The sequence below is a fragment of the Bradyrhizobium sp. WBAH42 genome (assembly GCF_024585265.1).
Taxonomy (GTDB): Bacteria; Pseudomonadota; Alphaproteobacteria; order Rhizobiales; family Xanthobacteraceae; genus Bradyrhizobium.
Genome location: NZ_CP036533.1, coordinates 4,194,972 through 4,425,657, shown reverse-complemented (window position 1 = coordinate 4,425,657; position 230,686 = coordinate 4,194,972). Strand labels below are relative to the sequence as shown.

200 protein-coding genes and 2 pseudogenes (2 of these 202 only partly in view) are annotated in these 230,686 nt (G+C 62.0%); 71 read left to right on the top strand and 131 right to left on the bottom strand.

What is annotated here, in order from left to right; genetic code table 11:
- Window positions 1-261, top strand: the final stretch of a protein-coding gene (locus DCG74_RS20440; protein WP_172788078.1) for an alpha/beta fold hydrolase. Its footprint begins 636 nt before the window's first position; 261 of the gene's 897 nt are visible here — the last part of the coding sequence; its start codon lies beyond the left edge, outside the window; it ends in the stop codon at window positions 259-261.
- A gap of 179 nt (window positions 262-440) precedes the next feature.
- Here the strand turns inward: DCG74_RS20440 and DCG74_RS20435 are convergent, their stop codons facing one another.
- The 5 genes from DCG74_RS20435 to DCG74_RS20415 all read right to left on the bottom strand — a co-directional run bounded on the left by DCG74_RS20435 (window position 441) and on the right by DCG74_RS20415 (window position 2,981).
- Window positions 441-704: a hypothetical protein gene (locus DCG74_RS20435; RefSeq protein WP_172788077.1), complete on the bottom strand. Its 264-nt coding sequence runs from the start codon at window positions 702-704 to the stop codon at window positions 441-443.
- A 201-nt stretch (window positions 705-905) separates the two neighbouring features.
- The gene (locus DCG74_RS20430; protein WP_172788076.1) at window positions 906-1,481 is read right to left on the bottom strand and encodes a TIGR00645 family protein; all 576 of its coding nucleotides are present in this window, start codon (window positions 1,479-1,481) and stop codon (window positions 906-908) included.
- Window positions 1,482-1,513: 32 nt separating this feature from the next.
- Complete coding sequence (locus tag DCG74_RS20425) at window positions 1,514-2,152, bottom strand: TerC family protein (RefSeq protein WP_172788075.1); 639 nt, start codon at window positions 2,150-2,152, stop codon at window positions 1,514-1,516.
- Entirely contained in the window at window positions 2,149-2,511 is a 363-nt protein-coding gene (locus DCG74_RS20420; RefSeq protein ID WP_172788074.1) for a hypothetical protein, read from the bottom strand. The genes DCG74_RS20425 and DCG74_RS20420 overlap by 4 nt, the downstream gene beginning before the upstream one ends.
- A gap of 2 nt (window positions 2,512-2,513) precedes the next feature.
- Window positions 2,514-2,981: a tellurite resistance TerB family protein gene (locus tag DCG74_RS20415; protein WP_172788073.1), complete on the bottom strand. Its 468-nt coding sequence runs from the start codon at window positions 2,979-2,981 to the stop codon at window positions 2,514-2,516.
- A 356-nt stretch (window positions 2,982-3,337) separates the two neighbouring features.
- Here DCG74_RS20415 and DCG74_RS20410 point away from each other — a divergent pair, with 356 nt between their 5' ends.
- From DCG74_RS20410 to DCG74_RS20395, 4 genes are all read left to right on the top strand, one after another.
- Complete coding sequence (locus tag DCG74_RS20410) at window positions 3,338-4,165, top strand: class II glutamine amidotransferase (RefSeq protein ID WP_172788072.1); 828 nt, start codon at window positions 3,338-3,340, stop codon at window positions 4,163-4,165.
- Between the two features lie 19 nt (window positions 4,166-4,184).
- Window positions 4,185-5,414, top strand: a complete 1,230-nt coding sequence (locus DCG74_RS20405; protein WP_172788071.1) for a carboxylate-amine ligase — start codon at window positions 4,185-4,187, stop codon at window positions 5,412-5,414.
- Window positions 5,415-5,476: 62 nt separating this feature from the next.
- Window positions 5,477-5,662 carry a hypothetical protein gene (locus DCG74_RS20400; protein ID WP_172788070.1) on the top strand — a complete coding sequence of 62 codons (186 nt, stop codon included), beginning with the start codon at window positions 5,477-5,479 and terminating at the stop codon, window positions 5,660-5,662.
- Between the two features lie 336 nt (window positions 5,663-5,998).
- Window positions 5,999-7,138, top strand: coding sequence for a hypothetical protein (locus tag DCG74_RS20395; RefSeq protein ID WP_172788069.1), 1,140 nt, complete (start codon window positions 5,999-6,001; stop codon window positions 7,136-7,138).
- Between the two features lie 2 nt (window positions 7,139-7,140).
- Here the strand turns inward: DCG74_RS20395 and gor are convergent, their stop codons facing one another.
- From gor to rpiA, 3 genes are read right to left on the bottom strand one after another with little or no spacing between them, the layout of a single operon-like run.
- The gene (gene gor, locus DCG74_RS20390; protein ID WP_172788068.1) at window positions 7,141-8,529 is read right to left on the bottom strand and encodes a glutathione-disulfide reductase; all 1,389 of its coding nucleotides are present in this window, start codon (window positions 8,527-8,529) and stop codon (window positions 7,141-7,143) included.
- A 46-nt stretch (window positions 8,530-8,575) separates the two neighbouring features.
- Entirely contained in the window at window positions 8,576-9,118 is a 543-nt protein-coding gene (locus DCG74_RS20385; protein ID WP_172788067.1) for a DUF2059 domain-containing protein, read from the bottom strand.
- Window positions 9,115-9,834: a ribose-5-phosphate isomerase RpiA gene (gene rpiA, locus DCG74_RS20380; RefSeq protein WP_172788066.1), complete on the bottom strand. Its 720-nt coding sequence runs from the start codon at window positions 9,832-9,834 to the stop codon at window positions 9,115-9,117. The genes DCG74_RS20385 and rpiA overlap by 4 nt, the downstream gene beginning before the upstream one ends.
- Window positions 9,835-10,005: 171 nt before the next feature.
- Here rpiA and DCG74_RS20375 point away from each other — a divergent pair, with 171 nt between their 5' ends.
- Window positions 10,006-10,695, top strand: a complete 690-nt coding sequence (locus tag DCG74_RS20375; protein ID WP_172788065.1) for an HAD family hydrolase — start codon at window positions 10,006-10,008, stop codon at window positions 10,693-10,695.
- A gap of 32 nt (window positions 10,696-10,727) precedes the next feature.
- Here DCG74_RS20375 and DCG74_RS39015 read toward each other — a convergent pair whose 3' ends face one another.
- Window positions 10,728-10,895, bottom strand: a complete 168-nt coding sequence (locus DCG74_RS39015) for a hypothetical protein (RefSeq protein WP_172788064.1) — start codon at window positions 10,893-10,895, stop codon at window positions 10,728-10,730.
- A gap of 162 nt (window positions 10,896-11,057) precedes the next feature.
- On the opposite strand from DCG74_RS39015, the gene moaA reads away from it, so the two are divergent.
- The 4 genes from moaA (at window position 11,058) to DCG74_RS20350 (ending at window position 15,934) form a co-directional block, all read left to right on the top strand.
- The gene (gene moaA / locus DCG74_RS20365; protein ID WP_172788063.1) at window positions 11,058-12,092 is read left to right on the top strand and encodes a GTP 3',8-cyclase MoaA; all 1,035 of its coding nucleotides are present in this window, start codon (window positions 11,058-11,060) and stop codon (window positions 12,090-12,092) included.
- A gap of 296 nt (window positions 12,093-12,388) precedes the next feature.
- A complete protein-coding gene (locus DCG74_RS20360) occupies window positions 12,389-12,928 on the top strand; it encodes a TRAP transporter small permease subunit (protein WP_172788062.1) in 540 nt (179 codons plus the stop codon).
- Window positions 12,925-14,526 carry a TRAP transporter large permease subunit gene (locus DCG74_RS20355; RefSeq protein ID WP_172788061.1) on the top strand — a complete coding sequence of 534 codons (1,602 nt, stop codon included), beginning with the start codon at window positions 12,925-12,927 and terminating at the stop codon, window positions 14,524-14,526. Before DCG74_RS20360 ends, DCG74_RS20355 begins: the two co-directional genes overlap by 4 nt.
- 118 nt (window positions 14,527-14,644) lie before the next feature.
- The gene (locus DCG74_RS20350) at window positions 14,645-15,934 is read left to right on the top strand and encodes a M20/M25/M40 family metallo-hydrolase (protein ID WP_172788060.1); all 1,290 of its coding nucleotides are present in this window, start codon (window positions 14,645-14,647) and stop codon (window positions 15,932-15,934) included.
- Window positions 15,935-16,068: 134 nt separating this feature from the next.
- Here the strand turns inward: DCG74_RS20350 and DCG74_RS20345 are convergent, their stop codons facing one another.
- From DCG74_RS20345 to DCG74_RS20335, 3 genes are all read right to left on the bottom strand, one after another.
- On the bottom strand, window positions 16,069-17,490 hold the full coding sequence (locus DCG74_RS20345) for an ATP-binding protein (protein ID WP_172788059.1): 1,422 nt from the start codon (window positions 17,488-17,490) through the stop codon (window positions 16,069-16,071).
- Window position 17,491: 1 nt separating this feature from the next.
- Entirely contained in the window at window positions 17,492-18,166 is a 675-nt protein-coding gene (locus tag DCG74_RS20340; protein WP_172788058.1) for a response regulator transcription factor, read from the bottom strand.
- Window positions 18,167-18,344: 178 nt separating this feature from the next.
- The gene (locus tag DCG74_RS20335; RefSeq protein WP_172788057.1) at window positions 18,345-18,908 is read right to left on the bottom strand and encodes a MarR family winged helix-turn-helix transcriptional regulator; all 564 of its coding nucleotides are present in this window, start codon (window positions 18,906-18,908) and stop codon (window positions 18,345-18,347) included.
- Window positions 18,909-19,346: 438 nt separating this feature from the next.
- Here DCG74_RS20335 and DCG74_RS20330 point away from each other — a divergent pair, with 438 nt between their 5' ends.
- Window positions 19,347-19,583: a hypothetical protein gene (locus DCG74_RS20330; protein WP_172788056.1), complete on the top strand. Its 237-nt coding sequence runs from the start codon at window positions 19,347-19,349 to the stop codon at window positions 19,581-19,583.
- 422 nt (window positions 19,584-20,005) lie between these two features.
- On the opposite strand, the gene DCG74_RS20325 is transcribed toward DCG74_RS20330, so the two are convergent.
- From DCG74_RS20325 to DCG74_RS20310, 4 genes are all read right to left on the bottom strand, one after another.
- Window positions 20,006-21,094, bottom strand: coding sequence for a TRAP transporter substrate-binding protein (locus DCG74_RS20325; protein WP_172788055.1), 1,089 nt, complete (start codon window positions 21,092-21,094; stop codon window positions 20,006-20,008).
- Window positions 21,095-21,259: 165 nt separating this feature from the next.
- Window positions 21,260-22,348: a TRAP transporter substrate-binding protein gene (locus tag DCG74_RS20320; RefSeq protein ID WP_172788054.1), complete on the bottom strand. Its 1,089-nt coding sequence runs from the start codon at window positions 22,346-22,348 to the stop codon at window positions 21,260-21,262.
- 190 nt (window positions 22,349-22,538) lie between these two features.
- Window positions 22,539-23,675, bottom strand: coding sequence for an Mrp/NBP35 family ATP-binding protein (locus DCG74_RS20315; RefSeq protein ID WP_172788053.1), 1,137 nt, complete (start codon window positions 23,673-23,675; stop codon window positions 22,539-22,541).
- A 53-nt stretch (window positions 23,676-23,728) separates the two neighbouring features.
- Window positions 23,729-24,166: a VOC family protein gene (locus DCG74_RS20310; RefSeq protein ID WP_172788052.1), complete on the bottom strand. Its 438-nt coding sequence runs from the start codon at window positions 24,164-24,166 to the stop codon at window positions 23,729-23,731.
- 182 nt (window positions 24,167-24,348) lie between these two features.
- Here DCG74_RS20310 and DCG74_RS20305 point away from each other — a divergent pair, with 182 nt between their 5' ends.
- The 5 genes from DCG74_RS20305 (at window position 24,349) to DCG74_RS20285 (ending at window position 29,086) form a co-directional block, all read left to right on the top strand.
- A complete protein-coding gene (locus DCG74_RS20305) occupies window positions 24,349-25,221 on the top strand; it encodes an NAD(P)-dependent oxidoreductase (protein ID WP_172788051.1) in 873 nt (290 codons plus the stop codon).
- Between the two features lie 22 nt (window positions 25,222-25,243).
- The gene (nhaD, locus tag DCG74_RS20300) at window positions 25,244-26,521 is read left to right on the top strand and encodes a sodium:proton antiporter NhaD (RefSeq protein ID WP_172788050.1); all 1,278 of its coding nucleotides are present in this window, start codon (window positions 25,244-25,246) and stop codon (window positions 26,519-26,521) included.
- Window positions 26,522-26,659: 138 nt separating this feature from the next.
- Window positions 26,660-28,255 (top strand): HAMP domain-containing sensor histidine kinase, encoded by a 1,596-nt coding sequence (locus DCG74_RS20295; RefSeq protein WP_172788049.1) that lies wholly within the window; start codon window positions 26,660-26,662, stop codon window positions 28,253-28,255.
- 44 nt (window positions 28,256-28,299) lie between these two features.
- Complete coding sequence (locus tag DCG74_RS20290) at window positions 28,300-28,503, top strand: DUF1289 domain-containing protein (protein WP_172788048.1); 204 nt, start codon at window positions 28,300-28,302, stop codon at window positions 28,501-28,503.
- 28 nt (window positions 28,504-28,531) lie between these two features.
- A complete protein-coding gene (locus tag DCG74_RS20285) occupies window positions 28,532-29,086 on the top strand; it encodes a TIGR02281 family clan AA aspartic protease (RefSeq protein WP_172788047.1) in 555 nt (184 codons plus the stop codon).
- 5 nt (window positions 29,087-29,091) lie between these two features.
- Here the strand turns inward: DCG74_RS20285 and dusA are convergent, their stop codons facing one another.
- From dusA to DCG74_RS20260, 5 genes are all read right to left on the bottom strand, one after another.
- Entirely contained in the window at window positions 29,092-30,084 is a 993-nt protein-coding gene (dusA, locus tag DCG74_RS20280; protein ID WP_172788046.1) for a tRNA dihydrouridine(20/20a) synthase DusA, read from the bottom strand.
- 885 nt (window positions 30,085-30,969) lie between these two features.
- A complete protein-coding gene (locus DCG74_RS20275) occupies window positions 30,970-31,302 on the bottom strand; it encodes a putative quinol monooxygenase (protein WP_246708949.1) in 333 nt (110 codons plus the stop codon).
- A 186-nt stretch (window positions 31,303-31,488) separates the two neighbouring features.
- Entirely contained in the window at window positions 31,489-31,884 is a 396-nt protein-coding gene (locus tag DCG74_RS20270) for a cupin domain-containing protein (RefSeq protein WP_257187590.1), read from the bottom strand.
- A 115-nt stretch (window positions 31,885-31,999) separates the two neighbouring features.
- A complete protein-coding gene (locus tag DCG74_RS20265) occupies window positions 32,000-32,779 on the bottom strand; it encodes a carboxymuconolactone decarboxylase family protein (RefSeq protein ID WP_172788045.1) in 780 nt (259 codons plus the stop codon).
- Window positions 32,776-33,984, bottom strand: coding sequence for an arabinose transporter (locus DCG74_RS20260; RefSeq protein ID WP_172788044.1), 1,209 nt, complete (start codon window positions 33,982-33,984; stop codon window positions 32,776-32,778). Before DCG74_RS20260 ends, DCG74_RS20265 begins: the two co-directional genes overlap by 4 nt.
- Window positions 33,985-34,205: 221 nt before the next feature.
- On the opposite strand from DCG74_RS20260, the gene DCG74_RS20255 reads away from it, so the two are divergent.
- Window positions 34,206-35,105 (top strand): LysR family transcriptional regulator, encoded by a 900-nt coding sequence (locus tag DCG74_RS20255; protein WP_172788043.1) that lies wholly within the window; start codon window positions 34,206-34,208, stop codon window positions 35,103-35,105.
- A gap of 315 nt (window positions 35,106-35,420) precedes the next feature.
- Here DCG74_RS20255 and DCG74_RS20250 read toward each other — a convergent pair.
- The 13 genes and pseudogenes from DCG74_RS20250 to DCG74_RS20190 form a co-directional block, all read right to left on the bottom strand.
- Window positions 35,421-36,355: pseudogene (locus DCG74_RS20250) on the bottom strand (2-hydroxyacid dehydrogenase).
- 66 nt (window positions 36,356-36,421) lie between these two features.
- Window positions 36,422-37,189, bottom strand: coding sequence for an SDR family oxidoreductase (locus tag DCG74_RS20245; RefSeq protein WP_172788042.1), 768 nt, complete (start codon window positions 37,187-37,189; stop codon window positions 36,422-36,424).
- A gap of 32 nt (window positions 37,190-37,221) precedes the next feature.
- On the bottom strand, window positions 37,222-37,923 hold the full coding sequence (locus DCG74_RS20240; RefSeq protein WP_172788041.1) for an HpcH/HpaI aldolase/citrate lyase family protein: 702 nt from the start codon (window positions 37,921-37,923) through the stop codon (window positions 37,222-37,224).
- A gap of 13 nt (window positions 37,924-37,936) precedes the next feature.
- Entirely contained in the window at window positions 37,937-38,734 is a 798-nt protein-coding gene (locus tag DCG74_RS20235) for an SDR family oxidoreductase (RefSeq protein WP_172788040.1), read from the bottom strand.
- A gap of 7 nt (window positions 38,735-38,741) precedes the next feature.
- Window positions 38,742-40,424, bottom strand: a complete 1,683-nt coding sequence (locus tag DCG74_RS20230; RefSeq protein ID WP_172788039.1) for a hydantoinase B/oxoprolinase family protein — start codon at window positions 40,422-40,424, stop codon at window positions 38,742-38,744.
- A gap of 13 nt (window positions 40,425-40,437) precedes the next feature.
- Window positions 40,438-42,504, bottom strand: coding sequence for a hydantoinase/oxoprolinase family protein (locus DCG74_RS20225; RefSeq protein WP_172788038.1), 2,067 nt, complete (start codon window positions 42,502-42,504; stop codon window positions 40,438-40,440).
- A 163-nt stretch (window positions 42,505-42,667) separates the two neighbouring features.
- Window positions 42,668-43,609, bottom strand: a complete 942-nt coding sequence (nac, locus tag DCG74_RS20220) for a nitrogen assimilation transcriptional regulator NAC (protein ID WP_172788037.1) — start codon at window positions 43,607-43,609, stop codon at window positions 42,668-42,670.
- Window positions 43,610-43,698: 89 nt separating this feature from the next.
- Window positions 43,699-44,907 (bottom strand): aspartate transaminase, encoded by a 1,209-nt coding sequence (locus DCG74_RS20215; RefSeq protein ID WP_172788036.1) that lies wholly within the window; start codon window positions 44,905-44,907, stop codon window positions 43,699-43,701.
- Between the two features lie 23 nt (window positions 44,908-44,930).
- Window positions 44,931-45,671, bottom strand: a complete 741-nt coding sequence (locus tag DCG74_RS20210; RefSeq protein WP_172788035.1) for an ABC transporter ATP-binding protein — start codon at window positions 45,669-45,671, stop codon at window positions 44,931-44,933.
- Window positions 45,664-46,434 (bottom strand): ABC transporter ATP-binding protein, encoded by a 771-nt coding sequence (locus tag DCG74_RS20205; protein ID WP_172788034.1) that lies wholly within the window; start codon window positions 46,432-46,434, stop codon window positions 45,664-45,666. The genes DCG74_RS20210 and DCG74_RS20205 overlap by 8 nt, the downstream gene beginning before the upstream one ends.
- Window positions 46,431-47,441, bottom strand: coding sequence for a branched-chain amino acid ABC transporter permease (locus DCG74_RS20200; RefSeq protein WP_172788033.1), 1,011 nt, complete (start codon window positions 47,439-47,441; stop codon window positions 46,431-46,433). Before DCG74_RS20200 ends, DCG74_RS20205 begins: the two co-directional genes overlap by 4 nt.
- 18 nt (window positions 47,442-47,459) lie before the next feature.
- Window positions 47,460-48,332: a branched-chain amino acid ABC transporter permease gene (locus tag DCG74_RS20195; protein ID WP_172788032.1), complete on the bottom strand. Its 873-nt coding sequence runs from the start codon at window positions 48,330-48,332 to the stop codon at window positions 47,460-47,462.
- A gap of 11 nt (window positions 48,333-48,343) precedes the next feature.
- A complete protein-coding gene (locus tag DCG74_RS20190) occupies window positions 48,344-49,531 on the bottom strand; it encodes an ABC transporter substrate-binding protein (RefSeq protein ID WP_172788031.1) in 1,188 nt (395 codons plus the stop codon).
- Window positions 49,532-50,115: 584 nt separating this feature from the next.
- Between DCG74_RS20190 and DCG74_RS39010 the strand changes: the two genes are divergently transcribed.
- The gene (locus tag DCG74_RS39010) at window positions 50,116-50,295 is read left to right on the top strand and encodes a hypothetical protein (protein WP_337993356.1); all 180 of its coding nucleotides are present in this window, start codon (window positions 50,116-50,118) and stop codon (window positions 50,293-50,295) included.
- On the top strand, window positions 50,295-50,429 hold the full coding sequence (locus DCG74_RS20185; protein WP_246571084.1) for an ANTAR domain-containing protein: 135 nt from the start codon (window positions 50,295-50,297) through the stop codon (window positions 50,427-50,429). Before DCG74_RS39010 ends, DCG74_RS20185 begins: the two co-directional genes overlap by 1 nt.
- Window positions 50,430-50,972: 543 nt before the next feature.
- Here DCG74_RS20185 and DCG74_RS20180 read toward each other — a convergent pair.
- Genes DCG74_RS20180 through DCG74_RS20160 form a run of 5 tightly spaced genes read right to left on the bottom strand, consistent with a single transcriptional unit; the run spans window position 50,973 to window position 57,474 of the window.
- The gene (locus DCG74_RS20180) at window positions 50,973-52,202 is read right to left on the bottom strand and encodes a Gfo/Idh/MocA family protein (RefSeq protein ID WP_172788030.1); all 1,230 of its coding nucleotides are present in this window, start codon (window positions 52,200-52,202) and stop codon (window positions 50,973-50,975) included.
- Window positions 52,203-52,239: 37 nt separating this feature from the next.
- Window positions 52,240-53,850: an ABC transporter ATP-binding protein gene (locus tag DCG74_RS20175; RefSeq protein ID WP_172788120.1), complete on the bottom strand. Its 1,611-nt coding sequence runs from the start codon at window positions 53,848-53,850 to the stop codon at window positions 52,240-52,242.
- A 44-nt stretch (window positions 53,851-53,894) separates the two neighbouring features.
- A complete protein-coding gene (gene ggt, locus DCG74_RS20170; protein WP_172788119.1) occupies window positions 53,895-55,466 on the bottom strand; it encodes a gamma-glutamyltransferase in 1,572 nt (523 codons plus the stop codon).
- Window positions 55,467-55,486: 20 nt separating this feature from the next.
- Window positions 55,487-56,269 carry a glucosamine-6-phosphate deaminase gene (gene nagB / locus DCG74_RS20165; RefSeq protein ID WP_172788029.1) on the bottom strand — a complete coding sequence of 261 codons (783 nt, stop codon included), beginning with the start codon at window positions 56,267-56,269 and terminating at the stop codon, window positions 55,487-55,489.
- On the bottom strand, window positions 56,266-57,474 hold the full coding sequence (locus DCG74_RS20160) for an ROK family transcriptional regulator (protein WP_210268451.1): 1,209 nt from the start codon (window positions 57,472-57,474) through the stop codon (window positions 56,266-56,268). The genes nagB and DCG74_RS20160 overlap by 4 nt, the downstream gene beginning before the upstream one ends.
- 209 nt (window positions 57,475-57,683) lie before the next feature.
- Here DCG74_RS20160 and DCG74_RS20155 point away from each other — a divergent pair, with 209 nt between their 5' ends.
- The 10 genes from DCG74_RS20155 to DCG74_RS20105 all read left to right on the top strand — a co-directional run bounded on the left by DCG74_RS20155 (window position 57,684) and on the right by DCG74_RS20105 (window position 74,151).
- Window positions 57,684-59,195 carry an ABC transporter substrate-binding protein gene (locus tag DCG74_RS20155; protein ID WP_172788028.1) on the top strand — a complete coding sequence of 504 codons (1,512 nt, stop codon included), beginning with the start codon at window positions 57,684-57,686 and terminating at the stop codon, window positions 59,193-59,195.
- A gap of 48 nt (window positions 59,196-59,243) precedes the next feature.
- A complete protein-coding gene (locus DCG74_RS20150; protein ID WP_172788027.1) occupies window positions 59,244-60,185 on the top strand; it encodes an ABC transporter permease in 942 nt (313 codons plus the stop codon).
- The gene (locus DCG74_RS20145; RefSeq protein ID WP_172788026.1) at window positions 60,182-61,051 is read left to right on the top strand and encodes an ABC transporter permease; all 870 of its coding nucleotides are present in this window, start codon (window positions 60,182-60,184) and stop codon (window positions 61,049-61,051) included. The genes DCG74_RS20150 and DCG74_RS20145 overlap by 4 nt, the downstream gene beginning before the upstream one ends.
- Before the next feature lie 1,182 nt (window positions 61,052-62,233).
- Entirely contained in the window at window positions 62,234-62,941 is a 708-nt protein-coding gene (locus DCG74_RS20135) for a BTAD domain-containing putative transcriptional regulator (RefSeq protein ID WP_210268450.1), read from the top strand.
- Between the two features lie 230 nt (window positions 62,942-63,171).
- Complete coding sequence (locus DCG74_RS20130; protein WP_172788025.1) at window positions 63,172-65,562, top strand: hypothetical protein; 2,391 nt, start codon at window positions 63,172-63,174, stop codon at window positions 65,560-65,562.
- Window positions 65,559-66,818 (top strand): hypothetical protein, encoded by a 1,260-nt coding sequence (locus DCG74_RS20125; protein WP_172788024.1) that lies wholly within the window; start codon window positions 65,559-65,561, stop codon window positions 66,816-66,818. The genes DCG74_RS20130 and DCG74_RS20125 overlap by 4 nt, the downstream gene beginning before the upstream one ends.
- A gap of 19 nt (window positions 66,819-66,837) precedes the next feature.
- A complete protein-coding gene (locus tag DCG74_RS20120) occupies window positions 66,838-67,278 on the top strand; it encodes a hypothetical protein (protein WP_172788023.1) in 441 nt (146 codons plus the stop codon).
- A gap of 2 nt (window positions 67,279-67,280) precedes the next feature.
- Window positions 67,281-68,447: a hypothetical protein gene (locus tag DCG74_RS20115; RefSeq protein ID WP_172788022.1), complete on the top strand. Its 1,167-nt coding sequence runs from the start codon at window positions 67,281-67,283 to the stop codon at window positions 68,445-68,447.
- 21 nt (window positions 68,448-68,468) lie between these two features.
- Window positions 68,469-73,253 carry a peptidoglycan-binding protein gene (locus tag DCG74_RS20110; RefSeq protein ID WP_210268449.1) on the top strand — a complete coding sequence of 1,595 codons (4,785 nt, stop codon included), beginning with the start codon at window positions 68,469-68,471 and terminating at the stop codon, window positions 73,251-73,253.
- Window positions 73,254-73,404: 151 nt separating this feature from the next.
- Entirely contained in the window at window positions 73,405-74,151 is a 747-nt protein-coding gene (locus DCG74_RS20105; protein WP_172788021.1) for a poly-gamma-glutamate hydrolase family protein, read from the top strand.
- Between the two features lie 108 nt (window positions 74,152-74,259).
- Here DCG74_RS20105 and DCG74_RS20100 read toward each other — a convergent pair whose 3' ends face one another.
- The 20 genes from DCG74_RS20100 to DCG74_RS20005 form a co-directional block, all read right to left on the bottom strand.
- Window positions 74,260-74,571, bottom strand: coding sequence for a hypothetical protein (locus DCG74_RS20100; protein ID WP_246571007.1), 312 nt, complete (start codon window positions 74,569-74,571; stop codon window positions 74,260-74,262).
- Window positions 74,572-74,639: 68 nt separating this feature from the next.
- Window positions 74,640-75,029, bottom strand: coding sequence for an NUDIX hydrolase (locus DCG74_RS20095; protein ID WP_172788020.1), 390 nt, complete (start codon window positions 75,027-75,029; stop codon window positions 74,640-74,642).
- A gap of 65 nt (window positions 75,030-75,094) precedes the next feature.
- On the bottom strand, window positions 75,095-76,114 hold the full coding sequence (locus DCG74_RS20090) for a zinc-binding dehydrogenase (protein ID WP_172788019.1): 1,020 nt from the start codon (window positions 76,112-76,114) through the stop codon (window positions 75,095-75,097).
- A 152-nt stretch (window positions 76,115-76,266) separates the two neighbouring features.
- Window positions 76,267-77,214, bottom strand: coding sequence for a sugar-binding transcriptional regulator (locus DCG74_RS20085; RefSeq protein WP_210268448.1), 948 nt, complete (start codon window positions 77,212-77,214; stop codon window positions 76,267-76,269).
- 97 nt (window positions 77,215-77,311) lie between these two features.
- Window positions 77,312-78,841: an alkaline phosphatase gene (locus DCG74_RS20080; protein WP_172788018.1), complete on the bottom strand. Its 1,530-nt coding sequence runs from the start codon at window positions 78,839-78,841 to the stop codon at window positions 77,312-77,314.
- Window positions 78,838-79,599, bottom strand: coding sequence for a glycerophosphodiester phosphodiesterase family protein (locus tag DCG74_RS20075; protein WP_172788017.1), 762 nt, complete (start codon window positions 79,597-79,599; stop codon window positions 78,838-78,840). Before DCG74_RS20075 ends, DCG74_RS20080 begins: the two co-directional genes overlap by 4 nt.
- Before the next feature lie 9 nt (window positions 79,600-79,608).
- A complete protein-coding gene (locus DCG74_RS20070; protein WP_172788016.1) occupies window positions 79,609-80,529 on the bottom strand; it encodes an ABC transporter permease subunit in 921 nt (306 codons plus the stop codon).
- 4 nt (window positions 80,530-80,533) lie between these two features.
- Window positions 80,534-81,457 carry an ABC transporter permease subunit gene (locus DCG74_RS20065; protein ID WP_257187345.1) on the bottom strand — a complete coding sequence of 308 codons (924 nt, stop codon included), beginning with the start codon at window positions 81,455-81,457 and terminating at the stop codon, window positions 80,534-80,536.
- Between the two features lie 110 nt (window positions 81,458-81,567).
- Window positions 81,568-82,899, bottom strand: a complete 1,332-nt coding sequence (locus tag DCG74_RS20060) for an extracellular solute-binding protein (protein WP_172788014.1) — start codon at window positions 82,897-82,899, stop codon at window positions 81,568-81,570.
- A 206-nt stretch (window positions 82,900-83,105) separates the two neighbouring features.
- On the bottom strand, window positions 83,106-84,731 hold the full coding sequence (locus DCG74_RS20055; protein WP_172789468.1) for an FGGY-family carbohydrate kinase: 1,626 nt from the start codon (window positions 84,729-84,731) through the stop codon (window positions 83,106-83,108).
- Window positions 84,732-84,752: 21 nt separating this feature from the next.
- Window positions 84,753-85,481, bottom strand: coding sequence for an SDR family oxidoreductase (locus DCG74_RS20050; RefSeq protein WP_172789467.1), 729 nt, complete (start codon window positions 85,479-85,481; stop codon window positions 84,753-84,755).
- A gap of 25 nt (window positions 85,482-85,506) precedes the next feature.
- Window positions 85,507-86,763, bottom strand: coding sequence for a sugar ABC transporter permease (locus tag DCG74_RS20045; RefSeq protein WP_172789466.1), 1,257 nt, complete (start codon window positions 86,761-86,763; stop codon window positions 85,507-85,509).
- Complete coding sequence (locus DCG74_RS20040) at window positions 86,760-87,584, bottom strand: ATP-binding cassette domain-containing protein (protein ID WP_172789465.1); 825 nt, start codon at window positions 87,582-87,584, stop codon at window positions 86,760-86,762. The genes DCG74_RS20045 and DCG74_RS20040 overlap by 4 nt, the downstream gene beginning before the upstream one ends.
- A gap of 60 nt (window positions 87,585-87,644) precedes the next feature.
- Complete coding sequence (locus tag DCG74_RS20035; protein WP_172789464.1) at window positions 87,645-88,715, bottom strand: sugar ABC transporter substrate-binding protein; 1,071 nt, start codon at window positions 88,713-88,715, stop codon at window positions 87,645-87,647.
- Window positions 88,716-88,929: 214 nt separating this feature from the next.
- Window positions 88,930-89,814 (bottom strand): AraC family transcriptional regulator, encoded by an 885-nt coding sequence (locus DCG74_RS20030; protein ID WP_172789463.1) that lies wholly within the window; start codon window positions 89,812-89,814, stop codon window positions 88,930-88,932.
- A gap of 782 nt (window positions 89,815-90,596) precedes the next feature.
- Window positions 90,597-91,268 carry an ABC transporter ATP-binding protein gene (locus DCG74_RS20025; protein ID WP_210268574.1) on the bottom strand — a complete coding sequence of 224 codons (672 nt, stop codon included), beginning with the start codon at window positions 91,266-91,268 and terminating at the stop codon, window positions 90,597-90,599.
- On the bottom strand, window positions 91,265-92,008 hold the full coding sequence (locus DCG74_RS20020; RefSeq protein WP_172789462.1) for an ABC transporter ATP-binding protein: 744 nt from the start codon (window positions 92,006-92,008) through the stop codon (window positions 91,265-91,267). The genes DCG74_RS20025 and DCG74_RS20020 overlap by 4 nt, the downstream gene beginning before the upstream one ends.
- Complete coding sequence (locus DCG74_RS20015; RefSeq protein ID WP_246709099.1) at window positions 92,008-92,964, bottom strand: branched-chain amino acid ABC transporter permease; 957 nt, start codon at window positions 92,962-92,964, stop codon at window positions 92,008-92,010. The genes DCG74_RS20020 and DCG74_RS20015 overlap by 1 nt, the downstream gene beginning before the upstream one ends.
- Entirely contained in the window at window positions 92,964-93,863 is a 900-nt protein-coding gene (locus DCG74_RS20010; RefSeq protein ID WP_172789460.1) for a branched-chain amino acid ABC transporter permease, read from the bottom strand. The genes DCG74_RS20015 and DCG74_RS20010 overlap by 1 nt, the downstream gene beginning before the upstream one ends.
- A gap of 70 nt (window positions 93,864-93,933) precedes the next feature.
- Entirely contained in the window at window positions 93,934-95,238 is a 1,305-nt protein-coding gene (locus DCG74_RS20005) for an ABC transporter substrate-binding protein (protein WP_172789459.1), read from the bottom strand.
- 755 nt (window positions 95,239-95,993) lie between these two features.
- Here DCG74_RS20005 and DCG74_RS20000 point away from each other — a divergent pair.
- The 11 genes from DCG74_RS20000 to DCG74_RS19950 all read left to right on the top strand — a co-directional run bounded on the left by DCG74_RS20000 (window position 95,994) and on the right by DCG74_RS19950 (window position 104,981).
- Complete coding sequence (locus tag DCG74_RS20000; RefSeq protein ID WP_172789458.1) at window positions 95,994-96,872, top strand: N-acyl homoserine lactonase family protein; 879 nt, start codon at window positions 95,994-95,996, stop codon at window positions 96,870-96,872.
- On the top strand, window positions 96,869-97,909 hold the full coding sequence (locus tag DCG74_RS19995) for an ABC transporter ATP-binding protein (protein WP_172789457.1): 1,041 nt from the start codon (window positions 96,869-96,871) through the stop codon (window positions 97,907-97,909). Before DCG74_RS20000 ends, DCG74_RS19995 begins: the two co-directional genes overlap by 4 nt.
- Before the next feature lie 29 nt (window positions 97,910-97,938).
- Window positions 97,939-98,607, top strand: coding sequence for an ABC transporter permease (locus tag DCG74_RS19990; protein WP_172789456.1), 669 nt, complete (start codon window positions 97,939-97,941; stop codon window positions 98,605-98,607).
- Window positions 98,608-98,611: 4 nt separating this feature from the next.
- Window positions 98,612-100,147: a Gldg family protein gene (locus DCG74_RS19985; RefSeq protein WP_172789455.1), complete on the top strand. Its 1,536-nt coding sequence runs from the start codon at window positions 98,612-98,614 to the stop codon at window positions 100,145-100,147.
- Window positions 100,144-100,686, top strand: a complete 543-nt coding sequence (locus DCG74_RS19980; protein ID WP_172789454.1) for a hypothetical protein — start codon at window positions 100,144-100,146, stop codon at window positions 100,684-100,686. Before DCG74_RS19985 ends, DCG74_RS19980 begins: the two co-directional genes overlap by 4 nt.
- Window positions 100,683-101,789 carry a HupE/UreJ family protein gene (locus tag DCG74_RS19975; protein WP_172789453.1) on the top strand — a complete coding sequence of 369 codons (1,107 nt, stop codon included), beginning with the start codon at window positions 100,683-100,685 and terminating at the stop codon, window positions 101,787-101,789. Before DCG74_RS19980 ends, DCG74_RS19975 begins: the two co-directional genes overlap by 4 nt.
- Window positions 101,790-101,987: 198 nt before the next feature.
- Window positions 101,988-102,788 carry a histidinol-phosphatase gene (gene hisN, locus DCG74_RS19970; protein WP_172789452.1) on the top strand — a complete coding sequence of 267 codons (801 nt, stop codon included), beginning with the start codon at window positions 101,988-101,990 and terminating at the stop codon, window positions 102,786-102,788.
- A gap of 45 nt (window positions 102,789-102,833) precedes the next feature.
- Complete coding sequence (locus DCG74_RS19965) at window positions 102,834-103,076, top strand: hypothetical protein (RefSeq protein WP_246709098.1); 243 nt, start codon at window positions 102,834-102,836, stop codon at window positions 103,074-103,076.
- On the top strand, window positions 103,073-103,282 hold the full coding sequence (locus tag DCG74_RS19960) for an N-acetyltransferase (protein ID WP_306557861.1): 210 nt from the start codon (window positions 103,073-103,075) through the stop codon (window positions 103,280-103,282). The genes DCG74_RS19965 and DCG74_RS19960 overlap by 4 nt, the downstream gene beginning before the upstream one ends.
- 527 nt (window positions 103,283-103,809) lie before the next feature.
- A complete protein-coding gene (locus DCG74_RS19955) occupies window positions 103,810-104,208 on the top strand; it encodes a hypothetical protein (RefSeq protein ID WP_172789451.1) in 399 nt (132 codons plus the stop codon).
- Between the two features lie 80 nt (window positions 104,209-104,288).
- Window positions 104,289-104,981, top strand: a complete 693-nt coding sequence (locus DCG74_RS19950; protein ID WP_172789450.1) for an MgtC/SapB family protein — start codon at window positions 104,289-104,291, stop codon at window positions 104,979-104,981.
- 1,476 nt (window positions 104,982-106,457) lie between these two features.
- On the opposite strand, the gene DCG74_RS19945 is transcribed toward DCG74_RS19950, so the two are convergent.
- Together DCG74_RS19945 and DCG74_RS19940 are read right to left on the bottom strand one after the other, a co-directional pair.
- Complete coding sequence (locus tag DCG74_RS19945) at window positions 106,458-107,321, bottom strand: alpha/beta fold hydrolase (protein ID WP_172789449.1); 864 nt, start codon at window positions 107,319-107,321, stop codon at window positions 106,458-106,460.
- A 9-nt stretch (window positions 107,322-107,330) separates the two neighbouring features.
- Window positions 107,331-109,838, bottom strand: coding sequence for an alpha/beta hydrolase (locus DCG74_RS19940; protein ID WP_172789448.1), 2,508 nt, complete (start codon window positions 109,836-109,838; stop codon window positions 107,331-107,333).
- A 132-nt stretch (window positions 109,839-109,970) separates the two neighbouring features.
- Between DCG74_RS19940 and DCG74_RS19935 the strand changes: the two genes are divergently transcribed.
- Together DCG74_RS19935 and DCG74_RS19930 are read left to right on the top strand one after the other, a co-directional pair.
- Window positions 109,971-110,897 (top strand): alpha/beta fold hydrolase, encoded by a 927-nt coding sequence (locus DCG74_RS19935; RefSeq protein WP_172789447.1) that lies wholly within the window; start codon window positions 109,971-109,973, stop codon window positions 110,895-110,897.
- The gene (locus DCG74_RS19930; RefSeq protein WP_172789446.1) at window positions 110,894-111,496 is read left to right on the top strand and encodes a hypothetical protein; all 603 of its coding nucleotides are present in this window, start codon (window positions 110,894-110,896) and stop codon (window positions 111,494-111,496) included. The genes DCG74_RS19935 and DCG74_RS19930 overlap by 4 nt, the downstream gene beginning before the upstream one ends.
- Window positions 111,497-111,800: 304 nt before the next feature.
- On the opposite strand, the gene DCG74_RS19925 is transcribed toward DCG74_RS19930, so the two are convergent.
- Window positions 111,801-116,393 (bottom strand): LuxR C-terminal-related transcriptional regulator, encoded by a 4,593-nt coding sequence (locus tag DCG74_RS19925; RefSeq protein ID WP_257187343.1) that lies wholly within the window; start codon window positions 116,391-116,393, stop codon window positions 111,801-111,803.
- Window positions 116,394-117,027: 634 nt separating this feature from the next.
- Between DCG74_RS19925 and DCG74_RS19920 the strand changes: the two genes are divergently transcribed.
- Window positions 117,028-117,819, top strand: coding sequence for a Crp/Fnr family transcriptional regulator (locus DCG74_RS19920; protein WP_172789655.1), 792 nt, complete (start codon window positions 117,028-117,030; stop codon window positions 117,817-117,819).
- Between the two features lie 1,721 nt (window positions 117,820-119,540).
- On the opposite strand, the gene DCG74_RS19905 is transcribed toward DCG74_RS19920, so the two are convergent.
- Window positions 119,541-120,230, bottom strand: coding sequence for a response regulator transcription factor (locus tag DCG74_RS19905; protein WP_172789652.1), 690 nt, complete (start codon window positions 120,228-120,230; stop codon window positions 119,541-119,543).
- 923 nt (window positions 120,231-121,153) lie between these two features.
- Here DCG74_RS19905 and DCG74_RS19900 point away from each other — a divergent pair.
- The gene (locus DCG74_RS19900; protein ID WP_172789651.1) at window positions 121,154-121,498 is read left to right on the top strand and encodes an H-NS family nucleoid-associated regulatory protein; all 345 of its coding nucleotides are present in this window, start codon (window positions 121,154-121,156) and stop codon (window positions 121,496-121,498) included.
- A 55-nt stretch (window positions 121,499-121,553) separates the two neighbouring features.
- On the opposite strand, the gene DCG74_RS19895 is transcribed toward DCG74_RS19900, so the two are convergent.
- Complete coding sequence (locus tag DCG74_RS19895; protein WP_172789650.1) at window positions 121,554-121,775, bottom strand: hypothetical protein; 222 nt, start codon at window positions 121,773-121,775, stop codon at window positions 121,554-121,556.
- A 362-nt stretch (window positions 121,776-122,137) separates the two neighbouring features.
- On the opposite strand from DCG74_RS19895, the gene DCG74_RS19890 reads away from it, so the two are divergent.
- A complete protein-coding gene (locus DCG74_RS19890; RefSeq protein WP_246709121.1) occupies window positions 122,138-123,220 on the top strand; it encodes a hypothetical protein in 1,083 nt (360 codons plus the stop codon).
- Here the strand turns inward: DCG74_RS19890 and DCG74_RS19885 are convergent.
- A complete protein-coding gene (locus DCG74_RS19885) occupies window positions 123,217-123,615 on the bottom strand; it encodes a VOC family protein (RefSeq protein WP_172789649.1) in 399 nt (132 codons plus the stop codon). The two genes, DCG74_RS19890 and DCG74_RS19885, sit on opposite strands and share 4 nt — an antisense overlap.
- A gap of 75 nt (window positions 123,616-123,690) precedes the next feature.
- Complete coding sequence (locus DCG74_RS19880; RefSeq protein WP_172789648.1) at window positions 123,691-124,314, bottom strand: GNAT family N-acetyltransferase; 624 nt, start codon at window positions 124,312-124,314, stop codon at window positions 123,691-123,693.
- Window positions 124,315-124,447: 133 nt separating this feature from the next.
- Here DCG74_RS19880 and DCG74_RS19875 point away from each other — a divergent pair, with 133 nt between their 5' ends.
- The 3 genes from DCG74_RS19875 to DCG74_RS19865 all read left to right on the top strand — a co-directional run bounded on the left by DCG74_RS19875 (window position 124,448) and on the right by DCG74_RS19865 (window position 130,477).
- Entirely contained in the window at window positions 124,448-126,322 is a 1,875-nt protein-coding gene (locus tag DCG74_RS19875) for an HAD family hydrolase (RefSeq protein WP_172789647.1), read from the top strand.
- Entirely contained in the window at window positions 126,309-126,551 is a 243-nt protein-coding gene (locus DCG74_RS19870; protein WP_172789646.1) for an acyl carrier protein, read from the top strand. The genes DCG74_RS19875 and DCG74_RS19870 overlap by 14 nt, the downstream gene beginning before the upstream one ends.
- Before the next feature lie 338 nt (window positions 126,552-126,889).
- Entirely contained in the window at window positions 126,890-130,477 is a 3,588-nt protein-coding gene (locus DCG74_RS19865; RefSeq protein ID WP_257187341.1) for a DUF4082 domain-containing protein, read from the top strand.
- Window positions 130,478-130,630: 153 nt separating this feature from the next.
- Here DCG74_RS19865 and DCG74_RS19860 read toward each other — a convergent pair whose 3' ends face one another.
- The 4 genes from DCG74_RS19860 to DCG74_RS19845 form a co-directional block, all read right to left on the bottom strand.
- Window positions 130,631-131,245: a transglutaminase-like cysteine peptidase gene (locus DCG74_RS19860; RefSeq protein ID WP_172784610.1), complete on the bottom strand. Its 615-nt coding sequence runs from the start codon at window positions 131,243-131,245 to the stop codon at window positions 130,631-130,633.
- An 824-nt stretch (window positions 131,246-132,069) separates the two neighbouring features.
- Window positions 132,070-133,383: an HlyD family type I secretion periplasmic adaptor subunit gene (locus tag DCG74_RS19855; RefSeq protein WP_172784609.1), complete on the bottom strand. Its 1,314-nt coding sequence runs from the start codon at window positions 133,381-133,383 to the stop codon at window positions 132,070-132,072.
- Window positions 133,380-135,314, bottom strand: coding sequence for a type I secretion system permease/ATPase (locus DCG74_RS19850; RefSeq protein WP_246708756.1), 1,935 nt, complete (start codon window positions 135,312-135,314; stop codon window positions 133,380-133,382). Before DCG74_RS19850 ends, DCG74_RS19855 begins: the two co-directional genes overlap by 4 nt.
- A gap of 92 nt (window positions 135,315-135,406) precedes the next feature.
- Window positions 135,407-138,034: an Ig-like domain-containing protein gene (locus DCG74_RS19845; protein ID WP_246708755.1), complete on the bottom strand. Its 2,628-nt coding sequence runs from the start codon at window positions 138,032-138,034 to the stop codon at window positions 135,407-135,409.
- 734 nt (window positions 138,035-138,768) lie between these two features.
- Between DCG74_RS19845 and DCG74_RS19840 the strand changes: the two genes are divergently transcribed.
- A complete protein-coding gene (locus DCG74_RS19840; protein ID WP_172784608.1) occupies window positions 138,769-139,734 on the top strand; it encodes a class I SAM-dependent methyltransferase in 966 nt (321 codons plus the stop codon).
- A 22-nt stretch (window positions 139,735-139,756) separates the two neighbouring features.
- Here the strand turns inward: DCG74_RS19840 and DCG74_RS19835 are convergent, their stop codons facing one another.
- The gene (locus DCG74_RS19835) at window positions 139,757-140,593 is read right to left on the bottom strand and encodes a right-handed parallel beta-helix repeat-containing protein (RefSeq protein ID WP_172784607.1); all 837 of its coding nucleotides are present in this window, start codon (window positions 140,591-140,593) and stop codon (window positions 139,757-139,759) included.
- Window positions 140,594-140,614: 21 nt separating this feature from the next.
- Window positions 140,615-141,700, bottom strand: a complete 1,086-nt coding sequence (locus DCG74_RS19830; RefSeq protein WP_172784606.1) for a glycosyltransferase family 2 protein — start codon at window positions 141,698-141,700, stop codon at window positions 140,615-140,617.
- 132 nt (window positions 141,701-141,832) lie between these two features.
- Here DCG74_RS19830 and DCG74_RS19825 point away from each other — a divergent pair, with 132 nt between their 5' ends.
- Both DCG74_RS19825 and DCG74_RS19820 read left to right on the top strand, forming a co-directional pair.
- Window positions 141,833-142,624, top strand: a complete 792-nt coding sequence (locus DCG74_RS19825) for an FkbM family methyltransferase (protein ID WP_172784605.1) — start codon at window positions 141,833-141,835, stop codon at window positions 142,622-142,624.
- Complete coding sequence (locus DCG74_RS19820; RefSeq protein WP_172784604.1) at window positions 142,621-143,892, top strand: hypothetical protein; 1,272 nt, start codon at window positions 142,621-142,623, stop codon at window positions 143,890-143,892. The genes DCG74_RS19825 and DCG74_RS19820 overlap by 4 nt, the downstream gene beginning before the upstream one ends.
- Before the next feature lie 101 nt (window positions 143,893-143,993).
- Here DCG74_RS19820 and DCG74_RS19815 read toward each other — a convergent pair whose 3' ends face one another.
- Window positions 143,994-144,971: a glycosyltransferase gene (locus DCG74_RS19815; RefSeq protein WP_172784603.1), complete on the bottom strand. Its 978-nt coding sequence runs from the start codon at window positions 144,969-144,971 to the stop codon at window positions 143,994-143,996.
- A 326-nt stretch (window positions 144,972-145,297) separates the two neighbouring features.
- Here DCG74_RS19815 and DCG74_RS19810 point away from each other — a divergent pair, with 326 nt between their 5' ends.
- Window positions 145,298-146,677: a glycosyltransferase family 4 protein gene (locus tag DCG74_RS19810; protein ID WP_257187339.1), complete on the top strand. Its 1,380-nt coding sequence runs from the start codon at window positions 145,298-145,300 to the stop codon at window positions 146,675-146,677.
- Between the two features lie 67 nt (window positions 146,678-146,744).
- Here DCG74_RS19810 and DCG74_RS19805 read toward each other — a convergent pair whose 3' ends face one another.
- The 11 genes from DCG74_RS19805 to DCG74_RS19755 all read right to left on the bottom strand — a co-directional run bounded on the left by DCG74_RS19805 (window position 146,745) and on the right by DCG74_RS19755 (window position 158,754).
- Window positions 146,745-147,500: a bifunctional 2-polyprenyl-6-hydroxyphenol methylase/3-demethylubiquinol 3-O-methyltransferase UbiG gene (locus DCG74_RS19805; protein ID WP_246708754.1), complete on the bottom strand. Its 756-nt coding sequence runs from the start codon at window positions 147,498-147,500 to the stop codon at window positions 146,745-146,747.
- Window positions 147,497-148,987, bottom strand: coding sequence for a bifunctional 2-polyprenyl-6-hydroxyphenol methylase/3-demethylubiquinol 3-O-methyltransferase UbiG (locus DCG74_RS19800; RefSeq protein WP_172784601.1), 1,491 nt, complete (start codon window positions 148,985-148,987; stop codon window positions 147,497-147,499). Before DCG74_RS19800 ends, DCG74_RS19805 begins: the two co-directional genes overlap by 4 nt.
- Complete coding sequence (locus tag DCG74_RS19795) at window positions 148,984-150,180, bottom strand: DegT/DnrJ/EryC1/StrS aminotransferase family protein (RefSeq protein WP_210268173.1); 1,197 nt, start codon at window positions 150,178-150,180, stop codon at window positions 148,984-148,986. The genes DCG74_RS19800 and DCG74_RS19795 overlap by 4 nt, the downstream gene beginning before the upstream one ends.
- The gene (locus DCG74_RS19790; protein ID WP_172784599.1) at window positions 150,120-151,145 is read right to left on the bottom strand and encodes an NAD-dependent epimerase/dehydratase family protein; all 1,026 of its coding nucleotides are present in this window, start codon (window positions 151,143-151,145) and stop codon (window positions 150,120-150,122) included. Before DCG74_RS19790 ends, DCG74_RS19795 begins: the two co-directional genes overlap by 61 nt.
- A complete protein-coding gene (locus DCG74_RS19785) occupies window positions 151,118-152,296 on the bottom strand; it encodes a DegT/DnrJ/EryC1/StrS aminotransferase family protein (RefSeq protein WP_172784598.1) in 1,179 nt (392 codons plus the stop codon). Before DCG74_RS19785 ends, DCG74_RS19790 begins: the two co-directional genes overlap by 28 nt.
- Before the next feature lie 91 nt (window positions 152,297-152,387).
- Window positions 152,388-152,909 (bottom strand): acyltransferase, encoded by a 522-nt coding sequence (locus DCG74_RS19780; protein ID WP_172784597.1) that lies wholly within the window; start codon window positions 152,907-152,909, stop codon window positions 152,388-152,390.
- 35 nt (window positions 152,910-152,944) lie between these two features.
- Complete coding sequence (locus tag DCG74_RS19775; protein WP_172784596.1) at window positions 152,945-154,420, bottom strand: oligosaccharide flippase family protein; 1,476 nt, start codon at window positions 154,418-154,420, stop codon at window positions 152,945-152,947.
- Between the two features lie 52 nt (window positions 154,421-154,472).
- A complete protein-coding gene (locus tag DCG74_RS19770; protein WP_172784595.1) occupies window positions 154,473-155,537 on the bottom strand; it encodes a Gfo/Idh/MocA family protein in 1,065 nt (354 codons plus the stop codon).
- Between the two features lie 39 nt (window positions 155,538-155,576).
- Window positions 155,577-156,839: a UDP-N-acetyl-D-mannosamine dehydrogenase gene (wecC, locus tag DCG74_RS19765; RefSeq protein WP_172784594.1), complete on the bottom strand. Its 1,263-nt coding sequence runs from the start codon at window positions 156,837-156,839 to the stop codon at window positions 155,577-155,579.
- Window positions 156,832-157,956 (bottom strand): non-hydrolyzing UDP-N-acetylglucosamine 2-epimerase, encoded by a 1,125-nt coding sequence (gene wecB / locus DCG74_RS19760; protein WP_172784593.1) that lies wholly within the window; start codon window positions 157,954-157,956, stop codon window positions 156,832-156,834. The genes wecC and wecB overlap by 8 nt, the downstream gene beginning before the upstream one ends.
- 3 nt (window positions 157,957-157,959) lie before the next feature.
- Entirely contained in the window at window positions 157,960-158,754 is a 795-nt protein-coding gene (locus DCG74_RS19755) for a WecB/TagA/CpsF family glycosyltransferase (protein ID WP_172784592.1), read from the bottom strand.
- Window positions 158,755-158,945: 191 nt separating this feature from the next.
- Between DCG74_RS19755 and DCG74_RS19750 the strand changes: the two genes are divergently transcribed.
- A complete protein-coding gene (locus DCG74_RS19750) occupies window positions 158,946-159,833 on the top strand; it encodes a glycosyltransferase family 2 protein (protein WP_172784591.1) in 888 nt (295 codons plus the stop codon).
- Window positions 159,834-159,849: 16 nt separating this feature from the next.
- Here DCG74_RS19750 and DCG74_RS19745 read toward each other — a convergent pair whose 3' ends face one another.
- The 9 genes from DCG74_RS19745 to rfbC all read right to left on the bottom strand — a co-directional run bounded on the left by DCG74_RS19745 (window position 159,850) and on the right by rfbC (window position 175,427).
- Window positions 159,850-161,022, bottom strand: a complete 1,173-nt coding sequence (locus DCG74_RS19745; RefSeq protein ID WP_246708753.1) for a hypothetical protein — start codon at window positions 161,020-161,022, stop codon at window positions 159,850-159,852.
- A 24-nt stretch (window positions 161,023-161,046) separates the two neighbouring features.
- Window positions 161,047-162,474, bottom strand: a complete 1,428-nt coding sequence (locus DCG74_RS19740) for an HlyD family type I secretion periplasmic adaptor subunit (RefSeq protein ID WP_246571029.1) — start codon at window positions 162,472-162,474, stop codon at window positions 161,047-161,049.
- Window positions 162,471-164,690, bottom strand: a complete 2,220-nt coding sequence (locus DCG74_RS19735; protein ID WP_246708752.1) for a peptidase domain-containing ABC transporter — start codon at window positions 164,688-164,690, stop codon at window positions 162,471-162,473. The genes DCG74_RS19740 and DCG74_RS19735 overlap by 4 nt, the downstream gene beginning before the upstream one ends.
- A complete protein-coding gene (locus DCG74_RS19730) occupies window positions 164,668-164,988 on the bottom strand; it encodes a hypothetical protein (protein ID WP_172784590.1) in 321 nt (106 codons plus the stop codon). The genes DCG74_RS19735 and DCG74_RS19730 overlap by 23 nt, the downstream gene beginning before the upstream one ends.
- A gap of 11 nt (window positions 164,989-164,999) precedes the next feature.
- Window positions 165,000-171,542 carry a DUF4082 domain-containing protein gene (locus DCG74_RS19725; protein WP_257187337.1) on the bottom strand — a complete coding sequence of 2,181 codons (6,543 nt, stop codon included), beginning with the start codon at window positions 171,540-171,542 and terminating at the stop codon, window positions 165,000-165,002.
- Between the two features lie 462 nt (window positions 171,543-172,004).
- Window positions 172,005-172,892 carry a glucose-1-phosphate thymidylyltransferase RfbA gene (rfbA, locus tag DCG74_RS19720; RefSeq protein ID WP_172784589.1) on the bottom strand — a complete coding sequence of 296 codons (888 nt, stop codon included), beginning with the start codon at window positions 172,890-172,892 and terminating at the stop codon, window positions 172,005-172,007.
- Window positions 172,801-173,790, bottom strand: a complete 990-nt coding sequence (gene rfbD, locus DCG74_RS19715) for a dTDP-4-dehydrorhamnose reductase (protein WP_172784588.1) — start codon at window positions 173,788-173,790, stop codon at window positions 172,801-172,803. The genes rfbA and rfbD overlap by 92 nt, the downstream gene beginning before the upstream one ends.
- A gap of 7 nt (window positions 173,791-173,797) precedes the next feature.
- Entirely contained in the window at window positions 173,798-174,856 is a 1,059-nt protein-coding gene (gene rfbB, locus DCG74_RS19710) for a dTDP-glucose 4,6-dehydratase (protein ID WP_172784587.1), read from the bottom strand.
- A 13-nt stretch (window positions 174,857-174,869) separates the two neighbouring features.
- Window positions 174,870-175,427: a dTDP-4-dehydrorhamnose 3,5-epimerase gene (rfbC, locus tag DCG74_RS19705; protein WP_172784586.1), complete on the bottom strand. Its 558-nt coding sequence runs from the start codon at window positions 175,425-175,427 to the stop codon at window positions 174,870-174,872.
- Between the two features lie 352 nt (window positions 175,428-175,779).
- Here rfbC and DCG74_RS19700 point away from each other — a divergent pair, with 352 nt between their 5' ends.
- The 3 genes from DCG74_RS19700 (at window position 175,780) to DCG74_RS19690 (ending at window position 181,821) form a co-directional block, all read left to right on the top strand.
- Window positions 175,780-178,116: an AAA family ATPase gene (locus tag DCG74_RS19700; RefSeq protein WP_172784646.1), complete on the top strand. Its 2,337-nt coding sequence runs from the start codon at window positions 175,780-175,782 to the stop codon at window positions 178,114-178,116.
- A 76-nt stretch (window positions 178,117-178,192) separates the two neighbouring features.
- Window positions 178,193-180,205, top strand: a complete 2,013-nt coding sequence (locus DCG74_RS19695) for a hypothetical protein (RefSeq protein WP_172784585.1) — start codon at window positions 178,193-178,195, stop codon at window positions 180,203-180,205.
- Between the two features lie 146 nt (window positions 180,206-180,351).
- Window positions 180,352-181,821, top strand: a complete 1,470-nt coding sequence (locus DCG74_RS19690; RefSeq protein ID WP_172784584.1) for an exopolysaccharide biosynthesis polyprenyl glycosylphosphotransferase — start codon at window positions 180,352-180,354, stop codon at window positions 181,819-181,821.
- Between the two features lie 54 nt (window positions 181,822-181,875).
- On the opposite strand, the gene DCG74_RS19685 is transcribed toward DCG74_RS19690, so the two are convergent.
- Entirely contained in the window at window positions 181,876-182,244 is a 369-nt protein-coding gene (locus DCG74_RS19685) for an H-NS family nucleoid-associated regulatory protein (RefSeq protein ID WP_172784583.1), read from the bottom strand.
- 607 nt (window positions 182,245-182,851) lie between these two features.
- Here DCG74_RS19685 and DCG74_RS19680 point away from each other — a divergent pair.
- Window positions 182,852-183,235 (top strand): H-NS family nucleoid-associated regulatory protein, encoded by a 384-nt coding sequence (locus tag DCG74_RS19680; RefSeq protein ID WP_172784582.1) that lies wholly within the window; start codon window positions 182,852-182,854, stop codon window positions 183,233-183,235.
- A 33-nt stretch (window positions 183,236-183,268) separates the two neighbouring features.
- Here DCG74_RS19680 and DCG74_RS19675 read toward each other — a convergent pair whose 3' ends face one another.
- The 3 genes from DCG74_RS19675 to DCG74_RS19665 form a co-directional block, all read right to left on the bottom strand.
- Window positions 183,269-184,294, bottom strand: coding sequence for a nucleotidyltransferase family protein (locus DCG74_RS19675; protein WP_172784581.1), 1,026 nt, complete (start codon window positions 184,292-184,294; stop codon window positions 183,269-183,271).
- 37 nt (window positions 184,295-184,331) lie between these two features.
- On the bottom strand, window positions 184,332-185,372 hold the full coding sequence (locus tag DCG74_RS19670) for a serine/threonine protein kinase (protein ID WP_246708751.1): 1,041 nt from the start codon (window positions 185,370-185,372) through the stop codon (window positions 184,332-184,334).
- A 290-nt stretch (window positions 185,373-185,662) separates the two neighbouring features.
- Entirely contained in the window at window positions 185,663-185,908 is a 246-nt protein-coding gene (locus DCG74_RS19665; RefSeq protein WP_172784580.1) for a hypothetical protein, read from the bottom strand.
- 691 nt (window positions 185,909-186,599) lie between these two features.
- On the opposite strand from DCG74_RS19665, the gene DCG74_RS19660 reads away from it, so the two are divergent.
- From DCG74_RS19660 to DCG74_RS19645, 4 genes are all read left to right on the top strand, one after another.
- The gene (locus DCG74_RS19660) at window positions 186,600-186,815 is read left to right on the top strand and encodes a hypothetical protein (protein WP_172784579.1); all 216 of its coding nucleotides are present in this window, start codon (window positions 186,600-186,602) and stop codon (window positions 186,813-186,815) included.
- 817 nt (window positions 186,816-187,632) lie between these two features.
- Complete coding sequence (locus tag DCG74_RS19655) at window positions 187,633-188,280, top strand: CoA transferase subunit A (protein WP_035999395.1); 648 nt, start codon at window positions 187,633-187,635, stop codon at window positions 188,278-188,280.
- Window positions 188,281-188,284: 4 nt separating this feature from the next.
- Window positions 188,285-188,935, top strand: coding sequence for a 3-oxoacid CoA-transferase subunit B (locus DCG74_RS19650; protein ID WP_172784578.1), 651 nt, complete (start codon window positions 188,285-188,287; stop codon window positions 188,933-188,935).
- A 12-nt stretch (window positions 188,936-188,947) separates the two neighbouring features.
- A complete protein-coding gene (locus DCG74_RS19645; protein ID WP_172784577.1) occupies window positions 188,948-189,406 on the top strand; it encodes a MaoC family dehydratase in 459 nt (152 codons plus the stop codon).
- Between the two features lie 168 nt (window positions 189,407-189,574).
- On the opposite strand, the gene fabI is transcribed toward DCG74_RS19645, so the two are convergent.
- The 4 genes from fabI to DCG74_RS19625 are packed head-to-tail and all read right to left on the bottom strand — an operon-like array spanning window position 189,575 to window position 194,800.
- Window positions 189,575-190,363, bottom strand: coding sequence for an enoyl-ACP reductase FabI (fabI, locus tag DCG74_RS19640; RefSeq protein ID WP_025035483.1), 789 nt, complete (start codon window positions 190,361-190,363; stop codon window positions 189,575-189,577).
- Entirely contained in the window at window positions 190,360-191,574 is a 1,215-nt protein-coding gene (locus tag DCG74_RS19635) for an acetate/propionate family kinase (RefSeq protein WP_172784576.1), read from the bottom strand. Before DCG74_RS19635 ends, fabI begins: the two co-directional genes overlap by 4 nt.
- 5 nt (window positions 191,575-191,579) lie before the next feature.
- Window positions 191,580-192,542, bottom strand: a complete 963-nt coding sequence (locus DCG74_RS19630) for a phosphate acetyltransferase (protein WP_172784575.1) — start codon at window positions 192,540-192,542, stop codon at window positions 191,580-191,582.
- Window positions 192,543-192,571: 29 nt separating this feature from the next.
- The gene (locus DCG74_RS19625) at window positions 192,572-194,800 is read right to left on the bottom strand and encodes a DUF3141 domain-containing protein (RefSeq protein ID WP_172784574.1); all 2,229 of its coding nucleotides are present in this window, start codon (window positions 194,798-194,800) and stop codon (window positions 192,572-192,574) included.
- Window positions 194,801-194,952: 152 nt separating this feature from the next.
- Between DCG74_RS19625 and DCG74_RS19620 the strand changes: the two genes are divergently transcribed.
- Window positions 194,953-195,489 carry a GNAT family N-acetyltransferase gene (locus DCG74_RS19620; protein ID WP_172784573.1) on the top strand — a complete coding sequence of 179 codons (537 nt, stop codon included), beginning with the start codon at window positions 194,953-194,955 and terminating at the stop codon, window positions 195,487-195,489.
- A 4-nt stretch (window positions 195,490-195,493) separates the two neighbouring features.
- On the opposite strand, the gene DCG74_RS19615 is transcribed toward DCG74_RS19620, so the two are convergent.
- From DCG74_RS19615 to DCG74_RS19590, 6 genes are all read right to left on the bottom strand, one after another.
- Window positions 195,494-195,958: a hypothetical protein gene (locus DCG74_RS19615; protein WP_172784572.1), complete on the bottom strand. Its 465-nt coding sequence runs from the start codon at window positions 195,956-195,958 to the stop codon at window positions 195,494-195,496.
- Window positions 195,942-196,859, bottom strand: a complete 918-nt coding sequence (locus DCG74_RS19610; RefSeq protein WP_172784571.1) for a DUF2950 domain-containing protein — start codon at window positions 196,857-196,859, stop codon at window positions 195,942-195,944. Before DCG74_RS19610 ends, DCG74_RS19615 begins: the two co-directional genes overlap by 17 nt.
- On the bottom strand, window positions 196,856-198,523 hold the full coding sequence (locus tag DCG74_RS19605) for a DUF3300 domain-containing protein (protein WP_172784570.1): 1,668 nt from the start codon (window positions 198,521-198,523) through the stop codon (window positions 196,856-196,858). Before DCG74_RS19605 ends, DCG74_RS19610 begins: the two co-directional genes overlap by 4 nt.
- Window positions 198,524-198,694: 171 nt before the next feature.
- On the bottom strand, window positions 198,695-200,569 hold the full coding sequence (locus DCG74_RS19600; protein WP_172784569.1) for a HAMP domain-containing sensor histidine kinase: 1,875 nt from the start codon (window positions 200,567-200,569) through the stop codon (window positions 198,695-198,697).
- A gap of 147 nt (window positions 200,570-200,716) precedes the next feature.
- Window positions 200,717-201,952, bottom strand: coding sequence for an HlyD family secretion protein (locus DCG74_RS19595; RefSeq protein ID WP_172784568.1), 1,236 nt, complete (start codon window positions 201,950-201,952; stop codon window positions 200,717-200,719).
- Window positions 201,945-202,370, bottom strand: coding sequence for a hypothetical protein (locus DCG74_RS19590; protein ID WP_172784644.1), 426 nt, complete (start codon window positions 202,368-202,370; stop codon window positions 201,945-201,947). The genes DCG74_RS19595 and DCG74_RS19590 overlap by 8 nt, the downstream gene beginning before the upstream one ends.
- A gap of 164 nt (window positions 202,371-202,534) precedes the next feature.
- Here DCG74_RS19590 and DCG74_RS19585 point away from each other — a divergent pair, with 164 nt between their 5' ends.
- Together DCG74_RS19585 and ppk2 are read left to right on the top strand one after the other, a co-directional pair.
- Window positions 202,535-202,987 carry a hypothetical protein gene (locus DCG74_RS19585; RefSeq protein WP_172784567.1) on the top strand — a complete coding sequence of 151 codons (453 nt, stop codon included), beginning with the start codon at window positions 202,535-202,537 and terminating at the stop codon, window positions 202,985-202,987.
- Between the two features lie 11 nt (window positions 202,988-202,998).
- Window positions 202,999-203,799: a polyphosphate kinase 2 gene (gene ppk2 / locus DCG74_RS19580; protein ID WP_172784566.1), complete on the top strand. Its 801-nt coding sequence runs from the start codon at window positions 202,999-203,001 to the stop codon at window positions 203,797-203,799.
- Between the two features lie 43 nt (window positions 203,800-203,842).
- Here ppk2 and DCG74_RS19575 read toward each other — a convergent pair whose 3' ends face one another.
- The 6 genes and pseudogenes from DCG74_RS19575 to DCG74_RS19550 form a co-directional block, all read right to left on the bottom strand.
- Complete coding sequence (locus DCG74_RS19575; RefSeq protein ID WP_172784565.1) at window positions 203,843-204,295, bottom strand: hypothetical protein; 453 nt, start codon at window positions 204,293-204,295, stop codon at window positions 203,843-203,845.
- A gap of 188 nt (window positions 204,296-204,483) precedes the next feature.
- Window positions 204,484-204,924, bottom strand: a complete 441-nt coding sequence (locus DCG74_RS19570) for a hypothetical protein (protein WP_172784564.1) — start codon at window positions 204,922-204,924, stop codon at window positions 204,484-204,486.
- 14 nt (window positions 204,925-204,938) lie between these two features.
- Entirely contained in the window at window positions 204,939-206,639 is a 1,701-nt protein-coding gene (locus DCG74_RS19565; RefSeq protein ID WP_172784563.1) for an aspartate:alanine exchanger family transporter, read from the bottom strand.
- A gap of 17 nt (window positions 206,640-206,656) precedes the next feature.
- Window positions 206,657-209,410 (bottom strand): decarboxylase, encoded by a 2,754-nt coding sequence (locus DCG74_RS19560; protein WP_172784562.1) that lies wholly within the window; start codon window positions 209,408-209,410, stop codon window positions 206,657-206,659.
- A gap of 206 nt (window positions 209,411-209,616) precedes the next feature.
- Window positions 209,617-209,731: pseudogene (locus DCG74_RS19555) on the bottom strand (SulP family inorganic anion transporter); the annotation flags it as partial.
- A 4-nt stretch (window positions 209,732-209,735) separates the two neighbouring features.
- Complete coding sequence (locus tag DCG74_RS19550; protein WP_172784561.1) at window positions 209,736-210,416, bottom strand: YoaK family protein; 681 nt, start codon at window positions 210,414-210,416, stop codon at window positions 209,736-209,738.
- 132 nt (window positions 210,417-210,548) lie between these two features.
- Between DCG74_RS19550 and DCG74_RS19545 the strand changes: the two genes are divergently transcribed.
- The 3 genes from DCG74_RS19545 to DCG74_RS19535 all read left to right on the top strand — a co-directional run bounded on the left by DCG74_RS19545 (window position 210,549) and on the right by DCG74_RS19535 (window position 213,741).
- Window positions 210,549-212,237 (top strand): aspartate:alanine exchanger family transporter, encoded by a 1,689-nt coding sequence (locus DCG74_RS19545; protein ID WP_172784560.1) that lies wholly within the window; start codon window positions 210,549-210,551, stop codon window positions 212,235-212,237.
- Window positions 212,238-212,305: 68 nt separating this feature from the next.
- On the top strand, window positions 212,306-213,133 hold the full coding sequence (locus DCG74_RS19540) for a S9 family peptidase (RefSeq protein ID WP_246708772.1): 828 nt from the start codon (window positions 212,306-212,308) through the stop codon (window positions 213,131-213,133).
- Window positions 213,134-213,327: 194 nt separating this feature from the next.
- On the top strand, window positions 213,328-213,741 hold the full coding sequence (locus DCG74_RS19535; RefSeq protein ID WP_306557859.1) for an invasion associated locus B family protein: 414 nt from the start codon (window positions 213,328-213,330) through the stop codon (window positions 213,739-213,741).
- 14 nt (window positions 213,742-213,755) lie between these two features.
- Here the strand turns inward: DCG74_RS19535 and DCG74_RS19530 are convergent, their stop codons facing one another.
- From DCG74_RS19530 to DCG74_RS19520, 3 genes are all read right to left on the bottom strand, one after another.
- Complete coding sequence (locus DCG74_RS19530) at window positions 213,756-214,124, bottom strand: response regulator transcription factor (protein WP_172784557.1); 369 nt, start codon at window positions 214,122-214,124, stop codon at window positions 213,756-213,758.
- 172 nt (window positions 214,125-214,296) lie between these two features.
- The gene (locus DCG74_RS19525; RefSeq protein WP_172784556.1) at window positions 214,297-214,920 is read right to left on the bottom strand and encodes a response regulator transcription factor; all 624 of its coding nucleotides are present in this window, start codon (window positions 214,918-214,920) and stop codon (window positions 214,297-214,299) included.
- A 44-nt stretch (window positions 214,921-214,964) separates the two neighbouring features.
- Window positions 214,965-215,249, bottom strand: coding sequence for a hypothetical protein (locus tag DCG74_RS19520; RefSeq protein ID WP_172784555.1), 285 nt, complete (start codon window positions 215,247-215,249; stop codon window positions 214,965-214,967).
- Between DCG74_RS19520 and DCG74_RS19515 the strand changes: the two genes are divergently transcribed.
- Window positions 215,233-215,916 (top strand): helix-turn-helix domain-containing protein, encoded by a 684-nt coding sequence (locus DCG74_RS19515; RefSeq protein WP_172784554.1) that lies wholly within the window; start codon window positions 215,233-215,235, stop codon window positions 215,914-215,916. The genes DCG74_RS19520 and DCG74_RS19515 overlap by 17 nt on opposite strands.
- A gap of 55 nt (window positions 215,917-215,971) precedes the next feature.
- Here DCG74_RS19515 and DCG74_RS19510 read toward each other — a convergent pair whose 3' ends face one another.
- The 3 genes from DCG74_RS19510 to DCG74_RS19500 form a co-directional block, all read right to left on the bottom strand.
- Entirely contained in the window at window positions 215,972-216,427 is a 456-nt protein-coding gene (locus tag DCG74_RS19510) for a potassium channel family protein (RefSeq protein WP_172784553.1), read from the bottom strand.
- A gap of 23 nt (window positions 216,428-216,450) precedes the next feature.
- Entirely contained in the window at window positions 216,451-217,575 is a 1,125-nt protein-coding gene (locus DCG74_RS19505) for an AI-2E family transporter (RefSeq protein WP_172784552.1), read from the bottom strand.
- Between the two features lie 121 nt (window positions 217,576-217,696).
- Window positions 217,697-218,605: a LysR family transcriptional regulator gene (locus tag DCG74_RS19500; protein ID WP_172784551.1), complete on the bottom strand. Its 909-nt coding sequence runs from the start codon at window positions 218,603-218,605 to the stop codon at window positions 217,697-217,699.
- Between the two features lie 85 nt (window positions 218,606-218,690).
- On the opposite strand from DCG74_RS19500, the gene DCG74_RS19495 reads away from it, so the two are divergent.
- Window positions 218,691-219,188, top strand: a complete 498-nt coding sequence (locus DCG74_RS19495; RefSeq protein ID WP_172784550.1) for a DinB family protein — start codon at window positions 218,691-218,693, stop codon at window positions 219,186-219,188.
- Between the two features lie 154 nt (window positions 219,189-219,342).
- On the opposite strand, the gene DCG74_RS19490 is transcribed toward DCG74_RS19495, so the two are convergent.
- Window positions 219,343-220,593, bottom strand: a complete 1,251-nt coding sequence (locus tag DCG74_RS19490) for a glycosyltransferase (RefSeq protein ID WP_172784549.1) — start codon at window positions 220,591-220,593, stop codon at window positions 219,343-219,345.
- Window positions 220,594-220,645: 52 nt separating this feature from the next.
- A complete protein-coding gene (locus tag DCG74_RS19485) occupies window positions 220,646-221,383 on the bottom strand; it encodes a molybdopterin-dependent oxidoreductase (protein WP_172784548.1) in 738 nt (245 codons plus the stop codon).
- Window positions 221,384-221,602: 219 nt separating this feature from the next.
- Here DCG74_RS19485 and DCG74_RS19480 point away from each other — a divergent pair, with 219 nt between their 5' ends.
- Together DCG74_RS19480 and DCG74_RS19475 are read left to right on the top strand one after the other, a co-directional pair.
- Window positions 221,603-222,241: a TetR/AcrR family transcriptional regulator gene (locus tag DCG74_RS19480; RefSeq protein ID WP_172784547.1), complete on the top strand. Its 639-nt coding sequence runs from the start codon at window positions 221,603-221,605 to the stop codon at window positions 222,239-222,241.
- Between the two features lie 210 nt (window positions 222,242-222,451).
- Window positions 222,452-222,862, top strand: coding sequence for a hypothetical protein (locus DCG74_RS19475; RefSeq protein ID WP_172784546.1), 411 nt, complete (start codon window positions 222,452-222,454; stop codon window positions 222,860-222,862).
- 285 nt (window positions 222,863-223,147) lie between these two features.
- Here DCG74_RS19475 and dhaK read toward each other — a convergent pair whose 3' ends face one another.
- From dhaK to DCG74_RS19425, 10 genes are all read right to left on the bottom strand, one after another.
- Complete coding sequence (gene dhaK, locus DCG74_RS19470; RefSeq protein WP_172784545.1) at window positions 223,148-224,131, bottom strand: dihydroxyacetone kinase subunit DhaK; 984 nt, start codon at window positions 224,129-224,131, stop codon at window positions 223,148-223,150.
- Window positions 224,132-224,167: 36 nt separating this feature from the next.
- On the bottom strand, window positions 224,168-224,581 hold the full coding sequence (locus DCG74_RS19465) for a hypothetical protein (RefSeq protein WP_172784643.1): 414 nt from the start codon (window positions 224,579-224,581) through the stop codon (window positions 224,168-224,170).
- 1 nt (window position 224,582) lies between these two features.
- On the bottom strand, window positions 224,583-226,202 hold the full coding sequence (ptsP, locus tag DCG74_RS19460) for a phosphoenolpyruvate--protein phosphotransferase (protein ID WP_172784544.1): 1,620 nt from the start codon (window positions 226,200-226,202) through the stop codon (window positions 224,583-224,585).
- Between the two features lies 1 nt (window position 226,203).
- Entirely contained in the window at window positions 226,204-226,506 is a 303-nt protein-coding gene (locus DCG74_RS19455) for an HPr family phosphocarrier protein (protein WP_172784543.1), read from the bottom strand.
- Window positions 226,507-226,537: 31 nt separating this feature from the next.
- On the bottom strand, window positions 226,538-226,930 hold the full coding sequence (gene dhaM, locus DCG74_RS19450; RefSeq protein ID WP_036041954.1) for a dihydroxyacetone kinase phosphoryl donor subunit DhaM: 393 nt from the start codon (window positions 226,928-226,930) through the stop codon (window positions 226,538-226,540).
- A complete protein-coding gene (dhaL, locus tag DCG74_RS19445) occupies window positions 226,927-227,550 on the bottom strand; it encodes a dihydroxyacetone kinase subunit DhaL (RefSeq protein WP_172784542.1) in 624 nt (207 codons plus the stop codon). Before dhaL ends, dhaM begins: the two co-directional genes overlap by 4 nt.
- Before the next feature lie 13 nt (window positions 227,551-227,563).
- A complete protein-coding gene (locus tag DCG74_RS19440) occupies window positions 227,564-228,586 on the bottom strand; it encodes an ABC transporter ATP-binding protein (protein ID WP_172784541.1) in 1,023 nt (340 codons plus the stop codon).
- Window positions 228,579-229,676, bottom strand: a complete 1,098-nt coding sequence (locus tag DCG74_RS19435) for an ABC transporter ATP-binding protein (protein WP_172784540.1) — start codon at window positions 229,674-229,676, stop codon at window positions 228,579-228,581. The genes DCG74_RS19440 and DCG74_RS19435 overlap by 8 nt, the downstream gene beginning before the upstream one ends.
- 10 nt (window positions 229,677-229,686) lie before the next feature.
- Window positions 229,687-229,815 (bottom strand): hypothetical protein, encoded by a 129-nt coding sequence (locus DCG74_RS19430; protein ID WP_257187333.1) that lies wholly within the window; start codon window positions 229,813-229,815, stop codon window positions 229,687-229,689.
- 71 nt (window positions 229,816-229,886) lie between these two features.
- On the bottom strand, window positions 229,887-230,686 hold the 3' portion of the coding sequence (locus DCG74_RS19425) for a carbohydrate ABC transporter permease (protein ID WP_172784538.1). The gene runs 163 nt beyond the window's last position; the window shows 800 of its 963 coding nt (coding positions 164-963); the start codon falls outside the window, past its right edge; the stop codon is at window positions 229,887-229,889.

Here is a 230,686-nt window from a genome sequence, read left to right as displayed (position 1 = left end):
TTCGATTCAAAGCTGCCGGCGCTGGCGAATTTCGCGAATTTCAAGGGCGAGCTGCGGGCGCTGTGCTTCTCCGACGATCCCTGGGCGACGCGCCCCGCGGTCGAGCTGCTCACGGGCGGGTTCACTGCGATCAAGCCGGAGGTGCTGACGGTCAGACCGTCCGACGTCGGCGCCAAGGGAATAGGCCATTTCGGTTTCTTCCGCCCCGAGCACCGCGACACGCTCTGGCGCGGCGTCGCGGAATGGATTCAGGGGGAATGAGATTTGTTCACCTCTCCCGAAGGGAGAGGTCGGATCGCATCAAAGATGCGATCCGGGTGAGGGGTTACGGTCTCACCGAATTACCGCGGCCCCTCACCCGGATTGCTGCGCAATCCGACCTCTCCCCGCTGGGGAGAGGTGTAGCGGAGCAAGCCGACCCAGCCCGATATTATCAACCACTAGCGGATGATCGTCGTCAGCGACGAGTAGCGCCGGTTCGGCTTGGCCTCGCTAGGTGCGAACTGTGCGAAGGCGTCGCTGACGCGGACCGCCGGTGGCGTGTCGCTCGCGAACCGAAACTCCTTCGGCCGCGGTGCGTAGAAGCTGGCGCGGTAATAAGCGTCGTCGAAGCGCGCCTCGCCGACGCCGAACAATGCGTCACAGACCAGCAGGAGCGCGTAGACTCCCGCGACCGCTGCGACGATCTCCCTGAGAATTGTCATCCGATAGCCCTGCCCTTTTGCGGGCAGGATGCAGATCGGTTCCAAAGGCCTGGTTTAAGGCGCCACGCTTCTTGTCCGCAGCGTTTGCCGGCGCTGAACCGATTGCAGACAATTTTATCGATCTCGAAAGAAGAACCCGCCCGAGCGGATGATCAGGCGGGCTCCAGGATTGGCCGCTCGGGAGGTCTTTGTGCGGCCAGATCAGCCGTGCTCGGCCTCCTTGCGATGGCCGCTCTCGCTGAGGCGATCGACCCAGGCGATGCCGATCGCCGAGATGATGAAGGTCATGTGGATCAGCACCTGCCACATCACCCCGGTCTCGGTGAAATTGCTTCGCGTCGTGCCGAGGTTGCCGGCCTCGATGAAGGTCCTGAGCAGCGAGATCGAGGAGATGCCGATGATCGCCATCGCGAGCTTGATCTTGAGCACGCTGGCATTGACGTGACCGAGCCATTCCGGCTCGTCGGGATGGCCGCTCAGGTTCAGCCGGGAAACGAAAGTCTCGTATCCGCCCACGATCACCATGATCAGGAGGTTCGAGATCATGACCACGTCGATCAACCCGAGCACGACCAGCATGATCTGCTGCTCGCTCGCGTCGAACGAGTGCAGGACGAGGTGCCAGAGCTCCTTGAGGAACAACAGGACATAGACGGCCTGAGCCACGATGAGGCCGACATAGAGCGGCAATTGCAGCCAGCGCGAGCCGAAGATCAGCTTCGGAAGCAGGCCGACCGGCGGCAGCGGCGCCGAAGGTGCTTTGGGTTCAGACGTCATTGATCACTCCGGATGGCAGACAGGCATGCGTCTCAGAGACTCGCGATAACGGGCGCGAGCTCGAGGGAGCCCCGATAGATCATCTCGAAGGCGACGTAAATGATGATGGCAAGGCCGACATAGCCGACCCAGCGATGCTTCTGGAGCACGCGGCCGAGCAGATCGGCGGCGACGCCCATCATCGCGACCGACAGCAACAGGCCGAACACCAGAATGTAGGGATGCTCGCGCGCGGCGCCCGCGACTGCGAGCACGTTGTCGAGCGACATCGAGACGTCGGCAGCGACGATCTGCACCGCCGCCTGGCCGAAGGTCTTTCGCTGCACGGGCGCAGCATCCGGGCCGCCGCCATGGCTGAACGCGAGTTGCCGCGAATGCGCGGATTGCTCGCGCAGCTCGCGCCACATCTTCCAGCACACCCAGAGCAGCAGCACGCCGCCGGCGAGCAGCAGGCCGATGACCTGCAGGAGCTGGGTCGCGACGCCGGCGAAGACGATGCGCAGCGCAGTGGCGGCGGCAATACCGACGATGATGGCCCGGCGGCGCTGCCCGGCCGGCAGGCCCGCCGCGGAGAGACCGATGACGACAGCGTTGTCGCCGGCGAGCACGAGGTCGATCAGGATGACTTGGAACAGCGCCGTCAGCGCTTCGGGGGTGATTAATTCTGTCATGTTTGATCATTCTTCGATGCCGACGGATCGAGCCAATGCGGCTTGCGGCGCTCGATCCAGTCGAAGACCCTTGAACGGGAGGAGCGCAGCGCAGGCACATCCTCGGCGAGCAGCGCGAGGCCGAGCGGCAGCATCCAGACGCCGAGTACCGGCAGGAAGGCGAGCACACCGCCGACGACCAGCAGCGCGCCCGAGGGAATCCTGACCCAGCGGCTCGACGGCTTGAGCAGATATGTCACCGTGTCGGCCATGCGCGGCGGCAGGCGGTCGACGAGCTTGGCCAGGCGCGGGTCTCCACCGGCGATCTGGCCGGTGGTGCCCTCGGTTTGCCTGGCGCGCTCATTCGAAACCGTGCTCATGCTTACTCCTTGGCGGCGGCCTGCAGCTTGGGGCCCGCAGCACTTTCCAAGACAGGCTTGGCGCGCGGCAGCACCAGCGTCAGCAAGCGCAACAATTTGATCGCCTGGACTTCGTGCGGATGCACGTCCTCGTCTGCGGCGGCAACGCGCTCCGACAGCTCCACCAGATGGGCCGAGAGCGGCAGGTTCGAAACCGGCCGCAGCGTGTCGATCACGACGTTGGCAAAATCCGGCTCATCGAGCCGCTCGGCCAGCTCGTCGAACATCGCAAAGAGCCGTTCGTCGGCGATGTGCGGCGCCAGCTTGCGATCCCTGATGAAACGGATCACCTCGTCTCGTTCGACCGGCGAGACGCGCCGGTCGGCAACCGCAACCAGCGCGCCCACGATCACCAACGCGGCCGCGGCCTGCTCGTTCAGGCTGGACGGCTCCGTGATCTCGATCGGATTTGAGGTTTTGGTGTCAGACATCGTAGCTCCCTTAGCTTGCGAAATGGCCGCACGGAGCTGCGATGGAGACGAATGGTCGGAGAGAAGGAACAGGGACCCGACAATCGGCCGATCCATCGCATTCGCGCGGGACAGGTCATCCGACATCACGAGGTTTGCCGACGTCTGTCGGCGTCCTCGCCAGAGGGGCCCGGATTCTTGTTCGCCTCAGAGATAAAGGTGGACCTGTCGGAATCAAGGCGATCCCGCTGCGACCAGCGGCCGCATCGGATTGGCGTTGCTGGTTTTGGTTAAACAGTCCCTTGCATCGGGAACCATGCAGCAGCACCGAGTGTTGGTGCACCTCGCGACACGTCAATCGACTGGCAGGAACCCGCATGTGCCGCTGGATCGCATACCGGGGCGAAACCACCTCGTTCGAGCCTTATGTCACCGAACCCGAGCATTCGCTGATTGCGCAGAGCATCCGCTCGCTTCAGTCCACGGCGGGCTCGAATGGCGACGGCTTTGGTCTCGGCTGGTATGGCGAGCACCCTGAGCCGGGCCTTTATCGCGAGACGCGCCCGGCGTGGTCGGATGAAAACCTGCGCTATCTCTGCCGGCATCTGCGCTCTCATCTGTTCTTCGCCCATGTGCGTGCCGCCACCGGCACAGCCGTGACGCGGCAGAATTGTCATCCCTTTGCCTGCGGACACTGGATGTTCATGCACAACGGATTCGTCGGCAGCTGGAATCGGCTGCGACGCAAGGTCGAGGCGCTGATTCCCGATGCCCATTACCCGTCCCGGCTGGGCACGACCGACTCCGAAGCCGTGTTCCTGGCGATGATGGGGGCCGGTCTCGAGCATGATCCACTCGGCGCGACGCAATCCGCGCTGCAATCCCTCGTCGGCTTGGTCAACGAAGGTGGGCTTCGCGAACGGCTGCGCTTTACCAGCGCGATCGCCAACGGCCGCGACCTCTACGCCTTTCGCGTCTCGGTCAACGATGCCGCCAACACGCTCTACTTCCGCGAGGACGGCGGGCAGGTCATCGTCGTCTCCGAGCCGTTCGACAAGGAATCGAGCTGGGCGGAAGTCCCGCCGAATCACGCCCTGATCGCGCGAGCGTCCGAAGCCGTCAAAATTGTTCCGTTCGATCCTGCAATTTCCAGTACATCGGGTGCGGAACCGGCCACAGTCAGACGGATTATCGCCCGCAGGTAAGTGACCGCGCCGGTGGCCAATGACATTTGCTTCAGACGTTTCAAAGCTGCTGCGCCTCACCCCCTCCGAGGACAGGCAGCACGTCGTCATCCGTTCTGCCGGCGGCCGCGGCAATCCGGCGGAATATTCCTTCGGCATCGAGGAGGAATACTTCCTCGCCGATCGCCGCAGCTTCGAAGTCGCGATCCACACGCCCAACGAGCTGTTCGAATCGGCAAACTGGTCGACCGGCGGCCAGGCCATGCGCGAGATGCTGCAATCGCAGCTCGAGGTCGCAACCAATGTCCATGTCGATGTGAACGACGCCCGCGAGGAGCTGCGCTTCCTGCGGCGCGAGGTCGCGAACGTCGCTGCGCAATACGGCTTCGTGATCATGGCCTCCGGCACGCACCCGAGCGCGGTCTGGCGCATGTCCCAGCCCAGTCCGAAACCGCGCTACGAGGAGATGATCGAGGATCTGCGCAGCATCGGTCACCGCAACATGATGTGCGGCATGCATGTGCACGTGCAGTTGCCGGATCCCGAGAAGCGCATGGCGGTGATGCGGGCGATGCTGCCGCACCTGCCGTTGTTCATCGCGTTGTCGGCGTCCTCACCGTTCTGGAATTCGCACAAGACCGGATTGAAGGGCTACCGCCTCGCGGCCTATTCCGAGCTGCCGCGCACCGGCCTGCCCGAATTGTTCGAGGGCAAGCAGGATTTCGACGCCTATGTCGGCGCGTTGCAGCGCTCCGGCGTGATCCCGGACGAAAGCCACATCTGGTGGGCGATGCGTCCTTCCATGAAGCATCCGACCCTGGAGCTTCGCGCGCCCGACACCTGCACCTTCGTCGACGACGCGATTGCGATTGCCTCGCTCTACCGCTGCCTGACGCGGCATCTCTATCTGCGCCCTCAGCTGTCCCGGGAGGTCACCGCGGTCGAACGCGCGATTGCGGTCGAGAACAAATGGCGCGCCCAGCGCTATGGCACCGACTGCATCTTCGCCTCCAAGGACGGACCGGTGACGATCTCGGAGCTGCTCACTCGCCTGATCGACGATATTGCGGAGGATGCAGCCGCACTGAACTGCTCCGCCGAGATCGAGCATTGCCGAACCATCGTGGAGCGCGGCAGCTCGGCGGAATTCCAGCTTCGCGCCTATCGCGAAAGCGGCGACGACATCGCAGCCGTGTCACAATGGATTGCTACCTCGACGCTGTCCGGAACGAGCGCGCCTGTTCAACGCAGCGCTCCTGCGTCGTCATAGCGCCCGCGCAAGCTTCGGCGACGAAGTTGCCATTCCTGAATTCGCCGATCGTGGAGAAGCACATGAATCGCATCATATCCTGCACCGGCTGCGGCCATGCGCTTGTCCCGATGCTGACGGCCAAAGGCCGCGCCGAGCCGAGCTGCCTCTGGTGCGAAGGCTTCCACGCGCGCGCGTTGGACATGGCGAAATGGGCTGACAGCCCATCCGGCAAGCCCGCGCCGACGCTCCGTCGATCATTCGAGTGAACCGCACCAGACGCTGAGCCGCCGGCGTTTGCCCGTCGCGGCTGCATGCACTTTTGCGGGACATGCCGACAAATTAGACAAGGCAAGCCGCCCCACCCGACTTGCGGCACGCGCGGACGAGTAAGCCTCGTTAGCGGCACCTATCGTCTAACCCCCGGTGCAATCTCGATTATTTGCGCGCCGCATGCAGCCGGCGGGCCGACGCGCCGCATTGCGTTCTGACTGGCCTGAAATTCGCAAGACATCATCAAGCCAAGTCCCTGCCCCGCCACGATGAGGAGCGGCAAGTTACGTGCGCTCGGCTCCGGGATGAATGGCCTCAGATCGGAGAATGCCATGAACGTGCATGCTGCCGGAGATATCAAATTCACCGGTCTCACCCATCCGAACGGCGCCCGGCTGCGCCTCAACGATCAGGACTTCGTGGCGATCGATCGCGACAAGAATGCAAAATTCGAGGCGACCTACCGGCCGCAGGCCCTCTATAACCGCGCCAACGAAGGCTTCCACGCCAACAACGAAACCTTCCTCCTGCACGAAGTCGCGACCAATCTGCCGATCTATCGGCCCGACACCGGCCCCACCGATTTCCATCTGCATCTGCCGCCGGGCGGCTTTCAGCTCGTGCTGGTCACCTCGGGCGCGTTCACCTTCGACTATGACGGCCGCTGGTACAATGTCGGCCCGGGCGCGGTGATGCTGCAAAGCGCGATCGTGCATCGCCAGCTGTTCTACACCTGGTCGGGCCTGTCGACCGAAGAGAATTTGAAGACGCCGCAGACCGTGGTGCCCGATCCGATCTCCATGGGCTATTCCGGCAAATTCCTCGAAGCCTTCATCACCGATCCCACCACCTTTCCGAATCCGACCATTGTCGGTCCGGATCAGATCAACGAGGACGAAACGCCGCGCGTGGCCTGGAGCCATCCGCTGCATGATCGCCCGGCCGATGCCGGCTTCTGGCTTCAGGATCCCCTGGCACTCGACGCGCTGTTCAAGCCGCTCACCGATGGTTCTGTCGGATCGGCGATGCCGGTCTACGTGCGCGATATCGGCATCGAGAGTCCGAGCGGGCATCTCGTCACGGGCCACATCATCGCGACCGACCCGCGTGGCCACGCACTGTTGCCGAAGAGCACGTCGGCCGCGGCGGACGCGACCTGTTTTGCGAAGGGCGAGGTCGTGATCTATCGCGTCATTCGCGGCACGGCCCATTTCAAGAAAAAGTCCGGCGAGAGCTTTGAACTCTCCGCCGGCGACGTGGTGACGGCGGGCAAGGATTCCATCGGCCTCATCGGCGTCGGCGAAAACACCCAGGTCCTCCGCCTCGGCCTGCTCAAGGGCATGAACGAGCTGCGCAGCTGGACGGCGACGCAGCGCGACGAGATCGACGGCCTTGCCGGCCAGATCATCACGCAAAAGGACATGCGTCCCCTGCGCACCGAAGGCAAGCCGGTCGGGTATTTGTATAGCTGAGGCTACTCCGCCGCCTGCCGCACATGCCGTGCGGTCGGGGTGCGCATGGTGACGAGCTCTTCGGCGGCGGTCGGATGCAGCGCGATGGTCGCATCGAAATCGGCCTTGGTCGCCTTCATCTTCACCGCGATCGCGACGGCTTGCGTGATCTCGGCGGCGGCATCGCCGACGATGTGACAGCCGAGCACGCGGTCGGTCGCGCCGTCGACCACGAGCTTCATCAGCACGCGGGTGTCGCGGCCCGACATCGTCGCCTTGATGGGCCGGAACGTCGTCTTGTAGATGTCGACGTGGCTGAATTGCGCGCGCGCCTCGGTTTCCGTCAGGCCGACCGTGCCGACCTCCGGCTGCGAGAACACGGCCGTCGGAATGTTGGCGTGATCGACCTGCACCTCGCGCTTGCCGAACACGGTGTCGGCGAAGGCATGGCCCTCGCGGATCGCGACCGGCGTCAGGTTGAAGCGGTGGGTGACGTCGCCGATGGCATAGATGCTGTCGACCGAGCTCTTGGAGAAATGGTCGACCGCGATGCCGCCGTTCGCCGGATTGATGGCGACGCCGGCATTCTCCAGGCCGAGATTGGCGAGGTTCGGATGGCGGCCGATCGCGAACATCACCTGATCGGAGGCGAGGCTCGAGCCGTTCGACAGGTGCGTGGTGAAGTCCTCGCCGTGACGGTCGACCTTGGTCACGGTGCAGCCGGTGAGGATGGTGATGCCCTGCTTCTCCATCTCGGCGCGGACATGGGTCCGGACATCCTCGTCGAAGCCGCGCAGAATGTTGTCGCCGCGATAGATCACCGTGACGTCGGAGCCGAAGCCGGCGAAGATGCCGGCGAATTCCAGCGCGATATAGCCGCCGCCCTGGATCACGATCCGCTTCGGCAGCTTCTTCAGATGAAACGCCTCGTTGGAGGAGATCACGTGCTCGATGCCGGGGATCGCCGCGCCATGGTTGGGCGCGCCGCCGGTCGCGATCAGGATGTACTTCGCCGTGACCTTCTTGTCGTTTTCGAGCAGGCGGACGGTGTGCTTGTCCTCGATCACCGCGCGGCTCTTGACGATCTGCGCGCCTGATTTCTCGACATTGGCGGTGTAGGCCGCCTCCAGTCGCGCGATCTCCTTGTCCTTGTTGGCGATCAGCGTCGGCCAGTCGAAGCTCGCGGGCGGAACGGTCCAGCCGAAGCCGGCGGCGTCCTCGAGCTCCTGACGGACATGCGAGCCGATCACGAACAGCTTCTTCGGCACGCAGCCGCGGATCACGCAGGTGCCGCCCATGCGGTACTCTTCCGCGATCGTGACGCGGGCGCCGTAGCCGGCCGCGATGCGGGCGGCACGGACGCCGCCCGAGCCGCCACCTATGACGAAGAGGTCGACGTCGAATTCAGCCATTGTCCACTCCGACCCCTTTCAAGAAACGCCTTTCAGATAGGTGCGCTCAGATCTCCTTGCCACGCTTGCGCATCTCGGCACGGAAGGCACCCATCACGGTTTCCGAGAAGCTCTGGGCCCAGCTGTTCATGAACGCCATGCTCTGCCCGATCGCGCGCGGCTCGGCATCGATCAGCTTCTTGCCCAACGGCGACTTGTAGAAAGTGACGAGGTCCTTCAGCTCCTGCTCGGTGAACTCGCTGGCATAGATCTGCGCCATGCCTTCGCCGATCTCGTTCTGGCGGCCGTTGAGCTGCTGGGCCACGATCGGGGCCACCTCGTTGAGGTCTTTCTGGTAATTCAGGTTCTGCTGGATCAGCGCACCCTTGGTCTTCTCGACCATGCCCGGCACGGCGCCCGCATACATTCCGGCGGCGTTCTTGATCTGCAAGATCTCCTTGGCCGCCGCAATCGCCGCGGGCGAGGCCTTTGGCTGGGCCGGCGCCGCGGGAGCCTTCTGGCCCGCCTGCTGGGCCACGGCCGGGGCGGCCGAAACGGCCAATCCCGCAGCGAGAGCCGCAGCCGGCAAGAATTTCAACACGCTCTTCATTCCTGGTCTCCTTTCGGCTTGCGCCGTTCAATCACGCGAATTCCGTCGCCGCCCGCCAGGACGGCCGAGCTGGCCAAGCCGATGAACAGCCCGTGCTCGACCACGCCGGGAATGGCGCTCAACGCCTTGGCGAGACCGGGGGGATCCGCAATACGTCCGAGCTGGGCATCGACGATCCAGTGGCCGCCATCGGTGACGAAAACGTGGCCGTCCTTGGCCTTGCGGACCGCCATTTGCCCGGAAACGCCGCATTCGGCAAATGCCTTTTCGATCGCGCGGCGCGTCGCACCGAGCCCGAACGGGATGACCTCGACCGGCAGCGGAAACTTGCCGAGCGTCGGCACCCATTTGCTGTCGTCGGCAATCACGATCATGCGATCCGAGGCGGCCGCCACGATCTTCTCGCGCAAGAGCGCACCGCCGCCGCCCTTGATCAGATTGAGCTCGGCATCGATCTCGTCGGCGCCGTCGATCGTGAGGTCGAGATGGTCGATCTCATCCAGCGTCGTCAGCTTCACGCCGCAGCGTTCCGCATCGGCGCGCGTCGCCTCGGAGGTCGGCACGCCGATCACCTTGAGCCCGGCGGCGACGCGCTCGCCGAGCAGCTCGACGAAATGCTTGGCGGTCGAGCCGGTGCCGAGCCCGAGCTGCATGCCGTCGCGCACCTCCTCCAGCGCACGCGCCGCAGCCTGCCGCTTCAACTGGTCCATGTTCACGTGTGCGCCTGCCTTGTGAAGTCTCGAAGGTGCGGCCGATTCCGGCCGCTTTCGGCGGCCTATGTAGCCTCGTTTTTTCCCGGAGAACAGGGTCTGGGAACAGGACTATAAGGTGATCTTATGGGCCCGCCCCTTGCGCGGATATGACCGGGCCGGTAGCGCTTGGGAATCATGACCTCCTTCAAGACGACTTCCCCGCACACCATCGTCTTCGATCTCGACGGCACGCTGGTGGATACGGCGCCCGACCTGATCACCGCCCTGAACTACGTGCTCGACCGCGAAGGCCTGCCGCCGGTGCCGATGGCCTCGGCCCGCAACATGATCGGCGCCGGCGCCCGCAAGCTGATCGAGCGAGGGCTGGAAGCGGAGGGCCGCACCGTCACGCCCGCGGACATGGACCGGATGACCGCCGATTTCATCGCCTATTACGCCGACCATATCGCGGTGGAATCCCGCCCCTTCGAGGGGCTCGAGGCCGCGCTCGACCAGTTTTCGGCAGAAGGCCATCGCCTGGCGGTCTGCACCAACAAGCTGGAATGGCTGTCGAAGCGCCTGCTCGACCAGCTCGACCTCAGCCGCCGCTTCGCGGCGATCTGCGGCGCAGATACGTTTGGCGTCCAGAAGCCCGATCCGACCATTTTTCGCGAGACCGTGGCCCGGGCCGGCGGCGAGGTGAAGGCCAGCATCATGGTCGGCGATGCCGGAACCGATGTCGGCGTCGCCCGGCGCGCCGGCGTGCCCGTGATCGGGGTCAGCTTCGGCTACACCGACGTGCCGATCGCCGAGCTGAAGCCCGACCGGCTGATCCATCACATGCGCGACCTGCCGGCGGCCGCAATCAGCCTGATGAGCGCTTAACCCACCGCAAGCCGCTGATTTATTTGATATATTCACAGGATCACCGTCGCTTTCGCGCTTCCCAAGTACCAGCCGACCAGCGTGCCGGTGAACGTGATCAAGAATCCCGGCGGTTTCACCACGCCCGCCTCGATCACCACCGATCCGAACCCGGTGTTTGCGGAACTCCAGCCGGCCGCGCCCGCCGCGGCGCCGGCCAATGCTGCACCCGCACCGAGCTCCCCTTCCCCGATCTGAATGGAGGCAAGTGCTGAGTTACGTATACCAACCGATTGTCCTAGCCGCGTCCGATGCTTAGATTGCTTCGACCGCACCTTTGAAGCAAAGGTGTGCCCGTCGCCGTAAGGGACAAGGCATTTGCTATGAACGGACTTCCTGCGAGCCCCCGCGCCGCGCTGTCGAGCGCGATGACCGATCCGTTCGGGCGGACCATCACTTACTTGCGCGTCTCCGTCACCGACCGCTGCGACCTGCGCTGCTTTTACTGCATGTCGGAAGACATGACGTTCCTGCCCAAGGCCGATCTCCTGACGCTCGAGGAACTCGATCGGCTTTGCACGGCCTTCATCGCAAAGGGCGTGAAGAAGCTGCGCCTCACCGGCGGCGAGCCCTTGGTCCGCCGCAACGTCATGACGCTGGTCCGCTCGCTGTCGCGGCACCTGTCGAGCGGCGCGTTGAACGAGCTGACGCTGACCACCAACGGCACCCAGCTTGCGAAGCACGCGCAGGAACTCGCCGATTGCGGCGTCCGCCGCATCAACGTCTCGCTCGACACGCTCGATCCGCAGAAGTTTCGCGAGATCACCCGCTGGGGCGAGATCGACAAGGTGCTGGAAGGCATCGAGGCCGCGCGCGCCGCGGGGCTTGCCGTCAAGATCAACGCCGTCGCGCTGAAGAACCTCAACGAGGACGAACTGCCCGAACTGATGCGCTGGGCCCACGGCAAGGGCATGGGCCTGACGCTGATCGAGGTGATGCCCATGGGCGAGATCGGCTCGGGCCGGATCGACCAATACCTGCCGCTGTCGCTGGTACGCGCCCGCCTCGCCCAGCAATTCACGCTGACGGATCTGGCCGAGAGCACCGGCGGACCGGCGCGCTATGTCAGCGTCGCCGAGACCGGCGGCAAGCTCGGCTTCATCACGCCGATGACCCACAATTTTTGCGAATCCTGCAACCGGGTGCGCATCACCTGCACGGGAACGCTGCACACCTGCCTCGGCCACGAGGATGCCTCGGACTTGCGCAAACCTCTGCGTGCATCCGGCGACGACCTGTTGCTTGCGGATGCGATCGACCGCGCCATCGGGCTGAAGCCCAAGGGTCATGATTTCATCATCGACCGCCGCCACGACCGCCCCAGCGTCTCCAGGCACATGAGCGTGACGGGCGGCTGAAAGCGTGCCCCGCGCCTCGCCAACCTAAGCTTTTGACGGCGCGTCAATTTGTCCATTTTCCGATTGACGGCACGCCAAGCCGCTGGTTTGGTGCGACCGCCTTTGCTTGCCCGGCAACATAAGCCGGCCCGCCCGTCGGCGGTCGCGGTCAAGACGGCAAGGCGCGAGGGGAGGACTGACGCTGCAATCGCTTCGGAATATGATCCGTGCGGTCGTGTGCTTTTTCTGCATGCGAGCCGAGCGATGCATGTTGAAGCCTGCCGTGAAGTATTAGGCCGCGACGGAGAGAGAGTAAGATGCGTCCATTGCTGGCGCTGAGTAACGCCATCGACACCCTCAACGAGAAAATTGGGTACGTCTGTAACCTGCTTGTGCTCCTGGCATGCCTGGTCAGCGCGGCCAACGCCATGATCCGCTACGCCTTCAACGACTCCTCGAACGGCTGGCTGGAGCTGCAATGGTACATGTTCGCCATTCTCGTGATGTTCGGCTCGGCCTACACCTTCAAGCGCAATGAGCATGTGCGGGTCGAGATCTTCTATCTGACCCTGTCCGAGCGCGGCCAGCTCTGGCTCGACATGATCGGCACCCTGTTCTTTCTCATTCCCTCCTGTCTGCTGCTTGCCTATCTGTCCTGGCCGTTCTTCATGCAGGCCTATAGCGTCGGCGAGATGTCGGCCAATGCCGGCGGCCTCATCCGCTGGCCGATCAAGTTCGTGATCCCCGCCGGCTTCGTGATGCTGGCGATCCAGGGTGTTTCCGAGGTCATCAAGCGTATCGCGGCTCTCCAGGGCTATGTGACGATCGACGCCAAGTACGAGAGGCCGACCCAATGATTACGCTGGAGATGATGCCGCCGCTGATGTTCGGCGGCCTGGTTCTGGCGATGCTGATCGGCTTCCCCGTGGCATTCACGCTCGCCGCGGTCGGTCTCTCCTTCGGCTTCCTCGCCATCCACCTCGGCTTCTTCGACCTCAACTTCCTCCAGGCCATTCCCGGCCGCGTGTTCGGCAGCGTGCTCTCCAACGAGCTCCTGCTCGCGATCCCGTTCTTCACGTTCATGGGCGCCATATTGGAGAGATGCGGCCTCGCCGAGGATATGCTGGATTCGATGGGCCAGTTGTTCGGCCCGGTCCGCGGCGGCCTCGGCTATTCCGTGATCATCGTCGGCTTCATCCTCGGCGCCATCACCGGCACGGTGGCGGCGCAGGTGATCGCCATGGCGCTGATCTCGATGCCGGTGATGATCCGCTACGGCTATAACATGCGCTACATCACCGGCGTGTTGGCGGCGTCCGGCACCATCACGCAGCTGGTGCCGCCCTCGCTGGTGCTGATCGTGCTGGCCGACCAGCTCGGCAAGTCGGTCGGCGACATGTATCTCGGCGCCTGGGGCCCCTCGGTGTTTCAGATCGTTCTGTTCGCCGGCTACACCTTCGTACTCGGCCTGATCAAGCCGAGCCATGTGCCGGCGGTGCCGCTGGAGGCGCGCACGCTGACCGGCTGGGCGCTGTGGAAGAAGTGCCTGATGGGCATCATCCCCTCGGCCGTGCTGATCTTCGTCGTGCTCGGCACCATGATGATGGGTCTGGCGACGCCGACGGAAGCCGGCGCGATGGGCGCCGTCGGCGCCATCGTGCTCGCCGCGATCCACCACAAGGACTTCTCCTCGACCGACAACAAGATCTTGATCATCGGCGTGATCGCGGCCGGCATCGGCACCATCGTCGCGATCCTGTTCAGCGAGAATCTGATCTTCAAGATCGCCTTCGCGCTGACCTATCTGGCAATCGTGTGGATCTGCATTCGGGCCGCGCGCATCCCCGACCTGCGCGACCTGATCACGCAGGGCTACCAGTCCACCATGCGCCTCACCTGCATGGTCACCTTCATCCTGATCGGGTCGACCTGCTTCTCGGTGGTATTTCTCGGCGTCTCCGGCGGCGTCTGGCTCGAGCATCTCCTGACCTCGCTGCCCGGCGGCGTCTGGGGCTTCCTGATCTTCATCAATCTCTTCATCTTCTTCCTGGCGTTCTTCCTCGACTTCTTCGAGATCGCCTTCATCATCCTGCCGATGATCGCGCCGATCGCGCAGAAGATCCTCGCGCCGGTGGTGGGACCGGACGCCGCCCTGATCTGGTTCGGCGTGATGATCTGCGTCAACATGCAGACCTCGTTCCTGCATCCGCCGTTCGGCTTCGCGCTTTTCTACCTGCGCGGGGTCGCGCCGAAGGAAGTGAAGAGCTCCGACATCTACTGGGGCGCCGTGCCCTGGATCGGCTTGCAAATGATCATGGTGCTGCTGGTGATCATCTTCCCGTCCGTGGTGACGGGACTGCTCGACAAGCCGCTCAACGTCGATCTCGACAAGGTCAAGATCGAGGTGCCGCAGATCGAGCTGCCTCCGCTGGATCTCGGCCCGCCGCAGAAGTAGCGGGAACGAGGCTCGCCGTCATGCTCCGCTGAAGCGGCGCATGACACGCCTCGGCGCGTGACAAGCACCGGAATCGGAGGCATACCGGGCCATCCCCACCCTCCATGGATGGCCGCGCATGCCCCGATCGCACCCTGTTCCCTCGCTCGTCGCTCCGTTGCTCGCTTCACTCTGGCTGGCAGGTGCCGCAACGATGGTGCACGCCGAGCCGGTCGCCGACGTCCAGATGCTGGCGCAAAAGGAGCAGCAGCCGCTGCTCGACACGCTGCGCGATCTCGTCAATATCGAATCCGGCAGCAAGGACCTCGAAGGCCTGAACCAGATCGCCGAGCGCGTTGCCGGTCAGCTCAAGCAGCTCGGCGGCACGGTGGAGATCCTGCAACCCACCGACATCTATCGCCTCGACGACACCCCTGAGAAGATCGGACCGGCCGTCCACGCCGTGTTCAAGGGCACGGGGACCAGGAAGATCATGCTGATTGCCCACATGGACACGGTGTACCTGAAGGGCATGCTGAAGGACCAGCCGTTCCGCCTCGACGGCGACAAGGCTTACGGCCTCGGCATCGCCGACGACAAGCAGGGCGTCGCGCTCATTCTCCATACCGTGGCGTTGCTGCAGAAGCTGAACTTCAGGGATTACGGCACGCTCACGGTGCTCACGAACGGCGACGAGGAGATCTCCTCGCCCGGCTGGCGCAGCACCATCACCAAGCTCGCATCGGACCAGGACGTGGTGTTCTCGTTCGAAGGCGGCGGCACCGACGGCACGCTGCGCCTCGCCACCAGCGGCATCGGCTCGGCCTATCTCAGTGTGCAGGGCAAGTCGTCACATGCCGGCGCACGGCCGGAGGGCGGCGTGAATGCGCTGTACGAGCTCTCGCACCAGGTGCTGCAGATGAAGGACCTGTCCAAGCCCGAGCAGGGCCTGAAGCTGAACTGGACGGTGTCCAAGTCCGGCACCAACCGCAACGTGATCCCTGCCGAGGCCACCGCCCAGGCCGACGCACGCGCGCTCAAGGTGTCCGACTTCGACGAGCTGCAAAAGGCGCTGCAGGACAAGATCAAGAATCGCCTGCTGCCCGATTCCAGGGTCGACCTGAAATTCGAGGTGCGCCGCCCGCCGCTCGAAGCCAGCGAGGCCTCTCGCCGCGTGGCGGCCCATGGCAAGACGATCTATGGGGAGATCGGACTATCCCTCAAGGTCGACGAGAAGGCGACCGGCGGCGGCACCGACGCGGCTTTTGCCGCGCTGCAGTCCAAAGGCGCCGTGGTGGAAGGCATGGGCCTGTCGGGCTTCGGCGCGCACTCGAACGATGCCGAATATGTGCAGGTCAACAGCATCGTGCCGCGGCTCTATCTGGCGACGCGCATGATCATGGACCTGTCCACGGGCAAGCTGAAATAGCGGCTGCGCTTCTTTCCTTCTCCCCCTTGTGGGAGAAGGTGGCGCGAACGCAGTTCGCGCCGGATGAGGGGTCTCTCTCCGCGCATTCAATCGAGAGTGAGACTCGCGGAGAGAACCCCTCACCCGTTTCGCCGCTAACGCGGCGCGCCACCCTCTCCCACAAGGGGAGAGGGTGCAGCGTCACTGCCGCGCCAGTTCTTCTCAACAGGCTTTGGCGCATCCGCCAGCCGAAACCGCAGCGTGAACTCTGCACCGCCGCCGGGGAGGTTCTCCACCGCGACCGTGGCGGCGTGATCATCGGCCACGGCGCGCACGATCGAGAGGCCCAGTCCCGCGCCGTCGCTGCGCCGGCGATCGGCGCGCCAGAAGCGCTGGAAGATCAGATCGCGCTCAGCCTCCGCGACGCCGGGACCGCAATCGCGCACGTGCACCGAGCCGTCCTCGCCCACCTCGACGTCGACCGCGGTGTCCGTTGCGGTGAACTTGATGGCGTTTTCGGCGAGGTTGAAAACCGCGCGCTGCAGCATCTCCGAATTGCCGTGGATCAGCACCGGCGCATGAGTGCCCTTCAGCGCGATGTCCTTGCGTTGCGCGATCGCGAACGGGGCGATCGAGCCGACCACCTCGGCACAGACGGCGCGCAAATCCGCGGTCTCCCCGGGATCGAGCACCAGGGTGTCGAGCTCGGCGATCTCCAGCAGCTGGGCGACGATCCGGCTCATGGCCTCGATGTCGGCATGCAGCGCCTGCCGTTCGGCACCGTCGCCGAGCGTCTCGATCCGCGTGCGCAGGATCGCGAGCGGCGTGCGCAATTGATGCGCGGCATCCGCCGTGAATTGCCGCTGCACGCGAAAGCCGCCCTCGAGGCGGTCGAGCGCCTGGTTCACGGCGGTGACGAGCGGCACGATCTCGCGCGGAATCCGCGCCGTCGGCAGCCGGATGTCGGTGCGCGCCGGGCCGATATTGCTGGCCTCCTGCGACGCCTTCCACAGCGGCGCGATGGCGCGGCGGAAGATGATGATGTCGGTGGCAAGCAGGACCAGGAGGATGGGAATGGTGATCCACCCGACCCGCCGGAAGAAGTTCGAGACGATGTCGTCGATGATGACGTCGCGGTGCGCGAGGTCCTCGGCAACCTGGATGCGCACCGTCTTGCCGGCAATATCCCGGCTGACGCCCGCGCCCGAGATGGTCTCGGAAAAACGTGGCGCCGCCGCCGCGGCGGTGCGCCGGTGCGAGGAGAACAGCAACCGGCCGTCGGAATCGCGAATGTCGAACTGATAGCGGCCGTAAGCGTCCGAATAGAGCCCCTTGAGGCTATCGGGCAGGTTGAAGGTCAACGTGCCATCCGGCTGCGCGACGATGCGCTCCGCCAGCACCTCGGCTTGCGCGCGCATGGCATCGCGATGCAGCTGGTCGATCTCGGAGTTGAGCAGCCAGAACAACACCAGCGGCAGGAAGATCGCGACCACCGCGACCGCGACGATGTGCAGGAACACGATGCGCGAGATCAGCGATTTGAACGTCAGCGATCCGGCACGGCCCGCGGCGGGCACGCTATTTCTCCTCGGTCATGAGATAGCCGACGCCACGGATGGTGTGGATCACGACCTTGGCGCCGTGCTCGGCCAGCTGCTTGCGCAGCCGCGACACATAGACCTCGATCGCGTTGGAGGCGACTTCGCCTTCGAGACCGAAGATGTGGTCCTCGACGTTCTTCTTCGGTACCACCCGCCCCTGCCGGCGCAGCAGGATCTCGAGCACCGAGGTCTCGCGCGCGGAGATGATCCGCGGCTGGTCGTCGACGAAGATCTGACGGCTCTCGGTGTCGTAGACGAGGTTGGCGAGACTGAGCGAACGGCCGAGCAACTGGCCGGGACGGCGCAGGATGGCCTCCAGTCGCGCCACCAGCTCCTCCATCGCGAACGGCTTTACGAGATAGTCGTCGGCACCGCTACGCAGGCCGCTGACACGGTCCTGCACCCCGCCGCGCGCGGTCAGCACCAGCACCGGCAGCGGCTCCATCTTGAGGCGCAGCTCGCGCAGCACCGACAGGCCGTCACCGTCGGGCAGGCCGAGGTCGAGGATCATCGCAGCATAGCTCACGCTGCTCACCGCCTCGCGCGCCTCGGCTGCGCTGCCCACGATGTCGCTCTCATAGCCGGCCGTCGCCAGCCCGCCGGCAACGAGCCGCGACAGCTCGGCATTGTCCTCGACGATCAGAAGGCGCATCCTAGTCCCGACGAATACCCAAGGTCACCGCACAGCATCTTCGCTCTCTTCCACCATTCCGGCCACCTCGGCCAGCGAAAAGTGCCCGACCAGGCTGGCCGCCTGTCAGGTTCGTGTAAGACAATCAACGCCGGGGCAATCCATCCTGCCTGACAGGCACCGTGAGCACCTGAGCTTTCTAGCTCCGCCCCTCGAAATAGGTGCACAGCAAGGTCGTCTCCTTCTCCCTGATGGGTTTTCGAAAGAGCCGGCACTTGAAGCTACGCTCCTTCCCCGCTTCGCTCTCGATCAGGAACACGCATTGGCCGCAAACGTCGGCACGGTGACGGCGCTTGCCAGCATCGAGCCCATCCAGAACGTGGCGAAGCGTATCGCGCAACCGCGATCGATCGGGGAGTTCGAGGGACACGAGTTGATCCCGCAGGGCGTTGATGGGGTCACGCTCCAGGAACCTCTCCCCTTCACCTGTGATGCACAGCGCAATCGAGCGTTTGTCCTCTGCTGATGGTTTGCGGACCATCAATCCCTTGCTCTGCAGCACGGCGGCGATCTGCGATGCGACGCTGCGGGTCGTGCCAAGGAAGCTCGCAAGAGCAGTCGGCGTCCGCGAAAACCTGTTTGCGCGGGCGAGAAACCGCAACGCCATCCATTCCCGATCGCTCAGACCCGATAAAGTCTCTTCAAAGAGCCAGGTGTCGGCCGATTGTATCAGCAGTTGTACGATTTCAATTGCCAGTCTCATTGAGAGATCCCACGGGAAACGGCCGCCCTGGCACCTCGATCAACGATCGAACGCCGCCGTGTTCGGTGAAAGGTGCATTCCCGTCGGGACTGGTTGAATCCGGTATACCGTACCGTGAAGCCGGAGGTTCGAAACACACCGCAAGCGACTTCAGCCCGATTGCCAGATTCCGATAGCCTGATCGTTCCGTAAAAGGAACACCGAAAAACTACCTACCACGCTTACCTAGAGATGCTGGGCGCAAAGTCTCCAGCGTTCGAGAACATGAGTAGCCGTGTCGGGGCTGAAGACCCGAGGCTGAAGAGGCTTTCCGCGACGATTTCATGGGCAATTGTGACGCGCCCGCCTCTTGTCAGCTTCGTGTAAGTCGATCAGATGTGTTCTGGTGATTTGGGCGAAACCAGCAGAATTCAGCCTCAGGGCGAAAGGATGAGCTTCATGAGCAAACCGTTGAAAACGGAGAGCGAGCTGATTGCAATGGCCAAAGCCGAGTTGAAAGTTCACGCCGACTGTCCGGACGCAATGACGATTTCCATCATTCGCGATGGCAGCTCCTGGGAGTTTCGAGCCAGCGCAGATCAGGCCACGGCGGATCGGCCGGGTTATCCGGAATGTGTGGCCATGCTGGTTCAGATCGGCGATCATCTCAGCAAGCAGTACGACGTCAAGGGTTAGATCCCCGTCACGCTTCGCGCATGCGCGTGTCGGCTTCACAACGTGCGTTCAAGCACCATCGTCGGACCGGCTGCGAACGCACCCGATGGAGAGGATGACGAGGATTGCGCCGAACATGAAAGGACTCCTGGAGCGGCCTAAGATGTGATGGGTCGGCAGCTCATCGGGATCGAATCTCATTTGATCCCGTGGACCCGCACCGTCGCAATTCGGATTTTGCGATTATAAGTTCCTACCATTGTTTTGCCCGACGCATCAAGCCCAAAATCTCGCGCTGAGCCGCCAAGCCATTGATAAACCTGTCCCCGTCTACTGTGCATGGGGTTGTTTTGCAGGTTTTTGTTTGGACGCCCTTCGGAGGCCTGCAACGGCAGCGCCCCGGAGCCATCGCTCCGGGGCGCTGCATGCGACGGACAGCGTGATCAGCTCTGCGACCGCCGCGCCATGAAGATGTCGTAGCCGACCTCGGCCACCTGGAACCAGGCGTAGCCGTCGCTCGTGAACTTGGCGAGCGAGTCGTGCACCTTCTTGAAGTTGGCGTTGGTCGCGCCGACTTCGGCGTGCAGCTCCTTGGCAGCCTTGTAGCAGGCATCCATGATCGCCGGCGAGAAGGCGTGCAGCTTGGTGCCGCCCGCCAGCAGCTTTCTCAGCGCCAGCGGATTGGCGTTGTCGTAGCGCGCCATCATGTAGTTGTTGGCGTAGTGGCCGGCCTGCTCCAGCACGCTCTGATAATATTTCGGCAGCGCGTTCCATTTTTCGAGGTTGACGAAGGCCATCAGCATCGGTCCGCCTTCCCACCAGCCGGGATAATAATAGTGCGGCGCGATCTTGTAGAAGCCGAGCTTCTCGTCGTCATAGGGGCCGACCCATTCGGCGGCGTCGATCGTGCCCTTCTCCAGCGCCGGATAGATATCGCCGCCGGCGAGCTGCTGCGGCACCACGCCGAGCTTCTGGAGCACGCGGCCGGTGAAGCCGCCGATGCGGAATTTCATGCCCTTGAGATCCTCGGGCGTGTTGACCTCCTTCCTGAACCACCCGCCCATCTGGCAGCCGGTATTGCCCGCGAGCAGCGAGATGACGTTGTAGCTCTTGTAGAACTCGTTGAGCACATCGCGGCCGCCGCCCTGCATGTACCAGGCCTGGTTGATGCGCATGTTGGGACCGAACGGCACGGCCGAGCCGAAGGTGAAGGTCGGGTCCTTGCCGAAGTAATAGTACGACGCGGTGTGGCCTATCTCGCATGTGCCGTTCTGCACGGCATCGAGCACCTGGAGGCCCGGCACGATTTCGCCGGCCGCGAAGATCTGGATCTGGAATTTGTTGTCGGTCGCCTCCGCGACCATCTTGCACATCATGTCGGCGCCGCCAAACAAGGTATCGAGCGATTTCGGCCAGCTCGTCGGCATGCGCCATTTGATTTCCGGCATCGACTGCGCGATCGCGGGAGCCGCGAGCGTGGCGGCGCCGGCCGCACCAAGTCCTGTGACCTTGATGAAGTCTCTTCTCTTCATGATTTCCTGCCCTGATGGATCTGATTGTGGAGCCTTCTTTCCGAGGCTTGCCGACAGAATGGAACATCACGGGACCGAATGCCATCTCGATCGCACTGCGGCAAAGAAAAAGCCCGGCCTCGCGAGCGAGGCCGGGCCATCCGGTCTTGGGACCTAAGCCGTAGATCAGCCGCGGGTGCGCGAGCGGATCATGAAGCTGTCGTAGGTGTATTCGGCAACCTGCCACCACAGATATTCGTCGGAGCGGTAGGCCTGCATGGCGTCGATCGACTTCTTGAAGTCGGCGTTCTTGCCGGAGACCTCGGCCCACAATTCGTTGGTGGCCTTGAGGCAGGCTTCCAGCACCTCGTTGGTGAACGGACGGAGTTGGGTGCCGCCCGCGACCAGGCGCTTCAGCGCCGCCGGGTTCTGCATGTCGTAGCGCGCGGCCATCCAGCTGTTGGCGTTGGCCGTCGCGTTGGTGAGGATCGCCTGGTAGTTCTTCGGCAGCGCATTGAACTTTTCCAGGTTGGCGAAGGCGTGGACGGTCGGACCGCCTTCCCAGAAGCCCGGATAGTAATAGTACTTGGCGACCTTGGCGAAGCCGAGCTTCTCGTCATCGTAGGGGCCGACCCACTCGGCCGCGTCGATGGTGCCCTTTTCCAGCGCGGGATAAATGTCGCCGCCCGCGAGCTGCTGCGGCACGACGCCGACCTTCTGCAGCACCTGGCCGGCGATGCCGCCGATGCGCATCTTGAGGCCGGAGAGGTCGGCAACGGTCTTGATCTCCTTGCGGAACCAACCGCCCATCTGGGTGCCGGTGTTGCCGCAGGGGAAGCCGATCACGTTCGACTTCTTGAAGAACTCGTTGGCGAGCTCGTTGCCGCCGCCCTGGTAGAGCCACGAATTCTGCTGGCGCGCATTGAGGCCGAACGGCACCGAGGCGAAGATCGCGAAGGTCGGGTCCTTGCCGACGTAATAGTACGAGACGGTGTGGCACATCTCGACCGTGCCGTTCGAGGTCGCATCGAGGGCCTGGAGGCCCGGGACGATTTCGCCGGCCGCGAACACCTGGATCTGGAATTTGTTGTCGGTCATCTCGGCGACGTACTTCGCCACCTGCTCGGCGCCGCCATAGATGGTGTCGAGCGACTTCGGGAAGCTCGACGTCAGGCGCCACTTCACCTCGGGTGAGGACTGTGCGATCGCCGGCGAGGCCACCGCGGTCGCCGCCGCGCCTGCTGCCGATACTTTGAGAAAATCACGACGCTTCATCTTCAGGTCTCTCCTTGCTGGGGCGTTTCCCCTTGGCTTCTCTTATGCCGCCGCGCATTCTGGCGACGCGTTGAGGTCGCGTCGAACCGAAGGGGCTTGACTGCCGTGGGCCTTTAACACGGCCAGCCCGGTTTCGGAACGCGACAATGGCATGACGGGGCTCTACAAAAGTCGCATGCCCCCGGACCGGTCAGGCCGCGGCAATGACGCCCTTGAGCTGGTCCCGGACTTGGCCCGCGATGGCGCGGTAGATCGCCGCATGAGGGCCGTCCGGCTCGCTGTCGACGACGGGATTGCCGGCGTCCGAAGTGGCGCGAATCGCCATGTGCAGGGGGATCTCGCCCAGGAATGGCACGGCGAGCTTCTCGGCCTCATGTCGGGCGCCGCCATGACCGAAAATGTCTGATCGCGTGCCGCAATGCGGACATTGGAAGTAGCTCATGTTCTCCACAATCCCGAGCACGGGCACGTTGACCTTCTTGAACATGGCCAGTCCCCGCCGCGCGTCGATCAGGGACAGATCCTGCGGGGTCGAGACGATCACGGCGCCCTTGAGCGGCACGTTCTGCGCCAGCGTGAGCTGGGCATCGCCGGTGCCCGGCGGCATGTCGACGACCAGCACGTCGAGCTTGCCCCATTCGACGTCGCGCAGCATCTGCGTCACCGCCGACATCACCATCGGGCCGCGCCAGATCATCGCGGTTTCCTCCTCGACCAGGAAGCCGATCGACATGATGGCAAGGCCGAAACGCCGAAGCGGAATCATCTTGCGCGCCTCGTTCAGCTCCGGCTTGTCGCGCAGGCCCGTCAGGCGCGGCACCGAGGGGCCGTAGATGTCGGCATCGAGCAGCCCGACCTTGAGGCCGAGGTCGCGCAGGCCGAGCGCCAGATTGAGCGCGGTGGTCGACTTGCCCACCCCGCCCTTGCCGGAGGCGACCGCGATCACGGCGGCAACGCCGGGAATTTCCGATTGCCGCGCCATCGGCGACCCACCGCCCTGCGGCGGCTTGTGGGCATGGGCCGGCTGCACGCCGGGCGTGCCGCGGCTCGGCTGCGGGGGTGGCGGCGGCGCGGAGCCCGGCTTGCGCTCCGCGGTCAGTGCCACCATGACGGTGGTGACGCCGGGAATGCTGCGCACGGCAGCTTCCGCTTCGGCCCGGACGGATTCCCAGGCTCTTGCCTCGGCGGCGTCGACATTGATCGAGAAGAACACCTTGCCGTCGGAGGCGCTGATCGCGCTCAGCACATTGGCATGGGGAAGCGCGACCCCGCGGGGCGACTGGACCCTGGCGAGGCTGTCGAGAACCTGTTGCTGCGTCACGCTCAAAGCGCATCTCCTGGAGTTGAGGATGCCCCATTAGAGCGGAAACGCCCAAAAGGCTACTGCCTGCCGATATCGTCAGCCCTTTCGGCAGGCGCCGCCCCCTGCTCCCGGGCGGCCTCGTAGTTCAGCTCGATCATGACCCCGTTGGGGTCGTGGACGAAGATCTGCCAGAGATCGCCGCCGGGCACCTGGCGGGACTCGAACTTCATCCCCTTTGACGCCAGCCGCTGTTTCATGCCGTCAAAGCCGCGGCTGGCGAAGGCGACATGGTGGACAACGCCGGAATCCGGCTTTTGTGGCTCGGCGGTCGGAGAAATGTCGACGAGGTGCACCACCGGCCTGCCCTCGCTGTACATCCAGGCGCCCGGGAAGGCGAAATTCGGCCGTGCGCCTTTTTCGAGGCCCAGCACGTCTTCGTAGAAGCGGACGGTCTCGGCCAGATTCCGGGTCCGGATGTTGAAATGATCGAGGATGCCCACGCTCACGCCGCCCATGCTCTCGCTCCCTTGTTTTGAAGTCCTTGGGGCCGCCAGCCTAGCACAGCAGGCCGCCAAACGAAGCCGTTGCCCTCTGGCCTCAAGGGTTTATGGTGCGCCTCCGATCCGCCCCGCCGCGGAACCCAGGCATCCCTCGCCTGGCAAGAACCGTAAACCCAAACTACGGACAAGGTACCACAATGGCTAAAGTCGCTTTCCTCGGTCTTGGCGTGATGGGCTTCCCCATGGCCGGACACCTCGTGAAAAAAGGGGGCCATGAGGTCACCGTCTACAACCGGACCGCGGCCAAGGCGAAGGAATGGGCGGACAAGTTCGGCGGCAAGACCGCACCGACGCCGAAGGCCGCCGCCGAGGGGCAGGATTTCGTGATGTGCTGCGTCGGCAACGACAACGATCTGCGCGCGGTCACAATCGGCCCCGACGGCGCGTTCGCCGGCATGAGGAAGGGTGCGACCTTCGTCGACCACACCACGGCCTCTGCCGAGGTCGCACGTGAGCTGGATGCGGCTGCCACCAAGGCCGGCTTCAAATTCGTCGACGCCCCCGTCTCCGGCGGCCAGGCCGGCGCCGAGAACGGTGTTCTGACGGTGATGTGCGGCGGCGCGGAGGATGCCTATTCCGGCGCCGAGCCGATCATCACGGGCGCCTATGCCCGGATGTGCAAGCTGCTCGGCCCCGCCGGAAGCGGTCAGCTGACCAAGATGGTCAACCAGATCTGCATCGCCGGTCTGGTGCAGGGTCTCTCCGAGGGCATCCATTTCGCCAAGAAGAGCGGCCTCGACGTCGCCGCCGTGATCGAGACCATCTCGAAAGGGGCTGCCCAGTCCTGGCAGATGGAAAATCGCTACAAGACGATGAACGAGGACAAGTACGATTTCGGCTTCGCCGTCGAATGGATGCGCAAGGACCTCTCGATCTCGCTGGCAGAAGCCCGCCGCAACGGCGCCAGCCTGCCCGTCACGGCGCTGGTCGATCAGTTCTATGCCGAGGTCGAGAAGATGGGCGGCAAGCGCTGGGATACGTCGAGCCTGCTCGCACGCCTTAATCGCTGATAGCTGACCACCTGAAACGACCTTGCTGATCGCGATCGCCGCCATCTTCGTCCTCGCCTATGCGGCGATCGCGCTCGAGCACCCGCTTCGCGTCAACAAGAGCGCTACGGCGCTGCTCGGCGCGGGGCTGCTGTGGACCATCTACGCGGTCGCAACCGGCGACCACGCGCTGGTCGGCCGCCAGCTCGACGAGTCCGTCGGCTCCACCGCGCAGATCGTCTTCTTCTTGATCTGCGCCATGACTATCGTCGAGGTGATCGACGCTCATGACGGCTTCGAGGTCATCACCTCTCTGATCCGCACCACGAGCCAGGTCACGCTGATCTGGCTGATCGGCTTCGTGACGTTCTTCCTCAGCGCGATTCTGGATAATCTGACGACCACGATCGTCATGATCTCGCTGATCCAGAAGCTGATCGCCCGCCGCGACGACCGTCTGCTGTTCGCCTCCCTCATCGTCATTGCCGCCAATGCCGGCGGCGCCTGGACCGTGATCGGCGACGTCACCACGACCATGTTGTGGATCGGCGGGCAGATCTCGCCGGTCAAGATCATGAGCGCGGTGTTCCTGCCCTCGCTGCTCAATCTGCTGGTGCCGCTCGTCTTCATCAGCTTCTCGCTCAGGGGCAAGAGCATCGCATCGCCGCCGAAAGATAACGGACTGCTCGCCGTCGGCCGGTTCGAGCGCAACCTGATGTTCTATCTCGGCCTCGGCACACTGATCGCGGTGCCGGCGTTCAAGGCGGTCACGCATCTGGCGCCCTTCATGGGCATCCTGTTTGGACTCGGCGTGCTCTGGCTGGTCGGCGAAATCGTGCATCGCCACAAGGAGGAACACGTGCGCAAGCCTCTTACGCTGGTGCACGCGCTGACTCGGATCGATATGAGCTCGGTCGTGTTCTTCGTCGGCATCCTGCTCGCGGTCGCCTGCCTCGAGCATGCCGGCCTGCTGTCGATGCTTGCGCGCTGGCTGGACACCGCGATCGGCCGCGAGGACGTGATCGTCGTCTTGCTCGGCCTGCTCAGCGCCGTCATCGACAACGTGCCGCTGGTCGCCGCGACCATGGGCATGTACGACCTCGCGCATTATCCCCCCGACAGCTTCATCTGGGAGTTCATCGCCTATTGCGCCGGCACCGGCGGCTCGATCCTGATCATCGGCTCCGCCGCAGGCGTTGCCGCAATGGGACTCGAGAAGATCGAGTTCTTCTGGTACGCCCGCCGCATCGCAGGCCCCGCACTCGTGGGCTATCTGACGGGAGCGATGGTCTACATCGCGCAGTACGCGGCGCTGCATTGAGCGGCACCGGCGGGATCCAAATTAACGCCGGGTTAACGTAATTCTTTAGCTCCTTAAGTCAGCTCTTAAGGATTTCTTGCCAGAGATAGACAATGCAGAAAGCCCGCGTCCGGCGCGGGCAGGAATCCGTGTTGCTTGATGAGTAACCCCGCTGAAAAGCCTGAGGTCGTGCAGCTTCCGGCCGAGCCGGTGAGCGTGCCATCGGCGAGCAGCCGAAGGGCTGCGGCGCAGCGGGTGCGCGAGGCGCGCGACAAGTTAACGTCGACCAGTGGAACCCGGCCGGCGTTCGACGCCGAGATGCTGCGGCAATACGCCCAGACCCGGCTGTCTGCCTCCTATGTCGTGATGCTGCTGGTGGTGGCGACCGGCGTACTGTTCGGGCTGTGGATGCAACCGATCCCGGCCGCGGCCTGGACCGCCGGCATGCTCTGCATCCATAGCGCCATGATCCGCAGTTGCCGGCGCTTCCTGACCGAGCCGGCCTCGCCGGCCGCGACGCGCGCATGGCGGACGCGCTTCGTCGTGCTCGACCTGCTCTATGGTCTGTGCTGGATGGCGATCCTGATCCATCCCGTGCTCGACATGGTCACGGAAACGCTGATGATGTTCCTGATGCTGCTGGTGATCGCAGTATCGAGCATGCTCGCGGCCAATCTGCCGATCGCAGCCCTTGCTGCCACGGCGCCGGTCGCGGTGGCGATGGCGCTGAGCTTCGTCACGACCGGCTCGCTGGACAATTACATCCTGGCAGCGCTGGCCCTCGCCGCCGAAGGCTATTTCGTCCTGCTGGCGCATCGCCTGCACTCCTCCACCTTCGCCACGCTGGAAGCGCGCGCGGAGAAGGACGCGCTGATCGGCGAGCTGGAGCAGGCCAAGGCAATCTCGGACGAAGCGCGCCACCGCGCCGAAGCCGCCAACGTCGCCAAGTCGCGCTTCCTCGCGCAGATGAGCCACGAGCTGCGGACACCGCTGAACGCCATCCTCGGCTTCTCCGAGGTGATGAAGAGCGAGATTTTCGGCGCGCATGCCGTGCCGGTCTACAAGGAATATTCCGCCGACATCCATAATTCCGGCGTGCACCTGCTCAACCTCATCAACGAGATCCTCGATCTGTCGCGGATCGAGGCCGGCCGCTACGAGCTCAACGAAGAAGCGGTGTCCCTGATCGGCATCGTCGCCGACTGCCATCATCTGATGAAGCTGCGTGCCTCGAGCCGCGGCATCACCATCCACGAAGTGTTCGAGCAGGCCATGCCGCGGCTCTGGGCCGACGAGCGCGCGATCCGCCAGGTCGTGCTCAACCTGCTCTCCAACTCGATCAAGTTCACCCCGCAAGGCGGCGAGATCTGGCTCAAGGCCGGCTGGACCGCCTCCGGCGGACAATATCTCTCGGTGAGGGATTCCGGTTCCGGCATCCCTGAGGACGAGATCCCGGTCGTGCTCGCCTCGTTCGGCCAGGGTTCCAATTCGATCAAGTCGGCCGAACAGGGCGCCGGCCTCGGCCTGCCGATCGCCAAGAACCTGATTGACCTGCACGGCGGCACGTTCACGCTGAAATCGAAGCTGCGCATCGGCACCGAGGTGATCGTCACGTTCCCGCCGGAGCGCGTGATGAGTGCGCTTGCGCCGCTCTCGGACGATTCTCCGCCGCTCCAGCCGGAGAGCTCCGTTGTGCCGGACGAGAAGCGCCGGCCGCGCCACAAGCCGATCATGAGTGCTGGCACAGGCTCTTAACGAGATGCTTGCAGACATGCCCGACCATCCCTCACTATGTCCGTATGAGCAAAGAAACGCCGTGCGTCGCCGTCTGCATGATGGATCCCAAGACCAAGCTGTGCTTCGGCTGCGGCCGCACCTTGCCCGAGATCGCGCGCTGGCACGCCATGGAAAGCGCAGACCGGCTCGCGATCATGGCCCTCTTGCCGGAGCGCATGACGGAAGCTGGACTGGTGCCGGTCGCGGGATCTCCAAAACACATCTGATCCGCCTGCGTGCCCTTGGAGGCGCGCGATGATCCGCTTCCTGCTCGTCCTGATCATGCTCGCCGGCACGGCGGGTGCCGTCGTCGCCTATGGTGATCCCGACCAGATCGCGCGCGCCGGCCACAAGGTATCGCACATTTTTCGCGCACAAGCCGCCTCCCCGGCCCCAGCCGTGCAGATCCCGCGCGGCCAGGGCGGCGAATTCACGCTGCGTGCGAAGATCAACGGCGTCACTGCACCGATGGTGATCGATACCGGAGCGACGTCGGTGGTGCTGACATGGGAAACCGCAAAGGCGATCGGGCTGCCGCTCGAGATGCTTGAATATGACGTCGACCTCGAGACCGCGGGCGGCCACACCAAGGCGGCCCGGCTCACGCTCGACCGTCTCTCCGTCGGCAAGCTGGTCGAGAAGTCGGTGCCGGCCCTCGTCGTGCAGCGCGGCCAGATGAAGACCAATCTGCTCGGCATGAGCTTCCTCGACCGCCTGGAAAGCTGGGGCGTACGCGCCGACACGTTGATGCTGACCGGCTATCCGGAGCTGCAGGGCAACCACCGTCGCGCGCGTGCGGCGGTCGACTAGCTGACTTACGCCGCCTCGGCCGGCGCGCGGACACCAACACGCATGATCGCTTCGCGCAGCACGTCGAGACCTGCCCCCGGCTTCACACCCTGCTCGGCCAGATGTCGGCGGAAGGCGCGCGCCCCGGGCACCGCGTGGAAGGCGCCGACGAAATGTCGCGTGATGGCGTGCAGCCGGGTGCCGTGCGCGAGTTGCTCCTCGATGTAGGGCATCATCGCCTCGAGCGCGTCCTGCATGGTCGCGTGCGGCGCCGGCCTGCCGAAGATCTCGGCATCGACCGCGAGCAGCCGCCACGGCTCCTGATAGGCGGCGCGGCCGAGCATCACGCCGTCGACATGGGCAAGATGCGCCTTTGCCTCGTCGATGCTGCGAACGCCGCCGTTGATGATGACGGGCACATCGGGCATCGCGCGCTTGAGCCGGTAGACGCGATCATAGTCGAGCGGCGGGATATCGCGGTTCTCCTTCGGCGACAGGCCGTTGAGCCAGGCCTTGCGGGCGTGCACGATCAACGCATCGCAGCCTGCGGCGACCACCGCACGCGCCAGCGCATCGAGCGCGACCTCCGGATCCTGATCGTCGATGCCGATGCGACACTTCACCGTGACGGGAACGGCGACCACGCGCTTCATGGCGTCAACGCACCTCGCCACCAGCTCCGGCTCAGCCATGAGGCAGGCGCCGAAACGGCCATCCTTCACACGATCCGACGGGCAGCCGACATTGAGATTGATCTCGTCATAACCGAAGTCCTCGCCGATACGTGCCGCCAGCGCGAGCTCGCGCGGATCCGACCCGCCAAGCTGAAGCGCCACGGGGTGCTCGACCGCGTCGAACCCAAGCAGCCGTTCCCGGTCGCCATGAATGATCGCGCCGGTCGTCAGCATCTCCGTGTAGAGCAATCCCCGCCGCGTCAGGTGACGGTGGAACACCCGGCAGTGCCGGTCAGTCCAATCCATCATCGGAGCCACAGAAAAGCGATAGTCTTGCGATTTCAATGATTTACCTTATGTTCTCAATGGGATGAACCCGGAACATGTGCACTCCAAACTAGTCGAAATTGCACACGTTTGTACCTGTTTTGACCTCTCAGTGCACACGTAGCGCACACGAATTGGGGAGTGCACACGGCCGTGGCCAGCTTCACTCAATTGCCTTCCGGGAACTGGCGCGTCCAGGTCCGCCGCAAGAACCGTTACGTGTCAGAGACCTTCCGCCGGCGCAAGGACGGCGAAGACTGGGCGCTCGACATGGAGCGCAATATCGACCGCAGTGGATCGCCGAAGCCCCGCGCCGCGGTCCAAGCCAAAACCTTCGGCGACATCATCGATCTGCACATCGAGGACATGCAGGAGGTCGGCCGCCCTCCCCGCCGCTCCAAGGCCGCAGTGTTAGAGGCACTAAAGGAAGCCTTGGGGACAGTAAAATTGCCCAAGCTCAATCGCGAGCGGCTTATCGAATTTGGCCGCCAGCGCGCGAAGGAAGGTGCCGGTCCAGCTACGTTGGCAATCGACTTCTCCTTTATCAGAACCGTCGCTACGCACGCTTCAGCCGTTCACGGCATTGAAATCTCGGCCGAAGAGGTTCGATTAGCGCGATACGCGATGAAGCATTTAGGCCTTGTGGGCAACTCGGAAGAGCGGGACCGACGCCCAACCGAAGATGAGCTCGGCGAGCTTATCGAGTACTTTGAGACCAATCCTCGACAGGTCATTCCGATGGGTCGGATCGTTCGGTATGCGGTCGCGACAACGATGCGACAGGAGGAAATATGCCGTCCAGATTGGCCGGACGTAGATCTGAAAACGCGGGTACTCATCATCCGCGACCGCAAGGATCCGCGAGCTAAAGACGGCAACGATCAGAAAGTGCCGCTACTCAACCTAACGGGCTTCGATGCGTGGGAGATTTTGCTCCAACAGCGCATCATCACGAGAGGTTGGGGTCGCGTATTTCCGTACATAGGCCTCTCCATCCCGATAGATCTCGAACACCTTCACCTTACTGGGATCGTCCTTGTCAGAAACCGCATAAAGCGTCAGGACGCCGGGCTCGACCCGGACGGCCATCTCGATGTGTTCCTTGACCGCGGTCCTGTAGGCGTCGATTTGCGAAGGATCGATTTCGATTTCCGCGACCTGGATATACTGCTCTTGCTTTTCCTGGCCAAGCGCGGGTCCTGCTGCTGCAGAAGCCAGCAGTGAAACACCAATCATCAAGAGCTGCTTCGTGTCCAACCTGTTCTCCCTAGCGGACTTGGTGTTCTGCTCTTTGCTTCCCACGACGGCTGGCCAAACCCTCAGTCCGTAACGATCAGGCGTGAAACAACCAACGATGCGGTCCCCGCGCTCAGTGGGCGGTGAATCCGCCGTCCGCGACGGTCGGTGTCAGGCGGAATCCGATCACTTGCGATATTGCTCGTCGCTGACCTTCTCCATCCAGTCGACGTTCCTGCCTCCGGCGGACTCCTGTATCGCGATGTGGGTCATCGCCGTCGTCGGCGACGCACCGTGCCAATGCTTCAGTCCCGGCGGAAACCAGACCACGTCCCCTGGACGAACTTCTTCGACCGGCCCGCCCTCGCGTTGTAACCAGCCCAACCCAGCGGTTACGATCAGCGTCTGACCGAGCGGATGCGTGTGCCAGGCGGTGCGGGCGCCGGGTTCGAAGGTGACCTGGCCAGCGCCGACGCGGGCGGGATCCGGCGCCTGAAACAGAGCGTCGACGCGTACATTCCCCGTAAACCAGTCTTCCGATCCTTTTTGGGAAGGACGGGACCCGTTTCTCTTGATTTCGATGTCCATTGGAATCTCCTTGTGCAGCTCGGGCGCAAGTGCCGATGCCGCTGTGGTTTTCATTGATACGGCGACGCCCGCGATCAGCACGACTCGGCGGGAGATCATGCGTCCTCCCTCAGTACCGGCGTTTCTCGATCACATCCTTGACGACAGGTGCCGCAGAGAACGCATTGGGCCAGCCGGCGTAGAAAGCGAGATGGCCGAGCACCTCGCCGGCGTCGTCCTTTGTCAGTCCGTTGTCCATCGCGCGATTCAGGTGATAGGTGATCTGCGCGACCTGACCGGTCGCGATCAGCGCACTGACCGTGACGAGGCTGCGGTCGCGCGGCGCGAGCGCCGGCCTCAGCCAGAGATCGCGAAACAGCGCGTCTGTCGTGTATTGGACGAGGCTCGGGGTGAACTGGCCGAACTGCTCTCCGACCCGCGTGGCCCGCTGCTTCTCTGCCGCTTCGTCCAGGGGGAGCTGCGGCCCCGAGGAGGACGGGAGCTGATCGGCTCCGATGTTGCGGCTCTTGAACACCTCCCGCGCCGCGGGGATCGCATTTATCGCGTTTGCCCAGCCGGTGTAGAAGGCGAGGTGCGTGATGATCTCCGAGATCTCCGACGGCTTCACGCCGTTGTCGAGCGCGAGAGTCAGGTAGCGGGGCAGTTCGATCGTTTGGTCGCGCGCGATCAGCGCGGCAATTGTGACGATGCTGCGGTCTCGCGGAGAAAGGCCCGGCCGCTTCCAGAGATCGCCGATAACGAATTTCTGCGCGTATGCTTCGAGCGCCGGCGCGACGGCGCGGATGTCCTCCGGATTGAACATGGCATTTGCTCCTTTGATAGGCGTCTGAGCGACGGCTGCGTCGGCGAACAGACATAGGTAAAAAAAAGTCGCTGCGAACGTTCTCATTGCGGAGATCCTTCCATGACTGGGGGCTTTGCGATCAGCCGCCACGCGACGAGCGAAGCGCACAACACCGTCGCCGAACTGACCAGAAAAAGGGTGTTGAGTTTCGATCCGGCTGCGATCAATCCGAGGGCGGGGCTTGCGAGCCCCTGGGCGAGATCGAGAAAAGCGGTGTAGGCGCCCATGGCAAGACCGCGGCTCTGTGCGGGAACGCAGCGGACGGCTTCGACTCCGAAGCCGGGATAGACCAGCGAGAAGCCGAAGCCGGTGAGCGCGGCGCCCGCGAGCGCCATCTCGGGGCTCACCGCCAGCCAGATCAGCGCCTGGCCGCTGGCTTCGATGCCCACGCAAACGACAGCAACCCTCGCGCCGCCGATCCTGTCGGGGAGATGGCTGAAGAACACTCGCGCCAGAATGAAGGCAAGCGCATAGGCGGTGTAGGCCATCCACCCGTTTGCCCACCCTTTGGTCGCAAACAGCAGGGCGACGAACGTCGTCACCGCGCCGAAACCAACGCTACCGAGTGCTGAGCCGAGACCCGGTACCCAGACGGCCCCGATCACTTCGACGAACGAAGCGCGCGCGTGCTTCACCGGCGCGATCGCCGGAAGCAGAGCGACGAGCGGCAGCACAGCGAGCGGCGCCAAGGCAGTACCCAGGGAGATCGCCGTGAAACCGTAGGCCGAATAGAGCGCGGAGCCAGCGGGAGCGCCGAGCGCAAAGGCCGCGAACATGGCCGACCCGATCCAGGCGATCACCTTGCCGGTGTTGCTGGAACGAACGAGGGCCAGTCCCCAGCTCACGGCGGCCGTGATGATGAAGCTCTCCGCCCCGCCAAGCAGCGCGCGTCCCGCAAGCAGGATCACGACCGAAATTAGCGGAGATCCTCTGAGGACGAACGAGAGCAGATAAAGCAATCCGGCCACGGTCGCCGCCGACAGGCCGATGACGACCCCGCGCTTTGCACCATGAGCGTCGGAGACGTGTCCGGCCCATGGGCGCGAGATCAAGGATGCGGCGAACTGGCTGCCGGCGACCAAGCCCACCACGAACGTGCCGAGACCCAGTCCGTCGTGCACATGGAGAGGAAGCACGGGCATGGCCATGCCGATGACCAGGAAGCCCACGAACACCACCCCCATGATGGGAAGCAAGGTGACGGTGATGCTCGCAGCCGGAACGGGCTCTTGGACGGTTGTGACCGACATGCCTCAGATCTTCTGCCAAGTCGGCAGCCCCACAGTGGGCTTGCGCCACACGCTGCTTGTTCCCGTGACCGCGACGGGCTTGTGCCTGATTCCGTCTCTCATGAGGTCCTTGGCCTTTTTTCGCTGGCGGTTTGACTGGCCGATTGCTGACCGAACCTAACGTTTTCCCTTCGGCCGATTAGGTGATAGATTTCGAATGCAGTCAGTAGACACGCTTATCAATGACCCGTGACGACGCCAGCGATCTCCTTGCCTTCCTCGCTGTGGCGAGGGAGCGCAGCTTTACCCGTGCCGCAGCCAAGCTCGGCATAACCCAATCGGGGCTCAGCCAGATCATACGGAATCTCGAGGAACGCCTCGGTGTCCGGCTGTTGAACCGGACGACGCGCAGCGTGACCCCAACTCATGCCGGAGAACGGCTGTTCCAAAACATCGGCCCCAAGTTCGTCGAGATGGACGCCGATCTCGCCGCCTTAAGCGAACTGCGCGAGAAGCCCGCCGGCACCGTCCGCCTGACGGCCACCGAATATGCCGCGAGCGCGATCTTGCTCCCGGCGCTTCGCAACATCCTGCCGCAATACCCTGATATTCACGTCGAGATCATTGTCGACTACGGCCTCACCAACATCGTGGCCCAGCAGGTCGATGCCGGGATCCGTCCCGGCGAGCTTGTCGCGAAGGACATGATCGCTGTCCCGGTCAGTCCGGATCTTCGGATGGCTGTCGTTGGCTCGCCATCGTACTTCGCGGAGCGCAAGCGACCCAAAAATCCTCAGGATCTTACCCATCACAACTGTCTCAACCTCCGCCTGCCCACCCATGGAGGCAGTCTCTATGCCTGGGAGTTCGAGAAGGACGGACGCGAACTCAATGTGCGGGTTGAGGGGCAACTTGTGTTCAACAGCGCCGGGCTTCTTCTGGACGCGGCCCTGAGGGGGATGGGCCTGGCGTACCTCACCGAGGGACACGTTCGGCCATACGTCGCGGAGGGCCGGCTCGTTCGCGTGCTGGCGGACTGGTGCCCGCCGTTCTCGGGCTACCACCTTTACTACCCGAGCCGTCGGCAACCCTCGCCCGCGTTCACCCTGCTGGTCGAGGCGCTCAGATATCGCGGCAAGTAGGATTTAACTGCGTCTGGCCGGTGGGTGACCTTCGGTCAGACTGCTGCGATGCACGTTTACGAGGGATAAGCGGACCAAAATCACGAGGGTCAGCTAGGCAGCCGTTCGCCCTTAGCGGAACTGGTGAGTCTTCAAGATATGCGCTTAGCACCAAGAGCTGCCGCTTGCGCGGTTTCGTATCCGACCCGTCGCCGACCAGATAGTCAGCGCGTCAGTTCCTATTGGAGGCCACAACAACAATACGGATATTTCGCTCGGCATTGAACTACCGAAGCAGTAGTTCGAGAAGCAGCGCGCTACGCACTACGGCAGCTTTCACGTAACGGGTGTTATGAGGGCCGCACCTGCGAAGTGGGCGGCAAGATTGTCGCGGACGAGCTTGCCCATGGCGCGTCGTGTCTCAGTCGTGCCCGAGGCGTGGTGCGGTTGAAGGACGACGCTATCGAGGGCCTTGAGTCGTTCATCGATATTCGGCTCGTTCCAGAACACGTCGAGGCCTGCGCCCTTGATCAGCTTGGTCTCGAGCGCGCGAAGCAGAGCCGTTTCGTCCACCGTCGATCCCCGGGAGACATTGATTAGGATGCCGTCAGGTCCGAGTGCATCGAGCACGCGCGCATCGACGATACCTTTCGTGCTCTCGCCGCCCGCGAGCGTGACGATCAGGATTTCAGCGCGCCGGGCCAATTCCACGAGGTCCGGCACGAATGTATAGGGTAGATCCGCTCGCTCAGAGACGTCAAAATAAGCGATCTCGCAATCGAATGCGGCGAGCCGCTTTGCGACCGCCGCGCCGACGCGGCCCATCCCGACCACGCCGGCGGTCTTGCCGGTGACCCTGGTCACCAGCGGCATGTTACCCTCGGCCCAGCGCCCCTCGCGCACGAACCGGTCGGCATTCGGTATCTTCCTCGCGACAGCCAGCAACAGGCCGACGGCCATATCGGCGGTCAACACGTCCGGCGTATTGGTCACCCGGATTCCATTCGCTCTAGCATGAGCCAGGTCGATGGCGTCGGTACCGACGCCATAGCAGGAGACGATCTCGAGCGCTGGCAAACGCTTATGAGGTCGGCGGATGCACCGAGCTCGCCCCGAGTTGCGATCGCCCGGATCGTGCGGCAATGAGCCTCAATCAGGCGGTCGCGATCCGCCGCCTCCCAGAGTTTGTGCACGACATAGCGTGCGTCGAGATCCTCCATATCCCAGGCGGGATAGGGTCCAATCATCAAGACTTCGGGTTTCGTCGACATGGTGCGCGAATCCTTTCGAACCCGGTGCAAGACCGTCGTGTTGTGGGAGGCGATGGAGCGCCGGAATCACAGGCAGGTCGTGATGCCGCCGTCGACATAGAGGGTATGGCCATTGACGAAGGAAGACGCGTCGCCCGACAGAAACACGGCGGCGCCGATCAACTCGTCGACGTTGCCCCAGCGCGAGGCAGGCGTGCGTTTTTCGAGCCAGGCCGAGAACTCGGGATTGTCCACCAGCGCCTGATTCAGCGGAGTCTTGAAATAGCCAGGCGCGATCGCGTTGACCTGGAGACCGTGCCTGGCCCAATCGGCGCACATGCCGCGCGTTAAGTTCTTGATGGCGCCTTTGGTCGCAGTGTACGGCGCAATCCCGGGCCGCGCCAACTCACTCTGGACCGACGCAATGTTGATGATCTTGCCCTTCCCACGCGGGATCATATGGCGGGCAACCGCCTGGCCGACGTAGAAGGCGCTAGAGACGTTGGTCTTGAGCAACTCCTCCCACTTCTCCGCCGGAAAATCCTCCAACGGCGTCCGGAACTGCATGCCGGCGTTGTTGACGAGGATGTCGATCGGGCCGATCGCCTCTTCAATGCGCAAGATTCCCCCGCGAACGGCGTCGGGGCGGGTGACATCGAAGCTCGTCACGGCGACCTCGTGTCCGCCGGCCCTGACGCTCGCTGCGGCCGCGTCCAGTTTGTTGCGATCGCGTCCATTTAGCACCACGGAGGCGCCGTGCTCGGCAAGTCCGCGCGCGATCGCAAGACCGATGCCTTGCGATGATCCCGTCACCAGCGCGCGGCGGCCGGCGAGATTGAACAATTCGAATGCCATGTGGACTCTCGCAGATGGCGTGACCTCCGCGCTCAGCGGGCGAGCAGCCTCTTGACGCCGGCCAGGCCGACACGCAAGAACGGATCTGAGTGAATGTAGAAGTACCGCACACCCTGTTCGAGCATGGAGGGCAGTTCGTCCGACGTCACGAGCGTTCCGGCAACCTTGCCGGCCGCGCGGATCTTCTTCACAGCGTAAGCAACCCGCTCCATCACCGCTCCCGGCCGCGGCTGCCCGAACTGCGGCGCGGGCGGATAGCCCATGTTCTGCGAGAGATCGCCGGGCCCGATGAAGAAGACATCGACGCCTTCCACCGCGAGCAGGGCCTCGATGTCGTCGATCGCCTTGGGCGTCTCGATCATAGCGATGATCAACCGCTTCTCGTGATCGGCCGGGCATGCGTAGCGCACGGCGTCGACGATCGCGCGCGCCTGCTCCGCGGTATCGACCATCGGCACCATCAGGCCGTCGGCGCCGGCGTTGAGATAGCGGATCAGGAGCGGCCGTTCATGCGAATGCGGCCGGACGATCGCCGCACCCCCGGCGCCGCGGATCGCCTGCGCGGTGACGCGCACGTCTTCGAAGCTCCAGGTGCCATGCTCGCAATCGACGAAGATCGCGTCCGCGCCGAGCTCGACCAGGCGGACAGCCAGCCCCGACGACGCATGATGCGGCGTGAACATGGTGACCGCCTCGCCCTTGGCGAGACGCTCGCGCAATTTGGCTCCGTTCATGGACAATCCTCTCTCAAGACTTCGGCTTCAGGCCTTCTGGCGCACCAACCCAGCGGGCCACCTCGATGTCGGCCGATGTGTCGCGCATGAAGGTCGGACAGATGTGCAGCTCGGGAATCATGGCGCCCTGCTGCAGGCTGGCGCACAGCAGCACTGCGCGCGCGACGTCGTGCGGATTGAGCATCACGGCCCGCTCACCCTCGAGCGGCGGACGCGCACGGTTGTCCATGATCGGCGTGTCGGTCTCGCCGGGCAGGATGGTCGTCGCGCGGATGCCCTGGTTCCGGTAGGTGTTGTGCAGGAAGGTCATGAAATTCTTCACGCCGGCTTTGGCCGCGCCATAGGCGGCGCCGCCGAGCAGGTTCGGATTGACCACCGCGAGCGACGACACCGTGATGATGGTGCCTGCCTTCTTCGCGATCATGTCCTCCAGCACCGCCTGGGTCAGGTTGAAGACCCCGGTGAGATTGACGTTCACCGTGGCGTTCCACTCGTCCTCGCTGAGGAAGCGTGCATTCAGCACCTTGCTCGCGCTGCCGGCGTTGTTGACCAGGATATCGATCACCCCGACGTTGCGCTTGGCCAAGGCCACCGTCTCAAGGATTGCCTCGCGCGACGCCACATCCAGCACATGAGCGACGGCCCTGCCGCCGGCCTTCTCGATGACCGTGACGACGTCGCGCAGCGGATCGATCCGGCGCCCGGTCAGGACGACCGTTGCGCCTTCCTGTGCCAGCAGGATCGCGGTCTCGCGCCCGATGCCCGTTCCGGCACCGGTGACGAGTGCGATCTTTCCATCGAGCAGACCCATGATGTTCCTATTCGGCGGCGGTCGCCGCCACGCTTGAGCGCTGATAGCCGTAAATCTGCCTCGCTGCCGCAGGTGTGATCAAGCCTTCGGCGAGGTCGAGCTCGATCGCCGCCGCCGCGCGCTCGGCTGTGCGTCCCCATCCGCCGCCGCCCGGCGTCTCGACTTCCAGGCGATCGCCCGTCTTCAGGACGACCTTGCCCTTGGGAAACTGCGGCTCGCCATTCCGGTACACCTTGCCGGCGCTGCCCGACTTGCCGCCGACGACGCCGAAGCAGGGGTGGCGCACGCGCTCCGACGCCAGATAGATGTTCATCGGATTGCGGCCGAGATTGCGCAGCACGACGCGCTGGCCGAGGCCGCCGCGGCTCTTGCCGGCGCCGCCGGAGTCCGGAATCAGCTCCTTGCATTCGGTGAGCGCGGGCACCGCGATCTCGAACATCTCGATCGCCGTCACCTTGCAATTGGACGGGAAACTCAACGTATCCAAGCCATCGAATTCGGCGCGGGCGCCCTGCCCGCCGTGAAAATTCTGCACCGAGCCATATTGCGAACCGTCGTCGCGCCGCCCGACACAATTGGCGGCCCAGATCGGCGCGCCGCCGCTGTCGCCCATCACCTTGCTCGGCACCACGCCTTCTAACGCCTTGAAGATCAGCGACGGGATCACATGTCCGATCAGGTTGCGTGAATTACCCGCCGTCCATTCCTCCGGATTGAGGATCGAGCCGAGCGGTGCCTCGTCCGTGATCGGCGTGATGCAGCCCTCATTGTTCGGCGTATCGGGGTCGAGCAGGCATTTCAGCGCATAGACCGAATGGGCGTAACGATAGTTGGTGCGGCAATTGATTGAATGAAGGATCTGCTCGGATGTCCCGCTGTAGTCCACGTGAATCGAATCGTCACCTACGATCACGGCGGCCTTGAGCGTCACATCGGTATCGTAGCCGTCAAGCAGGACCTCGGCGCTGTAGGTGCCGTTCGGCCATTGCCGGATTGCGCGGCGGGTTTGCGCTTCGGATCGGGTATGGATCGCGTCGGCCAGTTCGTCGATGCCGTCGAGATTGTATTCGTCGAGGAATTTCACCAGCTCGCGGCCCATGACGTTGTTGGCCGCGACCATGGATTCGAGATCGCCCATCACCTCCGTCGGCAGGCGAACGGAGGCGGCGATGATGTCGAGCACGTCCTGATTGGGAACACCGGCTTTGTGCAGCTTCACGATCGGGAAACGAATGCCCTCCTCGAAGATGTCGCTGGCCTCGGAGTGCAAGGGCGCGCCGCCGATGTCGGGCAGATGCGCGATCGACCCGGCAAAGGCCACGACCTTGCCGTTCTTGAAGATCGGCGTGATCATCGTGACGTCAGGCAGATGGCCGGTGCCAATCTCAGGATCGTTGGTGGCAAGAACATCGCCCTCTTGCAACGTCTCGGCCGGAAACTTCGGCAGGAAGTATTTCTGCGCGGCGACCGGCAGCGAGGTGATGAACACCGGGATCGACCAGGTGCATTGCGCCAGCGCGCGGCCGCGGCTGTCGAGCAGCACAGTCACATAGTCATGGTTCTCGCGCACGATTGGCGAGAATGCGGTGCGGCCGAGCACGATGTCGGCCTGATCGGCGATGAAAATCAATCGATTCCACATCACCTGCAAGTTGATCGGATCGTTGAAATCGGCAGCGTTCACGGACATGGAGGCGTCTTCCTTAGGCGATGTTGATCACGAGATTGCCGTTGATGTCGACGTGAGCGGTGCCGCTCGGTCCGACGACAGCGGTCGACTCCCGCTGCTCGACGATGGCGGGTCCTTGGATGACCTCGCCGACCGGCAGCTTGTAGTGATCGTAAACCGGCGTTTCGACGAAGCCGCCGCGCTCGCTGAAATAGACCGAACGCGTCCCCTTCTTGGCATCAGCCGCATGGCGCGTATGCGGGCGGGTCACCTGATCCTTCTCGCCGCTGGAGCGCAGGCGCCAGGTGATCACCTCGACGGAAGAGCCCGCAACGGTTCGGCCGAAGAGCTCTCGGTAAAGCTTGTAGAAGTTGGCCAGCAGCTCCTCGTGGAACTGCTTCGGCGGAAGCTTGCGATCCGGCAAGGCGACCGTGATCTCGTGGCCCTGGCCGACGTGACGCATGTCGACGGTATAGGTGTTGGTGATCGTCTCCGGTGCGACGCCGGCGGCGCGGACGACCTCCGCACCTTGCGCGGACAGATCGCCGAGGAGACGGTCCATCACCTCAAAGCTCCAATTGTCGACCTGCATGGGGAAGCTCGCGGAGAGATCGACCGCGACCGGCGCGATCAAGAGCCCGATCGCCGAGGTGACGCCGGCACCGGTCGGACAAATGATGCGCTTGATGCCGAGCTTGCGCGCGATGCCGTAGGCATGCACCGGACCAGCGCCGCCGAAGGCGACCATCGGCAGGCTGCGCGGATCGACGCCGAGATCGGTTGCATGCACCGCCGCCGCCTTGCTCATGGATTCGTTGACGAGATCGTGGATGCCGAAGGCACAGCGGGGAACGCTGACATCGAGCGAGGCGGCAAGCTTCGTCATCGCCGTGAGGGCCGCATCCTTCGACACCTTGAAGGATCCGCCGACAAAGGATTCCGTGCCCATGTAACCCAGCAGGATATCGGCGTCCGTCACGGTCGGCTCGGTGCCGCCGCGCTGATAGGCGGCCGGTCCCGGCATCGCGCCCGCCGATCGCGGTCCGACGTCGAGCAGGCCGAGCGGGTTCTTGGCCGCGATCGAGCCGCCACCGGCACCGATCTCGATCATCCGGATCGACTGGATCTTGAGGGGAAAGCCCGAGCCCTTGCGGAAGCGATGATAATGCGCGACTTCAAGGTCGGCGCCGATCGTCGGCTCGCCGTTCGGGATCAGACACAATTTCGCGGTGGTGCCGCCCATGTCGAAGGACAGCACGCTGCCTTCGCCGGCGATGCGGCCGAATTCCGCAGCGGCGACGGCGCCGGCGGCCGGGCCCGATTCAATCAGGCGCACCGGCAGCTCCGCTGCGCGGCTGCTCGGCACGAGACCGCCCGACGAGGTCATCCACAGCACCTGGCGGTCGATGCCCTTGGCGGCGAATTCGCGCTCGAGATGGGCGACGTGGCCGGACATCTGCGGCCGCGTATAGGCGTTGACGACGGTGGTCGACGCGCGGTCGAACTCGCGCACCTCGGGGCAGACTTCGGAGGACAGCGACACGAAGATATCGGGATCCTCTTCGCGCAGCAGCGCCGCGATGCGCTGCTCATGGTCAGGATATTTGTAGGCGTGCAGCAGACAGACGGCGACGGACTTGATGCCTTCATGGCGCAACCGGCCGGCGATCTCGCGGACGGTGTCCTCCTCCAGCGCCGTGATCACCTCGCCATCTGCGGACATCCGCTCGACCGCACCAAAGCTGTTGGCGCGCGTCACCAGCGGATCGGGATATTTCAAGTTCAGGTCATAGAGATCGTAACGTCCTTCGTTTCGGATCCGCAGCATGTCCTGGAAACCGGCCGTCGAGATGAAGCCGGTCTTGACGCCCTTGCGTTCGAGCACCGCATTGGTGACAACAGTAGTCGCACCGAGGACCTGCAGCCCGTCGAGATCGACGGCGTCGCCAAATTGCGTGAGCAGTTCGGACACGCCGCGGACCACGGCCTCTGCCGGGTTGGCCGGCGTGCTCAGTACCTTGTGCAGATGCAGATCGCCTTTGTCGTCGAGCAGCGCGAAATCGGTGAAAGTTCCCCCGGTATCGAATGCGAGCTTGGCCATCTGTTTCCTCGGAGCGATTGTCTTCGAGGGTAGGGAATGCGCCCGCACGCGACCACCACAACTCCCGTCTGCCGCCATAGGTTTTGTTTATGGCCTTGAGAAACCGGCACGATGCAGCCTCCGAGCACGGCTGCACTCGGCTTTTTAATCGCGGGCGTGTTGCTTAGACCGCGCGAATACCCTGCGGATGGCTGCGCATCAGCCTCTCGACGACGGTCAGAAGCACCGAGCGCGTGGCAAGTGCGGGCTCTGACAAGGGCAGATGATCGGAGACGCACAAGGAGACAGTCGCCTCGATAGCCGGGCGCACCAGCCGCCGCACCTCGACACCGGCAAAGCTCGACGCGCTGGCCGCGGCGACCGAGGCCGGCAGGATGGTCGAGCCAAGCCCCTCGGTCACGGCCGCGCCGAGCGCGGAGACCGACTCAATCTCGGAGGCGACGTTCGGCGTCACCCGCGCCCGCGCCAGCGACTCATCGATCAGCCGCCGCAGGAAATGGCCCTGGCTCGGCAGCAGCAGCTTGACGTCGGCCAGCGCCGATAGCGGCAGCGGCTCGTTGGCCGGCTTGTCCGCCACCGTCTCGGCGCGCGAGACGAGATACAGTTCCTCGCGAAACAGCGGCTGCAGCTTGACGCCCTTGATCGGGCCGGAGCCGTAGATCATGGCCATATCCATCTTGCCGGTCATGATCAGCTCGCTCAGCACATGGCCGAAGCTGTCGTTGATGTGGACGATGATCTGCGGATGCAGCGTCGACATCTCCTTCAGGATCGGCAGCGACAGCGTGCTCGACGCCGAATAGGTCGCTAGGCCAATCGACACTCTCCCGGCCAGCGCCTTGGTCGATTGATCGATGTCGATCTGCGCCTGCTCGATCTGCTTCAGCAGCAATTGCGCGTGACGATAGAGGATCAGGCCGGCTTCGGTGGGGACGATGCCGTGATTGCTGCGGAGAAGAAGCTTGTGCTTGAAGTGACTCTCCAGCGCCGCAATCTGCTGCGACAGCGCCGGCTGCGCGGTGCGCAACAGGCCGGCGGCGCGCGACACGCTACCTGCATCGACCACCTTGACGAAGCTCTTCAGCTTCCTGAAATCGACGCTCATGAGGATCGAATGCTGCTCTGGAAACAACTCCTGACAGGCACTATCCCTTATCTAGCCCGTTGATTTCAATCGGTTTCATAGCTTTCCGCTCAGCGCAGCGCCCGGCAGGCCCGCTCGATCCGATCGCAGGCGTCCTTGATCGTCTCCATCGAGGTCGCGATCGACAGGCGGAAATACGGCGAGAGCCCATAGGCCGCGCCCTGCACGGCGGCGACGCCGACGCCGTCGAGCAGATAGAGCACGAAGTCGAGATCGTTCTCGATGACCTTGCCCTCCGGCGTGGACTTGCCGATCACGCCAGCGCAGCTGGGATAGAGATAGAACGCGCCGTCAGGTACCAGGCACGACAGGCCCGGGATCGCATTGAGGCGCGCGCAGGCATAGTCGCGGCGTTCCTTGTAGAGCTTGACGCTGTCGCGCACGAACGTCTGGTCGCTGGTCAGCGCATGGGCCGCTGCCGCCTGGCTGATCGACGACGGGCAGGACGACATCTGCGATTGCAGCTTGTTGATCGCCGAGACCAGCGGCGCGGGACCCGCGGCATAACCGATCCGCCATCCCGTCATGGCATAGGTCTTGGACACGCCGTTGGTGAGCAGGATGCGATCCTTCAAGGCGGGCACCGCGGCGGCAAGCGTCGTCGCGGGCTCGTCGCGATACCAGATCTGGTCGTAGATATCATCAGACAGCACAAGTACGTTGGGATGGCGCAGCAGCACGGCGCCGAGTGCTTCGAGGTCGCTGCGGGAATAGGCCGCGCCGGTCGGGTTCGACGGTGCGTTGAGGATCAGCCAGCGCGTCTTCGGCGTGATCGCCGCCTCCAGCGCCTCCGCCGTCAGCTTGAATCCCTCATTCTCGGAACAGCGGACAATGACCGGCTTGCCGTCATTGGCGATCACCATGTCGGGATAGGACACCCAATAGGGCGCGGGAATGATCACTTCCGCCCCCTCCTCCACGCTCGCCATCAGCGCGAGGAACAGGATCTGCTTGGCGCCGCCGCCGACGCAGATCTCGTTGTCGGAATATTCGAGGCCAAGGCGCCACTTGTAGTCGGCGATAATCCCCTTGCGCAGCGCCACGGTGCCGTTGACGGCGGTATATTTCGTCTCGCCGCGATCGATCGCAGCATGCGCCGCCGCCTTGACGTCATCGGGCGTGTCGAAATCAGGCTCGCCGATCGCCATGTCGACGATGTCGCGGCCGGCGGCCTTCAGCTCGCGCACCCGCGCGGACGCCGCCGTTGTCGGAGATATCTTGATGCGCGAGACGCGCGCGGCCGGCACGAAGATCGTCACTGTGGTCGTCCTTTGAGTTGCAGTCAGTGTTCGACGTCGGTCTCACCGCGCATGCGGCCGGTGAGGAAGAGCTCGCCGAGCTCGTCATGGGTGATATCGGCGGGCCGGCCGTCCCAGATCACCTTGCCGAGCCGCAGGATGACGGCGCGCTGGGCCACCTGCATGGCTTTCTTGGTGTTCTGCTCGACCAGCAGGATGGTCTGGCCAGCGGCGTTGATGCGCGCGAGTTCGTCGAACACGATGCCGATCGCGGTCGGGGACAGCCCGACCGAGGGCTCGTCGACCAGCAGGATCTTTGGCCGCTGCAGCACGGCCATCGCAACCTCCAGCAATTGCTGCTCGCCGCCGGACATGTTGCCCGCCAGCGTGTTGCGGCGCGTCTTCAGGATCGGAAAGAGGTCGTAGACATAGTCGCGCTCCGCCTTCACCCTGCTGTCGCGCAAGGTATAGGCGGCCATCTGCAGATTCTCGTCGACCGTCATGACCGGAAAATTGCAGCGGCCCTGCGGCACCCAGGAGATGCCCTCCGCCAGGATCGCGCGCGACTTGAAGGCCGAGATATCCTTGCCCTGCCAGTTGATGCTGCCGCCCTTGACCGTGGTCATGCCATAGAGCGTCTTCAGCAGTGTCGACTTGCCGGCGCCATTCGGCCCCATCAGCGCGACGAACTGGCCCTGCGGCACGTCGAGATCGACGCCGTTGAGGATGTCGAGCGAGCCGTAGCCTGCGCGCAGCCCCTTGATGGAGAGAGAGGTTTCAGCCACCGAGATAAGCCTCCCGTACCGCCTGGTTTTGCACGATCTCGTCCGGTGTGCCTTCCGCGAGCTTGCGTCCCTGGTCGAGCACCACCACCCGCTTGCAGAGACTCGTGACCACGTCGATGTTGTGCTCGATGATCAGGAAGCTGACGCCGAAGGAGGTGTTGGCGAGGCGGATGCTGTCCACCACGCGCTCGATCAGCTTCGGGTTGATGCCGGCCATGGGCTCGTCGAGCAGAATGAGCTTTGGTTCCGGCATCAGCATCGAGGCGAACTGGATCAGCTTCTGCTGTCCGCCGGAGAGTTTTCCGGCCGGCTGGAAACGGACATCCCAGAGGCCAGCGATCTTGATCAGCTCGCGCGCCCGCTCCCGCAACGCCGCGACCCGATTGCGCGCGGCGGCGCCGATCCCGAAGGTCGACAGAACGCCGGGAAAGGTGAACATCTGGCCCGCGATCACGAGGTTCTCCTCGATGTCGAGCGCGGAGAACACCACAGTCTTCTGGAACGAGCGCAGCATGCGCCCTTCCCGCGCGATATCGTTCAGCGCCCAGCCCGTGATGTCCTGCCCGTCGAGCTTCACCGCGCCCGCGCTCGGCTTGGCAAGCCCGGTGACGCAATCGAAGAAGGTCGACTTGCCGGAGCCGTTGGGGCCGATCAGCCCGCAGATCTCGCCGCGATCGACATGAAGGTCGACACCGTCGACCGCGCGCACGGCGCCGTAGGATTTGCAGAGGCCGGATATATCGAGCATCGGCAGCCCGCTCATTTGCGCTTCTCCAGGAACGACGAGCAGCGGCTGATCAGCGGCGCGAACCCGTTCGGGAACCAGAACACCAGGCCGAGCAGGAAGAAGCCGTAGGCGATCATGCGCAGTTCGGGGGCGACGCGCAGCGCCTCGGTGAGACCGACGAACAGCAGGCTGCCGAAGATCACGCCCGAGATCGTCCCGGCCCCGCCGCCGAGCACGATGATCAGCATCGTCGTGGAGTAGTACATCTGGAAGGTCAGCGGGCTGACCACGGTCAAATAATGCGCATAGAGGCTGCCGCCGAGCCCGGCAAAGGCCGCGCTGATCATGAACACGACCAGCTTGTAGTGCCAGGTCGGGATGCCGACGGATTCGGCCAGCGTCTCGTTCTCGCGAATGGCGATCATGTTGCGCCCCGCCGGCGATCGCACGATCAGATAGACGGCAAGCGTAGCGAGCACGGCGATGGCGAGCACCAGGTAATAGAAGCCGACTGTTCCTGAGACCGTGAACGACGCCGGTCCCAGTGCGAAGTAAGGCTTTGGGATCGCCGCCAGCCCCATGTCACCGCGGGTCAGGCTGATCCAGTTCTTGGCGATCGCCTGGCCGATGATGACGAAGCCGAGCGTGCACATCACGAAGGACGTCGCACGCAGCCGCAGGGCGGGAATTCCGAGCGGCAGCGCGACCGCGCCGGTCACGAGGCCCGCGGCGAGGAAATTCAGGTAGAACGGCGTGCCGAAATGCACCGCCAGCAGCGCCGACGTATAGGCGCCGATGCCGAAGAACGCCGCCTGCGCCAGCGAGAGGAGCCCGGTATAGCCGAGCAGCAGGTTGAGCCCGTGCGCCGGCAGCAAGAAAATCAGCGCGATGATGATCGCGTGCAGCGGATAATTACCCAGAAACAACGGCGCGATGCAGGCCAGCGCGAGCAGCGCGAGGCCGAAGGGAGCGCGGAGATCCCGTCCCGTCGCAGCTGGGCTCTCGGCTTGGGTCACGGTCTGGTCTCGGGCGATCTCGGTCAAGGTGTCACATCCCTGCGATCAGAAGCGCGCCTGCGCGGAGAACAACCCGTGCGGACGCCACATCAGCACCAGCATCAAGGTCGCAAATCCCACGGTGTCGCGGAACTGGAGGCCGACATAAGTGGCAACCAGGCTCTCGGCGACGCCTAAAATCATCGCGGCGACGAAGGTGCCGCGAACGTTGCCGAGCCCGCCCATGATGATGATCGGCAGCGTCTTGAAGGTGATGAGCTCGCCCATCCCGCCATAGACGCTGACATTGACCGGCGCGGTCAGCACGCCAGACAGCGCGGCAAGACCTGCACCGAGAATGAAAGTCCAGAGCGCGATATGACGGACATCGATGCCGACCACCGCGCAGCACTCGATGTTCTGCGATACAGCGCGCATCGCCTTGCCCATCCGGCTGTAGGTGACCATCAGCTCGAGGCCGACGAAGACGATGAGGCCGACGATGATGATCAGGATACGCTGCTCTGCCAGGGTGAAGCCGAACAGCGTCACCGGCTCGATGTAGCCGCCGGAGAAGAACTTGTAGCTGCCGCCGAACACCAGGATGATGGTGTTCTGGAGGATCAACGCGACACCGAGGGTTGCCAGCACACCGGCCTCGGCCGGTGCGCCCACGATGCGCTGCATCACGACATTGCCGACAACGACCGCAATGACAGAAGTCGCCACCACGCCGATCACGACCGCGACCGGATACGGCAGATCGAAATACTCGATGGCGAACCAGGCGCCGAAGGTGCCGAGCATATAGTATTCGCCATGGGCGAAGTTGATGGCGCGCAGCACGCCGAAAATCATCGTCATGCCGACGGCAACGATCGCGTACACCGATCCGGATACGATGCCGTTAACGACCTGCTCGATGATCGTGTAGAACATGTGCGTGCCGCCTATTTGGGATAGTCGATCTCGGCGGAATAGGCACCCTTGATGGCAGGCTTGCCGTTCTCGATCTCGAGCAGAATCATCGGCAGCCGCGCCTGATTGTGATCGTCGAAGGTCACTTCGCCGACTGCACTTGCATAGTGGATCTTGGAGAGTGCGGCGCGGACCTTCTCACGATCGATGCTCTGAGCTTGCTCGATCGCCTTGGCAAGAAGATGCGTCGTCTCCCAGTGCACATAGGCGTGGTTGTTCGGCGCCTCTCGATACTCGGCAGTGAACTTCTCGACGAAGGCCTTGCTCTTCTCCGAGTCATAGGCCGGCAGCCAGGCCGCCGCCTCGATCGCGCCTTCCATTGCCTTCGGCGCCGCCTTGATGGTGCTCGCGGTATTGAACTCGGCATTGCCGATCAACGGGATCTTGCCGGCGATCCCGACCTCTATCATCTGACGTCCGACGATCGGCGAAGAATCGGCGTTGCCATACATGATGATGGCCTGGGCGCCGGCATCGCGGATTTTTGACAGCACGCTGCGGAAGTCGACCTCGCCTTCCTTGTAATAGTCTTCCGTCAGGATCTGGCTCTTGAACCGCGGGAGATACTTCTTGGTGAACTCAATGGCCGCACGGCCGTAATCGCTGTCGACCGAGAGCACGGCGTATTTGGTAAAGCCCTTCTTCTCGGCGGCGTATTGCAGCACGATCAACGCGCGGTTCTCGTCGGTCGGATAGTTGCGATAGGTCCATTTGAAGCCGCCGACACCCGCCTTGTAGGTGATCTTCGGGTTCGACGAGGCGGCATTGAGGAGCAGCACGCCTGCATCTTCGGCAACCGGCTGCATCGCCAGCGTCACCGAACTCGAGACGTCGCCGATGATGAAATCGACTTGGTCCTGGTCGATCAGCCGCCGGGTCGCCGAGACGCCCTCGACCGGCGTCCCCTGGCTGTCACCGGCCAGAATGTTGATCTTGCGCCCACCGATACCGCCGGCGCCGTTGATCTCCTTCGCCGCCATCTGGGCACCGCGCAGCGAGAAGGCACCGTAGCGGGCATTCGGCCCGCTCATCGGCGCGACAAGACCGAGTCTGACCGTCCCGTCTTCGCTTCGCGCCGCGAAGGCGCTGGAGGAAACCGTCTGGAGTCCTATCAGGGCAGTTCCGATGCAAAATCCCCGTCGGCTCAACTCGATCGTCATTTGCCCGCTCCGTTGCTGCTACAAAATGATGCGCCCGCGAACCTCGCCACTTCCGTGGTCTTGCCCTTGGAATTTTTTGCTGCGGCCGACGGTAAAAAAATGATTTACGTTTGATGACAGGGGAAGCACCGACTGCGGTCTGCCGCCATAGCGATTTCTTATGGCGACCCTGAGTTCTGTCGATTGTCGCTCGATGCAGCTAGCGCTGCGCTCCGCGCGTGAGCCTCTTTCGGCCCCCGCGAACCGGCGGACGGCGTATCCGCGACGCCCGCCTCGACCAAAATCTTCGAGTAGTACAGGCGGACGAGCAGTCGGCGCACCAATGCGGCGCCATCCACAACGGAACGCCTGATCACGTTAGCTGTGAAGAGATTTTTCTTGATCTCCCGGTGCACATGCCGTGCACACGCCGCCTTCTAACACATTGAAATACTTGAACTTTCGCTCCAATCCATCACGGGCCAATTTGAGCTAGCTCCAGCAATCGAGCTCCGATTGGAGCTAGTCCGGCGCAACGCGCATTCCTGGCGCGATCGCCTGTCATCGCCCTGCTCGGCACCGAGACACCAAGCCGACTCAAGCTGGTGTTCGAACTCGATCCAGCTTCGTTCCTCATCAAGCCCTTGCGACCGGCCGGCATCTACGCAGCGCTCGTCATGGCTTTCGAGCGGAACGAACGCACAAGCGAATTGAAACAACAAATTGTCAACTCGAGCAGCGTCTGCGGGCACGTCGCCTCGTGTTTGCCGCCGTTCTTCAGGTAATGCATTCGCATACGCTCGCCGAGCCTGCCGCCTTTGCGTTGATCCGCAGAACCGCGATGGAGCAGCGCCAGACGATCGAAGAACTCTCGGCGGAGATAACGGCAAGGGGTATGCTGCCACGCGCGACGGGTTAGATTGCTTCCTGTTGGGAACGAGGAACGGGCCGCAATTTCCTATGCCCCCTTTTTATGTTTTGAATCCCAGTCTCTATTTTCAGACAGTCGCGCAGAACCAAGGCACTGAGGGCATATGTTGGTGTCGGACACACCAACTGCGCGGCGCACTCCACTTTCTCGATCCCGGTCTATCGTTTGCCGCCGCACCAAACACGTGTTGAGCACCGTAGCGACACCCTTCGCTTCTGCACGCGCCCCTGCGCTGCCGCGCTCTTTGTTCAGGGCGGCGTTGATAGCCGAGTCCAACCAAGCTAAGCCAATTTCAAGGTACTTGGTCAGGGATTTTTAATGCGAGCGACATTTCTAAAGCTACGCAAGGTAAGAAATAAGAGCTAGCAGCACTACTCCCACTCTATGTTGTCGCAGACCGGCAGCCGTAGAACTCCACGCTGAGACTCATTCAGACAACGCCGAGGCGCCCGAGCGCATTTGGCAAGCCGCGATGGCCTCCTTGGACCGGATCACCGATCATGTTTCAAGTCCCGCACACTGCGCGCGCTGTTAGCGCGCGACCTGGGGAACGTAGTGCTCTAGCTCCTGGTCCGGGAAATGCACGGTGCGTCCGAGCTCGGCGGACCGATAGAGCGCCATCAACATTTCCATGACGCCGACGCCATCATCGAACGTTTCGGCAGGACTGAGCCCGCGCCTAAACGCTTCGACCATGTGCCGATTTTCATCAGTATAGCCGTAGATGCCTTTTTCGTCTTCGACGACCGGCATCAAACCCTGCTCGGCATTCTGCTTCTCGATGAGGTCCTCGCCTTCGGAACCGCTGAGCGTCCGGGCCAGGAACACCTTGAGGCCCGTTGAGAGTGAGGAGAACTCCATCGAATATTCGGGCCCGAGCAATTCGAGCTGGATGCGCAGGCCGGCCCCGACATAGGCCCAGGAGGTCGTTGCCTCGATCAGGACCTGATGCCCATCCTTGTCTTCCAGCGTCAGGATGCCACGCGCGAAATCCTCGACCGGGCGTTTCGCAAAATCGATCCCCATCCGCGTCTTCAGATCGGCCGCATAGCGCGGGCGCGTCCATTTGAGATTGGCCGTCGTGGCGCTGGCACTGACCAGCCGCAGGCTGTCGCGGCTCGCGCCGGGCGCCGTCAGCATGAAGCGCGCGACTTCGACCGAATGGCACATCATGTCGGAGAGCACGCCACCGCCCTGCTTGTCGCCCTGCCAGAACCAGGGCTCATGCGGTCCGGAATGTTCCTCCGCGGCACGGGCGAGATAGGGACGCCCGCTTCCAGGTACGGCACGCCGCCAGATGATGTCCTTGCCACGCGTCACCGCGGTCGAGAACAACTGGTTTTCCAAATAGCCGTGGAGCAGGCCAGCATCCTCGACGAGGCTGCGCATCTCGCGCGCCTCGGCGAGCGTGCGCGCCAGCGGCTTTTCGCAGGCCACGGCGCGCAAGGGAGCTCCCGACTTCGTCACCCCATGGATCTCGCGCATGATATCGAGGCGCGTATCGTTCGGCGTCAGGATCCAAAGCGCATCGACCTCACCGGAAGTCGCCATGGCCTCGATGCTATCGAACACATGCGCCGGTCCGAGGCCAAGATTCCGGGCCTTCTCCGCGATGCGCGTTCGCCGCTCGGCGGACCGACTGTAGACACCGCCGATGCTGACATTGCGCACGCCAAGCATGGACTGCAGATGAAATGCGGCAATGAAGCCGCTTCCGACGAGACCGACGCGCAGCACCGGAAGTTCCGCGAACTTCTGCATTCAAGACGCCTCCTTCAGCGACAATCGCCGTCTTTTTTCAATGCGACTTTCTCCGCTGCCGACCCGGAATAGCCGCCAGCAATGTCTGGGTATAGGGATGTTCGGGCCGGCTCAACAGGTCCGCGGCCGGCTTGACTTCGACGATCTCGCCATACCGCATCACCGCGATCCGGTCGCAGACCTGGGCGGCAACGTTGAGATCGTGCGTGATAAAGAGAACGGCGAGCCGCAACTCCTTCTTCAACCTCTCGAGCAGCGCGAGCACCTGCGCCTGGACCGAGACATCGAGCGCCGACACGGGCTCATCGGCCACGAGCACCTCGGGATCCAGCGCAAGCGCGCGCGCAATGCCGATCCGCTGGCGTTGTCCGCCGGAGAACTCATGCGGGTAACGGTGCACCGCGCCGGAATCGAGCCCGACCAACGTCAGCAATTCCCTGGCGCGCGCAAACGCTTGCGCGGCGGGCACCCCATGCGCAATCGGTCCATCGGCGATGATCTGCCCGACTCGACGACGCGGATTGAGCGAGGCGAAAGGATCCTGGAACACCATTTGGATGTGTTTGCGCGCGGCGCGCAGCTCCGATCCGCGGGCGTCCGAGAAATTCAATTCTCCGATGTGGACGACCCCTGCATCCGCGTCCGTCAGCCGCATGACAAGGCGGCCGATCGTGCTCTTGCCCGAACCGGACTCCCCGACCAGGCCGAGCGTCTCGCCGCGACGAATCTCGAAGCTGACGCTCTTCACGGCGGGAACTTCCGCGGGCGGGCTGAACCAGTCGCTGCTCTTATAAGTCTTCACGAGTCCTGATGCCGCGCAGGCGGTGGGCGCGTCTGCGTCCTCGACTTTTGCCCGCGGAATGCCGCGCGGCACGGCTGCCAGCAATCTCTGCGTATAGGGATGCTGTGCGCGCTCAAGCACCTCGTCGACCGTACCTTCTTCGACGACGCGCCCCTTCTCCATAACAGCGACACGGTCGGCGATGTCGGCCACAACCCCGAAATCGTGGGTGATGAACAACACCGCCATGCCACGCCGCTGCTGGATGTCTCGGATGAGCTTGAGGATCTGCGCCTGCGTGGTGACGTCGAGCGCCGTGGTCGGCTCGTCCGCCACCAGAATCGAGGGTTCGAGCGCCAGAGCCATCGCAATCATGGCGCGCTGACGCTGCCCGCCGGACAGTTGATGCGGATAGCTACGGATGATGCGCTCGGGATCGCGGAGGCCGACTTCCTCGAGCAGCGCGCGCACGTGCACCTCGCGTTCGGCCGGCGTGAGCTGGTGATGCGCTTCGAACGCCTCGATGATCTGGGCACCGATCCGGATCACCGGATTGAGCGCGGTCATCGGCTCCTGGAAGATCATCGCGATCTTCCGGCCGCGCAGGTTCCGCCACTTTGCCGGAGAGAGAGCACGTAAGTCCAGTCCCTCGAACCGGATACTGCCCGCGGTCCAGCGAATATCTTTCGACAATAGCCCCATCACCGCGGAAGCGCAGACCGATTTGCCTGAGCCGGATTCACCGACGACGCAAAGGATCTGTCGCGGGTGGAGGGCGAGCGAAATGTCCTCGACGGCAAAAGCGCGATCCGCGCCCGGCGGCAACGCCAGGGTCAGGTGCTCGATGGATAGGATCGCCTCTGCCATCCCGTTCATGTCATCCGATCCACCATCGTCGCCCGCCCCTTCGCTCAAACTGCCAGCGCGATGCCGTCCTTGCGATGATCCGACGCGCCGAACATGACGCCCCTGGATCTGTCGAGGTGCACGACCTGGCAACCTCCGAGCGGCTCGTCCGCCCAGACCACGCGATGACCGCGCCCGGTCAAATCGTCGGCGACAGCCGCGGGAATCGTTGGCTCGAGCGTCAACACACCATCGAAGGCAAAGCTTCGTGGCACATCAGAGGACTGCTGCACATCAAGGCCGCGATCGAGCGCTCCGCTCAGGATCTGGATATGTCCGGTGGCCTGATATTGTCCGCCCATGACGCCAAAAACCATGGTCGGCTTGCCATCCTTCGAGAGCAGGCCCGGGATGATGGTGTGGAAGGGGCGCTTGCGCGGCGCGATCGCATTGGGATGTCCCTCGACAAGGGAAAATCCCGCGCCGCGATTCTGGAGGAGCACGCCCGATCGCGGGGCGTAGATACCGCTCCCGAAGGCGAAGAACAGGGAGTTGATCAGGGAGACCATATTGCCGTCGCGATCGGCGACGGCAACGTAGGCCGTATCGCGATGGACCGGCATGTCGAACACCGTCGGCTCGCTCGCGCGCTCCCTGCTGATGCGGCCGCGCAAGGCCGCGACTGTTCGCTCCGAGAGCAGCGCATCGACGTCGAGCGGATGGAATGCGGGGTCGGCGACCAGCGCGTCGCGCTGCCGATAAGCCGCCTTGGTCGCTTCGGCAAGGAGATGGATGCGATCCGCTTCGCTCAGCGACGGGTCGGCCATGTCGAAGCCGGCAAGAAAGCGGGCGATCAATAGCGCGGCGACGCCCTGCCCGTTGGGCGGACATTGCCAGATCTCGTGGCCGCGATAGTCGGTGGAAATCGGCGTGACGTAGTCGGGTCGCGCGCTCGCGAGGTCTTCGAGTTGCATCAACCCGCCCATCGCCTTCAGCGTTGCGACGATTTCCTCTGCGACCGCGCCTTCGTAGAACGCGCTGCGCCCTTCGCGCGCAATCCGCCGCAACGTCGCGCCGAGTGCGGGATGGCTGAGCCTGGCGCCGACGGCAGGCGCAGCGCCACCGGGCAGGTAGACGGGAATGCCGGCCTGATGTCGTTCGAGACGATTGGCGTAGCGCGCCCAATCCAGCGCGGCGCGCGGGGTGACAACGAAGCCGGTCTCGGCCGCGCGGATCGCCGGCGCCAAGACCTCATCCAAGCTTTTGGATCCATGGTCGGCAGAGAGCCGGCACCACGCATCGACGGCCCCCGGCACCGTGACGGCATGGGGTGAGTCATCAGGAATCGATATCAGTCCCTGCTGCTGAAACCAACCGAGCTCGGCCTTTTGCGGCGCCCTGCCGGAGCCGTTGACCGAAACGGGCTTTCCGGACGCGGGCGCATAGATTGCAAAACAATCGCCGCCCACGCCGGTCATGTGCGGATCGATGACGCCCTGGAGTGCAATCGCAGCGATCGCGGCATCGACGGCATTGCCGCCGCTGCGCAACATCGCCACCGCCGCGAGCGCAACGGCAGGATGCGAGGCCGCGGCCATGCCGCGATCACCGACCGCGAGCGACCGTCCCGGCACCATGAAATCGCGCTGTCGCCAATTCAAGCGGTTCTCCGAGTCTCGTTCCGGGGCCGTTTGGCCAGTGCAGCGGTAGCCTTCTCGTCGCAGATGATCTCGACGTTGCGGTGCAGTCGAAGCGCCGAGGCCGGGCACGCGCGTCCAATCGGACCTTCGATTGCGGCTGCGACTGCGGCCGCCTTCTCCGACCCTGTTGCGACCAGAAGAATGCTCCTGGCCTGCAGTATTGTCGCGATCCCCATCGTGATCGCGCGCCGCGGAACATGAGCGAGGTCCGGAAAGCCGCCTGCGTTCGCAACACGCGTCGCTTCATCGAGCTCGACCTCGCGGGTCCGCGAGGCGAAATCGGAGCCCGGCTCATTGAAGCCGATATGGCCGTTGGCGCCGATGCCGAGGAGCATCAGATCGATGCCTCCGCTTGCGGCGATCTGCGCTTCATAGGCGGCTGCCTCCGCCGCGACATCTTCGGCCATGCCGTTGGGGAGCCTTGCGCGCCCGGCCTCGATATCCACGTGCCCGAACAAATGTTCATGCATGTAGCGATGAAAGCTTCCCGCCGAGCTCGGCGCAAGACCGACATATTCATCGAGGTTGAAGCACGTCACCTCGCGAAACGAGATCAGGCCCGCACGGCTTGCCGCGACGAGACGGGCATACAGCGGCGTCATCGTCGCGCCCGTCGCAAGGCCGAGGGTCAGCTGCGTCCGATCGCGCATGCAGGCAACGATGCGTTCAGCCCCCCGTTCCGCGGCAGCTGCGGCAGCGGCGCTCCGTACGATCTCGATCCTCGGTGCGTACTCTTTCATGCCGCGACTTCTGCTGCCGCAAATGGCAGCGCGAGGGGGCCCGACCCGCGGCCGATGCCGAACAGCGACCGATGCATGAGGTCGATCGCGCTACCGATCGCGCCGATCAGCGTGGCGCGATTGCCGAGCGTGCTGAGCTCAATGCGAACCGGTTGAAGCATGCAGCGCTCCAGATAGTCGTCGATACGATGCTTCAACTCGGGCCGCGCTCCGATGCTCCCGCCCAGAATGATGATTTCCGGATCCAGCACGCTGTGCACGGCCAGAATGGCGGTCGAGAGGATCCGGCCGATCTCATCGATGGTGATCCGAGCTGCCTCCTCGCCTTGCAGCCGGTCGAAGACATCGCGCACCGTGCTGGCGGGCGCGCCGCCAAGACCGACATAGCGCTCGACGATGCCGGCGCTGCCGACGGCGGTCTCCAGCGTGCCGTATTTCAGACCACGTGCGTCATAGGGATCGCCGCCAAGCGGCAGATAGGCGATCTCGCCGGCGCTCCCCCGTGCGCCGCGCACAAGGCTGCCATCCGAAAAGATGCCCATGCCGATGCCGGTGCCGAGCGCGATAAAGGCGAAACTGCGGATTGCGCGGCTGCTGCCGCGCCAATGCTCCCCGATCGCAGCGAGATTGACGTCATTCTCGATGAGGACCTCGATGCCGAGTTGCTCGCGCAAGGCAGCCTTTACATCCAGGCTATCAAGTCCGGGAATGTTGGGCGCAATGACGATGCTGCCGGATCCCGGATCAACCATGCCGGGACTTCCCATGACGCCACCCCGCAGGCGCTGCGCCGGGACATTGGCCCGCACCAGCAACGCATCCTTCATACGCCCTATCTGGGCGACGACGGCACGGCCACCGTCGTTGGAGGTGGGTTCGATGCTCTCGGCAACGATCTCGCCGTGCAGATCAGCGAGCGCGACATGCAGTTTCGTACCGCCGAGGTCGATGCCCAAGACGAAGGCGGCGTCCGGCCGAAGCGCGTACGTCACCGCGCTTCTTCCGACGTTGCCTTGGATCTGCCCGTCCTCGCGCACCCAGCCGTCGCGCTCGAGCTCGCGCATCACTTCGGAGATGGTTTGCTTGGACAGGCCGGTGCTGCGCGCGATTTCGGCGCGCGAGACTGATCGATCGCGCAGCAAACGCTCGACCACAAGACGCACGGATTGCTGTCGGGCAACGGGCGAAGACGGGGCGTCCTGCATGAGTCTGTCCAATTCGTCCACTCTCAGAACTAAATCGCTCGATCAGCCCTCCGTCAAGGGCTTTTTTTTTGATTTTCCGTCATATAGCCCAGCGGGTTGGCACCTCAGTACGTATCAGGACGCCCATTTGTTCGTCATATTTACAAATTGACCCGGCCGTGCTTGTCTTCCGCCGCGGAAGCAGAGCCTAGGGACGAAGGGACCTCCGGATGAAACGGATCGGAATCGCGCTGGCGGCATTTTTCACGATTGCATCGAGCCTGGCCTCAGCCAATGCAGCGACGCTGCGGGTCGGCATTCAGGACGATCCTGATGCGCTCGATCCGGCACTTGGCGGCACCTACACGGGACGTTTTGTCTTCGCGGCGCTCTGCGACAAGCTCGTTGATATCTCGCCCGACCTGAAAATTGTGCCGCAGCTCGCGGAATCATGGGAATGGGCTGCAGACGGCAAGTCGATCACGTTCGCGCTGCGCAAGAACGTCACTTTTCATGACGGCACCGCGTTCGATGCGGCCGCGGTCAAATTCAACATCGAGCGTATGAAGACGCTGCCGGACTCCAAGCGAAAGTCAGAGCTTGCGCCGGTCCAGAGCGTCGAGGCGCTCGCCGCCGACAAGGTGAAGTTCAATCTGTCGGAGCCGTTCGTCCCGCTGCTTGCCAACCTCAGCGACCGTGCTGGCATGATGGTGTCGCCGAAGGCCGCCATGGAAAAAGCCGGTGAATTTGCCGCCGCGCCGGTTTGTGCCGGTCCGTATCAATTCGTCGAGCGCAAGTCGCGCGACCTCATTCGCGTCAAGAAATATCCGGGCTACTGGAACGTCGGACAGACCGGCTATGACGAGGTCGTCTACTTCTATGTCCCCGACTCGACGGTTCGGCTGTCACGGGTGAGGGCCGGCGATCTCGACCTCGCCGAGCGCGTCGCGCCGACCGACCTCAAGACCATCCGCGACGATTCCAATCTTGCGCTGCATTCCGGCAAGGGGCTTGCCGTTTCGCATCTGATGTTCAACGTCGGAGCCGGCGCAAAGGCCGACACGCCGCTGGGCAAGAACGCGGCGCTGCGCCAGGCCTTTGAGCTCTCGATCGACCGCAACGTCATCAACAGGGTCGCCTTCAACGGCGAGTTCTTGGCCGACAACCAGATGATTCCGCCCTCCTCGCCCTACTACGACGCCGCACACAAGGCGCCTGCGCGGGACGTCGCCAAGGCGAAGGCGATGATTGCCGCCGCCGGAATGACCCGCGTGCCGATGGAGCTGCAGTTCGAGAACACGGCCGGAGATTCCCGCGTCGCGCAGATCATCCAGTCGATGGCGGGTGAGGCCGGCTTCGACGTCAAGCTGTTGCCGATGGAAACGGCCACGGCGATCGAGCGCTACATGAACGGCAATTTCGAAGCCTATATCGGCAACTGGAGCGGCCGCGCGGATCCGGATCCGACCTTGGTTGCCTTCTTCAGCTGCGCGGGCTCGCAGAACGTCAACAAGTACTGCAACAAGGATCTCGACGTGATTCTGTATCAGGCCCGGGCCGAGGCAGACGAGACCAAGCGCAAGGCACTCTACGCCAAGGTCACCGATGTATATCTCGGTAACCTGTCATCGATCCCGCTCTATCACCCGAACTGGTTCTTCGCAGCCCGCAAGTCGGTCGGCGGCATCGTGATGGTTCCGGACGGTCTTCTCCGCCTGGTCGGTGTCAAGCCGACGAACTGAGGCGCACCGTATGCAGCACCCCGGCCGCGTGAGCAACAGTTTGCGTCGATGAAGACCCTGCTTCTTCGGCGGCTCGCCGTCTCGTTGCCGACCCTGTTGCTGGTGTCGATGATGGTCTTCGGGCTGCAGAAGCTGCTGCCCGGCGACCCGGCACTGGCGCTGGCCGGTGAAGAGCACAATCCGGAAGTCGTGGAATTTCTGCGGCAGAAGTATCGCTTCAACGATCCGGTTCCGGTGCAGTATGCCATCTGGCTCAAAGCCGTGATCCAGGGTGATTTCGGAACGTCGGTGCGAACCCGCTTGCCGATCGGCAAGATGCTGGTCGAGAAGCTCCCCGTGACGATCGAACTCGCGACCCTCTCGATGCTGGTTGCCCTGGCCATCGGCCTACCGATCGGCATCTTTGCCGCGTTGTGGCGCGGGACGCCACTCGACTACGGTGCCAGCATGTTTGGACTGGCCGGACTTTCCATTCCGCACTTCTGGCTGGGCATCATGCTCATCCTGCTGTTCTCCGTGAATCTCGGCTGGCTGCCTGCAGGCGGCTTCGTTCCGCCTTCCGAAAGCATCCGGCAAAACCTGCTGACGATGCTGATGCCGGCGCTCGTGCTGGGCACAGGCACCGCTGCAATCATGATGCGCCATGTCCGCAGCGCGATGATCCAGGCCATGAAGCAGGATTATGTGCGCACGGCCCGCGCCAAGGGCGTCCGCGAAGGCACGATCGTGCTGCGCCACGCCCTGCCGAACGCCATGATCCCGGTCGTCACCCTCGGCACGCTTCAATTCGGCGAATTGCTGGCGGGAGCGGTCCTGACCGAGCAGGTGTTTTCAATCCCGGGTTTTGGCAAGATGGTCGTCGATGGCGTGTTCAGCCGCGATTACGCTGTCGTGCAAGCAGTCGTGCTCTGTACCGCAGCCATCTTTCTGTTGATGAGCCTCATTGCCGATCTCGCCTACGCCGCGCTCAATCCAAGGCTTCGATCATGAGCACGATCGAGACGCAGCCGATTGCAGCCCAGGCGCATGGGCGCGGCTCCGAACCTCGCCGGCTGCTCCACGAGCCTTCCGCATTGATCGGCGGCGCGATCATCCTGTTCTTCATCGTGCTGGCCGTGTTTGCATCGTGGCTCGCGCCCTACGATCCAAACACACCCGATTGGATGGCCGTGCGTGCTGCGCCCAGTGCGGCACATTGGTTTGGGACGGACGATCTCGGTCGAGATGTACTCTCGCGTGTCGTCTTCGGCACGCAAGCCTCGCTGGCTGCCGGCGTGATCTCGGTAACCGTCGCGGTCTTTGTCGGACTTCCCTTGGGGCTCATCGCCGGCTATTTCGGCGGCCTCGCCGACATGGTGATCTCGCGCCTTGCGGACGCCCTGCTCGCCTGCCCCTTTCTCGTGCTCGCGATTGCGCTGGCCGCATTTCTTGGCCCCAGCTTGGAGAATGCGATGGTCGCAATCGGCATTTCTGCCGTTCCGGTCTTCGTCCGCGTTGCACGCGCCGAGACCCTGGTTGTGCGCACAGAGGACTATATCTTGGCTGCCCGTTCCCAAGGGCTCGGTCATTTCGCCATTTTGGCCGGGCAAGTGCTGCCAAATGTTCTGGCGCCCACCATCGTACAGGCGACGCTCACCATGGCGATCGCAGTTCTGGCAGAAGCAAGCCTTGCATTTCTCGGGCTAGGTCAGTTGCCGCCCGCGCCCTCTTGGGGCGCCATGCTCGATGTCGCGCGCCAGTTTCTCGGCGAGGCACCATGGATGGCGCTTTGGCCCGGCCTTGCGATCATCACGCTCGTGATCGGCTTCAACCTCATCGGCGACGGCCTGAACAGTGCTCTAAATCCCAGACACTAGCGCGCGGCGTCCAAGTGCACCGCTGCAATGCGAGAACTCGGCAGCATAAGCTTTGCTGGTAAGGGGAAGGGACTTGCTACCAGGATCCATAGTTCTCAGCAGCAATACAAAATTGACGCAAGAAGTGCGTTTGCGTGGAAATTCTTCTCAGACGTGCCGCGGTTGCTCTCTCATGGACGCAACGCGCACCAATCTATGACCGAGCCAGTCACTTGCCCCGACTTGAGCCCAATCGACTTTATCACCGGACCCAGGCTCGCGGGCGTCGCTTCAACAAAACGCTAAATTGTCTGCACTCGAGTCACTGTCCGGCTCCAGGCCTTGCGAACGATAGGCTGCCTGCAGAGCTTGGTCCGCCATCGCGCGCGTGTCGCTTACGAGATCCCGTCGACGATCGCATTCGGGTCTTACCGGGCTCATTCTTTGCCGCGAAGCGGTAGTCGACCGCCGCCTTCGCGTCAAACGTCGGCACTACTTAACTAAATTGGATACTGCGGCTAGCTGGCGTGAACAGCCGCGTCCTCCTCAGACGGTCAAGGAAGTACTCTTGTCAGATGCGTGCGCCGCTTTATTTTTGCAACCGATCCTTGCATCGACCGGCTATGCTCGATGCGAAGCTTCTGGTTGCGGCTCAAGAATGAACTAGTTCATACTACCGGATAGAAAACACCGCTACGTTACGAAGTGATCTGCATCGGGCGACTGTCCGGGTCGGAATTTTCTCTGGGTTCCGCCTCGCGCATCCCACGCGAGCACAGGTTGCTCTGGCGGCAAATCCGTCGAGCCTGATTTCGGTCAACGCGTGTCGGAGTTGTGGTGAGGTTCACATGTGCACAGGACTGGGCACGCCCATGTGCAATATCTGCGGCAAATTCTGCGCGCGCGGCGAACTGCCACCAGGCCTCGTGTTAGCCACAGTGTTCGGACACGGTTGTCGGCATACGCACGCACCCGCGCCATTGAACAGTAAAACGCGATTAAATCTATCGCTAAGTCCCGGCCTCGGGCTCCAACCCGATTTGTTGCCCACGACGGGCGGCGGGCGTACCATTCCACGCCGGTTGTCAGCCTAGTGTCGAGAATTTAAGGACCGGCCGGAATACGAACGGCCCAACAGAAGATTTTACTCGGCCGGCCAGAGCTCGGTCGAACTTTTCATAATCTCGCCCAGGAAGGCTCTTCATGACGGGGGGCATCAGTGAGAGGATAGTGGAGCGCAAGGTCGCCATTCTCGGGCGGCTTGGCGTCCACCCGATGGTTCGCCTCTCGCTCCCGGCGCGCCGGCTTCTCGCCTTTCTCGCGCTTCAAGGCCGGCCGGTCTCGCGCACCGCAGCCGCTAGCAATCTCTGGCTGGATCTCGCCGAAGACGCGGGCCGAGCCAACCTCCGCCGCGCGCTGTGGCACGTTCCGCCCGGCTGGATCGAGACCATGGGCGACGAGCTGGTGCTGTCGGCGGACGTTGATTTCTCGCGCGCACAGGCCACCGCGGCCCGTGCCCTCAAGGGCGAAGCGCTTACCTTCGAGGACATCGTATTGCTATCGAACGACGTTCTGCCCGGCTGGCATGAGGAGTGGCTGATCGCCGGGCAGGAGGCGTTTCGCCTGCTGCGGGTGGAGGCGCTCGAGGCGGCCTGCCGGATCATGACGACGTGTGGCGATCTCGCGCTGGCAGCACAGGCGGGGGTCGCCGCGCTCGCCGCCGAGCCGCTGCGCGAATCGGCGGCCGAAGCGCTGATCGATGCATATCTCGCCCAGCGCAATCGCTACCAGGCGGTCCAGTGCTACCGTTCGCTGGCAAAGCGCCTTGCCTGCGAGCTGGGCGTGGCCCCGGATGAGGCGCTGGCGAAGCGCGTGGCCGGCATTTGTCCCGCCTCACGCACCGCGCACTAGCTTCCCCTTCCCTTTTTGTCTCTTCCTTTTCCGGAGTCTGCAGGGACGGCCGTCGTCTGCCCGTGGACGATCCTGCGACGCTGCGTGGACGCCTCGGAAAGCGCCGCGGCCACGGCAGCAATACGCACTGAGCGCGCGAACAAGACGGCAAGGCGACGGCGGCACACACAGCGGCGGACGGCGGTCATGCTCAACTGCACCGCAGATGTTCAGGAGGCCGGAGTCGCGCGATGCTGAATCAACAAGAGTCATCCCATCTCTTCGCCGCGCAGGAAAACCCGTTCGCTGAAGCCTTCGCCGAAACCGGCAACGGCGCGGCGATCGGCTTCGCTCCGTGGAGCGAGAATCTCACACCATTCACAGCGACGCTCGATGGCGGCGCAAGCCAGTCCGAGACCGACCGCCTGGTGGCCGAAGTCTATGCCGAGCTTCGCGACGAAGCGTTCGATGAAGCGCTTGCGTTTCTGGCAGAGGAGACCGAGCAGGCACTCGACGAGCGGTTCGTCGGCGAGACGCCGGCGTCCGCACAGGAGCGCGAACGCTATGCCGACGCGCACCTCGCCCCGGTGCGCTTCGAGGCGCAACAGTATCTGCAGACGCTGGAAGCAGGGATGGCCGGCCTGGACGTCGGCTCCCTTTCAGAGCAACAGCTCGATGAGGTGCTGGAGAGATTCGACCCATCGATCGGAGAGCTGACGCCGGCCGGCGAGGAGTTCATCGGCAAGCTCATCAAGAAAGCCAAGGGCGTCGTCAAGACCGTCGCCAATGTGGCAAAGAGCGTCGGCAAGGTCGCGGGGGCGCTGCTCGGGCCGGTTCTGAACAAGCTGCGCGGCCTGATCAATCCCCTGCTCCGGCGCGTCCTGTCCTTCGCCATCGGCCGGCTGCCGGCACCTCTGCAGCCGCACGCACGCGCGCTCGCCGCCCGATTCACGTCCGAGGCTGCGGAGGAGAGCATCGACGAAGCTCAGGTGTCACCGGCGAACCTGACCGACATGGAGTCGCTCGCCGAATCCTTCGACGCGGCCATCGCGGAGGTACTGGCGGGCGATGCGGCAGCCGAGTTCGAAGGCGAGGCGTTCGGTGCGACGGACGAGAGCGAGATCGAGACGCGGGAACTCGAGGTGCTCGCCGAAGCCCGCGGCGCACTGATCGAACGGCTGCGCGACGCCGACGAGGACGAAGATCTCGCGCCGGCGATCAAGCAATTCGTTCCCGCCCTGCTCGGCGCGCTACGGCTCGGAATCAACCTCGTCGGTCGACCGAAGGTGGTGGGCTTCCTCGCCAATTATCTCGGCCAGTTGATCGGCAAATGGGTAGGACCGCAGCTCAAAGGGCCTCTGTCGAACGCCATCGTAGATACCGGTCTGAGGCTCATCTCGCTCGAGGCCGAGGACCGGGCGCAGCTCGAGCGCAGCGACGAGGTGGCGCCGGTCGCGCTCGCCAGCGTCGTCGAGGATACGGTCCGCCAGTTCGCCGAGAACGAGGACTACGTGTTCGAGGACGAAGAGCTGACCCAGCTCGCGACCGCAGAAGCGTTTAGCCAAGCCGTTGCAACGCATTTCCCGCCTCGCTTCGTTCGTGCGTCGCTGCAGCAGGCCCCGTCGCTCGGCGGAACCTTCGTGAGCCGCCGCCCGCGTAGCCTCCGGCCCTATCGCAAGTACAACCGCACGCCCGATATCCAGGTGACGTCGCAGATTGCGGACACGCTGCCCACCTTCGGCGGATCGACGGTCGGCGCGGCGATGCGGGCGGCGGGCGCGCAGTTTCCGATCCGCGCGCGCATGCACATCTATCAGTCTGCGCCCGGCACCACGCTCCAGCGCATGGTGCGCACCGACCGGTCGGGCGCAGGCGCAGGCCGCGGCTACATCAACACCGCCAACGTCCATCCGCTGACGCCGGCGGCGGCCGGCGTTCTACTGCGTGAACCGAAGCTCGGTGTCGCGGTGCCCGCCGCATATCTTCGCTCGCGACAGCGGATCGCCGCGGGCCAGCGCTTCTACATTCTGGAGCCGGTCGGCGCCGGCGCGCCGCCAACTTTGCCCGCGGGCCCGGCGGGACAGGCCGCGGCCAGGCGTCTGCGCGCAAGCTGTGCCTGGGCTTCGGTGAATATGCGCCAGGCGCGCATCACCGTCGGAATCTACTTGTCGGAGGCGGAGACGCAGAAGATCGTCGCGGCGATCCGCAAGGGCCAGGGAAGCCTCCCGCTGCTGCAGGCGCTCACCAGGACCTACCAGGACATGGAGCGACTCTCCGCCGGCGGCCAGGCTCCTCTCCGGATGTTGCGCGAGGATGGCGAGGACGGCGAGACTTTCGAGGACTTCGCTGCCCACAGGGGCAAGCTGCTGCCGCCCGGCCTGACCGCTCAGCTGCGCCAGCGCCTGCGCGCCTGGGTGATCCCGGCGTTGACGAAATGGGCGCGAGCCAATGCGGAAGCGTTCGTGCGCGCAGCCGGACATCCCGATCCCGGTGTAACGGTTCGCATCCGCCTCACCGCGGTCCCCGGGCTCGACGCGATCCGCAGGATGCTGCGCGGCGGTGCGTCCGCGCCGTCCGGCGCCGCGCTGCGCGGCACACCGAGCATCGCCATCTCCGTCACACCTGGGCGAGGCTGCAAGTGACGCGTGACATCGACCAGCATCTCGTCACCTCGGACCTCCAGCGGCAGGTCGCCCACTGGCTGGCGGCCGCTCGCACGTTTCGCGATGCCGAGGAGTTTGCTTCGATCGAGGCCTGGAAGTCGGTGGAACGCGACACCGGTGCGCCGCTGCGCCAGCAGATCAACGCGGTCGTCGAGGAACTCATCGAGCTCGGTGAGGCGACGCAGCGGGTCGTTGCCGAGGCGCGGAAGAATCCGGCCCGCATTCCAGCCGCCTCGACCGGTGTCCAGCGCTTCCGTCGCCGCTACGTCCAGGTCGACACCACGCTCGATTTCCTCGGAGATGCCGTGAACTCGCGAACGAGTGCGCCTCTGCGCGAGGCGCTCACGACGCTCGACCGGCTTGCGGTCACGAGCATGCAGGGCGTGCTCGAGCGGGCGAGGAAGCCGGTGCCAAGAGTGCTGGTGTACCAGGACAAGGGAACCGGCGCATCGATCCTGCGCGCGGGCGTCCGCCTCTGGGCGCCCGGGGTCATCATGCCGGTCGCCGCCATCAAGATCGTGCGCCACAATCTCTATCGCCCCACCTCGCTCTTTCACGAGACTGGCCATCAGGTCGCTCACCTCACCGGCTGGACGCCCTCCGTGCGAGCGGCCATAGCGCGCGCGCTGAAGGACGATGAAAAGCTTCAGGCGATGTGGACACCCTGGGCCTCCGAGATCGGTGCCGACGTCTTTGCCTTTCTTCACACCGGCTATGCCTCGACGGCGGCGCTCTACGACGTCGTCGGCAATGCCGACACCATCCTGCAATGGCCGGTGGGCGACCCGCACCCGATCGGGTGGCTTCGCACAGTCCTCGGTTGCGCAATGTCACGCCTCTGCTTCGGCGATAAGGGCCCATGGAATGCCCTGCAACGGGCCATGGAAGCGCATTATCCGATCGCCCTCGCCGAAGAGACGCTGCAGCCCCTGCTCGCCCGCTCGAAGGCCGCGATGCCAAGGATCGCAGAAGCGTGTCTCTCAGCGCCCGTACCGGGGCTCGGCGGCCGGCCGATGACCGACGCGCTCGATCCAAAACGCGTCTCCCCCCAGGCGCTTGCCGAGCTCGAACACACCGCTGGCGCAGCGCTCTGGACGTCGCCGGCGTGGCGGCAGCGTGAGGGAATACGGATCGTCGCACTCGCCGGTCTGCGCGAGGCCGAATGTCCGGAGACTGCACCGATGTGGATTGAACGCGCACGCAGCTGGTTCATCAACCAAGCCGAAGCGGCGTGAATTGAGAAAGGAATACGACATGGCCAAGAAGCCTTCATCTTCGGCGGGATCCGAGTCCGTGCTGGAGCTTGCCAAACGCCAATCGGACGGGCACCCGCGCAACGAGGAGATCGACCTCCTCAAGCAGACCATCAACGAACTGCACGAGCGCGATGCGAAGCGCGAGCAGGAGCTGTGCCACTTGAATCAGGCGCTGAGCCGCTTGTCGCAGATGAGCGCGATCGAATGCATCCTGACCAACGGATTCGAGGAACTGTCCACCAAGCTCGCACCGCTGGCGGAGATCGGACCTCATCGCGTTCCGATCGCGGATGGCGCTGTGAACGCGCGTCTTGCAAGCATGATCGAAGCCACAGCGCGGCCGAGCTGGTCGGGAGCATCGACCGTGCCGATACCAACGCGTCCCGTTCCATTCATCGGCGAGGTCGTTCCGCGCCCACGCGACAACGAAAGGTACTAGTCATGATCCAGCAGCTGATTGACCGCATGATGGCGCCGCCGTCCAACATGTCGCGCGACGCGGCGGCCGCAATAGTGCTCATGTGCGATCCGTTCGATCTGTTGCTCCACATGGAACAGGTCTGGAACGCCTTTCGCGTATGGGGACCGCCGCCGAATCCGCAGCCGGCCAGCCCGGCCCGGCTGGCCTTCCTCCGCTACGACATCGGCGCATTCGCGCCATTCATCCCGGATCCGTCGTTGGCCGGTGTCCCGCAATGGGACCACCTCGGCTACAGCTACGTTCTGGAGAACACACGCGCCATCCAGATCCTGCGCCGCGTCCTCCGGGAGTATCGCTCCGGCGAGGGATTGGGCATCCCGTCAATCGCGACCCAGCGTTGGCTCGAGATCACCGAGGTGCTGCTGTTTGGTGCCGCCAATCCGCTTGCCCCGTGGCTGTCCACCAGTGTCATCCGTCCCGATCCCGAGGCGGTACGGCGCAACGCATACTGGCGGCTCTTCGGCCTCGACCTGGCATTCGGCACCGACGACAACCGGCCGCCCACCTACGACAAGGCCACGCACGCGAACGCGTCATTCATCCAGGTGTTCGAGGAACTCCTTTTTGAATTGTGGCAGGCGATCACCAACGTTCGCAACACATCCGGCGTGAACGCCTCAGACGACGATCGGATTTTCAGGATCGCCGAAGCACTGCGATTTGCACTGCGCGCCCGGCGGCAAAATCAGTTGCTCAGTCGGGAGGAGCTGGTCGCGGCAACGGCCCTCGGCTGGGCCGAATTGACGCTAAGCGCCAACACGCCGGTGGTCGAGGATCTGGTTGCCAACGCCACGAGCCCCTACGAGCGCCTGCGGATGATCGGCGAGCGCGTTGGGCTCGCACCGCACAGCAGGTCGTCGGCTCTGTTCTCGATGGCTGGCGATCTTTCCCGGTTCCTGCGCATCGTCGAGTCCGGCGTCGTGTCCGGACCTGAACTGGCGTGGGTTCTCTACCTCGAGCAGCCGCCGGTCGGTTCGCCGCCGGGCGCAGCTTCGCCGATCGGGGCTTCGAGCAGGCGGGTCATCACTGAGTGGGCATCCGCAACTGGCAAGGATCTGAAGACACGCGCAAAGCCGATCGAGATGCGGCCGCCGACCCGACCGCCACTGCTCGTCGGCGCACGTTGAGGTCAACGCAGGAGGCAGACGATGCACGGGTCCACGCAGGATTTCCAATCGCTCGACCCGCTCGGCCTCGACGCTCCGTTCGCGGAGACGTCCGAGCCGGAGAACCACAGCGGAATTGAAGCGTTCGCCACGCTCGAGGACAACCCGTTCGTGGCCTTTTCGGGCGAAGCGGAGTGGACTGGTGCGGGCGAATCCCAGTCCCTCGAGGAGGGAGAACTGGGCTCACCCCACTCCTTCGCGAACTGTACGTCGACGCAAAAGCAGCTGCTGCTTGACGTCACCGAACGGTGTCTGCGCGCAGTGCAGCATGCGGCCTCGTTCGTCGGCAGCGCGTACGGACGGCCGGATCGGATGGGCGCAGCCACGCGGCAGCTGCTGCTGCGGCATTTTCACACCACGAAGCACGACGATCTCCATCACATCGTCACACGGCTGATGCGGATCGAAAAGGCGCTGAAGGATGGAATCAAGTTCCGCGGCGAGACCGACTGCGCCACGGACGGCAAGGGAGCCGTCTGCGGTTATGCCCTGACGACGCAGTTGTTCGGCGGTTTCGGCAAAGTCCACATCTGCTTCGACACGCGGCCGAGGCACTGCAACTTCAGCGCGCTGGCGCCCGACACGCAGGAGGTGACCCTCATCCACGAGGTCGCGCATCGCTATGTCGGCATCAAGGACCAGGCCTACGAGCACGAACCGAAATACTCGACCCTGTCCCCGAAGCAGGCTCTGAACAACGCGGATAGCTACGCCTTCTTCGCCGTCGAGGGCATGACCCTGCTGAGCGAGAGCTTCGAGCCGGAGCTGGAAGGCTCGCTGTCGGAAGATTACGATGAAACCTCGTTCACAGGGCTTGAAGCCCAGCCGTGGAATTCGGATGGCTTTTCCGCGGACAACGATGCCGCGCGAGACGAAAGCTCGGAGCCTTGGGCGCGCGAGCTCGAGGAGGCTCGCGAGCTGGAGTCCGGAGCCAGCCGCTGCGCCGAAGACGAACACGAAGGTGAGGACGAGTATCTCGAGTCCGAGGCGTGGACCGCAACAGCGGAGCAAATCGCCTTTCGCAACAATGTGCTCGCCGAGCATATCGCCCGCAGCCGCAAGGCCAGGGGTGCTCCCCTGCCCGACCTGAGCAGCACTCAGGTCGAGACGATCCCGGGCACCAGCGTCAAGACGCGGCCGGAGACTGCGCGGGCCGCAGGCCGCCTGCTCGCCGCTGCAAATGCAGATCTGCAGAAGGCTCAGATTGCGGCTGATGCAGATGCGCTGCGAACGAAACGATTGACGGCAGCAAGCGGCTATCGCGGCAGTGAGCACCAGCGCTCGCTGTGGCTCGGGTATTTCAAGGGCTACTACAACCGGACACGCGCGCACCGCGAAGCTCTTGCCGAAGGTCCACATTCGAAGGCAGCAGCCGCCTACATGCTGAAGTCGAAGGCCTTCGGCGGCTTTGGCCTGGGTGGCCTGATTGCGGCGCCAGGCTACAGCAATCACCAGAACGGAATTGCCGTCGACTTCTATCAGAACAGAAAAGCGGGATTCGAGGTTGCCAACAGTAGCAGTGACGCAGCGCGAGCGGCCTGGCGCAGGAGCTGGTTCTATGGATGGCTGAAGCAGAACGCGGCGGCCTACGGTTTCGAGCAGTTGCCGACCGAGGAATGGCACTGGGAGTTTCGCCGCAAGCCGACGATCACGAGCGAGTTCGAAAGCGAAGCCGTCGTTCCGTCCACGAAGCCGTATCTTGACGGCGCGTTATGGATCTACCGCTCCCGCGTCACCGGCACAAAGATCGCCGTATTCGCGTCGGCTGCGGCCGTTCGAGGCAGCGGGCCGGTCGACATGTTGCTCTACATCCACGGGCTGCTCAGTCCTTGCGGCGTGCCGCGAGCCATGCCTGCGGGCATCGTGACGGAGGCGACCTTCCGGCTCGGCAAGATCGTGACCGACAGCGGCCGGCCGATGCTGCTGATCGTGCCGCAGCTCCAGATTGGGAGCGACGCAGGCTGGAGTGCACACGGCCTCGACCGGCCTGCGCAGCTCAATGCGCTGTTTGCCGAAGTGCTGGGCGAGGCGGACCGCCGCCTCGAGCGGAGCGGCACGCAAATCGGCCGGCTCGTCATTTCCGGGCACTCGCGCGCCTACGGCGTGCTCTATCCGCTCGCCAACGCGAACAAATCCACGGCGCTCGGCACCGGCGCGCTTGCGAAGCTCGTCAAGGTGTGGGTTCTTGACGCCACCTACGGAAGCCCGCCCATCGCGGCGTTCAAGGCGCTCTCCGCAGCCCGGCCGGGTTTGGGCGTGGACATCGTTTACCGCGCCAAATCTCCGACCGACAAATTCGACGGCCGCGCCAATGCGGGCGCGGTGGCGCTGCGCCCCGTGCCAAATTCGATCACCCATTGCGCGCTGCCCGGTAAACTGCTCCCGACCTTGTTGAGCGAGCTCGGCACAGCCTCGGATGGCGAGGCCTTTGAGAATTTCGATGCGATGTCGAGCGCGGAAACACATTTCGAGAGAGCCGACGGGGAATCGTTAGCTTGGCTGGACGTGGAAGCAGGCCTTCCTGGCGGCAAGCTCGACGAAGACTTCTCCGACACGCGCTGGCCTGAATCGTCCGAGGACGAAATCGAGCACGAAAGGTGCGGATGCGGGTGCGGCGCCCACTCGGCGCCCCGAAAATTCGAGGCCGAGTGGTTCGAACCGGAATCGGATGACGCAGGATGGCCTGCAGGCGTCGGCGTGCGCGCATTCGACACCGAGGCCGGTGGAGCCGCCGACCTCTTGCAGGGCGCCTCGGCTCTTGTGGTCGGACCGACGCTTCGCCGCGGCAACGGCGGCGCCGGTGTCGAAGCGCTGCAGCGCGCGCTGGCGCAACTCGGCCATTCGCCGGGCGAAATCGACGGACGATTTGGCGATGCAACCGAAAAAGCGGTCCGCGCCTTTCAGTCCCGCGCAGGCCTCTCCGCCGACGGCGTGGTCGGCCCGCGCACCAAGGCGGCTATCGCCGCAGCGCTCGGCGGCAAGATCGCGCCGCTACCTACTCCACCTGCTCCCATCCCGCCGGCACCGACCCCGCCTGCGCCGCTTCCTGTCGACGAGGATCTCGATGCCTTCATTGCCAGATTGGCTGCGGAGTGGTCGCGGCGGACGGGCGGAAAGCCTTCGGCCGACGAACGAAGCGCGGCGCTGCGCGGCGACTACGAGGATACGCTGAAGGGCGCCCGCATGCGCTTCGGGACGAAGTACGCCGACGACGTTCTCCGCCGCGCCTGGATGATCAGCCGCGAGGAAGAGATGCGCTTCCGCACCGAGCCATCGGGCGGCTCGCTCGGCGATTTCGGGCCGCCGGCGCAGCGGGTGGAGCTGGTCAGTCACGCGCCGATTGACGGAAGCGACAAGGCGCCTGTCGCGCCGATCATGGTCCGCTTCTTTGCCGAGCTGCGCCGCCGCTACGGCGCAGGCCTCGGAGCGGGTACCTATCGCGGACATGGCGGCGGGAGCTTCAACGACCGCGGCTATTCGCTCGATCTGTTCCTGAACAGGCGCGACGCTCGCGGCTTCTATCTCCGCGACGATGCCTTGAGGTTGCTGCGCGCGGTGAACGAAACTGCGAAGGCGATGCCGGCCAAATGGCGGATCATCTACAACGATTTCGCGGTCGCCGACGAGATCAACCGGGAGACCGGCAAGCGCAACGTGATCTTCGTCGGCACAACGCGCAAAGACAAGAACAAGCGCGTGACGGGGCTCAACTGGCATGGACCGCATCCCCTTATCATCCACTTCCACCTCGACCTCGCGCCGCTGCCGGGCGCGCAGAGCGAAGCCGAGGACGAGGGATGGCAGGAGACTTGGCAAGAGAACTGGCAGGAGAATTTCAGCGACGGTGAGGACGTGCGCGCCGCCTGCGAGGGCGAATCTCCAGCCGACGAGACCCTCACCCTGGAAGCCCTGCTCGCGAGCGAAGCGGGAGGCGATCCGGGGCTGGTGGACCGCCTCAAAGGCGTTGCCGAACTCATGCTCGGACCGACGCTGCGCCGGGGCAGCAAAGGCGACGGCGTGAGCAGCCTGCAGCGCGCCCTTGTCGGGCTCGGCTACGGTTTGGCAGTGGACGGTGATTTTGGTTCGAACACCGAACGCGCGGTGCGTGGGTTTCAGTCGCGCGGCGGGCTGGAGGCCGACGGCGTCGTCGGCGCGGCGACCAAGGCCGCGATTGGCGCCGCGCTGGCTGGCCGGTCGCTGCCGCCCGCCCCCGCTCCTACGCCTCCTGCGCCGACGCCCTTGCCCTACGCGCCGGGCAAGAAGCTCGCGCCGAAAGCGTTCGTCGCCACGTTCGGCGAGTCAGCCAGGGCTTCGCAGGCGGCGAGCCGCGTACCCGCCCTGGTAACGCTCGGCCAGGCAGCGCTGGAATCCGGCTGGGGTGCGCATGCGCCCGGCTTCAATTTTTTCGGTATCAAGGCAAAAGCCAGCATGCCCGAAAACATGCGGCAGTTGCTGAAGACCAAGGAGGTCATGTCGCGGCCCGACGCCAAATTCCCCGAAGTGATCTCGGTGACGCCGCGGCCCGACGGCAAGTACGACTATGTCGTGCGCGACTGGTTCCGCGTCTATCCCGACGCTGCCACCGCGTTCAGCGAGCACGGCTCATTTCTGGCGCGCAACAAGCGGTACGCCAAGGCGTTCGCGGTCACCCACGACCCATACGCCTTCGCAACCGAAGTCGCTCGCGCGGGCTACGCCACCGGACCGACTTACGAGAGGGAGCTCCATGCCGTCATGCGCATGATCGAGAAGGCGGGTGGCGGGTAAGAATGTCGAACTGAAACCTGCAACCTAAATGGTCCGATCCGGATCGCCAGTCGGGTCCGGGCGACGCGTTCTCGAAGAAGTCAGGGCCGCAGCCTTATCGTGTCCGGAGGTCCACCATTCGCCAGCAAGAGCCGCACGCCGCGACTGGCTCTTGATCATTCAAGCCGACTGCACGGAGATCGGTGATATGCCGCGAGGACCCGACAAGTATGATTCCATGACTGCTCTGTACGATGATCCGAACAATGTCGAAGGGATGGCATATGGAAAAAGATGGCTACGTCATGAGTGGCGCCAACTGGTGGAAGAACAGGTTACGGACAACACGGAAACACAAAAGATCATCATGGCCCTCCACGGAGGTGGCATTGAGACCGGCACAAGCGAGATCGCTCTAGCTACGGCCGGCTATCATCCGACTACGCTGGCGACCGCAGTTGATGGTCTTGGATTGCTTGACCTCTGGCTGTTTGAAGGGTTGTTGCCCTCCAGCAACGGCGACCTGCATGTGACGGCTTCCCACTACGATGAGCCAATAGCCACGAAGTTGGTCGAAAACGCTCAACGTTGTATCAGCTTGCACGGCTGTACGGACACCCAGGCGAATGGAAGAATTCAGCTCGGCGGACTGGACGACGAGTTGCGCGATATCGTTCTGGAAGAATTGGATGCTGCAGGAATCCCGGCCGAGGTTACCAGCAACCCTATGCTTGACGGCAGTCTCCCAGACAACATCGCAAACAAGACAAGAATTGGCGGCTGCGCCCAACTCGAGATGGGAACGAGCTATCGTAGAAGCTTGTTCGGGATCAACACAAGGCGGCAGCGGAAAAACACGACGAACGCTCAATTTTGGCTACTGGTCGACGCTTTGCGTAAATCCATGAGCCGCGTATGAGCCGTTCCCTACCCGGACGGAATAGCCAGCAGGCTTGTTCGAACCGGGCACGACGGCTTAGAAAATCGATTTTCCAAGCCCAGGTTACGCCGGCGCCCACCGGCCGTCTCAGGAATGAGCACCCACAGACGGCGCGACGTCGAGGCGGACCGCGACACCGCTGAGGTCCGGGCTCGGCGCCGGATAGAGCTTCATGACGAGCGGATCGTGACCGGGCACGATGTGGTCCGCGTCGGGTGCGACAGCGCGGAGCTTGTCGAAACCCGCCAGCATGTCGCCGACATGAAAGGCGGTCGTGAACGGGCGCTCGCTGGCCATGTTCTCGTAGAAATGACTGACGTCGGAGGAGAGCACAACGAAGCCCAGCGGGTTCTCACGCGGACGAACTGAAGACCGGCCGAATGCCTGCAGGCGCTGCAATGACGAGCATTTTTAGCCGCGCATGACGGGCAGACCTCAATCCGAAGGAATCGCCTGGCGCCGGCGACCTAGCGGCGGCCTCGCCTGGGAAACAGCTTGTCGCGGATGTAGCGCGAAGTCGGCGTCAATCTGGCGCCACGCGGCTTGCGCCAGACCGCACGATCGATCTCCTTCTTGTCCCCGACCTTCAGCCGTCCCGTTACCTTCTTGGCCAGGAAAATGGCATCACTCATCCGCCGGCCGGTTCGGCTCTTCTTCGCTCTCACTTCCGTCCACAGTTTCAACGACCCGAGCTTGAGCTTGGGAAGCTCCTCCTTGATCTCGCGACGCAGGCAGCTCCTGTCGCTCTCGCCTGCCCGCCTCCGTCCGCCTGGAAACATCCAAAGGCCGTCGCGCCTGCGTCTCACCATCAGCACGCGCCCCTTCCGGGCGACGACCAGCTTCGAGGATTTCGCCATCACGACCCGCCCCGCATCTATCCCTGCTTCCGTTACCCCAGGCTCTTTGGCGAGATGCCGCTCGATTAGGGGCAAATGATCGCCTTGATAATCCCATCGCGCCGCGCGACCTGCTGCTCGAACGCGGCGGGCGTCTGGTCGAGCGAGAAGCGATGCGTGGCGAGCGGCGCCAGCTTGACCTGGCCGCCTTGCACAAGCGCGATGGCCCGCGGATAGACTTCCGGCATACGACGTGAAAACTTGATGGACAGGCCCTTACGACGCGACTCCGCGCCGCTGAGGATGTACTGGTTGTTCTCCGGGATGCCAACGAGAACGATCCGGCCGCCGATACGGGCGCAGCGCGCAGCATGCTCAAAGCCGTGCGAGGAGTCGGTTGCCTCGATCACCAGGTCGACGCCGCGGCCTTCGGTGGCGTCCCCGACCTCGGCGTAGCTGCGGCATGCCACGTCCGCCCCGAGGTCGCAGGCGAGCGCCGTGCGCTGCTCGACGGGGTCGATCGCGATGACCTTCCCGGTACCCGCGAGTCGTGCCAGCTGCACGAGCAGCAATCCCACCGGCCCGCAGCCCAGCACCGCCACGCTTTCCAGAAGCCGCGGGCGCGCCAGATCCATCGCATGGATCGCTACGCCAAGCGTTTCCAGGATCGCAGCGCCGGCCGGGTCGATGCTGTCAGGCACCAGATGCACGGCGGATCGGGGCACGCAGACGAATTCGGCCATCGCGCCGTTGTGAGGCGCATAGCCGAGGAATTTCACATTGGGGCAGAGATTGGTGTGACCGCGATGACACCATTCGCAATGGCCGCAGGGAATGGACGGATCGACCGCCACCAGCGCGTCAGCCGAAAGCCCCGCTTTGCGCGCCGAGTCCGGCGTGAGAACACCCGAGAACTCATGGCCTAGCACGAATGGCCTGACTTGCGTCGGGCCGGTTGTTCCGCCTTCAAGATAGGAATGCAAGTCGCTGCCGCAGACGCCGACAGCCTTGACGCGGAGGATGAGCTCGTCCTCCGCAAGCGGCCTCGGCTCTGGGATATCGAGGACGCGGATATCACGAATGTCCTGGAGCACCGCAGCGCGCATGTCGACGCCATCCTTCTGAGCAATTGTCTCCGGTATGTTACATATGTAATGACGAGGTGACAAATGCTTTTGCACGCCTTTCAGCGCACACGCCGGCTATCGCGCGCTCGGTTTCGAAGGCGCGGATCCCCTTCTCTGCAGAGGAAATCGGGCTATTTCTGCTTGTCGATCAGTTTCAGGGCGGCGACGGCGGTGTTCTCGTCCGTCATCAGCACCTTGCCGATCCGGCCGCGCAGCACCGCGGCGATGATCGGCGCCTTGTTGAGTCCCCCGGCGATCAGCATGGACGTCGGTACGCGCGCCAGCTTCTCGAGCGGCAGCGCAATGGCTCGGCTGTTGATATTATGATCGATGGGCCGGCCGGCTTTGTCGAGAAACTGCGCCAGGACGTCGCCAACGGCGCCTGCCGCCCGTAGGTGCTCGGCGCGGACGTCCGGCGGCAACCCATGCCGCATCAGCAGCGAGCGCGGGGTCAGATCTCCCATGCTCAACAGCGCTAGATCGATCTTCTCGACGCTGTCCAGCACCTCCTGATAGACCTCCTGAGTCAGAAACGTGTCGCGCGAGCGCCGGCTGCTGACAAAGATCGGCGCGGCCAGATAGCTGCACTGGGCGTGCAGCCGGTGCGCGAGCTCACCGGCAATCTCGAAGGTGTTGAGCTCAAGGCCGCGCGACAGGCCGCCCATCATGGAGACGATGGACAATTCCGGATAGTCCGCCGGTGTGACGTAACGGATGGTCTCGCGCAAGGTCGCGCCCCAGCCGATTCCGATGATGCGCGGCCGCTTCTGTTCGAGGAATTTCGACAAATAGGCTCCCGCCGCCATCCCGATCAGGCTGCCGACCTGCTCGGGATTTTCCGGGCTCGGAATGACGACGGCGTCCTCAAGCCCGCATTCCCGGCGCAATCGATGCTCCAGCTCTGTGCAGCTCGCAAAGGTGGAGTTGAGGCGGATGTTGACGATGCCGGTCTGGCGGGCATCCGACAGCATGCGGTTGACGCGGGCGCGGGTCAGCCCCAGCCGCTCGCCGATCTCGGCCTGAGTCAGGTTCTCCATGTAGTAGAGCCAGGCGACCCGCAGAATGGTCTGGTCAGTCACGGCGCAGCCCCCCGCAGCGGTCTCAAGGCACAGTCAGACGTCGGAGCATTTGAGGCGATCTTTCGTTGGTCGTCAAATCTGTGCCGTCCGGATCTCGTCATGCGGCTTTCGCGCCTGGCACGCCTTCCTCGACCACGAAGCTCGTCAGCCGGCGCACCGCGCTTCCGGCATCCTTGACGTCGTTGAGCGCCTCGAATCCCACGGTGCAATGCCGAACGTCGAGTTCGATGGTCGCATAGCCGCGCTTGTCGCCGCGCGCATAGAGCAGATGCGGATTCTCCGCCAATGCCTTGCGCACGCTGGCTTCGCTCGGTCCGTCCGAGGTGATCGACGTGCCGACGAACTCGGTCGCAATGGTCGGGCGATCCGGGCGGGCGAAGTCATGTTTCAGATCGGCGGTAAAGAAGGCGTGACGGTCGCCGCCGATCACGATCGGATTGCGCCGGCGGTGTGCCACGAGCGAATCAAGGAGCCGGCGGCGGGCGTTGGGATAGCCGTCCCAGCCGTCCATCCAGAAATGCGCGCCGTCATCCCCTTCCCGCTTGTTTTGCGCCATCAACGTCTGCTGCGCGATGATCGTCCAGAGCCCGCGACAGTCGCGCAGACGCGCATCGAGCCATTGCTCCTGTTGTTCGCCAAGCATGGTCCGGACTTCGTCCGACCGGCCTGCACATCCAGCGACCCAGGTCGGACGCCCGCTTCCGACGCAGGCCGATGCCGAGCGATATTGCCGGTCGTCGAGCAGCAGGACGTCGAGCATGTCGCCGAAGCGGTAGTGCGCGTAGATCGTGGCATCCGCGCCGCGTGGGCGCGCCGAGGGCGGCAGCGGCATGTGCTCGTAATAGGCCTGATAGGCTGCCGCGCGGATCTTCAAGAACTGGGCGGAATCGCGAATGGTGTAGGAGCGATCATTGGCATAATCATCCATCACCTCATGGTCGTCCCAGACCGAAAGCCAGGGAAAAGCGGCGTGCGCCGCCTGCAGATCGGGATCGGTCTTGTAGAGCGCGTAGCGGTTGCGGAATTCCTCGAGCGTCGTCGGAATTCCGACGCCGTGCTGGCGGACGTGGCGCGATCCCCAGGATTTCTCATAGATGTAGTCACCGAGATGCACGACGAGGTCGAGATCACGCGCGGCCATGTCGCGGTAGGCGGTGAAATAGCCCTGCTCGTATTGCTGGCAGGATGCGAAAGCAAAACGGAAAGGCCGTGCCGACCCGGCCGGTGCGGTGCGCGTGCGTCCGACGGGGCTGAGCGCCGGACCGGCGCGGAAGCGGTACCAATAGACGCGGTCCGGCAGCAACCCAGTCGCCTCGGCATGCACGGAATGCGCAAGCTCCGTGGTCGTCCGCACGACGCCGTGGGAGGCGATTCGTGAGAAGGCCTCATCCTCCGCAGCCTGCCATTCAACCTCGACCGGTGCATCCTTCATGCCACCGCCGTCGAGTGGTTGCGGCGCAAGGCGGGTCCACAGGATGACGCGATCCTCGCGCGGGCATCCTGAGGCAATGCCGAGCGTGAAAGGATCTGCGCTGAACGACACCGGCGCTCCTCGCACGAACCCGGAGGGCGCGGCGAGCGCAGCGCTCGCCAGCGATCCCACGAGAAACCGACGGCGAGGAATCATGGGCGCTCCGGCATCGTTTCGAGCTGGCGGCGAATGCTCACGGCGAGGTCCGGCCGATCGGTCGTGATCTGCCGCACCGGTTGGGCAAGCCAGTAAGCGATATCCTCCGGCTCGTTGGTCACCCATGCACCGAGACGCTCCGAGCCGAGCAGTTTGAGGGCAAGCGGCAACGCGAGCCCCAGAAGCGATTTTTCGACCGCGACGATGCAGCGCGGAATGACGGCCAACTGAGCCAACGCGGGCTCGATTCCGCCCATCATCTCTGCCGAACGACGGTCGAGCGAAACGAGCACGCGCGCCTCCGGCCACAGCCGCCGCACGGTCTCGATCACGCTGGGCACGAAGCAGGTGATGACCGCACGCCGCTCTAGGCCCCGCCGCTTGATCTGCTCGATCAGCCGCGCCTCGAGGCCCGAATAGGCCTTGCCAAGCGCATCCGTTTTGATCTCGATGTGGAGCTCGAGTGTGGTTTCGCTGAATACATCGAGCACCTCATCCAGGGTCGGAATGCACTCATCGTCCGCATCGCGAAGACGCATTGCCGTCAGTTGTCGCAGACTGCGCTCGCCCACCGGCCCCCTCTCGAATGTGGTGCGGTCGAGCAGCGGATCATGGATCACAACGACACCGCCGTCCGTGCTCTGATGGACATCGAACTCGACCGCATCGACGCTCTCCTTGCACAGGTTGCGGAAGCCCGTCAGGCTGTTCTCCCGCCAAAGATTGCGTCCGCCCCGATGCCCGGCGATGAAAACCATGATCAGCCCCTATTTGCTGCTGTCGACAAGACCCTTGATGAACCAGCGCTGCAACAGCAGGACGACCAACACCGGCGGCAGCATCGTGAGCAGCGCACCGCTCATGGCGACGTTCCAGGCGGGCTCGCTGTCGGAGCGGGGGATCAGACCCTTCAACGCAATGACCGCCGTTGCCATGTCCTTGTCGGTCGTGAACAGCAATGGCCAAAGATACTGATTCCAGCCGAACAGGAACAGGATAATGGCGAGCGCCACCATGTTCGGAACGGACAGCGGCAGCAGGATGCTCCAGAAGAAGTGCAACGGCGAGGCGCCGTCCAGCCTCGCCGCCTCGCACAGCTCCTCCGGGATCGTCAGGAAGAACTGGCGAAAAAGGAACGTGGCAGTGGCCGAGGCGATCAGCGGCAGGATCAGCCCAGGATAGGTGTTGACCATGTTCCACTCCAGCGCGATCAGGACCTCGTGCCCGCTGATCCAGAGCCAGAGATCGGTGACATGCAGCGTGTCCAAGATCCATTGCAGCGGCAGCGCAGCATTTGCCACAGCTTCGAAGGTCGGCACGATCCGGACCTCGATCGGCAGCATCAGCGACATGAAGATGAGCCAGAATGCGAGCATCCTGTAGCGAAACCGGAAGTAGGTGATGGCAAAGGCGGAGAGCAGCGATACTGCAATCTTGCCGGCCGTGATGCCGAGCGCCACGATAATCGAATTGGCGAAGGTGCGGCTGAAATTGCCCTTGTTCCAGGCCAGCTGCAGATTGTCGAAGAACCGCCCCCCCGGCAGCCATGGCAGCGGCACCTTCTGCACCTCGGCCACCGTGAGCGAGCCGGCCACGAATGCGAAATACAGCGGCACGCAAACTATCAGCGCGCCGGCGATCAGGATCGCATGGCAGATCATGTTGAGGACCGGTGAGCGTTCCACCATGCGGCTAGACTCCGTAATTGACCTTGCGGTCGAAGTAGCGGAATTGTAGCAGCGTGCAGATCAGGGCAAAGCTCATCAAGAGAACCGACTGCGCCGCGGAAGAGCCGAGGTCGAGATTGACGAAGCCGTCGACGAAGACTTTGTAGACCAGAATGTTGGTCGCACCGGCGGGGCCGCCTTTTGTCACGGCATCGATGATGGCAAAAGTTTCGAAGAAGCCATAGATGAAGTTCATCACCGTGAGGAAGAAGATGGTGGGCCCGAGCATCGGCAGCGCGATCGAGACGAAGCGACGGATCGGTCCCGCGCCATCCACGGCGGCAGCCTCCATCAGCGACACCGGCACTGCGAGCAAGCCCACGACCAGGAAGATATAGTCGTAGCAGATGTGCTTCCATGACGCGGCCAGCGTCACCAGGAGCAGCGCATCGGTTGGATTGAGGTTGGGATCCCATGCAATGCCGAAACTGTGCAGCACCTGCGCCAGCGGGCCGACCGCAGGATTGAACAGGAAGGCCCACAGGATGCCCGCGATCGCGGGCGCGATGGCATAAGGCAGCAGGATGATCGTGCGATAGGCCGAACGGCCGCGCACGATCCTGTCGGTGGCAAATGCCAGCACGAGCGCGCTGCCCAATGTGAGCACGTTCTGCGCCGCCGTGAACCAGAACGTCACCGCGATCGACTGACGGTAGTCGCTGCTCGCGAGCAGCGTCTTGAAATTGTCGAACCAGACGAACTGGACATTGGTCCCGAAGGGATCGCTGAGCAGGACGGATTGCATCAGCGCCCGCAGCGACGGAATGAAGAAGAAGAACAGCAGGATCAGCAATTGCGGCAGCAACAGCAGCGTCGGCAAGCCGGGACCGTCGCCGAAATTGGCTCGCTTCAGTCCGGCCTCCTCACGCCGCCGCGTCTTTGCCGACACGCGCGAGCCACCGGCGGCTGCCGCTGGCACTGCCTTGGACCCGCCGCCCCCGTGCCTTCGCAAAAGCACGGGTGTGCGCGCATCACGCCACGGGATCGACAGGCGCAACGTCATGGACGCTCGGTTTCCGGAGTCTTTCCGGCATTGAGCTTTTCGAACTGCCGCAGGATCTCGTTACCCCGCTTGACTGCATCATCCATGGCCTGCTGCGGCTGCTTCTGGCCGGCGAACACGGCCTCTACCTCCTGGCGCTGGGCCAGCATCGTCTGCACGAAGTTGCCGAAGCGGAATCCACGCGAGTTCTCGTTCGGCGTGCCGCGAGAGAGCTGCAGCACCGCGATTTCCCTCGTCGGATGATCCTTGTAGTAACCTCTCTCCCGCGCGAGCGCATAGGCACGGTTGGTGGCGGGAACATAGCCGGTCGCGCCATGCCACCACATCTGGGTTTCCGGCTGCGCGACGAAGTCCAGAAAGGCTGCGACGGCGTCGTATCGTTCCGGCGTGTGTCCCTTCATGACCCAGATCGCCCCACCCCCGATGGTGCTGTTGAGAGGCGGATCGATGTCGCTCTCGTGCGGCAGGAAGGTGGCGCTCCAGTTGATGGTTGCATTGCGCTCGATGTTGCCGTGCGATGCGGTCGAGTTGACGAAGGTCGAACACCGGCCCGACGTGAACAATTGCTCGGGACTGAAGCCCTGGCCTGCGATTTGCATCACGCCGTCGTCGAGCCATTTCTTGAGCCGCGCGACTTGCGACACCACCTTCGTCTTGTTGTAGACGAACTCGGTGCCGAGCCCGTCGAAGCCGTTCGCGAGCGTGCCGTAGGGCTGATTGTTGATGGCGCTGTAGTTCTCGAGGAGACTCCAGTAGAAATCGCCGGGCAGCACCGTGCCGCACTCGCTGATCCCCTTGGATTTGATGGCGTAGAGCTGCTTCTCCAACTCCTGCCAGGTGTCGGCCGGATTGTCGAAGCCGGCCTTCTGGAAGTGATCCTTGTTGTACCAGAAAATCGGCGTCGACGAGTTGAAGGGCATCGCCGACATCCGGCCCTTGTAGCTCCAGAAGCTTGCCACGGGTTTGATGAAGTCCGAGAAGTCGATCTTGTAACCCTTCTGCTCCACCAGGTCTTGCACGGGGACAATGGCTCCTGAAAGCAACATCGTCATGTAACCGCGCTCTGCGATCTGCACCATCTCCGGCGGCCGCTTGGCGCGATAGGCGGCAATCACCCCGTTGGTCACCTCGTCATAATTCCCCTTTGCGATCGCGACAACCGTGTACTTGTCTTGCGACGTGTTGAACTTCTCGACCAGCTCATTGAGCCGGTCGCCAAGGACGCCGCTCATGGCGTGCCACCACTGGACCTCGACCCGCGCCTGCGCCGGACCAACCAAGGCCAACGCGCCGAACAAGGCCGCAATGAATGCGACTTTTCTACCCATAGGCAGCCCTCCCTAGCCGGACAAAATGCTCGGCCTATACATTTGTATTTATATCATGACATATGTGTCGAGATGATGAAAGAGGGTCGAACCTCTCTCTCTCTCTCTCTCTCTCTCTCTCTCTCTCTCTCTCTCTCTCTCCTCGGGTCGTGCCGGCGTCGGAGGCAGACCGCGCCTAGGGGCGCCCGGATCGGTCGACAAAGGGGCTACGAAGCGCTTCGAATTGCCCGGCCCACCTTCTGCAGGGCTTCGAAGGCTCCAAAGCGCCGCTCGGCCCAGCCTGCGAGAGGGGCTAGGGGCCGAGAGATGTCTCCCAAGACCGACATTGCCTGCATCGCTTCGCCGAGATTAGCATGGTCGCCGGAGGCGACCGATCCAAGCATCGCGGATCCGAGCAGGACGGCCTCGGGGGATGCCGACGCAGCGACCGTCAGGCCCGTCATATCGGCGAGGACTTGCCGCACGAGGGGAATCTTAGCGGCACCACCGCTGACCACGATCGTGTCGACAGCAATGCCCCTGTCCTGCTGGGCGCGAACGATCTGCCTCGCCCCGCAGCCGAGACCGCACAGCCCGGCAAGATAGAGCGCCAGCAGGCTCTCCACATCCGAGCGCATATCGAGCCCGGCAATCAGCGCACGCGCGTCAGGATCGGCGAAGGGCGCGCGATTGCCGAGGAATTCGGGGACGACATGAACCTCGCCGACCAATTGCGGGATCACTCCGGCACCGCCGCGAGATTCGGTTTCCGAGGCAAGCCAATCGGCGAGCGTCTGCTGCTTCTGGCGTGCAGCCTCTGTCGCTTGCGTGGAGTGCGGATGCATCTGCAACAGATGCTCGACGGCAGCGCCGGCGGCCGACTGCCCGCCTTCATTGAGCCAAAGGCCGGGTACCATAGCGGAGAAATAGGGTCCCCACACGCCGGGGACGAAGGATGGATTCGGTGTGGTCGTCATGGTACATGCAGACGTTCCGAACACATAGGCCATGCGCGTCAGCACCGTGCCCGCGGTGCCGCGCGCGCCCACGGTACCGACGCCGCCGGCATGCGCGTCGATGAGGCCGGCAGCGACCGCCGTACCCGGGGTGAGGCCGAGATCGGCCGCGGCCTCCCCCGTCAGACCCGCCGCCAGCCTCGTTCCGCCGGGGACGATCTCGGTGCCGATCCTGCGGAATTGCTCGTCCGCGAGCACGCCGAGGCCGACCTTGCGGAAGAATTGATCGTCCCAACGGTTCTCGTGGCCCAGATAGGTCCATTTGCACGTCACGGTACAGATGGAGCGGGACAGACTGCCTGTCGCACGCCAGGTGAGAAAGTCGGTCAAGTCCATGAACTGCCACGCCCGGGAAAACGTGTCAGGCATGTTTTCGGCGAGCCACAACAGTTTCGGCGTCTCCATCTCGGGTGAGATCGTCCCGCCGACATAGTCGAGAACCTTCTCGCCGGTCTGGTTGATCCGGCGCGCCTGATCGGCGGCGCGGTGATCCATCCATACGATGACGTTGCGGGAGGGATCGCCGGACGGCCCGACGGGCAGCGGCGCGCCTCCCTCGCCCAGCACCACCAGCGAGCAGGTCGCATCGAAGCCAATGCCGGCAATGCTGTTCGGCGCGATGCCGGACTGCGCCACCGTGCTGCGCACGCTGCGGCACACGGCACGCCAGACGTCCTCGCTCGAGTGCTCGACGACGTCGCCGGCCTCCCGCCAAAGTGCGATGGGGGCGCTGTCACTCGCGAGGAGCACGCCGAAGCGATCGAACACGCCGGCCCGTGCGCTGCCGGTGCCGACATCGATGCCGAGAAAATGGCGGTTAGCAGATGGCTTGCTCATTTGGACGTCGATCAGAGAAGGCTACAGATCGTTGCTCTGCGGGAGAATGACGAGGTCGCGGATGGTGACGTTTCTCGGACGGGTCAACATGAAAAGCACCGCTTGCGCGACTTCCACCGGCTGCATCAAGCCGCCGGCCGCCATCTCCTCCTCGATCTTCGCCTTAGGCCAGTCCTTAATCAGCGCGGTCACGACCGGACCGGGCGCAACGGCGCCGACGCGCAAGCCGTGTTTGGCGACTTGGCGGCGCAGCGTATGCACGAAAGCCTGCACGGCGTGCTTAGAGGCGGTATAGATCGGCTCCCAGACCACGGGGACGAGACCTGCGATCGAACTGGTGACGATGATGTCGCCGCTCTTGCACTCGACCATATGCGGCAGCACCGCATGGACAGACCGGAACAGCGCATTGACGTTCAGATTGAGCATGCGGTCCCAGGCGTCGGGGTCGCCGTTCAGCACCTCGCCGCCGACATAGGCGCCTGCGTTGGCATGGAAGATGTCCAGCTGGCCCACCTGCTCCAGCACCTGCGGCATCATGGCCTTCATGCTCTGCGGATCGGTCAGGTCGACACGCAACGGGATCGCCTGGCCGCCCAGCTCGGCGCAGGCGCTGCTCAGCGCCTCTTCCGCACGATCGATCAGCACCACCCGTGCACCCGCCGCGACGAATGTTCTGGCGCATTCGAGACCGATGCCCGATGCGGCACCGGTGATCGCGGCGACTTTTCCTGCGAGTTCCTGGGCCACGGCTTGTCCTTCTTGTGAGAGTTATTCAAGCCCGGCCATGGGACAGGCGCGAGCGACGTGCCAGCGAATCGACAATGACCGCAACGGCAAGGACCCCGCCCGTGATCATGTACCGGAGCGACGAGGAGAGATCGAGCAGCGTCAGGCCACTCGCGATGGACTGGATGACGATGATGCCGAGGAGCGCAGAATAGGCACTGCCCCGGCCGCCAAAAAGGCTCGTACCGCCGATGACTGCGGCGGCGATCGCGTTGAGGTTGACGTCTCCGGTGCCAGCCTGTTGGCTGGAAGATGCCAGTCGCGCCGCGGCAAGAATGCCGCCAGCGGCTGCCAACGTCGAGCACAGCATGAAGGCGCTCAAATAGACCCGGCGAACGTTGATGCCGGCCCGTCGGGCTGCCTCGCGATTGCCGCCGACCGCAGACATCGAGCGACCCCATTTAGTCCGCGTCAACGCATAGTTCATGACCACGCACAAGCCGACGAACAGACCGAACATCCACGGTACGCCCCGCCCGAGATTGAGATAGTAGACGACGAATTCGAGCACGACGGTAACCAGCAGCGCCTTCAGCATCATGCGGCCGGGCGAAGTGGCTGACAGTCCCGCCCGGCGGCGGCGCACGGCCGTGCGATAGCCGGTCACGAACATGATCAGACTCGCGACCGCCGCCAGCGCGTAGGACACGATCGACGGCATGACGAGCATCTGCCCGAAGTCGACCAGCGGCGATCCGTAAGGAAGATTGATCGAGCCCGAAGAACCGAGCAGATACAGCTGCAGCCCGAGCCAGGCCAGCAAGCCGGCCAGCGTCGAGACGAAGCTCGGCATCCCCAGGCGATTGAACAGAAATGCGTAGAGCACACCGATGGCTGCGCCCAGGACCAGCGCCGTGCCGATGGCGAGGGCGACCGGCCAATCCTGACCCACCCAAAGCACGCCAATCAGCGCCGAAGCGAACCCGCTGACCGAGCCGACCGAAAGGTCGATCTCGCCGACCATCAGGATGCAGACGATGCCGAGCGAGATGACGCCCACCGTCGAGCAATCGAACAGCAAATTGACCAGATTGTTCGGCGCCAGAAAAACCGGGTTGAGGCTCTCGAAGACCGTGCAGATGACGATGAGCCCGACGACCACGGGTAGCGAACCTAGGTCGCCCGATCGCACCCGGTCCACGAAAGCGCTAACGACGCTCCCGAGCGTGTCCGCGTGCTTGAGCCGCTCGTCGCTCCGGTCGAGCGGGCGCGCCGCCGAAACCCGTTGCGTGTCACTGGTCATCGCTGCTGCTCCGCCGCCTGATGGGCGCGACGCCGGCCGGCGCGCCGCGAGACCGAGTTCTCATCCGCACCGGTAATGGCAGTGACGAGATCCTGATTGGAGGCGTCCGGTCCGAATTCGCCGTTGTTGCGGCCGAGACGCAACACCACGATCCGGTCGGCCACCGCGCGTACGTCCTCCATGTTATGACTGATCATGATGACGCCGAGGCCGCGGGCGCGGACGCGCTCGACGAGGTCGAGCACCTCGGCGGTCTGGGCGACGCCAAGTGCTGCGGTTGGCTCGTCGAGCAGGATGAGCTTCGGCTCGGTCAGCAGCGAACGTGCGATAGCGACGGTCTGGCGCTGCCCGCCGGAAAGCGAAGCCACGGGCTCGCGCACGCTCGGGATCCGCGCCGACAATTCGCTAAGTAAGGTCCAGGCGCGCAGCTCCATGGAGACCTCGTCGAGTCGAAATGGATTTAGCTCGCGGCCGAGGAAGATGTTTGCGACCACATCGAGGTTCTCGCAGAGCGCCAAGTCCTGGAAGACGGTAGCTATGCCGAGGCTGAGCGCCGCGGCCGGGTCGGCCAGGACGACAGGTTCGCCATCGAAGGCGATCGTTCCGGCGCTAGGCTGGTGCACGCCGGCGAGGATCTTCACGAGCGTGGACTTTCCGGCGCCGTTATCGCCCACGAGCGCGACGACCTCGCCGGCATGCACGTCGAGGTCGACATTGGTGAGGGCGGACACGGCGCCGAAATGCTTGGAAATTCCGCGAAGGCTCAGAACTGGCTTGCGCGGTTCGCCCTGCGGGTGATCCACATCCGAGATCGCGGTCATTTCCAAGGTCCCTGCTCGTCGTTCGTCCCGGCCGCCGTCAAGCGGCCGGGATGAACGTAGTTACGGCGTAATGCCTAGCTTCTTGCAGCCGGCGGCATATCGGCCCGTGCAGAGCTGATCGGCCGTCTGGATTTTCTTGTCGATGATCTCCGCCTTCAGGTTTTCCTGCGTAACGACCGCCGGCACGAAGAGCTTCGACGGCGCATTAAAGAGCGTGGTTTCCGCGTTGGGCGTGTCGCCGGAGAGGAATTTCACCGCCGATTGGGCCGCAGCAGCGGCCACGATCTCGCTGGGTTTGGAAATCGTGTTGTACTGATCGCCGGCGATGATGAGCTGAAGCGCGGCGATAGTCGCGTCGTTGCCTGTCACCGGCGGCACCGGATCGATGCCGGCGGCCTTGAAAGCGGCAATTGCACCACCGCCCGTCCCGTCATTGGCGGCCACTACGCCGAGGATCTTCTTGCCAAAGCGGGTGATCTGGCCGCTCGCCCATTGCTGCGCCTTGGGCGGCGCCCAGTCCGGCGTGTCGTATTCCGCGAGAATGGGATAGCCGCTCTTATCGAGGCCCTCATGGATGCCCTTCTTGATAAGTCCCGCAGCGGCATCCGTCGGCGACCCATTGATTTCAAGCACGCCTTCGCCTTCCTTGGCTGTGACGTTGGCAGCCTTGAGATGCTTGACGAGGGATTCGGAGATAGCCTTGCCAATGGCTTCATTGTCGAAGGACACGTAGAAATCGACTTTCGCATCGGGGACCGGCCGGTCATACGCGATGACCTTGATGCCTTGCGATTGTGCCATCTTGACCAGGGAGGCTGCGGCTGTCGAGTCAACGGGGTCCAGCACGATCACCTTGGCGCCCTGCGAGATTGCCGAGTTGAACTGCTGCTGCTGCCGCGCCGCATCCGCGCCGGCGTTCTGGTAGATCACCTTGCAACTGGCGCAGAGTTTCTTCATCTCGGCCGCAAAGCCCGGATAATCGTGCTGCTCGTAGCGGGTGGAGGCCTGATCGGGCATAAGGAAGGCCACCGTCGCGTCCTTCACCTCCGCGGCCTGAGAGAAGGTGGCTGTCGTGCCCAGAAGCGACACGGCCAAGGCGATCGTGCAATATTTAGGCGACAACTTTTTCATTCGGACTTTCCTTTCCGGAACTGAATGTTAGAGTGCTCTCGTTCATTCATCAAAGACACACGCCTTCGCTGCTTCCGTGACCAGCGATGGACGCCGATGCAGTGAAGCCACCAAAAATCTGGACAAACATTTCCAGTCGCAGGCCGCTATCAGCGGGCCCGCGTCCTTCCTTTCCTTGCCGTAGTGACCTCGTCCCCTTTTTCTCCTTTACCGACTATGCAGCACGTGCCGCGTTGATGTTTTGCGCCAACAATCGTCTAAATCGCGAAGGCGGCATGCCCTTCTCGGCCAGGAACTGACGGTTGAAATTCGAGACGTTGTTGAAACCGACCTCGAAGCAGATGTCGGTGATCGAAGCTTGCTCGTCGCTCATCAATATCTGGCAGGCGAGATTGATGCGGAGACGTTTGACGTATTGGACCAATGACATGCCAGTGTGCTGGCGGAAGGAGCGCGAAAACGCGCTTTGCGACTGGCCCGCGATTGCTGCCAGCTCAGCTTCGCTGAATGACTGCGTTAGGTTGGTACGGATGAAGGCGAGCGCCTTGTTCATGCCCGCCGACATGTAACCGGACGGGTCGGGGAGATAGTTGGGACTGGAGAGCGGGCGCGCTTTTCGGGCGCGGCACAGCATCCCCAAGATCATCAGGAACAGCTCGATCCGACGCACTCCATTCGCGCCCACGATCTCCTCCATCAGTGGCGCGACTTGGTCGCTTGTACTGCGGGTGAAGAGCGCGCCGCGCCGGGAAAATTCCAGCAGCGAGGAAAGACCCGAAAGCTCGGGCACGACCTTCGTCAAGTCGCCAATAAATTCTTCACTGAACTGAAGGATGCGGCCGCGGAGCGGGATAGTTTCCCCTGCCGGAAGATCGCTCACCCAATTGTGCGGCAGGTTAGGGCCGGTGAGGACTAGATTGCCGGGCTCGAACTCGCCGATAAAGTCGCCGACGAAATAGCGACCGCTGGTCGCCACAACCTGGTGGAGTTCGTACTCAGGATGGAAATGCCAGCGAACGGTGTGAAATGGGTAGCCATGCGACCACGCCTTGAACGACTCGCCGCGCCGTATCTGGACAACTTCCAGGTCCGGTTCCATGTCCGCTCCTCCCGGCCGGCGCGGCTTGCAATGACCGCCCCTGTTCCGGCTAAATTTGCTCAGCGTTTCCTCTTCCCAGGATCGTAGCGAGCAGTGTCGGGGCATGCCACCACGATTTCAGTGTGCAATTGATACTTTTTTGACGTGCGTGACGCGTCGCCCGCGTGCACGCCGCAGAGTCGTGTCACCACCAACTGACGGCGCGCGAGCATCGTGGCGCTCCGCAGGGAGATCGAACCCATCTTCTTGGACTCGAGAGGCCACATCTTTTTTCTATACGCTCTCTCAGCCTACCATCCCTTACCAAAATCGTCCCGAGGCTCCCAACCGTGTGAGCGGTCCGAAAACACCCCAGCCCTACCATACCAAAGGGACATGTCTGGCCGGATAGAGGCCGCCAGCCGGCTGCAGCCGGCCCTGCCGTTCGATGCCTTCTTTGCGCCACCGGAGAGGGGAGTTGGCCTCCGCCTGTGTGTGCTGGAGCCGCCCTCCGGGCCGATGATGCGGACCTACAGTCCCGCTCTTTCCGCCACAGTGCGCTTTAAGAGCATGGTGCGCCCTTGAGAATGACCGAAGGACGTGCCGCGGTGGTCTCGGGTCTCGCCGAGCATGCTTCGCCGCTGGGCCGTCAGGCGGCCGTTGTGCGACTACCGCAAATCCCCTGCCGCTTCGCCGGCGCGGGCCGTCTCGTGTTGCATTGAGCGCCAGTAGATTCGTCTGTTCGGCAAGCCTCGATGGAGCTTGGCTTGTCCGTCTGTTTTGCGCGCCGAACCGGGCGAGCGCTACACCCGGACCCGGCTTTCGATTTCGCCGCGCTCGATCGTCAGCGTCACGTCGGCGAAGGTCTCGAGCAGCTTCGGGTTCGACTCCGTGATCAGAAGGGTAATGTCCCGGTCCTGCGAACGAAGCCGACGCAGCGCCTCGGCGTACCTCTGCGCCAGCACAGGGGCGAGGCCCTGGAACGGCTCGTCCAGAATGATGAGGCGGGTGCCTAGCATCAGGGCGCGCCCGAGGGCGACCATCTTGCCTTGGCCACCCGACACGGAGCCCGCCGGGCGACTCGCCAGTTCCTTGAGCTCCGGCAGGACGGAGTAGGCTCGCTCGAGCCGCCGGCGCGCCTCGTCCGAGCGAAGTTTCGCGACGCGACCGGGCAAAAGAATGTTTTCTTCCACCGTAAAGGCCGAGAAGAGACGACGGTCCTCGGGGGCGTAGCCGATGCCTAAGAAGGGCCGGCGGTGCGGAGGAACATGTCCCAGGTCCTGACCGGCCAGGCGCACGGTGCCGCTCGCCTTCGTGAAGCCCATGATGGTCCGTACCGTCGTGGTCTTGCCGGCGCCATTTCGTCCGATGAGCGCGGCGGTCGCACCCGGCGGCAGCGAGAAGCTGACGCTGCGCAGCACCGGCGCATCGGCGATCGCGACGTTGACGTCCTCGAAGTCCAGCATCGCCGTCATATGCCGATCACCTGTTCGCGGACCTTGGGATCGGCCAGAACCTCCGCCGGCGTGCCGACCTTTTGGATCTTCCCGACGTTCCACACCGCGACTCGGTGGGCATAGCGCTCTACCATGTCCATGTCGTGCTCGACGAAGACCGAAGTCACATTCTCCTTGGCGAGCGCGGACGTCAGGATGTCCATGATCTCCAGCTTCTCGGCGGAGGCGACGCCCGAGGTCGGCTCGTCCATCAGCAGCAGTCTGGGCTTCAGCGCGAGCGCCAGAGCGATGTCGACCAGCTTGCGTTGTCCCTCCGGTAGCTCCCAAGCCTTGCGAGACGCGTACAACTTGACGCCGACGAGATCCAGAAGGCGCTCCATTTCAGGCAGCTCAGGCAGGGCGGAAAGAGCCGTGAAGCCGGAAGGGCTTCCCAGCCGCGAGGCCGCGGCGATCAGCATGTTCTCCATCACAGTCTGATCGAGAAAAAGCTGCGGTATCTGAAAGGCCCGCGCGATGCCGAGCTTGGTGATCGCGCGCGGGAGCTGCGCCGTGATTTCCTGACCTAGGAAGGTGATGCTTCCGGCCTGCGGCCGCAGATAACCCGTCGAGATGTTGAGGAAGGTGGTCTTTCCGGCGCCGTTCGGTCCGATGATCGCGAGGTTCTCGCCTTGGAGCACGTCCAAATCGATACCGTCGGCGGCCACGACGCCGCCGAACCGGATCTTGATGCCCTTCGCGGAAAGGAGGACGTTGGCCATCAATGTCCTCCCTGCTTCGCCTGGCCGTAGCGCTGCCTGAGACCTATCAGTCCGTTAGGCGCATAGAGAATGATGACGATCAAGACCACGCCGAGGATCAGCTGCCAGGTGTCGGCCAGGTGGGCCGCCGCATAGAAGCGCACGCACTCGAACATCGCCGCGCCGGCGAACGCTCCGAAGGCGTGGGTGCTGCCGCCGAGGATCGCGATAAAGACGAACTCGCCCGACTTCGTCCAGAACCCGAACTCGGGCGTAGCGATCTGCTGGACGATCGCCACCAGCGTGCCGCCGATGCCGCCGAGAAAAGCCGAGATCACGTAGCCTATCAGAAGCACGCGCCGTGCGGACGTCCCGAGGTACTCGAGCCGGGTCTCGTTCGCTTTGATGGCACGCAGCATGTGTCCGAGCGGGCTATCGAGATAGCGTTGCACGCCGTAGAAAGCGACGACCGCGATCAAAAGGCTCACGTAAAGAATGACGTACTGGAAGATTTCGGGTGTAAACGACAGCCCCAACAGGGCCGGACGAGGGACCCGGATGCCGTCGGCGCCGTTGGTGTAATGAAACATCTTCTCCAGCAGCGACCACAGCACCATCGAAAACGCCAGATTCAGCATTCCGAAAAAGATTTCCCGGTAGCGCACGACGAAGAGGCCGACGATGAGGCCGAAGACGGCGGAGGTTATGCCGCCCAGCGCGATGAAGAGAACGATGTCGCCGCCACCGACGTACTTGCCCCAGAATGCCGCGGTATACGCCCCGGTAGCGAAGAACATTGCATGTCCGAACGACACCTGCCCCGCCTGCAGCAGAAGAATGATACCGAGAACGACGATGCCCTTCGCGAGGATCAACGCGAACAAGGTCGCCCAGCTCGATACCAAAAGGGGCGCGACGGCGCTGACCAGAAAGAAGATGATCGCGACCGTGGTGACCGGCTTGATGCGACCGCTCATCATATTTTCCTTACCTGCACGGCGCCGAACAGGCCGAACGGACGCACGAGAAGCACCAGCACCATCAGCAGATAGGGAACGAGAACTTCGAATTCCGGCTGGAGATAGATCACGAAGGCACGGGTCAGGCCGATCATCAGCGCCGTGAGCGCGGTGCCCTCGATCTGGCCGAGACCCGCGGTCGCAGCTACGGCAAAGGAAAGTACGATCATATCGGCGCCCATACCAGGGACCAGCGAGGTGGTCGGCGAGGCCAGCGCTCCTCCTAACGCGGCCAGGCTCGCGCCGATGACGAAGGTCACGAAATATACGCGTTTTGCGTCAATTCCGATGGCGGTCGAGGCTTCGCGGTCCTCCGTGACTGCAAGGATCACCGCTCCCGACAGCGTCCTGCGCAGGAAGTAGCGGAGCCCGAACAGCGTCGCCAATGCGACGCCGGGCAGCAGAATAACCTGGTACGACGTGTAGCTGACGCCGAACACGGCGACGTTGGGAAGTAGTCTCAACGGTTCCGCGGCGAAGATGGGCTGCACGCCCCAGATCAGACGCTGCAGGTTGTCCATGATCATGAAGGCGGCGAAAGTGATCAGAAGCTGGAGGACGTCCTCCTGTCCGGAGAGCGGTCGCAGCAGAAACCGTTCGATGAAACCGCCGCACACGATGCCGATCACGATGGAAGCGGCCAACAGCGCGGGATAGGTGAGCCAAGGCGAGATCGGCGCGATTGCAAGGCTGAACGTCGCTGCCAGGTAGGCGCCGAACGCGTACAGCGAACCGTGCGCGACGTTGACCACGCGCAGCACGCCGAAAATCAGGCTGAGCCCGACCGAGACCAAGAACACCAGTGCGGCGTAGCTGATCCCATCGAGGATAGCCAAGATAGCGAGTGTCGAGTTCATGATCGCCTTCGGAAAAGGTCCGTCCTCCGGGACGAGGCTCGGAGGACGGGATCAAAAGTCGAGCGTGCCGTTACTGAGCTTTGAAGGTCGGCACATCCATCTTGACGAAGTCCGGCTTGAGCGTCTTGAGCCACTCAACCGACCGTACGCCAGCCGGATTGGTGATCGTCTTCGGATCGAAGATCATAATGTTGTCGAGCAGCTTGAAGTCGTACCCCGGAACGGACTTGGTGACGCCGACCAGCTGAGCTTCGAGACCCTGGTTGTCCTCGGGCCGCAGCGTAATCGGACGGCCGAAGCCGGTGGCGAACTCGGTGCCCGCCGTCGCGTCGACGACCTGTTCGCGCGTGGGCCAGTTGCCGCCGTTGGACTTGATCGCCTTGTCGTAGGCCGTCTGCAGGGCCTTGAACGCCTGCGCCATGTGATAGACCGGGTAGATCGGCCATGCACCGGTCTTCGCCTTGAAGGCTTCATTGAACGCCTTGAAGGCCGCGTCGTTCTTCTTCTCGGGATGCAGGAACCAGTGGTCTCCGCGCGCGCCGACGATCAGGCCTTCAGGCAAGTCCTTGCCCAACCGCTGGATCGATGATTCGCCGATCCCGAGCACGAAGGTCGACTGCTGCAACAGGCCGCGCTGACCGGCCTGGCGGACCAGCGTGTCGAGATCTCCGCCCCAAGACGTGGTCAGAACCACATCCGGCCGCAGCGCCAACAGACGGGAAACCTCAGTGGAGTAGTCCGGTGCGCCGAACTTCGGGAAGAGCTCCGCCACGACTTGCACGTCCGGCTTCATCGCCTTGAGCGCTGTCGAAAAGATCTCCCAGCTCTCCCGACCCCACGCATAATCCTGATTGACCACCGCGATCGTCTTAAAGTCGGGTTTGGTCTTCAGCAGGTAAAGGAGCACGGCCAGCATCTCCGGCGTGCCGTTCGCCTGAGTCCGGAAATTGTAACGGTACTTTTTGGTTTCGAGGATGGAGGCCGCACCGCAGTCCCACATGAAATTCATGACTTTGAGGTCTTCGGCGACCGGAACCAACTGGGTGCAGCTGCCCGACGAGATCGAAGCAAACGTGGCATCAACCTTTTCGTCCTGCACCACGCGTCGGTAGTTCGAGACGAGCGCTTCGCCTCCCGCGCCTTCGTCGATGAAGGAGAGCTTGACCGGCACGCCGCCGATGCCGCCCTTCTTGTTGAGGTCCTCCGCGATCATCTCCGCCGCGGCCTTCGCCGGCACACCGAAGACTGACGCAGGGCCCGACAGGAACGTCGTGATGCCGATTTTGAGCTCCGACGGCTTGCTCTGCGCAAGCGAGGTGCCTGGAAAGGCCGCAACTACAAGCCCGGCCACAACCGCAGCCTTGAGAAATTGCATCGAAAGTCCTCCCTGTTCTATTTGTTGCGGACGGCTTCAGCCACCGTTCGCTTCTTCTTGCAACAACGCTACTATAATTGTCGCGTGTTGCCAGCCCTCTTGGCCGCCATTCGAAAGGCCATGGCTTGTCCTTCGTACCGGCCAGCCGTTCACGCTTTCCTTGTCGATGGAGCATGTCGCGAGGTCGCGCCCGTAGCGATCTTTTCCGGAGGTATCGCAGCGCCGACTGAGTCCTCAAGCTCGCGTTCCCTGCGCATAATCTCCGCCTGGACCTTCTGCGCTTCGGCAAGCTTCGCATTGTTGGGGCGAGCATCTGCTGCAGGTCCGCAAGCTGGCGGTCGCGCTCGCCGAGGTCGTCCGCGAGCGCAAGACGCGCCTCCTGCCCTTGGTTTCGGCGACGGCGGTGCGCTGGGTCCGCAACTTGGGCGCTGGTCGAAATGAGCACTGGTTTTGCGCGTGCGAAGTGACGTTCCCTGTGGATTGACCTAGGGAGGGGACGCTTCGTTGAAGGCGAGGATAGAGCTGCGGTTACTGGATTCAGCAGGAATGCCCCTACCCCCCAAGCCATCCACTCACGCAACGAGCTCGGCCAGTCCTGACCACCGGCCCCGAAGTACGTCGGGTGAACCGAGCCTCCGTCCAGAATTATTGACAGGTCTACTGCGGCGTGATGAACTTAAGTGCATCCTGCCGGCGCCTCTGCGGCTTTGCACAGAAGCGAAACATAACAAAATTCGCGACGAGGGAGGCAAAGAATGACCCGCAAATATTTGACGGCAATGGTCGCTCTTCTCGGGAGCGTATTGTCGAGTACGGCACTAAGCGCGCAAGACCTTAAGCTCTACGCGTTCAGCTCCGGCGCGTTGACTCTCGGCAAAGGGTTTTTGGTGAACGGCGCACCCATGGAGCCGGCGATCCAGGTTCCCGTCGGTTTTTACGTGATCAAACATCCGAAAGGGAATGTTCTCTTCGATACGGGCAACAACGATAAGATTATCACCGACCCAGGCTACTGGGGTGCCGCGTTCACCGGGTTGAAGCCGGTCAACACGCCAGATGTCGCGATCGATACGCAGCTGAAGAAAATCGATCTTACGCCCGACGATATCACCTACGTCGTGGTGAGCCACCTCCACCTCGACCACGGCGGCAACGTGGCCAAGTTCCCGAAGTCGACGCTCGTCGTGCAAAAGAGCGAGCTTCAGAACTTCTTTTGGCCGGAGCCCGGCACCGGCTCCAATTACGTTCTCGGCGACGTCCTGCCGCTGCGCGGAAACATGACACCTAGCGCAAACGCGGTGAAGATGTTGCAGCTCGAAGGCGATCAGGACCTGTTTGGAGATGGCACGCTCGTCGTGAAGCGGTGGGTTGCCCACACGCCCGGCAGCCAAATGATGACGGTGCGGCTGAAGAACACCGGCCTCACCATCCTCACCGGGGACAACGTCTATTTCCGGGAGAACGTCGAGCAGAACATACCGCCGAGCACCCCGTTGGTCTATTCGACAGCGGGATTCTACTCGGCCTTCGAGTGGATCAGGCGGGAGATGGCGACGCAGAAGGCGAATTTCTTCACTGCCCACGACCCAGACGCGTTCAAGGCGATGAAGAAGGCGCCGGAATTCTACGATTGACCGGCTCGACGCCGCCACTGGACCTGCGCCTGACCGATCAACCGGGCCGAGCCCCGGCGGGGCGCGGCATCGCGCCGGCTGAAAGCTCGCGGCACGGCATCGCCGTCGCCTCTGTCGAACGGCTGGGCAAACGTTATGGCCGCCGCCAGGCAGTGGACGGCGTCTCGTTCGAGGTGAACGAGCGAGAAGTAGTGGGCCTGCTTGGTCCCAACGGCTCGGGTAAGACCACCATCTTGCGCGTCATCACCGGTTATCTGCGGCCGAGCGAAGGGACCGTCCGCATCGACGGCTTCGACGTGGTCCGCGACGGACACCAGGCGCGCGCGCGGATCGGCTACGTGCCGGAGAACGCCCCGCTCTACGGCCATATGCGGGTGGACGAATTTCTCCACTTCATGGGCCGGTTGCGGGGCTTGCAGGGAGGTGCGTTGCGCCGACGCATCGAGACCGCCCGTGCGCGGCTCGCGCTCGAGCCGGTCGGCGACGCCGTGATTGGCCGGCTGTCGCGCGGCTATCGGCAGCGCGTCTCAATCGCCCAGGCCGTGCTGAACGAACCCAAGTTGTTGGTGCTCGACGAGCCGACCAACGGCCTTGACCCGCGTCAGGTCATCGAGCTGCGCGGTCTGCTGCGGACGCTGGCTCGCGACAGCGCGGTCCTTGTAACCTCGCACGTCCTAGCCGAGATGGAACGCGTCGCCGATCGGGTTGCTATTCTGCTCGATGGGCGGCTGCTCACCGTTCACCATCTGGCCGGCGCCAGGCGCGGCGCCTCGCTCCGGGTCCGCGCCCGGGCGGATCGGGCGGACGAGGTCGCGGCGGCCTTGTCGGGCCTGGCGGGGATCGACAGCGTGACCCGCGAGCAGCAGTCTGATGGGGGCTTGGCCGGCTGGCGGGTGGAGGTGTCGGAGCCCGGCGCCGCGCCGCACGTGGCCGCGACCCTTTGCCTCGCCGGCATCGCCAGCGTCGAGACGGTCGAGACGGCTTCAGACCTGGAGGAGCTATTCCTCCGGCTAACGGCGAGCCGAGCGCTCCAATGACGGCGTTTGTCGCCCTGGTTGCCAAGGAGTTGCGCGCGCTGTTCGTCTCGCCGATTGCTTACGCCGTCATCGCCGTTTTCCTTGTGCTCAACGGCTACGGCTTCGCCGTCACGCTCATCGCCACAAAGCAGGCGACGCTGGTGAACGTCTTCTTTCAGGCGGCAGTGCAGCTCGTCCTGTTCGTGCCGCTCGTGACCATGCGGCAGTTCGCGGAGGAACGCCGGGGTGGCACCCTCGAGCTGCTGCTGACGGCACCGGTGCGCGAAGGCGACATCGTGCTCGCCAAGTTCGCAGCCTCGATGGGCATGCTGCTCGCGATGGTCGCGCTCACTTTGGTGTATTCATTGATATTGGCGCGGTTCAGCACTCCCGATTGGGGCCCGATCTACAGCGGCTACCTCGGCCTCACCTTGCTCGCCGGCGCCCTAGTCTCGATCGGTCTTGCCGTTTCCGCGCTCACCGCCAACCAGGTCGTGGCCGCGGTCGTTTCGCTCGGCGTGTTCGGGATGCTGTGGGCGATTGACGCCTGGGCCGCGTTGCTGCCGTCGCCGATCGACAATTGGGTGCTCGGGCTGTCGCTGCTGGCGCGCTTCCAGCCTTTCGCCCTCGGCGCCATGTACGCTTCGGATTTCGGCTTCTTCCTCGCGGTGACCCTGCTCGGGCTGTTCCTCGCCGTGCGCGGGCTGGCCCGGCGCTGACGCCATGGAGCACCCGGAGCTCGACTGGAACGCGTTGCTCTGGGCTGGTGGCTGGCTCGCCGCCGTCCTGGTGCTGTTCGCGACCGGGCTGAGGCTGCCGCTGCAGACCGGGCTCGCGGGCTGGCGGGGGCGGGCCTATTCGGCCGGAGTCATCCTCATCGCGTTCGGCGCCGCGGTGCTGGCCAATGTCGCGCTGCATCTGCATGACGTGCATTTCGACCTGACTCGCGAGAAGGTCTATACGCCCTCAGGGGCGGCGATGCGGGCGATTGACGAGGTCTCCCGCGAGGTAACCGTCACCTACTTTTATCGCTCGCAGGATCCCGCCGGGCGGCGCGCGCGCGACCTCCTTGCGATCATGGCCCGGCGCAACCCGCTGCTCAAAGTCGTCGCGGTCGATCCAGACCGGGACCCGAGACTGGCGCGCGAGAAGGCAATCCAGATCTACAATGCCGCGGTCGTGGAGGCGGAGGGACGTCGGGTGCTGGTGCAAGGCACGGACGAGACGGAGATCGCCATCGGTATCCAGCGCGCATTGCGCGGGCGCGCAATTACGGCCTGCTTCCTCGAGGGCCACGGCGAGCTGCCGATGGACAATTTCGAGTATCACACGCACCTGGAAAGTGGCGCTGGCCACAGCCACGACGACGCCAGCTCGCAGGTGGTGGAGATGCCGGGCCACGGCGCGGGGCGCCTGCGCCGTGCGCTCGAAGCGCAGGGTTATGAAGCGCGGAAGCTCATCCTCGCCACCGAGGGCGACGTGCCTGCCGCCTGCACGCTCCTCATCGCAGCCAATCCGCGGACCACGTTCCTGCCGGCTGAGAGCGCGGCCTTGCGCGCCTATCTGCGGCGCGGTGGGTCGGCCCTTCTCCTGCTGGACCTGGGTTTCGTGCTCGAACCCGGGCTCGCCCGGCTTGTGGCCGAGCTCGGCGTCCGCCCGGAGCAGGATGTCGTCGTCGATCCGTTGAGCCACTACTCGACCAACCCCGAGATCGTGGCGGTCACGGGGTACGACCCCCATCCGGTTACGCGCTCGGTCTCGCTCACCTTCTATCCCGGCGTCCGTTCGATCACGCTGTTGCCACCGGCGAGCGACCTCCGCGTCACCCCGCTGCTGCTCAGCAGCCGCGACAGCTACACGCGCCCGGTGAAGCCGGTGGCGTCGCACAAAGTGGAGCCTGACTCGACCGGTGAGAAGGACGCGGCCTCCCCTCCGGTCTCCGGCGCGCGCGTGTTGGGCGTCGCCGTAGAAGGGCGCCTAGACCGCGACGCCGAACCCATGCGCGCCATCGTCGTCGGCGACAGCGATTTCGCCAGCAACTCGTTCTTTCCCTATATGGCGAATAGCGACCTTCTGCTCTCGGTAGCCCGGTGGCTGGCACGTGAGGAGCGCACGACTGCCGTCGCCGCGCGCGTCCCCGTGCCTCCGCTGATCGCGTTGACCGGGCGGCAGTCGAACGCGGTGTTCTTCATGGTCGTGGTTGCAATGCCGCTGCTGGTGATCGCGCTCGGCTTCGTTGTTTGGTGGCGGTGGCGATGAGGCGGCACGTCCTGCATCCCGTCCTCGCGGCGCTCGCGCTGCTCTACCTCGCGGCGATGGTGGTGAGCGGCGCTATGCCGGTGCAGCGCCAGCTCGTTCGGTTCGAGGCTAAGGGCTTGCTCAAGCGCGTGCCCGAAGAGGTCAAGCGGGTGGAGTTGAGCCGCGGCACGCGGCGCGTTACCCTGCTCCGTGCGGGCGAGACTGAGTGGGTGACGCCTGATGGCGTCAACATCGGCGCCGCAGGGCTTCAGGTCAGCAAGGCCGTTCAAATCATGCACAATTCCGGGCCGGTCCGCGAGATCGAGGCGGCAGGGCTCGTGGGGAGCGATCCGGCGCCATTCGGCCTCGACCCGCCGCGGCTCTCCGTGAAGCTCTACGGAAGGGACGGCGATCTGGTGCTTGCCGCCAGCTTCGGTGAGTTCAACCCCGAGGGGTACCTCCAGTACATGCGCATCGATGGCAATCCGCGGCTCTACCTGATGTCCCGCTTCGTCGGCGGCGAATGGGCCGAGGTCATGACTGGAGCGGAAGCGCGATGACGCCGCCCGCCTCTCCCCATCGGGCGACGCCGTGGGCCGCTCTTGCCCTGCTGCTGTTGCTCGGAACAGCGCACGGACACGTCGCCGGATCGATGGGCTATGCCACGGTGAGCCTGTCCGGCGGAACTGTCCGATACAGCCTCACGCTCGGTCCCGACGCGCTCGCGGCGGCCGTCGCCGAGACGGCCACCGGCGTATGGCCGCAGCGCCGTGAAAGCTACGCCACGCTGGCCGATTTGGTCGCGCGCAAAGTCTCGATTTCCGCAAACGGGGTGAAGTGCGAGCCGGTGCCCGGGACGGTCACGCCGCCCACGCCAGACCGCGCCAACGCCGTGGTAATCGTCGATTACGCCTGCCCCGGTCCGCCGCACGAACTTTTGCTGCGCGACGACCTGTCCGACGCGCTCGGCAACGACTACCACACGCTTGTCCGTGTCGAAGCCTTGGGGAGCGTGCAGCAATACACCCTCGAACGCGACCGGCGCGAGGCTCGCCTCGCTGTCGCAGCATCGAGCGGGAGCCCGGCGCCCGAGGTTACTGCCGGGAGCGGCGTCTTCGCCTTCTTTCGGCTCGGCATCGAGCACATCCTGACGGGAGTTGATCACCTCCTGTTCGTGCTGGCCCTCGTCCTGGGCGGCGGAGGAATCGGATCCTTGTTCGCCGTCATCACCGCCTTCACGGCGGCGCACAGCATCACCTTGGCCGTGGCGGTACTCGGCGCGGCGTCGCCGCCTAGTTGGATCGTCGAGCCGGTGATCGCGCTGTCGATCGTTTACGTCGCGGCCGAAAACATTTTCCTCAGACGCACGGCGTCGTGGCGCTGGGCCGTGGGTTTCGCGTTTGGCCTCGTGCATGGCTTCGGCTTTGCCGGCGCGTTGCTCGATCTCGATCTGCCCCCGGGCGCCCTGGCCGGCGCGCTCGTGTCGTTCAACCTCGGCGTTGAAGCGGGCCAAGTAGCGGTGATCGCCGCTTTCCTGCCGGTCCTACTCTGGTTTCGGCGCGCCGCGTGGGAGCGGCGGGCGGTGACGGCGCTCTCCGCGCTCGTGCTGGTCGCTGGGCTCGCCTTCCTCCTCGATCGCGTTCTGGTCGCCGCGAACTGGTGAGATTCCGCCAAGTCGGGCGACCGCCTCGTTATGTTGACCTCGCAACCAGCCCTGACGCGGTCCATTCTTTGGTCTCGCTCTAGCGGCGTGTCGGCGGCGACCTTCATGATCACAGCGGGATCATTATGCAAGTTTAGGATGTAATTCGACAGTTGTCCGTATACAACGGCAGCGAGTGTGCACGATTGGAGATACTTTATGCCGAAACTGCCGGGCGCCGATTTTCTTCATCGGTTAGCAGATATCGCCGATCGCGAAACCTTGCCACGCTTTCGAACCGACCTTGCCGTCGATTCCAAAACGGGGGCGGGTTACTTCGACCCGGTGACCGACGCCGACCGGCAAGCCGAGATTGCGATTCGAGCAGCGATCGAAGCCGAATATCCTGACCATGCTATTCTGGGCGAAGAGCTTGGTCTAACCGGAAGCGGATCTTGCCGCTGGGTCTTGGATCCTGTAGATGGGACGCGTCCCTTCATCTGCGGCCTTCCTGTCTGGGGCACGCTGATCGGGCTCACCGTACATGGCCGAGCCGAACTGGGAATGATGAGCCAGCCCTTCACGCGTGAGCGTTTCTGGGCCTCGTCCGATGGAGCCTGGTGCGAATATGCAGGTAAGCGCCAGCGACTGTCCACCCGAGACGTCGGCACGCTTTCGCGGGCCATCCTGCATACGAATTCGCCTGAGCGTTATCAAGGTGAGCTCAAGCAGGGCTTCGAGCGCCTTGCCGCCTCGGTTCGGATGACTCGCTACGGTGGCGAATGCTATGCCTTTGCGATGGTCGCTGCTGGCCGTATTGACCTCGCAGTCGAACCTTCGCTCCAATCTTACGATATCGTCGCGTTGATCCCGATCATCGAAAAGGCGGGCGGAGTGGTGACGCGGATTGACGGGGAAAGGGCCGAGGAGGGTGGCCCAGTCTTAGCTTCAGCAACTGCCGGACTTCATGAAGAGGCCCTTCACCTCCTCAATAGCGGGGTTAACGCGCGGACTCAGTGAGCGCCTCGTTCTGCGGCGGCAAACTCCTGCCTGTGTGGTCATTGAATGAACGAAATCATTATCCGTGCCGCCACGCAATGCGATCTACCTGCGGTATTGAAACTTTATCAGCACCTTCATCCGCATGAGGCTCAACCGGAGGCGGCAACAGCCGAGCGCGTTTGGACGACCCTGATTGCTTCCAGCTTCATGACCGTGATTGTCGCGCAAACAGCAGATCTGCTCGCCTCTTCGTGCACTCTCGCCATTGTGCCGAACCTGTCTCGCGGCGGTAGACCGTATGGGTGATTGAAAATGTGGTCACCCACGCAGCATACCGAAAGCTTGGGCTGGGTCGACAGGTTCTTGCGCACGCTCTTGATCTCGCCGCGCGTGCTGATTGCTATAAGGTTCATTTGGCGACAGGTTCGAAGCGTGAAACAACCTTGCGCTTCTATGAAGGGGCAGGCTTCGAGCGCGGCTGCAAAACATACTTCGAAGTGCGCCGCCCCTGACGGGCTATGGCAATGGACAAGACGAATGAAGGGCGCGGCCTTTGTGTGCGCATCCCGAGCAGTGGGCACTGACAGGCTTTCGCTGTCAAACTGGCAGTTGATGCATACCCTATGGTAGCGTTGGCGCGGGGGTACGCGCTGGCCAAGCAAGTACCTTCCTCTAACTTAAACCCCGCTTCCTCTTGGAGGCGGGGTTTTTCCGCATGCAGATCGAAGGACCACGAAGGTCGCGGCGCCAACCGACACGTCGTGACCACGTGTTCAGGCGCAGCTATGCTTACGCATGCTCGAGATCTTCTACATCGTCCAAGAACCCATGTTCTGGGTGGCCTTGGCTTTTGGGCTGGCTCCGATCGTCATCGGCGTCATCATCCTGTGGCCAAGCGGCCGAGGTCGCCGGTGACAACTTTCCCGTTCTGGCGAACGCTGAAGGTGGCCCGAACAGAATCATGCCGGCTGGCAAAGGCAGCCTCTGCCTGGAAGCAGGCTCTGGGTCGAGAATTAGCACTTCGTTTTGCGAGTGCGAAATGATGTTCCCTGCGGATTGGCTCATGGTGTTGGCCGTCAATAGCGCTTTGGCGTGCACGATCAGTGTGTTAGCGTTACTTTGGGCGGCAGGAGCCGCACCTCTCTGTGGCTTTGATTGCTTCTCGCCTTTTGAATTCCCGCCACAAGGCTGGTTTCTTATCCAGTCGGATATTCTCCATGGGCTATTGGTGAAAACGCGCAGGCCGGATTGGGACGCTACGAAGTCCGCTGCGCTTTACATGCTCAGGAACGGCCTCGCGAGTTACAAAGAGATCGCGGAGCTTTCTGGCTGTTCAAAGCAAGTGGTGAGGGTTTGGGGCGTCAAAGTTGATGCCCCTAAAGCCCGAAAGCGATATCTACGGCAGGCCTGGGTACGCGCAAAACGATTGCGTGGCTGATCGACGGCCCGCCGAGAGCTCGCATCTGAATCGAGATGAACATGAGGTTGTGTAAGCCTGCCGGCCAAGATGCTAAAGCCATGGGTCACGACGAACTGGTGATTATTGTCAGAGTGGCCGGAGCCCTCGCGATTGGCGCGATGATCGGCTTCGAGCGCACGTTTCACGGACGTCCAGCAGGCTTTAGAACGCATTCCCTTGTCTGCATTGCCTCTTCTATTCTGATGATCGTCACGGTTTACCAGCATCAGTGGATGACGTTGCTCGAGCATGACGCGATCCGCACCGATCCCACCCGCATGGCCCAAGGCATCATGACTGGCATCGGCTTTTTGGGCGCGGGCGTCATCTTCAAAGAGGGATTGACTGTCAGGGGACTAACGACGGCCGCGTCCATTTGGGTCACGGCCGCTATCGGCATTTTGGTTGGAATTGGGTTCTGGTTTGCTGCCTTCGTAGGCGCTTTGGCGACTCTCATGGTGCTCGCGCTATTCAGGCTCATCGAGGCGCGACTGCCGAGCGAGTTCTATGCTCACCACATGCTGCGTTTTGCGCGGGATCGGGTGATGGGAGAAAGCGAGGTCCACAAGATGATCGGCGATCACGGTTTTACGATTGCCAACTTATCATCGCGATTAAGCGAAGGTGGGCAGCAGTTTGAGTACCGGATGACCATCAAAAGCCGCGACAGGCTCAACGCCGAACGACTCGCAAAACATTTGCGCGACCTAACCGAAGTAGTTGAGTTTCGCATCACCCCAACGGGCGACTAAGAAGGCAAGTTCTTTGACTTCCTCTGCGGTGCGGATGTCTCCTATTGGGCCCATCTGCGAAGTCGCGCCTCGCCTGACGGAGGTCCGCTCATGACGGCAGAGCGGACCAAATTTGCTCGACCTGAATTCTTCAGGTTGACCCTAAAGCAGACATCGCGCGGCAGCATCCGTCGGGGGCTCGGCCGCTGGCATTCTAAAGGGATTGACCGCCAAGCCACTAAAGAACAATCTGTTTTACGTCATTCGCCTTGGGTCTAGGCTTCGATGTTAACGCGAGAAGAATATCTTGAACAGAGCAAGGAAAACGCTCTCGCGCTTCTGAGCGCCGGCCGGATACGCGAGGCTGTTTATCGATGATGATGGATATCCTCAAAAGCCCGAGCTGCTCGATGCCTCGTGAGATCCATGCATTCGGCATCTGTGCCGCCGCGGTTGGGGACACTTGGGCGGTCAGAGCATACATCGAGGGTTTTATCTGACAGCTGTTTGGCGTCCCCCTATGGCCGCTCGAAGGTAACGAGCCTTGTCTCGATCTTTCCGGACTTCATCCACTCGCCCTCTGCAACTCAGTCATTGAAATGGGCTAGCGGAGCTGCGCCAGCAGACGTATTGCGTCGGCGACCATGCTACTGCCAACACGGGACGGCTGGCGTCGCGCTATGGCGGAGAGGAGTTTGCGGCGGGTCTTGCCGGGGGTGACGGAAGACGGGGCAGTCACTCCCGATGACTTCGGCAATGCGCTGCAAGCAGCCATCGTCTGCTTGGTTGATATCGAAACGCTATCGAAAGCGTTCGGCCGAATTCTGCGATTTGAGCAATACGTAGTGCCCTGCCCTTCGGGTCCGCTCGTAGCGGGGAGCAAATCTGTAGCTTGTAACCGTAGTTACTAACGTCAGCCGCGCCTCACCCCGCCGAAAATTTAGAGTCCGCAACGCCTTGGTCATTCCCGTTTGGAGGAGCGGTGATTCGTCGATTGGCCACCACGCATTGCCGCGGCACGATCTTCAAATTGAGGCAGATCTCTGAGGCGGGCTAATACACACTGCCGCTACAGATCGGGTCTGTCCCAATAGCTTCAGCTAGACGGCGCCATTTCGCGCCGTCGCGAACGTCCGCTTTGCGCCCCTAAACCATCTAATTTAACGGAACGGGCGCCCTCAGTGGCTCGAGCGCCCATGCCCACTGCTGATCAGACGCGCCCCGCCAGCTTCGGAGCCCCGCTCACATTGGCTCTCACAAGATTTTTCTTGATCTCCCGGTGCACACGTCGTGCACACGCGTTCTTCTAACTGATTGAAAAACTTGAACTCTCGCTCCAATCCATCATGGGGGCGACGGAGAAGCGATTATATCGAAATCTCAACGATTTACCTGCGACGAAGAAGGTGCGACTTGAGCATGTTACCTGCACCTCCTAGCGCTTTCTAACATCATCCTCAAGCATCGCTCGATCCCACTGCCTCTCTGGCGCGGCTGCTACGCGGCAAGTCCGCCGAACCACGCCCCGAAATAGCCGGCATAAAGCGCCGGGCGTTCGAGATTCATCGAATGCCCGATGCCGGGCATGATCACCAGCCGGCAAACCGGCATCGCTTCGGCCATGGTGCGGAGGTCAGCAGGTGCAATCCAGCCATCGCACTCGCCCCACAGCACGAGATGCGGGTGCCGGATCTCGGGCATACGGCGCTCCAACTCACGGCTCTCCTTCTCCCGCGTCAGGTTCACCGGCGTGCCTATCCAGATCCCGTCCGATACGCCGAAGGTCTGTTCGATGATCCGGTCGAACAGCGCCTGGATCTCCCCTAGCCCCTCGCGAAAGCGGGGGGTCATGTTCGGCCCCATGCTCTCCGGGACAAACAGCGAAGAAGCGGCTGTCGCCATTACGGACCGCGTCAGCTCCTTGCTTGCCATCATGGCCCTGAACAATCCGATCTGGTCGGCATTGAAGGCCATGCCGAGCGGCGTCACCGGATCGAGCGCGAACACACGGCCGAAGCGCTGCGGCTGCTTGAGCAGCATCCTGGCCGCGATGATGCCGCCGGTGGAATGCGTCGCGAGATGGCAATAGCCGATCTCGAGCGCATCGAGCGCCGCCAGCATGTCCTCGGCGTGCTGCGCCATGGAGTAGTTGGAATAGTCGGCCGCCGGCTTCGGCCGGTCGCTATCGCCGCAGCCGCGCCAATCGATTGCAACCACACGCAGACCGGTCGGGAACAACGGCGCGGCGAGCTCGATCCAGTCCTTGCTGGCGAGATTTCCGTGGATGAAGACGACGGTGACGTCGCCTCCTCCCCACTCCCGCCAGCCGAGCTGGACTTCGCCCGCCTGCACCCTCGGCATCGCCGGGCCCTACTTGTTGAGGCCAGCCGTCGGCGCCGCTCCGGGCGGAGTCGGCGCCACTGGCAGGGCAGAGACGACGGCGCCCTTGATCATGCGATCGGTACCGAGCGGCGATGATGTGTCGATCGCCCCCTTGGTCACGAAATCCACGACATCGGCCGCGTATTCCACCGGATTGTCGGTGTGGATGAAGTGGCCGGTCTCCGGATAGACCTTGAGCATCGGCCGGTTGCCGGAATTGGTCATACGAGTCATGAACGGCGTGATGACGTCGCGGCCGAGGTCCGTCAGCCCGTTGAACGCTGGCGTCGGAATGAACGGCTCCTTGTCGCCGAACGCCAGGAAGATCGGCGCTTTGATCTGGGTGACCCGCTCATAGAGGTTCTTCGGGTCATCCTGCTGGAGCTCGGCACCGATCGTGTAGATGTCGAAGATGAAGACGTTGCACCATTGATCGAGCTCCTTCGGGTTGCCCTTGGTCAGCCCGACACGCTGCTCGGTATGGAAGCGGGCATATTCGCTGTCGCTGAAGAAGTAACCGCTCTTCGCAGCCGACACCACGCCGGTGTCGGGATCACGCTTCTTGAAGTAGAAGAAGTCGCGGATGTTCTGCTCGCTCCGCGCTTTTTCCGCGGCGAGAATACCGGTCTGGTCCCAGACCTGCTTCCACTTGTCGAAGTCGCGGCCGAGGCCGTCGGCGAAGAGAGGCGCCTTGTTGTCCTTGGCGATGGTGATCTCGCGCGGATATTCCTCGAGGCCGGACGGCGCTTCCAAGGCGAGGCCCTGCACCGCATCCGGCCAGGTCAGGGCGTAGCCCACGACGAACTGGCCGCCGAGCGAGTGACCGAGATAGTACGCCTTCTTGACGCCGAGTTGGTTGACCACGAGGTCGTAGATCACCTCGCGCATGTCCTGCATGGTGCGAGCGGGGTTCTTGTCGAGATTGCCAGGCCCCGACATGCCGTAATGCGGCAGGTCAGGCACGATCACGCGCAGGCCGCTGCGCAGCGCGTACTGCATGATGTTGCCGTAATGGCCGCCGAACGCGCCCTTGCCGTGGATGATGACGAGCACCTTCGGATCCTTATCGGTGCCGGCATACTCGTCCATGTAGCCGATTTCCCACGAATTGCCGCTCTTGTCCTTGGCACTGCCGAATTTGACCGGATAGGGATAGGTCACATAGGCCTTCCAGAACGACTTCTTGGGATCGATGGTCTGGGCGACGTCGGGCACTCGGTAATTCTTGTCGACGAATTTCTGGGCGCGATCGAGGGCCGCCACGTCATCCATGAAGGCGACGAACTTCGGATCGTTCTTACGCTGGTTGATGATCGGGAACACGCCATAATGCGCGACCGGGCTCTCCTGCGCGATGAGATCAGCGCCGGGCACGCGATCGACAGCCTTCTGCGCCAGTTTGAAGTTCAGCCAGAGGTCGTTGGTGATGTGCATCACCAGCGTGCGGGCCTGAATGCGGCCGAGATAGGGATTGACGTTATGGGTCTCGCCGACCCTGTTGCGCCAGACGAGGTCGACGGCATCGTAGAGCTTGGCACGGTTGGTCACGTTGAGACCGGCCTTCTCGTTCGGCGGATCCCAATAGAAGATTTCAGGCTGTACCGCCGCCCAATTCTGGGTCGTACGGAAGGCGAAGTCATAACCCGTCATGCCGAGGATCGACCAGCCGAAGGCCACGCCAGGCACCGGATGCTTTTCCTTTGGGAGCTTGTAATAGTCGCCTTTGGTTGCCTGCCAGACCGGATCGCCCTGGATCGCGGCTGTCATCATCTGGAAGGTCCAGTTGCCGACGGGATCGTCGCCATCCGATTGCGTCGTGCCGCCGATCGGCATCAAGGCGCTGACATATTCCGGATGCATCACGCCCCAGACGTAAGTCTGCGTGCCGCCCATCGAGACGCCGGTCACCAGTGCGACGCGCGCGACCTTCAGCTCGTCGCGCAGCAGGCGGTAGTTCGCCTGCACCATGTCGTAGTAGCTGTATTGCGGAAACTTGATGCCGAGTCCGTCGGACGGCTTGCTCGCGCCCCAAGTGCCGAGCGGATCGACCATGATGACATAATAGCGATCCGTGTCGATCGGCCGGCCCGGACCGATGATGGGCACGCCACCCGACAACGCCGCACCCTTGACCCATTGTTCATACATGTCGGTGGAATCGCCGGAATAATAGGAGTTGATCACGATGGCATTGGTGATCTCGCCGGCGGCGTTGCGTCTTGCGTTGCCGACGGCGATGTAAGCGGTGCGCAGCTTGCCGGCGCCGAGCGATTCCAGCGTGACGCCGCCCTCGCCGCCGTTCTCCCATTTGGAGGGATCGGACAGGTCGTACTTGCCGCCGAGACGGAAGTTGGCGATTTCGTAGGTCTTCTTCAGCCCATCATGCTGCACCTGCGACGAGCGGCGCGTGAAAGGCTGTGCGGTTGCAATCGCCGTTCCGAGCAGCAGCACGATCAGGCTCATGAAGCAGCGCTTCATCGCGTCTTGTCCGGCCATGACGCAGTCCTCCCTGGAAGATTTTTCTGAAACGCTAGGCAGGGCGGCCGGGCGAGGTTTGATCTAACTCAATGGAATCCGTTCGGAGGGATCGAGGATCGCGGGCATCAAAACACCGGCAGTACCCTCGCGATGCCCTTCCTCAGCCTCGGCTCATATCGGATCCGCTATGAGCTCGACGGGCCGGCGGGCGCGCCGGCCTATGTCCTCGTGAACGGGCTGACGCAATATTCCGAATTGTGGGGCGCCTATCGCGAGGCCTTGGCGGCGCGAGGCTTTCGCGTTGCGACTTTTGATCTGCTGGGCCAGGGCGCCTCCGACAAGCCGAGGCTCTTCATCAGCCAGGACGACCAGGTCGCCGCCTTGCGCCTCCTGATCGACGAGCTGGGGGACGGTCCCGTTTTTCTGAGCGGGATCAGCTTTGGCGGCCTGATTGCACTGCGATATGCGATCGAGCAGGGCAAGCGACTGGCCGGGCTCGTGCCGATGAGCTGCTTTGCGGAGCTGTCGCCACAACTCTTGCTGCTCGGCAATGCGCTGCGGACCGCGCTGATCCTCGGCGGCACAAGTTACCTCCAGGACCTCCTGTTGCCCATGAACCTCTCGGACCAATGGCTGGAGCCGCTGCTGGACAAGATCCATAGCGTGAAGCGGCAAGGTTGGCTGGTCAACGACGTCTACGCGCTGCAGAACCTGATGGAATCCTTCCTCGACTTCCAGCCGCTCACGCCGCGGCTGTCGGCGATCGCCGTTCCGACCATGATTCTCAACGGCGAGTTCGACTTTCTCACGCCGCGGGGTCTCCACGAAACCTTGCGTGTCGAGATTCCCAACAGCTCTTTGGTGATCATTCCCAAGGCCTATCACGCGTTCACGCTGGAGAAGGGCGCGCTGACGGCGGACCTGCTGGCGCGCTTCGCCGATGACGTGCTGGCTGGGCGATGGCAGGGCAACAAGACCGTCTGGGTGGCGTCGGACGAGCCCGGTGGGGAGCTGACACCGTTTCCAGACGGTTACGACCATCTGCGTGCCATCCCGGTCAGAAGAGCGATGCCATGAGCGGCTTCCTCGGCCCGCTCGATCCTGACGGCCGCATCCCGCCGCGCCAGCAGACGCGGGTCGCGGCGCTCCTGATCTCGGCGCATGGTGCCCTCGCGCGGCAATTTGCCCTCGCGTTGCCGGCGAGGCTTGAAGCGGCCTGGCAGACCGAATTGAACGCGCAGTTCTATCGCGAGACCGAGATCGTCTCCCTGTTGATGCGCGCCACCTCCTGGGTCCCGGATGTTGCCCTGGGATACATGCTGATGACCTGGGAGACCGCTTGGCTTCCTGCGCCGATCGCAGAGATCACGGACCCTCCCCTCGCCCAGGCGGTTCACCTCGCAACGCTCGCCCATGCCGTGCACGCCGCTATCCGGCCGGCGGCGCTGGTCCCGGTCGAAGCCAATCCGCAGGATCCTTTCGTCATGGCGTTGCGCCGCATCGAGTTCGAGAGCGGCCGGCTGCTGCAAGCGCAGATCCTGTTCCTGAGAGGCCCTAACCTTGCTCCATACCGGGATGCGGTGAGCGCGGCCCTCGAGCAGCGCCACGTCGGTGTTCGCAAGCTCTGGCGCGAGACACTCGAGAGCATCGGCATCGACGCAGCCGGAGCGGAATGATCCGGAAGCCTTGACCCAGATCGCCAACATCCGCACGTTACCGCGCTTCAGCCCATCTCGGCCGACGGGAGTTTCGATCATGACGGCCGTTTCCGTCGAAGAAGCCGTGGAGCGGCTCATCGAATTTGGTCGCCATGCGGTCGCAACACGATGCGAGAGGCTTCCTTCTGCTCATCATCGAAGCCCCAGTGCGAATAGTTCGGATAAGGATCCAGGCCGCATATCAACAGACCAATATACGGAACAGGCTGTTCAACATCGGCCCTGCGTCCTGCTCGGTTTGAGTCGACGACAATGCAACACTTCAAATCAGCAGGTCATGATGCGCAGGTACAGTGGCGTGATGCGGACCGTTATTGCCGTGGTTGGCCGCATGTTCGTCCAGTGCATTGGGGAGGATTTTGACGAGGATATCGGGGGTGGCCACCTGACCGGGCTGGACGGGTGGATCGAGCGGAATGTGGACCTCGCTAGGTTCAGCTCTGACGATGAGAGTGAAAGGAGTTGCGTCGCTATCGAATCGGAACACCCGTTCTTGATCGGCGCCGCCGGTCTCGAACGCAGCGTTAGCCGGCTGTGCGGCCGCTAATGCGATCGCAGCAGGTTGCGTAGCGTGCTGCGGGTTTCCGTTCCCTGCGCCATCGCCTCTTGTGGCGCTCGATTCGGCAATCTCGGTTGCTGCTGATGCGTTTGGAGAGGTCGAGGGTAAATTGTATCCCGAATTGCTGTGCTGCAGGTCAGCTGTGGCCGCTGTTGCCGACATGCTTGCGTTCGATGCACGATGATTGTCGCCATCGCCGACACCCTTCTCGGATGTGAAGAGAGTTTCAGGTAACTCGGCGGTTGCCGCCGCCTTTGCAGGCTCCGGCTCCGCGACATTTTGCGTGCCAACTCGGTCCGCGCTACCGGCCGCTGCAGCATTTTCGTCATCTTTCGGCCCGTGGGCAGAGGCCGAGTGCTCCCATTCGTTGCTGTGCTCCACGCCGCCGGGCTCTGCCATTTTCGCGGACCCAGGCGTATCCGCCGGAGTCCAGGAATGATGCTCATTGTCATTGCCAACGTCCTTGCCCGGTATGGCCATGGCTTCGGCCGTCTCCGTGGCTGCCTTTGCCTCCCCTCGCTCCGACGCGTGCGAGTTGCTGTGGTCCAGGCCGCCTGGTTCGGCCGTTTTCGCTAGCCCTGACGAATCGTCCGAAACTAGTGAATCATGCGCGTCGTCATTGCCGGCGCGATTGCCCGGCATGGACTTCACTTCGGCCGTCTCCGTAGCCGCAGTTGCCGACCTTCGCTCCGATGCGTGCGGGTTGCTGTGGTCCAGGCCGCCTGGTTCGGCCGTTTTCGCTGGCCCTGACGAATCGTCCGAAGCCACTGAATCATGCAAGTTGTCATTGTCGGCGCGATTGCCCGGCATGGACTTCACTTCGGCCGTCTCCGTGGCCGCCGTTGCCGACCTTCGGTCCGATGCGTGCGGGTTGCTGTGGTCCAGGCCGCCCGGTTCGGCCGTTTTCGCTGGCCCTGACGAACCGTCCGAAGCCAGTGAATCATGCGCGTTGTCATTGCCGGCGCGATTGCCCGGCATGGACTTCACTTTGGCCGTCTCCGTGGCTGCCTTTGCCTCCCCTCGCTCCGGCGCGTGCGAGTTGCTGTGGTCCAGGCCGCCTGGTTCGGCCGTTTTCGCTGGCCCTGACGAATCGTCCGAAGCCGGTGAATCATGCGCGTTGTCATTGCCGGCGCGATTGCCCGGCATGGACTTCACTTCGGCCGTCTCCGTGGCTGCCTTTGCAGACTCTCGCTCCGATGCGTGCGGGTTGCTGTGGTCCAGGCCGCCTGGTTCGGCCGTTTTCGCTGGCCCTGACGAATCGTCCGAAGCCACTGAATCATGCGCGTTGTCATTGCCGGCGCGATTGCCCGGCATGGACTTCACTTTGGCCGTCTCCGTGGCTGCCTTTGCAGACTCTCGCTCCGATGCGTGCGGGTTGCTGTGGTCCAGGCCGCCTGGTCTGTGGTCCAGGCCGCCTGGTTCGGCCGTTTTCGCTGGCCCTGACGAATCGTCCGAAGCCACTGAATCATGCGCGTTGTCATTGCCGGCGCGATTGCCCGGCATGGACTTCACTTTGGCCGTCTCCGTGACTGCCTTTGCCTCCCCTCGCTCCGGCGCGTGCGAGTTGCTGTGGCCCAGGCCGCCTGGTTCGGCCGTTTTCGCTGGCCCTGACGAATCGTCCGAAGCCGGTGAATCATGCGCGTTGTCATTGCCGGCGCGATTGCCCGGCATGGACTTCACTTTGGCCGTCTCCGGGGCTGCCTTTGCAGACTCTCGCTCCGATGCGTGCGGGTTGCTGTGGTCCAGGCCGCCTGGTTCGGCCGTTTTCGCTGGCCCTGACGAATCGTCCGAAGCCACTGAATCATGCGCGTTGTCATTGCCGGCGCGATTACCCGGCATGGACTTCAGTTCAGCCACATCTCTGGCGCCCGCCCTTTCAGACATTTGCTCGGGAGCGTGCCGCGCCCCTTCGCGGTCGTCCCTGTGCGCTGTCGCGGGGCTCGATTCACCAAACTCGGCTGCTTCTGGTGCGTTTGTAGAGGTTGAATGCACCGAATTGCCATGTTCCACGCGGTCTGTTTCTGCCGTCTTCGCTGACCTTCCCGAAGGGTCCGACGCCGGGGATTGATTCGCGTTCTCATCACCGACATCACTCCCAGGTATGAAGCCAGCTTCTATCTGCTCCGCCCCCGTTTCCTTTGCAGGCCATGGCTCCAGAACATGCTGTGAGTTACTGCCGCCCGCGCTACCGGCTATGCTAGGACCGGTATCTGCATCGATCCGCTGGCTCATAAATGTAAGACTTTCAACTGCCGTGACTGCCGCAGCATGAGCAAGCACGATCGGTGATGTTCGAGCCGACCCGTCGGCCCGATCGACTCTCTCTTCCGTTGTGCGGGCCGGCGCGAATTCGGTCCTCCAGTCGACATCAGCCAGAATGTCCCAGACTCCAGCGGTCCCGAATGCGCTCTCCCTCGTACCGATAACTGTATGGACACTGTCCGTACTCAGAACAGTTTCGGTTGCAGTCACCGATGTCAGCGCTTCTTCGAGCTGCTCCAAGGTGAGAGCGGCGGCCGCGGCCGTCGGCTGGCCGACGAAATCCGATTCTGCGATGGATACACCCCCCTGCAGATGGATTTCCAACAGGTCGCGATCTCCGATCTTCAGAACATGATCGGTCGCATTCACATAGACGATCGTTTCATTGCTTGCGGAGTCGAAGATCCAAGCGATGGTGTGTGGCGGTATGGACTTGCTTGCTGCTGTCATATGAAGCCTGGCAAGGGCTCCGAAGGCCGCAAGATTGATCCTGCTCGGCCCAGACGCGAAGTTGAAGACAGAGCCGGAAGAGGTAGAATCGGAATCGGTCGGGTCGCGATGAACGACGTTTTCAGCGACGTTGCCGCCCATCAGCTTATCGCCACTATATCCGCCACTCCCGGCATCGTGACCGAAGTGCACGAGGCCAGCAAGTTTTTGGAGGGTCTCCCCTTCTCCGGCGGCGCTTTCGTTTTCAGCGGCCACAAACGCGGAAGACAGGCGAGAATCGTGCGCACGGAAACCCTGGACTGAATCGTCTACATGATTATCGTCGGCATTGCTGATCGCAGCCAGTTTGGTGGCCGCCTTGTATCCGGTAACGTCCACGAAGCTGTCGAGCGGCGCTTTGGCCGGGTCATGCGACAGCAATGCCAAATGGGGATCGCTGAGTGCGTAGATCAACGCACCGGTGAGAGTGGCGAAAGTACCATACCCTCCGTGAACCAACGTCGGATTGGATGTAAGCCGCGAGAATAGATGTTCCGCGGTGGACTCACCGCCAATCTGCGCGTCGTTCATTCCTCGCAGGGAAGGTGTGGCCGAACCGGGCGTGCTTGATCCAACAGAACTGTAGTCCTTCCACGATTTCACGCCTGCGGATTGCTCGGCGGTGCGAAGCGCTTCTATTGCCGATGCCGCGGTCGAGATTTGGCTCGCCCCGACCAGGACACCTCTCTGAGTGAGCGACGGCTTTTCGTCAGAGTCCGCGACGATGACGTGACGGAGAATAGCTCGCTTCCAGAGCTCATATTCGGCATGCTCCGCTGCGGAGCCGGTACTGTCGTCGTGCGGAAGCAGGTCGTTCGCCTCCGACGCCTTAAGTTCGTCCGCAATGGCGACCGCCAGGAGAGCCAGCGAGAGCATGCCGAACCCAGACGGGCGTTGTAGCAATGCGAGGGTGGCGAGCACCGTCCTGTTGGTTATTTCAAGCTTCTGAAATATGTTGTGCAGGTGTACTTTAACGGTTCCATCGGAAACGTTTAGCTGGTGCGCGATCTCCTTGTTCGACATTCCTTCTGACACAAGTCGTACAATTTGACGTTCGCGCGGCGTCAATAGCTCCAGCAGGTTCTCGTTTTTGCCGCTGTCAGTTTCCTCTGCGGTTGGTGAGAGGTCGGACTGCTCCAAAAAGCTACGCTTCGTCATCAGTCGCAGTGATCGCAGCATAGCGTCCGGTGCGACATACTTCGCGATTGCATGACACGCGCCAGCAGCGATGGCCGAGGTTAGATCGTGGTCCGTGTCGGAATCTGTAAAGAACACCAGGCGCGTGGGCAGGCGCTCAGCTTTCGCAATGGCGAGGATCTCGGATGCCGTCAGATCTGGCAGGGTGTCGGCAAGAAGTGCAACGTCGGGTGTCAAATTCCGGATCGCTTGGATACAACTTGTCCCGTCGCTGCACGACGCGACAACGTCGAAGTCCGGCTGTGCCCCGAGAACCGACTTAAGCCCCTGCAGAACGATCGGCTGTCGGTCTACGATCACAAGCCGGATGCGCTTGAATATCCGCTCTTTCGCAGACGTGTCTAACATGGACCCTGCCTCGACCCGGCCGTCTATGTCCTTCGGCATATAGCCGAGACCGAGTGAGGGCATTAAAATACAACTAATCGAATAAAGAAAGAGATTTAATTAGTTTAACCATATCTAAAATCGTTAGTTTCGAGCGGGAAATGTGCACATTTGCCGAATGTGTTCATTTTGCCGAACAGTATAGCGACGCCACGCCGTTGGTTGGCTTCGAATGGGCACCTCGAACGCGTCACGGCCGTCATTCCAACACTGTTGGTCCCGGGGCCAGAACACCACCTTAGAAATTGTTCGACCTGAGACGAGACTTTCAGAGCGCGCTCGCGATCCGCACCTGGCGCGCTTCACAACTCGCGGCCTATCAGCTGTTCGGAGAATGATCGTTGGCTGGGACGCTGTTCAGCCGCCGCGCAGGCTGCCGTCGGCGAGTCGACAGCATTGATTGCGCGTCCGCGACAGGTCTGCATTGACGCAAGCTGGAGTCGCGGGCGCAGGCCGTCCGTGCGATTGGCATCCGCCTTCAACCTGGGAACCATATCTGTGGTTGCCAGTTAACTGCTGTTGAGCTGCACGCAGGCGAGCAGTTCGACGAGCCGGCATGAGTTCTCGCGCCGGGCATCCGTCGGGGGTCGATCCCATGATGGACCACGCGACCAGGGTTGGTAATCGGTTGTTAGCAGCGTTGCCGCCAGCGGATTTTGCTTTGCTTGCGCCTCATCTGCGGAAGATCGTGATCGAGCGCGATTCGGTGCTCGTCCGATCAGGCGATCGGATCGAGCATCTTCTCTTCCCCCTGAGCGGCGCGATAGCCACTATCATGGAGCTGCCGAACGGGCAGACGGTCGCCACGACGATAGTCGGCCATGAAGGGGCTGTGGGTCTGACCACAGCGCTTGGCGCATCCCACTCGCCCGTGACGGCCGTTGTTCGCATCTCGGGGGCCGCGCTGCAAATATCGCCCGCGCAATTCCTCACGGCGCAACATTGCAGCGCCCCCGTCGGAGCCATGGTGCAGGTCTTCACGAGATCGTTGCTGACGCAACTCCAGCACGTGGCGGCCTGCAACGCATTACATTCCGTCGAATCCCGCCTGGCGCGCTGGCTGCTTCACATTCACGATCGGGCAAATGGCAGCGATCTCCTCCCGCTGACCCAGGAAACGTTGTCGGAATTGCTGGGCGTCCGCCGCACCACCGTCACACATGTCGTGAGCACAATGCGGGCATCAAGAGCACTAAGATCCAATCGACGCGGCCAACTCGAAATCGATCGGCCGCGGCTCGAAGCCATGGCATGCGAATGCTACAAGGTCATGAGCCGCAGAATCGATCGAATAGTCTCGCAGAGCACGGTCGGGCTCGTTCATAGGCCTTCAGCGCGGAGCGCCTCCCGCTCGCCTGGCAGCCGAATAGCCGGGACAGGCTCTTAGAACCGGTGAACCGGTTCGTTTTCGCGAACCACACCGCATGTACCCTCGCCAATCGGCAAAACCGCGTGAGGCTCGGCCGCTGCAAACGCCCAATCCTGCGTAGAAGCGAGTTCAAGATTTTTGCAGCTTTGCGGCCGGGCTCCCCGGCCGAAGCGAACGATGGACGAGAAGTCCGTCACCCATTCGCCTCGGGATGCTCGTCACAACAGCCCGACTTCTCGCGACTAAGCAGCACAGGCATGAGCTTTGCCTATGCGAAGCTGGAACGCCCATTCGCGGTCCGAGCTCGGTTATAGGCGCCGCCCGCCCTACGCAGCTCGCGCTGAAGATTTTCCTCTCGACCTACCCGCTCTCTGAGCCTCTCAAGTTCCGCGAGCTGTGCGACCAGCGCCTCGAGACGCTCGCGCAGCATAGCGGCAGGCCCCTCCGCTCGAACGCGGCTATTCATGACACGCCTCCTGATCGACGTCTTGAGGAGCAGTCCCCCACTGACGAGTCGGGAAAACTATGCAATTGCGGCACAATCGCACTAACAGCACTAAACATTTGGCATGCTGCATCCGCCAACGCGTTGCTGCGGCGCAACAAGGGATCACTCGGCCGGGCATTTAGGCAGGGAGAAAGGGTCCAGCCCTGCCAACCATGCGGTGGCCCGCAGGCTCACGCATGGGCTGAGAAGACTGCTATCGGCCGGACTCGGTCGCACTCGAAATCCTCGTGTTAGCTCCCGGGCAATCGGCCTTGCGCTTTTCCTCGTTTTCTTCGTCTGCGCAATCGAGCCCTCCAGTTGCGTTTGGAATTCCAGAGCCGCCGGTTGCGAAGGGCCCTTTCGCACTGCCTCCGCCACCGCCAGACCCACCGCTACCGCTGGATCCGCCACCGCCGGCTGCTCCTCCGGCGCGAGATGATCCAGCAGAGGCTCCCCCGCCCCCAGATGACCCGCCGCTGGAGCTCCCCGGCCCTGATACGGACGACCGGTCGTTGTCAAAGAACGACGACTGCCTCGCGTCCTTCTGCGTCACTCCATGCAGCCCCCCCGACCTTGCAATGGCTCTTGAGGTCAGGGAAGTGGACAGAAGCAGGGTCATCACTGGGGGTGTCACGGCCGCAAACCTTCCGCAGGTTTTCAAAAACGCCCGCCGGTCGTCATCTTCGTTACCGTCCCGGGTCACAACACGCTCTCCTTGGTTTAAAATTCTATTTACGGTATTATATATTAAATACACTTTCAACCGATAATTTTCTTTATGCCGCTGACGTTATTTAACGTGCGCCATCACTGATCGTCGGCAATTTCCGTGCTCGTTCTTGCACTTCCTGGCTCACTCCTGCCTGTCAGGTGCCGTTTCGGAGTTGCGCTCGCCATTTAATGCGATTAATTTGTGTTTAACGGAAGTCGAGCGCAGGGCTCGATTGCAACGGATCATGACGATGCCACTGCAATTCCATCGGTCCGTCCGGGACATGGAGATCTGGAGCGCGACCAGCGACGGCTTCTCGTTCGTGATCAGCTTCGGAAGCCCGAGAGGCCCCGGCTTTCATGGACGCGCCGGCTATTTGGCGAGTTGGCGTCCGCTCCACAAAAACCAGGCCGCAATCAAGATTGGCGGCTCGCCCTTTCGAACGTTAGCCGAGGCCGAAGAGGCCTGCAGCGACATGGCTGGGCATCTGGCGCCACGATCACCCCCCGCGCACACTCCGGAAGAAGCCAGACACCCTCATCATTTCACGCTCGCCGGATCCTGACGCAACAGATCAGGGAGATCCATCTCACGTGACGCGGCATGCAGCTCGTTTCGCGAAATCGCCAATGCCGCGAGAACCGTGCGATTGCTGATGTCCAGCTTTTGGAAGATATGATGAAGGTGGACCTTGATCGTACCGTCGGCAAGGTTCAACCGACGTCCAATCTCCTTATTCGATAGACCCTCCGACACGAGCCGCATGATTTGCCGCTCCCGGTCCGTCAGTTGTGTCAGGAGCTTCTCATCGGGGCGGGCCTCATCTTTGGCTGGCCAGGCGCTCGGCGAGACCGCTGCTTGGCCCTGGGCGGCCTTCCGCAGGGTTGAGACCAGCATTTCGGCATCCGAATCCTTCGAGAGGACGATACAGCCGCCCTCCAAGGCCAGCCTTTGCAACTCACAATCGGCCGCGACACCGGCGAAGAAGACTACCGCGGGTCCTGGGCCTGAATCGTTCGCACGAGCGAGGATCAGCTGCCGGCCGACATCGGGCAGTGCAGAGTCGACAAGTGCGACGTCCGGCACAAGGAATCGGATTGCCTCATTGCAGCTTGCACCATCGCTGCAGGACGCAACGATCGTGAAATCACGCTGCGTCGCAAGAACGCTCCTGATCCCTTGCAAAACGATCGGATGTCGATCCGCGATGACAATTCTGGTGCGGTGCATGCTTCCCCTGCCTATCGCTAACAACCCCCCGTGCGGCCGTTTAATCCAGCAATTTCTTCGAAATGCGAAGATGACCAGTCCGCTCGGCCAAAGCGTCACACCGCCTCAAATCCTGGACAGCCTAACATTCGACGACTGCGCCACGGTAACTTGACCGGCAATTGCGCGCAGCACCGTAAGAATGCGGTGCTCAAAATTCAAGGCTGCAAGCTCCTCGACGAAAGCGACGCACTTTCGACAACGCCTGATAGATTAAATCAGAAAATTCCCCCAGAGAATGTCGTCGAGGCACCGATCAGCTAAGGTGTCATGATGGTCAACATTCAATTAACTTCGTTGGCACCGTTATTACCAACGATATATTGGGCTATTCACGATTCAAATCTAACATTCGACGAAATTTCGACGAACGCGAGACCGTTCAAAAGCCGCGCTTCTGAAAGGAGGAAAAGTAATACTATTCATCAAGGCGAAGCCGGGCAATGAAGCAGGAAAATGGCTGCGTTGCGCAGCCAAGTGTGTAGCAACGATGAAAACCGGTCACCCAAATTGGAGCTGCATATTCGTCGGCAACTTCAACGAGCGGTCATGGAGGGCATCGTTGGCAATGAGTAAGGTGGTCACATGTATTCTTCAGCAGTTTTGCGTCAAACTCATCAGGCTCTCATCGTTCAATTCACTGAATTGCAGAACTTACGTAGCCGCGTGTTGAAGGCCGAGCAGCGATTGCTTGCGCCAAGGCGACGAGTCCGGGGGCGGAGGGCAAAGCGACCGCTGGTTCGGAGGCAGGGGCCCAGCCGGTAACTACGACCACCACGTTGCACGCTGGCGCAGCGCCACGGGTGGATCGTGCTTGCCGGACCCCGGTTTGACCTGATAATCCCCCCTCCTGTTTCGGTTCGGAGGTAGTGGGGACGGCTTCCATGGAGAACGATGACTGGGCATCCATGACCACAGCTGAGCTGTGGCGACTCTACGATGAGGTCACTGCTGTTCTTAGTCGCAGGATGACCGCGGAAAAAGCCAAGCTCGAAGAGCGGCTTCGCAAGATTGAGGGGACGGCCGCTTCGGCCCAGAACGGGGAACGTCCTCGGCGCCCCTACCCTCCAGTGTTGCCGAAATACCAGAACCCCAAGAATCCGTCCGAAACTTGGTCCGGTCGCGGTAAGCAACCCCGATGGCTGAAAGCCCAGCTTCGAGCCGGCAAGAAGCTGAATGACCTTCTGATTGACCGCCCGTCCGGGCAAAGGCGCCGCCGGGCCGGCTGAACCTCCAATCCGTCACCGGGACGGCGGTGGCGGGACCGGGGCCGCAGGCGCCACTTTAGCGAGTAACGTCCTCTTTCCCGTTAGGACTGCCGTCGCTACCAAGGTTACCCTTGCCATTGTTGCCCTGCACAAGTTTTCCGCCAGAACTAGCGATGGCGGTCGAGGTCAGAGAGGTCGAAAGCAGCAGCGTCATCACGGGAGGAGTGACGGCGGCAAATTTTCCGCAGCTTCTCAAGAACTCACGGCGGTCTTCACTGTTGGAGTCGAGCGGGTTCATCGGCGCTATCCCTGCGATGGTCGAGGATAGAAAATAAGCTGATTTGGATGCGTCGCAAGTTAAATATGTTAATCCCCGTTTAAATTGTTTGCCCGCAAACGACATCTTGAGAGCTATCGCGTGCCGACGCTCCCGTCGCGCGCAGAGCGTTGAGGTGAGCTCCTGCGCAAAGCGAGATTCGGAAGCAGCTTATACCAAACGCCTTATATGCACAGGGCGCTCTTAGAGCTATTATAATTTTAAATACATTAAATGATACGGCACCTCTTTAGCCGCCGCTTCGGCACAAAACGAGGCTAGAGCAGTCCCGGCACATGCGCCCAAACGACCACTTCCCAACTGGCGAGAACGAGGGGCAGTTCATGATCGGAGCCGAGGCCGGTGTAGCATTCGGGCAATTGCGGTCTCGCTTCGACACCACCTTCCGACCAGGCTTCTCATTGCCACGTCTGGGCGCCCTGATGGGCCGCGCCCTCACCGAAACTCTCTTAGACCTTTCGGAACTAACGGTTCTCACCGAGGCTGCGACCGGCGCGTATGCCGTGACGGCCGTTCTTGCGGCGATGGCCGGAGCCAGGCAGGTCTATGCCTTTACGAAAACTACGCGGCACGGCACCTCAGCTGAGGCCAGGGAACAGACCCTCAAGCTCGCAGATTCGGTCGGTGTGGCCAATCGCATCGACATCCTGGAGCAGATCACCCCGGATATCCTCCATCAAACGGACATCATAACCAACAGCGGCCATCTTCGGCCTCTTACCGCCGCGCTTATTGATGAGCTGCCAAGGGAGGCCGTCATCGCCTTGATGTTCGAGGCCTGGGAATTTCGCTCCGAGGACCTCGACATGGACGCATGCTTGCGGCGCGGAATTCCAATCGTCGGCGTGAACGAACGTCACCCGTCAGTCGATGTCTTCTCGTTTCTCGGTCCGCTGTGCGTGAAGCAACTGCACGATAGCGGTTTATCCGTTTACAAGAATCGCATTGCTCTGCTGTGCGACAACGACTTCATTGGCTCGCTTCGCTCCGGTCTGGCGAGCTCCGGAGCGAGCGTGGACGTCTTCGAGGACGTCCAGACCCTCTATCGCGACCAATGGGACGCAATCATCGTCGCGCTGAGACCGACGGCTGAGCCTCGCATCGGTTCGCCGGAAGCAGCTCACCTCGCTGCGTGCGCGCCCGCTGGCGCCATTGTCGTGCAGTTTTGGGGCGACATGGATCGAACCGTATTGTCAGCAAACGGGTTGGGCGTTTGGCCAACAACGCCTCCGGGATTGGGGCACATGGGCATTCTACTGTCGGAGCTTGGCCCCGAGCCGGTCGTGAGACTGCAGGCCGGCGGCCTGCGCGCTGCTGAATGGGTTCGGCGCAGCGGATCTGTCTCGTCTGACGGATTCGCGCAAATCGTTACCCCAGCATCCGGATCAATCGCTAATTCGCGCTAGGTCCTCGCCTCGATGAGCTCAACGAGCGTGAGCGTCGCGGAGGCAAGAAACACTATGCGGCGCATGTCGAACGCGACCGCCGGCGCGGGTGACGATACAGGAAGATACTGCTGCGCCCTGAAGCTGGCGATCGCGTCGTCGAAGCGAGCCGCTTCGTAAGCAAGATGATAGAATTTGCTGCCGCGCTTCAAGATACCCGCCACCGGCGATTGTGCGCCGGCCGGCTCAATGAGCTCCAGGCGCGGACCGCCGCCTGATACAAACTGAATCCGAACCTGCTGGATCGGGTCCTCGAACATGGGGCCTTCAGCACTGTAACCAACGACTGCGAGCTCGGGCAGCTCCGCCGCGATCTTTCGACACGCCATTCCCACGTGATGAAAGCGCAAGTCCATGCGCTGCTCCTCCCTTCCCTGCCGGCCAAAGGAGACGGGCGGCGTCGAACGGAATCTGGCCGGTTGCTCCGACAGTTAACTTTCTCGTGCATCGAGGAGCAGCGCCGACCAGACCTGTTTTAGCGGTGGATAGTCTGCGCGCGACATCCGAAACGTAATCACGTCGTCGCCGTTCCACCAAGCTTTCGGCGCAACCTTTTCAATCTGGAAGCCGAGGCGGATATGAAAGTTCTTCGCGGCCTTATTCCTGCTTTGAACGTTGGCCACGACGGCCGTAAGCTCCAGCTGCTCGAACGCGAATTCGAGTAAAAGGTCGAATATCTCTGCCAAAAAGAGGCGCGCGCCAGGATCGACGATCAACCGCGCAACTTCGCCCTGTCCCGCCGCGAAATCCAGGTTCGCAAGCGCGATGCTGCCAGCCGGCTTCTTCGAGCGCTTGAATTCGGCAATGAAATAGTAATCGTCCACTCTCGCCTGATATTTCCGGAAAAACTCTTCCTGCTGAGCCAAGGTCAGCTTCTCGCGGGTCAGGAACTTGCCGAGAACCGGATCATTCCGCCAAGCGATGATTTGCGCGGAGTCCTCCAGCCGGACCTCTCGGAGAAGCAGGTTATTTCCTCCGGGAAGCTGCTTGAGATTCTCAGCCTTGGTGGAAAGCGTGCTTGGGCTCACCGGCTTCGGTCTGATATTCGCCACCATCTATTTATTACACCCTAATAATGTGTAATTTAAATACATTTAATTGACCAGAACCTTATCATCATTTAATGTGAAGGACAATCAAATGATGCCGCTGTTCTGACGGAGGCTCGCCATTCTCGCTGCAGTACCCGTGCCGGACCGGCCCATCAATGATGCCGAACTCAAGTCCCGGGCGTTGTCGGGCGATGCCACGTTCTGGGGGCATCTTGTCGCGCGCTCGCGGCAAGCGACGAGCTTCTCCGAGCTGCTCTTTCTGTCGACGCTTCGAAAAAAGGCGAAGCTTTATGCACCCGAAAGCGTCCAGCCAAGACTCCGCCTCGCCCTGATAGGCGGCTACAACCTTTATCCGTTGCACGAACTGGTTGAACATCTCCTGGCCATTCGTGGGATCGAGTGCGAACGTTTCCTCGGCGAGTACGATAATTTCGTCTCGGAGATCCTTGACGGCTCGAGCTCACTGTACGCCTTCAGGCCGGATCTCGCCTTCATACTGCCGAACGCGAGCCACTCCCGGTTTTCCGGCTCGCTCCTCGATGCCGTCGAACATCAGCGCGAAGCCGCAGTCCGCGCCGCCGAGCACCTCCTCAACCTCGCGCAGACTTTCACCGCGCGCTCCGGTGCGGCGGCGATCCTCGCCAACCTTGCGCTGCCCGGCGACCTCGATCTCGGCTCGTTTCGTTCACGCACGCTTGGCACCGACTGGAGTTTCCGAAAGGCGGTCAATCTCGAGCTCGGGCTTCGGGCCCCAGCTGAAGTGCAGATCTGCGACGTCGAGTTCCTCTCGGCGCGCCGGGGGATCTCAGCCGCGGCGGATGCGCGAGCGTGGTATGAATCGAAGCAGCTCGGCTCACCTGACTTTCTCGTCGACATTGCGCAAGAGCTAAGCCATCTGATCGCCTCCCGGAAGCAGGGCCCCAAGAAGGTCCTGGCAATCGACCTCGATCACACGCTATGGGGCGGCGTGATCGCGGAAGACGGTATCGAGGGAATCGAGCTTGGCGACTCGTCCCCCCGCGGTGAAGCTTTCAAGGCTTTCCAGAGATACCTGCTTGGACTTTCCCAACGCGGCGTCCTGCTTGCGGTATGCAGCAAGAACGACCATGCACGCGCAATCCAGGTATTCGAGAAGCATCCTGAGATGGTTCTCCGGCTGGAGCACTTCGCGGCCTTCAAAGCCAATTGGGACCCGAAGTCCGACAACTTGCAGAGGATCGCGGAGGAACTCCGCCTTGGCCTGGACAGCTTCGTGTTTGCCGACGACAACCCGGCGGAAATCGAGATCGTGCGCCAGTTTCAGCCCTTGGTTACAGGTGTACTCCTCGGGCCGGACCCCGCCGAATTCATCGTTCGCATCCAGGCCGGACGTCATTTCGAGCCACGGACCGTCACCGAGGAGGATCTCGAACGGACGGCGCAGTACAGGCAAGAACGGCGACGTACGGAGCTCGCAGCGAGCGTAACCGACATGCCTGCCTACCTCGCCTCGCTTGAGATGCGAGGCACGATCAAAGAGTTCGACTCGCTCGACGTTCCCCGCATCGCCCAGCTGATCGCGCGCAGCAACCAGTTCAACCTGACGACGATCCGTCGGTCCGAGACTGAGATCCAGGCACTCCTAGGAAGGCTGGACTACCGGTGCTTCACGATGCGGCTCGAGGATAGGTTCGGTGATTCCGGGCTCATCTCCGTAGTCATTGCAAAGATCGAGGGCGGCGTCTTCGTTCTCGATACCTGGCTCATGAGCTGCCGCGTGCTGAAGCGCCAGGTCGAGGACGAGATCATGAATGAGATTTTTCGGCTCGCAGAGGTGGCTGGTTGCACGACAGTACGCGGCATTTATCTTCCGACAACCAAGAACGGTATCGTCGCGGAAATTTACGAGGAGTTTGGTTTCGCGCGTACGGAAGACTCCGCAGCCCGAAAAGTGTTCGAGCTGGAGGTGAGAAAGTATCAGTTGCGTTCGACAAAGATAGATGTGGCCCGGAGAGCTTATGATGCAGGCTGAAGTATTAGCGAAGTTGCAGGAGGTATTCGACGGCATCTTCCTCGAGAAGGTCGCGGCCACGCCCGAGCTCTCGGCGGCGGATGTCGATGAGTGGGACTCGCTCATGCAGATCTCGCTCGTGATCGCCGTCGAGCAGAAGTTTCGCGTCCGCTTTCGCATTGGCGAGGTCGAGGCGGCGCGGAACCTGGGTGAGCTCGCCGACCTGATCGCGAAGCGGATGGAACCATAAAAGGTGGACCTCGAGGGTAAAACGCGGGAATACGTGGCGCACCGCCGCTTTTGGTGTCTCGCACCCCAATCTGTCGGCGTACTCCGCACCGCTTCGCAAAGCCGCCCCGGCGACCGCTCGTCTGAGAGCGAGCGGACGCCCGCCAACCAGCTTTTCTTGAGTAGAGGCCGACAGCGACTACATCCTTCAAGAGAAATTGACATCCTTGCTCACGCTGGCTGCTTCCCAAGTGCAATAAAGAATGAGACACATTTAATCTTAATTTGGTTTAAATGCACTGTCTGCCGTTTGGTTTGTAAATCACCAAGTTCGGGAATTCGACTGCGCGGGAGAACAAAATGGCGAGTTTGTTCACCACCCAGACGCCGGCTAACACCAATGCCACCGACGGCATTGGGGCCGATTATGAGCTGGGGATGCGCTTCACAGCTGATGCCTCCGGCGTGATCGAGGCGATCCGGTACTACAAGGCTGCGAACGAGACCGGTACCCATATCGGCCACATTTGGTCGGCCACGGGCCAGCAGCTGGCGACCGTCACGTTCACCAACGAAAGCACATCAGGCTGGCAGCAGCAGGCGCTGGCCACGCCGCTCACCATCGCGGCCGGCACGACCTACGTGGTCTCGGTCAACATCAACAGCTACTACGTCTCCACCACCCAGGGCTTCGCGTCGGGCATCAGCAATGGCGGCCTGAACGCGCCCGTCGGCGCCGGCGTCTTCGACTACAGCGCGGGTGTCTTCCCTACCAACGTCTATCAGAATGCAAATTACTTCCGCGACGTCGTGTTCGCTGCGAGCTCCTCGACGCCAAACAATCACCCCGGTACGGTGAGCGTCGGCGGGACCCCGACGCAGAACCAGACTTTGACTGCGACCGTGAGCGATGCCGATGGCGTGCCGGCCACCGTCACCTATCAATGGCAGCAAAGCACGAACGGCACCACGTGGAGCAACATCACGGGCGCCACGGCGGGCACACTGACCCTCGGGCAGGCCCAGGTCGGCAGCTTCGTACGTGTCACCGCCTTCTACACGGACCAGCTGGGCAGCAGCGAGACCCCAGTGAGCGCTGCGACCGCCACCAAAGTGGCCAATGTCAACGACGTCGGTGTCGTCACGATCAGCGGCACGGCGACCCAGAACCAGACGCTGACGGCCAGCGTCACGGACCCCGACGGCGTCCCGGCAAACATCACCTATCGCTGGCAGAGCAGCCCTGACGGCACCACCTGGACCAATCTGTCCGCCACGACCGCGAGCCTCACCCTCGACAGCAGCCTGGTCGGCAAGCGGATCCGGGTGAATGCCACCTATACAGATCTGCTCAGCACCAACGAGAACGCAACCAGCGCGGCCACGGCGATCGTTGCAGCCGCCAGTGCCACCACCACCCTGTTCACCACCCAGACGCCGGCCAACACCAATGCCACCGACGGCATTGGGGCGGATTATGAGCTGGGGATGCGCTTCACCGCCGACACGTCCGGCGTGATCCAGGCGATCCGGTACTACAAGGCCTCGAACGAGACCGGCCCCCATGTCGGCCACATCTGGTCGGCCACGGGCCAGGAACTGGCGACCGTCACGTTCACCAACGAAAGCACATCGGGCTGGCAGCAGCAGGCGCTGGCCACGCCGCTCACCATCGCGGCCGGCACGACCTACGTGGTCTCGGTCAACATCAACAGCTACTACGTCTCCACCACCCAGGGCTTCGCGTCGGGCATCAGCAATGGCGGCCTGAACGCGCCCGTCGGCGCCGGCGTCTTCGACTACAGCGCGGGCGTCTTCCCCACCAACGTCTATCAGAATGCAAATTACTTCCGCGACGTCGTGTTCGCCCCGTCCAACGTCATCGCTCTGCTCAACACTTCCACGATCTACGTCAGCGAAGCGGCCGGCACGGTCACCGTCACCGTCACCCGCTCCGGCGACCTCCAGTCTCAAAACACCGTTGAGTACACGACGAACGAAGTCGGCGCAGGCGGAAGTGCGACGGCTGGATCGGACTTTATCCAGCCCACCTTCAATGGTCGGGCGAACACCGGCCAGATCGTGTTCCAACCGGGAGAGAGCACCAAGAGCTTCACCATCCCCATCGTCAACGATCAACTGACCGAGGGCAACGAAACGTTCGCTGTCGGACTTCAAAATCCCGGCTCCGGATCCCTCGGAGCTCCACGCACTGTGCTCGTGACCATCATCGACGACGACTCACCCGCTACAATCGCAATGGCTGACGTTGTGCTGAGTGTTGCAGAGACTAGTCCGACCGCGACGATCACGCTGCTGCGCAGCGGGCCCGTCAATCAAGCAGCAACGGTCGGCTTCACGACGAGCAGCGGCAGCGCACTCGCGGGATCCGATTACACGACCACATCAGGCACGGTGAGCTTTGCCGCCGGACAGGCGAGCCAGACCATCTCTGTGCCGATCGTCAATGATACGACTCCGGAGAACGACGAGACCTTCACCGTCACCTTGAGCAACCCGACGGGCGCCACTCTCGGATCCCAGGCGACGACGACAGTGAAGATCCTGGATAATGACAACCCCGCTCTCGGCAACCTGGTGGGCGAGACAGCGGTGACGGGTCTGAACCAGCCTGCGGCGATGGACTGGACGCCCGACGGCCGCTACATGCTGATCGCGCAGAAGGACGGGGTGGTGCGCGTGGTGGACAACGGCACATTGCGATCGACTCCGCTCATCAACCTCGCGAGTGAGGTGAACGATTTCGGCGATCGCGGGCTGCTGGGAATCGCGGTGAATCCGAATTTCGCAAGTAACCACTACGTCTACCTGCTCTACACCTATGATCCGCCCGAGACGGCGACCCAGAGCGGTCTCGCGGCGGCCGATGGGGGCGGCAACCGACCCAGTCGTCTGGTGAGAGTCACCGTCGACCCCACCACAATGATTGCCGATCCAGCCAGTAAAGTGGTGCTGGTCGGCAAGAACAGCGTATGGGCCTATACCAGCCGTCCCGACGCAAACAGCGGCGGTGATCCCAGCATCGCTCCTTCCGGGATCGTCAACGGCACCACAATCACGGCTCCCGTGAGCCAGATCGAGACAGGAGCGCAGGACAACGATCCCGACAGGTCCGGCATCCAGAACCAGAACATCCGTGATTATCTTGCGACCGACAGCGACTCGCATTCGATCGGTGCCGTTCATTTCGGGCCCGACGGTTACCTCTACCTCACGGTCGGGGATGGCACGTCGTACAACTTCGTCGATCCCCGCGCAGTGCGGGTCCAGGACATCCACAATCTCTCGGGCAAGCTCTTGCGGATCGATCCCGTCACGGGCGAGGGAGCGCCGGGCAATCCGTATTATCAGGCCAGCGATCCAAACAGCAATCAATCGAAAGTGTTCTACTACGGTGTCCGCAACGCCTACCGCTTCAGCTTCGATCCCGTCACGAATCTGCCTGTGCTTGGAGACGTCGGCTGGAACAATTGGGAAGAGATCGATACCGGTCCCGCCGGCTCCAATTTCGGATGGCCCTACTTTGAAGGTCCGGACAGAACAGCCAGCTATCAGAATCTCGCTCAGGCGATCACCTTCTACAACAATGGCAACCGCAATAATTTGTCCGATCCGCCTGCCGTGTTCCCGATCCTGCCTCTCAGCCACGGGGCGCCAGACAATGCCCATGTGATCACCGCGGGAGACTTCTACAATCAGAACACGATGTTCTTCGATGACGTCTACAATGGAACGATCTTCGCCGCGACATTGAATGCGAGCCGCCAGGTCGCAACCGTCCAGTTGGTGGACACCGTGCCGGGCATTGTAGATCTGCAGAAGGGGCCCGACGGCTGGCTCTACGGCGCCGACATATACGACGGCACGATCCGACGTTGGGTGGACCCCTCGGCCGCCCCCAACGCGCTGGGCCTCGCGGCGTCATGATGGCGGGCGCGCCTGGAGAAGGTGCAGCTTGAAAGACTTTTGTAGGTCAACGGGGCACGACAGAGCCGATGCCAACACCGCACTTGCACGCTTGGCTCAGGCGTCCCGCCGGCGCAGCCCAGCGTGATTCCGGCGGCATGGCAGGAGGCATGCTCAAGCTCCCGGGCGGCCAATCGTCGCCCACATCCGGCTATCGCTCGGCATCTGCATGCGGACCCAGCCGTATGGCACTTGCGACCAGGACTTGATCTCGGACGTCAGATTATCGAGCACCAGATCGCCGCTCCTGGCGCGCACCACCAGCACAAGGTGATGATCTCCAGAATTGGTGACCACCTCGCTCAATAACAGGACCCGCGCCGGCCAGCCGCGTTGCAGCAGTTCGTGACGCTTGCTCACTGCATAGTCGTTGCAATCACCGCGATCGGGGTTGACGATCCACTCCTCACCCGCAAGGCCTAGTTGATTGGGCTGCGGAACAATGGCGCGGTTCACGGCGCGATTGACTGCTTTCAGCTCTGCCCATCGTTCCCTCGTCAACCGGACCGGCCCGCCGCGGAAGAAGCGGCGCGGGCGACATTCGGCGTGATAGCGCAGGCAAAACACCGTGTAAGTGAGGGGCGGAAGAGCGGGGCGCCCCAGCTCGATATGCGCAAGGTCCGCTTGGGAGGCCCTTGGCATGACCAGCAATGCCGCACGCGCCCACTGAACGCCACCGATCACAATTGCTATGGCTGCCGCGATGACCGGGCCCGAGGTTCGCTGCATCTGCGGATCCCCCTCCGTACGCCAATCCGTGTCGTGTCCACCCCGGCGCGCGCCGAGTCACACAAACCGATTTAATGCATCGTTTATAATTCAAATATATTTAAATGACAATAAATATTAAATAAGCCGCCGACCGCGAGTGCACAGCAGTGACACTCGGGGCAGACGAGCAGAATGAATGAAGGGGATGGAGCGAGACGGCCTCAATCGACGCCCAGTTGTTCTCGGCGAGAGTCGTTGACGTGCGGCGCGCCCCAAGTCGCGCTCTGCGCACCGGTGGACAATTATTTGCCACCAAATATTTTTAATCATTGCTTTAAATTATTATGCGCGCCAAACGGGCCTTCTCGAACAGGACCTCATTCGCATGCCGGTCGAGCTACTCGTCATTCTGGGAGCTGAAGCTTCCATACTCGGCTTCGTCGCCGCCATGACCCTGCATGCCAAGCGAATGGACGTTCTGAGCGGACGATCGTTCGAGCGCCCCATCGTCCCGCATGGAGGGAACGGGCAACCACCGCGCTCGCCCGATCGAAAGGTACGCAATTTAGTGGGGTTGACCGCGAGGTGGGCGATCTCGTCACGTTCGTTCCACCGGATTTGGCACGGCGCGCCGATCGCCCAAATGCTACGGCGGATCCTTCAAATCGGAGTGCAGACGCGGGTCCGGTTTGGGACGCGCGCGCGTCGGGCCGACACGCCCGCCCCTCATGCTTGCGACCGTCCGGCCTTGCTTTCAGGAACTGGTCGCAACACCGACGCCCAGGGAAAGGGCGCCGGTCCCGAAAACATGCAGTCGAGCGCTGCTGCCATCTTGCACGAGCTCAGCGCTCCTTGAACGCCCGCCCCGCCTGGTCCTGCAGCGGCTTGAGCAAGTATGAAAGCGCGGTCCGCCCTGCAGTCTTGATGAAGACCTCGACGGGCATGCCGGGCAGCAACTTGGCCGAGCCGAGCTTCGCCAGCTCTTCCGGCTTCAGCAGGACGCGGCCTGTGTAGTAGCTGGTGCCGGCACGCTGATCCTGCGTGATGTCTGCCGAGACCATGCTGACCTCGCCATCGATTTCGGGCGTGGTTTTCTGGTTGAATGCTGCAAAGCGCATTGTCGCGGTCTGCCCCACATAGACCTGGTCGATATCCTTCGGCGCGATCTTGACCTCGACCGCAAGCGAGTCCGCATCAGGGACGATCAGCATGATTTGCTCACCGGGAGAGATCACCCCCCCAACCGTATGCACGCTGAGCTCGTGGACGCGACCGGATTGTGGCGCTCTGATATCGACGCGATTTAACTGATCCACCGCCGCAGTCTTGCGCTCGCCTAGCTCGGAGAGTTTCGAGCGCGTTTCAATCAAGTCCTTGCCGACCTCCGTCCGGAGGTCCTGGTCGATTTGAATGATCTGGAGTCCAATTTCGGAGATCTTGCCCTTCGACTGCGCGATCATCCCTGCAAGCTGGCTGCGCTCGCCCTCGATGCGGGCGGAGTCGCGCTCGAGGGAATTGAGCCGCGTGATCGGCACCAGATTCTTTTGCCAGAGGCTGCGTACGCCCTCCAGCTCCTGGCGGATGAATTCCACTTCCTTCTGCTTGGCCTCCGACTGCCCCGTATAGCCCTTAATCTCGTTTTCCAGCTGCGCGCTCTTCTCCTGCAACTGCGCTTTCTGGCCGCTCCTTGCCTGGCGGCGGAGGTCGAACAGCTTCCGCTCCGCAGTGATCGCACGGCTCGCCTCGGAGTTGCTCTCCTTGGCCCGGTCGAGCAGCACCTTGGGAAACACGACCTGCTCGGCACCATCGCGCTCGGTTTCGAGACGAGCCTGCCGCGCCAGCAGCTCATCGATGCTGTTGGTGACAATCGTCGCATTCGCGAGCGTCTGCGTCTGGTCGAGGCGGATCAAAACGTCGCCTGCATTAACCCGATCGCCCTGGCGCACACGCAGTTCTCCCACAATTCCGCCAGTGGCGTGCTGGACCTTCTTGACGCTCGAATCCACCACGACCACGCCCTGAGCGATGACCGCGCCAGACAACTGGGTCGTCGTCGCCCAGCCGCCGACCCCAAAGGTCACCAGAGCGAGCATGATCATTCCGACGATCATGTAACGTTGGATCGACTGCAACGCCGGCGCTACCTGACCGTTCATCGGCCGCCTCCTTGAGCTTCCGCGACGACCTTGAGCGGTACCGGATTCCGCAACACTCTCTTGAGAACCTCCTCTCGCTTGCCGAAGGACTGAACTCTGCCTTCGCCGAGGCACAAGACATGGTCCACACCTTCCAGCGCCTTCGGCCGATGCGCGACAACGGCCACGATCCCTCCGCGGCGTCGCACGTTCAGGATCGCCTCGGTAAGGGCCTCCTCGCCCTCCGCATCGAGATTGGAAGAGGGCTCATCAAGCACGACCAGGAAGGGTTTGCCGTAAAAGGCGCGCGCAAGCCCGATACGCTGCCGCTGCCCCGCCGACAGCGCCAGCCCTCCCTCGCCGATCTTCGTGCTGTACCCGTCCGGCAGGGAGAGGACGAGCTCGTGTGCGCCCGCGGCATGAGAGGCTTCCAGAACAGCGGCGGCGGTTGCGTTCGGGTCGAAGCGCGCAATGTTCATCGCAATGCTGCCGTCGAACAATTCTACGTCCTGGGGCAGATAACCGATGTGCTTGCCGAGGGCGTCCGAAGACCAGTGCTCGAGGGCGGCGTTGTCGAGCCGAATCCTGCCGCGAATACACGGCCACACCCCAACCAGCGCACGCGCCAGCGTCGACTTGCCGGATCCGCTCGGACCGATGATTCCGACCGCCTGCCCACTCCGCAGCTGGAATGACACTTCGCTGAGAGTGGGTCTCTCGGAGTTCGGAGCACCGATATAGAGGTTCTCGGCGGTAAGGGTTGCAACAGGCGCAGGCAATGCCAACCGCTCCTCCTCGTGAGGCAGAAGCTTCAGCAAGTGATCGAGCCGTTGCCCCGATTGTCGCGCGGCGACGAATCCCTTCCAGTTCGCAATGGCCATTTCGACAGGCGCAAGGGCCCGCGCGGTGAGGATCGATCCGGCAATGATGATGCCGGCCGTCGATTCCTGGTTGATGACGAGGACGGCGCCAACGGCAAGAACCAGCGATTGCAAGATCGCCCGGAAAATCTTCGAGGCACCACCGAGTCCGTTTGCGACATCGCTGGCCCGTTCATGGGCCGCGAGGTACTTCGCGTTGACATCCCGCCAACGCAAGGCCGCTTGTTGCCGCATGCCCATGGCCTGCAGAACTTCGGCATTGCGCCGTCCCTCGAGCGCGAGGGCAGTTCGCGAAACGGCGAGACGCGAGCTCGCCTTCGCTGGGCCTCGGGTACGCGTTTCCGTGAGCATCGTAATGCCGACCAGCACCAGCGCGCCAACCAGCGCAGTGACGCCAATCCAGAAGTGAAAGAAGAAGCAGACGCCGAGATAGATCGGCATCCAGGGCAGATCGAAGAGCGCCGTCGGCCCTCCGCTCGACAGGAAGCTGCGGACCTGATCGAGGTCCCGCACCGGCTGCAGGCCGTCGCCATCCGCTCTGGTCTTCAAAGGCAAGCGAACAAGCGCATCGAAGATGCGAATGCCGAGACTTTCATCGAAATACCGACCGACCCGGGAGCTAATCCTGCTCCGCACGAGATCGAGCCCGCCTTGAAACAGGTAAAGCACCGTCGCCAGAGCAATCAAGGCGATCAGAGTCGGTATGCTGCGTCCGGGCAGCACCCGATCATAGACTTGCAGCATGAAGAACGAGCCGGTGAGCATGAGTAGATTGCTCATGCCGCTGAAGGCCGCGAGTGCCCAGAAAATCCGGCGGCAAGACCGCAGGAAAGCGGACAACTCTGACTGCGACTCGTCATAGTGATCCTCTGGCCGGGGTCGACCAGCGAATATCCGTTGCCGCACCGCTTCGAGCAGGTCCTTTGCCCAGCCGATCAGCTGTGGCGTCTGCAGTTGAGCGTTTTCTGCCCGCTGCCGTCCGGCTGTCCAGAGTGCTGATATGTGAAGAAGTGGAATTCGATAGAGATTCGCGGGCGGGGGGAATACCCCCCGCCATCCAAAGTCAATCATGGCTGCTGCCCTTGAACTACGCCATTGTTGGAAGATCCCCCAAGAGATCACCAAGGCAGTTGTTGAAGACTACTCTGTGTGGATGCCGTCCCTTACGCGAAGTGGAAGTCGTTGCTGGTCAACGCGCCGACCTTGGTGTTCTTCAGCGTGAGCGTATCGCTCCCCGTCGCGATCACGACATCGGTACCTGACTGGGTCGCGTGGGAGAGAACGCTGGCAAAACTGTCGAACACACTCTTGCTGAACTCGATCGTGTCGTGAGCAGGTCCGCGAGCAACGAAGCCCTTGATCACGTCGTTGCCGAAGTTCGCGCCAAACACGAAAGTGTCGGCCTGGCTGCTGCCAACGAAGGTGTCATCGCCGGACGTGCTCGTCAGGGTCGTGTTGCCCGGCGAAGCGACGAACGTACTGCCCGCAATGGGAGCGGTGGTATTGGTTGCGGTGGACGACGTAGCTACGCTGGAAGTACCGATCTGCCCGTCACTGTTCAGATCCTGATGGAAGCTGGTCTCCAGCGTCTTGAGGCCAGAGTCCGTACCCGAGACCGAGCCACCGTCCGTGGAGCCGGTCAGGGAGCTGACATGGGAGACGTAGTTGCCATCGTTGTCGGTGTTCCACGCCGTGTACTGACCGGTGCTCGTCTCCTTCCAGGCAACTTGATAACCCGTCGCCGTCTTCTCCGCACCAATGGGAGTCCAGGTGCCATCCGACCCGCTCACAAACTCCACACCGTTGTCCTTCAGCGTGGGGCCCGATCCGGTGCTGCCGTTGAGATAGTATTTGCCGCCACTCTCAACGAGACTTGTCACACCAGCCGATTCGATGACCTTGCCAGTCGTCGGCGTTGGCGATGTCGGGGTGGTTGCAGTAGAAGTACCGATCTGCCCATCACCGTTAAGATCCTGATGGAAGCTCGTCTCGAGCGACTTAAGGCCGGAGTCCGTACCCGACACCGAACCACCCGACGTGGAGCCGGTCAGGCTGTCGACATGGGACACGTAGTTGCCATTGTTGTCAGTATTCCACGCCGTGTACTGACCGGTGCTCGCCTCCTTCCAGACAACCTCATAGCCCGTCGCGGTCTTCTCAGCACCAATCGGTGCCCAGGTGCCATCCGACCCGTTCACAAACTCCACACCGTTATCCTTCAGCGTGGGGCCCGATCCGGTGCTGCCCTTGAGGTAATATTTGCCGCCGCTCTCAACGAGAGTTGTGGCGCCAGCTGACTCGACGACCGTGCCGGCAGTCGGCGACGAGGGTGACGTCGGCGAGGTCGGTGTGGCTGGCGCGGAGGTGCCGGTGATGCTGGCCGTGAAGGCGGTGGACGCCGCGCCGGTATTGCCTGCTGCGTCCGTTGCCGTCGCGGTAAGGCTATGCGAACCGGCCGCAAGGGCGCTGCTTGTATAGCTCCACCCGCCAGTGCTGCTTGCCGTCGCGGTCCCGATCTGGGTCGTGCCGTCGAACACCTTCACGACGCTGCTCGCTTCGGCATTGCCCGACATCACCACCTGATTGGCGGTATTCACCGTATGGCTAGCAATGGTCGGTGCAGTCGGAGCCTTGGTATCGACGGTGATTGCCAACGCAGACGACGCCACGCTGGTCTGACCCGACGAACTGGTTGCCGTTGCGGTCAGCGTATGCTTGGCGTCGGTCAGGACCTTTGTGATGTAATCCCAGGCGCCGCTCGAGTCCGCAGTGGTCGAACCGATCTGGGTCGCACCGTCGTAGAACTTGACGGTGCTGCCGGCAGCAGCGGATCCCTTGAGCTCGATCGTATTGTCGTTGGTGATCTTGTCGCCGGCGGTGCCGCTGTCGGTCGAGAACGACGCGATGATGGGAGCATCCGGCACAGTTGGGGCCGTCGAGCCCGAGCCGCTGTTCGCCGATGTGTTGAGGGTCGCGATAAGGCTCCCGCTGTCATCCACATTGCCGGTGTAAACTGGGGTGTTGCCGGTGAATGCGGTTGGGCCCCAATAACCTCCGCCCATGTGATTGTTCGTGATCGAGACTCCCGTGACCGAACCGCCGTTGAACTGGGCCGAGCTGTAGATGTTGTAGCCACCACCATACAATAGATTGTTGTCGACAACGACGTTCGAGACAGGTCCGAAGTAATTGTCGATCATGATCGCTGCCGTTTGAGTGTGGTCGTTAATGACCGTGTTATGGCGGATCGTGATGTCGTAGTTTTTCCCGTCAATCGAGATACCGTCGTAGTGCGGGGATCCCGATGCGATCATGTCGTGGATGTAATTGTCCTGAATGAGGGTATTCCCTCCATCCACGCCGATCCCATTCTCAACGTTGTAGATGTTGTTGGCGATGAACGTTCCCTGACCCATGATTCCATAGTCGCCGTCGTTGCCCGAGCCGACGCCATTGATCTCATTGTGCTGGATCACCGCACCCGTTACCCCCGTCGCAACCCTCACGGCGTAGAACGCATCCGTCGTGACCTTGCAGTTCTCCAAGGTGACATTCGGAGCGTTGATGTAGACCGATCCATGGATGTCGAGGCCGCTGATCACGGCTCCCGCGGTATTGATGACGAGGTCCCCGTAGTAAGGAGTGAGGGTCACGCCCGCCGACACTCCAGTGTTCGTAGCATCAGGCCACGCAGTCGTCGTTGCCAAGATATTTTTCTCCTTCGCAGTTAAATCGAACGTGCAGCGCACGCAGGTGCGCCATCCCCAAAGGCGCGCCACGGCCGGTGTCATGCTCCATCGGCGGGGGCTTTTTTGGGACAAGATGGGGGCGCCACTTGGGTCATTTTTTGGGTGCAACGCGCGACCAAATTCAACGCGATTAAAAAAACCCGAAGTAACACCGCGATATAAGCCGCGACAGAGTGCGAGTGTTCGCGCGTTGCCGCAAGAGCACACTGCCGACTTATTCACCTTTATCTTCGCAGACGGCAACGAGCGCGCAGCTTCTCATCGCCTCTTGGCATTTTCGCAATTTAATTGCGGATATATATTTTTAACAACTTCACCAAAGGCTCGCTTCAAAAAGACCGCCAGACCACGATTGGGTGGGAATCGATTCTCTCCGTTCGACGGATCTCGCGCGAACTCGTCAGCAGAGTTCTGCCGGGGACAGCGGAACACAGGCGCTCTTCTGAGGTGTGGCAGTCGAAGGCTGTCGAGGAGCTATTTGGAGGGAGATCAATTCGGTTGCGTATCCGTAGCCCTTGAAGCGCGCGAGTCCTCATGCCCGGAAATCGATCGCCGCTGAGGCGAGGCTCGCCGCGTAGTCGCGACACGGTAACGAATGAGAATACAGCCATTCCCTCCCGGTGAAGACGCCGGTTTTCCACTGCCCTGGACGACCTCACATGCGAGCGATCTGGTCTGGACGGCGGAATGGCAATGGGCCACAATATTCGTGCATCGAAGCGGAGCCTTGCTAGGCCGAAGATTGTCCCATTTCTACAGATCGGAAGTGATGATCCATGCACTATTTCCGCGAGTCCGTTTACCGAGTACTCGATCTGATTTTGACGCCGGTCGTTCTACTTTTTGCTCCACTTGCAGTCCTCCTTGGTCGCCTCCGTGATCGAGCTCCCTTGTCGAGGTCAATCTGTGACAGATTTCAGTTCGCCATCGTGCGGCATCACTACTATGAGCCGATCGTTCTCGCGAAAGACCTGAAGCGCGACCTAGATCTTCCGCGAGAAATCGCTGGACTGGATCTAAACGAAGCGACACAGCTTGAGCTGGTCGAGCAATTTAAGTACCGCGACGAACTGCTCAAAATTCCAACCGTTCAAAAGGGACCCGACGAATTCGGATACCACAACGGCTCGTTCGAGCCTGGAGACGCCGAATTTCTCTATAACATGATACGTCACTTCAAACCCAAACGGATCGTCGAGGTCGGGAGTGGCAATTCGACCCTCATGGCCCGCCTCGCGATAGAGGCGAACGGGAGGGACAGCCCGGGCTATCGATGCGAGCAGATCTGTATTGAACCGTTTGAGCAACCTTGGCTCGAATCAGCGGGTGTCACGGTCCTGAGAAGAAAGGTCGAGTGCTGCCCAGACAGCCTTTTTGAGGCGCTGGAAGAGAACGACATTCTCTTCATCGACTCCTCACACATCATTCGCCCGCAGGGCGACGTCCTGCACGAATACCTGCACGTACTCGGCCTCCTCCGTCCCAACGTGATCGTGCATGTCCACGACGTCTTCACGCCGCACGATTACCCTGCTCAATGGCTCCTTCGCGATCGCTGGCTATGGAATGAGCAATATCTCCTGGAGGCCTTCCTGAGTTTCAACGCACATTTCGAGATCATTGGCGCAGTTAACTGGCTTGCACGCAATCACAAGGCTAGGCTGAACAACGCATGTCCGGTTCTGATGCGCGAACCGTGGCGGGAGCCAGGATCATTCTGGTTCCGGCGTGTGGATAAATAGGCGACCTGAGGCCGCAGATGATCTACCGAGGACCAATGGTGCGCCCGGTCGCGCTATCTACGTTTTCCCGCCACACCGGGAGGTTTTTCACAATCGAACTATAGCCCCACCTCCCTCTGCCCATGCGATTCTTGGTGAACGAAACCCCCTCGACCGATCCGCCATTGAACTGCGCCGAGCTGTAAACCGTGTATCCACCGCCCATCAGCAGGTTGCCGTCGACTTCGATGTTGGAGATCGGTCCGAAATAATTGTCGATCATGACCGCGGATGTCTGCGTGTGCCTGTTGATGACCGTGTTGTGCCTGACAACGATGTTGGCGTTGCCGCCATCGATCGAAATGCCGTCATAGTGCGGAGAGCCGGACGCAAGGAGATCATGAATGTAGTTGTCCTGAATGAGCGTATCAGACCCAGACACACCGATTCCGTTCTCCACATTGTAGATGTTGTTTGCGATGAACGTACCCTGACCTACTATGCCATAGGAGCCATCATTGCCGGAGCCACCGCCGTTGATCTCACAGTTCTTGATCACTGTGCCAGTGACACCGGGCTCGATTCTCACGATGTAGAAGGAGGCGGAAGTCACCTTGGAATCGATCAGCGTTACGTTCGGTGCCTTGATATAGACGCGGCCTTCAATATCGAGGCCCGAAATCGTGACGCCGGCCTGGTCCGCTACAACGTCGCCGGAACGCGTTAGCTTGACATGCGGACGCACCCCCGTATTCGTAGGGTTGGGCCATTCGGCCGTGGGTATCGGGTCGCGCTCCGCCGCGCGCGCAACAATGTCGTCTTCCCCGGCGCTCACGACTAAAAGCAACAAGAGCGATTGAATGAAGATCGACCGTCGCATCCGCAGGTGCCCTTGCGTCCGTTATTGTGCCATCCGCTCCTTCGGCCGGCCCATCTCGCCTCTCAATCCAGCGACGAGCCCTTCGATCGCTGCACGGCTGTTGCTTGGGGCTCCCTGCAGTAAGAACCTGAGTGCATAAAGGACGGAGACCGCAACTCTAAGAGGCAGCGACCATGGGAAATGTCGGCGTACAAAGCGAACGCAGTTGCGGTGCTGGAGGTAAACGGAGAGCACTGGTATGGCCGATGAACCTTTGGCGGATCCCGTCGTGGTGCCGCGCTTGTGAACGACGATCGAGTCGGCGGCATAACCGAGTCCCAAATGTCTTGCGCGCAGTCCCCAATCCATATCCTCGTAAAACAGGAAATAGCTCTCATCCATGAGACCAATCCGCTCGATGCACCAGCGGGTCACATACATCGATGCCCCCGAAGGGCTATCCATCGCGTCTTCGACGGCCGCGGTGTTGCAGGATGCATTGAGAAGGTCTCCCAGGCCGATGGCAACGTCTCTCGCGGCCAGCTTCTGCCAGGAGAGCCCACCGCGGAATCTCACGTGATCCGCATCGAGGCTGTCGAGAATAGTGCTGCCCACCATTGCCTTTCGACCGGACTCCGCCCGTTTGTGTAGCGCGGCCAGCGCGGACTCGGTCGGCTGGGTATCTGGATTCAAGATCCAGATCGCCCGCCAAGTGGGAATTGCAGAGAGTGGGCGCAACCACGCATTTATCCCACCGGCATAGCCAAGATTGTCGGAGGCGCACGCAACCCAGACATTTGACGATCTCGCTCGCAGAACCAGGCGCTCCACGCCGGTAAATCGGCTGATGTTATCATCTATTCCGGTTCCGCGAGCTTCGCCCCGCAGGCAAGGGCCTCCCTCGCCGACCAGAGCTGAGACCAGTTGGCAATAGGCATCCTCGCCACCATTCTCGCAAATGAAGACGTCGAAGGCCGGCGAAGTGGTCGCACGGGACAATGCCAGTAGACATTCGACGATGTCATGCGGGTTGCGATAGCCAACGATAAGCACCGCGACCTCGGAAACGAGACTTTCCGCCAACCCATACGAGGCATCCATTTCGGTAGCGTTCAATCCGATCGCCATGGGAACTTCCGCGCTGACATTTAAATTATTATATATATTTCGATATCTTTAAATGCCACTTATTGCAATTGGATTTATTTTGTTTAATCTGACGCAGTGATTGCCGCGCAATGGGGCCGAGGTCCTATCCTGATGAATCTGAAGCCTTTTGCCCGTTTTGCATATGCAAACATCCCCGGCGTGGCGGCGGCGCGATTTGCCTTCAAGGACGCGGCGGCCTCATACCTCCCGAAACCCGAGTATAGGGGTGTCACGTGGACCGCCAGAGCAGACGGTCTGATTATCGATATCGGGGCGAACCGCGGACAAAGCATTCAGGCCTTCAAGAGGTTTAGACCGCAATCGAGCATCGTCGCTTTCGAGCCGGAACCCCTCTCGGCCAAGCGGCTCAAGACTCGATTCTCCGAAGATCGGTCCATCTCGGTATTGCCTTACGCGCTGGGGGCCAGGCCGGGCACCATTACATTCTTCGTTCCATCATACGGTTGGTGGGCGTGCGATGGTATGGCGGCCACCTCCCGCGAGGCCGCGACCGAATGGCTGAGCGATTCCGGCCGCATGTACCGCTTCGATCAGTCCAAGTTGACCGTGGGCGAACACAGAATCGAATGTCGCACCCTCGATTCCTTTGCGATGGCACCCTCCCTGATCAAGGTGCACGCTCAGGGGGCTGAGTTGGACATCCTGCGAGGATCAGTACACACGCTAGGCCGATACAAACCAGCACTGATGTGCGCATTTGCATCGGACGAGATTTCTAACTTCGTCTCCGACATCGGCTATCGGCCTTACGTCTTTCAGGATCGACGCTTCGTGAAGGGGCTGGCGCCGCGTTCAGTCACCTTCACGTGGTATTTGACTGACGATCACAGACGCCGCGCTCAGATCGAAACCGCATCGCCGGGCAAGGCGACCCTCTCATGAGCGTCACGGTTACGGGCGGCGAGTTCGGGCTGACGAGAACAGCCTCTCCGAGAGTTCACGAGCGATCCAGTACGCTGCCGGCTTGGCTGCTGTTGATCGGACTCGTTCTGCCGGCGGCGCAAGTCCAGCTATACCTCGCCGATGCGAAATTGACGATTGGGCGGATCGGAATCCTGCTCCTCATAGTACCTGCGGTGGCAAGGCTAGTCAGGGCCGGTCGTCACATGCTCGCCTCGGACTATCTTGCATTCGGCGTGGCAACATGGATGTTCGCGGCAGCCTACTACACGAGCGGCCCGAGTGCGCTCTCGTCGACGGGCGCCGAGAGCCTCGAGTTTCTTGGGGGCTACCTTGTGGCGCGCGGCTTCTTCTTTGGCCCGGCGGCGATTTATAGCTTCATCCAACCATTCAGGATCGTGACTGCTTACGTCGTCCTGCTGGCGCTCTTCGATAACCTTTCGGGCCGGCTCATTGTTCAAGAAGCGTTTTCTGCCGCTTTCGGCGGCCAAGCGCCACTCTCGCCCGACTTCAGGCTGTACTGGGTAAGAGCTGCCTCGACGTTTGACCACCCAATTCTGCTGGGCACCTACTGCACCGTTGCTTGCGGCATCTTTCTGTTTTCGGAGCAACGCCCGTTGTCAAAACTGCTCTGGGCGGGACTTTGTGTTTTCGGCTGCCTCTTGTCGTTGTCCTCCGCGCCCCTTTTGTCGTGTCTCATTGTCCTGATGCTCTACCTCTATAATGCGGCACTGAAGGAATATTCCGGGCGTTGGTCCGCGCTCCAGATGTGTCTCGCTACCATCGTTGTCGTGATAATGGCCGTCGCCAATCACCCGCTTGGCTGGATCATCTCGCACCTGACCTTCGATCCAGTGTCGGGATACTTTCGAATGTTGATCTGGGACGCGGCCACCCAAAAGATCATGGAGTCTCCTCTCACCGGATACGCGTTCGACCGCCTCAATCACGACATTCTCGATACCACCATCGATTCTGTGTGGCTGGTATTCGCGCTCCGGTTCGGACTTCCGATGATTTTCCTTCTTGCCCTGACAAATATAGCGAGCGTCCTGCCGGTAAAACGCCGCTTCAACGGCGTCATGGAGGATCCCAGCGCGCCAACTCTGCGCATCGCCTTCACCATCGCGGTGGTGATGCTCATGTTCACCGGGCTAACGGTTCATTACTGGAACTATCTCTGGATATTCTGGGGAGTTTGCATCGGCATCAGGGCGTCGCTGCGCGAGTTCTCGATGTACCAGGCTTGAACCCGGAAAACGCGCCAGAATGTTCCCGCGGCAGCACCGTGAGCCGTTTGCGATCGGCGTTGAATGCCGATCTTGACGCAATCCCAGAAGCTCGGAGGCGATCACGGCGTCCTTAACCGCTCGATAGCCGGCCGCAGCAACTGCCATCCCCGCGATCCCAATCGCCGTTTGCAGGCGAGAAGCCACCAACGACGCGATCGCGTAACCTCCGGGTCCAGCTTCGACGCAAGCGCCGAGAGCCGTTCCGATAACCCAACGTCTCCCTCATTGAAGGCACGGCTCGCACAACTGATCGCGTCGAGCGCTAAATGGCGCATCAGCCAGAACCTGAGCTCATCGGCGTCGGGAAGCACTGCGGCACAGCGATCCAGAAACCGCTCAAACGCCAATTTGCGTTGATGGAAGTCTTGCTCGGCGGAATATCCGCCCGACATGTTAGTTGAATGTCGCCGATACACAGCCTGGGTGGCATCGATGTACCCGACGGGACCATGCGCTGCGAACCGGAGCCACATTTCCATATCACCGCTGTGCGTCAAATCGGGTAAGTATCCCCCCACTTTCTTCTGCAGGCTCGTTCGCACCACCACGCTCGGCGCCAACACTATATTCCTGGCGCCGCTAATTCTGATGAAATCGTGGCCAGACAGTATCCTTGTTCCGGGCCCAAGTTCCGCCGGCGGTGCCAGCATCTCCTCCCGCCCCTCTTGGAGTGCGATCGCCCCGCCAAACGTGAGGCCGACCGACGGATTGTCATCCATCAGCCTCACTGACCTCTCAATCGCGCCGGGCATTAAGTAATCGTCCGCGGAGAGCAAAATCATATAGTCGGCAGCGGCCCAGTCGATCCCCTCATTGAAGGTAGCAATATGGCCGCGATTAGTGGCATGCCTGCGAAACTCGACCCGAGGATCTGAACGGGCCAGTTCTTGCGCTATTTGACCTGTACTATCCGTGGACGCATCATCAATGATCAGCAAGCGCAACTCGGGCCCGCACTGCTTCAATATGCTTTCAGCGCACTCCCTGAGGAAATGCCCATACTGATAACAAGGAATGATCGCATCGACGGAACTCATGAAGGTCTCCGGGGAAGCGGCTTGGTTGGTCTCAGAGCCCTGCAAGAGAAACTCGGTTGCGCACGATGTTAGGTCGGCTGTTCATCAGGTCACGAACCGACATACGATCGCGCACACCCAAAGTGGCAGCCAAAATAAAAACACCCTCATTTAATTGGATATTTGTATTTAGGCAATATATTATTCTTTTTAATTGACGTACTGCCATTCCCCGACGGCACAAGACAACGGCATTCGAACCCATGGGCCTCAGTCAAAACGACATCTCTTTGCGCGGACGCGTGACACTTTGGGCCCAACGAAACTCCTGGCGGGTGCCGCGAGGCGTGAGACGTATCGCAAAAAAGCTTTTGATCAGCACCCAGCTGGCTTCCGCAAGTGACGGTATTGTTGACGACTGGTCCAGACCCCTCGTGCCACACGATACGAGCGTGGCACCGAATCCACCGGTTGCGCCCGCCTCGATTCCGACCGGCGGCGTGTGGAAGCGGGACGACTTGCTTGTACCGCCAGGGAGTGTGCACTGCCTGATCGTCACTCCCGTGCTCGACGCCGGCGGGCTTGATGAATTTGTCGCTTTTCTTGCAAGACGCCTCCCTCACTTCGGATTTCGCGTGACGGTTATGTGCGCACATCAATCGGCGGCGCCTGCCGGAGAACTGTTCACAACTTTGCAGAGAGAGGGAACCGAAGCGGTTGCCGCCTCGCCAAACGACGCCTGTCTATGGTTCGAGACGAACCGCCCTGACGTCATCAGCGCGCACGATCCGCCCGGTTGGCTCTTGCGGGCAGCCAGCGCTGCCCGCATTCCGGTCGTGGAAACGCTCCATGGCATTCCAACGCCCATAAGCACGAATTGGAGGGAAGAACGCCGGAGATCGAAGTTCATTGTCCGCTTTGTTGCGGTAAGCGAGCTCGTGAGGCGCCAGTACCTTTCAGGCAATCCGTCCTATCCCGATTCCGCGGTCATCACCATCCCGAACGCGTTCAACCAGACACACCGCCCGGCGGTGAACCGCTCGAAAGCCCGAGCTTGGCTAGGCCTTAACGACGAGTTTCTCTTTCTCTCGCTCGGTCGTCATACGGTTCAGAAGAATGCCTACGGCCTGGTCCGGGCCTTTGCCGAAGTCGCCGAGAATGATCGCAAGGCACATCTGCTGATCGCCGGCCGCCTGGATGATGCAGTGTACACGCGTCAAGTGCGCACTCTTCGCGACACGATGCCTTGCAAGGACCGCATTCACCTCCGGCAGTCGTTTCCGACTCCTTCGATCCTGCTAGCCGCCGCCGACTGCTTTGTTCTAAACTCATTTTTCGAGGGATGGTCTCTGGCCTCTATGGAAGCCTTGAGCGCGGGGCTGCCCGCAATCGTGAGTGATGTCGGAGGCGCGCGTGAGCAAATCGGTATGGACGGCAGCCGCGGATTCGTTGTGGCGAACCCCGTCGGCGATCCCGAAAGGGCGAATTGGCATCGCTCCTGTCTTATGCGATTTCGGCCACAGAAGAATAAGGAAGAACTCGTCTCTGCCATGAAGTCAGTGCTCGCACGTCGAGATCATTGGTCGGCAGTACGCGAACAACTATCCGCGGATTCACAAAGCATCTTCGATCCCGTCATATGTTCCAGACGCCACGCGGAAGTCCTTCTTTCGGCGATTTCACGATCTGCGACCGAAAGTCAGTTCGCCGATTATGGTCGCCCATAGCCGATGGTCCCGAGCGTACTGCGCACCTTCGGGAAGCAAGGCAGTCCACCTCTTACCTATCGTGTTTCTAGCTGATCAGCCGGCTCTTCTTCCAATCTATTCTTGGCTGTGCGACAGGCCCACCAGTCAGCTCACCCGCCATGATGTATTGCTTTGCCAAGTGGTGGGTCAGGAGTCCGAGGGTCAATCGGTCCAACATCATGGACTTTGGACCTTCAAGGCCCGTGATCAGACCATCCTTGACCACCAGATTTGAGTCGTTGAAAAGCTTAACGGCGGTGTCTTCGACAAAGAACCTCAGATGGGTGCGGTCAAGAATTCCAGAATCCGTGTAGGCAAATCGACGTTGGAAAAGCAGCGGAACGGTCACGCTCAGATGCGCGATATTCGGAACAGAAACAATCACGCGACCACCGTCCATGAGGAGCTTTCTGGTGATCGCCTGAAGCGTGCGAGTTGGGTCCGGGACATGCTCAAGCACATCAAGCAACAGAATTAGGTCAAACTTGCTGCCTACTCGGGATATCAACTCGTCGATGTCTCCGATGATCGCGACATCGGCATGCTCTCGCAGGTCGGCCTCGAGCGCTTGATTGAGTTCGACCCCGAACGTCGTGGCATCAGGGTAGATCGACTTAAGCCACAGAAGCGTGAAGCCTGCGCCAGGTCCCACTTCGAGTATGCGGGAGGCGCGGCTGGGCAGCAACGACCGTATCTCGCGGCGAGAGCGGCTATAGTAGTCCTTCGCAGCCGAGACTTGCGCAGGACCCCTGTGTCCCTGCATGTCACCCATTTCGATTCTTTTGGCGGTCTCCAAACTCATTGAGCGACGCTCCTTCTGGAAACCTCCATTCTTTCCATCTCGTGCCCGCCACGAAAGAAAGGCTTCCACGCTTCGTGTCTCTTGGCGGTTACAATCAGGTCTGTCGCAAGTATAGGCGACAGGAGCTGCAACATTGGACCAGTTCTTTTTGGACCGCATCTTTCGATCTTTTCGATCACCAGACCGGCCTCCGCGCACCACCTTTGAATTCTACCGATTGTCGTATCGTGAATCCCTACAGCCTCGAACGTCCCCCACGGCCGAAGGACTTTGCCGGATTTCGCGCATTCCCAGGCGTAACGAAGGCTGGGGCGATTGGGCGCGCAGATGATCACTTTGCCGTCCGGAGCCAAGAGACCGGAAAATAGCCTGAGCAGATAGGCCGGATCACGGACGAATTGCAGAACATCAACGTAGAGCAACCGGTCGAAATGTTCCGCTGCGATTTTCGCGGGTGCCGTCGTGACGTCGCCCAACACGACCTCAGCCCCGAACTGGGCCAAGCCACTGCCCACCACGGGGTCGAGGGGGACAGCTACCACACGGTGTCCTCGTTCCAGGAGTCGACGCTCGTTTGCAGCCGAGCATGATCCGATCGATAATACCACCGCGCCTTCCGGAACACCGGACAACACTTCATCCCTGGCCGGCTCGTAATAATCCTTTGAATACATGCCATGCCAAAGCCGGGTCTCGGCGCTGAATAGCGGGACCGCATTGCTGCCCTCACGCGCAATCTGCATCAGGACCGAGAGTTGAGCGTCCAATTGCTGGCGATCGACTCCGAGCCGGTTAATATATTTGTTCGGCAAATGGTGGGCCGAGAAATCATCGATGTTGGAAATCGGTATCAGCTTCTTGAAACCACACTGGGTGTATGGATCAGTTGCAGCGGTGCAAGGCAGGTCGTACTTGCCTTCGTGCGGTCCGACCAGGAATCCGCCGGACGCGATCGCTCTCGCAAGCTGCTGCTGAGTGAGTATATAGCTAGCGGCATGCTCGTTGGTAAATTGGGCGAGGCAGTAATCCCCCCTGATCTTTACCGACGTGCAATCCCAATGAAAGGAGCCATGGGCCTGCGGATAATTCAGTTCGCCGCTTGAAGCTTTCTCGACGAGCATCAACCCGGCAACCTCGTCTTCATGCAGCACTGAAGTCACGTCAAGGAACGCTCTGATGTTCTTTTCAGTTATCAAGATGTCGTCTTCGGAATATATGAAGATGTCGTATTGATCAGCTCGCGCTACAAATTGCTCCTTGTGCGCGAAGGGGAGCGACCACGGATTCTTGTTGGGGAGGCCAACGATGCATTCGACGTCTGCAGCGGGCCTTTTATCAATGTTTGATATGATGACGATGTCCACATCGAACGACATGGACCGGTACTCCTGGATCACCCGATCCAGGTAGGCATTGTTTGCAGTCCCATAGCTCGCGATCACGACCAGAAGTCGCAATGACTTTCGCTCGGCGATCCCCGAAGTCATCGCTCCAACTCTGCCCGCAACGCAGCACTCACCCTCGAGGTATCTTCTGCGTTCATCTGTGCGTAGATGGGCAGCAAAATGGCCCGATCCTGGGCGAGCTCGGATTGACGCAGATCCTGACCCTGCGTGACATCCGAATATGGCGCCTCACGGTGGGCGCACATGATGCCTCGCCGGGTCGCGATGCCATCATCGAGGAGGTGTTGCATAACGATGCGCTGGTCGAGCCGATCTGGAAGACGCACGCAATAGCTCTGCCAGTTGGATCTGGCCCACGTCGGCTCGGTTGGCAACCGCAGTCCTTCCAGATTGCCAAGCTGTTCGGCATATTTGGCGGCAACGGCCCGCCGGCGTGCTACCAGCTCCGGAAGCCGCTCGAGCTGTTTGCGGCCAATTGCGGCCTGCATATCCGTCATTCGGTAGTTGTAACCCAGAACGACGTACTCCTCGAAGATCACGGACGACGAATTGTGCCGCACCGTGTCCGGAACGCTCATGCCGTGCTGGCGCAGCAGCCTGAACTTGCGGTCAAGCTCGGCATTCGCGGTGGTGAGCATCCCCCCCTCACCCGTGGTGATCACTTTTCGCGGGTGAAAGGAGAAACAAGCAATGTCTCCATGCGGCTTTCCGATCGGCTCCCATTCCCCGTTCATCCGGATCTGCGATCCGGCGGCGCAGGCCGCGTCTTCGATCACGGCGATGCCGTGGCGGCGCGCTATCGGCAGAAGCGCGGCCATGTCACAGGGCATGCCCATTTGATGAACTGCAATGATCGCTCGCGTGTGCTCGGTGATGGCTTCGACCAGCCGAGTGCAATCCAAATTGTACGTTTCGGGATCAATATCGACGAAAACCGGGGTGGCGCCCTGGTGTCGGATGACGTTTGCGGTCGCGATGAAGGAGTGGCTTACCGTGATCACCTCGTCGCCGGCGCCGATGTCCAATGCCGCCAAGGCGAGTTGCAGGGCCGTCGTGCAGTTCGCGACGGCACAGGCGTGCGGAGCGCCGACAAGCGCAGCGAACTCGCGCTCGAACGCGGCCACTTGCGGACCTTGCGACACCCAGCCCGACAGCACGGCCGCGCGCGCAGCGTCAGCCTCTTCCTCCGCAAGTAGCGGCGCAGCGATCGGAATCACGATGCCGCCGCCTGCCGATGATGATCCGAAGCGAGCTCGCGCTCGGATCGCCACCATTTCACGAGATCGGAGAGCCCCTGCTCCAGCGAAACCGTGGTGCGGAAGCCCAGCAAGCGCTCTGCCTTGCCCGTCGAGGCCAGACGTCGCGGTACTGGATTGACCGAGCGCTCCGGCGCGAATTCGGGCGTGAGGCCGCGGTGTCCCATCACCGACGCGAGCACCGTAGCCAGCTCGGTCAGGCTTGTTTCAGTGCCGCTCCCGACGTTAAAGACCTCATCGGTAATCTTTGCCCTGGCGGCAAGGATGTTGGCACGCGCGACGTCGCGGACGTGAACGAAATCCATGGTCTGACGGCCGTCTCCAAAGATAACGGGAGGCAATCCAGCTTCCAGCCGCTCCATCCAGCGGATCAAGACCTCGGTATACCGTCCGTGGATGTCCATCCGGCTGCCATAGACGTTGAAATACCGGAATGCCACATAGTCGAGGCCGCATGCATCGTTGAAAGCCCGCAGTAGCCCTTCGTTAAACGCCTTGGCGGCCCCATAGAGAGTTCGGTTATTGTAGGCATTCTGCCGCTCTGTCGTCGGAAACTCCTCGGCCATGCCATATACCGATGCCGAAGAGGCCGCGATGATCTTCTCAATATCGTGCTTGATACACAGTTCCAGCAGGTCGTAGGTGGCATCCACCATGACCTCCTTGGCCAGACGCGGTTCGGCCGCACAATGAGTAATGCGGAGCGCGGCCTGGTGGAAGACGATATCGGCCGCCTTGACCAACGCTTCCATCAGCTTGCGATCGCGAATGTCGCCATGAACCAGTCTCACCGGCCCACGCCCGAGCGCGCGCCGGAGATTTTCCGGCCGGCCTCTGATCATGTTGTCGAGGGCAACAATCTCGATGCAGCCCTCGTCGCAGAGCAGATCAACGATGTGGGAGCCGATGAATCCGGCCCCGCCGGTGACCAGAACGCGTTTACCCTTGAGATCAATCAAGACGCTCTCCTGTTGTGGGACCATGTCATGAAGCTTTGTGGATGCTCCGACCGGGTGCTGATGGCTACGCTAGGCTGCAGCGCCGTCGCACTCCTCAATATTCCGACAACCTCGGCCGCCTGTTCCGGCAGCAACTCGGGATAGATGGGAAGAGAAAGGAAGTCGTTCGCGAGCATCTCAGTGACGGGGAGATCACCGGCGCGATAGCCGAGTTCTGCATACGCCCTCTGCAGATGCACCGGGACGGGATAGTGAATCCCGGCGCCAATTCCGGCATCACGCAATAGCTTCAGCGCGTCGTCGCGGCGCTCCAATCTGACCGCATAGACGTGATACACGTGGCGGGCGTACTGGGGCGGCTGGGGACGCGCGAATGGAAGACCAGAAAGCAGTGCATTGTATCGCTCAGCCAGCGACCGACGTGCATCGGTCCAATGCTCAATATAGTCCAGCTTGACATTCAGTACCGCGCTCTGGATTTCGTCCATGCGATAGTTGTATCCGGCAATGACGTGGTCGTACTTCGCCTCCTGCCCCCAATCCCGCAACAGGGACACGCGGCGTGCAAATTCAGGCCGGTCAGTGACGACCGCCCCACCCTCGCCAAACGCTCCAAGGTTCTTGCCGGGATAAAAGCTGAAGCATCCCAGATCGCCGATCGAGCCTGCGCGACGTCCGCGATACTCCGCGCCGTGCGCCTGCGCGGCGTCTTCGATGACGACCAGGCCGTGACGACGCGCGATCTCCATGATGGGATCCATGTCGGCCATCAACCCGTGGAGATGAACCGGCAGGATAGCCTTGGTTCGCGGCGTTATCGCAGCTTCGACCAAGCCGGGATCCATTGTCCACGTCACAGGGTCGACGTCGACGAACACCGGCCTGGCGCCGCTGTAGAGAATGGCCGCGGTCGTCGCGACGAAGGTCATCGAGACCGTGATGACTTCGTCACCGGGCCTTACGCCCGCCGCCAGCAAGGCAAGGTGAAGCGCCGAAGTTCCGCTGTTCACCGCGCGGCAATGGGCAGTCCGGCAATATTCCGCAAAGCGTCCTTCGAAGGCCGTCACCTCAGGCCCGAGCACAAAGTGCCCGCTCCCGATGACCCTCGCCACAGCCGCGTCGATTTCGGGCTTAATCTGGCTATATTGGGCTTTCAGATCCAGGAAGGGTATCAAGATTCAAGACCTTGGATTGGATTGAAATTATATCCACATTTAAATATAATCATCATATTAAATCAAGCATTAAATTCGCACGGGATGAATATTAACGACGCTCTTTCCGCTGCGCCTCGAATGAGCCGAGGGCACCCAGGACCGTCTCCTCAGCTGCGGACAGAACCCGAGCGGGCACTCCCGCGACGATGGCGCCGTCCGGAACGTCTTTCGTCACGACTGCACCCGCGCCTATGCAGGCTCCCTTTCCGATCGTCACACCGCAGAGGATGGTGGCGTTCGAACCGATGGACGCCCCCTTGCCGACGTGAGTGCGCTGAAGCGTCCAGTCCGACGCCTGCTGAAGACGACCGTCCGCGGTTGTTGCCTTCGGGTATTTGTCGTTTGTGAACATCACGCCATGACCGATGAACACTTCGTCCTCGATCGTGACGCCCTCGCAGACGAAGCTGTGCGACGATATCTTGCAACGCGCACCGATCTCCGCCCCCGCCTGGATCTCGACGAAAGTTCCGATCCTGCTTTCGTCACCAACGGTGCAACCATACAGATTGACCAGGTCCGGATGCAGGATGCGGACATCGCGACCAAGCTGGGTATCCTTTATTGGCATGTCAGTTTCCCTGTCTCTACAGTCCGGCAAAACCCTTACAGTACTGAGCGTGACGGGCGCAGCCTGGGCGCCATCTCGACGAGACCCGCGGCCGCTTGACGAAGGTGCTGCAGCAGAGGGTGCCTTGTGACGATCAGTCCCCACCCCCAGCAGAAGGCGGCGACCACAAACGCTGACAGAAGGCCGACGAAGAAATTGAGAATTCCTGTCTCGATCAACACCGCACAGGCGGCTACGCCCGAGGCGGTCGCCATCGTGACGACACCGCTCTTCAGAACGGCACGGCCAAACTCGCGCGGCCGCAGCGCAAGATGCCGACTGAGATAGTATATCGCTACTGCCGCTTGGAACGGCAAGGTTAGCAACGCGCACGCCGCGACTGCCTCCACGCCAAAGAAGGACGCGCCCAGGAGCGCAAGGAGCGACGGTGGCAGCGAGATGAAGGACGAGACAAGCGCGTCACGCACGCCACCAACCGCCAGGAACACAGGATAAGTCAGGCACGCAGCGAACAATGCCAGATTTGCGAGGCAGAGAATGCGCACTAACGGCACGACCTCCAGCCAAGCCTGACCAAGCCAGATCAAAACGATCGGTTTTGCCATAATCGCTACGAATGTGAGGAACGGCCACTGCACTGCGGAAAGCAGTTGGACCGCGTCCAGATATACGCCCTTTAGATCTGCCCCGGTTGCACGCCTCGTCACGATCGCCGGCATGATGACCGGGTTCAGCACCTGCGTGACGAGCCTGTCAAAAACCTGGGTAAGGCTGGTGGCCCGGCTATAGAGACCTACAGCAGAAAAATCGAGAATCTTTGCGAGAAAGAGCTGGGGGGCGAGGTTGTAGAAGATATTGATGGCACTGACGCCGCTGGAATAGAGACCGAATCTGAGGACGTCGCGGTATTCCGATAGCGAAGGGCGCAACACGCCGAAATCCTGATAGGAGCCCAGCAGCGTAGCCGTGAGAACGATGCTCCCCGCCACACCACCCCAGATCGGAGCCATATAGCTGAAGTTCAATACCGCCAGTCCGATCGAAACCAGCGCAACCGTCATGTTGCTTGCAAGATTGCAGATCGCGAGCGTCCCAAACTGCATGTCACGGCGAAACAAGGCGATCAAAGTTCCGGAGACCGGCAGAAGGAGAAGGTTAAGCGTAGAAACCTGGATACCTCGCCTCAGGCTGTCCTGCCCAAAGAGTTGCGATACGACGTCGGCCGAGGCTAACAGGATCAGGGCAACTGCCAGCGAGACCCCCAAGATCACAGTGAACGCCGTGCGAATGGTTCCGCGCGACAACTCATGCTTCTGAATCAGGTAGTTCGCCCCTCCAAATTCCTGAAATGCGGCTGCGACAATAGCGGTAAGCGCGTTGACAACCGCAAAGACCCCGAACTCGCTCGGCGTCAGCAGACGCGAGAGCACCGCGGTCGAGACAACGAACAGCACAAGGGCGGCATAGCGGTCCACCCCAGAAAATAGAACCGAACGATGCACTGAATTCATCGAGACTCCGTCGCGGGGCTCGGCTGGCCAACAGCCACGGCCAAGGCGCCAATCAAGCCGTGGCCCGGGTCTCCTCCGGTAGTATACGCGGCAACTGCCTGATCGGGATTGGCCTGCCCTGTTTGGCGATCGAACGAGAAGCTGCTTCGAGCACCTCGATCACCCGCAGCCCCGACATGCCACTGGAAATCGGCTTCGTCCCCGTGCGGACGCAGTCGACAAAATGCTCGACCTCCGTTTGCAGCGCCTCCTTGGGCGAGATATGCGGAGCCCACATGTCACCAGCGCGATATCCGATCCGGAACTGATGTGCACTCTCGGGAGGCCTATCGAGTGTAATTCCCTTGTCGTAGACCTTAACCTTCTCGGTCGGCTCGAGATCGTCGTAGACGATCATCTTCTTGCTGCCTCCAATGAACGTCTGCCGCACCTTGACAGGCGAGAGCCAGTTGACGCTGACGTGAGCCACGCATGCGTTGGCAAAGAACAAAGTGATATGGGCCATGTTCTCCGGCGAACCGACAACATGGCACGAGCCCGTCGCCGAGACCGCAACCGGCTCTTGATCGAGGATATGATGGATGATCGAGATGTCGTGTACCGCCAGATCCCAGATCACGTTTACATCTCTTTGAAACAGTCCGAGGCTCGAGCGTATGCTATCGTAGTAGTAGATGTCCCCGAGCTCTCTCTTCAGCAGGAGCTCACGAATCTTCTGGACCGCCGGAGTATAGAGAAAGGTATGATCGACCATCAGCGTCAATCCGCGCCGGTCCGCCTCGTCGATTAAGCGGGACACCAGCTCCGCGCTCGGCGCAAGTGGTTTCTCGACCAACACGTGCTTGCCAGCTCTCAACGCCGCCATTGCCAGCTCGTAATGCGTGTGCACCGGCGTAGCGATGGCGATTGCGTCGATCAAGGAGTCCTTCAGCAGATCGTCATATCGAGCGGTGGTCGCTACCCCTGGGTACAGCTGCCTGATGGCGGCCAGCCTACCTGGATCAAGGTCGCTGACGCCGACAACGCGGGCGGCGGGATTGATCGAGAAATTGCGAACGAGATTGGGGCCCCAATAGCCGTAGCCGACGACCCCGATTCCCAGCTGACTATCTCGCATACTGACCTCGATCCATTCGGGAAACTTCGATTTTGTTGGTTAGGTGCGCGCGGGCATATCCTGCCAAATGCCTCGCGTATCGATGACGTCGAGGTGCCGGCGCTCGGCCAATGGCACCATTTTGAATTCATCGTGATCAACGAGCAGGACCGCAATTTCGCAGCTGCGCAGGGCTTCGTCGATGGTCACGAATGCGACGCGATAATCGGCCAACTGAGACGGCAGACGGCGCAGATTCGGTTCGACAACCTTGATCCGTTCGCCGTATTTGGCCGCGAGATGCATAGCAATCTCCAAAGCCGGGCTTTCACGCACGTCGTCGACATTCGCCTTGAACGTCAATCCGCAACAGGCAACGTTCGCGTAGGGATGATCGTCGATCAGCGCCTCTGCGTGCTCGATGATCTTCCGTGTCTTGGCGTTGTTCACGTCGCGGCTTGTCCGCATCACACGCGCGAGATCGGGCGCAGAGTCAATGATGAACCAGGGATCGACCGCAATGCAGTGCCCGCCCACACCAGGGCCCGGCCGCAGTACGTTTACGCGAGGATGACGGTTGGCGATATCAATCACCTCCCAGACGTTGATGTCGAACCGGTCGCAAATCAACGAGAGTTCGTTGGCAAATGCTATGTTGGTGTCGCGGAAGGCGTTTTCAGTCAGCTTGACCAACTCGGCCGCGCGCGCCGTGGTGCCGACGCAAGCGCCGCGAACGAACATCTTGTAGAAACGTTGAGCACGCCGCGTGCAGGTTGGCGTGATCCCGCCAATGCACCTGTCATTGTTGATGAGCTCGGTCAGGATCCTTCCCGGCAACACGCGTTCTGGACAGTATGCGACGTAGATCGCCCCGTCGTCCCTGCCGTTGACGCCTATGTGCAGCTCTGGCCTGCGTTCAACGATCCGCTTTGCGATGGCTTCGGTTGTCCCGATCGGCGACGTCGATTCAAGAATGACAAGATTACCTGGCGCGAGAAGATCTATGATGTTTTCGACTGCGGCGTTGACGCTCGCCAAGTCTGGACGGTGCTCGTGGTCGATCGGGGTCGGCACCGCGATGATGAACACGTCGGCCGGCTGCGGCTTTCTGGACGTCGTGAGCGCACCGCTTGACACGACCTTGGAGACGAGACCGTCCAGATCGGGCTCGGCGATGTGAATTTTGCCAGACGCAACGGTGTCGACAATGCGTTCGTTTGTATCGATGCCAACCACCTGCAGTCCACGGCTCGCGATCAAAGCCGCGGTCGGCAGCCCGATATAACCAAGCCCAACGACATTTATCTTCTGGAATTCAGGCATCGAGAAGCACCTTCACGATCCGCTCGCTCGCGTGCCCGTCACCAAACGGATTGTGCGAACGCGCCATGGCAGCATAGGTCTCGTCATCGTCAAGGAGGCGAAATGTCTCTGCAACGATCCTGTCGTAATTGGCGCCGACCAGGCGCGCCGTTCCCGCTTCCACGCCCTCGGGACGCTCGGTTGTTTCGCGCATCACCAGGACCGGCTTCCCGAAGGTGGGGGCCTCCTCCTGGACGCCGCCTGAATCTGTCAGAACCAGATATGACATCGAGAGCAGGCTCACGAAATCCGTGTATTCCTGAGGAGAAATGAGGACAACCCGCGGGTGATCCGACAACCGAGACGCAAACAGGTCTCGGACATTCGGATTCGGGTGCACGGGCAGCACCACGGCGACGTCCTCCCGCTGCAGGATGGTCTCCAACGCGTTCACGATGTTGGTCACGCCGCCACCGAAATTTTCCCTGCGGTGGCAGGTCACCAGGATGATGCGCCGATTGCCGTGACGCTGCTTGATGCCGTCCCAGCGGCACGCCAGTCCCGGATCGGATTCGACCATCGCTTTCGCGAGGATGAGAGCGTCCACCACCGTGTTTCCGGTGACGTGAATGCGATCGTCGGCGACGTTCTCAGAACGCAACGCTCGGGCGGCGCGCTCTGTCGGGGCAAAATGTTGATCGGCGATCGAGCCGACGATCTTGCGGTTCACCTCCTCCGGCCATGGAGCGAAGATGTCGCCGCTGCGCAGTCCGGCCTCGATATGCGAGACCGGTATACGGTGATAGTAGGATGCCAGTGCACCCGTCATAGCAGTCGCGGTGTCGCCCTGGACAATGACCCTGGTGGGCTTCACTTTTTCGAGGAGTTCGCCGACTTGTCCGAGCAGCCGGGCGGTCAGATGATCCAGCGTCTGATTTGTCGTCATGACGTTGAGATCAAAATCCGGAACCACATTGGCCAACTTGAGGACTTGATCAAGCAGCTGCCGATGCTGTGCGGTCGCACATATCGTTACGGAGATGTCCTTACGCTTCTCGGCCTTGAGCCGGTTGATGACCGGAAAGAGCTTGATTGCTTCCGGACGGGTTCCCAGAAGGATGAAAAAATGCTTGCGCACGCTTCACCCCCCGATCCGGCTCGGACCAGGGGGAACGGCGCCGGGCGCACCGAGCGGGTGCCGAAGCCCCTGCCTGATGAGCGCGTGCGCCAGGACGCCCGCAAACAGCGTGTTCGTTTTGGCGTATCGCCACCACATCCGCCCAGGCTCTTGATAGATCCGGTACAGCCATTCGAGGCCGAGCTTCTGAACCTGGACCGGCGCGCGCCGAACGGTGCCTGCCAGAACGTCGAATGCACCACCCACGCCCATGATGAAAGGTACGCCGAGATTGTCGCGGTGAGCGGCCAGAAAGCGCTCCTTCCGGGGCGTCGGCATGCCGATGAAAAGGCAATCGGCGCCGCTGGACTGGATGTCCCGCACGACGTCATTCTCCTGCTCGCGCTTGAAATAGCCGTCGTGCCAGCCCGCAAAGACAAGTGAGGGATGGCTCTCGCGCGCGTTCTGCATCGCCTGGTGCAGTACGTCGGGAGTCGCTCCCAGGAAATAAGGTTTGAAGCCTTCGCGCGCGCATACTGCGAGCAACTCGGCGAGGAGATCCACGCCCGCGACGCGCGACGTGGCCGGAAGCCCCAGCGCTCGAGCGCCCCAAACGATTCCCATGCCGTCCAGGCCGACGATATCGCTGTTGGCGACGTCGGCCGCGAGCACCGGATCAGCCCTCATATTGACGAATTTGGCGACGTTCAGCGCCACATGTTGCAGCCTTATCCGGCTGTGCATCGCCCCGCGCGCAAGATCCACGGTTTCTGCCATTGTCAGCAGGTCGACGGGACATCCCAGGAACGAGGCGCGCATTGGAGTTACCTCTCGGAAAATATGACCTGTTTAAGTTTGCATTTAAGATTATTATCTAGATAATACGCGCGAGATATTTAATTGCAAGATTTAAATGGGACTGACTGCATCATTGGAAGCGGGATATCGGGGCTCCAGCGCTAGAGGACGGACGGCACAACCCAACGCAAATTAAATAGAGGATTTAACTAGTGATTTCAGTCATTATTCCGCATCTGAACCAGTCTGATGCGCTGGAAGTCTGTTTGCGCACCCTGGACGCGCAGAGCCTGTCTCGTCAGGCGTTCGAGGTCATCGTGGTGGACAACGGCTCGTCAACGCCCCCAACGGACATCGTTGCCGGCCATCCTGGTGTACGGCTGCAGCACGAATCGCAGCCGGGTCCGGGACCGGCGCGAAACGCAGGCGTCGCTGCGGCCAACGGCGAGATCCTCGCCTTCATCGATGCCGACTGCAGGGCGCATCCGGATTGGCTGAGCAGCGTGGTGAAATGGTCCAACTTGTCGCCGGCGGGCACAGTTCTCGGGGGCGACGTTCGCATTTGGCGCGCGGAAAATGCGGAGCTCGATGCCATTGCGGCTTACGAGAGCGTCTTCGCTTATCGCTTCAAACTCTATATTGAGCGCCACGGTTATTCCGGCACTGGCAACATGGCGGTGTTTCGCCGCGATTTCGATCGCGTCGGCCCTTTTGCTGGCATCGAGGTCGCCGAAGATATGGAGTGGGGAGAGCGTGCGTTGCGTGCGGGGCTTCGGTTTCGATACACCCCCGAGATGATCGTCTTCCACCCGGCCCGGAGCTCTCTGCAGGAGCTCTACGCCAAATGGGATCGACACATCGCGCACTATCGCAACATGGCGGAAGGCAAACCTGTTTGGCAATTGCGCTGGCTCGCGCAAGCCTTGCTCGTCTTCGCATCTCTCGCGCCAAACGCTGTGACCGTGCTGACCAGCGACCGTCTGCATGGCAGCGGCGTCCGCCTCAAAGCCATTGCCGTATTGTGTGCCGTCCGGGCGCACCGCGCCATGACGATGCTCTCGCACCTACGGAGCAGGCGAGCAGTAGCCTGGAATCGTTAGCGCAACGGCAATTCTGTCAGGGGCCGCCAAAGGCGACATTGTGAGTCAGTTCCGGCAAGTCGGTGCGCCGGCCGAATGACCACAGAATCCAGCCCAGCTCGTAGCTGCGGCACTCAAGCCGAACTTCCACATCCGCAGCGTCGATCAGCCGCTCGCCGTGTCCGAGCCAGGCGTTCTTGAGGGCGCGGAACACCCTCGGCGTCCTTGTTGTCAATTCACCCTTGCGAACTTGCGAGCGGATAGTCAGGTTCAGTTCAGGGACGAGCATGGGCCGGCGCAGTTGATTGCACCCAAGGACCCAGTTGAATCCCTTGACCAAGGCATCCCGCGATTGCCTCTGCCCAAAGCGCTCGGCCCATTCCAGCAGCGCCGGAGCCATTCCATACTGATGGACCGAATAGACTTCGTAATAGTCAATGACGCGGCCGCTCAGCGCGTCGAAAAACCAAGGCCATTCGCCTTGCGAGCCTTGAAGCGCGATCAGATTGCGCACACAAGTATCGGCCATGACAAGTGCGGACGCATCACCGGAAAATTCGCCATACTGATAGCAGGCGATCGAGAGGTAGGTCTGCGTCGCAAAGGACGAGAAACGGCGACGAAGCCCAAACGGTGCATCGAAGAACATTCCCGATTCGCTGTGAAAGCGTTCCTTCAGGAGTCGATAAAGCGGCTTGGCATAGCGCCACCACTCGTTCTCGCCTGCCCTCGCCTGAGTCACGACTCCCGTGAGCAACATGCCAAGATCCTGCGCACGGAAGCTCCTCCACCGGGATTCATCGGAAAGAATGGCTCTCAACTCGCATTTAACCGGGTCCGGAATTTCGAGCCCGAGCTCGGCCGCGCTCCATAGCGCCATACCGAAGGCATACTTGCGTACAGGAAGCTTCGTGAGTTGCAGAACGTTGCGATGAAATATCTCGGGTATATCAATGCCACTTGGGATTTCGGCAACGCGCGACATTCCAAGAAGCACATTGAGAGTATAAAATACGTCGCTGCTCGGTACCGATTCGTTTGGTGAAGAACGTCGATCGAGATGGTAGATGTGCGACCACCGGCGGTATTCAGGCAACCAACAACGTTCCAGCCCCTTGAGCGCGTAGTCCACCAATGGTGCATTTCGCGAGAGCTTACTCTCCACGGTAGGCACCACGAGCTTCACTCCAAAATTCGGACTAATCATCATGGTCGATCGCCATTCCAAGCCGGGTTAGTATTCTCGAATGCTTTCATCCAATCCGCGCAGCAGCGGATAAAGGAAGTACGAAATCACGGTGCGCCTGCCGACTTTCAGTTCGGCCGTCACCGCCATACCCGGAATCAGTTGGATGCGCTCAGCCGGAAGCCGAAGGTGCGTGTCCGACAAATCGACCAGTACGCGGTAATAGGGAGCTGGCGCGCGGCGCGCACCTTCGGCCTTCGTATCCGGCGAGAACGTATCCTGACTGATGACGCGGACTTCTCCCGTTGCAGTTCCATACTTCTGGAAGGGAAACGCTTCGAACTTGATCCGAACCGACTGTCCGAGCGTCACCTGACCGATATCCCGGCCCTCGACGTTGACCTCCGCCTGAAGCGGAACGTCGCGCGGAACCAGGACGAACAGCGTTTCGGCTTCGCGAACCACCGAGCCGACGGTCCGGTTCGCGATATCCAGCACCACGGCATCTGCCGGCGCCTGCAGGACGATCAACTGTCGACGAAGCTCGGCCTTCTTCAATTCCTCTGCTGCGCTATTGCGCTTCGGCAGCGTCTCCACCAGTTCCTGATAGGTGGTGCGACGAAACTCCTCGGCGAATACTTTCCGATCGGCGCGTGCCTTCTCCAGCCGATGGGTACTATCGGCGATACTGCCGCGAACACGCGCCAGATTGCTTTCGACCTCGAGCCGTGCATCGCGAGACAGTAGGAAGTTCAGCCTCGAACCGACCTCTTTGTCCATCAGCGTGGTTCGCATCGCTTCAATCGAACGCATCGTGTCGAGCCGCTGAAGGAGAACCGCCTCTTCATTCTGTGCTGTCTTGAGATTGGCTTGCGCGGAAGCGATCTGTGCGTCGTAGTTCTGGATCTGCGCCTCGTAGGCGGCTCTCCTCTGCAAGAACAACTTGCCTTGCAGGATCTGATCCGAATTCGTCAGCTCCTTGACGGCGTACTCGATTCCATTCAATTCAGCGCTCAGACGATCGATCGACGCATCGAATCCAGCCACTCTGCCGCGCAGTTGGTCGAAATCCGCCTGCGAAAACGTCGGATCGAGGGTCGCCAGAACGTCGCCGCGGTTGACGCGATCACCGGCCTTGACGTGGATCTCGCGTATGACCGACGTTTCCAACGGCTGCACAACCAGGTTGGGACGCGTCGTGGTGAGTTTTCCCTGCGCCGTGACGATCATCTCCACCTGCGAAACGGAAGCCCAGATGACCGCGAAAGCAATCAGTGCAAGTACGCCGTAAAGGGTGAAACGCGCGAGCCGCGGTGGCGCTTGCTGCTCGAGTTCGGTGGCATCGGACTGGAATTCGGCGATGACTGGCGCTCGCCTCGGCCCTGGCCTGAATAGCTTGCGGCGGCGCTCGACCGGCCTGGCCGGAACAAGAGCGGTCGGCTTCACATCCGCGCGTGATGGCCCTGTCTCCCTCATGCAATCTGCTTCATCTGTTGATTCCACAAGTGCCTGTAAATTGTGCATTTCGACAGGAGGTGGTCGTGGCGATCCACATCGACGATTCGGCCGCGGTCCATCACCAGTATCTGGCTTGCTTCAGTGAGCATCGACAACCGATGCGAGACGATGATGACAGTACGCCCTGCCGCCAAGCGGCGGAGATTGCGCCTGATGATCATTTCGCTTTCGGAATCGAGGGCACTCGTCGCTTCATCCAAAATCAAGATCCTTGGATTGACGATCAGAGCTCTCGCAATCGCGAGCCGCTGCTTCTGCCCGCCGGACAGGTTCGAGGCATCTTCCTCAAGCATGGTGTCGAAGCCACGCGGCAACCGTTCGATGAACTCGTCGGCGCCTGCGAGCTGCGCTGCAGCGACGACCTCGGCAAAGGTGGCATCACGTTTCACGCAGGCGATATTGTCGCGAACCGTCCCGCGAAACAGGAAGTTATCTTGCAGGACGATTCCAAGGTTTCGGCGCAGATGCGCGAGGTCGAGCTCCCTCGAGTCATATCCGTCGATGCGCAGGAGCCCCTGCTGCACCGGATACATGCCCGAAATCAGCCTGGTGAGAGTCGTCTTGCCTGAGCCGCTCCGTCCCACGATCCCGAAGATCGATCCTGGCTCGACGGTGAAGGAGACATCATCAAGGGCCGGCGATCCGTCGGATCCGTAGCGAAAAGAGACACTTTCGAACTCGATTTTGCCGGCAAGGTTGGGCCGCAGCCCATCTTTCCGACCGTCGCGCTCAGGCTTCTGATTCATCACCTCGCCGAGCATTTTCACGGCAAGAGCCACTTCCTGGTACTCGTGCACCATGGTCACGAGCTGGACCAGCGGTCCGGAGACCCTGCCGGCCAACATGTTGAAAGCAACCAGAGCGCCGATGGTCATTTCTCCAGCGAAGACATCGAGTGCTCCGACAGAAATGATTCCAAGCGTCATGATCTTCTCGAGAAATCCGGTGAGCGCCTGGGCGCCTGCGGAAATCTTCTCGACACCAAATCGCATGGTCACGGACTGCGCGCAGCGGCTATCCCAAACCCTGCTCTGCGCTGGCTCCATCCCCAGCGATTTCACGGTGCGCATGCCGTGAACTGTTTCGACGAGGAGAGCCTGCCGCGCACCTTCCGCTTGGTATAGATCGTACAGTCGTCGCCGAAATGGACCCATGAGCAGGCCGACAACAGCGCCGCTCGCGGCGGTGAAGGCCAGGACCATCAAAGTCAATTTGACGCTGTACAGCGCAAGGACCGGCAGGAAGACGAACAACGAGAGCGCATCGAGGGTCGTCAAAAACAGGCGGCCAGTCAGAAACTCACGGATCCGCGCCGCTTGTTGCATGTGCTTGACCAGAACCCCCGCGGCCATATGTTCGAAAAACGTGACCGGCAGCCCGAGGAGATGACCGAACGTCTTCGTCGCAACGCGAATGTCGACTCTGTTGGTCGCATATAGCAGCAAGTAGCGCCGCAGAAAGCCGAATATCGCGTCAAAGACGAGCGCCACGGCCGCGCCTGCCGCGAGTACGTACAGAGTGGTGAAGCTCTCGTGAACCAAAACCTTGTCGATGACGAGCTGGAAAAAGATCGGGACGACGAGGCCCAACGCATAGAGCAGGATGGCGGCAATGGCGACGTCCCTGAACAGCCGCCATTGAAGAAGCAGTTCCGGCACGAACCACCGGAGGCCGAAACTCCTTCGACCATCCTGTGTCAACTGCTCGCGCTTGATCAGGATCGTGTCACCGGCCCACTGCGCACAGAAGCGATCGCGGTCGACAACCAAGACCTCGTGCTTGCGGTCGGCGAGCGGGTCGAAGATGCTGACGACCTCGGTGCCATCAGTTCGCCGCCCCGCACCAAGGACGGCGATCCAGTTGCCATTGGCGAGCCTCGCCAGCGCAGGATAGGCCTCTCCGAGACGAATCAGTGCGCTCCAATCGAGCTTCGTGCTTCTCGCGCGCAGGCCTGCATCCTTCGCCATGCGCAACAGGAGATTCAACGAGAGCGGGCCGGCTACCGCATAGGCGTGCTTCAAGCGCTCGACCGGCAGATCTATGCCATGGTGACTGGATACCTTGGACAGGCATTCCAATGCCGTCTGGGTTGACAATCCGGGTGCGGGCGCGTCAGCAACCCGGTCCTTCGCGCCGCCAGCGGCATCGATTTCAGCGGAAATTCGAAGAGACATTCAGAGACCGTGTGTTGGGCGCCAGCGCATCACGTACTCCCGACGCACCGTTTTGCGATCCAGCTGGCTGGTTCCGCCGGACCACGCCCGCATCAACCAGGCCCTGAAGCGCCTTCTGCATCACGTCGACCGAATTGGCGAAAGCTTCGACCGAAAAGATCAGCCGCTGAGAAAATACGCGCTTCGGGGCGTTGTTGGCGTCACGCTCTGTCGGTGAAAGACTGACCAGATCGATGCGGACGATGGTTCCGCTGACGGTAATTTCTTCGATTCCATCGGTATAAAGTTCGGCGTGCATCTTTACGTCTCCTATGCTGCTAGCTGAGGCCTGAAAACAACATCAACGCCATAGCTCGTTGAGTTGTAGGTGTTGGTCGGGAATAGGCTATCTGTCCCGTACGCAAACACACCGTTGCCGCCGATCGAGCCCGAGGATGGGGCCGTCAGAGGTCCGTTGGTAATTGCATTGGCGAGCAGGCCTGGATCGGCCGCGTAGTTCCCGGCGGTGTGATAGGAGGCGACATAGGTGGTTCCCGGCATGATCGTCACGGGCGTGGCGAAATTGACCTGCTGCCAGCCGTCGGCCGTCTCGTTGGTAAAGACCGCAGTTGCCAGCAAAGTCCCGGTGCTGCTCCAGAGATCTGCAACGTGAGTGCCCGTGTTGGTTGGCCCCTTGTAGAAGCGAACGCCGATGATATCGCCCGGGGTCGACGTCTGGAATTTGACGCCCAGCTCCACAGACTTAGGATCATTGGCCGCCACAATGCTAGGCTCCTGACTTGCGCTAAACAGGCGCACAGCCGTTGAAGACGCAGCATTCACATCGAGGGCGACGGATGCGCTGGCGGAGCCACCTTGGCCGTCGGAGATGCTGTAGTTGAACGACGCCGGCCCCGTGTAGCCGGTCGTCGGTGTGAAGACCACACTGTTACTTTGGGCGTTGTAGCTGGCGACGCCGTTCACACCGCCGCTCGCGCCCGTGATCGTAAGCGTATTGCCGTCCGGATCGGTATCGTTGGCGAGCAGTGCCGAGGCCGGAATCCCGAAGGGCACGTTCTGCGTGGCGTCGAAGCCGCTGTCGTTCGCGGCGACGGGTGACCGGTTGGGGCCGCCGCTGGAGCTGTTGAACACGACGTCAACCCAGTAATTGGTCGCGTTATAGGTACTGGTTGGGAACAGATTGCTCGTTCCATAGGTATAAAGGCCGTTGACGTTCGCGGGAGCCGTGAGCGGCCCATTGGTGCGAGCGGCAGTGAAGTAGCTGGTGGTGGAGGCGTAGTGGCCGTTGCTGTGATAGCTTGCGACGTAGGTGGTGCCGGCTGTGATGGACACCGGATTGCTGAACGTGACTGTCTGCCAACCACTGCTGCTCTCGTTGGTGAAAGTCGCGGTCGCCAGTAGCGCGCCGGTACTGCTCCACAACGAGCCCGTATGGGTTCCGGGGTCATTCGCGCTCTTGTAGTATTTGATGCCGGTAATCGTGCCTGCGACGGACGACGTGAATTGCATCCCGAGGTTGACTTGGGAAGTGTCCGACCCCGATCGGATCGCCGGAGTATCGGTGCTCGAGAATAGACTCACGGTCGAAGGAACCGCCGAAACTGCGATATTGAATGTCTCGCTGCTCGTGAGGTTGCCGAGATCGGCAGCGGACACCGTGACGCTGATCGTGCCAACGTCCGCGGACGTCGGCGTGCCGGTAAAGGTTCGGGTCGATGGAGTGAACGTGAGCCAGCCCGGAAGCCCTGAACTGCCAGCGGTTGCGCTGTAGGTGAGCGAGTCCCCGGCATCGACATCGGTAAAGGTGCCGGCGGGTAACGTTAGCGAAAACGCCGAACCAACGGTCACGGCCTGGTTGCTAGTCTGGATCGCCAGTACCGGCGCGTCGTTGGCACCATGAATGGTGACAGTAAGCGTGGCCGATGAGGCGGCGCCCACGGCGTCCCGCATCGTATAGCTGAAGACATCGGTCAGCGTATTGGTCGACTGCCGCAAGGCCTGCACGGCCTGATCGTTCTCGTTCACCGTATAGGTGAAAGCACCCGAGGCAGTGAGCAAGAGCGTGCCGTGCGCGCCCGCGAGAGGCGTCTGGAACGTCCCACTGGTCGTGCCAAAGCTGAATGCAGTGACGGTCTTGGTATCCCCAGAATCGGGATCGGTGTCGTTGGCCAGCACGTTGCCGGTCGCGGGCGAACCGCCAGTGCTGTTGTTCATGCCACCCTTTTCGATGGCGTCCGCGCTGTCAGCAACGGCGGTTGGCGGGGTATTGTTGCTGGCGGCGGAGCCGTTGAAGACGACATCGACCCAGTAGTTGGAGGATTTGAATGTATTCGTCGGGAACGTGCTTCCGGATCCGTAGGCATAGACTCCGTTGCTGCCAGCCGGAGCCGTCAACTGACCGTTGGTAAGCGACGTCGCAAAATAGTTCTGGGTACCGGAATAATTGCCATTGGTGTGGTAGGACGCGACATAGGTGGCGCCTGCCGTGGTGGCGACGGGATTGGAGAAGTTGACCTGCTGCCAGCCGCTGGCTGTCTCGTTCGTGAACGTGGCAGTTGCAAGCAGGGTTCCGGTCGAGCTCCAGAGATCGGCGATATGGGGACCCGTATTCAATGATCCCTTGTAGAACCGCAGGCCGGTTATTGTCCCATTCACCGATGCGGTGAACTTGACCCCGACTTCGACCGGGCTGGTATCGCCGGAGTTGGGGACGCTTGGCGCATCAGTGGTACCGAACAGGCTCTGTGCGGAGACCGGATAGTTGACCTTGAGCGAGACCTGGCCGGACCCGCTCTGGCCGCTCGTGTCCGTGATCGTGTAGGTGAAGCTCGCCGCCCCGGCATAGCCAGCGGTGGGGGTAAAGGTCACAGTCTGGTTCTGCGAATTGTAGCTTACGCTTCCATTGGCTGGATTGCCGACACTGGTAAGCGAGAAAGCCAGCCCGGACGGGTTGGTATCGTTCGCCAGCAGCGCTGATGCCTGGATGTTCAGCACACCATTTTGGCTAACCGTGAAGCCGCCGTCGGCGTTGGCTTGCGGCACGCTGGTCGAGGAGGAGCCGTTGAAGACGACATCGACCCAGTAATTGGAGGATTTGTACGTGTTGGTCGGGAACGCGCTTCCGGATCCGTAGCTGTAGACTCCGTTGGCGCCAGCCGGAGCCGTCAACTGGCCATTGGCAAGCGATGTGACGAAGTAGTTCTGAGTGCCGGAATAGTTGCCGTTGGTGTGATAGGAGGCGACGTAGGTTGCCCCTGCCGTGATGGCGACGGGATTGGAAAAACTGACCTGTTGCCAGCCGCTGGCTGTCTCGTTGGTGAACGTGGCAGTCGCAAGCAGGGCTCCGGTCGAGCTCCATAGATTCGCAATATGGGGACCGGTATTCAACGATCCCTTGTAAAATCGCAGGCCGGTTATCGTTCCGCTCACGGATGCGGTGAACTTGACGCCAACCTCGATAGGACTGGTGTCGCCGGAATTAGGCGCGCTCGGTGCATCATTGGTGCCGAACAGGCTCTGTGCAGAGGCCGGATAGTTGACCTTGAGCGAGACCTGGCCGGACCCGCTTTGGCCACTCGTGTCCGTGATCGTGTAGGTAAAGCTGGCCGCCCCGGCATAACCGGCGCTGGGAGTAAAGGTCACCGTCTGGTTCTGTGAATTGTAGCTTACGCTTCCGTTGGCCGGGTTACCGACACTGGTAATGGAGAAAGCGAGCCCGGACGGGTTGGTGTCGTTCGCAAGCAGCGTCGATGCCGGAATGTTCAGCACGCCATTTTGGCTGACTGTAAAGCCGCTGTCTTCGTGAGCTTGCGGCGACGTCAGGCCTGAATCGCTGAAAACGACGTCGACCCAGTAATTCGCGGCCTTGACATAGGAAACGTTGCTGGGGAAGACGGGGCTACTCCCATAGGCGTAGACGCCGTTGAGGCTGCTACCAGGTACGGTGAGCGCACCTTTCGTCAGGCCGTCGTAGTCGATGAAGTAGTAGTCGGTCGACGAATAGTGGCCAGTGTTCGTGTGATAGGAAGCGACATACGTGACGCCCGCCTGCACATTGACAGGAGTCGCGAAATCAACCTGCTGCCAGCCGCTCGCTGTTTCGTTGCTAAACGTGGCGCTCCCAAGCAGCGTCCCGTTGGTGGTCCAGAGGTCACCGATGTGAGTTCCGGTATTATCAGACGCCTTGTAGAAACGTATGCCGGTGATCTTGCCCGACACAGCGGGGATGAATTTGACGCCGACCTCGACTGCTCCGGAATCGCTGTTTGAGATCACCGCAGGCGTATCAGTCGGACTGAAGAGTGTCAGGTTGGAAGATGGCGTGACCGTGTAGGTCGTGCCCGCACCAGGTGTTTCCAGGTTCAAGCTGTCGTCGACCGCCCTGGTCTTGAGACCATATGTCCCCTGCGCGCCTGTGACGAACGTATATGACCACGTCACGTTCGTCGCGCCAACATTGCTGTTGGTTGGGTGCCAGGTTGTTCCACCATCCGTGGAAATTTCGACGCCGGCAATCTTTCCACCCGCGTCGCTGGCCGTCCCCGTCACCGTGATCGACTGCCCCTCGACAACAGTGGCGGCAGAAAGATTGGTGATGCTGGAGTTCGGCGCCGCAGCGTCTGTCGACCGGATTGCGGCAGTCAAGCTCGCCTGCAGCGTCGCCGGCTGAACCCCCATGTCGGCGAAAAGATTAACCATCGCCTGCTGAACGTTCGGATCAACAGGCGTCGCCGGTCCGTCGTGGTCGCTAGCAAGCGCCCATGGCCAGTTGATAGAACCGGCCGAGAAGATCAGTGCACCACTGACAGGATCACGATGCAGCACGAGATTGTGGGTCGCCGTGCCCGCTCCGAAAGTGTTGCCGTAGTCAAGCAGATACTTCCCGTCCACATTGATTGTGGAAGACGAGACACTGACCAACCCGGCTGGACGGAATCCATTGTCCGGCGCGATGTCCCACTCAACGCCCAATAAGCCAGGTACGAGCGAGGCAGTCTGCCCGGCTGGGGTTTGCGCGACGGCCGTATTGCGCCAGAAGCGCAATTGGGTCATCGGGTACGGTATCGTGATCGTATCGTACCGAAACGCGTTGACCGCGAACAATGTGCCGGTCAGCTGATTCGAGGGAAGAGGAGCCCCGAACCGCGGGTCGGAAAAGTTTCCGGTCGCCTGTCCTGACGGATCAATCAGCGCATTTGCGTGCGTATCCTTGTAGCTAATGAGCGTGCGATTGGGTGTCGCGCTGCCATCGATGCTGGGCGCTAACCTCGTTTTCCAAAAGATCTCGTTGGCTGTGAGAAACGCAAGGTTCACGCCGGCGTGCGCTGCGGCCTCTACGTTGGCGCGCTGAGCTTCGGTCCAATACTCGTCATGCCCCGCGTCCATGAAGACTTTGTGATTGAGCAATAACGAGCCGTTTGTCGCAGCATCTATCCCAGAAATGTAAGAGACATCGTACCCGTTCTGCTCGAGCCAATAGATGGCCGCGATCTCAGCCGTGAAGGGGGAATCTCCCCCCTCGGAGAAGGTTCCGGTGCCGTCGCGCGTCACGAGGGGGCGATTGTAACTGACCGCGTAGGCCGATCCATTGATGCCGGGGCCGTTCCCGAAATACAGGTTGGCCCCTCCCCAACCGTTGTAGGCTTGCCAATCCTGATCACTTGTCTGCAGGACGATGTCGCTGTGCGAAGCATCGTTCCTTATGATGAATGGAATCTGGAAAATCTCGGTACCGTTGATGACGTTGGCGATGTAGACGCCCGAGGCGGCATCGGTTGGCACGCTCCAGGAATCGGTTACACTCCAGTTGCCTGCATCTACGAGACCGGTCGACGCGTCCCTTAAGGGAGCGGGTTGGACGACCGCGGCTGCAGCCTGATGCTGCAGGCTCGTAACCAGTCTGGCACCATTGCCACCGTAATAGCCCAGCCGGTAAACATCGACGCGATAATTCGGATTTCCGGTCAGGTTGTTGATCTTGAATTGGACCGTCCCCCCGACATTGGTGCTGATTGCTGTCGCAAACCCCTGGGTCAGAGTCGAATTGTCGCCCGGCTGGATCTCCCAAACACTTCTCGGCGTGCCTGGCTTCTGGTTTTCCAATACGGTGGGATTCGTCGGAGGATCGGAGACGATGGTGCCGCCCAGCCCATCGCTCTTGAAATTCCAGTTCAAGTCCATCCCTGAGAACAGCAAGGTGACATTGGCCGCACCGTTGCTGAAATCCACCGTGCTGATATTCGAGCTACTATCGTAGGAGACGGTCGCCGACATCGACGATGTGAAGGGCAGATCCCTCAGGTCGACTAGATTCCCCGGCGAAAGCGCTGCTCCCGGCGATGAAGCTGTGATCAACCCGGCGAAGTTGGCCGACTGATCGAGGACAAGCGTACCAGTTCCCGTTTCGAACGACACGGTTATGCCGGAGAACGATCCATTCAGGAACTGGCCGGAAACCGACCCTCCGATCTCCAGGATCGCCTTGTCTGCAATCTCGAAAGATCCAGTACCGCTGACGTCACCCCTAAACTCCCCGGTCGTAATGCGATTGCCAAGGAACGCTCCAACCTCGACTGTCCCATTGTTCAGCACATCGCCTTCGACGACAAACGGCGAGCCGGCCCCCAACGAAAGCGTCGCACCTGCATCGAGGACCAGGCTCCCAATGTCGACACCGGCCGAGCTCGTGACGACATACGTTCCTGCTGCATCGAGGAACGCGGCATCGATGATCCCCGGAAGCCCGGCGCTCCAATTCGTTGCGACATTCCAGGCTCCGTCAGTCGGATGGACCCAGTGAGTGGCGCCAGGAGTGGAAACCGATTGAGATTTCTGCGCCGCTTCGTTCGCCACAGATGAGAACGTTGGCGTCAGGCCATTATGACCGCTCGTCAAAGACGTCGAAGACAGAAGCGCAGACAACCGCGACCGGGAAGGTGCGGCGAAGAGAGCGGGCATAGCGCCGCGCAAGCCCGACGGATCACCCGAGTCGGTCCGAAACGTCTGTTCGAAGAACGAGGCGCCCCCCCCGGGAGTGAATGATCCGCTTACTGGCCGATCAACGAGCCGCGGAGCCCAGAGGCCAAGTGCGTCGAAACCCGCGAAAGCGCTCACGAACGGCGATTCCGGCCAAAGGGCTGGAATATCCTCCCCCCAAACGTACCGAGTTCCCCGGCCGAAGGCGTTCGCCTTTTGAACCAGCATGACCATACCGATTAAATAAATAATCGCCTCTCTATATTTTAATTGCCTTTTAAACTGCGGTCAATTCAATACACATAATTTAACTCGGTTTCGAATATCGACTGAGTGGCGCTAGCGCGGGACGAATTGCGGCAGTCGCATGATTTCGCTGAGATATTTGCCGTAGCCGCTCTTCTCCAGCGGTTGCGCCAGCGCAAGAAGTTGATCGCGATTGATGAAGCCGAGCCTGAACGCGACCTCCTCGAGGCAGGCAATCTTCATTCCCTGTCGCTTTTCCAAGGTCTGCACGAACGTCCCTGCATCGATGAGAGATTCGACCGTGCCGGTATCCAGCCACGCAAATCCCCGCCCCATGCGTTCAACGTGGAGCGCATTGGCCGAAAGGTAACGCATCTGAAGATCGGTAATCTCGAGCTCGCCGCGCGCCGATGGCTCGACGCGGCGAGCGTAGCGAACGACGCGGTTGTCGAAAAAATACAGCCCCGTGATCGCCCAGTTCGAAGCCGGCCGTTTGGGCTTCTCCTCGATCGACACCGGGCGGTCCGCTTCATCAAACGCGACCACGCCATATCGTTCTGGGTCTCGCACGTGATAGGCAAAAACCGTTGCGCCTTCTTCGCGACCTGCTGCCCTGGCAAGCAATTCGCTCAGGCCGTCGCCGAAGAAAATATTGTCTCCAAGCACCATCGCTACGCGATCGTTTCCGATGAAGTCGGCACCGACAATGAACGCGTCCGCGAGACCGGCGGGTCGGGTTTGTTCCGCGTAGCTGAGCCGGATACCCCATTGGCTGCCGTCGCCCAGCAATCGCTCGAACTGACACCGGTCTGAAGGCGTGGTGATGATCAGAATTTCGCGGATCCCTGCCAACATCAACGTCGACAGCGGATAGTAGATCATCGGCTTGTCATAGATCGGGAGCAACTGCTTGCTGACCACGCGCGTGATCGGATAGAGGCGCGTTCCGCTGCCGCCAGCCAGCACGATTCCCTTCAGCATCGGTTTCTCCTTCTCCGACCAGCTGGTCCAGACAAGCTTGAAGTGAATGGCGCCAAGGCGCCAAGCGAATCCCGAACACGCGTTCGGCCTTGGATGAGTCAAGGCGCGAGTTCCGAGGTCGACGCGCAGCGGTCGGAAATTGCTCGGTCGTGATCGCCTCGAGCGCCCGAATCCGGGCACCGCGACGGGAACACTCGTGGAAGATTGCCTGCGCAAAATCGTGCCAGCTTGCCTCGCCTTGGCCACCGAGATGAAAGATGCCGGCCGTGGCCCTGCGATCGTCCGTTACTGACCGTTGTGCGATCCGGAGGACGGCGTCTGCAAGGTCGAACGCGTAAGTCGGGTTACCATGCTGGTCACTGACAACCCTTACGACCTGCTGCGTCTCGCATAGCCGCAGCATCGTTCGGACGAAGTTGCTGCCATAGGGACTGTAAAGCCAGGAGCATCTGATCACGGTCGCGAGCGGGTGCGCTGCCAATACAGCAGCCTCCCCGGCAAGCTTGGAAGCGCCGTAGACGTTCAACGGCGCTGGAATGTCGCTTTCGTCGTACGCATCCGGTTTCGCACCGTCGAAGACATAGTCGGTCGACAGATGGATGAGCGGAATGTTCAGTTGCCACGCGACATCCGCCAGCGCGGCCGCGCCATCACGATTGATGCTGAAGGCCCTCGCTGCTTCAGATTCGGCCTGATCTACCGCCGTATAGGCGGCCGTGTTGATGATTGCAGACGGCCCGATCGACGCAATGAGCTTGTCGATCCCTTCCCGGTTCTCTAGATCGAGTTCTGGGCGCCCGAGAGCCACCGCAGGCAAGCCGCGCACTGTGGCAAGATCACGAAGGCACATTGCCAGCTGACCATTCCGTCCAGCAAAGAGGATTGGTCGATCTGTCATCTTCACCTCAGCCTTGGGCCGCCAGGAGACCCAGACGCGAGCCGTCATAGACACCGCTGCGAGCACGCTCCCACCACGCTCGGTTCTTGAGATACCATCCGACGGTTTCGAACAGGCCCTGTTCGAAGGTTCTGGTCGGTTTCCAGCCGAGCTCGCGATGTGCTTTCGATGCGTCGATTGCATAGCGCGCATCATGGCCCGGACGATCCGGCACGAACGTAATCAGAGAACGTCTGCACCCCGCGCCCGGAGACAATCGATCCACAACGTCACAGATCCGGGTGACGACTTCCAGGTTGGATCGCTGGGCATCTCCGCCGAAATTGTACTTCTCGCCGGGCCTTCCTTGGTGCAAAAGTCGTATCAAGCCAGCGGCATGATCATCGACGTGAAGCCAGTCGCGGATATTCCTTCCGTCGCCATAGACCGGCAGAGGCTTCCGATCGATCGCATTGAGGATCGTCAGCGGGATGAGCTTTTCCGGAAACTGATACGGCCCATAGTTGTTCGAGCAATTCGACACGATCACGGGCAGGCCGTAGGTTCGAAACCACGCGAGCGCGAGGTGGTCCGAGGCGGCCTTGCTCGCCGAGTAGGGCGAGCTCGGCCTGTAGGGCGTATCCTCTCGAAACAAGTCGTCCGGTCCCAATGAGCCGTAGACTTCGTCCGTCGACACGTGGATGAAGCGGAAATGCTTCCGCCTCGAAGCTGGTTGACGTTCGTAGTAGGCTCTGGCCGCCTCCAATAGCGTGTAGGTGCCAACCACATTGGTATTGACGAAGGCTTGAGGTCCGTTAATCGAGCGGTCGACGTGGCTTTCGGCGGCCAAATGTATGATCGCATCCGGCTCGTAGTCGGCGAACGCACAATCCATAGTCTCGCGATCGCAAATGTCGGATTGCAGGAACACATAGGTCTCCAGCCTCTCGATGCTCGCGAGCGACGTCAGGTTGGCTGCGTATGTCAACTTGTCGATGTTGATCACTGCGGCACCCACCTGGAGCGCCAAACGGCGACAGACCGCAGAACCAATAAATCCCGCTCCGCCGGTCACCAAGATACGCATACTACCGCCTCCACTAGTCGAAAACGCAACCGAGCTGGCTGAGCGTAGGAAGGGCCTGGTCCTTTGGCGACACCTGGGCTTCTGAGGGCCTCACGGGCCACTCGATCGCTAACGTTGAATCGGCCCAATAGACTCCACCGTCGTGACTTGGGGCATAGACCTGGTCGACTTTGTATAAGACGAGGGTCTTGGGCTGCAGCGTACAGAAGCCGTGCGCGAATCCCTTCGGAATGAACACCTGCTCGCCGCTTTCGCTATCCAACTGGATCGCGATGTGCTTGCCGAAGCTGGGCGATGAACGCCGAAGGTCAACTGCAATATCCAGAATCGCCCCACTCAACACCCGTATCAACTTCGCCTGGGCGAAGGGCGGCCGCTGGAAGTGCAAGCCGCGCACCGTGCCGATCCGATCCGAGCTGGACTGATTGTCTTGAACAAAGTCATGGAGAATTCCCTTCTCTGCAAACGCTGATCGCTGGAAGGTCTCAGAGAAGTAGCCGCGGGCGTCGGAAAACCGATCTGTGCGAATGACTTTGACATCAGGGATCGCCAAGGATCGCAGTTCCAACATTGGGTACCCTTCTGCCCTCTCAATTCAGATCGGGCTTCGATAAGGTGGACCATAATCCCCGTCGAGATTAATTTTCCACCCTCACAATCCACCACGAAAACGGTCGCACGATTTCGGCGGAAGCCATTAGACCAGATGTAAGTCACGGAAGAATTTGGGAATTCGCGAACGCACGCCTAAGCAAAACCGCCAGGACCTGCATTTTCCATCTCCGCCTCGATTAATATATTGTTTATTTAATTTGGCAAGTGAGTTTTTATAAGGTATATAATTCGTACTATCTCGCAGATCGCTTTAAATGCCGCCTGCGGGCGGGCGGCCGCAACGTGACCAATCGTCGGACAGGTACGTGATGCTTCAGAACAATCTTCAACATGCGGATAGGATGCGGCTGCCGGTGAACGGACCGGCTCAACCCGCCCAGGCAGACGGCGGAGGAATCACCGACGTCATCAATTTCGGCATCGGGCTTCTACGGCGCCAGTATCTCGTGATCCTTGTTACTGCCGTACTCGCCACTGCGGCCAGCCTGCTCTATCTCCGTTTGGTTTCTCCAACCTATACGGCACAGGTTCAGATCCTGTTGGCCAATCCCAGGCCTCAGTTTGTCCAGCAGCAGTCACTCGTCGCCGAGCCGGCCTTCGATCTCAGTCAAATCGACACCCAGCTTCAGCTCCTGAGATCAAAGGCCAATGCGGTTGCGGTAATCGAGCAGTTGAAACTGGCCGACGATCCGGACTTTAGTGCATCCGGCCTCTCTTTGCAGGCGCTCTGGCAACGAGTTTGGCCATGGGCCTCGACTAAATCGAAGAAGGATGCGCCACTCGAGACGAATGGCGAACCATCGGACACTCTCGTAGACGCATTCCTCAGTCGGCTTTCCGCTGGACGTGTCGGGTACAGCCACGTCATTGAGATCAGCTTCAGCTCGAGCAGCGCAGCTCGAGCCGCGGAGATCGTGAATGCGATTGCCAACACTTATGTTGCAGACCAGCTCAATGCAAAATTCGAGGCCAATCGCAAGGCAACCAGCTGGCTGCAGGAGAGGCTGCGTGATCTGGGCGACCAAGCCCTCGCCGCGCAACGTGCCGTCGACGTCTACAAGGCTCAAAACAACATTGTTTCTCTGGGTGGGAAACCCATCGACGAGCAGCAGATCACGGAGATCAACAATCGATTGGCCGCCGCACGTGCTCAGACATCTGAAGCCACGGCCAAGTTGGCTCGTTATGAAACTCTCCTTGCCATCGACCCGAAAAAGCCGTCCTCGATAGACAATCTGGATGCTATCGGGACCGATGCGCTGAACAGCCAGATCATCACGGGGCTGCGCCAGCAATATCTGGAGCTCACCAGACGTGAGGCCGAGTTGGCCGCGAGGGTCGGTCGTGACCACTTGGCAGTCGTCAATATCCGGAACCGCGCGCGAGAGTTCCGCGTCTCAATTTTTGACGAGGTCAGGCGACTTGCCGAGGTCAGCCGAAGCGAATTCGAACTGGCCAAACAGCGCCAGGAAGAAATCGAAAAGCAATTATCCAAAGCCGTTTCGCAGTCCCGTTCGGTCAATTCTGCTGAGCTGACCATCAAGGACTTGGAAAGCAGGGCAAAGGGCCTGCATAGCTTGTACGAGACTTTCCTTCAGCGCTACATGGGCTCCACACAGCAGGAGACGTTTCCCACCTCGGATACGCGGGTACTTTTTCCGGCTTCGCCACCGGCGAGCAAGAGCAAGCCGAAAACAAGGTTGATCCTGGCATTTGGCATTCTCGGTGGTCTCGCGCTGGGCATCGGCTTGGCGCTCCTCCGAGACCTCATGGACCGCGTCTTTCGGACCTCTTCACAGGTGGAAACCGTACTGGAGTTGCCTTGTCTGTCTTTGGTCCCGTTGTTGCCGGCCCGCAAATCTCCCAAGCCACCAATCCGCCTCCAGAAAACCGACGATGATGTTCAGCGACGGATCTCTTCGTCTCCAGCCGCAATTCATCAGACGGTGGTCGGGATGCCGCTATCTCGATATACGGAGGCCATTCGTTCCATAAAGCTAGCCATCGACCACAATCCGGCGAAAATCTCTTCCCAGGTCATCGGCATTACCTCTGCGTTACCGAATGAGGGAAAGACCACGATTGCAGCTTCGCTCGCGCAATTGATCGGACACACCGGAAAGAGAGCCATTATCGTCGATTGCGACCTCAGGAATCCCTCGCTGACCGGCATCTTTGCGCCCAAGGCGGCCTGCGGCATCATCGAAGTTGCAAACGGTAGCCGGTCGCTCGCCGACGCTGTTTGGAGGGACCCGACGACCAATCTTGCATTTCTGCCCGCCGTGCGTCGGGGACCTTTGCTCCACACCAGCGAAATTCTTTGCGCGGACTCGATAAGCAAACTCTTCGACCGTTTACGGGCCGAGTATGACTACGTCATCGTCGACCTTCCGCCCTTGACACCGTTGGTGGATGTTCGAGCCACTTCATCTCTGATTGACTGCTACATTCTCGTTGTCGAATGGGGCCGGACCAAAATTGATGTAGTGCAACACGCACTGCACACGGCACCAAACATTCACGAATCTCTGATTGGGGCAGTTCTCAGCAAGACCGATACCAAGGCGATGGCTCGATATGACGGACATCGGAGCTACTATTACCATGATAGCCATTACATCCGTTATGGTCTTTCTGGCTCTTGAGGCTGGTTCATAGCGGCCTACCCGTTAGCTGGCCCAAGGGACCAGCGGAGTGGCCGCACCACACCACGGTGTTTACATGATGGTCCGGCTTGTCATATTGGCCGAGTTGGTGGCGATTGCCGCGGCGTTCGCAATGCCGGAAAGCCTGCAAGGCTGGGTGTTGATGTCGTTGGTACTCGCAACGGCGGCGCTAATGGTCGCGATCTTTCTACCGCCCTCCTCCCTCGGGCTTGCCAGACTGCTCCGTCCTAGTCTCGTCGCTGTACTCGCGGCTCCGGCGCTCTGGATGGCCTTGCAGGCGGTGCCGATGCCGATTGGCAAACTCGGCAATCCCATTTGGGCAACTGCATCGGCGACCTTAAACGAGCCCCTCGCTGAAAAAATCACAGTCGACACCACGGCGACCATGTTCTCGCTCGTGCAGTATTGCGCTGTGCTCGCTTCAGCTCTCATTGCTGCAGCCATTGCGCTTGACCGATATCGCGCAGCGCAACTGCTACATATTCTGCTGTCGATAGCCACAATCGTTACCGCCATGTGGTTCGGCAGGGAAATAGCTGGTGTGGCTGGGCCCGACGGCTCAACCATCGCGGTGCTCGGTGTGTTGCTCTCCTGCGCAACGGCAATTCGTGCGGTCGATCAGGTACTCCGACGCAGTCGGCCAGGAACAATTGCGCTAAGCCCGCTCCCTGCGCTGTCCGCCGCGATCATCGCAATGATTATCTGCATGGCCGCGCTGCTCATTCGAGCCAACTCAACTGCAGTCGTCGCGGCCCTCCTCGGCTCAGAAATCTTGCTCTCGGTGTTCGCGGTTCGCAGGTGGTTCCCGGGATTGTGGGGTACTGCTGGCGTCCTTGCAACTGCCACGATTATCTTCATTGCCACGGCTACGGTCATTCCCTTCAGAACGAACACCGATCTGACGATCGTCTTGTCAACGAGCAGTCAGGCCGCAACAGAACGGATGCTGCAGGACGTCGCGCCGGCAGGATCCGGTGCGGGTGCTTCGACGGTACTTTTGCCGATTTACCAGGACGCTGGAGTTGGCGAATCGCCAGAAAGGCCAACCGCCGCCGCCACGATCGTTATAGACATGGGGTGGACTTTTCTCTGCGCGCTGGTGGTTGCTGCGTTGCTCTGCGCTTCTATTCTGATCAGACGTGCTCTGTCACGTACTTACGATTACGTCTTCCCAGCGCTGGGCGCCGGCGCTTTGATTGCAGTGACGATACTCGCGTTTTCCGATCATGGAATTCTTGGTTTAGGAGCATCGCTTCTGGTCGCTGCGCTTTTTGGCCTGGCCTTCGGTCAAAGCCTCTCCGGCGCAGAACGTGACGCCATATCGTCTGAGACGAAAGCGACGTCCGACCAAATTGCAAATCAAGCACCTGCGCCTCGCCGAAGGTTGACCTCAGCGTCAGTCACCATTTGGCCCCGCGTTAGCCTGATGGTGCTTGGTATTGTGTTGATCGTGCAGGCAGCATGGATGGCGCTCCCCGACCGGTACTTCGGTGCAAGATCGTCTTTGCCGTCAGTTCTTTCGACTGCAGCGGCAGGGCCGAACGCGATGTCGAAGACGGTTTCCCTCGCGGCAGCGCGTGAAGACTTATGGATCCGCGGGGGACCAAGCTTTACCCGGGATTCGGCTCTGGCTGCCGACGAGCAAAGGACGGCTCCTCCCATGACTTCGGACGAGTTTGCTCGTGCATTGCGCTCTTCGCCGCTCCGCGGTGACATTTGGCTCCTGCTCGCGGCGACGTCGAAGCACAGTTCGCCCCAGCCCAGCACGGCAGCGATGCTCAGAATGTCATACTATACCGCGCCGAATGATTTGGACCTGCTTCCGTTGCGCGTATCGGTCGCGCTCGCCGCAGATGCCATGGTGCGGGACACTGACCTGCGTGAATTGATCAAACGGGACGTCAGCCTCGTCGTTAGACATCGGCCTGCCCTCAAGCCAGCCCTTGTGACCGCTTACCGGTCAGCCTCGGCTGATGGGAAGATCTATCTCGAGGGCCTGATTTCGGAACTCGATCCGGCGTTCCTCGACCAGGTGCACGCGCGGAGTTCCCGCATGGGTTCTCGATAATCTCAAGAGCCGCGAGCTCAGCCCAAGCCACGATCGCAGATCGGCGACAAAGGGGCACACGTTATTAAATAGGCGGAGTTGCGGATTTTACTTGATAAACCCCTTTAATTAATAAATAATTAATATTAAATCGCAGAGCCCCGGCCATGAATTTCGTGAACCGACATTTCCCCGATCGGGAGGTTACGGATCGTATCAGTCCCGAAGCGACAGTATCCCCCGAGCCCAAATGGCCCCTCCGTTATGACGCGGTCGAGCACGTAGTGCTGGGTGCTGATATTGCGACCATCCTATTTGCGAGCATCGTCTCCACGTTGCTGTACCAAGCGCAGAATGGCCAAGCCGCGGCCAACTTGGGCAACGCGCTTGGCTTGGCGCTGGTTAGCGCGGTTTGTCTCGTTTGCCTGCTGAAGGCCTACGGGCTTTATCAGCCGGTTGAACTCCTCGCGCTCCGAAATCAGATCCGCGCGGTCTGTTTGGCTTGGATGTCTTCGGTGCTTTTCATTTTGGCGGTGTTCGGCTTCGCAATCCGCCCGGAGAGCTCTCTGCACCGAGGCCTGCTCTTCGCCGTCTTGGCCCTGGGCTTACTTTTGGGTGAGCGGTGGGGAGTTAAGGTGCTTCTCGGGAGGGCCCTGAGCGGCAGGAAGTTCGCCAATACGAATATTGTCCTGATCAGCGATCAACCCTTGTCGAAGAACGTGGGATTGTCCGAAACCTTGTCGATGCACGGGTATCTCGTCAAAGAAAGGTTCAGCTTGCCTCCGTTCGGATTCGGTCCTGCCTGCCGAAGGCGGCTCACGGCCCGTGTCATCGACCACATCCGCACCTACCGGCTCGATCAGGTGGTGGTGGAAGCTGACCCGGAGCGATGGCCCGAATTGCGAGCCTTTGTTGCCGATTTGCGCGTTTTGCCGTTCCCGATCATTTTCGTGCCCGTCGGCACAACGTCCGAATTGCTTCGACACCCTAAGCGAAGTCTTGGAAGTGCCGTTTGTGTAGAACTCCAGCGTGGCCCCCTGACGCCGCTGGAGCGCGCGATTAAGCGGACGATTGACATTATGGGGGCTGGCCTCTGCCTGGCGATGCTCGCCCCGCTGCTTGCGCTGGCTGCAGTCGCGATCAAGCTGGATTCTCCCGGCCCTATATTCTTTCGGCAGCAACGCTGTGGCTTCAACGGCCGAATATTCTTGATCCGCAAATTCCGGACCATGCATGTGCTCGAGGACGGGCCTGTAATCCTCCAGGCCAACCGCGCCGATCGACGCGTTACCCGCGTCGGCAAATGGCTGCGCCGGACGAGCTTCGATGAACTGCCACAGCTCCTAAATGTTCTCGACGGCAGCATGTCGCTGGTGGGCCCGCGTCCTCATGCCGTGGCTCACGACAGTGAATTTGACAAGCTCGTGCGAAACTACGCGCTCCGCCACCGGGTCAGGCCAGGATTGACCGGCTGGGCCCAAGTCCATGGGTGCCGGGGCCCCACCCCTACAGCAGTCATGGTCGAAACACGTGTCCAGTACGACCTCTGGTACATCGACAATTGGAGTATTCGACTGGATCTCGCAATCCTGTTGCGAACTCCTATGGAAGTATTGCGAGGGCGCAATGCCTACTAGGCTCGATCTCGACGTAAGGCGCCGAGCTGCACCAGTTCGTGGCGCAGCAAGTTCTCACGCCCGCTGCCGAAGCTTCGGAGCCGCCTCTCCGATGCGAAACTCCTCGATCCGCCGGCCCGATTTCATGGCAGCAACCAGCCAACGCGGTCGCTTGCCGCGTCCCGACCAAGTTTCGGAAGTTTGCGGGTTACGATATTTCGGCAGTACACGCGGATATTTTCGTCTCTGCTTGCCGTTGGGAGAGACGCCCAACCCGCTCGTTTCGGCTAACGCAGCCATTCCGCCGCCGAGAACCGCCAGACGCTTCTCAAGTTCCTGCTTTTCCGCCTTTATCCGATCCGACAAAATGCCGCTAATCTCCTCATGAAGCGACCAGAGATCATCAAGGGACATCGCTTCTAGTTCGAGCTTCTTGGTCGACATACTGGCATCCTGTGGTTGCGCCCATTTAATACAATCCCGGCCTAGTAATCAAGAAGCTAGGTTGGGTCGGTGTAAAAAAAACGTGGAACCGAATGGTCGGTGCTCCACATAGCTGCGTCGCCGGTTCCAATCAAGACTAAAAATGTGATTATCCGCTGAATTTAATAGCGGTTGCAGTAACAACACGCGCTGCGCGAGTATCGAGACGCGGTTCAAGCGAGGGGCGTCTCATTAAACGGAAAGCGGAGCGCGAGCTCGCTCTGCTCCGCCGCCCCGTCGGCAACGTCAGCATTTGTAGCTTCGACGCCTCGATATCGGCCGCTGCGGCCGAGGGCGCGATAAACCGATTGATCGCCGCTTGAGGACGGATCAGTGGACAGTCGCGAATCTCCAATGCTTCTCTTCGAGGCTCAGGCAAGGTTTTCTCGCCCGCAATAAATACATGAAAATAATCCTCGCAATATATATTAAATAATATATTATTTATTTATTGTCGTGGCAATTTTGAAGACCAAGCCTTGCTCCCCTGCCCATTGTTCGCCGCGATCTTCGACGTAGGTGACAGACAGGTACGCAAGGTGCCGGTCGAACGGTGACGAGAATGCTTATGCGCAGGCAGGATCTCGAAGCCATGGATTTTGAAGAACTTTGGCTCCTCCACGAGGAGCTGACGAAGATTCTTGCTGAAAAGATCACAGCCGAAAAGCGGGAATTGGAAAAGCGCCTTGCGCAACTCAATCAGCCGGATCAATTCGCCGGGGCGGAGGGCGGGGCGACAACGACTGGCTCAAGTCAGCCCCCTCGTCGCAAATACCCGAAGGTCGTTCCGAAATACTTCAATCCCCTCAAGCCCACAGAGACCTGGTCTGGGCGTGGCAAACAGCCGCGCTGGTTGGTCGCAGCGCTCCAATCAGGGCACACGCTGGAGGAGTTCAGGATTCGCGAGAACGGCGAAGCGCCGAGCCGGAATGCTGGTGGTCACGAGCATTGATGGCCCTGCCGCCCGACCGAACGCATTTGTGATCTAGACCTTCCCTGCGCGCTCCGCGAAGGCCGCCTTCAACAGGAACTGCACGGTGTCCACCCTCGGTAGGGACCACAGTCCACGCGGATGCACAGCGGCTTGCCCGGCGCCGCGTGCCGCTTTCCGATGATTTCCGAGATCCAGTACCATCATTGCGAGGAAGGGAACGCGTGTAGCCGGAAAACGTGCCTGCATCACCTGTCGCATGAACTGGAGGCGAGGAATCAGTCGGGAGCGCAACGCATGCGGAATGTCGACGCCAAGCAGCTCGGCAAGAGCGATCAGCTGAGTTTCGACCGCGTTCCTCATCAAGTCGCTCGAGGCAAGAGAGGTCAGCTTCTCCCAATCGAGAGGTTCGGCGGAAGCGTTTAGATCGCGCAATTCAACAAGGTGCCGCAGGTCGAGGTCGCCGAGCCAATAACCATAGTCCTGAAACTGATCGTGGACGATCAACGTGACCGCTTGGAAGATAGGCGTGGGGATATATACGCTTGCCCGTCCGAGCGGCGCAGGAACACAATGGTTCAGCACATGCCCGAAGTTCTGGTAGAGGTACGCAGGCCCTGGAGCTGCCTCTTGCAGGTCGATGGACCCGACGTCCTGCGGGCGATTCAGATCGACATGCCATCTCCGGCTTTCGGGAGGGGTCTGCTCATGAATATCGTAACCAATTCCACTTAGCGCGGCGACTGCCGTTCTGGCGTCGTCCGGCATGACCATGATGTCCAGATCGGACATAATCCGAACGCCTCTTCGCGCCTCGGGCGCGGTCGCCAGTGTCGATGCCCCCTTGAGTAGAACCGGCGTAATGCCGTGACCATTCAGAGCAACGACGGCCTCTTCGAGTTGAACGACGAGGCGGTCATTGCGCAACCCATTTCGGCGGTGGATATGGCGAATATAGGCGCAGACGTCCTCCGGCAGCATCGATGCGAATTTGTCGACAAAGTCGATGAGCGCCGGCGTCGTCAGGGTCTGATTTGCAAGTCCGATGACGGACGTCCACTCTACTTCGACCGGCGGCATGCCCCGCAAGCAATTGCAGAGGCTCGTGAGCGCGCTGCTATGCCTTGCCATTGCACAATTCCCTAAGCAGATGCCGAGCCTCTCCAGCCTCGCAGTAGGTTAGTTGAAGCGATTTCGCGCCCGCGACCATCCGCTTTAGAGCATAAAAGCCAGTCTGCGACAGTTTACCATCGCTGGAAAATGCGTTCTCGATGAGCCGCTTCATCGAATCCAAACGATCTATTGCGGTCAGTTCGGCCGGCCCGCTCGCGACCCGGTTCAAGAAGATGATCCAGCCTGTGGAGAAGCATTCGTTCTGCGCATCCGGAATGGGTACGTACCGCACCCGAACGCCGTCGGAGCGGCAATGCGTCGCGTCGTAGCGGTCGCCATGTAGTCGCGAGAGCAAGTCCCACGATCCTTCCTTGAGGGTGATCGCAAACGGGACTCCGCAGATCGTTCCGTCGGCGCCAACCAGCGCGACGTCATCGCCTGCGTACCGGAATCCGGCGTCCACCAGCTGCAGCGTGAGGGTAGATTTTCCAGCTCCCGGATGGCCGCATAACAGCAGGCCCATGCCGTCTTTCACGAGAGAAGCGGCATGTAGGGAGAACACCCAACGATCGCTTCGAATAAGCCGCTCGGTGACGTGAGCTTTGAGCATAGGGGCCAGTGCTTCGACTTCGCATCTGGAAATGCTAGAATCCTCCGCGCGCAGGAACACTTGCTCATCCAGCATCATTGCCTCGATCGCGATGTCGCCGTCGCCGCCGGCACTCTGGTCCGAAACACAAAATGGCGACAGCAGCCGTCTCAAGAGGTCCCGATTTGCAGCCCGGACGCTTATTTTGTGCCGACCCAGATGAGCTGAGATGACGCAATCGGTCGGCATTCGCCAATCGACTTCGAGCAACGCTCGATCGATCCAGACATCTACGGCCTGTCGCGTGAACTGGCGTGCCGCGTGCTCGTCAATGCCTTGCGCTGCGAGCGCCCGATAAACGTCTCCCAGCGAGGCGCCTTCCCCCAATTTACACCAGATGAATGCCCCTACTCGGTCGAGTTCAAAGATCTTCTGCCCGGCTTCGCTGAAGATCATTGCTCGGCCATCCAACAGCGCGAATACTGCATCCGGAGCCGGTCTCAACACTATCTCTATCTCTGCCGACGATCTTTCCAGCACGCCTTCCACCAATGTGAACCCATTCTGCCGCGCCTGTGCCGGCGAGGCGGCGACAGCCTCCGGGATGCGATGTTGTCGCGGCACCCGACAAGCGAACGGCCGCCGCCTGCGACATTCAATCTAGCCCGGCCTGCGACGCTGCGATTTCCATTCACCCGAACACACGCCACCCGGTCCGGCTCGCTTCGACACGTCAATCCGGCCGCTCACGCCGCGAGCTGACCGTCCTTGCCCCCGTCTTGAGGAGAAATGTTCAACCCCTGCTCTCCAGGGAGGCTCGCTCTGGCGGTCAACCGATGAGCATCCAAGAGGTACCGATAAGCTTCGCGATCGGCACTTCGTTCTCTCAGAATACGCTCCTTCTCGCCAATGTTGACCAATTCTGCGCGCATCTGAGCCAACTGCAGCGGCTCCGAGGTGAGGTTGTACTCGTTAAGAATTAATTCCCACATCGTCTCCTCCAGCCGAAGAAACCTGGACGACTTTAGCTTACGTGATCGGCAGCAATTAACAACGAGATTTACTGATTTTTCTTATAATCAAAATTTGTTTCATATTTGAACCTGGTGCGACCATTCAGCACAACCGGTAAAGCGCAGCACGCGCCGAACTGACTTGAGAATGAGGGCTGCTGAAGCCTGGAGAAAAGGATTGACGTTCTTCGGCAATGCATCGCGCCGCGCATAGAATAAATCAGCCGAGAGTCGCAAATCAGACCGACAACGCCAATTTTAATTTGCACATTAAATGAAAAAGAGAATAGTTAACGAACTGCACCGAGGGGAGTGACACCAGTGATCCGGTTGGCTGACCTGTCCGTCGAGGGGAAATTGATGGTTTCGTTGCAGGGGGAACGTTCCGCACGAAGTCGCGGCTATTTCGACACGACGATTATTTGGCGCCTCCCAGAAGCTTTCGGTTGAGGTCGGACATCATTCGGTATTGCGGCGAAAGCCGGCAGTATCCCAAGAATTCGCCAAGCAGGAATCCGGCCGGTTGGAGAAGCGTCGTCACGAGCAAGCTGCCCTTTGCTCGAACAACGACCCCAGGTGCGATGCCCCCCCAAGTCACCCGCACCGACGAGAGCGCACTCCAGCCGGCCGGCCCTTTTGCTCGACAAATGCGTGTTTCAGGGAGGCTCGTATGGGCATGATCATGGTCAAGTGTCCGCAATCCGGCCGCGCGATTCCTACCGGCATCAAATCCGATCGTGAGACTTTCCTGCGAAGCATCGTGTTTTTCGGCAATACTCTTTGTCCGGACTGTCGGGCCAATCACAACTGGTTTGCCCGCGAGGCCTGGGTCGAGGAGGCGATCGTCAGAACGGTAGCGGCCGCTGGTACGGCGCCAACGTGCTGATGCAAATGACGCGCGCGCTTCGGAGAGCGTATCCAAATGCTCCTTCCGATAGCGCGTTGCTGCTGCAACGCATTGCAACCACTGAGAATATTTTCGCGCATTGTCGCAAAGCGAACCGACGCCTCCGGCGGCCATCGCTTAGACGTTGTTGGGATGTCGCCACCAATCCGAGCTTCCGTCAGGAATTCGGCAAGGGCCTGTTTGGGGGTGTTGTAGTGAGTAGTGGGGTTTGCAGCCTGGCCGTTCTGCGTGACACAAAGATCAAGCTCGTGAGCCTGCTGGCTCAATTGAGGCGGCTCCGCGAGAGAGTACGAAGGGCGGAAGCACGGCGCTCCGGACAAAGACGACGATCAGCGTCGGCATCGCGCGCCCGAAGGGCCCGAGCATGAGACATCACACGCAAGGTATCCGCAGCTCAAGGCATTTCTGACGACCATGCTCCCTGGAATTGAAGACCAGCATGGAATTGCAAGCGTTCTTTCTGGATCTTCGTTGATGTAGGGGAGTTCGGCGCTCCCGGCGTCTCAAGGCCGCGGTCTCGCGCCAATCGCGAGCGCCGCGAAGCGCGTTATTGTAGCGCAGATTGCTGCAATTCGTATCGCCATGCAGCAACTCTGTGCAGCGCGGCTGCGTAGCCCCGACCTCGCTCCATGCCGAGCTGCGGTAAGCGCGGCACTCGAGAAAGCTTCGGCATCGACGCAGCCGGAGCGGAATGATCCGGAAGCCTTGACCCAGATCAAGGGAGCCCGCCCCCCACCCGCCAACATCCGCACTTTACCGCCCTTCAGCCATCGTCGGCCGACCGGGAGTTTCGATCATGAAGGCCGTATCCGTCGAAGAAGCCGTTGCGATGATCCCGGCGGGCGCCAGCGTCATGGTTGGCGGCTTCATGGGAGTCGGAACGCCGGAGCGGCTGCTCGACGAAGTCGTGCGCCAGAGGAAGACAGGTCTGACCTTGATCTCGAATGACGCGGCCACGCCCGGCAAGGGCGTCGGCAAGCTGTTCGATCAGGCCCTGGTGTCGAAGCTGACGGCAACGCATATCGGTCTCAATCCGAAGGCGCAGCAGCAGATGCTGGCGAACCAGATCGCCGTCGATCTCGTGCCGCAAGGTACGTTCGTCGAGCGCATCCGCGCCGGCGGATGCGGTCTTGGGGGCGTGCTGACGCCGACCGGCGTCGGAACGCTGGTGGCCGAAGGCAAGCGTCAGATCGAAGTCGACGGCAAGCCGTTCCTGCTGGAGACGGCGCTGCGGGCGCAATTCGCATTGGTGCACGCCTTCCTCGCCGATTACCTCGGCAACCTCGCCTACGCGCTCACGTCCCGCAATTTCAACCCGGTCATGGCGATGGCGGCCGACACCGTCATCGTGACGGCGGAGCACATCGTCCCGGTCGGCGTGATTGCACCCGATCACGTCGTCACCCCCGCGCCGCTCGTCGACTATCTCATCACCAATGGGTGACACCATGGATCCCCAGATCATCATCGCCCGGCGCGTCGCCAAGGAGCTGAGGAACGGCAATCTCGTCAATCTCGGCATCGGCATTCCGACGCTGGTCGCCAATTACGTGCCGTCGGACCTGAAGATCTTCTTCCAGTCGGAGAATGGACTGATCGGCACCGGGCCGATCCCCGAGCAGGGCATGGCGCATCCGACACTCACCGATGCCGGTGGGCGCCCGATCAGCGCGCTGCCGGGCGCCTCCACGTTCGACAGCGCGATGTCGTTCGGACTGATCCGCGGCGGCCACGTCGATATCACCGTGCTCGGCGGTCTCCAGGTCGATGCGCATGGCCATCTCGCCAATTGGATGATCCCGGGCAAGATGGTTCCCGGCATGGGCGGCGCAATGGACCTCGTCACCGGCGCCAAGCGCGTGATCGTCGCCATGCAGCACGCCGCCAAGGGCAAGTCGAAGATCGTGGCGAAATGCTCGCTGCCGCTGACCTCGGCACGCCCGGTCGACCTCGTCGTGACGGACATCGCCGTGATCGGTTTTCCCGATGGCAAGCCGACGTTGCTGGAAACAGCGCCCGGCCTGAGCGTCGGCGAGGTTCTGGCGCTGACGGAAGCCGACCTCGCCATTCCCGACAATGTTCCGGAAATGAGGATCTAAACGGGTCAGCCCATGCGGATATTCAGCGACTTCGACGAGATCAAATCCGCGGTCGGCACCGAGATCGGTGCCAGCGACTGGATCGAGATTACGCAGGACCGCATCAACCAGTTCGCCGAGGCGACCTGCGACGAGCAATGGATCCATGTCGACCAGGAGCGCGCCAAGCAGGAGATGCCGGGCGGCAAGACCATCGCCCATGGCCTGCTCTCGCTTGCCCTTGCCCCGCTATTCATCCGCTCGGTCATCGGCCTGAAGGGCCTGCGCAACACGCTGAACTACGGTGCTGACCGCATCCGATATCTCGCGCCAGTGCCGGCGGGCTCGAAGCTGCGCGGCCGGGTCACGATTGCGGAAGCAGAGGACGTGCCGCCGGACGGGCTGCGCGTCAACTACCACCTCGTGATCGAGATCGAGGGCGGCAAGAAGCCGGCCTGCGTGGCCGAATTGATCGCACTGCACTATCGGTGAATCAAAAAGTCGAAAAACAACCCCATGCACAGTAGACATGTGGTTGATTTGACTGCGGTTTTCTTTTTTCGCTCCAGAGCCCGGTTGCACCGTCGGGCAAAACACCTGCAATATGCCACCATCAGCCTATGGGTCGCCGGACCGCTCAGCGCGGCGGCAACGCGCGGGTCAATCGATGATGTGATAGCCACCGTCGATGTACAGCACGCCGCCGGTGATCAGCTTGGCGCCGTCGAGCGCCAGAAACGCGGTGGCATTACCGACATCATCGATGCTGACGAGGCTGCGCGACGGCGCCTTGGATTGCGCCTTGTCCATCAGCTCGTCGAACTCCGGAATGCCCGAGGCCGCGCGGGTCGCTAGCGGTCCGGGCGAGATCGCGTGCACGCGGATGCCCTTGGGGCCGAGCTCGGCCGCGGCATAGCGAACCGCGGCCTCGAGCGCCGCCTTGGCGACGCCCATGATGTTGTAGTTCTCCACCACCATCTGGCTGCCGTAATAGGTCATGGTGAACATCGTGCCGCCGTTCTTCATCAGGGGTTCGGCAAGATGAGCCATCCGCAGGAACGACCAGCAGGAGACGTCCATGGTCTTCAGAAAGCCGTCGCGGCCGACATCGACGACGCGGCCGTGCAGCGCTTCCTTCGGCGAGAAGGCGATGGAATGAAGCAGGAAATCGAGCTGCCCCCACTCCGACTTGATCCGCTCGAACACCGCTTCCGTCTGGCCTTCGACCATGACGTCGAGCGGCAGGAAGATCGGCGCTTCGAGCGCCTGCGCCAGCGGCTCGACGTGCTTCTTGGCGCGGTCGTTCAGATAGGTGACGGCGAGATCGGCGCCGAGGGCGCGAAACGCCCTGGCGCAGCCCCAGGCGATCGACTGGTCGTTGGCGATGCCGACGACCAGGCCCTTCTTCCCCTTCAGAGCGACCTTGCTGTCCGGAAATACTGGAATCATGACACCCTCTCTTGTCTGGGGTTGGGCGATTGCCTGTTCATCAACAGCGTCAGCGTGTGCTGCGCGATCATGAGCTCCTCGTCCGTCGGGACGACGTAGACCGGAACGAGACTCGTCCTTGTCGATATCAGCCGCGAATGGTGCGTGTTTTCGGCAGGGTCGAGTGCCACGCCAAGCCAGCCGAGCTGCTCCGCCACACGTGCGCGGATGCCACTCGAGTTCTCGCCGATGCCGGCGGTGAAGACGAAGGCATCGATCCCCTGCAGCGCCGCCGCCAGCATGCCGGCGTTGAGGCCGATGCGATAGACGAAATAGTCCACCGCCAGCTTCGCTTGCGGGTCAAGGCTCGCCTCCAGCTCGCGCATGTCGTTGCTGATCCCGGAAAGCCCCTTCAATCCGCAATCGCGATAGAGAAAATCCTGCGCCTTCGATGCCGTCATCCCCTTCTCGGACAGCAGATACAGCACGACGCCCGGATCGAGCTGGCCCGGGCGCGTGCCCATCGGCAGCCCGTCGAGCGCGGTGAATCCCATCGTGCTCTCGACGCTCAGCCCATTCTTCATCGCGCACATCGACGCGCCACTGCCGAGATGGGCGACAATCACCCGGCGCTTTGCGATGTCTGGCGCGATCTGCGGCAGGGTCCTGGAGATGTATTCATAGGAGAGCCCGTGAAAGCCGTAGCGCCGCACACCTTCAGCGTGGAGCTGGTGGGGGATGGCGTAATGATCGGCCAGCGGACCGTGGGTGCGGTGAAACGCGGTGTCGAAGCAAGCGACCTGCGGGATCGCCGGGAAATTGGCCAGGATCGAGCGGATCGGCGCCAGATTGTGCGGCTGATGCAGCGGCGCCAGCGTGGCGAAACGCTCCAGCCGCGCCACCACGCCGTGGTCGATCAGAACCGGCCGCTCATAATCAGGCCCGCCATGGACGACGCGATGCCCGACCGCCAACGGATGGATACGCGCTTCGTTCCGGAGCCATGTCCCCGCGATGTCCATCGCCGCCGGCACGTCCGGAATGGCCTCGATGGGATAGGCCCGATCCGCCATGGGATCGTTGCCTGGCCTACTTGCCCGCAAGCGCGGCCGGCTGCCGATGCCGTCCACCTGCCCCTTGATCAGGCGGCGCAGAATGCCCTCGCCCTCGATCGCAAAGACCTGGAACTTGACGCTCGATGAGCCGGCGTTGACGACGAGGATGCTGTCCATGGCGGTCACGCCGCGATAGTCGGCGCCTTCTGGCGCCGCGCGTGAGCATATAGTGCAGCAACTGCGCAGGACGCCATTCGCGCTCTTGGGCTGTCCGCACGCGAGGTCAGGACCACAGGCACACGCGCGCCGAGCACAATGCCGGCGCCGTCGGCCTTGGCGAAATAGGCGAGGTTCTTGGCCAGCATGTTGCCCGCTTCGAGGTCGGGCACGACCAGGATCTGAGCGCGGCCGGCCACCTCGGACTTGATGCCCTTGATCCGCGCCGAGTCGAGGTCGATCGCGTTGTCGAAGGCCAGCGGCCCGTCGAGTACGCCGCCCGTGATCTGGCCACGATCCGCCATCTTGCAGAGGGCCGCGGCCTCGATCGTGGACGGAATTTTCGACGTGACCGTTTCGACTGCGGAAAGAATGGCCACCCGCGGCGACTTGCCGAAGCCCGCCTGATTGTAGAGGTCGATCGCGTTCTGAATGATGTCCCGCTTGGCGTCCAGATCGGGGAAGATGTTGATGGCGGCGTCAGTGACGAAGATCGTCTCGGCGTAGGCCGGCACATCCATGACGAAAACGTGGCTGATGCGCCGATCAGTCCGCAATCCCCCGACCTTGGCCGTGACGGCTCGCATCAGCTCGTCGGTGTGAAGGCTGCCCTTCATGAGCAATTCGCCGCGCGCGGCATGGATCAATTCGACACCCTTCGCGGCGGCATCGTCGCTGTGTGCGGCATCCACGATCTCACAACCCGCGATGTCCAGGCCGAACCTGGCAGCCGTATCCCTGATCTTGCGCTCCGACCCGACCAGGAGCGGCCGGATGATGCCGGCAGACGCGCTGTCGACGGCGCCCCGCAAGGATGTCTCATCGCAGGGATGCACGACGACGGTCGGCGTCGGCGGGATCGCCTTGGCCGCGGCGATCAGGCGGTCATACTTGCTGGGAGACTGCGTGGCCGTCGCATCTGCTGACATGATGTCGCTCCCGATCCTCACAACCCGCGTTACGAAGCCTTCGCCTTAGGGTCGAAAGGGGCAACGTTCGACGCCCTTTCGGAACCTTCCGCGGTCTCGAGGCCAAACAGGCCAGCGATCTGCCGCAGCCGGTTTGCGCGCTCGCCCGTGACGTCCGCACTGGCCGACAGCACCTGCTCGATCGCTTCAAATGCTGCGCGACGAACGTTCATGTCGTCAGGCAGCAATTTCGGTATTGCGGCGAGCGCCCATTCTCGATCGAGCAACAGCATGAAGAACTGCTCGCGTACCAGCATCTTGAACTCGGCAAGCGACATGCGTGCGCCGCCATGATCCCTGCGAACCTGGCGCAGAGCCTCGATGCTGCGTTCGTCCACCATCCCCCGTGCCGAGCCGACATAGAGCAAAGCGCGCAGCGCCGCTTCACGGAGGCCGCCTTCACCGATCCGCGACTTCAGATCGGCGATGCGCTTCTCGAGCATGGCGCGATGCTCGGCGGACATCTCACGCCGACGCGACGGCGTGGACGTCGGGTCGATCCCGACCGCCGCCTGGAGCGCCGGGGACCCGTAGACGCTGAGGAACATCGCTTCGCTGAGTGCCTCCTGTGAATCGCGCCAGCTGTCGAGGGCGTGAACGACCTGCTTCGAGATCTGCTCCTGGAACGCCAGGAACGGATTGTCCGCAGCGACCGGCTTGCGCTCCTCGGCGGCCTTCTCGGCCAATGATTTCACCGCCGCCATATAGGGATTCTGGCTGCTGAACAGCTCGTATTGCAGCCGCAGCGGATGCATGTTGTGAGCCCATTCCGCCATCCTTGGCGTCACCATGCGCTTGACCCACGGCTGGACGAATTTCTGATAGGCCGCCAGGTTGATTTCCGAAATCCGCTTGGCGGTGGCAAAGCGTCGCTCGTCCTCGGGCGAATTGCCGCCCATGGCGCGGATGTCGTCGAGCGTCCGTGCCTCGCATCGCATCACCCACTGGCCGACGACCAGATCCGAACTTGCGGTTTCCTCGTCCTTAGCCTCGAATGTTGCTTCATAGAGCCCGGGCGGCAGAACGTCGATGAGGTCGATGTTGCTGGAAAATTCCGCGTGCTCCTTCTTGGCAACGCCGCCGGAGACGAAGATGCCGAGATGGCCGATGCTCTGGTGCACGGTGTAGACGATGGTCTGGCCGTAGGCCCTGATCTCATCGACATCGGCATAGCAATCGGGGATCCAATGCAGCGCCTGCTGCGGCGGTGTGATGTTGTCGCCCTCCGAGCAGAACACCACGATCGGGGATCTGATGTTGCGAAGATCAACCTTCCGGCCATCGGACATTTCGATGTTGCCGGCGGCGAGGTTATTGCCGACGAACAGCTCATCGACGATGAACTGAATCTCCTCGGCGTTCAAATTGACGTGGCCGCCCCACCAACGCTCGAATTCGAGGTAGCGATCTGCCTCGCTGTCGACTTTGGAATAGACGTTGTACTGCTTGGTCCAGAGCGTATTCGAAGGGTTCTGGTTCTCGAAGTTCTGCACCAGCCATGCACCATCGAACTTGCCGGCGCCGAGATCAGACGTCAGGGCCGTCAACCAGCTTCCGCCAAGTAGCCCGCCCGAGTAGCGCATCGGATACTTTCCGTGCACGCCGGCCCAATAGGCCAGTGGCGCGCCGGCGATGATCAGCGGGCCGAACAGCTCGGGACGCAGCGAGGCCAGGATCATGACGGCCCATCCGGCCTGGCAATTGCCGATCACGCAGGGCTTGCCGTCGGCATCCGGGTGAAGGCTCATGACCTTTTCGATGAAGATGGCTTCGGCACGCGCGATGCGCTCGATGGTCTGACCGGGCATCGGGTCCGGCAGGAATCCGATGAAGTAGCAGGGATGGCCTGCCTTCATCGCCACCCCGATCTCGCTGTCGGCCTTGAAGCCGCCGATGCCGGGGCCGTGGCCCGCACGTGGATCGACCACGACGAACGGCCGCCGGTTCATGTCGATCTCGACGTTGGCAGGCGGAACGATGCGTACCAGCGCGTAATTGACGGGTTCGGCGAGCTGGCGCCCGTCCATGATCAATTCGGCCGCATATTGCAGAACATGCGGGGCGGTTTGCGCGACATGCTCCCTGTACTGATCCCCGCGCCGGCGCATGATATCTAGGAACAGAACACTGCGCTGTCCCGCGTCGACCAGGTATTCGACTGCCGAGGCGACCAGCCCCGACATGGGACCGCCCGGAATTTGTACGTTGTCCATGGACATGTTCTCGACCTCTCCGTCGCCCTCGCCAATTGACGGCGCTGGGGGAGGACGAACGTTGATCTAGGTCAAGATGATCTGCACGCTTGGGAGGCCTCTATCCTGCATCACAAGGCATGAGACCCGGCTGGACGGTTTGGACGAGCAACATCGTCATGTCACAAGCTGCAACTTACAGCGTCCAAACCGTCCTGAAGGACGGCACTCCGATCCAGATCCGCGCGCTTCGCGCCAGCGACGAGGCGGATATGCTCGCTGCCATCGCGCGTACCGGCCCGCAGTCGCTGCAGAGCCGGTTCTTCGTTTTGAAACGGCACTTCTCGGAGAAGGAGCGCGCCTACTTTATGGACGTGGATTTCAGCAATCACGTTGCGCTGGCCGCTCTCGCAGAAGAACAGGGTCGATACGCCATTATCGGCGGGGGCCGGTACGTTGTCGTCGAGCCCGGTCAGGCCGAGATGGCCTTCGTCGTGGTGGATGCCTGGCAAGGTCGCGGCGTAGGCTCGCTGCTGCTGAGACACCTGACAGACATCGCGCGCGAACAAGGCATAAGAGAGCTCACGGCCGAGGTTCTGTCCGACAACACGCCCATGCGCAGCGTGTTCGCGAAGGCGGGATTCAGGCCTGGACGGAGTGAAGATCCGAGAACGGTGCGCCTGTCGCTCTCACTTGCATCCGCGCGCCCGGCCTGAGCCTTCACCTCAAAGCGATCGTGATCTGACTGATATTGGCCGCCAGCTCGAGTCCCGCCTTCGGGCCTTGCAACACCATCGTGACGCCCTTTTCGTTGCGGAGGTGCACACCGTTGGCACCGCCGACCAGCGCAAAGCCGCCGCCGACGGAACTGTAGGTGCCGGCGAAATCACCGACCTCCCGGATGCCGGATGCCCAGCCGTCGAGACGGCCGAAAGTTGCACCGACCGTGATGCCGAAACTCAGGCCGCTGATCTTGAAGGGATAGGTCTTGCCCCGGTACGTCAACACGCCGCTGCCGGCGCCACCGCCGACCAGGAGGCCTGCCTTGACGATCTTCACTCTGACCTGACCGGCTGCCTGCGCGAAGGACGGCGTCGCCGGCGCGGTCAGCCCGAGTGCGAGCAGAAGCAACACGATCAGGCGAAATGCGCGCCCGCGCAGGCGCGGCTCAGGGTTTTGCGGCATCGACCTTCTTCCAGGTCTGGTCGGGATCGAACAGCGTGATGCGCTGCGCGATGAACTCGGTGCGCTGGCCGAGATCCTTCTGATAGACGACGCCGTCATGATTGACGAGGAAGGTCATGACGCCCGAATTGCCGTATTCCGCGGGCCAGGCGATCAGGGCGAAGCCGCCGATCATCTTGCCCTTGACGACGTAGTTGAGCGCGCCGCCGGGCGCATCCCGCCCCTGCCCTTTGAGAATCCGGAAGTAATAACCGTGATAAGGTTCAGGTCCGACATCGTTACCGCGATAGCCCTCCTTCGAGGCTTCGGCCGCGAGCGCACCGAGCGGGCTCGGATCGCTGTCGTCGCGCCAGAACAGGCCGTCCTTCTTGCCGGGCGAGGAGACGATGCGCTGCGCGTAGACGCCGACGCCCTCGCCGCGGTCCTTCTCGGCATATTCGTTTTGCGCGTCGACGAAGGCGAGCGCGGTCTGGATCGCGTCGAGCTCGTTGCGGCCGATGCGACGGCGCAGCACCTCGATCCGTCCCTCGTCGGTGTCGAACGCCCAGCCCGTCCTGCTGTTGACCAGCGGAATCGGGAACGGGAAATCGTCGGGCCCGAGGATCAAGGTGGCAGTCTTGTTGCCCTCCGCCTTGATGCCGTGCTTGGCGTCATACATGGAGGTGAAGCGCTGACGGATGTCGTTGTCGGCGACCTCGTCACCGGATGAGACGATGTCCTCCGCGTTCCTGCCGAGCACCTTCAAAATGTCTTTCGGGCCGCTCTTGACCGCGGCAGCAAGGGCAGAGGCGGCCTCTTCCGGTGTCTTGTAGGATTCCTGCGCGAGAGAGGCCGATCCGAGCAGCACGAGCGCGAGCACGCCGGGGAGCAGCGCACGGTTAAACGATTTCAGAGCACTCATGGCATCACCTCCGCAGGAATTTTCGCGCCGCGAGCGAGCCAGTCGCGATAGGTGCGGAACGTCAGGCGGAGTTTTTCGTAATGGACGCGCAGATAGCCGTCGCTGCCGCGGGTCACGGCATCGGGCATCACCTGCTCGACCTCCTGCGCCATCACGCCGACATAGGCCTTGCCGCTGCCGATATAGCTGAACCGATAATAGCCAAGGCCGTTCGAGAGATGACCGAGCAGGACGACATCATGCTTCAACGCGATGTCGGAACGCCGGCCACCGCCGCCACCGCCGCGGAAGCCGCCTCCTCCACCGCCGCCACGCATCGCCATGCCGCCACCGCCACCGCGGCCGGCGAAGCTTGGTCCGCCGCCGCCACCGCGCGGCATGCTCGCCATGCTGCTGCGGCCGCGCGCGGATGCGGCGGCAGCCGAGCGGCCGGAGGAAACGTTCATGGCACCGCCGCGATTGGCGCCGCCGCCACGATTGGCCGCACCGCCGCCGGCGCGGTTCGCAGCCTTGGCGCGATCGCCGCCGCCCTTGCTCGCGCCCTTGTTCGCACCTTTGGCGCGATCGCCCGCACCGGCACGATCGCCGCCGCCGGGCCGGTCGCGCGTACCTGCGCTGGGGCGATCGCCCGCGCCCGGACGGTCGCCACGATTGCCGGCGCGATCACCTGGACCGCCGCGATCACCCGCACGGTCCCCGGCACCCTGATTGGGGCGCAGCACCTGGTTGCCGTCGCGGCCGCGAAAATCCATCCGGTCCGACACGCCGGCCCTCAGATTGTTGTTGCCGAAGCGCTGCTGAACATTGCTGTTGTTGTAGCGGACACCGCCGCGATGTGCCGGATTGTGTTGCCAGCCATTGCCGATGTTCGTGGTGCGATGGTTGACATAAACGTTGCGGTTGCCCCAGTTGCAGCCGCCGCCCCAGTAATTGCCCCAGCGTCCGATCGCCCAGGCCGTGCCGAAGGCGATGCCGGCCGCGACCATGCCGGCGCCGATATAGGACGGGTAGCCCCAATAATAGGGCGGATATTCCGCATAGGGCCAGCTGCCGTAGACCGTCGCCGGGTCGTAATACGGCACGTACATCGCCGCGGGATCGGCCTGCTGGATCACGACGACCTGCTTGCCTTCCTGAGACTGGACGCTGACCTTCTGCTGCTTGGTGGTGACGAGCTTCTTGTTGTCATAGGCCTTGTTGCGCAGACGCTGGATCGCGTCCATCACGTCGGGCTGTTGCGCGAGGAAGGCATCGCCCAGCTTCTTGGTCCAGTCGAGCTGCTCGCTCATCATCGCGAGGACGTCGGCGGTGCTGGCCAGCGCCTTGACGCTGTCGTCCCAGCCCTGCTTCTCCACTTCCGTCTTCAGCGCATCGCCCTTCAGGCTCTTGCGCTCCTTCAGCCAGCGGTCGGCCTGCACCACTTCCAGCGGATAGGTCGAGGCGGCCAGTACGTTGGCGAGCAACTCGTCGGGATAAAGCGCGATCGGCGCGACGAGGGCTTCGAGCTGCTCGGGCTTCAAGAGCTCGGCCGTCGGCGCAGGCGTACTGGCAGGCTGCGCCTGCGGCGCCGGCGCTGCAGGTGTCGTTGTGGTCTGCGCCGTTGCAGCGACCGAAGTCGCCATCAAGAGCGCCAGCGCCATCAGGGTCTTGCCGCAACGAAACATCACATCCTCCGTCTGACTTCCAGTGCGGCAGGATCAAGCCGGGGCGCAAGCATTTGTTGATCGAGATCAACGAAACCAGGCCGTCGCGGCTGCTGCAGCGCAAGGACGCACGAGCATTCGACAAGGATTTTCGGTCGAGACAGCCCGCCCCTGAGAAACGCGCATCATCTCTCAGCGCGCGATCGGAAGCCGGATCGTGAACAGCGCGCCGCCCGCAGGCTGGTTCGCAGCAGCGATCGTGCCGTGATGGGCCTCGACGATGGTCCTGGCGATCGCCAGTCCCATGCCCATGCCTTGCGGTTTCGTCGTAAAAAATGGATCGAAGACGTTCGCGACGTCGGAGGCGGCCATTCCAGGCCCGGTATCGCTGATCCTGATTTCGGCCTGATGGCCGGCATGCAGAGTCGCGACGCTGACCTCCCGCTTTCCGGTGTCCGCATCGGAGATCGCATCCAACGCGTTGATGATCAGGTTGAGGAGGACCTGCTGAAGCTGGACCGGATCGCCCTTGACGTGAAGGCCGGCCATGACCGGCAGATAGCTCAACGTGATCCGGCGCCCTTGGGCGAGCGCCTTCACCAGACCAATTGCTTCGCGCACCGTATCGTTGAGCTCGATGTCCTTGACCTCGAACGGGGTCTTTTTCAAAACGCTGCGCAGCCTGCGGATCACCTCGCTCGCCCGTTGGTCGTCCCTTCTGATGTCGGCGAGGATCTGCTGGAGCTCGACCAGATCGGGCTGGGCAGCCCTCAGCATGAGCTCTGCCGTTTCGGCATTGGTCAGAATCGATCCGAGGGGCTGGTTCAGTTCATGCGCGATCGAGGTCGTCAGCTCGCCAACGGCCGAGTAGCGGTTGACGTGGGCGAGTTCCGTCAGCCGCTGACGCGATTCGACTTCGGCAACCCGCCGGCGGCGACGCTCGTGCAGGAGCCCGCTGATGAGTCCGGCCTGGACCAGGAATACGGCCGAGATCATCAACATCTGCCAGTGATAGCGCTGCCAGATATTCGGCTCGCGAAACAGGATGGTGCTTCCCGGCGGCAGGCGACTCTCGCTGATGCCCCAGCGCTGCAACTCCCGCCAATCATATTTAGGAGCGGCATACGCGATCGGTTCAATTCTGACGTTTGCAGGCTCTTCCCCGCCCAGAATTCGCAGTGCCGCATCGGCGGTCTTTTGGCCGAGTTCAGGAATTGAATGCATCGGACCGCCGACAATGTCGCGTCCGAAAAACGACTCCTCAAAGCAGAAAATTGGGGCGTTCGCGACGGCCTGAAGGCGATGCAGGGCGAGATTTCCATCATGAACGACACCCGCCGCGTCGACCGACATCAACCCCCAGAACAGAACCGTGTGCGGGGGAAGCGTCGATGCCCGTTTCAGGATGTCCTCGAACGACAGATCGCCGTACCAAACGAACGAAACCCGGCCTTCGAGCGGCTTGACGTCCCTCTTGACCTCTTCGAGCCAGAATTTCTCCAACGCAGACGCGCCAATGACGAGGGCTATCGTCTGCGTGTCCGGCAGCACCTGCAGAACGTTGCGGAAGGCCGTGACAAATTCGTTACGGACTGACACTACCGCGTCGTTCCGGGTCAGGCGTGAGCGGTCGATCAATCGTTCCTCGACTGTCGTAAGGACCATTGGCGCCTTCGGAAATAGCTTCTCGCGATGCCTTTGCACGAATCCCGCCGCTGGCCCGCCAATGCTCATCACGATGTCAGGTGGCCGCCCTTCATACAGCGAGCCAAGATATTCGACGAAGGGCCCCTCAGGACCCGGCGCGATGAACCGGGCGGTAAGAAGCGTATGTTCCTGGATATCGAGCGGCCAAGGAGAGCGCTCCTCGAGATTGGTCTTGATGCTGCGTGCGTACTCGCTCCAGGGCAAGAAATCGCGCCCGAAGGAATGCAGCATCAGCACACGCTTGGGCTCGCTGCGCGGTGCCGGTTGCGCGCGCGCAGGACTGCATAGCGTGCACGCGGCGAGCAAGAGGCCGAGACAAAGCCACGCAGCCGCAACCGGCCTGACCGCATCCCTGGACATGCGCCCGCTCAGCTCCACTCCCCGCAGCTTTCGCCGGCTGCGATCTCCGGCAATTTTAGCGCGGATTGCAGCGCACGGACAGCCCCGAGGCGGGCCTCAGCAGCGCGTGACGACCCGCCCATAGTCTGCTCCGTCCGCTTCTCTCGTTCAATGGCCGCCGCTCAACACGAGTGTCTGGATCGGCAGCAACAGCGCCTGAATGCGCAGCAGCAGCGCATGCACGAGGCCGACGCCATCCACGACGTGCAGCGCGATCTTCCGGCTGGTCGGGGTGTCCTTGGCCGAGATCTCCTCGTGGTTGCTGGTGTAGGCATTGACGATGCAGCTCGAGCCGGGCGTGACACCGTCGAGGCCGCCCTTGTAGAGCGGCTCCAGAAACACGAGGATCGTGCCGGGGCGGACGGCATTCTGCGGATCGATGAGCTGCTCGCCGGAGCGGAACTGTCCGGCCGCGATGTAGTCCTGCACTGTCGTGATCACCATGGGGATGATCACCCATGGCCTCGAGATGCAGGCCGCTTCCGCGACCATGCCGGTCTTCATCACCTGCGCCTCGATCTGGCCGAAACCGGCCTGGAGCGCCTTGCGGCCCGCACCCTCCGGAACGAGAACGCCGGCCGGACGCATCAGCTGGTTGACGACGTCGCCGGGGCGAACCAGGAACTGCTCGACGCGCCCGTCGACGCCGGCGCGTACGAGGGTCTTGTCGAGATCGACCTGAGCCTGGTCGAGCGCGGCTTCGGCGCTGGCCTTTTGGGCCGGCAGCAGGACGGAGACCTGCAGAGATGCGGATTGTTTCACGGCCGTTGCGGCGTCGACGCCCGCCTGGCGCTGGTCGACCAGGACCTGGAGCTTTTCGATATCCCGCTGCGGAACGATGCCCGGATTGCGGCGCTGGAGCTCAGTCTTGACCTCGAGCTCGTCCTTGGCCTGCTGGTAGTTGGCTTTCGCCTCGCCGATCTGCGCCTCGGCCTTGACCACATCGGCCTGCGCCGTCTGCATGGCGGCATCGACCTCTGCAACTTTCCGCTTGGCCGTCTCGAACGCAGCCTGCTGCTTCGAACTGTCGAGCGTGAACAGAACATCGCCCTTCTTGACCGGCGCGCTGAAGCCGAGCTTGACCTCTGCGACACGGCCCGAGCCTTCGGGAAGGATCGGCACGGTGCGGAAGTACAGCGTCGCGGACGACGTTGCAGGATGGAAATAGAAGATCATCGTGATCAACGAGATCGTCAGCATCAGGCAGGCGGTGATGCCCCAGCGCAACTCGTACCAGATCGAGAAGAAGGTGATCTCCTTGCCGAACCGCTTGCCCTGAACATAACGGCGGTAGAGGTAATCGGGCAGGATCGTCAGCAGCGAACAGAACATCAGCTCAAACATGGCTGTGCTCCTTCTCCTTGGCGGGTCCCGGCTTATCCTGCAGAAGCGGCGTCGCAGCGGCCTCGGGCAAGACATCCCCGCCATCGGAAACCGGCGTTGCATCCGCGATCTTTTCGACGGATCCGGCAATGCTGCGCAGCGGCGTGCCGAAATCCGGGATGTCGATCAACGCAAGGAGCAGTCCGGCAATCCAGAAGATATGCATATGCGTGAACAGCGAGATCAAGCCGAGCACCGCAACGAGCTCGAACTGCAATTTCTGCGATTTGTGCGCCATCCGCTCGGGCAGGCTGTGCAGTTTCCAGTAGAGCGTGCCGACCCAGAGCACGATCCCGATCAGGAATACGCCCATCACCACCATCAGCGTGTCGGTCCCGCTCCCGGGCGCCAGATAGAACGGCAGATGATGCGGGGCCATCGGATGAAGCTGGTCGCTCAAGCGTCTCTCCCGGTCAAGACATGCATGTGCAGCACTGTGTGCGGATAGGTCCGCGTTTGCTTGATTTGAATCAAGGGAACGCTTTTGCGCCGGACCTAGCGTTTTCTGCGTGCTGATTGGATAACCATCAGGAGCCGCCCGCCATGCCCGGCCTAGACGATCTCATCCCAAACGCCGCCCAGATCCGAAAGGAAGCCGCCCTCAAGGAGGCTGAAAAGGCGGAGGAATATGTCCGCCTCGCAGCCGCCGCCGAGGCCGAGAAGCGTGCGCTGATCGAGCGCCTGAGCAAGCCGTCGGGCAAGACCGAGGAAGAGAAGATCAAGCTCGCCTCGACCATCATCCAGCGCGCGGTGCGAAACGGCCTGACGGAAGTGCTGGTCTATCGCTTCCCCAACTCACTGTGCACGGACAAGGGCCGCGCCATCAATCAGATGGAGAAGGGCTGGGAGAACACTCTGACCGGGATCCCCAAGGAGATCTTCCAGCTCTGGACCGATTACCTGAAACCGCGCGGCTATCGCATCGCCTATCAGGTCATCGATTTTCCCGGCGGCGTGCCGGGCGACATCGGCGTGACCATATCCTGGGACGATTAGGACGGCTAGGCATGGCCAAGGACGCAGCTGCAGAGCGGATGAAGCGGAAGGATTACGAGAAAGAGCTCGAGAAGCTGCAGGTCGAGCTGTGCCACCTCCAGGACTATGTGCGGGAGAACAAGCTCCGGGTCATCATCCTGTTCGAGGGCCGGGATGCCGCCGGCAAGGGCGGCACGATCAAGGCGATCACCGAGAAGGTCAGCCCGCGCGTATTCAGGGTCGTCGCCCTCCCCGCGCCATCCGACCGCGAGAAGACGCAATTGTTCTTCCAGCGCTATATGGAGCGGTTTCCGGCCGGCGGCGAGATCGTGATCTTCGACCGGAGCTGGTACAACCGCGCCGGCGTCGAATACGTCATGGGCTTCTGCACCCCCGCCGAACACGAGCGCTTCCTCAACCTGTGCCCGCAGATGGAGAAATACGTCATCGACGGCGGCATCATCCTGATCAAGATCTGGCTCGAGGTCGGCATGGACGAGCAGGAGCGCCGCTTCAAGGCCCGTATCGACGACCCGGTCCGGCAGTGGAAGCTCAGTCCGATGGACCTGGAATCCTTCCGGCGGTGGTACGACTATTCGCGGGCGCGCGACCTGATGCTGAAGAAGACCAGCACGAAGGAAGCACCCTGGCACATCGTCCGCTCCGACGACAAGCGAAGGGCGCGGCTGAACTGCATCGCCCACCTTCTCGGCGCCATCCCCTACAAGCGCATCAAGAAGGACACGATCAAGCTGCCGAAGCGCTCCGACAAGGGACGCTACAACGACCAGACCAGCCTCAAGGGGATGAATTTCGTCGCGCAGCGCTATTGAGCAGCATCAGGCCGCTAGGCGCCCTGATGCCGCCGTCGATCGCTCAATAGCCATACCGGTATTGCTGCGGACAGACCCAATTGCCGTATGTGTCCTGATAACAGCTGTTGTTGTAGTAGCCGTAAGCGCCGTAAGCGCCCGCTGCTGCAGCACCAACTGCGGCGGCGCCGGCCGCGCGGCCCCAGCCGTAGCCGTAGCCAGGACGATATCCCGGATAACCGGCGACGGGACGACCCGGACGACCCGCGACTGGATAGCGGCCGGGACGACCGGCTATCGGATGAGCAGGGCGCACACCTCCGGCGACGCGATGCCCGCCATGGATGCGGCCCGCATGTACAGCACCACCGCGGAAACCTCCGCCATGGAAGCCACCTGCACGCGCTCCGCCGCCATGAAAGCCGCCACCACCGCGACGAGCGAAAGCATCGTCGGGAATGAGGCTGACGGTGAGCAGGACAAAGGCCGCAAGAGCAGCCAGAAGATAACGAAACATGGCATCTCCTCCGAAGATTGGGGTGCCATCACTCGCTGTTGGATGATGCCGCCGCACGACCGCGATAGGCACCCGACGATAAGGTCGGGTACCGATCCGATTCGAGCTTGATTTGAATCAACAAGACGAAGGCTTTGTGAGGCGGGCTCCTGCAGCGCGCACGTGAACGGGCGCGCTGCGCGGCTCGTTCAGCTCGATTTCAGGCGGATTGTGACGCCACCGACGGCAGCCGATACTTCCGCGCCGACCTTGGGACCGCTGAGCTGGAGGATGACGCCATTGCTGTTCTGCAACTGAACCGCGCCAGCACCTGCGGCGATTGCCCCACCCGCTCCTCCCACGGCATAGGAGCCTTCGATGGATGCCGGCCCCTTCAGATTGAGCGCCCGACCGACGAACTTCGTCGTCGACGCCCCGATGGTGAGGCCCACGCTCATGCCAGACACCGTGAACGGATACTTCTTGCCCCGGTAGACCAAAACGCCCTCTCCGCCACCGGCGCCGACGATGAAGCCACCCTTGGTGAAGACGACCGCAACCTGGCCGGTATCGGCATGCGTCGGCGTGCTGAAGCCGGCAACGGTTGCGAGCGAGGCGACCAGGACGGCGCCGAAGATCAGTTTTCTCATGACGTGTCTTCCCCTTATTGAGCCAGGATCATGGCGAAGTAGCCGAAGATGGTGAGAAGGATGCCCGAGACGGCATAGCCGACCGGGAATCCGATCCAGGGCACGGAGCTCTGGATCTCGACCGCGGCCTCGCGGCACGGGCCGGAATGCGAGCGCGCGCCGGCAACGCCGCCCATCAGCACCGCCGGATTGATCTTGAAGACGTGGAATCCGATCGCCCAGACGATGAACGGCGGGATCGTGCACGCGATGAAGCCGACGATGAAGATCTTGAGCGCGAGCGCGCCGGTGAGCTGAGCCAACAGGCCGGCGCCGGCATTGACGCCGACGATCGCGACGAACACGACGAGGCCGAGATCCTCGAGCACGTTTCGCGCCGCATTCGGCGTATTGCCGAAGAAGCGCAGACGCGACACGACCGAGGACACGATCACGCCCGACAGCAACAGGCCGCCGGCATTGCCGAGGCCGACCTTGGCGCCGAAGGCCGGGAATTCGATCATGCCGATCAGGAAGCCGATGATCATGCCGACCGACAGGGTCAGCAGGTCGGTCGAGGTGTTGGCGCGCGCGATGCGGCCCCACATCTCGCCGAGCTCGTTGACCGCCGACTTCAGGCCGACCACCGAGACGATGTCCATGCGTTCCAGCTTGGTCTTGAGACCGGCCGGGATCTGCACGCCGCCCCGTTCGACCTTGGTCACCTGCAGCTGGCCGGCGATGGCCGTGTCGCGGAAGGATTCGAAAGTACGCCCGACGACGTCCTTGTTGAAGACGACGATTTCAGCCTGGTCCATGGGTATACCGAGCGTCTTGGCGTCGGCGACCTCCGGACCGATCAGGCCCATCTTCTCGGTCAGATGCTCGGTCGAGCCGCCCAGCGCGACGATATCGCCCTTCTGCAGCACGAGCTCGGGATCAGCACCCTGCGGCTCGCCATTACGCCCCACGTTGACGATCCGATATTCCGGATTGACCGCGCGGAATTTGGCGATGCTCATCCCCACCGTCGCGGGATTTTCGAGCCGGTAGGCCCGCAGACCGAACTGACGATAGCCGGTCAGAGCGCCGCCTTCGAGATCCTTGACGCCGAACTCCTGCTCATACTGCTTCGCGGCAGCCTTGGCATCGACGCCCCACCAGCGCGGGAGATATTTGCAGATCAGGATGATGCCGACGGTGCCCCAAATGTAGGTGATACCGTAGGACAAGGCGATCATGCCGGAGGCATCCTCTGGCTTCATCCCGGCAGGCAGTTTCACGACGCCCGACGTGACGGCCTGCTCGGCCGAACCAATCGCCGCCGACATGGTCTGCGAACCCGCCAGCATGCCGCCGGCCGCACCGGGCGGAAGCGCGAACAGCTTTGCACCGATCACAACGAGCGCCAGGCCGATCACGCTCGACACCACGGCGAGGAACAGGAACTTGATGCCGTCGCCCCTCAGGCTGTTGACGAAGGAGGGACCGACGCGCAGGCCGACGCCGTACATGAAGAGATAGTAGAACAAGCTCTTGGCAAAGTTATTCAGCTCCAGCTTCACGCCATAGCTGGATGCCCAGACCGAGAGGCCCGCGCCGACCACGATGGCACCGGCGACCATGCCGAGGCCATAACCCTTGATGCTGGCCCGGCCGATATAGACGGCGAGACCGACCACGAAGAACAGCAGCAAATAAGGGTATTGCCGCAAGAACTCGAAAAATGCCTGCATGTTCGTCCCCTCCCGGCCTATGACGCGGCCTTGAGCTTGGGCTGCGCGCTGGGCTTTGGCTTGCCGAGCTTGGCCAAGGCTTCCGTCCGTACGAGTTTCAGCCCTTCCTTGGCGTCGTAACCATGGATCTCCTTCACATCGAGCTTGCGCATGAAGTCGATGGTCTCCTGGGTGATGACCTGGCCGGGCACCATGATCGGGAAGCCCGGCGGATAGGGAATGACGAAATTGGCCGAGACGAGCTCGGGACCGGCCTTCAGCCGCCGGTCGATCTCGGGGTCGTTGAGGCGAATGTGCTCGCAGCCGGCAACGTCATAGGCCGCGTAGAAGCCGCTGCGGATGTCGCCTTCATTGGTCTTGGTGCCGGCGTCGCCGCGGAAGCTCGGGTGGAAATGCGAGAAGTTCGGCAGGTCGGGCACGTCCTTCATGAGGCTCGTCACCCGTGCCTCGAAGACCTTCCGCGCATTGGCACCGCCCTGGGCAAGGCCGCGATCGATCTCGCCCGCGATCTCGGCGAGCACACGGACGAGATGCGCGACGTCGCTGCGGGTGTTGTTGATGTTGGACTGGACCAGCACCGAGTTGCGCGAGGTCTTGTTGACCTGGATGTTGTACTCGTTGGCGAGAATGCCCTTGAACTGCGTGCCGTCATAGCCGGCCATGCCGCACACCAGCGTCATGCGGGTCGGGTCGAGGCAGAACTCGTCCTCGTTCAGGCTCTTCAGCGTATTCGCCCAGTTGACGCCGGGGGCGAGGAAGTCGGTGAAGCCGCTTTGGCGATAGTGCGCCGGCACCATGGCGTCGGCACCGAGGATACGGAAGTATTTCGAGATCAGCGGATTGTTGTTGACTGCCTGGCGGATGGCGAACGCAATCTCGATTGCATTGGCGACGAGGCCATAGCCCTCCAGCTCCATCTGCCGCCGCGAGATGTCGAGGCTCGCGATCAGCTGCTGGTTCGGACTGGTCGAGGCGTGGGTGAACACCGCCTCCTTGAACTGCTGCTCGACGGTGTGGAATTCGACGTCCTTGACCGAGAGCATCGAGCCCTGGCGGATCGCCGACATCGACTTGTGGGTCGAGTTGGTCTGGTAGACGCGCAGCCGGATCTGTCTGGGATCCGGGATCAGGCGGGTCTTGAGCAGCGCCTCCTCGGACGGGTTCTTGCCGAGCTCGGCCTGCTGCTTCTCATAGGCCTCGACCGACTTGGGATGGCGCATCCATGCCTCGATTTCGTTGGCGGCGCCAAGTCCGGTGCGGCGGCGCAGGAACGGCGAGAACCGCGCGAAGCCGAACCAGGCTTCATCCCAGAGGAAGATCAGATCGGGCTTGATGGCGAGGCATTCCTCCATCACCCGCCTTGTGTTGTAGATATGGCCGTCGAAGGTGCAGTTGGTCAGGTCGACCATCTTGACGCGGTCGAGCCGGCCGTCGGCCTTGGCGCCCAGCAGCGCCTGCTTGATGGTCTTCAGCGGCACCGCGCCGTACATCGAATATTCCGTCATCGGGAAGGCTTCGACGTAGAGCGGCTGCGCACCGGCCAGCACCATGCCGTAATGATGCGACTTGTGGCAATTGCGGTCGACGATCGCGATGTCGCCGGGCGCCAGCAGCGCCTGCACCGCCATCTTGTTCGACGTCGAGGTGCCGTTGGTGACGAAGAAGACGCGATCGGCACCGAGCGCCCTCGCCGCCTTCTCCTGCGCCTTCTTGATGTTGCCGGTCGGCTCCAGCATGCTGTCGAGACCGCCGGTGGTGGCGCTGCTCTCGGCCAGGAACAGGTTCGGGCCGTAGAACTCACCCATGTCCCGTATCCAGTCGGACTTGAAGATCGACTTGCCGCGCGCGATCGGCAGCGCATGGAAGGTGCCGATCGGACGCTGCGCGTATTTCTTGAGATTGTCGAAGAACGGCGTGTCGTAGCGATCCTGGATGCCTTCCAGGATCGACAGATGCAGTTCCAGCAGCTCTTCGACGGAATAGAAGATGCGGCGGACCACATCCGCTTCGGGATTGCCGGCGAGCTCCTCCACGTCCCGGTTCGAGATCATATAAAGGTCGAGCTCGGGCCTGACGCGCTTGATGATCTGGGCGAGCCGCAGCGCCGAGGCATCGGTTTCGTCGTTGAGACCGGCCGTGGCCATGATCGAGCGCAACACCGGCGCATCGTGGCGCGAACGCAGGCCGAAACCCTCGTTGATGATGACTGCTCCGATGTTCGGATTGAGCATCGTCGCGCAGAAGGCGTCCTCCAGGCTGCCGACGATGACGGGTTCATAGATGAATGCGTCGACCGGGCGCCGCAGCTTGCGCCATTCGGCGGCCAGCGCCGGCCATTGGCTGGATGATACGCCGGTGACGATCAGGGTCTCGAAATACGGCCTGCGCGCGCCGTGCGCGCCAAAGGCCGGCGGCACCAGTTCGGGTGCGTCACCATTGCCGTCGTCCTTGGCGTTCCAGTCGCCGGCATGCTGGCGGAAGGACCGGGTCGCCAGCGCCTGGGCAATTCTCGTCGCAAGGGCGAACGATGACGCGCCGTCGCCGGCGGCCGCAGCTTCCCGCAGCGCCGCCATGAGGTGCGGACCGGGATAGCCGTGAAACTCTTCGGTGATCGAAAGATCGGCCAGTGCCGCGTCATAGGCTGTGCGATTGCCGACGCGCGCCCAGGTCTTTGCTGCTTCCACTAGGTCGCGCCAGTCGTCTGCCCGTGCACCAGGGCCGGAAAAGAACTGGTCGATACGCTTCTGTGCGGGCTTGGCGTCTTTGGACATCTCTCTCTCCCGATCCTTTTTACCGAAGGTAATGCGGGATGGTGGGTGCGGCGCTGCTCGCTCCGTTGATCCAAGTCAACGGTCGCATGCATTATGCGACCCGATGCCATGCGTTCGCAGCGCAACACGACAACATCAGGCCGTTCGTTGTGCGACACTCGCCTGATCATCGCCGGGCAGGTCACCAGTGCCAGCGGCGTCCGTCAGCCGGCATTGTCGTTCAGCGCCGATCGCGACAGGCCGCCCGCAACGGGATAGCCATGGCCGAAGGCGGCCGCGAGGTTCGGCGCCCAGTCCCAGAAACTCCTGACGGACATCGAGCGGTTCATCGCCCGTCCTCCGAACGGGACGCTTCGCAGCGCAGCAACACAATCAACAGCGCGACCACGGGCAGGCCCAACGCGAGATCGGGAATGTTCTTGGTGGCAAGAGCGCCGGCCGCGGCACCGAAGCCGAACACGGCACATAGTGCGAAGAAGATGCCCGAACGCCGCAGCGTTCCCAGTGGCGCGCCCCCTGCTGCGACTGCGAAGACGTTCTCGATAGCCTGACGCATGTTGCCGGTGATCATCACCGTGCTGCACGCTGTGCCTTCGACCTTGAGGAACATCGCGGCCTGCATCGCCGCCACGGCGGAAATACCGAGCGTTCCGGCCAGATCGGGCAGCCGATTATGCAGGATACCGATCGCTATCAAGAGCAGGATCTCGATCAATGTGCTGATCGCGCTGGCCCGCTCGCCCGCGACGCGGCGCAGCCAGGCTGCAAGCACGATTCCGATCGCGAAAGCCAGGATTGGCGGAACGAAGTGCAAGGCCTTCGCCCAGTTGCCGGCCGTCGCATAGACCCAGAGGAAGACCAGATTTGCGGTCTGGGCGTTCGCCATCACACCGTGGATGATCCAGGTATAAGCGTCGATATAGCCGCCGGCAAAGGCGAGCAGCAGGACGATCTCGACTGTCTCATCGCGGCGGATCGCGCCGGCTGCGACGTCAAAGGTACTCATGTCGGCAATACGGGCTGTCGCGCACATTCCATTGCGTCATAGGCGCCGCCACGTTGCCGCGAAGGCTTGATCTGGATCAAGCAACACCCCCGCCGCCATCAATCAAATCACGCCAAAGCGCCGGGGAATGCCATGGAAACCGTCAGGTGGATCATTGCCACCGCACCGGAAATTTTCCTGCTGCTCGCGATTGCGATCGGCACCATCCTCGGCCGCGTCAGGATCCGCGGCTTCTCGATCGGAACCACCGCCTGCATCCTGATTGTCGCCGTGCTGATCGGACAACTCGGGAGTTTCACGTTCCCGCCGATCCTCAGGGCGATCCTGTTCAGCCTGTTCGTGTTCACCATCGGCTACCGTTCTGGACCGGAATTTTTCGCTTCGCTGAGCCTGCGGACCCTGACGCAGGTCGTGCTGGCGCTGGTGATCGGCGCCACCGGGCTCGTCCTGGTGCTCATCTTCGCTCGTGTCTTCACGTTGGATACAGGGACAGCGGCGGGACTGACGGCCGGGGCGCTGACGCAATCCTCAGTGATCGGCACCGCATCTGGCGCCCTGGCGCAGCTCGGCCTGCCTAGCGACGTGCTGAAGCAGCAGGAAGCCAACATCGCGGCGGGCTACGCAGTGACCTACGTGCTCGGCTACATCCTGACGCTCCTTTTCGTGCCATTCATCGCGCCACGGCTGATGCGGATCGATCTGAAGGCAGAGGCGAAAAAACTCGAGGCGGAGCTCGCCGGCGGTGCGCCGCCAAAGACGGAAAACCTGTCCTATCGCAAATTCCAGGCCCGCGCCTATCGCGTGTCGGCCGGCGCTGGTCGTGCCATCGGTGCCATCGAGGCGGAGATCGGCAGCCGCACGGTCGTGGAGCGGATCGTTCGGGGCGGGGCCGACATCAAGCCGCAGCAGGACACCGTGCTCGAGGCCGGCGACGACATCGTCATTGCCGGTCCGACCGCGGCGATCGTCGCAGCCAAGCCGATTCTGGGGGCCGAGATCGACGCGGGGGAACTGCTGCGCAACCTGCCCGGCAACGTGATCGAGGTGCTCGTCGAAAACCGCCAGATGCACGGCCGCTCGCTGCGCGAGATCGTTGACCGGCTCGGTGACAATACACGCGGCGTATTCCTGCGTGCGCTGACGCGCATGGGGCGGGAAGTGCCGCTCGGTCCCGACACGCGGGTCTACCTCGGCGACGTCATGACGCTGGTCGGCAGCACCAGCAATATCGCGCGGGCAACGGCGCAAGTGGGACACGCCCTGAATACGAGCGACCGCACGGACATCGCCTATCTCGCCGCAGGCATCGCAGTGGGTCTTCTGGCCGGCCTTGCCAGCTTCAAAGTCGGGACTGTCGCATTGGCGCTGGGTGGCGGTGGCGGCGCGCTGATCGCAGGGCTCGTCTGCGGCTGGCTGCGGACGCGCCGGCCCGGCATCGGCGCAATGCCGCCGGCGGCGCAGCAGACCCTGAGCGACATCGGCCTCGGCGGCTTCATCGCGGCGATCGGACTCGGCAACGGCCTCGCCGCATGGTCGGCGATCCAGGCCCACGGCCTGTTGCTGGTCGGCATGGGCATCGTCGTCACGCTGGTTCCGATGGTGGTCGGAACGCTCGTTGCCTATTATTTGCTGCGCATGAACCCCGTCGTGACCTGCGGTGCGCTCGCCGGCGCGATGACGGTCGATGCCGCCGTCACCGGCGCCTGCGACGTTGCCGAGAGCCAGACACCGGTGCTCGGCGTCGCCGTCCCCTACGCGGTCGGCAATGTCGTGCTCACGGTACTCGGCCCGATCGTCGTGGCCGCAACCTACGCAGGTTGAGGGAGGCGGGGATGCGACGCGGACCTGCCTTGCTCCATTCTCTCGCGATCACCTTCCTCGCCCTCTTCATGGCCGTATCGCCCACGCGCGCCGGGGACGAGGTCCGCATCCAGGAGGAAATCTGGGCGCTGCCCCTGCCGCTGCCGATGTTCGCCTATCTGGTGCGCCCGGTCGGCGACGGACCGTTTCCGCTCGTCATCATGAATCACGGCGTCTCGCTCGACGCGACCCAGCGCAGCCTTTTCCCGCTGGTCGAATTTCGCGACGCCGCCAAATGGTTTGCGAAGCGCGGCTATCTCGTGGTGGCGCCAGTGGGCAGCGGCTATGGCGCGCAGGCGATCGACATCCCCGAACGCGGGATGTTCGGCCCGTTCTTCTCGAAGATCGGAAAGTGCACCAATCCCAATTTCCGTGATGCCGGCCTCGCGGTCGCCCAGGTCGATCTCTGGATCATTGACTATCTGGCCGCCGAGAAGCGGATCATCCCGAAGGATGTGATCGTGGTCGGCCAGTCTGCCGGCGGCTGGGCCTCGATCGCCCTGTCGAGCGTGAATCCGACTCAGGTGAAGGCCATCATTGTCTTTGCCGGGGGCCGCGGCGGACGCGTCGACGGCAAGCCGAACAACAATTGCGCGCCCGACCGCCTTGTCGAGGCCACCGCCGATTTCGGCCGCACATCGCGCGTGCCGATGCTGTGGATCTACATCGGGAACGACACGTTTTTCGGTCCCGAGCTGTCAAAGCGCATGCACGCTGCCTTCATCGCCGCGGGCGGCCGGGCCGAATATCACCTGATGCCGCCGTTCGGCAACGAGGGACATTTCTTCATCGGTTCGCCGGACGCGGTTCCGCTCTGGTCGCCATTGGTTGCCAAATTTCTCGATGCGCAGAACTGAGTCTCGATCTCGGAGTTGCAGCGATGGCCCGTGCTCTTGATTGTCTCTCTGGCCTTCTGGTTGTTGCAGCAGTCGGGGCCGCCACGATCGCTGCTGTCGCTTCGTCCAAGGCGGCACAATCCGAAAAGCCCCCCGAGTTCGCAACGCGCGGCCAGCGCGATGCAAACGACATCAGCTATGGCAGCTGGCAAAAATTGTGCTTCAAGGCCGGCGGCGCGCCCACCCTCTGCCGAACCTCGATCACCGGCCGGTTCGCGACCGGGCAGACGGCCGTGCGCATCGATCTGATCGAGCGGGAGGACGCGCCCACGGCCCGCCTGCAACTTTTCGTACCGGTCGGGATGTACCTGCAACAATCACCGAAATTGGCCGTTGACCATGGCGCCGCGTTCCGCATTCCCTATACCTGGTGTCTCACCAATTTATGCATCGCGGCCGACGTCGTGGCGCCAACAATCGTCGAGGAGATGGAAAAGGGTCAGACGCTTCTGCTCGAACTCGTCGATTCCAATCTTCTTGCCCTGACGGCCTCGATTCCCTTGGCGCAATTTGCCTCCGCCCACACGGGGGCGCCGACCAGGACGTTCGAGCAATATGTCGACGAATGACGGCCGGCGTGGAGCTAAAAGACGCGGGCGCGCTCGACGGACTCGATCAAGGACTGCGCCGCAAAGGGCTTGATCAGATAGGCGATGCAGCCTGAGGCAATCGCCGCGGCGCGGTTTGCCGGGCTGTCATTGCCGGTGACATAGATCACCGGCGCCGCGATGCCTTTCTCAGCCAGGCTTCGCCGCACCTCGATGCCGGACTTTGCACCCAGATTGACGTCGAGGATGATGCAGATCGCGGTGTGGAACCTGCCGTGATCGAGCAAGGCGCTACCCGTGTCGAACAGGGTGGTAGCGAAGCCGTGTCCTCGCAGGAGCCTGTCCATGCTGGTACGCATGGACAGATCGTCGTCTACGACAAAGACGGACTCGCGCAGGGGCAAGGCGACTTGCCTTTCTGGAAGACCACGGTGGGATATTGGATACGATCGCTCCGCGTTCTTTGCGCGGGTGTATGTGCATTATAGCACACAGCTCGCCGCGCACTGTCAACACGTCTTGGCATTGTCCTTTGGGACAGGCAGATTGAGGGAACTTCACGCCGTCCTGAAGCCGTCAGCCTTCGTCCGGATCGAGCATTCCGAGACGCTCTGCGATCGAAACGAGCTCCGCCAGCGAGCGAACCTGCATCTTCTCCATCACTTGATGGCGGTGCGCCTTCACCGTGCGCTCTGTGGTCCCCAGCTCATGCGCGATCTGCTTGTTGATCCGGCCGCGCACGATCAGATCAAACACCTGCCGCTCGCGCTGCGTCAGCGCGGCCAGATGACGACGAAGCAAATCGAGCCTGCTGGCTTGGGCGCGCGCCGTCCGCTGACTGGCCAGCGCCCGCTCAATGGCATCGAGCAGTTGCTCGGACGACACCGGTTTGGTCAGGAAGTCTTCCGCACCGGCCTTGATCGCACGTACCGTCGTTGGCGTGTCGGCATGACCGGTCAGGAAGATGATGGGCAACATCGAACCGGACGCGACCAGCCGGGCCTGCAGGTCCGGACCGCTCAGGCCAGGGATCCGGACGTCGAGCAGGATACACCCGACCTGCTCCTCATCCGACAGCGAGTCCAGCAGCTCCACTGCGGAAGCATAGGTCGCTACCTCGTATCCCGCGAGCTTCAGCCGGCGCTCGATCGCGGTCCGAAAGGACGCGTCGTCGTCAACAACGTGAACAAGGCCTGGCAACTCTACCTCTCGCCAAAAATCAATTGGGACGCTCGACGTCCTACTCATTTTTCAAATCGATCTTCACGTTTGAAGGTCGAAATATCTGCTTCGCAATATGTCGCATCTGCCCTGTGGCTGGGCTTCTCAGCCAGCGCAGCAATCGCCAGTGCTGTCCTTTGGTACAATGAACCTCGGGACAATGGATAAGAATACTTCCTTGGTCGAAAATCAACTTCGGCGGGAGTGGGATTGCGCGGCGCATTCTCGGCAAAGCATTTCGTTTGCCAGACCAATTCGGCGGAAAAGGCGGAAAAGCTGAGGAGTTGGCCTATGTTCGTTCGCATCACGACGGATTCCACGCTGCGTCCCAATACTCTCCGCGACCTCGGCATGGCAAGTCATTCAAATGCACTGGTCAATTTAAGCGAATTTTCCTACCGAAAAGGCTCCGAGATCTACGGCGAGAAGGAGCCGGCCGAGTATGTCTACCAGGTCAAGTCCGGCGCGGTGCGAAGCTACAAGCTGCTGTCGGACGGCCGCAGGCAGATCGGCGCATTTCACCTCGTCGGCGACATTTTCGGGCTCGAGAACGGCAGCGAGCATCGGTTCACGACGGAAGCCATCGTCGACACCACGGTGCGGCTGATCAAACGCCAAAGCCTGGAAACCGTGGCCGAGGGCGATGCCATGGTGGCCAGAAACCTGCTCAGCATGACCACGAGCAACCTCCAGCATGCGGAAGACCACATGCTGCTTCTCGGCCGCAAGACCTCCCTGGAGCGCGTCGCCGCGTTCCTGCTCGAAATGGACAAGCGCCTGACGGCCGCCGGCGTCATGGCGCTTCCGATGTCGCGACGCGATATCGCCGACTATCTCGGCCTGACGCTGGAGACCGTCTCGCGGGCTCTGTCGCGACTGCATGAGCTCGGCGTTCTCGGCTTCATCGGCAACACCCAACGCCAGATCGTTCTGCTCGACCGGCACCAGCTCGCAAGCCTCGATCTGCAGTCCTGAGCCGGCGAAAGGCCGTTCACGATCCGCAAGGTCGCGATTGACCGAGGCGACAGTATCAGGTGCGCGGCAGGTCCGCACCGGGTTTTTCCGTGAGCCCGAGACGGTCGAGCGTCTTGAGCAAGACTTCGAACAGAATGGCGGCGGACCAGCCGAACAGAAGAACACCGTTCATGGCAGTCAGCGGGCCGATCAGCCGCCATTCGCGTACCGGCGTGATGTCGCCATAGCCGAGCGTGGTGTAGTTGACGAACGCAAAGTAGAGCATATCCGCGTCGGCGGCGGCGGCCTGGACGACATGATAGGTCACCGCCCATGTCAGAATTTCGAGCATGTGGGCGGCCTTCAACACGACGGCGACCGCGATCATGGCGCTCATCAGGTGCAATCGCGGCCGCCTGGTATGGCGCGGGACGGCACTGCGGGCGATGGTGACGGCGACCACCGTCACGAGCGCGTGGATTCCGATATTGATCACGCTGACGAGCGTGCCGACAAGGAATTGGAGCATCATCGGGTTGAAGTCAACCTTTCAATCTAGGTCAATCGCGCCTCGACGGCATCCTTCGCGACAACGGTCGCCTGATCGACGCGTGCGGGCGTAGCGCGGCCGATCCCCATCCACGCGGTCGAAAGCTCCCAGGCCACCGACAGGATGATCGGCCCAATGAACAGGCCGATGATCCCATGCGCGAGCGTACCGCCAATGACCCCGATCAGGATGACGAGCGTCGGCGTCGTCAGGCCCCGCCCCATGAGGAGCGGCTTCAGCACGTTGTCGAGCAGGCCGACCACGACGAGATAGACCGTCAACAGCACGGCGACGGTCACGTCCTTGTCCATCCAGATCCAGACCAGCACGGGGAGAAGAACGGGGGCGGCGCCGATCTGGACGATCGACAGCAGGAGCACGACGAGCGCGAGCAGTCCCGCGCTCGGGATCTCTGCGAGCTTGAAGCCGATGCCCGCCAGCAGGGCCTGAAGGATGGCGACGCCGATGATGCCCTGCGCGACGGCGCGTATGGTGGCGCCGGCGAGCTCGAGGAAGTGCTCGCTCTGGCCGGGCACGATGCGCAACAGGAAGCCGCGGAGCGCGGCGACGAACTGCGCACCGTGCGGAAGCAGAAAACCCGCGACGATCACCGACAGCAGGAATTGGAGCATTCCAATTCCGGTGTCACCGGCAAACGACAGCATCATTCCGGCGAGCGGTTTCAAGTACGGCGTCACCTCGCGCAACGCCGCACGGATGTTCGTGTAGGCCTCGTTCCAGATCGCGTAGAGCTGAGGACCGATCAGCGGCCAGCTCCTGATCTGCTCCGGTGCGGCCTGGAGCGCGAGATCGCCACTGCCGATCTGGCCTGCGAGGTCCCGGATCCCTTCGACTGCACTGAGGCCGAGCCAGGCGGCGGGACCGATGACGGTGCCCAGCGTGACCAGGGTGAGAACGGCTGAAGCTGTCCGGGGCCGGCCACCGAGGCGTTGGGCGAGCCAGGCGAAGACGGGATGAAACGCCACGGCCAGCACGGCGCTCCAGCTCAGGATCGGCACGAACGGCCGTATCACGAGGAAGGTCCAGAAGATCAGCAGCCCGAGCAAGCCCAACCGGATCACGAGCTGGACAACGTCCTCCGCGGACAGAAGCTGACGAAGCGTCTTCAAGGCTCATTGCCTCCGGGCCGGCAGACGGCTGCTGAGCAGCTAGCGGGGCGGCCACCGCGGAGGCTTGATCCAGATCAAGCCAGGCGTTCGGTCGCTAGCGCGATCGGCGACAGGTGCCCCGCTATGTTGAGGTGCTGAGGGCCTCTTCGGAGAGCCAACGCGCAACCGACGTAGCAGCTCTGGTTCGTTTTTGCTTTGGCCTTTGCAGCAAAACAGTCTGGCCCGCGCTGGCGACGGAAGGACCGACCTGAACGAGGTGGCCGGACTCAAGGTCTCCCTGGACAAGTGAACGACGGACCAGCGCTGCGCCCGCACCGTTGCGTACCGCCTCCACGATCAATCCAGCGTCGCTGCACTGAACCATGCGACCAGTCTCTCGACGTTCGTATCCTGTCGCACTGTACCATTCCTGCCAGGAATGACCGGGCGCTACGCCCAAAAGGCCGCAGTCATCATCAAACAAAACGGTGTCTTGAAAAGGATCTGCTTGAGCAGACTTGACCATTGTCGGCGGGGCGACCGCAACCAATACGTCTTCCTCTCGGGTCATCCGGTCGCCCGCCGCCGCATTGGCAGGCTGCACACGGATCGCGAGATCGAATTCTCCGTCATCAAGGGAGACTCGGGCGTCCGTGGCGTGGACGTAGAGGGAGATTTCGCGCAACTCCATGGTCAGGGCTGACAAACGAGGCATCAACCAGCAGCGCGCGTAGGATGGCACGATGCTTAGCCGAACGACGTTCTTCCGACTTCGCGACCAATCGGACGCGACGCGTTCCTCCGCGGCTGCCAGTTGCTCGAGCAGAGGCACGACCGCCTCAAGGTAGGCCTCGCCCGCGTTGGTGAGGGCGCTCGACTGACGGTCGAACAGACGGACGTCGAGACGAGCTTCCAGCGCCGCAATTCGTTGGCTTACGGCGCTCTGGGTAAGTCCGAGTTCCGCGGCCGTCCGTCCAAAATTCCGAGTGCGGGCCAATACGGAGAAAGCGCGCAGCAAATGGGTCGGCGAAAGGTCGCGGCGCACGGGCATTAGCGAGGCTTCTCTCTCGATTAGGGAAATCGATTCGACACACCCCGTCTGATCTGGCTAGCTTTCAGCAACTTGGGGGTAAGTGATGTTCGACAGCTTCCGAACGTTAGCACGCTGGACAGGCTGGGCCAATCAGCGGATTTACTCCGCGTGCTCCGAATTAGATCCGACCGAATACTTTCGCCCCCGCGCTTGTGCATTTGGATCGATCCATCGCACGCTGAACCATCTGTTGGCCACAGACAGAATTTGGCTCGCTCGATTGACCGGCGAGCCGCACAACATTCCATCGCTCGATTATGAGGTCTGCGTCGATTTCTCCAGCCTCCGCGATGCCCGCTTCGTGGAAGACGTGCGGATCGTCGAAACTACCGACCTCATCTTGGATAAGGATGGCTGCGCTGGGAACCTGTCATTCAACAGCATGGACGGCACGCCAAGGCAGATGCCGATCCATCTCGTGTTGTCGCAGCTCTTCCTGCATCACGCCCACCATCGCGGACAGGTCCACGCCCTGCTTTCGCAGACGGCCGTGACGCCGCCAGCGCTCGACCTTACCTACTTCCCGGGGGCAGCGGGATAATCAGCGTTGCTGGGCTGAATGGATCGCGTCTGGTAAGCCGCGGTCCAACGGACTTTTCAACTCGGACCGGCGCCCCTCACCTCGGGACACAACCTGGCGCGCACAAACCTATGCGTCACCGAGGGGCATAGCCACTAGCGATACAAATCGATTTTCACTGAAGGCCGCGGCGTCCCCAGACGTCGCGCCGCGCCAGAGTTACGATCGCCGTGGCGGCCGCCTTCAACCCATCCTCCCGCGCGATGGACACGGCGAGCGCCGTGGCACTGGCGCGTGGAGCGTCCCTGTTCGCCTCGTCGATGGCGCGCGCAAGCCGATCCGCACTCAGGCTTTTGGCGGGGACAGGCGATGGGGCAGCGCCAGCTTTGTGCAGGCGATCGGCCCAGAAAGGCTGGTCGCCCGCGAATGGGACTACCACCGAGGGCACGCCGGCGCGGGCCGCGGCGTGGGTAGTGCCGGCACCGCCATGATGGATCGCCAACGCCACGCGGGGAAATAGCCACCCATGTGGCACGTCCGCCAACAGATGGACGTTAACAGGCAAGTCGGCGGCCACTGCGCCGCCCCAGCCGGGGTAGAACAGCGCGCGCCGACCGCGTAGCGCCGCCAGCGCCTCGCGCATCAACTGCGCGCCGCCCAGGCCCCCCATGCTGCCAAAACCGAAATAAATTGGCGGCTCGCCTGCGGCGAGGAACTCGCCCAACGCTGCTGGTGGCGACCAGTCGGTCACGGGCGCCAGCCACTGGCCGCAGATCCGCGCGGTTGGCGGCCAGTCGGCTGGCTGCGGCACGAGGCTTGGGGATATGCCGTAGAGCATCGGATGGTCGGTCCAGACACTGCGGCGTGGCGGCAGCCCGCACACGGCAGCGCGGGCCGCGTTGACGGACGTTTTGAAGATGCGCCAGAGCAATGCATTGACCAGCCTGTGGCTCGTCCGGTTCAGCCAGCGCGGCACAGTACCCGGGCGCACGAATGGTGAGGCGAATTCACGCGTCGGCGTAATCGGGATGAGCCCGGTGCCGATGGCCGGAATGCCGAAGGCCTCCGCAGCAGAAAGGCCCACGAAGGCGGCCAGACCGCCGAGAACCACGGCGTCGCAGTCTTCTGCGGCGGCGGCCGCGGTGCGGAGCCACGCTTCGGATTTGGCGGTGGCGATGCGGGCAAATGCGCTCGCCGTGTCGGCGAAACCGCCGCCGCTTTTAGCAAGCATCGTGTCCTGCCGGAGCGCGGAGCGAATGTCGCCGGCGAGGCCGGTTGCCGGTACACCGAGGGCCGCGGCGTAGCCGAGCGTGGCGACGTCGGCCAGCAGGTGGACACGGTGGCCGGCATCCATCAGTGCCCGGCAAAGCAGCGCCATGGGGCGCGTATCGCCCTCGGTGCCATAGGTGACGGCGACGAACTTCACGTGGCCTTCCGGGTATTAGGTTTTATACGCGTTCATGTCGGGCCGTTATCAGTCATTGACCGCCTGACCTCAACTTCGACGCAGGTTGTCTCGGCGTATGCTCCGACGTCGTTGGCGAATGATTCTTCGCCTGATACATTTCGAGCGCTTCCGCGCAACGCATTATGGTGGGGGCGATCAAAGGCCGATATGCACGCCGCAGGAGCCACCCCGGAAACCCGACACCGCGCTCCTCCATCGCGACACGAGCCCGCGGATGGAATATGAAGCCAGGCCCTGCCGGGCGATAGCGACGCGGATGGACGCCGAACTCTATTCGCTCGATATGTTTGACGTTCTTGTACCCGTAGTGGGCCGGTGCCACCAACCGCAGCGGCGCTCCATGGGCCACCGGGAGCGGCGCGCCGTCCAAACGATCGGCGAGCAGCACGTCCGGCTGCAACAGGTCGATCAGCGGCAAAGCGGCGTGGTAGCCATCGCTTCCGCGGAACACAACCAGTTGGTCTTCGCACGCTCGCGTTAAAGCGAACGCGGTGCAGAAGTCCCGAAAGCCAACGCCTTCCCAGCGGTGACCGAGACTGCTCCAGGTTGTGACGCAATGGAAGTCGCTGAGCTGGATCGTTCGCGGCAACGCTCCCCAACGATCCGGCCCTACTTCGCCGACGACACGACCATCACTGCTCAATTCAAATCGCACCGTGTCTGGTTTCCTGGGAAAGCGCTTCGCGAAGCGCGGTAAACCGAAACGCGGAAAGGAAGCGATCGGGCGCTGGCCAGGTGGCAAGGTCATCGCCCGTGACCTCGAAGGCTTGCGTGAGACGCCCTGTGCTCTGACGCATTCGGCTGACTGCGCGAGTTAGCGTTAGGGCCGATCGACCAGCGAACTCTGTCGTGTCTGACCTGATCTGCCAATGAGCACGTGACGGCGACGGTCATCGGTAACCTCCTGGTCTGCACGGCGTTCGCGACTCTACTTGTTTTTAATTATAGAATCTAGTATCTAATTCGGATGCCCAGGCCATCGAAGTTCACCGAACATCAGATTCTGGATAGCGCAGCGCGTATCATAGCGAACTCTGGCATAGCCGCCGCCACGATGTCCGCGATCGCCCATGCGCTTGGGGCGCCGTCCGGATCGATCTATCACCGGTTTCAATCACGCGATGAACTGCTGGGCCGCCTGTGGCTCGGTAAGATTGCGGCATTTCACCGGGGGTTTTCAGCGGCGCTCCAACACGACGATCCTAACGAGGCCGCCATCGCCGCCAGTCTGTTCGTTCCTCAGTGGGTCAGGTCGGATCGAACAGGTGCTCGGATCGCGATCATGCATCGGAGGGAGGAGTTTGTAGGAGGTGGCTGGCCGCCAGATATGGAGCGCGAAGCACGGCGCCTGGGAAAGGAGTTTGACGTTGTCCTGGACGACATAACCCGACGGCTATTTGGCGAGGTTTCGCCCACGTTGAGACGCGCGACTAGATTCGCGATCATTGACATCCCCTATGCCGGGGTGCGCCCGCACATCTCGCGCGGTGAAGCGCCGCCGCCCGAGATCGACAATCTCGTGCGCGCGGCAGCAATAGCGAGCATTCGCGCAACGCGCGAAACCTACGCTGAACTAACCGGAGCACGTCGCCCCACCGCCCCGTGATCGATGCCCAGTCAATCTCCTATGAATGCGCATGGGCGCATGGTCGCCTCGGCTTCCATTTCGCGGAGGCAACATTCCAGGCCAATCGCTGCGCCTTCGTGTCCACCGGATGTGGGCGAGCCAGTGCTTTTATTCATGCATCACAAAACTATCCAACACGCGCGTAAATTCCGACTGGACAATGCGAGCGACCCACACACAGAGAATTCCATGATGGCAACGAAGGTTTTGCAACGAATTGGCTCGGCACTCCTCATCACACTGGGCGTTGGTCACCTCATCCTCATGATCATCTTCCGAGGGCCAAAAATGCTTGATTGGGTCACCCAGGGCCTCTGGGCGGCGGTGCCGCTCAAGGGCACGCAGCCCAGTATCGAATCATTGCAGAACGCAGTCGTCTTCTGGGCAAGCATAGGCAGCTTTGCGATACCCTCGATGTTGCTGGGCGTTCTCCAGTGGACGCTTGCCGGAAGGGGCATCACGCCTGGGGCGTGGCTCGGCTGGACGGTGACCATCTGGTTCGCATTGTTGACGTTGCTGCTGGTCCCATCTCCGGGGATCTTGGGCGTGATCGCCGGCATCTTGTTCCTTGTCGCTACCCGGCAGGCGCGGCCCACTTGACCATGAAGACCCTCGGAACCAAGCACGAGCAGCAATCGGCGCGGACCGAGATGGATCGATTTGGATGCTCGGCCGACACGGAGTCCTTTTCAGCCGCTATGCACCCCGCGCCTGGGACGGCCAGGGAAATATTCTACCGCCTCAAAAAGAAGCCGTGTCCGAAGGACACGGCAAGTTTCAGGGAGGGTGAACCGGGAAAATTCCCGATGCATGCGTGAGGCGTGGCCCCAGCCAATCATCCGCCGGAGCACGATCGAAATCATCAGCAGTCGTTAGCAGCCGCCGTCACCATTTCAACGCGGCCGTGCGCACGGGATGGTCCCAAAGCGCACGGGTCTCGGTATCGAGCAGACTCACGGTGAGCGAGCACCCCGCCATGTCCAGCGAGGTGACATAGCTGCCGACCAGCGAGCGGGCGATGCGCAAGCCGCGCTTTTCGAGCATCCGCCGCGCCGCATTGTACATCAGATAGAGTTCGATCGCGGGCGTTCCGCCAAATCCATTGACGAGAAGCAGGGCTTCGTTGCCCTCGCGGGCGTCGAGATCCCCGGCAATGGCAGTGGTCATCTCAAGAGCGATCGCATCGGCACGCTCCAGCTTGACGCGGCGGCGTCCCGGTTCGCCATGGATGCCGACACCCACCTCCATCTCATCGTCGGCGAGCACAAAGGTCGGCGTGCCTGCAGCCGGAACCGTGCAACTCGTTAGTGCCACCCCCATCGAGCGCGTCCGGGCGTTGACGCGCTCGCCGAGTGCAACGCAAGCTTGGAGGTCGGCCCCCTTCTCGGCCGCCGCGCCGACGATCTTCTCGACGATCAGAGTCCCGGCCACACCCCGGCGGCCGATGCTGTGGGTGGAATTCTCGACCGCGACGTCGTCGTCGGTGACGATGGTGGCCGTGTGTCCCTCGGAAATCTCGGCCGCCATCTCGAAATTCATGCGATCGCCCGCATAGTTCTTCACGATGAAGAGCACGCCGGCCTCGCCCGAAACGGCCTGCGCCGCCTCGACGATCTGGTCCGGTGTCGGCGAGGTAAAGACCTGTCCCGGACAGGCCGCATCGAGCATGCCATAGCCGACGAAGCCCGCATGCAGCGGCTCGTGCCCGCTCCCGCCGCCCGATACGAGCGCGACCTTCCGCGAATTGAGCTCGCGGCGCCGCACGAACTTCCGCTCGGGCCCGAGCGTCACGAGATCGGCATGCGCCGCAGCCAACCCGTCGAGGCTCTCCGCGAGCACGCCATCAACCGAATTGATGAATTTTTTCATGGTCTCCTCCCCGCTTCGTCTCCCTGAGCTTGGCGCTCATTTTTCCCGTATGATCGCACTCAAGCGCCGCGCGAATTCCTGCAGCAGCGCATCGAGCTCCGCATTGCGCTTCGAGCTGCCGAGGTCCGGCAGGTGCAGCGTCAGCGTCCGTTCATGCGCCCCCTCCGTCAGGCGGCCGATCCGGCGCGGGTGCGCACGGGTGTAGGCGCGAAGGAACGCCGCCTTCGCCTGCGGCGGGAAATGGCAGACGTCGAAGATCGTGTTCAGGTGCTGCACGGGAATCGGCACCGGATAGGCCGGGTTGCTGATCTGGCTGACAAAGCTGCGGTTCTTGCCCATGGCATGGGCCAGCCGCAACCGCATGCCTGACGGGCGGCTCTCGAGCACCTCCTTGAAGATGCGCTTGTAAACCGCAACGGCGCCGGCCTCCGCCGGTTCATCGATCGCCATGTCAGCCAAGCCCGCCTCCGCTGCTCAAGCGGTCGATGGTCTGCTTGATCTGCGCCAGCGCCGATGCATTCACCGACAACTCGCGCAGGCCGCAGTTCAGGAGCGCGGGCAGGCAGCGCGGATCGCCCGCCATGTCGCCGCACAGGCTGACGCTGGTGCCAGTGCGGCGTCCGTGCTCCGCGGTTCGCGCGATCAGTTCGAGCAGGGCCGGATGCAAGGGGTCTATCAAGGGGGCGAGAGCTCCATTGGAACGGTCGCACGCAAAGACATATTGCGCGAGATCGTTCGAACCGATCGAGAAGAAGGAAGCCTTGAAGGTCGCGGTCGCCAGGGCCGCCGCCGGGACCTCGACCATGATTCCCAGCTCCGGAAGCATCGCGGCAATGCCCTCGGCCTGCAAGCGCTGCACGATTTCGGCGAACAGCTTCCGTCCGGACTCGAACTCGTCCGGCGCCGTGACCATCGGAAACATGACCCTGAGATTTCCATGCACGGCCGCACGCGCCAGCGCGCGGAGCTGCACGCTGAAGATCTCGGGGCGGGCGAGGCAAAGCCGCAGGCCGCGCACGCCCAGAAAGGGATTGGCCTCACCGTCGATGGTGAATCCAGGTACCGGCTTGTCGCCGCCGGCATCGAAGGTGCGAATGGTAACCGGGCGTCGATCGGCCCAGCGCAGAACGGCATCGTAGGCGCGATACTGCGTCTCCTCGTCCGGCAGGCCGCCGCGCTCGGCGAGCAGAAACTCGGTGCGCATCAACCCAATGCCGTCAGCATATTGTGCGTCGGCATGATCGAGATCCTCGACGCGCTGGATGTTGATGAGCAGCTTGATCCGCTCCCCGCGCCAAGATGCGGTCGGCCGTCGCAGGATCGCCCGCGCGGACGCCCGGCTCTTGCGATGAATTTCGCGCCGCTTCTCGAATAGCCGGAGCTGCTCGACGCTGGGATCGAGCTCGAGAGTAGCGGCCTCGCCATCGAGCAGCGCCGTCGCGCCGATCTCCGGAACGGCGCCGAGCTGCACGACCATGGGGATGCCCCGCGCGCGCGCCAGCATCGCGACATGACTCGTGGGGCTACCGCGCAGGAGCGCAAGACCACCGCCGGCCGACCAGTCGATCTCCAGGAAACGCGAGGGCGGCAGATCGTCGGCGCAAACGACGGCACCGCTCGGGATCTTGGGGGCCTCGCCCCCGCCTCCGCGCAAGATGCTGATGATGCGGTCGCGCAGATCCGCAAGATCGGAGCAACGCGCCTTCAGATACTCGTCCTCGGCCGAATTATAGTCCGCAATCTGCTCGTCGAGCGCGGAACGCCACGCGACGTCGGCGGCATCCCCTTCGCTTATTGCCGTGAAGATCGCTTCGATGAAATCCTCATCCTCCAGCAGCGCGACCTGGAACTCGAGAATCTGCGCGGCCTCACCTCCCGCGATCGCGGCGAGCTCGGCGATCTGCCCGCTCGCCGCGTCGATCGCCTTGCGAAGATCGAGCGCCTCCTCGACCAGCGAGCCTGCGATCCGCTCGCCATTCGTGCCCGCATCGACACGGACGAGCGGGCCGTGGGCAAAGCCGATCGAGGCGGTCCTGCCGCGATAAGCCAGTCCGGCAGCGCTTCCCTGCATGCTACGACGCCTCGTCCGGAAAGTCTGTTGCGATCAGGTTGACCAGGGCGGCGACGGCAGTCTCCGCGTCGCTGCCCGACGCCTTGATCTCGATCGTGCTGCCGTAAGCCGCGCGCATGGCCATGATCTTGGCCACGCTCTTGGCATTGATCCACTCGGCCGCGCCCGCGACCCGGACGGAAATCTGGGCCTGGAACTTCTTGGCCAGCTTGGTCAGCTTGACCGCCGGGCGTGCATGCATGCCAACCGCGTGCACCAGCCGCACATTCTCGGTGATAATCTGGCCGTCCGCTTTATCCAGCATCGTTTTATTCCATCATCGTTTCGCCGACGCGTCAGTCGGCAGAGAGTTCCTCGGCCACGGCCTTGACCTGGGCCAGCGAGCTGCCGCCCGCCGCTTCGGTCGCAGCCATCACGGCGCCCTCGACGATCGGCGCGTTGCATACGACAACGAGATCGCGGCGTGCCGGCTCCAGCATTTCGACCGCCATCTCGCTGTTTGTTTCGGCGCCGCCGAGATCGACGAGGATCGCGACGCCTTTCGCCGACCAGGCATCGTTGATGGCATCGACGATCAGCGACACGCTGGTGCCGAGCCCGCCATCGGGATTGCCGCCGCAGAAGGCCACCTTGACCTCGCTGCCGACCATCTGCCGCACCATGTCGGCGGTGCCTTTGGCGATGTCCTTCGAATGCGAGACGATCACGATTCCCACGGCATCAGTCATTGCTTTCCCTCCAGGCTCGCGCATACCGCCTGCACGAGAACACAGCTCGAGCGCGCGCCGGGGTCGATGTGACCGACGCTGCGCGGCCCGAGAAACGACGCCCGCCCCTTGGTGGCCTGCATCGGCGCGGTCCGCTCGACCGCCTCTGCGGCCGTTGTGCTGACTCGCGCGATCAGGTCCGATTGGCCGGCCGCATTCTTCAGCGTCTCCAGCACGGGAACGAGCACGTCGAGCATGGTCTTTTCGCCGGCGTGCGAACGGCCGCGGGCGCAGACGGCGTTCACGCCGCTGCCGAAGACATCGGCGATGTCCTCAGGCAGGTGCTTGTCGTGCGAGAGGGCCTCGCCTGCGGCCAGGAAGAAGCTGCCGTAAAGCGGGCCGGAAGCACCGCCGACCGTCATCACGAGCGTCTTTCCGATCGTCTTCAAAGCCTCGTCGAACGGCTGTTCGGAGATCGCATCGAGTTTGCCGAGCACGGCTTCGAACCCGCGCTTCATATTGTATCCGTGGTCGCCGTCACCGATCGCCTGGTCCAGGCTCGTGAGCTCGGGCGCGCTGGCAATGACCCGCTCTGCGGCCACCCTGACCAGCGATTTGAACGTCTCGGGTTGCAACGACATCGCGTTTGATCCTCTAATGAACCGCCGGGAGGCGCTGCCCGGCGCCGTCGAAGCAGAGCGGTTGCACCAGATCCAGCTCGACCTCCTGACCGGCATGCAGCGGTTGATGCGGATCCGCAAGCGTGACCAGCATCTCTCCCTTATAGTCCAGGTGAACGTGATTCTGCTCGCCGAGGTGCTCGACCCGGTGCACCCGGCCGACCATCGGCCCGCCATTGCGCGCCGCGAGGCGGAGGTGCTCGGTGCGGATGCCGACAGTCTCCGTTCCCGGCGGCAGCGGCACGTCCGACAACAGCCGCGCGGGGAGGAAATTGATCTGGGGCGTGCCGAGGCGCGAGGCGACATAGCTCGACGACGGACTCTCGTAGATCTCCCGGGGCTTGCCGAGCTGGAGCAGCTCGCCGTCCTTGATCACCCCGATCCGGGACGCCATCGTCATGGCCTCGACCTGATCGTGGGTGACGTAGAGGATGGTCGCACCAAGCTCGAGCTGGATCCGCTTCAGCTCCAGCCGAAGCTCGGCACGGAGCTTGGCGTCCAGCGACGACAGCGGCTCGTCCATCAGATAGATCGAGGGATCGCGGACCAGCGCACGACCGATTGCCACCCGCTGCATCTCGCCGCCTGAAAGTCGGGTTGCGCGATTGTTCAGCTTGCTCGCGATATGCAGCAACTCCGCCGTCTGCTCGACACGCTTCTTGATGATCGGCTCCGATATCCGTCGCGCGGGCGAGCGCAACGGGAACGCAAGGTTGTCATAGACGGTGAGATGCGGATAGAGCGAATATTGCTGGAAGACGAAGGCAATATCGCGCGCTCCCGGAGGAGCCAGCGTCACGTCGCGTCCGTCGATCATGACCGAGCCGGAATCGGGAGTCTCGAGCCCGGTGATCAGCCGCAAGGTCGTGGTCTTGCCGGCACCGCTCGGTCCGAGCAGCACCATGAATTCTCCGTCGTTCACCGAGAGCGAGAGCTCGCGCACCGCCGCCACCGTGCCGAACCGCTTGCTGATGTTGCGTAGGGCGACGTCAGCCATGGTTTGCGCTCCCCTCGTTGGCCGTTCGTATCGCAAGGCCGCTGGCGACGTCGAACAAGGCGAGTCGTTCCGAACGGAATTCAAGGCCGACTCGCTCGCCGATGCGCACGGGCGCGCTGGAAGGCAACCGCGCCGCAATGCGCCCATGCGCGGTGTCGACGGTGACGATCTGCGTGGTCCCAAGATACTCGGCGCCAAACACCTCGCCGCGGACGGGCGCCGCGTCGGCGAAGCGGATATGCTCCGGACGAACGCCGAGTGCCATACGGGCGCTGGCACGATCCTCCCGGATCTCCGGCACCGCGATGCTCGTGTCATGGAAGCTGATCGTTCGATCGCCAGAGCGCAGACCTGCATCGAAGCGCAGAAAATTCATCGGCGGTGAGCCGATGAAATCGGCCACGAACATGCTCGCGGGCCGATCATAGATCTCCTGCGGCAGGCCGATCTGCTCGACGCGTCCCTGGTTCATGACCGCGATCCGATCCGCCATCGACATCGCCTCGAGCTGGTCATGCGTCACGTAGACCGTGGTCGCCCCGATGCGATCGTGCAGGTCGCGGAGCTCGCTGCACATCAGATGACGGAACTCGGCATCGAGCGCGCCCAGCGGCTCGTCCATCAGAAAGGCCTTTGGCCGCCGCACCATGGCGCGGCCCAGCGCAACCCGCTGCCGATCGCCGCCAGACAGCTTCGACGTCTTGCTCGACAGCAGATGCTCGATCCGCAGCAGCTTGGCTGTCTCCTGCACCCGCTGGTAAATCTCGCGCCGGGCCATGCCCTGGCACTTGAGGGGAAAGCCGATATTCTCGGCCACGTTCATGTGCGGATACAGTGCGAAAAGCTGAAATACGAAGGCGATATCGCGCGCGGATGCGCGCTGGAAGGTGACGTCCTCATTGTCGAGCAGGATCTTGCCTTCAGTCGGCAGCTCCAGGCCCGCAATCATGCGCAAGGTGGTGGTCTTGCCGCAACCGGAGGGGCCGAGCATCGCAAAGAAGGTGCCATCCTCGATCGTAAAGTTGGAGCCTTGTACGGCGGTAAACTGATCGAACGACTTACGCAGGTTTTCGACGCGGATTTGTGCCATGTCTGCCGCCTTATTCCGGAAAATGGCTCACGACGACGTAGCCGAGCGTGCCGGCCAGGATCGTCACGAAGGAATAGCCGTAGAGATCGATCGACCAGGGTTGCACCAGCATGACGATGCCTCCGCTGATCAGGGTCATCGCAGCCGTCTCCCAGGGGCCGCGTCGGAACCAGCGAGAGACCACGCCTTTGGCGACTGCAGCAGAACCGCTCATTTGCGCACAGCTCCGAAGGTGATGCCGCGCAGCAGGTGCTTGCGCAACAACACGGTGAACAGGACGATCGGCACGACGAACAGGGTGGTGGCCGCGGCAACGGCCGGCCAATCCTGCCCACCCTCCCCGATGATGAAGGGGATGAAGGGCGGCATGGTCTGCGCCTCGCCGCTGGTCAGGAGAACCGCGAACGCATATTCGTTCCAGGAGAAGATCAGGCAGAAGATCGCCGTGGCTGCGATGCCCGTGACGGCTTGCGGCAACACCACCTTGCGCAGCGCCTGCAGCCGCGTGTAGCCGTCGACAAGAGCGGCCTCCTCGTATTCGCGCGGGATCTCGTCGATGAAGCCCTTGAGCAGCCAGACCGCGAGCGAGACGTTCACGGCAGTGTAGAGCAGGATCATTCCGAGCCTGGTGTCGGTCAGATTGAGCTGCCGGTACATCAGATAGATGGGGATTGCGACGGCAACGGGCGGCATCATGCGCGTCGAGAGAATGAAGAACAGAAGGTCGTCAGCCAGTGGAATGCGAAAGCGCGAGAAAGCGTAGGCCGCGAGCGTGCCGAGAAAGACGGCCAGGAAGGTCGAGCCGAACCCAATGATCAGCGAGTTGACGAAGCGCGGCACGACCTTCGACGGTCCGGCAATGACCATGTCGCGCTGACGCACGAGCTTGTCGTACCACGTTTCCGGCGGCGGCAGCTTGGCGATGAAGTCCGGCGTTTGCCGGGTGCGCACGGTGAACAGGTTCACATAGCCTTCGAGGGTCGGCTCGAAGAAAACCTTGGGCGGATATG

Bases quoted from the DNA above. Each gene is read 5' to 3' on its own strand.
- DCG74_RS20160 (WP_210268451.1), bottom strand. From the start codon at position 57,474: ATGCAGGACGCCCCGTCTTCGCCCGTTGCCCGACAGCAATCCGTGCGT.
- DCG74_RS20255 (WP_172788043.1), top strand. From the start codon at position 34,206: ATGACCCGTGACGACGCCAGCGATCTCCTTGCCTTCCTCGCTGTGGCG.
- ggt (WP_172788119.1), bottom strand. From the start codon at position 55,466: ATGGTGCCGGGACGGTCGCTCGCGGTCGGTGATCGCGGCATGGCCGCG.
- DCG74_RS20175 (WP_172788120.1), bottom strand. From the start codon at position 53,850: ATGGCAGAGGCGATCCTATCCATCGAGCACCTGACCCTGGCGTTGCCG.
- DCG74_RS20375 (WP_172788065.1), top strand. From the start codon at position 10,006: ATGACCTCCTTCAAGACGACTTCCCCGCACACCATCGTCTTCGATCTC.
- DCG74_RS20195 (WP_172788032.1), bottom strand. From the start codon at position 48,332: ATGTTCTACACGATCATCGAGCAGGTCGTTAACGGCATCGTATCCGGA.
- wecC (WP_172784594.1), bottom strand. From the start codon at position 156,839: ATGCCTGAATTCCAGAAGATAAATGTCGTTGGGCTTGGTTATATCGGG.
- DCG74_RS19935 (WP_172789447.1), top strand. From the start codon at position 109,971: ATGCCCTTCCTCAGCCTCGGCTCATATCGGATCCGCTATGAGCTCGAC.
- DCG74_RS19655 (WP_035999395.1), top strand. From the start codon at position 187,633: ATGAAGGCCGTATCCGTCGAAGAAGCCGTTGCGATGATCCCGGCGGGC.
- DCG74_RS19440 (WP_172784541.1), bottom strand. From the start codon at position 228,586: ATGGCTGACGTCGCCCTACGCAACATCAGCAAGCGGTTCGGCACGGTG.
- DCG74_RS19790 (WP_172784599.1), bottom strand. From the start codon at position 151,145: ATGGTCCCACAACAGGAGAGCGTCTTGATTGATCTCAAGGGTAAACGC.
- DCG74_RS20240 (WP_172788041.1), bottom strand. From the start codon at position 37,923: ATGAACGGAGCCAAATTGCGCGAGCGTCTCGCCAAGGGCGAGGCGGTC.
- nagB (WP_172788029.1), bottom strand. From the start codon at position 56,269: ATGAAAGAGTACGCACCGAGGATCGAGATCGTACGGAGCGCCGCTGCC.
- DCG74_RS20245 (WP_172788042.1), bottom strand. From the start codon at position 37,189: ATGGCATTCGAATTGTTCAATCTCGCCGGCCGCCGCGCGCTGGTGACG.
- DCG74_RS20305 (WP_172788051.1), top strand. From the start codon at position 24,349: ATGGCTAAAGTCGCTTTCCTCGGTCTTGGCGTGATGGGCTTCCCCATG.
- DCG74_RS19730 (WP_172784590.1), bottom strand. From the start codon at position 164,988: ATGCACGCCGAACTTTATACCGATGGAATCGAAGAAATTACCGTCAGC.
- DCG74_RS19695 (WP_172784585.1), top strand. From the start codon at position 178,193: ATGATGGTCCGGCTTGTCATATTGGCCGAGTTGGTGGCGATTGCCGCG.
- DCG74_RS20025 (WP_210268574.1), bottom strand. From the start codon at position 91,268: ATGACGGCGATGCTGGACTTCGAGGACGTCAACGTCGCGATCGCCGAT.
- DCG74_RS20230 (WP_172788039.1), bottom strand. From the start codon at position 40,424: ATGTCCGTGAACGCTGCCGATTTCAACGATCCGATCAACTTGCAGGTG.
- ptsP (WP_172784544.1), bottom strand. From the start codon at position 226,202: ATGCAGGGAAGCGCTGCCGGACTGGCTTATCGCGGCAGGACCGCCTCG.
- DCG74_RS20350 (WP_172788060.1), top strand. From the start codon at position 14,645: ATGCCCCGATCGCACCCTGTTCCCTCGCTCGTCGCTCCGTTGCTCGCT.
- DCG74_RS19860 (WP_172784610.1), bottom strand. From the start codon at position 131,245: ATGCAGCGAACCTCGGGCCCGGTCATCGCGGCAGCCATAGCAATTGTG.
- DCG74_RS20410 (WP_172788072.1), top strand. From the start codon at position 3,338: ATGTGCCGCTGGATCGCATACCGGGGCGAAACCACCTCGTTCGAGCCT.
- DCG74_RS20045 (WP_172789466.1), bottom strand. From the start codon at position 86,763: ATGACCAGTGACACGCAACGGGTTTCGGCGGCGCGCCCGCTCGACCGG.
- DCG74_RS19620 (WP_172784573.1), top strand. From the start codon at position 194,953: ATGTCACAAGCTGCAACTTACAGCGTCCAAACCGTCCTGAAGGACGGC.
- DCG74_RS19890 (WP_246709121.1), top strand. From the start codon at position 122,138: ATGATCGGAGCCGAGGCCGGTGTAGCATTCGGGCAATTGCGGTCTCGC.
- rfbA (WP_172784589.1), bottom strand. From the start codon at position 172,892: ATGCTGAAGGGAATCGTGCTGGCTGGCGGCAGCGGAACGCGCCTCTAT.
- DCG74_RS20115 (WP_172788022.1), top strand. From the start codon at position 67,281: ATGATCCAGCAGCTGATTGACCGCATGATGGCGCCGCCGTCCAACATG.
- DCG74_RS19925 (WP_257187343.1), bottom strand. From the start codon at position 116,393: ATGTTAGACACGTCTGCGAAAGAGCGGATATTCAAGCGCATCCGGCTT.
- dhaL (WP_172784542.1), bottom strand. From the start codon at position 227,550: ATGTCGTTGCAACCCGAGACGTTCAAATCGCTGGTCAGGGTGGCCGCA.
- DCG74_RS19830 (WP_172784606.1), bottom strand. From the start codon at position 141,700: ATGGCGATCGGATTGAACGCTACCGAAATGGATGCCTCGTATGGGTTG.
- DCG74_RS20310 (WP_172788052.1), bottom strand. From the start codon at position 24,166: ATGGGCGGCGTGAGCGTGGGCATCCTCGATCATTTCAACATCCGGACC.
- DCG74_RS20010 (WP_172789460.1), bottom strand. From the start codon at position 93,863: ATGAACTCGACACTCGCTATCTTGGCTATCCTCGATGGGATCAGCTAC.
- DCG74_RS19570 (WP_172784564.1), bottom strand. From the start codon at position 204,924: ATGAGAAAACTGATCTTCGGCGCCGTCCTGGTCGCCTCGCTCGCAACC.
- DCG74_RS19775 (WP_172784596.1), bottom strand. From the start codon at position 154,420: ATGAATTCAGTGCATCGTTCGGTTCTATTTTCTGGGGTGGACCGCTAT.
- DCG74_RS19510 (WP_172784553.1), bottom strand. From the start codon at position 216,427: ATGATGCTCCAATTCCTTGTCGGCACGCTCGTCAGCGTGATCAATATC.
- DCG74_RS19660 (WP_172784579.1), top strand. From the start codon at position 186,600: ATGGGCATGATCATGGTCAAGTGTCCGCAATCCGGCCGCGCGATTCCT.
- DCG74_RS19475 (WP_172784546.1), top strand. From the start codon at position 222,452: ATGATGGCAACGAAGGTTTTGCAACGAATTGGCTCGGCACTCCTCATC.
- DCG74_RS20285 (WP_172788047.1), top strand. From the start codon at position 28,532: ATGATCCGCTTCCTGCTCGTCCTGATCATGCTCGCCGGCACGGCGGGT.
- DCG74_RS19855 (WP_172784609.1), bottom strand. From the start codon at position 133,383: ATGAACGGTCAGGTAGCGCCGGCGTTGCAGTCGATCCAACGTTACATG.
- DCG74_RS19755 (WP_172784592.1), bottom strand. From the start codon at position 158,754: ATGCGCGCCTCGTTCCTGGGATGTCCCGTCGACCTGCTGACAATGGCA.
- DCG74_RS19920 (WP_172789655.1), top strand. From the start codon at position 117,028: ATGATGGACCACGCGACCAGGGTTGGTAATCGGTTGTTAGCAGCGTTG.
- DCG74_RS19540 (WP_246708772.1), top strand. From the start codon at position 212,306: ATGGCCGTATCGCCCACGCGCGCCGGGGACGAGGTCCGCATCCAGGAG.
- DCG74_RS19820 (WP_172784604.1), top strand. From the start codon at position 142,621: ATGAGCGTCACGGTTACGGGCGGCGAGTTCGGGCTGACGAGAACAGCC.
- DCG74_RS20205 (WP_172788034.1), bottom strand. From the start codon at position 46,434: ATGAGCGGGCTGCCGATGCTCGATATATCCGGCCTCTGCAAATCCTAC.
- DCG74_RS20320 (WP_172788054.1), bottom strand. From the start codon at position 22,348: ATGAAGCGTCGTGATTTTCTCAAAGTATCGGCAGCAGGCGCGGCGGCG.
- DCG74_RS20020 (WP_172789462.1), bottom strand. From the start codon at position 92,008: ATGGCCAACGTCCTCCTTTCCGCGAAGGGCATCAAGATCCGGTTCGGC.
- DCG74_RS19560 (WP_172784562.1), bottom strand. From the start codon at position 209,410: ATGTCCAAAGACGCCAAGCCCGCACAGAAGCGTATCGACCAGTTCTTT.
- DCG74_RS19825 (WP_172784605.1), top strand. From the start codon at position 141,833: ATGAATCTGAAGCCTTTTGCCCGTTTTGCATATGCAAACATCCCCGGC.
- nac (WP_172788037.1), bottom strand. From the start codon at position 43,609: ATGAGCGTCGATTTCAGGAAGCTGAAGAGCTTCGTCAAGGTGGTCGAT.
- DCG74_RS19615 (WP_172784572.1), bottom strand. From the start codon at position 195,958: ATGCCGCAAAACCCTGAGCCGCGCCTGCGCGGGCGCGCATTTCGCCTG.
- DCG74_RS19630 (WP_172784575.1), bottom strand. From the start codon at position 192,542: ATGTCAGCAGATGCGACGGCCACGCAGTCTCCCAGCAAGTATGACCGC.
- DCG74_RS19950 (WP_172789450.1), top strand. From the start codon at position 104,289: ATGGGTCACGACGAACTGGTGATTATTGTCAGAGTGGCCGGAGCCCTC.
- DCG74_RS20275 (WP_246708949.1), bottom strand. From the start codon at position 31,302: ATGATTGGTGTTTCACTGCTGGCTTCTGCAGCAGCAGGACCCGCGCTT.
- DCG74_RS19795 (WP_210268173.1), bottom strand. From the start codon at position 150,180: ATGGTGGCGATCCGAGCGCGAGCTCGCTTCGGATCATCATCGGCAGGC.
- DCG74_RS19770 (WP_172784595.1), bottom strand. From the start codon at position 155,537: ATGCGAGATAGTCAGCTGGGAATCGGGGTCGTCGGCTACGGCTATTGG.
- DCG74_RS20385 (WP_172788067.1), bottom strand. From the start codon at position 9,118: ATGAAGAGCGTGTTGAAATTCTTGCCGGCTGCGGCTCTCGCTGCGGGA.
- DCG74_RS19735 (WP_246708752.1), bottom strand. From the start codon at position 164,690: ATGTCTCTTCGAATTTCCGCTGAAATCGATGCCGCTGGCGGCGCGAAG.
- DCG74_RS19635 (WP_172784576.1), bottom strand. From the start codon at position 191,574: ATGGACAGCATCCTCGTCGTCAACGCCGGCTCATCGAGCGTCAAGTTC.
- DCG74_RS20420 (WP_172788074.1), bottom strand. From the start codon at position 2,511: ATGAGCACGGTTTCGAATGAGCGCGCCAGGCAAACCGAGGGCACCACC.
- DCG74_RS20005 (WP_172789459.1), bottom strand. From the start codon at position 95,238: ATGCAATTTCTCAAGGCTGCGGTTGTGGCCGGGCTTGTAGTTGCGGCC.
- DCG74_RS19485 (WP_172784548.1), bottom strand. From the start codon at position 221,383: ATGACCTTGCCACCTGGCCAGCGCCCGATCGCTTCCTTTCCGCGTTTC.
- DCG74_RS19930 (WP_172789446.1), top strand. From the start codon at position 110,894: ATGAGCGGCTTCCTCGGCCCGCTCGATCCTGACGGCCGCATCCCGCCG.
- DCG74_RS19850 (WP_246708756.1), bottom strand. From the start codon at position 135,314: ATGATTGACTTTGGATGGCGGGGGGTATTCCCCCCGCCCGCGAATCTC.
- DCG74_RS19550 (WP_172784561.1), bottom strand. From the start codon at position 210,416: ATGAGTACCTTTGACGTCGCAGCCGGCGCGATCCGCCGCGATGAGACA.
- DCG74_RS20000 (WP_172789458.1), top strand. From the start codon at position 95,994: ATGACCCGCAAATATTTGACGGCAATGGTCGCTCTTCTCGGGAGCGTA.
- DCG74_RS19865 (WP_257187341.1), top strand. From the start codon at position 126,890: ATGGCGAGTTTGTTCACCACCCAGACGCCGGCTAACACCAATGCCACC.
- rfbD (WP_172784588.1), bottom strand. From the start codon at position 173,790: ATGACAGATCGACCAATCCTCTTTGCTGGACGGAATGGTCAGCTGGCA.
- DCG74_RS20340 (WP_172788058.1), bottom strand. From the start codon at position 18,166: ATGCGCCTTCTGATCGTCGAGGACAATGCCGAGCTGTCGCGGCTCGTT.
- DCG74_RS19565 (WP_172784563.1), bottom strand. From the start codon at position 206,639: ATGCAGGCATTTTTCGAGTTCTTGCGGCAATACCCTTATTTGCTGCTG.
- rfbC (WP_172784586.1), bottom strand. From the start codon at position 175,427: ATGTTGGAACTGCGATCCTTGGCGATCCCTGATGTCAAAGTCATTCGC.
- DCG74_RS19500 (WP_172784551.1), bottom strand. From the start codon at position 218,605: ATGCCCGTGCGCCGCGACCTTTCGCCGACCCATTTGCTGCGCGCTTTC.
- DCG74_RS19895 (WP_172789650.1), bottom strand. From the start codon at position 121,775: ATGAACCCGCTCGACTCCAACAGTGAAGACCGCCGTGAGTTCTTGAGA.
- DCG74_RS20290 (WP_172788048.1), top strand. From the start codon at position 28,300: ATGAGCAAAGAAACGCCGTGCGTCGCCGTCTGCATGATGGATCCCAAG.
- ppk2 (WP_172784566.1), top strand. From the start codon at position 202,999: ATGGCCAAGGACGCAGCTGCAGAGCGGATGAAGCGGAAGGATTACGAG.
- DCG74_RS20360 (WP_172788062.1), top strand. From the start codon at position 12,389: ATGCGTCCATTGCTGGCGCTGAGTAACGCCATCGACACCCTCAACGAG.
- DCG74_RS19880 (WP_172789648.1), bottom strand. From the start codon at position 124,314: ATGGTGGCGAATATCAGACCGAAGCCGGTGAGCCCAAGCACGCTTTCC.
- DCG74_RS20430 (WP_172788076.1), bottom strand. From the start codon at position 1,481: ATGACGTCTGAACCCAAAGCACCTTCGGCGCCGCTGCCGCCGGTCGGC.
- DCG74_RS19595 (WP_172784568.1), bottom strand. From the start codon at position 201,952: ATGTTTGAGCTGATGTTCTGTTCGCTGCTGACGATCCTGCCCGATTAC.
- DCG74_RS19815 (WP_172784603.1), bottom strand. From the start codon at position 144,971: ATGAGTTCCGTCGATGCGATCATTCCTTGTTATCAGTATGGGCATTTC.
- DCG74_RS19885 (WP_172789649.1), bottom strand. From the start codon at position 123,615: ATGGACTTGCGCTTTCATCACGTGGGAATGGCGTGTCGAAAGATCGCG.
- DCG74_RS19965 (WP_246709098.1), top strand. From the start codon at position 102,834: ATGAACGAAATCATTATCCGTGCCGCCACGCAATGCGATCTACCTGCG.
- DCG74_RS19585 (WP_172784567.1), top strand. From the start codon at position 202,535: ATGCCCGGCCTAGACGATCTCATCCCAAACGCCGCCCAGATCCGAAAG.
- DCG74_RS20435 (WP_172788077.1), bottom strand. From the start codon at position 704: ATGACAATTCTCAGGGAGATCGTCGCAGCGGTCGCGGGAGTCTACGCG.
- DCG74_RS20235 (WP_172788040.1), bottom strand. From the start codon at position 38,734: ATGGGTCTGCTCGATGGAAAGATCGCACTCGTCACCGGTGCCGGAACG.
- DCG74_RS20190 (WP_172788031.1), bottom strand. From the start codon at position 49,531: ATGACGATCGAGTTGAGCCGACGGGGATTTTGCATCGGAACTGCCCTG.
- DCG74_RS19985 (WP_172789455.1), top strand. From the start codon at position 98,612: ATGGAGCACCCGGAGCTCGACTGGAACGCGTTGCTCTGGGCTGGTGGC.
- dhaK (WP_172784545.1), bottom strand. From the start codon at position 224,131: ATGAAAAAATTCATCAATTCGGTTGATGGCGTGCTCGCGGAGAGCCTC.
- DCG74_RS19840 (WP_172784608.1), top strand. From the start codon at position 138,769: ATGCACTATTTCCGCGAGTCCGTTTACCGAGTACTCGATCTGATTTTG.
- DCG74_RS19740 (WP_246571029.1), bottom strand. From the start codon at position 162,474: ATGAGGGAGACAGGGCCATCACGCGCGGATGTGAAGCCGACCGCTCTT.
- DCG74_RS19605 (WP_172784570.1), bottom strand. From the start codon at position 198,523: ATGTTTCGTTGCGGCAAGACCCTGATGGCGCTGGCGCTCTTGATGGCG.
- DCG74_RS20055 (WP_172789468.1), bottom strand. From the start codon at position 84,731: ATGAGCAAGCCATCTGCTAACCGCCATTTTCTCGGCATCGATGTCGGC.
- DCG74_RS19700 (WP_172784646.1), top strand. From the start codon at position 175,780: ATGCTTCAGAACAATCTTCAACATGCGGATAGGATGCGGCTGCCGGTG.
- DCG74_RS19480 (WP_172784547.1), top strand. From the start codon at position 221,603: ATGCCCAGGCCATCGAAGTTCACCGAACATCAGATTCTGGATAGCGCA.
- DCG74_RS20145 (WP_172788026.1), top strand. From the start codon at position 60,182: ATGAGCACGATCGAGACGCAGCCGATTGCAGCCCAGGCGCATGGGCGC.
- DCG74_RS19940 (WP_172789448.1), bottom strand. From the start codon at position 109,838: ATGGCCGGACAAGACGCGATGAAGCGCTGCTTCATGAGCCTGATCGTG.
- DCG74_RS20135 (WP_210268450.1), top strand. From the start codon at position 62,234: ATGACGGGGGGCATCAGTGAGAGGATAGTGGAGCGCAAGGTCGCCATT.
- DCG74_RS19670 (WP_246708751.1), bottom strand. From the start codon at position 185,372: ATGATCTTCAGCGAAGCCGGGCAGAAGATCTTTGAACTCGACCGAGTA.
- DCG74_RS20015 (WP_246709099.1), bottom strand. From the start codon at position 92,964: ATGAGCGGTCGCATCAAGCCGGTCACCACGGTCGCGATCATCTTCTTT.
- DCG74_RS20400 (WP_172788070.1), top strand. From the start codon at position 5,477: ATGAATCGCATCATATCCTGCACCGGCTGCGGCCATGCGCTTGTCCCG.
- DCG74_RS19590 (WP_172784644.1), bottom strand. From the start codon at position 202,370: ATGGCCCCGCATCATCTGCCGTTCTATCTGGCGCCCGGGAGCGGGACC.
- DCG74_RS20130 (WP_172788025.1), top strand. From the start codon at position 63,172: ATGCTGAATCAACAAGAGTCATCCCATCTCTTCGCCGCGCAGGAAAAC.
- DCG74_RS19430 (WP_257187333.1), bottom strand. From the start codon at position 229,815: ATGACCCTGATCAGCGGAGGCATCGTCATGCTGGTGCAACCCTGGTCG.
- fabI (WP_025035483.1), bottom strand. From the start codon at position 190,363: ATGATTCCAGTATTTCCGGACAGCAAGGTCGCTCTGAAGGGGAAGAAG.
- DCG74_RS19805 (WP_246708754.1), bottom strand. From the start codon at position 147,500: ATGAGTTTGGAGACCGCCAAAAGAATCGAAATGGGTGACATGCAGGGA.
- DCG74_RS19835 (WP_172784607.1), bottom strand. From the start codon at position 140,593: ATGCGACGGTCGATCTTCATTCAATCGCTCTTGTTGCTTTTAGTCGTG.
- rfbB (WP_172784587.1), bottom strand. From the start codon at position 174,856: ATGCGTATCTTGGTGACCGGCGGAGCGGGATTTATTGGTTCTGCGGTC.
- DCG74_RS19680 (WP_172784582.1), top strand. From the start codon at position 182,852: ATGCGCAGGCAGGATCTCGAAGCCATGGATTTTGAAGAACTTTGGCTC.
- DCG74_RS20070 (WP_172788016.1), bottom strand. From the start codon at position 80,529: ATGGTGGAACGCTCACCGGTCCTCAACATGATCTGCCATGCGATCCTG.
- DCG74_RS19600 (WP_172784569.1), bottom strand. From the start codon at position 200,569: ATGTCCAGGGATGCGGTCAGGCCGGTTGCGGCTGCGTGGCTTTGTCTC.
- hisN (WP_172789452.1), top strand. From the start codon at position 101,988: ATGCCGAAACTGCCGGGCGCCGATTTTCTTCATCGGTTAGCAGATATC.
- DCG74_RS19515 (WP_172784554.1), top strand. From the start codon at position 215,233: ATGTTCGTTCGCATCACGACGGATTCCACGCTGCGTCCCAATACTCTC.
- moaA (WP_172788063.1), top strand. From the start codon at position 11,058: ATGAACGGACTTCCTGCGAGCCCCCGCGCCGCGCTGTCGAGCGCGATG.
- DCG74_RS20225 (WP_172788038.1), bottom strand. From the start codon at position 42,504: ATGGCCAAGCTCGCATTCGATACCGGGGGAACTTTCACCGATTTCGCG.
- DCG74_RS19495 (WP_172784550.1), top strand. From the start codon at position 218,691: ATGTTCGACAGCTTCCGAACGTTAGCACGCTGGACAGGCTGGGCCAAT.
- DCG74_RS20325 (WP_172788055.1), bottom strand. From the start codon at position 21,094: ATGAAGAGAAGAGACTTCATCAAGGTCACAGGACTTGGTGCGGCCGGC.
- DCG74_RS19455 (WP_172784543.1), bottom strand. From the start codon at position 226,506: ATGCTGGATAAAGCGGACGGCCAGATTATCACCGAGAATGTGCGGCTG.
- DCG74_RS19610 (WP_172784571.1), bottom strand. From the start codon at position 196,859: ATGAGTGCTCTGAAATCGTTTAACCGTGCGCTGCTCCCCGGCGTGCTC.
- DCG74_RS19800 (WP_172784601.1), bottom strand. From the start codon at position 148,987: ATGACTTCGGGGATCGCCGAGCGAAAGTCATTGCGACTTCTGGTCGTG.
- DCG74_RS20405 (WP_172788071.1), top strand. From the start codon at position 4,185: ATGACATTTGCTTCAGACGTTTCAAAGCTGCTGCGCCTCACCCCCTCC.
- DCG74_RS19645 (WP_172784577.1), top strand. From the start codon at position 188,948: ATGCGGATATTCAGCGACTTCGACGAGATCAAATCCGCGGTCGGCACC.
- DCG74_RS20030 (WP_172789463.1), bottom strand. From the start codon at position 89,814: ATGGAACCGGACCTGGAAGTTGTCCAGATACGGCGCGGCGAGTCGTTC.
- DCG74_RS19575 (WP_172784565.1), bottom strand. From the start codon at position 204,295: ATGTTTCGTTATCTTCTGGCTGCTCTTGCGGCCTTTGTCCTGCTCACC.
- DCG74_RS20075 (WP_172788017.1), bottom strand. From the start codon at position 79,599: ATGGTTTTCATCGCCGGGCATCGGGGCGGACGCAATCTTTGGCGGGAG.
- gor (WP_172788068.1), bottom strand. From the start codon at position 8,529: ATGGCTGAATTCGACGTCGACCTCTTCGTCATAGGTGGCGGCTCGGGC.
- DCG74_RS20335 (WP_172788057.1), bottom strand. From the start codon at position 18,908: ATGAGACTGGCAATTGAAATCGTACAACTGCTGATACAATCGGCCGAC.
- DCG74_RS19975 (WP_172789453.1), top strand. From the start codon at position 100,683: ATGACGCCGCCCGCCTCTCCCCATCGGGCGACGCCGTGGGCCGCTCTT.
- DCG74_RS19545 (WP_172784560.1), top strand. From the start codon at position 210,549: ATGGAAACCGTCAGGTGGATCATTGCCACCGCACCGGAAATTTTCCTG.
- DCG74_RS19780 (WP_172784597.1), bottom strand. From the start codon at position 152,909: ATGCCAATAAAGGATACCCAGCTTGGTCGCGATGTCCGCATCCTGCAT.
- DCG74_RS20180 (WP_172788030.1), bottom strand. From the start codon at position 52,202: ATGCAGAAGTTCGCGGAACTTCCGGTGCTGCGCGTCGGTCTCGTCGGA.
- DCG74_RS20155 (WP_172788028.1), top strand. From the start codon at position 57,684: ATGAAACGGATCGGAATCGCGCTGGCGGCATTTTTCACGATTGCATCG.
- DCG74_RS20110 (WP_210268449.1), top strand. From the start codon at position 68,469: ATGCACGGGTCCACGCAGGATTTCCAATCGCTCGACCCGCTCGGCCTC.
- DCG74_RS20095 (WP_172788020.1), bottom strand. From the start codon at position 75,029: ATGGCGAAATCCTCGAAGCTGGTCGTCGCCCGGAAGGGGCGCGTGCTG.
- DCG74_RS19650 (WP_172784578.1), top strand. From the start codon at position 188,285: ATGGATCCCCAGATCATCATCGCCCGGCGCGTCGCCAAGGAGCTGAGG.
- DCG74_RS19625 (WP_172784574.1), bottom strand. From the start codon at position 194,800: ATGTCCATGGACAACGTACAAATTCCGGGCGGTCCCATGTCGGGGCTG.
- DCG74_RS20080 (WP_172788018.1), bottom strand. From the start codon at position 78,841: ATGATTCCTCGCCGTCGGTTTCTCGTGGGATCGCTGGCGAGCGCTGCG.
- DCG74_RS20150 (WP_172788027.1), top strand. From the start codon at position 59,244: ATGAAGACCCTGCTTCTTCGGCGGCTCGCCGTCTCGTTGCCGACCCTG.
- DCG74_RS20355 (WP_172788061.1), top strand. From the start codon at position 12,925: ATGATTACGCTGGAGATGATGCCGCCGCTGATGTTCGGCGGCCTGGTT.
- DCG74_RS20035 (WP_172789464.1), bottom strand. From the start codon at position 88,715: ATGAAAAAGTTGTCGCCTAAATATTGCACGATCGCCTTGGCCGTGTCG.
- DCG74_RS20395 (WP_172788069.1), top strand. From the start codon at position 5,999: ATGAACGTGCATGCTGCCGGAGATATCAAATTCACCGGTCTCACCCAT.
- DCG74_RS19685 (WP_172784583.1), bottom strand. From the start codon at position 182,244: ATGTCGACCAAGAAGCTCGAACTAGAAGCGATGTCCCTTGATGATCTC.
- DCG74_RS19945 (WP_172789449.1), bottom strand. From the start codon at position 107,321: ATGCCGAGGGTGCAGGCGGGCGAAGTCCAGCTCGGCTGGCGGGAGTGG.
- DCG74_RS20415 (WP_172788073.1), bottom strand. From the start codon at position 2,981: ATGTCTGACACCAAAACCTCAAATCCGATCGAGATCACGGAGCCGTCC.
- dhaM (WP_036041954.1), bottom strand. From the start codon at position 226,930: ATGACTGATGCCGTGGGAATCGTGATCGTCTCGCATTCGAAGGACATC.
- DCG74_RS19980 (WP_172789454.1), top strand. From the start codon at position 100,144: ATGAGGCGGCACGTCCTGCATCCCGTCCTCGCGGCGCTCGCGCTGCTC.
- DCG74_RS19675 (WP_172784581.1), bottom strand. From the start codon at position 184,294: ATGCCGCCGGTCGAAGTAGAGTGGACGTCCGTCATCGGACTTGCAAAT.
- DCG74_RS20120 (WP_172788023.1), top strand. From the start codon at position 66,838: ATGGCCAAGAAGCCTTCATCTTCGGCGGGATCCGAGTCCGTGCTGGAG.
- DCG74_RS20260 (WP_172788044.1), bottom strand. From the start codon at position 33,984: ATGTCGGTCACAACCGTCCAAGAGCCCGTTCCGGCTGCGAGCATCACC.
- DCG74_RS20185 (WP_246571084.1), top strand. From the start codon at position 50,295: ATGCATTCGCATACGCTCGCCGAGCCTGCCGCCTTTGCGTTGATCCGC.
- DCG74_RS20425 (WP_172788075.1), bottom strand. From the start codon at position 2,152: ATGACAGAATTAATCACCCCCGAAGCGCTGACGGCGCTGTTCCAAGTC.
- DCG74_RS19955 (WP_172789451.1), top strand. From the start codon at position 103,810: ATGATGTTCCCTGCGGATTGGCTCATGGTGTTGGCCGTCAATAGCGCT.
- DCG74_RS19745 (WP_246708753.1), bottom strand. From the start codon at position 161,022: ATGATGATTAGTCCGAATTTTGGAGTGAAGCTCGTGGTGCCTACCGTG.
- DCG74_RS19665 (WP_172784580.1), bottom strand. From the start codon at position 185,908: ATGTGGGAATTAATTCTTAACGAGTACAACCTCACCTCGGAGCCGCTG.
- DCG74_RS20295 (WP_172788049.1), top strand. From the start codon at position 26,660: ATGAGTAACCCCGCTGAAAAGCCTGAGGTCGTGCAGCTTCCGGCCGAG.
- DCG74_RS20330 (WP_172788056.1), top strand. From the start codon at position 19,347: ATGAGCAAACCGTTGAAAACGGAGAGCGAGCTGATTGCAATGGCCAAA.
- DCG74_RS19900 (WP_172789651.1), top strand. From the start codon at position 121,154: ATGGAGAACGATGACTGGGCATCCATGACCACAGCTGAGCTGTGGCGA.
- DCG74_RS19905 (WP_172789652.1), bottom strand. From the start codon at position 120,230: ATGCACCGCACCAGAATTGTCATCGCGGATCGACATCCGATCGTTTTG.
- DCG74_RS20040 (WP_172789465.1), bottom strand. From the start codon at position 87,584: ATGACCGCGATCTCGGATGTGGATCACCCGCAGGGCGAACCGCGCAAG.
- DCG74_RS20265 (WP_172788045.1), bottom strand. From the start codon at position 32,779: ATGAGAACGTTCGCAGCGACTTTTTTTTACCTATGTCTGTTCGCCGAC.
- DCG74_RS19690 (WP_172784584.1), top strand. From the start codon at position 180,352: ATGAATTTCGTGAACCGACATTTCCCCGATCGGGAGGTTACGGATCGT.
- DCG74_RS20090 (WP_172788019.1), bottom strand. From the start codon at position 76,114: ATGCGCGCTGCGGTGCTCCAGGACATTCGTGATATCCGCGTCCTCGAT.
- DCG74_RS19845 (WP_246708755.1), bottom strand. From the start codon at position 138,034: ATGACACCGGCCGTGGCGCGCCTTTGGGGATGGCGCACCTGCGTGCGC.
- DCG74_RS19870 (WP_172789646.1), top strand. From the start codon at position 126,309: ATGATGCAGGCTGAAGTATTAGCGAAGTTGCAGGAGGTATTCGACGGC.
- DCG74_RS20060 (WP_172788014.1), bottom strand. From the start codon at position 82,899: ATGGGTAGAAAAGTCGCATTCATTGCGGCCTTGTTCGGCGCGTTGGCC.
- DCG74_RS19465 (WP_172784643.1), bottom strand. From the start codon at position 224,581: ATGGCGATCGATGAACCGGCGGAGGCCGGCGCCGTTGCGGTTTACAAG.
- DCG74_RS19435 (WP_172784540.1), bottom strand. From the start codon at position 229,676: ATGGCACAAATCCGCGTCGAAAACCTGCGTAAGTCGTTCGATCAGTTT.